Here is a 226562-nt window from a genome sequence, read left to right as displayed (position 1 = left end):
CCCATAATCTCAACTCATAACTCACAACTCACAACTTTTAACTCAACCAAATGCTAATCAAAACCCGCGGTATTGTTCTGAGCTACCTTAAATATCGTGAAAGTAGTATAATTGCCCGCGTTTACACCGAGCAGCGGGGGTGCAGAGCTACCTCGTAAACGGGGTGCGCCGGGCCAAGCCGCCGGGGCGCATTGCCCTGTTTCAGCCGCTCACGCTGCTCGAGCTGGTGGCCTACGTGCCCCGCCAGGGTGGCGGCCTCACGCGCCTGGCCGAGTTTCGGTGTGCCGAGCCGTTTCGGTCGCTGCCCTACGAGATGCGCAAAAGCAGCGTGGCGCTGTTTCTGTCGGAAGTGCTGAGCAAGTCGGTGCGGGAGGAAGAGGAAAACCCGGCGCTGTTCCGCTTTTTGCACGATTCTATTCTGACATTCGATGAGCAGGACGCGGGCGTCGAAAACTTTGCCCTGCTGTTTCTGCTGCACCTGGCCGGCTATCTGGGTTTTGGGGCCGAAACCGGGGCCGAAATAACCGACCAGGTAGCCATGGCCGGCGCGGCCCCGGCCGGTAGCGGCTTTAGCAGCGGCCCGGCTACGCTGCGCCTGCGCGAGTTTGAGCATTATTTTGATGAACTGCTCCGTACGCCGGCCGCCGCCTCCATTCCCAATGGCCAGGTCCGCCGCGAGCTGCTGGCCGTGCTCATCCGCTACTACCAGCTCCACGTCGAAAACCTGGGCGATATCAAGTCGCTCGAAATCCTGAGCGACGTGCTGGGCGGATAGAGTCAATGGTTAATGACTAATGGTTAATTAATAATATATTAACCATTAGTCATCAACCATTACTTCACCCCCACCAGCTCTACTTCGAAGCGCAAAACAGAGTTGGCAGGAATATCGCCGCCCGCGCCGCGCTCGCCGTAGCCGAGCGGGGAGGGAATAAGCAGCACGGCCTTGCTGCCCTTTGGCAGTACGGCAATGCCCTGGTCCCAGCCCTTGATTACCTGGCCCTGGCCCAGCACGAAGTCGAAGGGCGTATTGCCGTGCTTGGCAGTCGAGTCAAACTCTTTGCCGGTAGCCAGCAGCGTGCCCCGGTACTTTACGCTCACCGTTTGCCCGGTTTTGGGAAGTGCGCCCTTGCCGCGCAGCGTAATCACGTACCAGGTGCCGCCCAGGGTCTTTTTAGCTTTAGTAGTCAGCTTGTTCTTTTTGATATACGCCAGAATAAGCGCGTCGTCCTTCACCAGCTGCTTGGCCGCGCGGGCCTTGAGCTGGCGCTGCTGCTCGTCGAGCATAGCTTTTTGGCGAGCCTCCATCTGTGCGGGCGTGAGGAGCTGTTTGGCGGCCACCGTCAGGCGCAGGGCATTGCCCGAGCGCTTGATAAACGGCGGCACCGGCTGCCGCAACGACTTGGTAAACACCGTATCGGCATTGAAGCGAAACACGGCGCTGTCGCCGGGCAGCAGCAGGCTCATGGCTTCTTCAATGCTGCCGCGCGGCACCGTGGGGCCCAGCGGCACGGGCAGCGGCTCGGGCCGCATCTGCCGCGAGTCCATCAGCAGGGAATCGCGGTCGGTCCGGTACTGAATATAAATGAGCAGTATCTGGCCTACCCGGCTGGCATAGGGCGCATCGCCGGCCGGAGCCAGCGGCCGGGGGCGTAATGCCCGGCCGCATCGCGCCGAAACAGCTGATACTCGGTGCCGCTGGCCGTGCGCTCGAAGCCGGTGGTCGGGGTGGTTTGGGCAGAAGCCGGCCCCAGGGCCAGGCCGGTAGCCAGCAGCAATAAAAGCAGGAAGCGTTGCATTGACAAAGGATAAAATAAAACCGCCACGCCAGAACGGCGTGGCGGTATACAAACTAAAGCGAACAGTACTAAAGACTAGCGGCCGGCCGGCGGGGCCATTGCCGGGGCCTGGGCCTGCGCCGGAGCATCCTTTACGTCGGTGAGCTCGATATCAAAGCGCAGGGGCGAGTTGGCCGGAATGGCGGGCGGCGAGCCCTGCTTGCCATAAGCCAGCGACGACGGGATGAGGATAGTAGCCTTGCTGCCTTTGTTGAGCTGCGTCAGCGCAGCATCCCAGCCCGGGATAACCTGGCCCCGGCCCAGCGGGAAGGAGAACGGCTGCCCGCCGTGCTTGGCCGAGGCATCAAACTCCTTGCCGTCGAGCAGCAGCCCGCGGTACTGCACCGTCACAATCTGGCCGGCTTTGGCGTTGGGGCCAGTGCCGGGCTGCGTGGTGATAATATAAACGCCGCTGCCGCTGGGGTCTTTCTTGGCGTTGGTCAGGTTGTTTTTCTTGATGTAGTCCTGGAGCACGGCGTCATCGGCCTTGTCCTGGGTGGCGGCGTAGGCGCGCATCTGGCGCTGCTGCTCGGCCATCATCTTCTGCTGGTCGGCCATAGCTTCGGCCATTGCCGCGTCGCGGGTTTGTAGGGCTACGGCCTTCACCGTGAGGATAATAAAGTTGCCTTTCTTCTTCAGGTTAGCCGGGGCCAGCTGATGAGCATTGCGCTTGTACAGCGTATCGGCATTGAAGCGGAACACCCCGCTATCACCGGGCTGGAGCAGCGAGAAAGCCTCGGGCTCAGCACCCATTTGCTTGGCAGTCAGGGTTTCGAGCGGAATACGCACCGGAATACCGAACTGGCGCTCACGCGATTTCATCATGACCGAGTCGCCCGAAGTGAGGTACTCGATGTGGGCCGACATTACCTTGCCCACGCGGTCTTTGTAGCTGGCGTCTTCGCCACCCGCTACCTCGCGCGACTCATACTTGCCGCCGACATTTTTGAAAATCTTGTACTCGATGCCCGACTTCGTTTTGGCAAAGTCGCCTCCACCTTTAGTACACGAAGACAGGAAGGAAGCTACGCTGAGCACACCAGCCGCCAGGGCCAGTTGCCGGGCCACGCCGGGCCGGAGAGAAAACTGCATGAAAACAGAAAAATTGGAGTAGAGACGAATGCGCCCCAAAGTTAGTCTACGGGCGGCGCAACTGCTACCGGCGCGGCCGGGGTGCTCACCAGCTGCGCCTGATACTGCGGCAACAGCCCCAGAAAGCGCTCCACGGTAGCATCGAGCGAGTCGGTGCTCACGCCACCCGAGGCGTTGTGGTGCCCGCCACCCTCAAAATGATTGCGCGAAAAGTCGCTCACCGAGAAGTCGCCCACCGAGCGGAAGGAAATTTTTACCGCCGAGCCCCGGTCGATAAATACCGCCGCGAACACGATGCCCTCAATGCTGAGCGCATAGTTTACCAAGCCCTCGGTGTCGCCGGTTTTGCTGTCGTACTCGCGCAGCTCATCTTTGGTAACTGCTATATAAGCCGTATTGAATTCGCGGCGTACTACGAGCTTGTCTTTCAGGATGTAGCCCAGAAAGCGTAGGCGGATTTCGGAGTGCGAGTCGTAGATGCGGCGGTGTACCGAAGCCAGGTCAATGCCCGTGTTCAGCAGCTCGGCGATGATGAGGTGCACGTTGCGCGAGGTGCTGGGGTGCCGAAACGAGCCTGTATCGGTCATAATGCCCGCGTATAGCGCCTCACCCATGCCCTGGTCGATAAGGGCCTGGTCGCCCAGCGCCCGGATAATCTCAAACACCAGCTCGGCCGTAGCCGCGGCTGTGGCGTCCGAAAAGCTAAGGTCGGCAAAAGCCTCGGGGCGCTGGTGGTGGTCGATGAGCACTTTGGTGCCCGGCGCCCGGCGCACGTACTCGCCCAGCTCATTAATGCGGCCCAGACAGTTGAAGTCAAGGCAAAAAATAACTTCGGCGCGGTTTACCAGGTCGCGTACCTGGCGGTCGTTCTGGCGGGGCTCGTATATCACAACCTCGTCGTTGCCCTGCATCCAGTTGAGGAAGCCCGGGTAGTCGGAAGGCGTGACAACGGTCACCGAATGACCTTTTTTCTTTAAATAAGTGGCCCAGGCCAGCGACGAGCCCAGGGCGTCAGCGTCGGGCTTGTGGTGGGTAGTAATAAATATCTGCCGGGCTGGGCCAGCAGAGCTTGCAACTCGGATACGGAAGGAAACATCGACGACGTAAATAGCCTACGGATGCGAAAAAAGTAGCGGATAGCTCAGGCTGAGCAAACAGGCCGGCAAAGGTCGGCATGAATTGGGTTTCAACAACCAAACTGCTCCGGAAGGTTCGGGTGCTTGCCGATTGGTGGCCCTACCTTTACGGCACCAATCAACTCTTTTTTATTTCCCAAAGAATGGCAACCAACCGCACCTTCACGATGATAAAGCCCGACGCCGTGGCCGAAAACCACATTGGCGGCATCCTGAGCATGATAGAGCAGGGCGGCTTCCGCATCGTGGAGCTTCAGAAAGTAACCCTTACCGCCGAGCGCGCCGGCCAGTTCTACGCCGTGCATTCGGAGCGTCCTTTCTACAACGACCTCGTGAAATACATGTCGAGCGGCCCCATCGTAGCGGCTATCCTCGAAAAAGATAACGCCGTAGCCGACTTCCGCACCCTCATCGGGGCTACCAACCCGGCCCAGGCCGCCGAAGGCACCATCCGGAAGAAGTACGCCAAGAGCATCGAGGCCAACGCCGTGCACGGTTCCGACTCGGATGAGAATGCCCAAATTGAAGGCCAGTTCTTCTTCGGCAAATAAGCGGCCTGCTCCCAGCGCTGGTATAGCAGCTGAAAAAAAAGCCAAAAAAGCCGCTCTGCGTCATGCAGAGCGGCTTTTTATTTATACTCAGAGTGGACTTTTTTTGTGCCAATCTTATATCGACGAGCTTAGGCTGGCCGCCCAAAGCCGATGCGGCCCGGCCCTTTAGGCTCGCTCACGAAGGTAGTATCTTCCCGGTTGTAGAGGTCGGCCAGCGTCATTGCTTCCGTAACCGGCGCCGTTTGGCCGAGTGTCGTAGCTAAAGCTTGCGCCTTTGCCTGGGCCAAGGCCTCAAAGGCATAGGAGGCAATGAGCCGCCCCTTACGCAGCAGCGCTTTGTCGATGCGAGCCAGGTCGGCGTTGAAGGTACAAATAATCTGAATGTGAAAGCCGTCAGATAGCAGCCCGTCGCTGAGGTTGAGCAGGTTGCTGACGGCGTTGCTGCCGGTAGCGTCGCGCTTGGTGAGCAGCTCCTCGGCATCCTCGATTAGCAGGATGGAGTTGGTATGGTCGTGCAGCAGGTTGATAAATTCTGGGTCGGCGATGCGCAGCGCTAGGTTGGGCGGAATAAACAGCTTGGGCTTATCAGTAAGGCTGCACAGGTGGCGAATGTAGCTGGTTTTGCCGGTGCCGGGCGGGCCGTGCAGGATAACCAGGCCCTTGTCGTTGGGCTTTTGCAGGCGCTTCACGATGGCCTCGTGCACCGGCAGCAGGTCGTCGTTGTAGTTGGCGGCAAGGTCGAGCGCCGGTACATTAATATTCAAAGGTGAGAAATGCAGTTCGTTGCCACGCAGGCGCAAAGCCCAGATGCGCGTCTGCTCGGCCGTGCTGCTCTTGAGCCGCGCCGTCAGCAAAGCCCGCACCTGGCCCAGCAAGCCGGCCTCCGCGGCGGGTGAAAAATAAAGCTGCACCCCCTCTTCGTCAAACGGCCCATCATCCTCAAAGCACACTAGGATGTGGGAGCCGGGAACGAGCACTAGCAAGTCGAGTTCGGCGGGCCGGCCAACCTCGGCAAAGCGCTCGTGCCGCACCAGAGTGCTTTCAGCCAGCGGGCGCAGGGTAGCCAGCGCCTCCACTAATTCGGCGCGAGCTTGCGCATTCTCAAGCTGATACGCCTCGCGGTGCGCTAGTTCACCAAATTCTTCCAGGAACCAGCGCATTGGTACAAACTGCCCATACTCGGCCAGCCCCCGGCGCAGTGCAGTGGCCAGTATTTCTCTGCTTTCGCTCATGTTGAAAAACGCCTGAATCTGCCGCTACGCCGCCAGCGCCGGCTCCGAATACGTACTCTCCATCTGCTGCGGCTCGTGCTTGTGCTTGAAGATGAACACGAACAGCACGGCAATCACCAGGGCGTAGGCGGCAAACGTGAGCCAGATGCCGTGCCAGTCCTTGTTGCCGCCGGCATCGGTGAAGTAGTGCTGGATAACCAGGCCGCTCACCGAGCTGCCCAGCACCGCCCCGAAACCGTTGGTCATCATCATAAACAGGCCCTGGGCGCTGGCCCGGATGCTGGGCTGGGTCTGGGTTTCAACAAATAGAGAACCTGATATATTAAAAAAGTCAAATGCCATGCCGTAGACGATGCACGAGAGGATAATCATCCAGAGGCCGCCGCCGGGGTTGCCGAAGGCAAACAGCCCGAAGCGCAAGACCCAGGCCAGCATGCTAAACAGCATTACCTGCTTGATGCCGAAGCGCCGCAGAAAGAACGGAATGGCCAGGATAAACAGTGTTTCGGAAATCTGCGAAATCGACATGATGATGGCCGGGTAGCGCACCGTGAGCGTGCCCTGGTAGGCCGGGTTCTGGTCGAAATCGTGCAGGAAGGTATCGCCGTAGGCATTGGTAAGCTGGAGCGCGCCGCCGAGCAGCAGCGCAAACAGGAAGAAGGTGAGCATCTTGCGGTCGCGCAGAATGGCAAACGACTTCAGGCCCAGGATTTCCACCAGGCTTTGGCTGGAGGTGTTGGCCGACTGCGGCGGACACTTGGGCAGCGTGAAGGAGTATACGCCTAGCACGAAAGCCGCGCCGGCCGCTACGTAAAACTGGCTGGCCGACTTCTCGATGTGCAGCAGGCTCACCGTCCACATGGCTACGATGAAGCCGATGGTGCCCCACACCCGGATGGGTGGGTAGTCCTTCACCACATCCAGCCCCTGGCTTTTGAGGGCCGAATACGACACGGCAATCGAAAGTGCCAGGGTCGGCATGTAAAAAACCATATTCAGCAATATTACCCAGAAGAATACGCCGGGGTCCGTAACCAAAGGAATGGTGCAGAGCACCGCGCCGCCCAGCAGGTGCAGTACGCCGTAAAGCTTCTCGGCATTCACCCACTTATCGGCCACGATGCCCATGAGCGAGGGCATAAAAATGGAAGCGATGCCCATGGTGGAGAAAATGGCCCCAAACTGCGCCCCCGACCAGTGCTTGGTCTGAAACCAGTACGCACCAATCGTAATCAGCCACGCGCCCCAGATAAAGAACTGGAGGAAGCTCAGAATTGTAAGTCGCAGCTTGATGCTCATGCAGTCGCAGCTTTAAAGTTTGGGAAAAGGCTTTTGTGCCGAAAGTTACACTAATTTCTGTCTGTACCGTGAAATTGGCGTAGTGCCGGGGTAACACGGGCGGCCCGCCGTCCGGACGGAGCTAAAAATCAAAAAAGCTCTTCTGCACGAAGCAGAAGAGCTTTTTTGTAAGCCGGGCGACGGGCGCCCTACTTAGCTGCGGCGTAGCGCTTGTTTACTTCTTCCCAGTTGATGAGGTTGAAGAAGGCCGCGATGTAGTCGGGCCGGCGGTTCTGGTATTTCAGGTAGTAGGCGTGCTCCCACACGTCGAGGCCCAGGATGGGGAAGCCTTTGCAGCCGGCATCGGGCATCAGGGGGTTGTCCTGGTTGGGAGTTGAGCAGATTTGCAGCGAGCCATCGGCCTGCTTGCACAGCCAGGCCCAGCCCGAGCCAAAGCGCGTGGTGGCGGCCTTGGTAAATTCGGTCTTGAAGTTATCGTAGCTACCAAAAGCCTTCGTGATAGCGTCGGCTACCGCGCCGGTGGGCTGCCCGCCGCCGTTGGCCGACAGGATAGTCCACCACAGCGAGTGGTTCCAGTGGCCGCCGCCGTTGTTGCGCACGGCTGGTGCCGCGGTCGCAATGTTGTGCAGGATTTCCTCCAGGCTCTGGTTTTCCATTGCCGTGCCGGCAATAGCGGCATTGAGGTTGGTTACGTACGCCTGGTGGTGCTTGGTATGGTGAATTTCCATCGTTTGGGCGTCAAACGTAGGTTCGAGGGCGTCGTAGGAATACGGCAGCTTGGGCAGTTCAAAAGCCATGATGCGAATGTTTTAAAGTGAAAAGATGGGAAGCGTGACGGTATAACCCCCAAGGGGCCGCTGGGGTTGCGGCAACTGGCAGGCGAGCCCAAAAGTAAGCTAGCTGCGCTTGCCCCCGAAAAAAGCCTGCATGAGGGCCGTGCATTCGGCGGCGCACACGCCCGCCCGCACCTGAGTGCGCGGGTGCAGCAGGCCCAGCGTATGCCGACGGTAGCCGGTTTTGGGCTCCTCGGTCCCAAATACGACCGTGCCGAGCTGCGCCCAGGCGCTGGCCCCGGCGCACATCACGCAGGGCTCTACGGTAACGTAGAGTAGGCAGTTTGTCAGATACTTATTACCCAGGTAATTGGCGGCGGCCGTCAGGGCCAGCATTTCGGCGTGGGCCGTTACGTCGCGCAGGCGTTCGGTCTGGTTATGGCCCCGCCCGATTATCGTTTGGTTGAGCACGACCACTGCCCCAATCGGGATTTCACCCTCAGCCAGTGCCAGGTGCGCCTCGGCCAGCGCCTGGCGCATGAAATAGTCGTCGGTCAGCAGGGCCGGAGACATTACCTATTTCAGGCTGATATCACCCATCACGGCCTGGGCCACCGGGCGCCACTGGGCCTGCTCCTCGGCCGGGGCCGAGAAGGAGAAAATGTACAATTGCTGGCCCTGCACAGCGTATTCAATATATTCGTACTTTTTAATAGGAGCCAGCGCGGCGGCCGAGCGGCGGCTGTCGCTGAGCATGGACACAAACTCCAGCGCTACTACGTCGCGGCCATTTACTTTACGCACTTCCTGAGTTAGAAAATCGACCTTGGTATAGAGGCGCTGCACGCTGGCTTTGTACATGGCCAGCAATACGTTATAGTCGGGTCCAAACGTAGTGGGCCGCACCGACACGCTGTAGTCAACGCGCCCGCTGGGGTTGCTGTACACGGCCAGCGGCTTACGCGGCGACGGATACTTGAGGGCAATGCCCTGGTCGGGCAGGGGCGTAAAGCCTACCGGCACCGCCACCGACAAGCCAGGCGCCACCTTCACCGTCGTCAGCCTGGGTTTGGGGGCAAAGCTGGTGAGCGGCAGGAGCGCGACGAGCAGCGGAAGGATTTTCATAGGTAGGACAAAAGTAGGGGATACGCAGTTGGGGTTTTTGAAAAGCCAGAACGTCATGCGGAGCTGCTTCGGCAAGCGCTGCATGACGTTCTATAGTAAAAAATGCGGCCGCCTTAGCGTTGCACTACCGTCGGGTACTTGATGCGTACTTTTTTCCAATACACATAATTACCCGTTTTGGCCTCCACCAGGTAGGTTCCGGCCTGAATGTGACCCAGGTCGACCGGCGCACCGGTATTATGCTGCGGGTCCAGCTCCTGCTGATACACCACCTTGTTCTTATAGTCAGTCATCACCAGCGTGCCGGGCTTGGTAAACTGCTGCGTGAAGCTGAGCAGCACGCTGTTGGAGTTAGGCTTGGGAAAGATGTCAATGCCCGAGAGCGTTTCCACGCGCTTAATAGGGCCGTCGAGCGTCACGGGCGGCACTTCGTCTTTGGTTTTAATCTCAGTGCCGCCGGCGTACTTATCCTTGGTCTTAACTTTCGTTTGAGCCTGAGCCGTACCGGCCGCGAGCAAAGCGGCCGCCAGGGCCAGCGAGGGAAGAAGTTTCATGGTCAGAAGTAGAAGTGGGAAAGACGAAAAGCAGCCTCATTTCCTCTTAATACATACTCCGTACCAAACTGCACGGGTACTATTTTGGCCGCTTTCGCCGCCCCGCCCTTAAAAGGAGTTATTTTCGCCCCCGGAAACTACTTCATTTAACAGCTAGTAGGTATTGCTTAACAGCTCTGAATTAAACAAAAGGCAGCGTAGCGCCCTTGTTAAAATTTGAATGTTTTAATATAAACTGAAATACTGTTAAATGTTAACTGCTATTTGTTAAATGTTAAGAACGCACACCAACGGCGAGCTTCGCCAAGAACACGTCGGCCAAACCGTTACGCTCGTTGGCTGGGTACAGCGCACCCGCGACAAAGGCGGCATTCTCTGGATTGACCTGCGCGACCGCTACGGCATTACCCAGCTTGCCCTCGAAGAAGGCGTGGAAAGCGACAGCGTGCGCGAAACTGCCCGCACGCTGGGCCGCGAATTCGTGATTAGCGTCACCGGCAAGGTGGCCGAGCGCTACTCCAAAAACGCCCATATTGCCACCGGCGACGTTGAGATTCGGGTGGAGAAGCTGGAAGTGCTGAACCCGGCCAAGCTGCCGCCCTTCCTCATCGAAGACGACACCGATGGCGGCGACGAGCTGCGCATGAAGTACCGCTACCTCGACCTGCGCCGCTCGCCGGTGCGCAACAACCTGATGCTGCGCCACCGCATGGCCCAGGCCGTGCGCCGCTACCTCGATGGCCAGGATTTTATCGAAGTTGAAACCCCCGTGCTCATCAAAAGCACGCCCGAAGGCGCCCGCGACTTCGTGGTGCCCTCGCGTATGAACCCCGGCGAGTTTTACGCCCTGCCACAGTCGCCCCAGACCTTTAAGCAGCTGCTCATGGTGTCGGGGTTCGACCGATACTTCCAGATTGTGAAGTGCTTCCGCGACGAAGACCTGCGCGCCGACCGCCAGCCCGAGTTCACGCAGATTGACTGCGAAATGGCTTTCGTGGAGCAGGAGGACATTCTCAACACCTTCGAGGGCCTGGTGCGCTACCTGTTCAAGGAAATCAAAAGCCTCGATTTTCCCACCGTGCCCGCATGGAGTACGCCGACGCCATGCGCTGGTACGGCAACGACAAGCCCGATACGCGCTTCGAAATGAAATTCGTGGAGCTCAACGATGTGGTAAAAGGCCAGGGTTTCCCGGTTTTCGACAGTGCCGAGCTGGTGGTGGGCATCAACGCTGCCACCTGCGCCGCCTACACCCGCAAGCAGCTCGACGAGCTGACTGCCTTCGTGAAGCGTCCACAGCTCGGGGCCACCGGCTTGGTTTACGCCCGCGTGGAGGCCGGCGGCGTGGTAAAATCGTCGGTCGATAAATTCTACTCGCAGGAAGAGCTGCAGAAGTGGAAAACCGCTTTCAACGCCAACGAAGGCGACCTGCTGCTGCTGCTGGCCGGTCCCGCCGACAAAACCCGCAAGGCCCTGAGTGAGCTGCGTCTCGAAATGGGCCAGCGCCTCGGTCTGCGCGACAAAGACACGTTTGCCCCGCTCTGGGTCGTCAACTTCCCGCTGTTGGAATATATTGAGGAGGAAGGTCGGTACTTCGCTATGCACCACCCCTTCACCTCGCCCAAGCCTGACGACCTGCACCTACTTGATAACCCCGACACCATCGGCCAGGCCCGTGCGAATGCCTATGACCTGGTTATTAATGGGGTAGAAGTGGGCGGCGGCTCCATTCGCATCCACGACCGGGCGGTGCAGGCGCGCATGTTTGCGCTGCTCGGCTTCTCGCCTGAGGAGGCGCAGGCCCAGTTCGGCTTCCTGCTCGATGCCTTTGAGTATGGCGCGCCGCCCCACGGCGGCATCGCCTTCGGCTTCGACCGCTTGTGCTCACTCTTCGGCGGTGCCGACAGCATCCGCGACTTCATCGCCTTCCCCAAAAACAACTCGGGCCGCGACGTAATGATTGACTCGCCTTCGCCGATTTCGGATAAGCAGCTGACGGAGCTGAGCATCAAGACGGCTGTTGCGGGGAAATGAAACACATTGCCTGGATAATCTGCGTCATTAGTGTGGCCCTTTGGAGCAGTACGAGTGCGGCCACTCAGCCAAAACCACCTGCTGTGCTCGTGAAAATCACTAAGGGGGCTTTTGAGCAAGGTATCTTACCAGTTGAGTTTTACAAAAATCGGACTGTTAAAAAGCATAATGGTACGCTAGCTTTCGAGGGCGGCTGCCCCCAACTCCGGGACATTTTTGAACACGGAGACTATTCCGTGGAATACACCTACATTGGCGACCTGCCCGTTAACCGTAAAATTCAGGTTGTTGAAAAACAGCTTCTCAATGGTAGACAGTACGTGGTAGTAGACCGTAGATTAGGTTGCAAGACGTATCTGCTCAATGGCAGGCCTTATTTGCTGAAAACGTTGCTTATCAATTTTAATGAGTCACAAACAACGGATTTGCAGGGAACAATTGACTTCTGGCAAATAAAGGATAACGCCCTGATTCATGTTAAGAAAATAAAGCTGGTTGGTAACCAAAGCGCTGCGGCCGTAAGGTTTTCCCCAGGTGGCGCTAATCTTTTGTTCAAAGATTTTCAAGGTCAGTTCTGGTCGGTGGCACTTCCGCAATAAGTAAAGAGCGGCGACTAAAATTTTAGTCGCCGCTCTTGTTTTACAGCCACTCCACGTTCTCCTTGAACTCCACAGGGTACATGTTCAGGTACTGCACAATGCGCGGGTAGCTGCCGCGATTGGGGCTGCTGCCGTGGGGCAGGAAGTGGTGCCAGATAACCATATCGCCGGCCTTGGCGGCAATGGGCCGGGTTAGCGCCGAGAGGTCTACCTGGCGCGGGTCGGTACCAGCGGGCAGGCCGGCCAGCCAGCTTTCGAGTTGGCGGTGAAAACCGGGCACGCAGCGAAACGCGCCCTGCTCGGCCGGTGTGTCGCACAGATAAATCAGTCCCTGAGTGCCGAAGTGAAACGGTGGGGCCAGGCTCACGTCCCAGTGCAACGGCGTGCCCTGGTGGCAATAAGTGGCCGTTTCGGGCGGGTTGAGGCTGGTGCGGTCGGTGGTGGCCCACAGGTCGGGGTGCCCCAGAGTTGGGCAAATGCCTTGCGGATGCGCCGCGACTCGCGGTTGGCGCGTAGCGTTGGATGGTGGTAAAAATCCATCATAATGCCCTGGCCAATGGGTTTCTCATACCACGAGGCGGGGGTGTCGGGGCGCATGTCAAGGGCCTCCCACACGGCGTCTTCGGTGGCCTGGGCCTGCTCGCGTGAGATGGCTTCGCGCACTATGACGTACCCATTCTCCTCCCAAAATTGCAGGTCGTCGGCGCTTAGCACATCGTCGTATGCCTCCAGCTCACGTAGGTGAGCCAACACATTTTCTCCGTAAGGCTGATTGGCAAAAACGCTGTTGAGGCGCTCGATGCGCAGGGGCGCAAGGTCACCCCCGTTTTTTGCCAATACCCACTGCTCAAACTCCGTAAAAGTCGGCTGAATATGCATCAGATACCGCTTGGTTTCTTGCAGCGCCAGGTCCAGCCCATTCAGCAGCAGGTTGTCGAAGCGCCACTCCTGCTCGGTTAGCGCACTACCTATCCCCTCGCGCCTGGCCAGCGACTGTGCCCAAAAGCGCTTCAGATGCTGCACCCCGAGCTGCCCGGTTTCTGCGGAGCTGACGTGCATAAGTTCTGATTTCATAGGTAGCTGAATCCGGATTAGGGCTGGAGTGCTGGTGGCAAGTTACGGAGGCCCACAAAAAAGCGGCTACTGAACTCTCAGTAGCCGCCTTCATTTTTTGAAGAAAGAAATCCTTGGTTAAAAATTCCGCTCGCCCGTTTCGCGTTTGCCCAGCATCACCGAGCCCACCATCGCGGCCAGCAAAAGAATAGAAGCCAGCTCAAACGGCAGCGAATACTGCTTGAACAGGACCATGCCCAGCCGGTCGACCATACCAATCTGCGAGTCGAAGGTAGCCGGGTCGTAGCCAGCGGGATGCACGTTGCGCAGCGCAGCTACCATTATCAGCAGCAGTGAGCCGCCAGCGATAGTAGCCGCTATTTTGGCCAGCGCGGGCTTGTGCGGCTCGGTATCCTCATTCAGATTCAGGAACATAATCACGAACAGAAACAGCACCATTATGGCGCCGGCATACACGATGATGTTCACAACGGCCAGGAACTGCGCGTTCAGCAGCAGGTAGTGGGCCGACAGCGTGAAGAAGGTGAGAATGAGGAACAGCACGCTGTGAACCGGGTTTTTGGCCAGTACCACGCCCAGCGCACTCAGCAGGGCCACAAAAGACAGGAAGAGAAATAGGGACATGGAATCAATAGCAAAAAGAACGTCATGCTGAGCTTGCCGAAGCATCTCGCTCGCGTCGTTGAACGATTAGGTACTGCTGCACGCGAGATGCTTCGGCAAGCTCAGCATGACGGACGATTTTCGGTGATTACGCCGGCTGCGTTTGCCCGCGCAGCTTCTCCGCCTGCTCGGGGGTGAGCTGGATGCCGCGTTTCGAGCGATTGTCCGGCGATACGGGCTCTACCAAGCGGTCCTTGCCGTAGATGAACTCGTCGCGCTCGTAGCGCGGGGGCGCCATCTTATCGGCTTGCAGGTAAATAGCGGCCTTCGGGCAAGCCTCTTCGCAGAGGCCGCAGAAGATGCAGCGCAGCATGTTGATTTCGTAGCTGACGGCGTACTTTTCCTCGCGGTAGAGGTTTTGCTCGCCCTTCTTTCGCTCCCCGGCTACCATCGTAATGGCCTCAGCAGGGCAGGCCACGGCGCACAGCCCGCAGGCAGTGCAGCGCTCTCGACCCTGTTCATCGCGCTTGAGCACGTGCAGGCCCCGGAAAACGGGCGAGAACGGCCGCGTTTCCTCGGGGTAGCGAATGGTAATCTGCTTCTTGGCGAGCGCACGGTAGAAGTGTCGAAACGTAATGCCTAAGCCCTGAAAAATTGCCGGCAGATAGGCCCGCTCAGCGAGCGTCATCGGCTTCTTTTCCAGTTTCTTGGCGCGGTTACTTAGCGATTGCATAAGCTCAGTTGAATAGGACAGCAGACAGACGGAGTGAGCCGCCTACCACCACTGCTTGATTTCGGGGATAATGCCGGTAGTAATGAGGCCGCCCGTCAGCAGAATGTTGAAGATAGCCAGCGGGATGAGGATAGTCCAGCCCAGGCGCATCAGCTGGTCGTAGCGGAAGCGGGGCAGCGTCCAGCGCACCCACATGAAGAAGAAGATGAACAAGAAAATCTTTGCGAACACGCTTACTACGCCCAGGATAGCCACGATATTCTGCGCCGCATCGAGCGACAGGCCCCGCGACGAGTGCAGCCACTCGCGCAGCTCATACTGAAACGGGAAGTTGAAGCCTCCGAAGTATATAACGCTCATCACGGCTGAGGCTACGAACACGTTCACATACTCGGCGAAAAGGTAGAGGCCCATCTTCATGGAGCTATACTCGGTGTGGTAGCCGGCTACCAGCTCCGTTTCGCACTCGGGCAAGTCAAAGGGCGTGCGGTTGGTTTCGGCAAAGGCACAGACAATGAAGATGATGAAGCCCAGCGGCTGCTTCACGATATTCCAGAAGTGCCACTCGCCGGGTACCGACTGTTGTAGGGTAATGTCGCGTAGCGAGAGCGAGCCCGACATCATCAGCACCGCAATTAGGGCCAGGCCCATGGCCAACTCGTAGCTAATGTTTTGGGAAGCCGCGCGAATAGCGCCGAGCAGCGAGAACTTGTTGTTGGAAGCCCAGCCGCCAATCATGACGCCGTACACGCCCAGCGACACGATGCCGAACACGTAAAGCATGCCCACGTTGATTTCGATGCCCTGCAAGTGCACGATGGTCGTACCAAATTTCAGGAAGCTGCCAAACGGAATAACGGCCGACGACATCAGCGCCGTAACCATCGCCAGGCAAGGACCGAAAATAAACAGCGCCTTATTGGCTCCGCTGGGAAAAAACTCCTCCTTGGTAAACAACTTGACGGCGTCGGCTAGCGGCTGCGCCAGGCCAAAGGGACCAGCGCGGTCCGGGCCAACCCGGTCTTGCAGGAAAGCGGCAATAACCCGCTCAGCATAGGTACAGTACGTAGCAATTAGCAATGAAACGCCGAAAACTACCAGAATAACGAGGCTTTGCCAGCCTAAGGTTTCAAGAAGCATAGTATCAAAGGGTTATCATGCCGTAGCTGGCGGCTGCTTGTGAAGCATCTTGTCAGGTTTGCGGGACGCGTAGCGAATGGATTTCTGAGGAAAGCCGTCGTAATTAAGAGGCGTCGTTCAGGCCGCCGGCTAGATAGGGCGATTAAAAAGAATTGCCGCTGGGGCCGCCTAATTTCAGCGGCGGGTTGCGCTCCAGCTCGCGTACGGTGCTCTCAGGCAGGTCAGCGATAACCTGCGGATTGATAACCGGCAATTCATAGTGATTAGCCGATATGACCGAAGAGCGGTCGATGTGCGCCGGGCCTTCAATCGTCCAGTCCGACGTTTCCTTCTTCTCGAAGCGACACTCGTTGCAAATCCACTCTTTTACCTCGCCGTACTCGTCCTTGCGGGCGGTAACGCGTAGCACGTCTTTGCCTTTGTACCAAAGCGTTACGTGGCCGGTGCATTTCTCATGGCCGCAGTCGCGGTGTGCATTTACCGGCTTGGTAAACCACACGCGCTGCTTGAAGCGGAAGGTTTTGTCGGTAAGCGCGCCTACCGGGCACACATCGATAACGTTGCCGCTGAAGTCGTTTGATATAGTATTTTCTATATATGTACCGATTTCGGAAGCATCGCCCCGGCCCAGCACGCCGTGCACGCGGCCATCGGTGAGCTGGTCGGCGGTGTACACGCAGCGGTAGCACAGGATGCAGCGCGTCATGTGCAGCTGCACGTACGGGCCAATATCGATTTTTTCGAAGGTGCGGCGCTCCTCTTCGTAGCGGGTAGTGCTCACGCCGTGCTCGTAGGCAAAGTTTTGCAGGTCGCACTCGCCAGCCTGGTCGCACACCGGGCAATCGAGCGGGTGGTTGATGAGCAGCATTTCCACAATGCCCTTGCGCACGTCCATTACCTGCTGGCTGGTCGTGTTTTCCACCACCATGCCATCCTGCACGGTCGTGATGCACGAAGCCACCAGCTTGGGCATGGGGCGCGGGTCTTTGGCCGAGCCGGCCGCTACGCGCACCAGGCAGGCGCGGCACTTGCCGCCGCTGCCTTTGAGGGGCGTGTAGTAGCACATGGCGGGCGGCACCACGCTACCCCCGATTTTGCGGGCTGCGTTGAGAATAGTGGTGCCATCGGGCACTTCCACCTCAATTCCGTCGAAGGTTATTTTAGCCATTATATTTCTCGGGTACAGATACTGCCGTCAGACTGAGCACCGGGAAGCATCTCATTCGCCTCCTGGAACGAGACCCGAACGATGCGGGCAAGCTGCTTCACGTTGTTAGGCATGACAATTTATTTCGAATTCAAAATTACGCCATCACCAAGTTGCCCCGGTACACAGCACCGGGCTGAGTTGCCTCCTTCGGGTGCGTCACGTGCCACTCAAACTCGTCGCGGAAGTGCCGCACGGCGGCTGCCACCGGCCACGCGGCCGCCTCGCCCAGCGGGCAGATAGTGTTGCCCTCAATCTGCTTGGCTACGCTCACAACCAGGTCGATGTCGTGCATAGAGCCATGGCCGTGCTCCAAGCGGTGCAGTACTTTTTCGAGCCAGCCGGTGCCTTCGCGGCAGGGCGAGCACTGCCCGCAGCTTTCATGGTGATAGAAGCGCGAGAAATTCCAGGTGTTCTTCACGATGCACGTTGTTTCGTCCATAGCGATGAAGCCGCCCGAGCCGAGCATAGTGCCCGTCACGAAGCCGCCATCGCTGAGCGACTCATACGTCATGAGGCGGTTTTCACCGGCCGCCGTCTTGAGAATCAATTCTTTAGGCAGAATCGGTACCGAGGAGCCGCCGGCTACCACCGCTTTCAGCTCCCGGCCCTTCCAAATGCCACCGCAGTATTCATCCGAATAAATAAACTCCTCGACCGGCACACCCAGCTCCAATTCGTAGATACCCGGCTTGTTAAGGTGGCCGCAGGCCGAGAATAGCTTGGTGCCCGTGCTCTTGCCAACCCCGATTTTGGCGTACTCGTCGCCGCCCATGTTCAGAATAGGCACCACGGCCGCAATGCTCTCTACATTGTTGACCACGGTAGGGCGGGCATATAAGCCCTGCACGGCCGGGAATGGCGGCTTGTTGCGCGGGTTGCCGCGCTTGCCTTCCAATGATTCGAGCAAGGCCGTTTCCTCGCCGCAGATATACGCGCCGCCGCCCGGATGCACATGCAAGTCAAGCGAATAGCCCGAGCCCTGAATATTCTCGCCCAAAAAGCCGGCCGCGTACGCCTCGGCAATAGCTTTCTCCAGAATGCGCAGCACGTACAATAATTCGCCGCGGATGTAGATATAGCTAGTGCGCGCGCCCAGCGCGTAGCTGCCCGCAATCATGCCCTCGATGAGCAGGTGAGGCAGCTTCGACATCAGGTAACGGTCCTTGAACGTACCGGGCTCCGACTCGTCGGCGTTGCAAACCAGGTAGCGGGGCACGCCCTCGGGCTTGGCCAGGAAGCTCCACTTGAGGCCCGTGGGGAAGCCCGCGCCGCCGCGCCCGCGCAGGCCCGACTTCTTCACTTCTTCCACCACTTCTTCGGGCGTCATTTTCAGCGCCTTTTCCACGGCGCGGTAGCCGCCGTGCTTGCGGTACACGGCGAAGGTTTCGATGCCTTCAACGTTGACATGTTCGGTTAATAGCTTGCGTCCCATATTACTTGTTTTGCAGTGAAGTAGGTAAGCCGTTTTCTTCCCAGGGCAGAATAGGCCGGTGCACCAGGCTTTTCAGCTCGCTTAGCATAGCGTCCACGTTTTCTTCCGTGTCGAGCGACTCGTAGTATTTCTCGCGCACCTGCACCACGGGGGCAAAGCCACAGGCCGCCAGACACTCCACTTCCTTCAGGGTAAAATGGCCGTCGGGCGAGGTTTCGCCGACTTTAGCGCCGGTAATACGCTCCAACTGAGCCGTTAGCTCATCAGAGCCGCGCAGCATGCAGGGACCCGTGCGGCAGATTTCCAACACGTGCTTGCCAACCGGCTTAAGGTTGAACATGGTATAAAACGTGCTCACCTCGTACACCTCAATCGACCGCAAACCCAAAGTTTCGGCTACCAGGTCCTGCACTTCGGGGCTCACCCAGCCACCAAACTCGGCTTGCGCAATGTGCAGCACCGGCAGCAAGGTCGATTTCTTGCGGTCGTCAGGGTAATGCGTGAGCAAGCGCTTGATTTCCGCCTGCGCGGCGGGAGAAAACTGGGGTTTGGCAGCGGCGGTAGTCGGCTCCATATCAGGTATTGTCAACTTACTATATTAAGCGTCCAGCTCGCCGGCAATCACGTTCATCGACGATAAAATCACGATGGCATCGGAGAGGCTGGTGCCTACTACCATTTCGGAATAGGCCTGGTAGTAGATAAAGCACGGCCGGCGGAAGTGCAGGCGGTAGGGGGTGCGGCCGCCGTCCGAAATCAGGTAGAAGCCCAGCTCGCCGTTGCCGCCTTCCACGGAGTGATACACTTCACCCACCGGGGCATCAATTTCGCCCATGATGATTTTGAAGTGATAAATCAGGGCCTCCATGTTCTTGTACACCGCCTCCTTGGGGGCAGGTAGTAGTGCGGCGCATCGGCGTGGAACGGGCCATCGGGCAGCTTGTCAAGCGCCTGGTTGATAATGCGCAGGCTTTGCCAGATTTCCTCGTTGCGCACCAGAAAGCGGTCGTAGGTGTCGCCGTTGGTCCCGACCGGAATTTCAAACTCAAAGTCTTCGTACGAGGAGTAGGGGTTCATCACCCGCACGTCGTAATCGACGCCGGCAGCCCGCAGGTTGGGGCCGGTGAAGCCGTAGTTCAAGGCTTTCTCTGCCGTAATCGGCCCCACGTTCACCACGCGGTCCATGAAGATGCGGTTGCGATTAAACATCGCCTCAAACTCCTTCATCACGGCCGGAAACTCCTTCAGCCACTTACGCAGCTTGTCGAGGGCTACCGGCGAAAAGTCGCGCTCCATGCCGCCTACGCGGCCCATATTGGTCGTCAGGCGCGAGCCGCAGACTTCCTCGTAAATCTCGTAAATCTTCTCACGCTCCTGAAATACGTAGAGGAAGCCGGTGAAAGCCCCGTATCCACGCCCAGAATGGAGTTGCAGATGAGGTGGTCGGCAATGCGCGCCAGCTCCATCATAATCACGCGCATGTACTGTGCGCGCTTGGGCACCGTGATGCCGAGCAGCTTCTCTACCGTCATGTGCCAGCCCATGTTGTTGATGGGCGACGAGCAGTAGTTCATGCGGTCGGTGAGCGGCGTAATCTGGTAGAATGGCCGCCGCTCGGCGATTTTCTCAAATGCGCGGTGGATGTAGCCGATAGTCGGCACGCCCGAGATGATGCGCTCACCATCCATTTGCAGGATGTTCTGAAAAATCCCGTGCGTAGCCGGGTGCGTCGGCCCCAGGTTGAGGGTCGTCAGCTCCTGGGAAAAGTCGTTCAGGGTGGGCACGAGCTGGCCGCCCTGCTGCTCCTTCGCTTCCTCGATTATCTTGTGGGTGCCTGCCAGGGCGTCGTTTACTGCCATTTCGATTTTATGTCATCCTGAGCGCAGCGAAGGACCTTATCACGTCCACGCCGCTGGGGTTACTAACTCTGCCGAGGGAGAACGTGATAAGATGCTTCCTTCGTCAGCATGACAGGTAGAGGGGGTTAGCGACCAAAAAAGAGGTCCGTTTTATCTTCGCGGGTACCATCTTCGAGCGGATACTGCCGGCGCATGGGATGGTAGTCCATGTCCTCCACATTCAGGATGCGGCGCAGGTTGGGGTGGCCGGTGAAGATGATGCCGAAAAAGTCGTAGGCCTCGCGCTCCATCCAGTTGGCGGTGGCGTAGAGGTCGGTAAGCGTGGGTACCACGGGGTCGGCCAGCGGGAAGAAAATCTTGATGCGCAGCCGAATATTATGCACCAGGCTGTGCAGGTGGTAAATCATGCCGAGCTCCTGGTTCAGGTTTTCGGGATAATTGATGCCGCACATCGTGGTGAGAAAGTGAAACTTCAGCGTTTCATCCTGCTGCAAGCCCGCCACAATGTGGTGAATATGCTCGCGCTTGGTCGTCACCGTGAGCAGGCCGTAGGGCTCGTGCACATCGGTAAAGGTGGCTTCGCCAAACAGGCTGTGCAGCAGCGCCAGCACCTGCGCATTTTGCTTTGCGGCAGGGTCCTGGGCAACGGCGGTATCCTGCGCGGCAGTAGATTCTTCTTTGGTCGGGTCAGCCATTTCTGGACCTTATATAAGAACGCCATGCTGAGTTTGCCGAAGCAGCTCCACTATGCCGTTTGTGAATCGTTCAGCAAGCAGGGGAGCATGCTCCCCTGCTTTGAATTATTTAATATTATAAGAAGCGAGCAGGGCCTGGTATTCGGGCGAGTTGCGGCGGCGCAGGCTTTCGTTTTTAGCCAAGTCCTGCACGCGCATCAGGCCATCGAGCACCTGCTCGGGGCGGGGCGGGCAGCCCGGAATATATACATCGACCGGGATAATGCGGTCGATGCCCTGCAGCACCGAGTAGCTGTCAAAAATGCCGCCCGAGCAGGCGCAGGCGCCCATGGCCAGCACCCAGCGGGGCTCGGCCATTTGCTCGTACACCTGCTTGACAATGGGCGCCATCTTCTTGGCGATGGTGCCCATCACCATCAGCAGGTCGGCCTGCCGGGGCGAGAAGCTGGGGCGCTCGGAGCCGAAGCGCGAGATATCGTAGTGCGCGCCCATGGTAGCCATAAACTCGATGCCGCAGCATGAAGTGGCAAACGGCAGGGGCCAGAGGGAGTTAGCGCGGGCAATGCCCACTACTTTTTCGAGGGAGGTAGCAAAGAAACCAGCGCCTTCAATACCCTCGGGGGCCGGCACGGTTTTGATTTCAGGAACGCGGGTATCCATGATAGAAAGGTCGGGTTAGGCAGCCTGCGCAGCTTCGGCGGGCTGTTTTACCAACACCGGTTTTGCAACGAAAGTTTGGCTCGGAACGGCCTCGTTCCAGCGCAGAATGCCCTTTTTGATAACGTAGCCGAAGCCGGCCATGAGCAGCGTCATGAAGATAATCATCTCCACAAAGCCGGCCGTGCCGAGCTGACGGAAATTCACGGCCCAGGGGTACATGAAAATCACTTCGACGTCGAACAGGACGAACAATATAGCGGTAAGAAAATATTTGACCGAGATGGGCGTGCGGGCGTTGCCCACGCTCTCGATACCGCACTCAAAGGAAGCATCCTTCACGCGGCTGTGGCGATTGGGCCCCACGAGGTGCGACACAACCATGGCGAAGGTTACGAAAGCTACGGCCAGCCCAAACTGCACGAGTATGGGCAGGTAGTCGCTGGGCTGATAAGAAGAATTTATGGCAAGAAGCATACAGGTCAGCTAGTTAGGTAGCGGGCGCACTGGTGCGGACAAGCAAAGGTACACTTGCGCCGGGTTGGGCGAAAGCGAAAAGTGGCCCGCTACTACTTAGCGTGGGGTTTCGGTGGACTGAGGAGGGGCAGGGGCGGCCCCCGGCCCGTCGAATGGCTGGCCATTCATAGCCCCGTCGAGGTTGCCGCCGTTGAAGTAATTCTCAGTAAAAATGCGATACCGGTCGAAGATGGAGCGCACCGAGCGCACCAGCACGTATTCACCCCGCAGGCCTTCGGGCACGGTCACGCCCGAGGCGTAGCCATTCCAGATGGCGTTGTCCGTCTTGGTATCAATGAGGGTTACCATTAGCGTACCATCGAGCATGAGCAAACGGGTGCGCTGGTAGCCGTGGCGCTGCTCTTCGGGAGTTTGCTCGTCTTCCGCATCGTTGTTTTTTACCCAGCGCGTAATGTCTTCCTGCACAAAGCCGGGAAAGTGCATATCGCCCTCAAATAATTTGTAGCTCACCATCAAATCGGGGCTGCGCTTCGAAAAGCGGTAGCCCTGTAGACGCATGCGCTGCCGAATGGCATCGCGTAGCGACTCACTGAGGCGGGTGCTGTCGGCGGCGAGGCCATTGCCGCTCAAAAAGCCGTAGGTGCGGTAGTGCCGAAAGCGCCCCCGGTAGCTGTAGCTCGATTCAATGCGGGCATCGCGGGAGGTAAGGCAGCTGGAAAGCAAGCCTAGGCTTAACAGGCAGATAAGCTGAAGAGTAGCGGTAAATTTCATGGAAACAGGGTAGGGAATTCGTTGAATTCTCTAAGCTACGTAGGGAAATTTACTTTCTGGCTAGTGTTCAGCTTATTAAGCTGTCTAAAAGTTGCTTAGCAGGCGTCACTACCTGCTGGTATCGCAAACTACCCGACTGCAGGAGCAGTATCAGTTGACTGCGCATGGTGTCTGGGCTTACGCTGCGTTGGACGACGCTGAAGGTACACCTTAGTTATTGCGGAGCTGGGGTAATCCCCAAATTCGGGTACCGGGCGGGCTGCCGGCTGTGCGCTTATCAAAAGAACGAGCGGCGTGGACCAAGAGCGGACAGCCGGCGAAAAGCCGGCAGCCCGCCCCAGCCAAGCTGTACCCGGACTTGGAATCCTCTCTAGGGCTGAAGATGACGCTGGCCAAGATATACCAAGAGGCTGAAGTTGCGCCGATGAGGCTGAACAGCTTATAACTATCTGCCTGGCAACTGAAGCAAATAAGAAAGCTGATGATAAAATTAACAACTGAAGCTAAATAATATTCGGTCAAGCCCCATGCTAACTGATAGTAGTACAATTATCGATTGTTGTTCCATCCGCCAGTCTTGCAGCATACCTTTTATTAGTGGCAGGTTTCTTTCACGTCATCTCAAATAAAAGTCAAACCCTGTCAAGGGGTTGTTCTCAAAATACTTTTTTTCTTCGTGCAACTCAAAAGCAAAGCTAAAAATTTTCTTTGCTCTTTCAAATTCGTCTGCTTTTGGCTGTGTAAAAAGTCTTATAGCTTTTACTTTCCACATTTTCAAATAATTAAAACTTAAATTTCTAATATTTTCATCTTCGTCAATTGTTCCAATTATGATATCTGCAATTGTCGTCCAGCCTCCAATATTGTTAAACATTTTCAACATTGCTTTTTTAAGGTCAACATTCCCTTTTTTATAAATTTGTCTTGCCCTTTCTAATACTTCAGTATTCGGTCTTTTTTGCAAAAACCCAATAGTAATGTTTCTAATACCAATAATCTCACTGCTCAATTCTTTAATTGCAAAAGCGTAGGCTTTTTGCTCATTTAATTTTATCAAAGCTAAAAAAGCTACCTTTTTAATATTTATTTGTTTGTCTTCTAAAAAAGGTTCTATATTTTCTGAAAATAGTTTGCCGTTGGTTTCTGCAAGCCCACAAATAGAAGCAAATATATCTGTGTTTTCTTCAAGATTATTATTATAGATTGTTGCAAAATCTGTAATCTCATCTTGTAAAGAAAACCTTGCAAATTCTCTAATTGATGCGGACTTGTCTGTCAAAAAATAATGAATTAATTGAGTAAAATTATTTCGACTTTTAAGCTTGTAAAGTACTTGAATTCTAACTCTTGCAGATTTGTCTTTTAAAAGGTTATTGATTTGCTCTTGTGATAATTTTTCAAAATGTTGAAGAGCAAAATTGCGAATTAAAAACTGCTTGTCATTTAGCAGAAGGGTTATGTCACTTGCAGTCAAATTTGTGGAATTTGAAATGTATTTGGCTAAAAGTAAGCGAATTTTATCTGAAAACGAATAGAAATTTTTGAAAATATATTCTTTGTTTTCTGTCATAATGAAATTGATTATTTCATTATGAGTAGCGCTTAAATCTGTCCGCTCTATTTTTTGTAGCCACTCGAAAATTGAAAGATTGTCAATAAATGCATTAATAAACTGTGGCTTTTTAAAATTCTCAATACCTTGCAACGCAATCTGTCTAACACCTTGCACCCAATCAGCTAAACGATAGATGATAAATTGAATGGCTTTTTCGTTGTTAGAAACAGATAACTTTTTAACGGCTTTCTCTCTGACATAACCATTGCTGTTTAAAGATGCAATAGATAAAAGTTGTACTAACTGCTCTTGAGTAAACGTGTTTTCGTAAATATCAATATCAGACTTTGAAATTTCACAATGTTTAAGTGTGTCATAATATTCCCTTTTTGTCTCAATTTTGGTAAAAAGTCCGATAATTGTGTTGCAAGTTGCGTTTTGGATTTCTTGTTTTTTGTCCTTTAAATATGGGATTAAGCTATAAATTATTCTTGGGTATCCATTTTCTAAAATTTTAGTCAAGGCAATAAGTCTTTCTTCAAGGTTGTCTTTTGGAAAAAGACAACCTTGTTTTTTGTTACTTAAAATTTCTAAGTAATTCAAAATGTCCATTTTGTTAAGAGGAGGGTGCTCGATAAACTTGTGCTAATATTTATATTGCCGTTGCTACCTCGGCGTGCAGTAGCGACAATCATATCACCAGTGGTATGATTGTCGCAAGTTAACAGTCTTCTCTAATTTCGGCAATCCACCTTTACCGATATCCTGCCGCCTGCAACGCAAACAGCTCAGCATAGCGGCCGTTTTGGGCCAGCAGCTCGTCGTGTGAGCCGATTTCCTGGGCGCGGCCGTGCTCTACTACCAGAATGCGGTCGGCCATGCGCACGGTGCTGAAGCGGTGGGAGATAAGCACGGCAGTTTTGCCCTTAGTCAACTCAGCAAAGCGTAGAAATACCTCGTGCTCGGCGCGGGCGTCGAGGGCGGCGGTAGGCTCGTCGAGGATAAGCAGCTGAGCGTCGCGCATGTAGGCGCGGCCGAGGGCGATTTTTTGCCACTCGCCGCCGCTCAGGTCCACGCCGCCGTTGAAGCGACGGCCAATCATCTGGTCGTAGCCCTGCGGCAGCTTGGCAATAACCGTGTCGGCCAGGCTCTGCTGGGCCGCTTGCTCAATGCGCGGCTGGTTCTGGCGCTCGTCGATACGGCCCACGGCCAGGTTCTGGCCGGCGGGCAGCTGGAAGCGCACAAAATCCTGGAAAATGACGCCGATTTCCTGGCGCAGCTCGGCAGGGTCATACTCGCGCAGGTCGTGGCCATCGAGCAGGATGCGACCTTCGCTGGGGTCGTAGAGGCGGGCCAGCAACTTGACGAGCGTAGTTTTGCCGGCACCGTTTTCGCCCACGAGCGCCAGCTTTTCGCCGGCCCGCAACTCGAAGCTAAGATGGCGCAGGGCCCATTTCTCGGCGTTTTTATACGTAAAGCCGACATCCTCAAACGTGAAGCCCTGCCGGATGGGGCGCGGAAAGGCCCGCACCGCCTGCCCCAGCCGGGGCCGCACAATGCGCGGCTCGATTTGAAAGAAGTCGAAGAAGTCCTGTAAGTACAGGGCGCCGTCGGCCACCTGGCTAAAGCGGCTCAGAATGCCTTCGAGCAGGCTGCGCAGCCGGGCAAACGAGCCCGCCAGAAACGTAAGCTGGCCGATGGAAATCGCGCCGCTCACGGTTTGCTTAATAATGTAGAGGTAAGCGCCATAATAGCCGGCTGCCCCGATGGCCGCGAACACCGTACCCCAACCGGCGCGGCGCAGGGCCAGAAGTTTATTTTCGCGGTAAAACTGGTCAGACAGCGTTTCGAAGCGGGCAATCAGGAAATCAGACAAGCCGAATATCTTCACTTCCTTGGCCGTTTCGTCGCTGGCGCCGGTCTGGCGCAGGTAGTCGAGCTCGCGGCGCTCGGGCGTCCAGGAATGCGAGAGCGAGTAGCTGCGCTCGTTGAAGTGGCTTTCGCCCAAAAAGGCGGGCACCACGGCCAGCAGCAGCAGGCCCAGCAGCCAGGGCTGAAACGCCACGAGGCCGCCGGCCAGCAGCACCAGGGTCACAGCATCCTGGCCCTGGGCCAGCACCTGGCTCATGAGCACCGAGCGCGAGAGCGTCTGGCGACGGGCCCGCTCCAGTTTGTCGTAAAAATTGCTGTCTTCGAACTGGTCAAGGTCCAGCTCGGCGGCGTGGCGCATAAGGCGCACCGAGCTGGCATTGGCAAACAAGTCGCCGAGCAGCGAGTCGAGCAGCGCCACGGCGCGGCCCAGCGCATCGGTGAGTAGCACCAGGCCGAATTCCAGCGCTACCAGCCCAAACACGGGCGCTACCACGCGGCTGGCAGCCGGCAGCTTGGTCAACTGCACGATGTCGTCGAGAATGAGGCGGCCGATATACAGCATGGCCAGCGGCAAGGCAGCTCTACATAGCCTTAACGCTATGTTCCCCAGGGTCAGGCCCGCCGAGGTTTGCCAGATGAGCCGGAGAAAAGCCGGCAGGTGGCGCAGCGCCGATACCCGCTGGCGCACGCTCACCGTGGGCTTTTCGGGGCCGCGCCCGGAGCCGGGGTTTTTAGCAGAAATAGTCTTGAAAAAGGATGATAGCCAACTCATAGACTGGGGTACTGACACATTTGGGGCCGGGCCGTACGAGTGGCCGTTTTGGCAGAACAGGGGTAGTGGAGGGAATAATGAGCGGGGTAGGGAGTACTGTTTAATGCCAGCCGGTCGCTACCCATTACTCCATCGTTCCCGACCTTTGTCGCACTTATGCTTGGTTCGTATTCGCGGGGCTTCTGGCTGATGTGCCTGTCGTCGTTTCTGTTTTTTCTGTCTTTCAACCTGCTGTTGCCCGAGCTTCCCGAGCACCTCAGCCAGCTGGGCGGCGGCGAGTACAAAGGGTTTATTATCGCCCTGTTTACGCTTACGGCGGCCATCTCGCGCCCTTTTTCGGGCAAGCTGGCCGATACGGTGGGGCGCATTCCGGTGATGGTATTCGGCTCGCTGGTATGCTTTCTGTGCGGCTTTGCCTACCCGTGGGCGCTCATGGTGAGCAGCTTTCTGCTGCTGCGGCTGCTGCACGGCTTCAGCACCGGCTTCAAGCCTACGGGCACCGCCGCGTTCGTGGCCGACATTGTGCCTACCGAAAAGCGGGGCGAGGCCATGGGCCTGCTCGGCGTAACGGGCAGCCTGGGCATGGCTGCCGGGCCGGCCTTCGGCTCGTGGGTGGCCGAGACGTTCTCGCTCAATGCCATGTTTTACTGCTCCAGCGCGGCGGCCCTGCTTTCGGTGCTGGTGCAGGGCACCCTTACCGAGACGCTACCGAAGGGGCAGCGGCAAAAATTCAGCTTTTCCTTATTAAAGCTGAAGCTCGATGAAATCCTGGAGCCCCGCGTGCTGGCGCCGGCGCTCACTACGCTGCTGTGCTTGTTTCCGTACGGCGCGGTGCTCACCGTAATACCCGACCAAAGCCGGCTGCTGGGCTTGCAGGGGCCAACAAAGGGTTTGTTCTATATATGCTATACCATTGCTTCACTGGCCGTGCGCCTGGTGGCAGGCAAGGCCAGCGATACCCACGGGCGCGTGCCGGTACTGCGCTGGTCGGCTGCTATACTGGCGTTGGGGCTGGCGGTGTTGGTGTGGTCGCCGTCGGTGCCGATATTCCTTCTCGGAGCTGTCATATTTGGGGTGGGCACGGGCCTGAACTCGCCCACGCTCTACGCTTGGACGATAGACCTGAGCCACCCCGAGCGGCGCGGCCGGGGCGTGGCGACCATGTACATTGCCCTCGAAGTCGGCATTGGCCTCGGGGCCCTGGCCGCCGGCTGGATTTTCGACAATCAGCCCGCCCGCCTGCCCTGGGTGCATGGCCTGAGCCTGGCGTGCGTGCTCGCCGCCATTGCCTACCTGCTGTTGGGCATACGGGCTACACCGGCCGGCCCGGCCAGCCACCAGGCATTGGCCGATGAAGCCATGGCCGTAGCCGGCCCCGAAGAGGTAGTGTAATTTTCGTGAGGAAGAGTTGGTAAATAGGAGGTAGGCACCTATTTTTACCCAGTAGAGGCAATGTATATCCTATTCTTGCCAGCTAGCTGCATTACTTCCTTCTATGATAAAAAGACTACTTGCCTCATTTCCACTAGCAGTCAGCGCTTTGGCACTACTAACTGCTACCAGTGCGCAGGCACAAAAAGCGCCCATGAAGGTAGTGGAGATAAAATTCGGCAAACCCGAGCCGGCCGATTTCGATGCCAAAAGCTTTGTGGCCGATAGCGCCGCGCCGGCCGTGGTGCTCTACGACTACGGGGCTACCCGGTTCCGGCTTAATGGCAGCAGCTTTCAGCTGGAGTCGGACCGGGTTACCCGCATCAAGATTTTGAAGAAGTCGGGCTACAACGTAGCCACGGTAGAGGTGCCCTTGTACCACCGCGACCGCTCCGAAGAAAAATTAGTGGGCCTGCGCGGGTTTACTTACAACGAGGTCGGCGGCAAGGTGGAAAAGGTGAAGCTTGAAATAGCTAAAGCCTTTACCGAGGAGCGCACCAAAAACATTCGGGTACGCAAGTTTACGCTCCCCAATGTGCGCGAAGGGGCTATTATTGAATATGCTTATACTGTAACTTCAGATTTCTTGTTCAACTTTCAGGACTGGTCTTTTCAGCGCGAGATACCTACCCGCTGGAGCGAGTTTCAGGCCGTAATTCCGGAGTATTTCGACTATAAGATGCTTATGCAGGGCTACGAGCCCCTGGTGCTGCAAACGCGGGAAGATTCGCAGATGCAATACAACCTACACACCGAGGCGAGCCTTGACCCAAGTGCGGCGGGCGGGCGCGTTGCATCGGACAATGAGCTGATTGTTGCCAAAGGCACTTCGTACCATTGGGCCATGCAGAACGTGCCGGCCCTACGCGATGAGCCTTATATGACTACCATGCGCGATTACGTGGCCCGTATCAACTTCGAGCTGGCCGGCGAGCGCATGCCGGGCCAGGGGTATCATAACGTGGCCGGCAACTGGGAAAAAATCAATATGGACCTGCTCAACAGCGACGAGTTTGGCGGACAGCTCGGGCATGTGGGCTTCCTGGAAGCGGCGCTGAAACCCCTCGTGGCCCAGTACCCCGACCCGGCTGCCCGCGCCGCAGCCGTGCGTGAGCTGGTGCTCAAAAGCGTGAAGTATGATGGCACCAACGGCTACTCGGCCAGTGGCCCGCTCAAGCGCAGCTATGACCTGCACCGCGGAACCGCCGCCGATGTGAACCTGCTGCTGATTGCCGCGCTGCGGCAGGCGGGGCTGGCCGTCGAGCCTGTCATCCTAAGCACCCGCGGACATGGCCGGGTTAATCAGAACTTCCCCTTGCTCGAGCAATTCAACTACGTAGTGGGCCTGTTGCCGCTGGCTGATAATCAGGAGCTACTATTGGACGCTACAGAGCCGCTGCTGCCCTGCGGCGTGCTACCCACGCGCTGCCTCAACCAGACGGGCCGGCTGGTGACCAAAGACGTAGCTGGGCGCTGGGTAAACCTGGCTCCGGCGCAGCGCCACAGTCATTATCAGGATATTAAGCTTACGCTCGACGAGCAGGGCAACCTCACCGGCAAGGTGCACGAAGAGCACGGGGGCTACTCAGGAGCCGCCGCCCGCGAAAAGCTTCAGCAGCTGGGGAGAAAAAATACGTGAGCGAGCTGGCCAGCCAGCATCCCAGCTGGGAATTTCCAGCCTACACTTTCGGTGAGGTAGGAGAAGTAAACAAGCCGTTGGCACTCAATTACGAGCTGCGCCAGCCCGCCAGCACCACTGGCAAGACCAGCGAGCTTTACATCAGTCCGCTGGCTTCGTTTGGGGAAGGCCGCAACCCGTTCAGCCACGCCGAGCGCACCTACCCGGTTGATTTTGGGGCTTCCAGCCTTGATGTTATTACCCTGACCCTGACCCTGCCGCCAGGCTACACGGCCGAGCTGCCCAAGCCCGCTACTATTGCCCTGCCCGACCAGGGAGGCCGTTATGTGTACATGGCCAGCAGCCCCACGCCGGGCACAGTGCAGCTGACCAGCCGGCTCACGCTCGATAAGCCTATTTACGGGGCCGGGGAATACGCTTCGCTACGCGAGTTCTACCGGCTGGCGCTGGCCAAGCAGGCCGAAGCACTGGTTATTAAAAAAGGCAGCTAGGTTTTCGTCGGTTAGTAGCCCATACAAATGAGATTCCTGCTAGAATTGGCTGCGCCCGGGTGGGTCGTGGGTGTACTGTTGTTGGTGGCTCAGCCCCAGCACGCTACTGCCCAGACGGTGGCTGGTAAGAAGGCGGCTCCGCTACCCATGCAGTTTGGCCAGCCTGAAGCGGCCGATTTTGAAGCCAAAAGCTTCGTAGCCGATAGCGGTGCCGTAGCGGTAGTGCTGTGCGACTACGGAACGGCGCGCTTTGGCAGTGTTGCCGGCGAGCTAAGTATTATTCACGAGCGCACCACGCGGCTGAAGATTCTTAAAAAAGCCGGCTACGACTACGCGACCGTGGAAGTGCCGCTTTATCATAAAGATACCAATGCCGAAAAGCTGTCTGGCTTACGCGGATTTACCTACCTTCGTGGGGCCGAGGGACAAGTTATCAAGACCAAGCTTGACGTTAGTACGTGCTTCGAAGAGAAGCGTACCAACAATGTGAAGGTGCTTAAGTTTACGCTGCCCAACGTACAGGAAGGAGCCATAGTAGAGTACGCCTACACGGTCACATCGACCTTTTTCAATAATTTTCAGGACTGGACATTTCAGCACGAAATACCGACTCGCTGGAGCGAGTACCGGACCAGTATTCCGCTCATTTACAATTATAAAACCCTGTATCGGGGCTACGCGCCCCTGGCCATAAATGAGATGAATACGGGCTCGGCGCAGCTGCTGCTCAACGACCGGGTGGCTGAGGGTGCGGGGGTGGGAGCCGGCATGACCGTTGGCATGGTAGGCGTGGGGGTAAATACCGACCAGCACCGCTGGGTGATGCGCGACCTGCCGGCTTTCCGCGAGGAAGCCTATATGACGACGGCCAACGACTACCTGCCCCGCATGACGTTTGAGCTGGTGGGAATACAGATGCCCAACCAAGCCTATCGGGACCTGGCCGATAGCTGGGTTAAAAAGAACACGCTGCTTCTGAGCAGCGAAGACTTTGGCCAGGCGCTGGAGCACACCGGCTTCTTAAGCGCGGCCCTGAATCCTATAGTGCTGCAATACCCCGACCCGGCTGCCCGTGCGGCGGCCGTACGCGAGTGGGTGCTGAAAAGCGTGAAGTACGATGGTACCAACCGCTATTCGGCCAGTGGCCCGCTTAAGCACAGCTACGAGCTGCACCGGGGTACGTCGGCCGATGTAAACCTGCTGCTGATTGCCGCCCTGCGAGCAGCTGGCCTTACTACGCAGCCCTTGCTGCTGAGCACCCGCACGCATGGCCAGGTTAGTCAGGAATATCCACTGCTGGAGCAGTTTAACTATGTAATAGCCCTCGTGGAGCTGCCGGACCAGAAGGAGCTTTTGCTCGATGCTACCGAGCCGCTGCTGCCGGCCGGGATGCTGCCTACTCGCTGCCTCAGCATGCTGGGCCACACGGTGCCCGCCACGGGCGAAGGCCGGTGGGTGAACCTGGTGCCTGCCCAACTGCACAACCGCTACCAGGCCGTGCAGCTGACGCTCGACACGCAGGGCAATCTGAGCGGGCAGGTAAGCGAAGAGCAAGGCGGCTACGCGGGTTTCGCCGCCCGGGAGAAGCTCCTGGCGCAGGGCGAAAAAAAGTGCGTCAGCGAGCTGGCCGGCGCCCATCCCAGCTGGGAAGTAGCCAGCTACGCCTTTGGTGGGCAGCAAGCGCCGGCGCAGCCGTTGAGCCTGCGCTATGAGTTTAAGCAGCCAGCTGCTACTGCTGGTGAGGCACGCGAGCTGTATATCAGTCCGTTGCAGGAGTTTGGTGAACGCCAGAACCCGTTTCGTCACGCCGACCGCACGTTTCCTGTCGATATCGGCATGCGCCAGCAGGAAATCATAATCGTGACCCTGAAGCTGCCGGCGGGCTACACGGCCGAGTTGCCCAAGTCAGCCGTCTTGGCTCTGCCCGATAATGGCGGGCGCTACGTGTACGCTGCCAGTAGCCCTACCCCAAACACGGTAGAGCTGGTAAGCCGTCTTACCCTCGACAAGCCCGTTTACGGAGCCCGTGAGTATCAGGCCCTGCGCGAGCTGTATCGCCAGATGCTAGCCAAGCAGGCCGAAGCACTGATAATAAAAAAGACGCAGGGGTAGGCCTTCTTTAACAGAACCTTTAGTAATTTATAGAAATATTTATGCTTATACCTCTATTTGCCTCCTTGGTACTGCTCAGCAGCCCGATACCTAAGTACCCGGTAGCGGCTATTGCGCCGTCCCTGCGCGAGAATGCGCACGCCGTGGTCCGGTCCTACGATAAAGTAGTGGTTGTAAAGTCGGCTAGTCAGCTCGTAGAAACGGTGCATAAAGTGGTCACGGTACTAACCGAGGCCGGTAGCGACGATTACGGCCGGCTGGTGGTGAATTACGACGCCCTCAACCACATTGGGTATCTGCGCGGAGCAGTATATGATGCCCAGGGAGTATTACTGCATCAACTGCGTTCGTCCGAAGTACACGACCAGGGGGAGGGCAGTGCCGGTGGCAGCTTCATGACCGACTGGCGCGTGCGCTACGCCGACCTGCGCCAGCCGGTTACGCCCTATACGGTGGAGTTTGACTATGAGGTTGTTTCGGAAAATACACTGTTTTATCCCAACTGGCAGCCGCAGGACGGTGAAAACGTGGCCTTGGAAGGAGCCACCCTGCAAGTAACCACGCCTACCGCGCTACCGCTACGCTTTGAGGAGCAGCTACTGCCCGCCGGTGCCGCTACGGCCCCGTAGTGACGGGGGCCCAGACTACCTACCGCTGGCAGCTGCCTGCTGCCCCCGCAATGGAAGCCGAACCCCTTTCGCCGGCCCTTTCCGAGCAGCTACCGGCCGTACGCCTGGCCCCGGCTACCTTCGAGGTGCAGGGCCACGCCGGCTCGCTGGCCTCCTGGCAAAGCCTGGGCTTATGGACCTATCAGCTGGGCCAGGGCCGCGATGTGCTGCCGCCGGCCCTGGCCGCCAAGATGGCGCAGCTGCTGGTTACCCAGCCCGACCCGCGCGAGCGGGCCCGCAAGGTTTATGAGTTTTTGCAGGGTTCTACCCGCTATATCTCCGTGCAGCTGGGGCTGGGTGGCTGGCAAACTGCCCCGGCCAGCAGCGTAGCCTCGGGAGGCTATGGCGACTGCAAAGCGCTGAGCAACTATACCTGTGCCTTGCTCAAGGCGGCGGGCCTGCCTGCTTACGTAGCGCTGGTGGGGGCCGGCAGCAATCACGCCGATATGCGGGCCAGCTTCCCTAGTAGTCAGTTCAACCACATGATTTTATGTATGCCGCTGCCGGCCCGTGGCACTACGCCCGCCGATACGGTCTGGATGGAGTGCACTAGCCAGACTGAGGCGTTTGGGTACATGGGCTCTTTTACCGGCAACCGGCACGCACTCCTGCTTACACCCGAGGGTGGCCGGGTGGTGGCTACGCCGCGCTACGGTGCCCAGGCCAACCGCCAGCAGCGCCGTACCGACCTCTGGCTTGATGCCAACGGTGATGCTAAGGCAACTGTGCATACCCGCCGGGTTGGGCTGGCGCAGGATTTGTACGCTCAGCTGCTGCACGAGGCTGACCCCGATGAGCAAAAGAAATACGTGTCAGGTAGGTTGAATTTAAGCCATTTTACCATCACCAGTCTGCGGCTGGCAGCAGCCCCGCTGGCCACGCCCCAGGCATTACCCAGCGTGGTAGAAACACTTGGCCTCGACCTGCCTGGTGTGGGCACCGCCGCCGGCCGCCGCCTGCTGCTGGCGCCCAATCTGCTAGGCCGGCTGGCGGCGCTGCCCCCGCAGGTGGGGCCGCGGCAGTCGCCACTGGCCTTGCCGCTCGCCAGCCTTCACCAGGATACCGTGCGGCTACACCTGCCGACGGGTTTCCGGGCTGAGAATCTGCCCGTGCCTACGCAGCTATCTTCTGCCTACGGCACGTATTCAAGCTCGTGCACAGCTCTGCCCGATGGCACTCTGCAATACGTGCGGCAGTTTGAAACCCGTCGGCCCAGCGGTGCTACGCTGCCACCAGGCAAATATTCTGACTATCAGGATTTTCGCCGTAAAATCAGCCAAGCCGATAAGGCCCAGGTAGTCTTGGTCAAGACCGATGCCTGACAGCTAGCCTATAGCAAATTCGAAATGGGTCTTATGCCGAGCAGCTTCCACTTAAAAGCGGTAACGTAGCTGGCCCGTTACCTCCGAGCGAACGGTCCCCTTTATTTCTTCCAGCCCCGAGCCGATGGTAGCTTGGTGGCGGTAGCGGGTTTCGGCATACCGCAGCCATAAGCTAACATGCTTGTTGAAGGCAACCTGGCCGAGTAGATAGGCGCGCGTACCCTGCCCGTAGAGCGCCGGCACCGATACGGCGTACAGCACATCCTGCTCAAACGCGTACTGCCGCGTATCGTAGTCGTCGGTGTCAAACACGGCGTAGCGGGCGGCCAGCGATACCCGGCGCGCCAGTTGCAGCGAGGCATCCTGGCTTAGTACGTAGCCGCGCCGCCAGGGCAGGCCCGCATCGGCTTGCAGGTAGCTGGCTTGCAGGCGGGTGCGCAGGCCCAGTCGGGCCGTGGGCTGCACCTCGCAATACAGCAGCAGCGCGTGGCGCAGCTGCTCGCCGGGCAGTGGCACCGGCCGTCCCGTGAGGCTTGCCGGCAGGTCGAGCGGCTTTAGCCGGACGCGGTACTGGGCATAAAGCAGGCTGGTTTTGGAAGGGGTGAAGGCTACCTGCAGCAGCGCATCCTGGCCCTGGCTGGGTGCAGCTACCCGATAGCGCAGCCACGGAAACCGAAACTGGTCGAAATAAGCTGAGATTTCCCAACGCGCCCAGGGCCGCACCTTCAGCCCCACATATAGTCCGGTTTCGTTGCTGTTGCGGGTGTTTTCGCTCAGGGCGTTGCCATAAAAAGTGTGAAAATCGACCGTGTACTGCCGAATTAGCACCGCTGCATCCACGGCCGGACCAAGGCTGGCGAGCAAGCCGTTTACCGAGCCGAGCCCGCTCCCGGCGCTGCATCCGCTTTCGCCAAACAGTAGCAGGTTGCGCCAGCCGTAGCTGTAATGTAGCCCAAACACTATATTTTGCCGGCCGCTGAACTCGTAGCGGTTGTACGGCTGCGGGCGCTTTAACAGCGCTGTGCCGTAGTAGGTGCCAACGGCAGTAAAGCCCAGCGCCAGGTTACCATCGGTACTCAGGTAGCCGAGGTGCCCGCCGGCTATAGTTTCACGCTGCCGCTGGCGGTTGGCCAGCTCGGTAGCCGTGCGGTGCAGGCCCGTTAAGAGCAAACTACTGCTAAACTCATCGAATTGCGCCAGCGAATCGGTGCTCTGTCCGGCCGTAGCATCAATATTTTTGTGGGAGGCAAAAGCTGTCGCCTCCCAGCGTGGGGCCAGCTGGTAGGTAGCCGCGACTCCCCGGAAAAACGTGTTTTCGAGCAGCGCCGCGTAGGGCCGCACCCCTAGTGAGGGCCGGCGCAGCGACGTTATCGTTTCGGCTCCTTTGCCCGCCGCCAGCCCCGACGACAGCAGTAGTCCCTGCCCAAATTGGAGCTGATAATCGCCCAGCGCCAGCGTTTTGAGCCGGCCCTGGTCGTAGAGTACAAAGTGGGCCGATAGAAAATCGGGCCCGTACTGGCGTTGGGCTGGCTGCCAGGTCAGGCGCTCGCCCGCATCTTTCTTAGCGGCAAAGCCCAGGCTGAAATCATGCGCATGGCTCACGCGGTAGCGCAGCACCAGCGCATCGGGCGAGCCAAGGTAGCGCTGGGTCGGCCGCCCCTGAAAGCTGTCGGCCGGCGAGTAGCCTTTACGCTGCTGCAGCACGCGCTCGTAGCGCAGCAGCGCGGCATTATTCTCTTCATTTTTAATGCGTTGCCACAATGGCCCGCGGGCCATTGTGGCGCTGGCGCCCTGCACGGTCACGAAGGGCGCAACGCGCTCAATGCTAGCCAGGTCCCATTCCGGCACGGCCTGCAGCTCGTATACGCTTAGTAGCGGGCCGGTAAGCTGGCGGTGTTTTAAGAGTGCCGCCACCTGCTTTTCGCTCAGTAAGGGCAGTGCCCGCAGCTCTTCGGGGCTGGCGGTGTTGAGGTTGAGCGGCGACTGGTAGTAGAGCAGCAGCGTGCCGTACAGGTCTTCGTACGGAATCTGGTCCGATTGAATTTCCGCAAAAAGCTCCTGGGCAAGTCGGTCGAAGTCGGGGGCGCGGCGCGGAAAATCCTGCGCAGCAGCCCGTTCGGGCAGCAGCCCGGCAAAAAGCAAGCTTGAAAAAGCATAAATCAGAAATCGGGAAAACGACGCTTCGCTACGCATCATCGGCTTACGGTTTTTCATTTCCGGGCTCACCCGGCCCCAGGTGCCAGCTCAGGCTGAAGTAGTGGCTCAGGCCCAGGGCCGCCTGCCAGCCCGCCGCGTAATCAAACCGGAAGCTGCCGGCCCGGATGCCCACGCCGGCCGTGGTTTGCTGGCTGCCGCTGGCGTAGCCCAGGCGCACGGCTACGGCTTCAGCGGGCAGGTATTCGAGGCCGGCTTTCATGCCGGCCGGGCGTTCCACATCTTTTTCGGCCTCGGCCAGTAGCAGCACCTGCTTGCCGGGGAGGTAGGCCAAGCCAGCCCGCAGCACGGTCGGCACGCGCTCGTCCTGGTAGTCGGCCAGCCGGGCCTGCGTCAGATTATACAGATAAACGCCCAGCGTGAGGCGCCGGGGCAGTAGCTCGGCCTGCCCGCCCAGCGAGGCAGCCAGCGTGCGACGGCTGCCCAGGTCCTGAAAGCTCACTTGCAGCGCGTCGAGCCGCCCACCCACGCTCACCGCGCCCAGCCGGTAGCCATACGCTATGCCTACTTTGATTTCATTATATAGAATTCCACCAAAGCGTTGCGCCTCGAAGCCCAGTACGCCGTTTCCCGCGCGGGCGGGCAGTGCGGCGGTGGCAGGCTCAACTTCGCCCAGCGGCAGGGCCAGCGCCACGGCTGTGGCGTTAAGACTCGGCAGAAGGTAGAGGTTTTCCAGGTACACGCCCACTAAAGGCGTGGAAAGGCCAGCCAGGCCAGCCGCGTTGTTGGCCGCCGCCCATACCTCGCCGCTAAGCGCGGAGGACGCATTGCCCAGCCCCTGCGCACGGGCCCCGTGGCCAGCCGGGCCATTGCCCTGGCCGAATAGCACAGAAGGAAGCAAAAAAAAGCTCAGCAGCAGCGTAGATAAAGCGTGTTTCAAAGAATTAGCTGTAAAATATAAGCATATCAGTTATGGGGGAGTCAAATTTATGAAATATAAATGAATTTCCGTATGCGCCCCGGTGTTTTCGGGTCAGCTAACTGATAGCTGCCGAACTTTGCACGGCTATCTGGGCTTCTACTGACTATGCTTCGCCGTGTGTTGCTGCTGCTTGTGCGCTTTTACCAGCTGTTTATCTCGCCGCTTACGCCACCGAGCTGCCGCTACACGCCTACCTGCTCGGCCTATGCGGCGGAGGCCATTGGCCGGTACGGGGCCTGGCGGGGCGGGCGTTTGGCGCTGCGTCGCATTGGCCGCTGCCATCCGTGGGGCGGGGCGGGCTATGACCCGGTGCCCTAGTATGAAGAGGTAGTGAGGGCTCAGCCTTGCGGACAGGTTTTCCGTACAAGCGGGCCATATGCTGTATATCCCATTACTTATTCGCCCGCTGCTGGGGGTTGTCCTGCTGACCTCAGCCTGCTCGGGGGCTACGACCGACCAGCCAGCCAGCGGCCAGCCGCAGACCATTGCCCAGGCTACCCCGCAGGGTAAAAAAGGCAAAAAGGGCTCGCACAAAAAATATAAGGCCGACCAGCCGCTGCCAGCTGGCCTGCGCCACGTGGGCCGCCTCACCGACGGTATCCTGGAAAGCTCGGGCCTGTGCCCGGCACCGCAGGCCGGCACGTATTACACGTTCGGCGACGACGGGGAGCCGCCCGTTTTGTTTCGGGTCGATGCCCAGGGCCAGCAGCTGGATAAGCTCACGATTGCCGCCCCCAACAACGACTGGGAAAGCCTGACCCGTGACCCCAGCGGTAACTACTACATCGGCGACTGCGGCAATAATAATTCTGACCGGCAGAACCTGGTTATTCTGCGCTTTCGGCCCAATAGCCCCAGTCAGGTCGGTAAAATCAACTTCAGGTACCCCGACCAGACGGCTTTTCCCCCCAGCAAGCCGGAGCGCAACTTCGACTGCGAAGCCAGCCTCTGGCACGATGGCCAGGTGTATTTATTTACCAAAGACCGGGGCCAGCAAAGCACCTGCAAAGTGTATACCGTGCCCGAAACACCCGGTACCTATACCGCCAAGCTTATCACCAAGCTCGCCATTCCGGGCGAAGTTACCGACGCCACGCTCAGCCCCAACGGCCACCGGCTAGTGCTGCTGGCCCGCCAGGAGCTGTTTATCCTGGATGGCAATTCCTGGGACGAAATCCTGAAAGCTACTCCCCGGCACATCAGCCTGCAAGGGGCCGGCCAAACCGAAGGAGCTGCCTTTAAGGATGCGAGTACCCTGCTTATCACCACTGAGCAGGGCGACGTGTATGAGCTAGGCTTATAATATAGTAAATAATTAATATTTGATAAAGTAGGAAGCTTTTAAGTTTTCGGTTATTAGGCGAGTAAGCGGGCACAACCGCGTAAAAAGGGCGCTGCACAAGTGTGCAGCGCCCTTTTTACTGACTAAAAATACGGTTGCGCGCTTATAGCTTGGCGGCAGTAGCCTGGGCGGCAGCTTCTTCCGCGGCCAGGTCGCGGGGGCGTAGCCGTAGGGGTTTTTCGGGTCTTTGCCGGCCCGAAGCAGCACCCATAAGCCAATCAGGATAAACGGAATACTTAGCAGCTGCCCAATGTTGAGGTGGTAGTGCGCTATAATATCGCCTTCCTGTGCTACCTGGTTTTCCTTCAGGTATTCGACCAGCAGGCGGAACGTGAAGAGAAGCACCACAAACAGCCCAAAGAGCAAGCCACGCGGCGTGCGCTCTTTATACTTGTTCCACAGCCCATAAAGCAGCACCAGCAGCACGATGCAAAAAAGCGACTCGTATATCTGGGTAGGGTGGCGCGGCACGGCCATTTCCATCGTCGCGGTAGGGGTGGTGCCGGCCGGCAGCATCTCGGTGTGTTCCTCGCCATCGGGCTGTCGGCTGCGCTGTACCAGCACGGCTCCGGCGGGCAGCGGGGTCACGGGCGCCTGCAGGTGCTCGGTATCGCGTGGGAATACAAAGGCCCAGGGCGCATCAGTGGGCTTACCCACAATCTCCGAGTTCATGAGGTTGCCCAGGCGGATGCACGCCCCGCCGATTGCTACCACAATCACGATGCGGTCGAGCACCCAGAGGTAATCAAACTTATTGCGAATACTGAATATAAAGACGGCCAGCAGAATGCCAATGGTGGCGCCGTGCGAAGCCAGCCCGCCATGCCAGATTTTGAGAATCTCCCACGGATGCTCGCGGTAAGAAGGCCAGTCGTAGAAGAAAACGTGGCCCAGTCGCGCGCCTAACACGGTGCCCACCACCATGTAAAACGTGATGACATCGACCCAGTACGGCCGGACGCCCTCTTCTTTGTAGATGTGCGTAAGCACAAACGAGCCAATAATGAAGCCAGTGGCAAACAGCACCCCGTACCAGCGCAGCAGCAGCGGGCCTAAGTGGGCAATAATCGGGTCGGCGTTCCAGGTAATGTAGGCGAGCAAGCTAGTCATGGGCGCAAAGGTAGGGTGCGAAGTAGCGTGGACTCGGCGAGTCCGCGCGTGGTAGCATTAACCAACATGCTCACGCCCGGACACGCCGAGTCCAGGCTACAGCCCTGCCAGCTCTTCGCCAAAGCCGCCGCTGAGAATCGGGAAGCGCAGCCAGGAGCGCGGGTCTACGTTGTAGTCGTCGAGGTGAAAGCTGGGCGCGTAGCGCTCGCGCTTCCACTGGTTGCGACTCCAGAGCTGATAGAAGCGCTTCACATAGGTGCGCAATTGCTCGGGCTCGTAGCTGGGCTCTTCCGCCACAAGCTGGGCCAGTACGGCGGCCGGCGCCAGCCGGTCGTAGAAGGCCAGCCGCTCGATGCGGTTGAGCAGCACGTAGGGCATCAGGTCGCGCTCGTCGGTCTGCTTGTCGGCCAACGGGCGCAGCTCGGCGGTGGGTTGCAGGGCGTTGACGTGATGCAGCGCCTCGTAGCCGAGCGCGGTTTGGGCCCAGCGCAGCCATTTTTTTACAAAATCCTTATCGACGCCCGCAATGGGGGAGATGCTGCCGGCCGTGTCGCCGTCCATGGTGCAGTAGCCCACACTGGCCTCCGAGCGATTAGAAGTTGTGATAAGCAGACAGTTCTGCACATTAGCCAGCAGCCAGATGCCGGGAGCCCGCACCCGCGCCTGAATATTTTGCAGGGCCAGGTCGTCGGTTTGCCAGGTCAGCTCGCGGCCCAGCGCGTGCTCAATCTTGCCCACGTAGCCGGTCACCTCGTCGTCGATGGTCCAGTCAAAAAAGCGGGCCCCGATACTGTCAGCCAGCTCGCGGGCCGAGTTCAGGGTATCGTCCGAAGAATTAACCGTGCCCTGATACGCGCAGGTGAGCAGGTGGTTGACGAGCTGCTGATTAGTCGCGGCTGGTTTTTGGTTTTGCGCGGCGGCTTCGTTGTCCACGTCGACGGCCTGCTGCGTTGCCTTGCCGCCCGCGCCTGCCTGCTTCACCTCATTTTTGGCGGCATCGAAAGCGCCGCTGCGCCGCTTAAACTCTTCCACGCCCAGGTCCTCGACCCCTAGCCGCACCATCTCGGCCACGCCCACGGCGCAAAAGCACGAGTCGGCCCCACCGCTGAGGCTCAGCACAAACCCCTTGCTGCGGGCCTTGCGCAGGTAGTCGAACAGCGCCAGACTCATAGCCTGGTTGAGCTCGCGGTACTCGTCGGGCTCGGGCAGCGGCACAATGGTGTCGGCCACTGCGAGCGGCTCCGCGAAATCGACCTCCACCCACTCCAAATCCACTTCCTTAAAGCTCAGCAGCTGGTTGCGCTTGAGCAGGTGGCCGTTTTGGGCAATCAATATCTCGCCATCATAGATAGTTCTTCCAGCTTCGTTGCCCAGCAGGTTGGCATACAGATACGTGCACCGAAACTTGCGCGAGGCATTGAGCACCAGCTTGTAGCGGACATCGGTCTTACTCATGGCGAAGTGACTGGCCGAAGGATTGATAATCAACTCAACCTTACCCATGAGCCGGCAGGCGGGCCGCACGTCGTCGGGCCGCCAGGCGTCTTCGCATATCTCAAAGCCAAAGCGCACGCTCTGGTGCTCAAACGTAAGGTCGCCCAGCGGCCAGCTTTCGCCTTCATGCTCCACGGTCGTCGTTTCGCCAGCCAGCCACGGCACAAAAAAGCGCGTTTCGTAATGCACCCCGTCATTGGCCAGAAACTGCTTGGCCGCGAAGCCCAGAATATGGCCGTCGCGCAGCACGGCGGCCGTGTTGTAGGTGCGGTGGTGCAGCCGCACCGGCAAGCCCACCACCACGCAAATACCCTCCGTAAGCGGCCTGATTTTTTGCAGGTGCGCCAGCGCCGCCGCCGGCAGCCAATCGCTCAAAAACAGGTCTTCGCAGTTGTAGCCCGTCAGGCACAGCTCGGGCAGGCACAGTAGCTCTACGCCCTCAGCTTTGGCCTGGGCAATGGCGGTGCTGATATTCTGAATATTATGAGCCCAGTCGAAAGGAATCTGGTTGAGGGCGGCTCCGGCAATGCGCATGGGGCAAATAGTGTTATAATTGTTGTAACTAACAACTGGATTTTCTTATGCGAACCGTTATGCTTCTAGTTTTCAGCACTCTTGCTGTTTTTATATCCCTAGCTCAGTCGGCAAAGAGCCAATTGATTACCAAAACAGTTTATAATAACAATCTACTGGAATTTATGACTGGTGAGCTGACTGTGAAACACTTACAGCAGGTCTATGGTAAGGAGTTACATAAAGTAACCAAAGACAAGCTAGCTGTTAGTTCAGGAAGCGACAAGGTTGAGATTTATCAGAATAGCTACCATTCTTTTCTACTAACCGCTGACTTTACCTCTCATCGGTTAGCCTTTGGCCACGATATCCGGATAGGGGCAACCAAAATCGCTTTCTGCAAAGCATTCGGCTTAAGCACCAGTTATGACTTGTATAAAATAATAGAAAACCCAGAAGGTGGCTACGATATTACTTTTAGGTTCGAAAAAGGCGTACTGGTGGAAGTAAAGTACCGAGTTAATTATATAGATTAGTCCCTGCTTACACCCCCAGTGCCGCCAGCGCCCGCTCGGCGGCCAGCTGCTCGGCCTGCTTCTTATTGAGGCCCATGCCGGTGGCTATTACCTCGTCGCTGAGCAGCACGGTAGCTGTGAATTCCATTACGCCGCCCGGCCGGGGCTCGCCGCTCAGCTCGTAGCGCACGTCTTTGCCGTGGCGCTGGGCCCATTCGATGAGCTTGCTCTTATAGTTGGAAGTAGTGGTAGTCAGCTTGTTGACGTCGACAAACGGCTTTATTAAGCCTTTGAGCACAAACTTGCGGGCCGACTTGTAGCCCAAATCCAGGTACACCGCCCCGACCAGCGCTTCCAGGGCATTGCCGTTTACCGAGCGCGAGCGGGCGACCCGGCTCTGGGTCGAGTCGAGCTGCACCAGCTTGTCGAGGCCCATTTTGAGGGCGATAGCATTGAGGCTTTCGCGGTTGACGATGCGCGAGCGGGTTTCGGTCAGGAACCCTTCCTGCTCGTACGGAAACTTGCGAAACAGGTACTCGGCCACCACCGTGCCCAGCACCGCGTCGCCCAGAAACTCCAGTCGCTCGTTGCTCTGGTGGCGGCCCGCGCCGGGGTCCTGCTTCACCACCGACGAGTGCGTGAAGGCCAGCCGGTAGAGCTGCGCATTATCCGGGTCCTGGCCGATAACGGTGGCGACGGCCTGCCGAAACTGCTTATCGCTGCCCAGCAGCCGCCGAAACAGACCAAAGAGAGGGAGGGACATTTTGGTTGGCTGTTTGCTACTAGCTGGTAGCTTTTTGATACTAAAAAACAAAGTAGAACGTCATGCTGAGCTTGCCGAAGCATCTTGCTCGCGTCGTTGGAGTAGTACCCCTGGCGGCGCGAGCAAGATGCTTCGACAAGCTCAGCATGACGTTCTTTCTTAAGCGAAGTAAGTGTCGCCGGCTGGCTACTCGGCCAGCTTGCGGAAAACCACGCTGGTATTATGGCCGCCGAAGCCAAACGTATTGCTGAGGGCCACGTTTACCTCGCGCTTCTGCGCCACATTGGGCGTGAAGTTGAGCGCCTGGTTGATTTCCGGGTCGGGCGTATGCAGGTTGATGGTGGGCGGTATCATGCCGTGCTGAATAGCCAGGATGGAAGCCACTGCCTCAATGCCGCCTGCCCCGCCCAGCAGGTGGCCGGTCATGCTCTTGGTCGAAGAGATGTTGAGCTTGGCCGCGTGCTCGCCGAATACGGTTTCGATGGCCTTGATTTCCGCCCCGTCGCCGAGCGGCGTGCTCGTGCCGTGCGTGTTGATATAGTCAACCTCGCTGGCGTCGATGCCCGCATCGCGCAGGGCGTTGCGCATTACCAGCACCACGCCCGAGCCACTGGGGTCGGGAGCCGTAATGTGGTAGGCATCCGACGACATACCGCCGCCGATAATCTCGCAGTAGATTTTGGCCCCGCGCGCCCGGGCGTGCTCATACTCTTCGAGCACCAGCGCACCCGCGCCTTCGCCCAGTACAAAGCCGTCGCGGTCTTTATCATAGGGCCGCGAAGCCGAAGCCGGGTCGTCGTTGCGCTCGCTCATGGCCTTGAGCGCATTGAATCCTCCCACGCCCGACTCGGTAATGGCGGCTTCAGAGCCGCCGGTCACTACGGCATCGGCCAGGCCGAGGCGGATATTGTTGAAGGCTGCAATCAGCGCATCGTTCGACGAGGCGCAGGCCGAGGTCGTAACGAAGTTGGGGCCGCGAAAGCCATTCTTAATGGAAATATTGCCCGATGAGGAGTCCGCAATCATGCGCGGAATAAAGAACGGCGAATACCGGGGGGTGCCGTCGCCGCGCTCAAACTGAAAGCATTCCTCCTGCAGCGACTTGAGGCCGCCGATGCCCGAGCCCCAGATTACGCCCACGCGGTCCTTATCGACGCCACCCGTCAGCAGGCCCGCGTCGGCAATGGCTTCGTCGGAGGCGATAACGGCAAACTGCGTGAACAGGTCCATCTTACGGCCTTCCTTGCGGTCGAAGTAAGCATCAGGATTGTAGTCTTTTACCTCGCAGGCAAAGCGGGTTTTAAATTTAGAGGCATCGAAGCGGGTAATGGCAGCGGCCCCGCTCACCCCATTCTTGAGCCCCTCCCAGTAAGCGGGAGCAGTGCTGCCCAGGGGTGTGATGGCCCCGATACCGGTTACGACAACGCGGCGAATTGACGACATAGAGCGGACGCCGGTCAGGCGGCGTGATTTTTTAGATGTGCTAATATGCTGAGTGCGTAACGTACTCCTGAATCGATGGGGTAGCAGCCGGCAAGACTAGTAGCCCGGCATCAATTAAAAAGGCTCATTAGGTAGAAACAGCAAAACCGGCCGGCGGCGAGCCGGCCGGTATAGGCAATTTTTGATTGTTGGGCCAGCTGTGCAATTAAGCTAGCTGGCTCTTCAATAACTACTTGGCGTGCTCTTCGAGGTAGCTTACTGCCTGGCCCACGGTCTGGATGTTCTCAGCCTGGTCATCGGGAATGCTCACGTTGAATTCTTTCTCGAATTCCATAATCAGCTCCACGGTGTCGAGCGAGTCGGCACCCAGGTCGTTGGTGAAGCTGGCTTCCGGAGTTACTTCCGAGGCTTCAACGCCCAGCTTGTCGATAATGATGGCTTTTACTTTTTCGGCGATTTCAGACATTGCAGTCGTGGTTAAGGGGGAAACTTGTCTGCAAAGTAACGCTACTTTTCGCAACTACCCCGCGCTCCCCCCTGTAGAGTACGTACAATATTTTGGCTTACCCCCTAAAAAGGGCGTCCTATGGCCCCGCGAAAGCTGTAGCTTTGCACTTCGCCGCTGACTGATGAAAATGCTAACCCTGGAGGCTGAGTACGACTGTGACTTCGCGCTGTTTGGCCTGGTTTCCAGCACCCGTGACTACACGCTGGCCTGGAGCCTGAACCGGCAGCTGCGCCTGCGCCTAGTGCGGCAGCCCGATTTCATTCTTAATCTGGTACAGCAGGGCGCTTTGGCATTCAGCTACTATCTGTACGCTACGGAGGTGCTTACCTTGCGGCTGTTGCGCAACCGCGCCGCCCAGCCGTCAACGCTGCAAAAGCCCTTTCTGGCCCCGATATCCGGGAGTATGATTACCTGCTGCAGGTGCAGGGTGGGGTTGATGAGTGGGCCGGCAGTGAGCTGCTCGACCGGTTAACGGCCGTGCCCGCGGTACAGTATGCCAGCGAGTTTGCACCTGCTGAATTGAAGTACAAAGAAAATCTGATTTTTTAACTACTTGCCCACCTGTTCGGAACAAAGCTTCTTGCCAGGTAGGCATTCACTTACTCTCTACCTTTTTCTACCCGCTGTGGCGCGAACGTACGAATGCGCTTTGCCGACGCAGCACGACCCGCAAAAAATACATGGAACCTTCCACCGTTTCCTTTAATAAAACCAAGATTGTGGCCACCGTGGGCCCGGCATCCAATACCTACGAGCGCCTGGGTATGCTCATCCGCGAGGGCGTTGATGTATTTCGACTCAACTTCTCGCACGGTGCCCACGAAGAGCACCTGTCGGTTATCAATACCGTGCGGCGCCTCAACAAAGACCTGCGTACCAACGTGGGCCTGCTGCAAGACCTGCAGGGACCGAAAATCCGGCTGGGTGAGGTAGAAGGAGGGGGGTGGAAATCAAGCGCGGCGATAAGATAAAGCTGGTGTGCGGCGAAAAAGAAATCAGCACGGCCACGCGCCTGAGCACGATTTACCTGGGCCTGGCCCGCGACGTGAAGCCGGGCGATATGATTCTTATCGATGATGGCAAGATTGAGCTGAAGGTGCTCGCTACCGACCGCGACCACGAGGTAGACGTGGAAGTGGTGTACGGCGGCCTGGTAAAGCCCCGCAAGGGCATCAACCTGCCCGACTCGGAAGTTTCGGCCCCGAGCATGACGGAGAAAGATATTGAGGACCTGAAGTTCGGCCTCGATAACGATGTGGACTGGATTGCCCTGAGCTTCGCCCGTAAGGCCGATGATATTCGCTTTATTAAAAAGCTGATTGCCGAAGCCGGTAAAACAACCCGCGTAGTTGCCAAAATCGAAACGCCCGACGGCCTGCGCAACATCGATGAGATTATTGCCCTGACCGATGCCGTGATGGTAGCCCGCGGCGACCTTGGGTAGAGGTGAAGATGGAGGAGGTGCCGATGGCTCAGAAGATGATTATCGAGAAGTGTAACAGGGCCGGCAAGCCCGTTATCGTGGCCACCCAGATGATGGAGAGCATGATAACTGCCCCGCGCCCCACCCGCGCCGAAACCAGCGACGTCGCCAACGCGGTGATGGACGGCGCTGATGCCGTGATGCTCTCGGCCGAAACGGCCGTGGGAGCATACCCCGCCGAGGTTATCCGCTCAATGGTGGCTACTATTCTGAGCGTGGAAACGCGTAGCCCCAAGCTCTTCCATAAGTGGTGGCCCGTCGATTCGGCCGCTTCCACTTTCATGGTTGATAGTATTCTGTCGGCTTCCTGCCACCTGGCGAAGAATACCAGTGCTAAAGCCATTACTGGTATGACGCACCAGGGCTACACAGCCTTCCAGCTGGCCAAGTACCGCCCCAAGGCCGATATCTTCATCTTTACCGACAACCGGCCGCTGCTTACGGCCCTAAGCCTGGTATGGGGCGTGCGCTGCTTCTACTACGACCGCTTCAATAGCACCGACAGCACCATCGCCGATATCCGCTACGTGCTTACCACTACCGGCCACTTAAAGGCCGGCGACGTGTTCATCAATACTGGCACCATGCCTATTACCGAGCGGGGCCGCGCCAACATGGTGAAGGTGAGCGTCGCGTAGCGCGGTTCTCAAAAGCTGGACACCTATTGACTGGGGTGGGTTGCCGGCGTTGGGCCGGCAGCCCGCGTAACATGGCCTGGGAACCGCTCTACGTTGTGAGTTGAAGGGCCGCGAACCTGCACCCGTACTAATCCGCGGTCTTGACCAGCTTCCACGTCAGCGGCGGGCCACTGGGCAGCAGCAGCTGCACGAAGTAAAGGCCCGCCGGCTGGGTAGCCAGCGGAATGCTCCAGTCTGTTTGGCCGGTGGCTACCGGTGTGCTCCACACGCGGCGGCCCAGCGCATCGGTCAGGGCCAGCATAGTGCCAGCCTGGGCGGGCGCGGCCAGCAAGAGCGTAGTTGTTGTGGCAGCTGGGTTAGGTGCCAGCGTGGCGGCCGCAGCGGCCAGCGCGGCGCGGGTAGGTAGCAGGCCGGCGAAATTGGTGCGCAGGCCGCACGCCACGCCGTTGCGGCTGTAATAGGTGAGGGAGTAGGAATAGTTGGGCCCGCTTCCCAGCGTTATTGGACCCAGACCCAAGGTAGGCGAAAATTGATAGACATAGGCTGCGTCGTCGATGCCGACGGAATAATGACCGGGCTGATTTTGAATGGCGTATAAGGGAATGAATGTCAGCGTTTGGGTGCTGGCCAGGCAAGCACTACTCGCCGCCTGCATGGCTACTGCCCGGCCCATAAACAGTGAGCTGGTGTTAGGTTGAGGTAAGTATTCGTCCGCCAGCAAAGGCAGAAACGCAAATTGCGGCGACCGCCCGGTGCGGAGCGAAATAGCCCAACGGCCGGCCTGTACTGATGTCGTATATGTGCCGGGCGTGCCGCAACCCGGAAAAGCAGAGGTAGTCGTCTGGGTCTGCTCGCGGTAGGTTAGCACTAGGCTATCGGCGGTTAGCTGGCGGCCCACTATGTGGCGCAACTGGTAGCCTTGTGTACAAACGAACCCACTGCCAAACGAATACCTGGTTTGCTCATAGCCCAATTCATCGCCTGTGCCCAGCGCAAACAGGGTCCGGGGAGCGTAGTCGCCCAGGCCGGGGCGAGGAGGAGCCCATTGCTGCCAGGCGTTGCCACTGCCATCGAGCGTGAGCCACTGCGGCCCCCGCACAAGGCCTGACTGGCGGCCTAGTACGAACAGCTGCCCATTGCTGAGGCCGATGGTAACCAGCGAATCGGCTACCGTGCCGGCCACCACGCCGTAGGTGCGGCTTACCAGCGTAGCCGTGAGCGCGGGTTGACTGCTAGCTGCCCAGGTGCTGCCCACGGCCACGGTAGGGCGTAGCAGCAGGCTAACGGGCGTGGCCGGCCCGGCCCCACCCGGCTCGGCAGTGGCTTCGATATAGTAGCTGCGGGTGCCGGGGCCCAGCGCAGGCGCGCCCCAAAGAGGTTATTACGGCTTTTAGCGTACGTGTAACCGGCTGAGTTAAGTGGCCGCATCAACCGGTTGAAGGTGTACACTGAGTCGCCGCCTATGCTGTATGCCGAATCTACGCGCAGCGTATGCACCTGTTGGCCCGTGGTGCCTACGCTAGCTGTTTCCGTGTAGCTGTACACGAATCCCGGCCGAAACGGCCGCCATACCGGCGCTTGCGCTTGCGCCGACTGCCTGGCCAGCCCCCACAAAAGAAGGAATATAAGGTAGCTGTTGCGCATGGCCAGATGCTGCTAAGTGAGGAAGCAATGAATAAGTACTTACAAGTATAGCAGCTTTCTCATTAACAGCACAAAAAGCCCTGCCGGCAAAGGCAGGGCTTTTTGGTATGAAGCGCGGGACCGAACGGTGGGGCGGCAGAGTTCGGTCCCGCTAAACTCGTCTCGCGCTAAAGCGCGTTAACGAGCTTTGTCAGCTTGCTCTTGTTGTTAGCAGCTTTATTCTTGTGAATGATGTTCTTCTTGGCCAGGCGGTCCAGCATCGACGATACTTTCTTCAGCAGCTCCTGAGCGGCCGACTTATCGGTGAGGTCGCGCAGCTTCTTGATAGCCGTACGAGTAGACTTGTGCTGGTAGCGGTTTAGTACACGCTTCGCCTCGTTGCTGCGGATGCGCTTAATAGCCGACTTGTGGTTTGCCATGACAAAAAAGGAATTCTATAAAAAACAGCCGGGGCTGCGGTTTTCGCGTTTGGGAGGGCAAAGGTAGAAATTAAAACCGATAAATCCCAGCGCCAGCGTAAGAAAATTAGCGGGCAGCAAACCGCCAGCTGCTTGAGCTTCTGCTGCCATTTGTGCCCACATTTGCCCAAAAATACGCTGCCAACGGCCAAAAACCAGCAGATTGGCGTTGCTTTTGCTGCGAAAGCAGCTGTTTCGCCGGCTGCCGCCGGCTCGTTTTATGCCGTTGCTTACTACTTCCGACTATCGCCCGGCTATGTTTCTGGCCAATGGGCACCTGCAAACTATTGCGGCCAGCACCCTGCGCCGGGTGCCGGAGGTGCGCTATCAGCGCGAGCGGCTGGAACTGCCCGACGGCGATTTTGTGGACCTCGACTGGTCGCTGGCGGGCACCACGCCGGCCGGCCGGGTGGGTATCATCTCGCACGGGCTGGAAGGCGATAGCAACCGGCCCTACGTGCGCGGCATGGCCCGCGCCCTTAACCAGGCGGGCTTTGATGCGCTGGCCTGGAACTACCGCGGCTGCGGCGGCGAAACCAACCGTCTGCTGCGGGCCTACCACCTGGGCGATACCGACGACCTGGCCGAGGTTATCCGGCATGCAAGTGAACAAAAGCATTACGCTGAGATATTTCTGACCGGGTTTTCGGCTGGTGGCAACGTCACCCTTAAGTACCTGGGCGAGAACGCCGCGCGAGTGCCGGCTCAGGTGCGCCGGGCGGCCGTATTCTCAGTGCCTACCGACCTGAAGGCCAGCTCGGTGCATATCAGCCGCTGGCAAAACCAGGTGTACCTACGGCGATTTATGAACTCGCTGCGTGAGAAGATTCGGGTAAAGGATGCCCGGCTTCCGGGCCAGCTCGACCTGTCGGAACTAAATAAGCTGCGCGATTTTCCGCAGTTCGACGAGCGCTTTACAGCGCCGCTGCACGGCTTTGCCTCGGCCGATGACTACTACGAGCAAGCCGCTTCGGGGCGCTATTTGAGTGGCATTCGCGTGCCTACCCTTTTGGTTAATGCGCTGAATGACCCATTTTTACCCTCCAGCTGCTTTCCGCGGGAGGCGGCTGCCGCCAGCCAGTTTCTATACCTCGAAACGCCGACCGTGGGCGGACACGTGGGCTTCAACGAAGGCGGCCCGGCCGGCACTTATTATTCGGAGCGCCGGGCGGTAGATTTTTTTACCCGAGCTGAGCCCGGATAGTATAGCGTTTATTTAATGTTACTGAGCCTTAAGCCAGAAATAGGCAGAGGCCACGTCATCAAAAGCGGCCAGCACGGGCTGCTGAATACGGCTTAAAATAGCGTCGGTGGCCTCCCGGGAAGTAAAATTGCGCGGGTACACCCAGGCCAGATAGGCGAGGCCGGCGGCGCGCATCTCACTTAACCACCAGGCACCCCACTCGCTAAGCTCCACGCTAGTGCTCAGAATACGGGAGTTATCGTTGAGAATTTTGGTCGTCGGATGCTGGCGAAGCGCATCGAGCAGTACCAGGCAGGCGGCGCGGGAGGTTTCCTGGGTATGGTCACCGTGCCAATCGGCATAAAGCCAGTGGTTGGCGTGGTCATAAGCCACCAAAAGGCCGGTAGTTTCAGCAAGCGGCTCTAATTGCATAAGCAAACCAAAAGAAAGTGTAAAGGTAGCGGCTGGCCTGCCCCGCCCCTGGCACTCGCTGCTCGTTTGCCGCCAATCAGGCTCCGGGTGGGTACTACGCTCCACCCGGAGCCAGCCTGCTTACCTGGCTGGAGGCGAAGTAGCTTCCAGCGCCGAAAATGTTTCCAGAATTTTATAGGTGTGCGACACGCCCTGGGGCACGAGGTAGGAGGAGCCGGCTTCCAGAGCAGTTACCTGGCCTTCGAGGTGCAGCTCGGCGCGGCCTTTCAGCACGTACCCGACCGTTTCGTAGGGCTTGCTGCTGAGCGGTTTGGGCGCACCGGGCTCTTCGTTTTCCCACAGGCGCAGAGCTACGTGCTGACCGGCGGCCAGGTGCTGGGATCCGTCGGGAGCGGTTGTTGAGGAAGTCGGGTGGTTGGTAGTAGACATAAGGAAAAGCTGGAAAATGAGGAAGATGCCCGTTGGTAGCTGCTAACGGCCACTGCGGCCGGGTGGTTGTGCCGCGGCCAGCTTAAAACCTTCGGCGTGGGCGCCCGGTTAAGAAGCCCAGGCCCGGCCGATATTCAGGCTTGTCGGCTGTTTTTGGACTTTACCCATACTACTCCCGTGTCTGCCGCTGCCCTCGAAACGTTTGCTGAGCAATTGGCGCGGGCGCACGCGGCCGTGCCCACGGCCCTGCCAGGGCCGGCCTTTTGTGCACTAGCCGAGCAGGTGCTGGCAGTGCTTTTTCCGGAGCGCGCCGCCCGGCCCTGGCCGGCACCGATGCCGTTGCGGCTACGCTCTACCACTTGCAGGCCGAGCTGGCCGAGCTGCTGGCGCAGGTGCCCGGCCTGCCCGGCGCGCCCGGTACGCTTGCCAGTGCCTGCTTTGAGGGGTTGCCGGCCCTGCGGGAAGCCCTGCTGCGCGATGCCGAAGCCACGTTGGCCGCCGACCCTGCCGCCCAGAGTATTGCCGAGATTCTGACTACTTACCCTGGCTTTTATGCTACGGCGCTGCACCGGCTGGCGCATGCCCTGCACCAGCGCGGCGTGCCGCGCCTGCCACGCCTGCTGAGCGAGTATGCGCACCAGCGCACGGGCATCGACATCCACCCGGGGGCGCGCATTGGGGTGGCATTTTGCATCGACCACGGTACGGGCATCGTAATTGGTGAAACGGCCGAGATTGGCGCACACGTGCAGATTTATCAGGGCGTTACGCTGGGAGCACTCAGCGTAGCCAAGACCCTGCAGGGCCTCAAGCGGCACCCAACCATTGAAGACCACGTGGTGGTATATGCAAACGCCACGATATTAGGGGGCAATACCGTTATTGGTCCGCACAGTATTATTGGCGGCAACGTGTGGCTGACCGAGAGTGTGCCCTCGCACTCGCGGGTATACCACCGGGCGCAGCTCCACATGGCCCGGCAAGACGACCCGGCCGGCGAGCTGATATTTTCGATTTAAGCTTACTATCAGTTACTCGTTGCCAGTTGTCAGGCTGCTTACGAGTTGGTTTCATCCAAAACTGTTCGCAAGCTCTTTAAAAACCTGACAATTGTCAATAAACAACTGACAACCAAACCAATCAAAAATGAAAGCCACTTCCATCCTCGACGTCATCGGCAACACGCCGCTGGTCAAACTCAACAAGCTATTTGCCGCCGAGCGCCCCGATGTGGAGGTGTGGGTGAAACTGGAACGCCAGAACCCCGGCGGCTCCATCAAAGACCGCATCGCGCTGAGCATGATTGAGCAGGCCGAAAAAGACGGTATCCTCACCAAAGACAGCCTCATTGTGGAGCCCACCTCCGGCAATACGGGCGTGGGTCTGGCGATGGTAGCAGCCGTGAAAGGCTACAAGCTTACCCTGGTAATGCCCGAAAGCATGAGCATAGAGCGCCGCCGCCTGATGTCGGCCTACGGCGCACAGCTGGAGCTGACTCCGCGCGAAGGCGGCATGAAGGCCGCCATTGCCAAGGCCCAGGAAATAGTAGCCAGCACGCCCGGCGCCTGGATGCCGATGCAGTTCTCGAACCCGGCCAACATCCGGATTCATGCCGAAACCACGGCCCAGGAAATTTTGCGCGACATGCCCGGCGGCTTCGACTTCCACATTACCGGCGTGGGTACTGGCGGCCACATCACGGGCGTAACCGAGGTGCTCAAGCCGCTGTTTCCCCACATGAAAACATTTGCGGTTGAGCCCGAGCTGTCGGCCGTTATCAGTGGGGGCGCGCCGGGGCCGCACCCCATTCAGGGCCTGGCAGCGGGCTTTATTCCCGAAAACCTGCACACGGCCATTCTCGACGGTACCATTCAGATAAGCCGCGACGAAGCGTTTGAGATGACGCGCCGGGCCGCCAAGGAGGAAGGCATTCTGTGCGGCATCTCGTCGGGGGCGTCGCTGGCGGCAGTAGCCAAAAAGCTGAGCGAAGTGCCCCAGGGCGGCAAGGTGCTTACCTTCTGCTACGACACCGGCGAGCGGTACCTGTCGGTCGAAGGGCTGTTTGTGTAATAATCATAGTAAAAATACTATATTATAAAGAGCGTCGGGTCCGGTTTGCCGTGGCCCGGCGCTCTTGCTGTTTTTAGCGTATTTCACGGCATGAATAGCGATGTTCCGCAAGTCGGGGCCAGCCGCCTGTGGCGCTGGCTGTTGCCGGCTGCCGTAGTAGCTTGCCTCTACGTCAACTACTTATATAATGCCCACCCGCCGGCCGGGGCGCTCAGCAACGGCGCTATGTCAGCGCGGCATCCTACGCTGCTGACGCCGGCCGGCTATGCGTTTAGTATCTGGGGTATTATTTTCTCGGGCTGGTGGGGTATACGGTCTGGCAACTGCTGCCCCGGCAGCGAGAGGCGCTGCTGCCGCTGAGAATCAATGCGCTGCTGACGTGGGCGGTGCTGGCTACTACGGGCTGGACGCTGGTATTCAGCTATGAGCTTATCAGCGCCAGCCTTACCCTGATGCTGCTCATTCTGCTGCTGCTGGCGCAGGCGTATGGCCGCGCCAGGGCATTGGTGCTGGCCGGCCAGGCCCCGGCCTGGCCGGTGTGGTTCCTGAGCTTTTACCTGGGCTGGATACTACTGGCTACGGTGCTCAACGTCATCTTCGCCCTGCGCGACGGATTTGGGTGGCAGTGGTCGGCCGAGGCGAGCCGGGTGGGTTGCTACGTGCTGCTGGTGGTAGCGGCCGGCCTGGGAGTAGCGCTGGCCTGGCGCCACCGTGATGCGCTGCTGCCGCTGCCCGTTGCCTGGGGCCTGATAGGTACCTGGCAGGCACAGCACATCGCTGAAGCGGGCCTGGCTACGGCATCTTTGGCCGCGGCCGCAGTGCTGCTGGCAGGTGCTGCTGTGGTAGCCTGGCAATCGCGGCCGGCGTAGCGCTGGCCGGGCCGCCGCCACTCCGTTACTTTTGTGGCGGCCCAGCGTGGGCTGCTCCCTATCTATTTAGCATCTACTTAGCTTTCTTCTAATGCGCCAGAACTTCGTTGCCGGCAACTGGAAAATGAACCTCACCCTGCCCGAAGCGCAGGCCCTGACTTCCGAAATCGTACAAATGCTGCACGATGAGCCGACCAGCGTGCCAGCTCCGCAGGTGGTGCTCTGCCCGCCGTTTCCGCTGCTGCTGGCCGTGGGCCGCCTGTTGGGCGAAAGCGGCAACCCCGCGCTGGGTGCCCAGAACTTTCACGAGAAGGAAAGCGGCGCTTACACCGGAGAGGTGTCGGCGCGGCAGCTGCACTCGGTGGGCTGCCAGTACGTTATCCTGGGTCACTCAGAGCGTCGGCAGCACTTTCGCGAAGACGATGCTCTGCTGGCCCAGAAGCTGAAAACTGCCCTGGCGGCCGGCCTTAAGCCCATTTTTTGCGTGGGCGAAAGCCTCGAAACCCGTGAGGCCAACGAAACTTTCGACTTTATCGGCCAGCAGCTGGCGGCCGGCCTGTTTCATAGCAGCAAAGAGGAGCTGGGCCAGGTAGTAATTGCCTACGAGCCCATCTGGGCCATTGGCACGGGCCGCACGGCCAGCAGCCAGCAGGCCCAGGAGGTGCATGCTTTCATCCGGGGCAGGTGGCGGCCGCCTACGATGCTCAGGTGGCAGCTGATACCACTATTTTATATGGGGGCTCGTGCAACGCTCAGAACGCCCGCGAGCTCTTCAGTCAGCCCGACGTCGATGGTGGCCTCATCGGCGGTGCCTCGCTGAAGTCGCGCGACTTTGTGGAGATTATTAAATCATTCTAGCCTGCCACGGCGCGAAGAATGAATTGTATTTTAGGCCGAATCTTTGCCTGGTAGCCGGCCTTGGGCCGGGCCGGGCCGGCCGCCTCACTTTTCCCTAACTTCTTGCCGCTGTGTTGTCGCTGCTCCTTTCTTTTCTGCTGTGGGTACTGCCGGCCGGCCGGGTTGCGCCGCACCCGCTTGGCTCGGTTGACCCTGTAAAATCTACGGCTCGGTTTACCTCGAAACCGACCCGAACCGTGCCAACAACTGTTTTGCCGTGGTGTACATCGAGCCCGAGCAGGCTTTTGCCGACCTGCTGGTTTTCAACGAGACAAACAAGCTTTTTGCTGACAAAGCTGGCCTGTGGTGCCCATCCGAAAACCGCGAGTTTGCCGATTACACCTTGTTTGTGACGGCTGACCGCAGCCGCGCCGACTTTGCCATTCACTACACCAAAGTGCGCTCGTTTGCAGGTTGTAAAGAATAAGTATAGGGAATAATTAATATAAAAGCCGCCGGTAGCTGCCGGCGGCTTTCGCAGGTTGGGTCGGTAGCTCAAAAAGCTAGGTGAAGTCTAACCGCACATTTTCTGCGAACTTTGCAGCCGGTACTATTTATACCGATTGCTAAAAATGGATTTTATTGAACTGACCGTGCAGGCTCCCGCGAGCTGGCCGACATGCTGGTAGCCGAGCTGGGCGAAGTAGGTTTCGACACGTTTGAGGATAACGACGCCGGCTTTTGCGCCTACACTACCGAAGACGCATTTGACCGCGACGCCGTAGCCGAGATTATGAGCCGCTACGAAGGCATTGGCGAGCTGGCTTATGCTGACCGCGTGATTACCCGCCAGAACTGGAATGCCGAGTGGGAAAAGAACTTTCAGCCGCTCATCATTGCCGGGCGGGTGTCGGTGCGGGCGCCGTTTCACCCGCAGCCCGAGGGGCTGGCCTACGATATTGAGATAATGCCGCGCATGTCGTTTGGCACCGGCCACCACGAAACAACGGCGCTGATGATTGAGAATCAGCTCGATATAGACCACCAGGGCAAGCGCGTGCTGGATATGGGCTGCGGCACCGGCATTCTGGCCATAATGGCCGAGAAGCTGGGCGCGCGCCAGGTGCTGGCCGTAGATGTAGAGCCCTGGACCGTGGAAAACGCCCGCGACAACGCCGCCGAAAACCACTGCCACACCATTGAGTGCCGCCTGGGTGGCGTCGAAACCCTGGCCGAAGAAGCTCCCTTCGACCTCATTCTGGCCAATATCAACCGCAACGTATTGCTGGAAGATATGCACGAGTATGCCCGCTTACTGCCCGTTGGGAAACCAATTTTGTTCAGCGGGTTTTACGAGGAAGATTTACCTAAAATAACGGCCGAGGCTACCCGCCAGGGGCTGCGCTATGAGCGGCACCGTACGCTACGTAGCTGGGTATCGGCTATTTTCACGAAATTGTAAGCTGCTCCGGTACTTGCCGGGGACGACCTGCCGGCCGCCCGCGGCCTTTGCCTGACCTTATGAAGCGACTGCTCGCCGCCTTTTTCTGCCTCGCTTTTCCGCTGCTGCCCGCCCGGGCGCAGACTGCCAAGCCCGCCGCCCCGCCCGCCGCCCCGCCCGCGGCCAAGCCAGCCGCGCCGCCGGCTACGCCGCCCACCGATGGCCGCGTGGCCGGCGAAGTGCGCCCCGGCCAGGTGGCAGTGCAGCGCTACACGGGCCACCTCTCCGCCGACCCGGCCCAGTTTATCATCGATGTGCGCACGATGATGCTGGCTACCAACAATGCGGGAGCCCGGGCGCTGGGCGACCAGCTGCGCCAGCTTTGGGGCAGCAACACGCTTACGGCCAGCCAGCAGTCGGCCATCGCGGCCCTGTCGCAGAAGATACTCGATAAGAAGATGCGGCCTATTCCGCACCTGACGGCCTTTTACAGCGCTATTATCGGCGGCAAAACCAAAGCCGGCCTCAACGATACGCAGCTCGACCAATATATCGACGCGGTAAGCCAGTCGGTAGAAAAAGACCCGGTTCCCGAAGCGGAAAAATACCTGATGATGACGACCCGCGTGCTAAACGGCGGCTACCTCTACCGCTCGGGTTTTAACGCGCTGCGGGCCGTGGGCGGCCAGCTGTCGTTTGCCTACAAAGCGCCCGCTGCCGTTGACCCCAATGCCTCGTTTGGCAGCGCTCCGGCCCCGAAGCCTGCCGAGCTGCCCGCTGCCAAGCCGGCTGCCGTGGCCAAGCCTAAGGCGAAACCCAAGCCGGCAGTAAAGAAAAAGCGGGCCAGCGACGGCTGGGACACTGCCGATATGTGGAATACCTCCAGCAGCAAGGCCAGCAAAAATGACGGCTGGAGCAGCGCCAACGACGGCTGGGGGGCGCCCATTGTCAGTTCCAAAAAGAAAGCAGCCAACGATGGCTGGGGCGCACCTGCCGACGACGGCTGGGGCACGCCCAGGAAAAAAGCGCCCGTCAAGGCGACGGCCAAGACGGCTGCCAAACCGGCTGCCAAGCCCGTAGCCAAAACCAGCACGCCTGCCCCCAGCGCGGCCGACTTCGAGCAGGCCAGCCAGCCGTTTGTGCCATCGGCCAGCGCGGCCTACGATGCGTATTACCCGCCCGCCATTAGTGGGCCGGTACTGGAGCTGAAAGACGCTGACCTGGTAATGCGTACCGCCAGCGACTCTATCGTTATGCACAAGGTGAGCGGTACGGCGGCCACGCTGGGCAGCCACTTTGTAGGAACCGGCGGGCAGGTAGCCTGGACGATAAAAGGCAACCCCGTAACGGCCGACCTGACTGGCTTCGACTTCGACCTGAGCAAGCCCGAGTTTACGGCGCAGCCCGTTACGCTTACCTACGCCGCCCGGCTCGAAGCCCCTGTAAAAGGTGCCCTCAGCTACAAAAGCGTGCGCCGTAAGCCCGGCGCTACCGAGAGCAGCTACCCGCGCTTTATCTCGCTTACCAACGACGTTCGGGTGAAGGATATCGGGCCCGGCATTACCTACCAGGGCGGGCTGTCGCTGGCGGGCAGTAGTATGCTGTCGGCCTCGCTCGACGGCTCGGTTTCGCACCTGCTGGTGCGCCAGGACAACAAGCTGCGCTTCCGCTCCAACTCGCGCAACTTTGTGCTCGGCGACTCGGTCATCACGGCCGGCCAGGCCGCAGTGTCCCTTTACCAAAGCACCGGCGACTCCATCACCCATCCGGGAGTGGAGCTGAAATATTTGAAAAACAAGGAGCAGCTGAAGCTGCTCTACGGCCAGGGCCTTTACCGCAATGCGCCGTATTCCGACTCGTACCACCAGGTCGATATCCGGGCGCAGATGCTGACCTGGAACCTGCGCGAGCCGAAGATGGACTTCAGCATCGTGACTTCTCCCACCCAGGTTTCGGCCGATTTTGAGAGCAAGGATTTCTTTTCCAATACCCGCTACCAGCAGCTCAAGAGTATCAACCACCTGCACCCCCTGCAAATGCTGCTGGGCTACAGCATCACCCACGGCCACGGCGACGTGCTTAATGTGCACGATGTAGCGGTAGCCACCAATACCTCCGAAGCCAACCTGCGCTCAGCAATCGGCGGCCTCGCCCGCGATGGCTACGTAGATGTGCGGCCTCAGACCGGCGAGGTAGTGCTGCTGCGCAAAGCCCGGCACTACGTGGGGGCTGCCCGCGAAAAGAAAGATTATGACCATATTAATATAAAGTCATTGAGTGGCTCGGGGCGGAGTGCTACGCTCAACATGAACTCCAACCAGCTGGTGTTGCGGGGTGTAAAGCAGTTTAGCTTCTCCGACGACTCAGCGGCCGTGTTTGTGCAGCCCGATAGCGGCACGGTACGCATGGAGCGCAACCGCAACATGAAATTTGGCGGCCGGGTAAAAACCTCGGTTTATGGCTTTAAAGGGCGCGATTATCAATTCGATTACGACGGCTATTACATCGATATGCCCCGCATCGACTCGCTGACTATCCGCAACAAGCGCAAAAAGGCAACCGGCAAAAACACCGCGGCCGAAGAGGCGCCGCCCAGCGACTTTGTTCTCACCAACAAAGGCAACTACCAGAGTGGCCGGCTGTACCTCAACGACCCCAAAAACCGCTCGGGCGCAAGAAGATGCCCAAGTACCCGTCGTTTAGCTCAACTTCGGGAGCCTATGTCTACTTCAATAAGCCCGACGTGCTGGGTGGAGCCTACGATTCTACTACCTACTTCGACGTGCCTCCGTTTAGCTTCGACTCGATGGGCACCGGCAAATCGCGGGGCAACTTTGTGGGGGTATTTCACAGTAAGGCCCTACCCCCCATCAAAACGGCGCTTACTACCCAGGAAGATGGCTCGATGGGCTTCGTACACACCGTGCCGACCGGCGGCTATCCTATGTACGGCGGCAAGGGACGCCTGTCGGCCGGCGCGAAGGTGCGGCTAAATAAAGACGGTCTGCAATCAAACGGCACGGTGACGTACCAGGCCGCCACGTTGCAAAGCGACCGGTTTGTGATGTACGGCGACTCGCTCACTGGTGAAGGGAAGGCCGGCGGCATTGCCGCCAGTGCTACCACACCTAAAGTGACGCTGCCGCCTGGCTACCTTATCAACTGGGGGCTCGTAGCGACTCGCTGCACCTGCGTACCCCGCCGGGCGGTGCCTCGGCCAAGGTCTACGCCGACCACACATTTAAGGGCTCACTGTTGCTCACGCCCAAGGTGGTGGGCGGGGCGGGCCGCTTGGACGGTCCGCAGAGCTATGTGCGCTCAGAAAGCTTAGTCTTTACCAACGACTCCTACTCAGGTAAAAAGGCGTTGCTGAGCGTGAAATCGGCCCAAGCTGGCAAGCCTGCCTTGATGGCGAATGAGGTGGACATTTCCTATGACCTCAAGCGCGGCTTTGCTGAATTTAAGCGCGAAGAGGGAAGCAAATCGACCATTGACCTGCCTTATACCGATTTCCGCAGCTCGTTGAGCGAAGGGCGCTGGGATTTCAAAAAGAAGCAGGTAATACTGCGGGCCTCCCGTTCCGACTCGGTCAAATCATACTTTGCCTCCACGCTGCCCGAGCAGAAAGGACTCAAGTTCCGCGCCGGGTCAGCTATCTACGACCTGGCTAAGTATAAGCTGCAGGCCAACAACGTACATCACATTGCTATTGCCGACTCGTGGGTATTACCCGATTCGGGCCGGGTGGTGGTGCTGCCGGGCGGCAGGTTTCAACAGATGAAGAATGCGCGGGTGGTTATGGACTCGGTGACCAAGTTTCACAAGCTCTACCTCGGCGACCTGGTGCTCAAGTCGCGCTACGAGTTTGAGGGCCAGGCAAAATACACGTTCAAGTATGCCAATGGCGATTCGGTCGCGCTGACTTTTAGCGATTTCCGCCCCGACTCGGCCGGGGGCCGGCTCCTAGCCGACGCGGGCGGCAAAAAGAAAGGCGGTTTTCTTAAGAGTCGCAAAACCGGCGATGTGCCTACAAGCGGTAATATTTCCCTGACGGGTGCCGCCAAAGTGCAGGCTAATGATAATTTTAATTTGGCCCCGCGCATCGGCTACCAAGGTGAGGTAACGCTGAACTCGCAGCGGCGTGGGCTGGCCTTTCAGGGCGAGGTAAAGCTCAATTTCAACAAGAATAAGTCGGGAGCCGAATGGGTACCCATGCTCGACACGATAAACCCCAAGAGTATTGCTATTCAATTTGAAAACCCGAAGGGCGAAGATGGAGCCCCGCTCACGGCGGGCCTCCTGATGAGCGATGAGGCGCCGGGTGTTTATCCACTATATTTTGGCTCGCCGGTCAATACCACCGATTATCCCATCTTTAAGGTCGATGGCACCTTGCGCTACGATGCCAAGGCCGGACGCTACTCACTCTCGCGCGCCGACTTAGCCGACCCTAACCAGTACGAAGGTGCGGCACTGACTTTCGACGAAGCCAGCCGCCGGCTCGGCTGGCGCGGGCCATTCAACCCGATTTCGTCCGAAAAGAACTTTACAATAACCGGCGCAGCGGTGGGCACAGGCGCGCCCGACTCCGCAGCCTACCGTATGCAGGCTATGCTAGGCTTTGATATCGTAATGCCGCTAAAAGGTGTCGAAACGATGGCAGCCAATATCGTGAAGCTGACTAAGTCTGCGGGCGAAGCCATTGGTGGTAACCCTAACGACCTCTTCAATATTGGCCAGTTGGGCGGCAATCAGGCGGCCAAGAGCTTTGCCGACCACAAGATGGGAGCCGCCCCGGATGCCCTCCAGAAGCTCTCGCCCAAATTCTTGCGCACGTTGGTCATCAACCACGTAGACCTACGCTGGAACGCCCATGAGCGGGCCTGGTATTCGGTGGGACGCATTGGGCTCGGAGGGGTCGGGAAGCAGCCCTTTAATGCCCTGATGAATGGCATGCTGGAAATAAAGCGGGTGGAAGGCCAGGACTATGTAGAGCTCTACTTGGAGCCTTCGCCGGGTTATTTCTACTATTTTCGCTACGAGAAAGGCGTGTTCGTAACGCAGTCGCTCGATGAGCAATATAATTACGCCATTAGCTCGAAGGCTAAGTACGATTACAGCACAGCTCTAGAATACGGAGCTTTTCTGGGAGCGCTGGATGAGGTAGAAACCTTCCGGACCCGCTTCCGTCGCACGTATTTCAACGAGTCAGCATCCGAAACGATGGCCCGCCGCAAAGCCACGGCCGCTGCCGAGGAAAGGCTTGCCCAGGAAAAAGCCGCTCAGGAAGAGGCGGCAGCCGCTGCTGCCGAAGCCAAGAAAAACAAGAAGCGTAAGCCCGACGAGGCTGCTTCTGACGACACCAATGCCTTCGGCGAGCCCCCTATGGAGGCAGCCAGTAAAAAGAAGAAAAAGAAGGATAACGACCCCTATGGCGACGGCGTTATTACGCCAGCTGCGGCCGAGCCCGCCAAAAAGCCGAAGAAAAAGAAGGATAATGACCCCTTCGCTGAGAGCGACGTGCCGCCGGTGGCTCCAGCTCCTAAGAAGTCTGCCCCAGCACCAGTAGCCCCGGCCCCGGCAGTGGCAAAGCCAGCGCCGGCTGCCGGGGCAAAGCCTGCGGCCGACTCGCTAAAAGCAACTGCACCAGCTACCTCCGTAGAAGCGCCAGCCGCTGCTCCTGTAGAAGCCCCGGTGAAAAAGCAGAAGGCTGATATGCCTGACCCCACGGGCGAGCCTGGCATTGAGCCCGATAGGAAATCCAAGAAAAAGAAGAAGAAGGGTGAGGAAGACCCCTTCGGCGACTCATAAGTAAGCTGCCCCGGAGCCGAGCTCCGGGGCAGCTTACTTTTGCGGCATGCTCTACATTATTCCGGCGCTGCTGGCAGCCTATCTGCTTGGTTCCATCCCAACGGCTTTATGGGTAGGACGGGCATTCTTTAACCTCGCCGACATCCGCGAACACGGCTCCGGCAATGCCGGCGCCACCAATACCTTTCGGGTACTAGGTAAGAAAGCAGGCACGTTTGTGCTGCTCGTTGACGCGTTTAAGGGCTTTGCGGCCGCATACTTCCTGCCCAACTTTCTGCTGAGCCAAGGGCTTATTACGCCCGAAAACCTTTTTTATTATCGGCTGGCCTGCGGTGTGCTGGCGGTAGTAGGCCACATTTATCCGGTGCTGGCGGGCTTCCGGGGCGGCAAGGGCGTAGCCACTATCCTGGGGATGATGCTGGCTATTGCCCCGGCCACGGTGGGCGTGGCACTGCTCGTATTTCTGACCGTACTAAGTACTACGCGCTACGTGTCGCTGAGCAGCATGACGGCCGGCGTTGCCTTTGCCTTTTTGCAGTTTCTACACCTCGACGGCCCCATTCCCTCCCTGCAAATCTGGTTTGGCTTCCTGCTGGCCCTTATGCTTATCTACACCCACCGCGCCAACATCGGCCGCCTGCGCGCCGGCACTGAGAGCCGCGTGCCGCTGTGGGGGAAGCGGTAACACCCTATGGAATTCACCGTCCTCAAAACGCAGCAATTTGAAGATAAACTGCTGGTTATTTACGACTGGATGAAATTTCCCTTTGCCGGCCCTATTCGTAATCTCTACGCTTACAGTGCGGAAGGCGACCGACTTTGGATAGCCGAAGCCAGGCGGCTAGGCGATTTTTACACCGGCTTTGTCGGGGATGGCCGTCTAATAAAAGTTGCTACCTGGGACTGCTTTTGCTGCATCCTTGACCCTGAGACAGGTGAAATAATAAGTAGTGAATGGACTAAATAGCAGGACAGTAATGCCTTCTCCTCAGCTTGTCACCCCCCGCTTGCGGCTCCGCGCCTTCACACTGGCCGATGTGCCGCGCCTCGTAGTCCTGGCTGGTAATTACGAGGTAGCAAAAAATACCCTCAATATCCCGCATCCTTACCTGGAGGAAGATGGCCGCCGCTGGGTACAACTCACCGAGGAAAACTACGTGCAGCAAACCGGCTACGCCTTTGCCATCGAGCTACTGGCTACCGGCGAGCTCATTGGCGGCATCGGCCTCACCGTCGAGCGGCGCTTCGACCGCGCTGAGGTGGGCTACTGGCTGGGCCAGGCCTATTGGGGCCAGGGGCTGGCCAGCGAGGCGCTGGCGGCGCTACTAGGCTTTGGCTTCAAAGAGCTACAGCTGAATAAACTATATGCTACTCATATCGTCAGCAACCCCGCTTCGGGCCGGGTGATGCTGAAAAATGGTATGGTAAAGGAAGGCGAGCTGGTGCAGCATACCAGGCGCGACGGCCAGTACCATGACCTCTGGCAATACCGTATAACCAAGGATGAATACGCGCAGCAAACCCTGGGTATACCGCAGGCATGAAGGAGAGAAACTGCTGATGTTGAAAAAATGCCGCAGCTTTTTTGGAATTTAGCTAAAAAATGTCCGCATTTAGTTTGCATTTCCAAAAAAAACGGTAGCTTGCGCCCCCTAAACCTTCTGGTAATTCATGGAGACGCAAGCTTTGAAGTATCCTGCCATTCGCAACTACGTCGCGGGCCAGCCCATCGATACGCCGGCCGCCGCCCTGCTCGATGTATTCAGCCCGTTGAGCGGAGCCGTTATCTCGGCTATGCCACTGAGCACGGCCGCCGACCTTGATGCGGCAGTTAAAGCCGCGCAGGCTGCCTTCCCGGCCTGGTCGGCCACGCCAATAAAGGAGCGGGTGCAGATATTTTATCGCTACAAAACGCTGCTCGAGCGCGATATGCAGGCCCTGGCCGAGCTGGTGCGCGAGGAAAACGGCAAGACCTTCGACGAAGCCCGCGCCGAAGTCGAAAAGGCCGTGGAGCTGACCGAGTTTGCCTGCTCGCTGCCGCAGCTTGTGCAGGGCGAGTTTCTGGAAGTGAGCAAGGGCGTGGAAGCCCGCGCCGAGCGCAAGCCGCTGGGCGTGGTGGCCAGCATCGCCCCGTTCAACTTCCCCAACATGGTGCCGCACTGGACTATTCCCAACGCGCTGGTGCTCGGCAACTGCCTGATTCTGAAGCCATCCGAAAAAGTGCCGTTGAGCGCCGTCAAAATCGCCGAACTGCTGAAAGAAGCCGGCCTGCCCGACGGCGTGCTCAACGTGGTGAATGGTGATAAAACCATCGTGGAAGCAATATGCGACCACCCCGATATTAAGGCCGTATCGTTTGTCGGTTCTACTCCCATTGCCAAGGTCGTCTACATCCGCGCCACCTCCAACCTGAAGCGCTGCGTGGCGCTGGGCGGCGCCAAAAATCACCTGCTGGTATTGCCCGACGCCCATCCCGAAATGACCGCTTCCAACGTGGCTGCCAGTATGTCGGGCTGCGCGGGTCAGCGCTGCATGGCCGGCTCTACTATGGTGGGCGTGGGCAACGTAGACCACATTGTAAGTAAACTAGTAGAAGAAGCCCGCAAAATTATGCCCGGCAAAAACCTCGGCTCGGTTATCAGCCGCGAGGCCAAAGCGCGCATCGAGCGCTACATCACTGAGGCCGAAGCAGCCGGGGCCAAGGTGCTGCTTGATGGTCGTGGCGCCGTGGTGCCTGGCCACGAAGACGGCTATTACGTCGGCCCCACAGTAATTGATTACGTGACACCCGACATGGCCATTGCCCAGGAAGAAGTGTTCGGCCCGGTGCTGGCCATCCTGCGCACCAAAACGCTGGATGAGGCCCTGGCCATCGAAAATGCCAATCCCTACGGCAACGCTGCCGCCGTTTTCACCCAAAGCGGCAGCCACGCCCGCTACGTAATGGACCACGCCAGCGCCGGCATGATTGGCGTGAACATCGGTGTGCCCGTGCCCCGCGAACCCTTCTCCTTCGGTGGCTGGAACGAGTCGAAATTCGGCGCCTGCGACATCACCGGAAAAAGCTCGATTGAGTTCTGGACCCAATTGAAGAAAACGACTACCAAGTGGAACCCTGAGTCGCGGGTGAACTGGATGAGCTAGCGCAAACAACGCTGGCCGCCGTTTAGCGCAGCGCGTAATGGCAGGCCGCAAAGTGGGGCGAGTTGCTAAACTCGCTTTTGTATACCTGCCGCGAGTGCGGAGACTCGTCACACCCATCGGCCTACTGTTACGCGCTGCGCTAAACGTTGGCCAGCAGTATTTTGAACGATACGTACTGACAATTATGCACCCAACTCTCGACCTCGACCAGCAGCAAATCCTGCACGACAACCTCGACCACACACTGTTTTCGTGGTCGAAACAGGCGGGCCTGAACCCCATCAGTGCCGAGCGCGCGGCGGGCGTGTACCTCTACGACCGCGACGGCAAGCGCTACATCGACTTCTCGTCGCAGCTGATGAATGTGAACATCGGCCACGGCGACCAGCGCGTGACCGAGGCCGTGGCTGCCCAGATGCGCGAGCTGAGCTATGTGTACCCCGGCATGATAACCAAGGCGCGGGGCGACCTGGGCCGCAAGCTGGCCGAGATAACGCCAGCCAACCTCACCAAGGCGTTTTTCACGCTGGGCGGGGCCGAAGCTATTGAAAACGCGATTAAGCTGGCGCGCATCTACACCGGCCGGCACAAGATTGTGTCGCTCTACCAGTCGTTTCACGGCGCGAGCTACGGGGCCATGAGTGTGGGCGGCGACCCGCGCAAGTTTGCCGTCGATAGCCAGGCCATGCCGGGAACGGTGCACGTCGAAAACCCCTATTTCTACCGCTGCCCCTGGTACAGCACCACGCCCGAACAGTGCGCCGAGCGTGCCGCCGACGCTCTGGAGCGAATTATCGGCTACGAAAACCCCGGCAGCGTGGCCGCCATTTTCCTGGAAGGGGAATCGGGGACCTCGGGCTGCATCAAGTACCCGCCCGGCTACTGGAAGCGCGTGCGTGAAGTATGTGATAAATACGATATTCTGCTGGTGGCCGACGAGGTAATGTCGGGTTTTGGCCGCACCGGCAAGTGGTTCGGCTCCGACCACCACGGCGTGAAGGTTGACATTATGTGCATGGCTAAGGGCATCACCGCCGGCTACGTGCCGCTGGGGGCCGTGATGGTCGATGAAGCCATTGCTAAGTCATTTGATAACAAGCCGTTGCCGCTCGGCCTCACGTACTCGGCGCACCCCGTGAGCTGTGCCGCCGCCGTGGCCGTGCTCGACATTTATGAGGAAGACCACCTGCTCGAAAACACCGTCGAGATGGGCTACTACCTCGACGAGCGCGTGGCCGAGCTGATGCAGCAGCACCCCAGCATCGGCGACTGGCGCAACACTGGCCTCTTCGGCTGCCTGGAGCTGGTGAAAAACCGCCAGACCAAAGAGCCGATGGCCCCCTGGAACGCCTCGCCCGACCAGATGACCATCATGAACGAGGTGGCCGCCAAAATCAAGGAGCTGGGTATGTACACCTTCGTGCGCTGGAATTATATTTTCATTGCCCCGCCGCTGTGCATCAATAAGACGGAGCTGGACGAGGGCCTGGCAATTATCTCGGAGGCGCTTAAAATCACGGATGCTGCTTGCCACTAGTCAGTTAGTTAAACAGAATGTTATGCGGAGCTGGCCGAAGCATCTCGCTCGCATTGTTGAACGATTGAATTGCTACCGTGAGCGGGATGCTTCGGCCAGCTCCGCATAACGTTCCTGATTAAGTAAAATCCCCATGTCGATTCTGCTAAAAAACGGCCGTGTTGTCACGGCCGATTCGGACAGTATTTGCGATATTCTGGTCGAAGGCGAAGCCATTGCGGCTATCGGCCGGGGTCTGCCCGCGCCTGAGGGTGTGGCGGTTAACGACTGCACTGGCAAAATGGTGATGCCCGGCGGCATCGACCCGCACGTGCACCTGGAGATGCCGTTTATGGGCACGTTTAGCAGCGATACCTACGAGACCGGCACCCGAGCTGCGCTGCACGGCGGCACCACCACGGTTATCGACTTCATCCTGCAAAAGCAAGGCAGCTCGTTGCGGGCGGCGCTGGACGAATGGCAGGGTAGGGCTACTGGCAATGCCGTGGGCGACTACTCCTTCCACATGGCCGTGACGGATTTTAATCCGAACACGCAGCTGGAAATTGAGGAAATGATTGCCGAAGGCATTACGTCCTTCAAAACCTTCATGGCCTACAAGGGCGCGCTCATGATTGACGACGCGCAGATGGTGGGCCTGATGCAGGAAGTGAAAAAGCACGGCGGCCTCGTAACGGCCCACGCCACCAACGGCGACATGATTGATACCCTCATTGCCCAGCACCGGGCGGCGGGCAAGCTCTCGCCGCTCTACCACTACCTCTCGCAGCCCGAAGTGACGGAGGCCGAAGCCTCGGGCCGCTTCTCCGACATTGCCAACTACACGGGCGTGAACGCCTACATCGTGCACCTCACCTGCCAGGGCGCGCTCAACCAAGTGCGCCGTGCCACCGAGCGCAACCAGCGCGTGCTGGTCGAAACCTGCATTCAGTACCTGTTGCTCGATGCCTCGCTCTATGAGAATGAGGCCGAAGGCGCCAAGTGGGTGATGTCGCCGCCGCTGCGCCAGAAGAAGGACCAGGCTACACTGTGGGCCGGACTCAACCAAGGCCTGGTGCAGGTGGTGGGCACCGACCATTGCCCGTTTCTCTGGGAGCAGAAGCTGCTGGGCAAAGACGACTTTTCGAAGATTCCCAATGGCCATCCAGCCGTGGAGCACCGCTTGGAGCTGCTGTTTTCTGAGGGTGTAAGCAAGGGCCGCATCACCCCGCAGAAGTTTGTGGAAGTGACTTCGACCAATGCGGCCAAAATCTTCGGCATGTTTCCGCGCAAAGGCACCATCAGCATTGGGGCTGACGCCGATTTGGTGATTCTCGACCCGGAGAAAAAGCATACCATTTCGGCCGCCACGCACCACATGAACTGCGATTATTCGGCCTACGAAGGCTGGGAGCTGACTGGCAAAGTCGACACGGTTTTACTGCGCGGCAAAGTAGCCATCGACCGCGGCGAGGCCAAAGTAGGGCGCGGCTACGGGCAGTTTATCCGGCGCGGTAAAACGGCTTTTTAAGCGCAGAGTTTCGCGAAGTGAGCAGAGTCTCGCAGAGTTAATTTGACTTCGTGACTTCGCGAGACTCTGCTCACTTCGCGAAACTCTGCGCTCCCTATTAATTTCTCCAAACCTAATTCTCCTTACAATGCCCAGAATTATTAAATCCGGCCTCATCCAGATGAGCCTGCCGATGACGGAGGGTGAAGGCTCTATCGCAGAAATAAAAGAAGCGATGGTGCAGAAGCATATCCCGCTGATTGAAGAAGCCGGCCGCCAGGGCGTGCAGATTCTGTGCTTGCAGGAAATATTCAATACGCCCTACTTCTGCCCCGGCCAGGATAATAAGTGGTACGCCTCAGCTGAGGCAGTGCCCGGCCCCACCACCGAGCGCATGGCAGAATACGCCAGGAAATACAACATGGTGATGATTGTGCCCGTGTACGAGCGCGAGTCGGCCGGCTTTCTCTACAACACGGCCGCCGTTATTGATGCCGACGGCACGTACCTGGGTAAATATCGTAAAAATCATATACCTCACACGTCGGGCTTTTGGGAGAAATACTTCTTCAAGCCGGGCAACCTGGGCTATCCGGTGTTCCAGACCAAGTACGCCAAGGTGGGCGTGTACATCTGCTACGACCGGCACTTCCCCGACGGGGCGCGGGTGCTGGGCCTCAACGGCGCCGAAATCGTGTACAATCCTTCGGCCACGGTAGCGGGCCTTTCGCAGTACCTCTGGAAGCTGGAGCAGCCCGCCCACGCGGCCGCCAATGGCTACTTCATGGGCTGCATCAACCGGGTAGGGGAGGAGAAGCCCTGGAACCTGGGCCGCTTCTACGGCACCAGCTACTTCGTGGACCCGCGCGGCCAGATTATCGCTCAGGCCGACGAGTACAAAGACGAGCTGCTCATCGCCGAGTTCGACCTCGACATAATTGACGAGGTGCGCGCCACCTGGCAGTTTTTCCGCGACCGCCGGCCCGAGACGTACGAGAAGCTGGTGGAATTGTAGGCTGCTACTTGCAGATGAAACCGCTAGGTCCTGCTACGGCCAGCAGAGCCGAGATAGTAAACTATTATAAGAAGGCAACTTACTGCTACGCTGCCCCTTTTGGCTTATTAGTACTGAGTTTTCTAATACCGTTTGTGGGAGCAGTGGGACTATTTACCTTGCTGCCGCTTGGATTAGCAGGCTTATTCTTTACTAAACGTGGCTTAACGCTCGCTGCCAAAAATGGTGACCGGGAAAAAAAAGACGTGGGCTACGCTAATTTGGTGCTGGGCGTCATTGTCTTGCTTTTTGGGTTACTAGCACTGGCCTTCACCTATGTAAGACTAAGTTAAAAATAGTCTGTCGTTGCGAGTCTGCGAATCAAACGCACGAAGACAAACTAGCGCGGATTCTGGGTGAGTGTACGTTTTTTGCCAACCTGGCTCCCCTCTCCTTTTCGGAGAGGGGCTGGGGGTGAGGCGAACGCAAGAACAGAACCCGTACACTGACCCAGAATTCGCGCTAATAACCAGGCGAGTGAGTCGTTCTGGTGCGATTGCTTCGCCGACTCGTAATGACAAACGAGTTGATTTTCAATAAGGAAAAATCTAATGGCCGAATTTTCTACCCCGACTACCGCCCAGGAATTTGCCCAAAACTTCGCGCAGCTCAAGCCGAATATGAGCCGTACCGAGGCGCTGTATGAAAGCTCACGCTGTCTGTTTTGCTTCGATGCGCCGTGCATCACGGCCTGCCCGTCGGGCATCGACATTCCGCAGTTTATCCGGCAGATAAACTCGGGCAACGTGACCGGCTCGGCGCGCACCATCTACGAGGCCAACTACTTCGGCAACGCCTGCGGCAAGGTGTGCCCCACGGAGGTGCTGTGCGAAGGTTCCTGCGTGTACAACCTGCAGGACGTGAAGCCGATAGAGATAGGCCGCCTGCAAAGCTACGCCACTACCCAGGCCATAACGGAAAACAAAAAGCTCTTCACGCCCGGTCCGGCCAACGGCAAGCGCGTGGCCGTAATAGGGGCCGGCCCCGCGGGCATCTCGGCCGCCTGTGAGCTGCGGGCGCTGGGCTACGAAGTCACGGTTTTTGAAGCCAAAGCCCAGCCTTCGGGCCTCACGGTGTACGGCGTGGCGCCCTACAAAATCACCAACGAGGAGGCGCTGGCCGAAATGACCTACCTGCAAGGGCAGTTCGGCTACGAGGTGCGCTACCACGCGCCGATTACCGGCCGCGCCGACCTGGCCGCGCTCGAAGCCGAATACGACGCCATTTTCCTGGGTATCGGCCTGGGTAAAACTACCCAGCTGGGGCTGCCCGGCGAGGAAAAAATCAATTGCGTGGGCGCGGTCGAATTTATTGAAGAGCTGCGTCAGCGTCAGCAGCAGATGCAGGTGGGCCGCACGGTCATCGTGTTCGGCGGCGGCAACACCGCCATGGATGCCGCCTCCGAAGCCGCCCGGCTGGGGGCCGAGAGCGTGGTACTGGCCTACCGGCGCGGCAAGGAAGAGATGGGCGCCTATGACTTTGAATACGAACTTGCTAAAGCCGTGGGCATGAAGGGGTTGTTTAATGTAGCGCCGCTCGAAATAGTGGGCGATGACTATGTGGCAGGGGTGCGCTTCATTCGCACGGTAATCGAAGACGGTCGCGTGCGCGAAGTACCCGGCTCCGAGTTTGTGCAAGCCTGCGACATGGTGATTAAAGCCACTGGCCAGGCCAAGCAGACCCATTTTCTGCACCACATTCCGGGCCTGGAGCTGGACGGCCGGGGCCGCATCGTGGCCGATGCCGCGGGCCAGACCACCAACCCGCAGTATTTCACCTCCGGCGATGCCCGCAACGGCGGCGCCGAAGTAGTGAACGCCGCCGCCGAAGCCAAGGTGGCCGCGCGGGGCATCCACGCCTTTTTGAGTAAGTAGCGCTGTGGCGTGGACTCTGCGAGTCCGCGCGTAGGGAGCCAAGCGCCCGCTTGGCAAGTCACCAACACTTTACTTGCGGACTCACAGAGTCCGCGCTACATTATGCCCGACCTTTCCATAAACTTCGCCGGCATCACCTCGCCCAACCCGTTCTGGCTGGCCTCGGCGCCGCCCACCAACTCCGGCTACCAGGTGATGAAAGCCTTCGACGCGGGCTGGGGCGGCGCGGTGTGGAAAACGCTCGGCGTGCCCGTCATCAACGTGTCGAGCCGCTACGGCGGCGTCAGCTACCGCGACAAGCGGCTGGTGGGCTTCAACAACATCGAGCTGATATCGGACCGCCCGCTGACCGACAACCTGCGCGAGATTTCGGAAGTCAAAAAGCGCTTTCCCGACCACGCCGTCATTGCCTCGCTCATGGTGCAGAGCCGGCAGGAGTGGCACGACATCGTGCGCCAGAGCCAGGATGCCGGCGCCGACGGCTTCGAGCTGAACTTCGGCTGCCCGCACGGCATGTGCGAGCGTGGCATGGGCTCGGCGGTAGGGCAGGAGCCCAACGTGTTGCAAATGATAGTGGAATGGGTGATGGAAGTGGCCCAAAAGCCCGTTATCGTGAAGCTCACGCCCAATATCTCCGACATCACAGAGCCGGCCCAGGCGGCGCGGCGCGGCGGGGCCGATGCCATCTCCTTGATAAACACCATTCAAAGTATTGTGGGCGTGGACCTTGACCGCTTCGCGCCCTACCCGATTGTGGATGGCCAGGGCACCAACGGCGGCTACTGCGGCCCGGCCGTGAAACCCATTGCCCTGAACATGGTGAAGAACTGCGCCCAGCACCCCGACGTGCGCCTGCCTATCTCGGGCATCGGCGGCATCGAGAACTGGCGCGACGCCGTGGAGCATATCCTGCTGGGCGCCAGCTCGGTGCAGGTGTGCACGGCGGCTATGCACTTTGGCTTTGGCATCATTCGCGAGCTGGTGAGCGGGCTGGAGCAGTATATGGTAGAGAAAAATTTTAACACCATCTACGACTTCGTGGGCAAGGCCCTGCCCAACGTGCGGCACTGGGAGGACCTCAACATGAAGTACCAGGTGAAGGCCCACATTCACGAAGAGAAGTGCATTGGCTGCCAGCTCTGCTACACTGCCTGCGAGGACGGCGCGCATCAGGCTATCCGGCTGCAAGCCGGCACGCGCACGCCGGCTATTATCGAAGAAAACTGCGTGGGCTGTAATCTCTGCTCGCTCGTGTGCCCCGTCGACGACTGCATCACGATGGACCGCCACGACGACGGCACGCAGCACCTGACCTGGAAAGAGCGCACCACCGCCAATACCATTCCTACCGAATTCAACGATGAGAAAGCCGGCGGCCGTCACCATTGGGTGCCCGAGCCAGCCGCCGCGCTCGGCAAGGAGCGCCATAAAACACTGCCTGGTAAGGCACGGGCACTGGGCATACTATAAGGTTGCTATTAGCGACTGCCGCGAAAGCGAGCAGTAGCGGACCAGGCGGCACTTCTTTTCTTAGGTGTGTGCAACTGCTTATTGCCAGCGGCCTACTTTTGTGCTCCCCTTTATTCTTTCCCGCCTATGCCCGCCCCTGCTTACCTAACCCAGCATCAAAATCGCTTTCTCGAAGAGCTAATGGACTGGCTGCGCATCCCGTCCGTCTCGGCCGACCCCAAGTTTCACGGCGATGTACTTAAAGCCGCCGACTTCCTGAAAGCCAGGCTCGAAGAAGCCGGCGCGCAAAACGTCGAGCTGTGCCCCACGGCCGGCAATCCTATCGTATATGCCGAGTATTTTTCGGGCCCCGACAAGCCTACCGTGCTGGTATATGGCCACTACGATGTGCAGCCGGCCGACCCCTACGAGCTATGGACTTCGCCACCGTTTGAGCCGGTGATTAAGGACGAGAAAATTTACGCCCGTGGTGCCTGCGACGATAAAGGCCAGGTATACATGCACGTCAAGGCGCTGGAAATGATGCTGCGCGACGGCGGAGCGGGCGCGCCCTGCAACATCAAATTCATGTTTGAAGGCGAAGAGGAAGTTGGCTCCAACAACTTGGGCATCTTCGTGAAAGCTAATAAGGAGAAGCTGCAGGCCGACGTCATTCTCATCTCCGATACCGGCATCCTGGCCAACGACGTACCGAGCATCGAAGTGGGCCTGCGTGGCCTCAGCTACCACGAGGTGGAGGTAACCGGCCCCAACCGCGACCTGCACTCGGGCCTCTACGGCGGCGCCGTGATGAACCCCATCAACGCGCTCTGCGACATGATTAGCAGCCTGCACGATAAAAACCGCCACATCACTATCCCCGGCTTTTACGACAATGTGGATGAGCTGAGCGCCGCTGAGCGCGCCGAAATGGCCCAGGCGCCGTTTTCGGAAGAAGAATTTAAGCAGAGCATCGGGCTGCCCGCCGCCGTGGGTGAGGCTGGCTACAGCACGCCCGAGCGCACCAGCATCCGGCCCACGCTCGACGTAAACGGCATCTGGGGCGGCTACACGGGCGAGGGCGCCAAAACGGTAATCGCCAGTAAGGCCTACGCCAAAATCTCGATGCGCCTGGTGCCGCACCAAACCAGCGACGAGATTACCGCCCTGTTTCAGATGCACTTTACAAGCATTGCACCGGCCGGCATTACGGTGAAAGTAACGCCCCACCACGGCGGCGAGCCCGTGGTGACACCCACCGACTCGGCCGCTTACCGCGCCGCCGCCAAGGCGCTCGAAACTACGTTTGGTAAAAAGCCGGTGCCCACGCGCGGCGGCGGCTCCATCCCCATCGTGGCTATGTTCAAGAGCGAGCTTGGGCTCGACTCGGTACTACTGGGCTTTGGGCTGGACAGCGACGCCATCCACTCGCCCAACGAGCACTTCGGGGTCTTCAATTTCCTGAAAGGCATCGAAACCATTCCCGAGTTTTACCGCGAGTACGCGGCGCTGCTGAAATAGGCGGCTACCATTCCACGCCCACAAAAAAGGTGCGTCGCCCGGCTGGGCAACGCACCTTTTTTGTGGGCGCCAAGGGAGTTATTTCCCGAACGAATAAGCTAGGTTCACCCAGAACGTATTCGACTTCAGGCTGTTGGTGCCAAACGTTACGTTATTAACGGTATTGTTTTTAAAGACGTTGGTCGCTCCGCCGTCATAGCGGAGGCCAATGGAAAGACCGGTGCCCAACTGATAGCCCAGGCCCAGTATATAATCGAGCACTACGGGGTTAACGTCGCTTTTTACGTCATTGCCGGCTTCGTTTTTAGCGGTCAGTGCGAAATTTACTTCCGGTCCAGCCTCAAAAAACAGCCCTTTGGCGTGCACACGGGCCAGCAGCGGCACGTTGATGTAAGAGATGTCGCGGCTCAGGTCGGTATTATTGGAGTCGAAGTACTGCAGCGTGTATAGTGCTTCGGGGTGAAAAGAGAACGACTCGCTAAAATAAACATCGGCATTCAGGCCGGCCTGGTAAGCCGAGTGGTTTACCGAGGAGTAGGGACCGCTGTCCCGAAGATTGGTGCGGCCGTAGCCCAGGGTAATGCCTACCGTATTGGCGGGCGTTTGAGCATAGGCCGCACTAGCCGTAGCGACAAGCAGAGCCAGCGTGAAGAATGATTTTTTCATTATATAGTAAAAAATAGTTAATTTCCGGACAGCATCGTAACGTTTGGCCCGGCTGGCGTTATACTCTGTTCATTACCACGAGGTTTCTTCATTATAAATTCATTAATAATCACCAAAGGCCCGGCCTCCTGTCTGGGAAGCCGGGCCTTTATAAAGGAAGCGCCGGTTCAGGCGCTGTTAATTAAAGGAGTACGTTGCGTACAGTTGAAACGTGCTGTTGCGTGCCCGAGGCTGCACCGTAACGTTGCCAATGGTATTTGAAACCGGAAAGTTTGTGAAGGCACCATTGTAGCGCAGGCCGATGCCCAAGCCGTGCTTGAGCTGGTAGCCGAGGCCGGCCAGGTAGCCAAAATCAACCTGCTTATAAGCGTCTTTTACATCGACCGACGTACTGCCTGACTCATTCTTGGCAGCTAGCAGGAAGCCAACCTGGGGGCCTGCTTCGAAGAAGAAGCCATCGGTATTGACATGGAAGGCCAGCGGCACGTCAAGGTAATTCAAACGGGTACGCGTATCAACAACGTCGCGTACGCTCGCTCCCTTTTGTGAGTATAGCAGCTCGGGCTGAAAGGCAAACAGCTTGGAAAAGCCAATATTAGCGAATACACCTGCCTGAAAGCCAAGACGATAGTCATATCCACTGTTCCCACTAGGGGTTTGGGTGTCTTTGCCCACAAAGCTGGTGAGCGCTGCGCCGGCCTTGATACCCAGCGATACATTGCCGCCACGCCCGCGATACTGCGCCTGAGCAGCGGTGCTCAGGCCCAATACCAGCGCTAGCAGCATGATAATGGATTTTTTCATTCGATAAGTAAAGAGGAATGGTTCCGGGGCAAAGCTACGGCCGCTAAAAAGCCGGCTCTCCCAGGAGAGCCGGCTTTTTAGGTGGTGGTTGAAAGTATTATTTGCCACCAAATATATAGCCCATATAGAGCTGAAACGCGCTGTTTTTAAGGTTCGTCTGAATGGTCGTATTTGCAATAGTTATATCCTTAACTATATTGGTAAATCCACCATTATAGCGTAACCCTACCATTGGGCCGCTGGCAACCTGAAAGCCGACGCCGGCAGCATAGCCAAAATCCACCCCTTTAAATGAGTCTTTTACATCGGTTGAGCTGCTACTGGTCTTGTTGGTAGCGGAAGCCAGAAAGCCTACCTGGGGGCCAAGCTCAAAAAATAAGCCAGTTGCGCCAGTTGCCACCTTCGCTAATATCGGAATATCCACGTAATTTAGATTGACGCGGTTGTTACTGTTGGTATCGTCCTGGCCACCTTTCATGGAGTACAGCAGCTCCGGCTGAATAGAAATCATCTCATTCAACCCAAAGTTGGCGACTAGGCCAGCATGAAATCCCAGTTTGGTAGCTGTGGCACCGGCATCGCTGCCCGTCCAGCTGCTGAGCGAGGCACCGGCCTTTATACCAAATCTGGCAGTCTGCGCTTGAGCGGCAACTGAAATTCCGGCCAGTAGGCCAAGGGAGAGAAAAGCTTTTTTCATCAGGCGGGAGGTGAAGAGGAAATTAAGATAGGCTGCAAAGGTAGCCCCGGCTTTTAAAGCAGCACAAAAAAACCGACTCCCTTTAAGGAGCCGGTTTTTTGTGCTGTAAGCAGTGCTGTACTGGCTAAAGCCTAGCTTTTGCCACCAAACAGGTAGTGTACCTGGAACTGGAATACTGAATTACGGAAATTGTTGGTGGTGGTCACGCCCGGAAGCGGGTTGATACCATCCTTATAGACATTGGAGAAGTCACCGGTGTAGCGAATGCCAAGGCCAAGGCCGCTGGTAAGCTGGTAGCCGATACCGCCAACGTAGCCAATAGCCACTTTGTTGAGGTGGTTTGTATCCGTGTTGATTTCTACTTCCTGTGAGCTGCCTGCACCAGCATCTTTAGGGCGGGTAAAATCGCGGGTAGCTACTAGAAAGCTGGCTTGTGGGCCTACTTCAAAGAACAAGCCTTTGCCGTTTTCGCCCGTCGTGAATTTAGCCAGGACAGGTACGTCAATGTATTGAACAGTAGAGCGGAACTGGGTATTATTGGTTGTGGCTGCTGTACTATAGTTCTGTACCAGCGCACCCTTTTGAGAATAAAGGGCTTCCACCTGAAGTGATATCAGGTCCGAAAACCCGTAGTTAATGAGCGCACCAGCCGTAAATCCGGGCTTGAAGGTGACGTCACCTGCCTCGGAGCCAGAATAGGAGCTGAGGCTGAAGCCACCTTTAACACCATACTTGAGAACGCCGCTCTGCGCATTGGCCGTGCCGGCAAAGCCAGCTAGAAGTGCGAGGGAAAGAAGTACTTTTTTCATGTCTGAAAGATTGATTAATAGACCCTGGCCGGCTAAGAATAGAATAAATAGGAGTGAGGTGGCCGGGAATGCGCCTTATACTTAGCCTGGCGGGGCGAGGGTTACATGTTGAGGAAATTTTGATTTCTTTTTGTGGAGGTCGGAGGGCACCCTGGGCCGGCGTAGCTTTGGCGCTGATTAGCTTGCTTTCCTATGCGCTGGTTTCGTCGGGCTTTGCAGCTCGTTAAGTATTATGTAGTTAGTGGGGTATTGCTGTTCAGCAGCCTTACATCGGCCCTGCCTGGCCTGGCGCAGAAGCTTCCGGTAGCTGATTCGGTAAAGCAGGCTTTGCCCGAGAAATTTATTTTGGGGGCCTACGCGCAGGGGGCTATAATTATCAACCATACGCGGCCCGTTAGCCACCTGGTGGCCTCCCACCCAACCGGCTTTGAGCTGAACGTGCAGCGCCAGACTACCGGGGCCGCGCCCTGGCATAGCTGGTACAAGTACCCCAAAGTGGGGCTGGCGCTGGTGTACTACGACTACCATAACCCGATACTGGGGCAGAGTTACGCGGCCTCGGTTTACCTGAGCAAGGCTATCAGGCGCACGGCTCGCCACGACCTGAGCTTTCGGCTGGGTACCGGGCTGGCGTATTTTCCGCAGCACTACGACCTCTATACCAACCGCAAGAATACCTTCGTCAGCTCGGCCCTCAACGCCACGCTGCAAATGCGGCTGGAGTACGATGTAGCCCTAAGCCAGCACCTGGGGTTGCTTATGGGCCTGGGACTCAATCATTACTCCAATGGGGGCTCGGCCAAGCCCAACTTTGGCATCAACCTGCCCACGCTGCTGCTGGGCCTCAATTACTACCAGCAGCGCCCCGTGCCTACGCCCACCACCATGGCACCCGACCCCACCGATATCGGGCGCACTTTTTTTAATATCAGCGCCAGCCTGGGCTATAAGCAGCGCACGGGGGGCGACCCCAGGCACTACCCTGTAAGCTCGGTAACGCTGGCCGTGGGCCGGCGCGTAAACCGTAAAAGCAATTTGCTGCTAGGTATAGAAGGCTTCGACGACCGGTCGCTGGCGGCCGTGCTGCGCGATACTGCCCGCAGCCAGGACCACCTGCCCGACGTCAAAAAAGCCAGCGCTTTCGTGGGCCACGAATTGTTGTTCGGGCGGTTAGCAATGGTGACGCACCTGGGCTTTTACGTGTACAATCCCTACAAATCAAACCCCTTCTACTACGAGCGTATCGGGCTTAAGTATCAGCTAACTAATTTGTTGTTTGTTGATGTCGACCTTAAAGCGCACCGCGCTACGGCCGATGTCATTGAGCTGAAACTAGGCGTGAAGCTCTAAGCCGGGGCGCCCTGGGCACCGAAAATAGTGCTTAGTTTGGCCCCAGCTGCCCCTGAGCCTTGGCCTGGAATTTTCGCGGGCTCCCTCGTGTTGGTGCCGCCACTCTAATGGGTAAGCCGGCGTTACAAGCCCCGATTTTGTTCACGGCCAGCGCCCCGCCGAAGTAGTAGCGGGTCCGGATGGAGCCAGCACCGGCGGCAGCTGGCTCGGCCTGCGTAATACATTGATTTATAAACATATTATGCAGGCCGCGCCAGCTGTTGGTTGATACGGCTTACCAGGGCGGGGCCTTCGTAAATAAAGCCGGTATAGAGCTGCACCAGCGTGGCGCCGGCAGCCAGCTTTTCGAGCGCATCGGCAGCCGAGTGAATGCCGCCCGCGCCGATAATGGGCAATGCGCCTTGGCTGCGGCGGTGCAGGTAGGCAATAACTTCGGTAGCCCGTTGGCGCAGGGGCCGGCCGCTGAGGCCACCTGCCCCAAGAGTCTCCACCTGCGTGGCCGGGGTAGCCAGACCGGTGCGGGAAATGGTGGTATTCGTTGCTACCAGGCCACTCAGCATGGTTTCGCGCGCGATTTCCAGGATGTCGTCGAGCTGCGCATCGGTGAGGTCGGGTGCGATTTTGAGCAGCAGCGGGCGCGGTACGGCCCGGCGCATGTTTTGCTCCTGCACCTGCTGCAACAGGCGGATAAGCGGCTTTTTATCCTGCAGCTCGCGCAGGCCCGGCGTATTTGGCGAGCTCACGTTGACCACAAAGTAATCGACCACCTCAGCCAGCATCTCAAACGCGGCTGCGTAGTCGTCGCCCGCCCGCTCATTGGGTGTGTCTTTATTCTTGCCGATGTTGCCGCCGATGATAAGCTGAGGGTTGGTGCGCTGCCGCAAGCGCGCCGCCACGGCAGCGGCCCCATCGTTATTGAAGCCCATGCGGTTGATGAGTGCTTCGTCCTGGGGCAGCCGAAATAGGCGCGGGCGCGGGTTGCCGGGCTGGGGCCGGGGCGTCACGGTGCCAATCTCTACAAAGCCAAAGCCCAGCGTCGCCAGCTCATCGGTCAGCAGCGCATTCTTATCAAAGCCCGCCGCCAGGCCCACTGGGTTTGGAAATTTGAGGCCGAACACCTCGCGCTCCAGAGAAGGGTGGTGGTAGTGGTAGAGGCCCCGTAGCAAGGCGGCCGTGCCGGGCAGGCGGGCCACCCGCTTCAGGTTATCAAAAACCAGATGATGCGCCTGCTCGGCATCGAGCTTAAAAAGCAGCGGCTTAACAAGGGATTTATACACGGGCATCGGGGCCAAACTGCTGGTCGAGGTCGGCAGGCAGGTCAACTGGAAATAAAAATTGATTATTTGGTTATATGATTAGTTTATTTATATTAGGACTTACGCAGTTGCCTGCTGCAAAATGTAAACAGGGTTCGCCAAGTAGGTTCGGATAGCCTCGCGCAGGAGTTGCTTTTTGGCTTCGTACCAGCTTCGGCCGGTGCGCAAGCGCTGGGCTTCCAAACGCAAAAAGGCCCGCAGCGCGCACCCGATGTGATTGCGCTGGGCGCGGGCAGCACGCACCTGCGCTTTCTCTACGCCACAGCACTGCTTCAGGCCTCGGTGGTAGTGCTCAATGCCCCAAGCCAAGGCCGCCAGCGGCGCCCGTTGCTCCTCGGGCAGGTCCGGGTCGCTGCTGGCCCAGTACTCCGCGTCTTCCGTGCCGCCGTCTGGGGCCGCGAACCGGAAGACGCGCACAAAGCCGTAGCCCTGGAGCCAAACGCGCTGCCCGCCTGCGGCCAGGGCACAGTCGTGGAGCGGGCGCAAGCCTTGCCCGTCGGGATTGACGCGCCGGTTGCGCTTGAGGCGCGTCAGCCAAGACCAGCCCAGGGCCCGCACTTGCTTGAGGTTGGCCAGACTCGCGTACCAACTGTCAAAGAGTACGCAGCGTGGCGCAATGCCCCGCTGTCGGGCCGCGTGCAGCAGGAGCTGGAAATGGTCATTTTTGGTCAGCTCGTCCGTCGCTTTGTCGTAGAGGCGGTAGTCCACTGGCACCAACGCCTGCCCGTCGCTCCACAAGAGGGTGAGCAGGTTAATGCCCTGCACGACGGCGTGATGCTTGCCCGACCAGTGGCGCGTAACCAAGCCCATATGGTGGGCATAGGGCTTGTCGAGTGTCGTGTCGTCGAGCACCAACACGCCCGTGGCCGGGGTAACCAGGCCCTGTGCTTCCTGCCACAAGGCGGCCGCGTCGGGTTCGAGCCGGTGCAGCAGGCGCGTGTAGGCGTCATGGGCTACCAGCGGCCCGGCATGGACGCGGGCGGCTTCCGTACCGCTCACCGCTGCCGGGCTGGCAACCAAAAACTGAATGTATTCCTCGGCTGCAACCTTCGGCTTGTTCATGTCCAAATTTAATTCGCGCAACTAACTGCGTAACTCCTATATATAATAGATGCCTAATCAATCCGGGAATATTCGTCTGCAATCAGGGTGCAAAAGCTGAGCCATGCTACAAAGTACGCCGATAGCCATCATACCCGCTACCCGGCCCAGCCTTCCCGGTCCAGGCTCCGGTATTGAATAGCCTCGGCCAGGTGCTGAATCTGAATCTCCTCAGTGCCAGCCAAATCGGCGATAGTGCGGGCTACTTTCAGGATGCGGTCGTAGGCACGGGCACTTAGGCCGAGGCGCTCCATCGCCGTCTTGAGTAGGGTACGTCCGGCCTGGCTTATCTGGCAAATGTCCTTTACCATCTGCGAAGGCATCATGGCATTGGAATGAATATCAGCTTGTTCGGCGAAGCGCTTGGTTTGTACGGCCCGCGCCTGCTCTACGCGCTGCTGAATGTCGTGGCTGGTTTCGGCCTTGCGCGTCTCCGTCATCTGGTCAAACGTGACGGGCGTCACCTCCACGTGCAGGTCGATGCGGTCGAGCAGCGGGCCCGATACCTTGTTGAGGTATTTCTGTACCACGCCGGGCCCGCACACGCATTCTTTGTCGGGGTGGTTGTAATAGCCGCACGGGCACGGATTCATGCTGGCAATGAGCATAAAATTGGCCGGAAAGTCGATACTGACCTTGGCCCGCGAAATCGTGACGCGGCGCTCTTCCAGCGGCTGGCGCATCACCTCCAATACGGTGCGCTTAAACTCGGGCAGCTCATCAAGAAACAGCACGCCGTTATGCGAAAGGGAGATTTCGCCCGGCTGCGGGTTGCTGCCGCCGCCCACCAGCGCCACGTCCGAAATAGTGTGGTGCGGAGCCCGAAACGGCCGCTGATTCAGTAGGCCCTGACCCGTGCCCAGCTTGCCGGCCACCGAATGAATCTTGGTGGTTTCGAGTGCTTCCTGCATATTCAGCGGCGGTAATATAGTAGGTAAGCGCTTGGCCAGCATCGTTTTGCCCGCGCCGGGCGGGCCTATCATAATCACATTGTGGCCGCCGGCCGCCGCGATTTCCAGGGCCCGCTTGATGTTTTCCTGGCCCTGCACATCGGCAAAATCGGCGGCGTACTGGTTGGCGCTGTGCTGAAATATGTCGCGGGTATCAATCCGCACGGGCTCAATTACCTGGCGCCCTTCGAAGAAGTCGATAGCCTGCTGCATCGTCTCAACCGGAATCACATCGAGGTTATTGACGATGGCCGCCTCCTGCGCATTTTCTTTGGGCAGGATAATGCCTTTGAAGCCTTCCTTGCGGGCCTGAATGGCAATCGGCAGCACGCCCTTGATGGGACGTAGAGCGCCATCAAGCGACAACTCGCCCATAATGATATAGTGGCCCAGAGTTTCGGTATTCAGCTGCTGCGAGGCGTGCAGAATACCCAGCGCGATGGGCAGGTCGTAGGCTGCCCCTTCCTTGCGGATATCGGCCGGGGCCATATTCACCACTACTTTGGTGCGGGGCATGCGGTAGCCCCGCAGCTTTAGGGCCGACTCGATGCGCTGCTGACTCTCCTTAATGGCATTATCGGGCAGGCCCACTACGTAGAATAGCGTGCCGGCCGTGACAACTACCTCAATGGTAATGGTATAAGCATTGACACCCTGCACGGCCGAGCCGTAGGTTTTGGTTAGCATAGGTTGCAGTATAACAATTGTTGCCTGCAAAAGAACGTGATACCAGACAAAGTGAACACAAGATGAATTATAAGTTTCGGGCTATAGTCAGGCCACGAGCTTCTCAATCAGCATAATCATGATGTGGATTGCCTTGATATGCACTTCCTGAATACGGTCGGCGAAGCCAAAGTGCGGCACGCGTATCTCCACGTCGCTCAGGCCAGCGAGCTGCCCGCCGTCTTTGCCGGTGAGGCTTACTACGCTCATTCCAGCAGCGCGGGCAGCCTCGGCGGCGTTGAGAATATTGGGCGAGTTGCCGCTGGTGCTGATGGCCAGCAGCACGTCGCCGGGCCGGCCCAGCGCCTGCACAAAGCGGCTGAACACAAAATCGAACCCAAAATCGTTGGCCACGCAGCTCATGTGCGAGGCTTCGGTGAGAGCGATGGCGGCTAGGGCGGGGCGGTCCTGGCGGTAGCGGCCGGTCAGCTCTTCGGCAAAGTGCTGAGCATCGCAGAGGCTGCCGCCGTTGCCACAGGTGAGTACTTTACCGCCATTCCGGAGGCTGGTGGCAATTAGCTCGGCGGCCTCGGCGATGCGGGCCAGGTTGGCATCATCGGCCAGAAAGCGGTCGAGAACGCTGCGGGCTTCGGTTAGCTCGGCGCGGATGAGGTCGGGGAGGTGCAAGCGGGGAAACTAAGCTAGTAGGTGGTAGGTGGGATAGTGGGCGGTGCGTCGTAGGCCGTAGGGTAAGGGGCGGCCGGGCCGTTAGTCGGCGGCGCAAGCGGCTTCTTTACGTCGTAGAGCTGCGCTTTCAGCTCATTAATTTTATGGTCTTGCTGGGTCACGCTCCGGCGCAACAGGCTACTATCAATATTCTCAAAAATGAGCAGCAGCGTCACGACCACTACGCTAGCCCAGGCAAAGCCCAGCAGTAAGTTAATCTCCATCGTCTGGCTGTAGATGCTGAAGATATTGACCGTCGAGGTGCGCACGAAGGGAAAGAACAGAATCAGGAGTGCCAGCAGCAAATAAACCAGGGCCAGCACGGTGACAATGCGTTTGAGAAAAAGCATGGCGAAAGAGGGAAAGAAGGTGAGTGCCGAAAGATAGCGACCCAATCGGGTGCCGGGCGCGGGCCGTTATACGAGCGCCGCGTTGGTTTGCAGCTGACTGAGGCGCTGGTAAAGGCCGCCTTCGCGCAGCAGCAGGTCGTCGTGGGTGCCCCGCTCCACAATGCGGCCGTGCTGGAGCACGATAATCTCGTCGGCGTGGCGCACGGTGCTGAGGCGATGGGCAATCACGAGCGAGGTGCGCGAGGCCATGAGGCGCGTGAGGGCTTCCTGCACCAGCTTTTCGCTTTCGGTATCGAGGGCCGACGTGGCTTCATCGAGAATAAGAATGGGCGGGTTGCGCAGAATGGCCCGCGCAATGCTCAGGCGCTGCCGCTGCCCACCCGAAAGCCGCCCGCCCCGGTCCCCGATGGTAGTCTGGTAGCCATCGGGCGAAGCCATAATAAAGTCGTGGGCATTGGCCGTTTTGGCAGCTGCAATTATCTCCTCCTCAGAGGCTTCGGTGTTGAACTTGATGTTGTTATAAATGGTGTCGTTAAATAGAATGCTTTCCTGCGTCACAATGCCCATCTGGGCGCGCACCGAGTACAGCGTGCAGTCGCGCACGTCGTGGCCATCGATGAGCACCTGCCCGGCGCTGGGGTCGTAAAAGCGCGGCAGCAGGTCGGCCAGCGTGCTTTTGCCGCCGCCGCTGGGGCCAACGAGGGCAATGGTCTGGCCTTTTTTCACGGTCAGGTTGAGGTCGTAGAGCACCGGCACGTCGCCGTAGTGAAAGCTCACGTTGCGCAGCTCCACCTGCTCGTGAAAGGGCGGCAGTGCGATGGCATTGGGCCGGTCGCGGATGCTGGGCTCAGTATCAATAATGCTCAGCACCCGCCCGCCCGCCACCAGCCCCCGCTGAATGTTGCTGAATGCCCCGACAACGACTTGGCCGGCGTCAGAATCTGGGAAAATAATATAATATAGGTAATAAACGATGCTGCTGACAGCTCGGCCTGGCCGCTCAGCACCAGCGAGCCGCCGTAGTAAAGCAGGCCCGCCACCACCGTTACGCCCGCAAACTCGGAGAACGGCGAAGCCAGGTCGCGCGTGTTGTCGATGGCCTGCGTGGTGCGGGCATACAAGTCGTTCTGAAACTGAAACTTGCCGAATACATACGCCCGGGCATTGAAGGCTTTTACCACGCGCATGCCGCCCAGGGTTTCCTCAATCACCGAGAGCATGGCGCCCAGGGTGGTCTGGCTGATGGTGGCGTGGCGGCGCAGGCGCTTCGATACGCTGGCAATAATGCCCCCGAGACAGGCAGCAGCACCAGCGAAAACAAGGTGAGCCGGGCCGACATCGAAAACAGCAGCACAAAAATGCCCACGATGTTGAGCGGTTCCTTAAACACGGCCGTGAGTGTGTTTACCACCGATATTTCCACCTCCTGCACGTCATTGGTGAGGTGCGAGATGAGGTCACCCTTGCGCTCATTCGAGAAATAGCCCAGCTCCAGCTCCGTGATGCGCCCGAAGAGCGCGCCGCGCACGTTGCGCACCACCCGCGCCCGCACCCGCGCCAGCAGCCGCCCGCCGAGGTAGCGAAATACGTTGCTTAGGAATACCGATACGATAATCAGGCCGCATACAAATGCCAGCGTGCCCTGCTTGCCGTGCAGCAGCAGCATGCGGCTGAAAAAGAAATCGAATAGCTGCTTGATAAACGTAAGCGAGAGCGCAAAGGCCGGCATGGCCGCCGGGGCCCCGGCCACGTGCGCCGCCGTGGTGCCAAACAGCACATTGAGCAGCGGAATAACCAGGGTGAAGTTGGCAATGCCGAACACGATACCCAGCGTGGCATACAGCGCATACAGCGGCACGAAGTCGGCGTAGGGCCGCGAGAAGCTCAGCAGGCGGAGGTAGGTTTTCACAGAAAAATGGTAGGTAAAAGCTGCCTCGTTTAACTAGTAAATAATATATATTATTTACTAGTTAAAACTCATTCAGGCGCTGGGCGATGTTCCAGCGCAGTGCCACCGATGGATATACCTCGGTGCCATTGCCAATACCGCCGCCGCTGGGATAGCTAATGGGCTGAACTATAGATTGGTGCCGCACGATGAGCGTGGCATCAATAAACAGGTTGAGGCGCGGCTGGTAGGTAGCCGTGAGGTCGGTGTGCAGCAGGTGGCTGGTATTGCCGTCGCCCACCCGGTAGCCGTAGTCGATAAGCTTGCCGGCCGCATCTACCGGCCGGTTGTTGTAGGGCTGTAGAGGGTTGGAGCCGTAATCGCTGTGCGGCACGGGCTGGCCCACCGGGCTGTAGGTGAAGTCAAGGCCTTGCTTGGTATAGAAGGCCTTGGCCACCAGGTTGAGGCGGGGCAGGGGCTGATAGCTGAGCACGGCCAGTATTTCGGCCAGGTTGGCACCCATAGGGTGGGCCAGCGGCTGCTGGTATTGCTCGTAGGCCGTGTACACGCTCTCGTGCTGGTAGGTGTAGGGCCGGATATAGTTGAATTCGACCTGCAGGTCGAGGTTGCGGATGCCGCCCAGGTCGAGCAGCTTGCCGCCGAGCTGCACGGCCTGCTTATTGCTCCACCAGCCGTCGCCGGCGCGTATTTCGCTTAGCTTAAACTCGTCGAGCACCAGCTGGCCGTAGAGCTGGGCGCGGTGCTTGATATTCCACTTGAAGTCGAGGCCCAGCAGCGCATTGTCGGTCGAGCCGACCTGCTGCTCAATGGCGCGGTAAAATATGACCGGGTTCAGGTATTGCAGCTCCAGCCCGCGGCCCGCCCCGCCCGATACCTCCGACTCAAATACGCCGATGTTAAAGTTATTGGTCACATCGAGGCTGAGGTGGTGCAGCGCCAGGTATTTCTTCGGGTAGAGCGAGTCGGCCCCGCTGATGCTGCGGCGGGCCGTCAGCTCCGCAAAAATATTCTGGTAGTTGAATTTCCAGATGCGCGTATTGAGCTTCAGGAAAAAATAGGGCGAGCTGTAATCGCTCAGAATGAGTGAGCGGTAGCCATTACCGATAAAATTGCGGTCGTGGGCCAGCTGCACGCTGATGTGCGGGGTAGCCGCGTAGGTGATGCCGCCACGGGCCGTAAAGAAGTCGTAGGCACTGCCACCCGGCGTCTTATAATCCTTCCAGTAGCCTTCGTGGGGCACAATGTTGTCGCGCCGAATCTGGGCCTGCACCCAGCCCGGTACGGCCTCCTGGTTGTCGGTCAGAAAGCCGTAAAAGCCCAGCCGCTGGTCAATCAGGCCTTCAAAGGACGCGCCCCGCGTGTTCACGTAGCGCAGGCCACTGAGGCTGTTTTCGCCGCCATCTTTCCCAGCTTGCAGCAGCAGGACGGGATTGATGCGCAAGGCAAAGTCTTTGGTCTGAACGTGGTAGAGGTCAGTCTGGTCGCGGTAGAAATACGTCAGAAAAGGCCGCTGGCTATGGTTCAGGCTATCACCAGGGGCCGAAAACATCCAGTTGTCCTGGGTCAGGTACTGCGCATTGAACCGGTCGGCGGCCGAGAGGCCGGCCCCGTCGTTCAGCAGGCGCTCGCCGAGGTGCCCCGCCGCCGAGCGGGTGTAGGGCCGCACGCTGGTGTGCGGGTCTTGCAGCGAGTCGGGCCCGTACTTAATAGCGTAGCGGTCGAGCAGCCGGTAGGTATTTGGGTCGAGCGGCACGTAAAGCGGGCCTTGGTAAAGCTCGGGCGTAGTGGCTTCGCTGGCCCGGGCGGCACGGGGCGGCACCCGGCGGGCCGGCTCGTCCAGCACCAACGGTTGGGTTGGGCGCGCTTCGCGTACCGGCCGGTCGGCTTTCGGCTCTTTCGTAACCGGCTTGTCGCCCTTTGCATTTTCCGGGATGGGCTGATTGAAAATGTACCAGTTGGCCGAGCCTGGCTGGGGCGTGGCGGCCGGCTGAGTGGTCTGGGCCGCGAGCGGGCCAGCCAGAGCAAGTAAGAGCAGATACAGGTAGGATTTCATCAACCAGAAAACTACCCGAAAGGGGGCAGGCTGCACAAATTTACGTCGGCCGCGGCCGCCCCGGCTTTTGGCCCCGACCTTTGGCCGCGGCTTGTACCCGGCCGCCCCGCTACCGTGCTGCGTCTGCTCCAGTTTTCTGACCTCGACCTTGTGCGCTGGGATGCCTGCGTGGCGGCCAGCCCCGGCGCGCCGGCCTATGTTCAGGCGTGGTGGCTGCGTGCCACGGCCGGCCGCTGGGCCGCCGTAGTAGAGCTGGGGCCGGCCGGCGACTACCGCTCGCTGCTGCCGCTGCCCACCAAGTGGCGGCCGTGGGGCCGGGTGGGGTACCAGCCGCTGTTTACGCAGCAGCTGGGCCTGGTGCTGACGCCCGCCAGCCAGTACCGCGAGCTGGCCGATTACCTGCCTTTTATTCGGCAAACCTGCTTTTCCTTCTACCAGCAGCTGGCCCCTGCTACCAGGCTGCCGGCGCTGCCACCGGGCTTTACCGCCGCCGAGCGCCTCACGTATCACCTGAGCCTGGAGGCCAGCTACCCCGAGCTGCTGCAAGGCTACACGGCAGAGTATCGCCGCCGACTACGCAAAAATCAGCAGCTGCCCCAGCCACTGTACGTAACAGAAAGCTATAATATAGAAGAAATAATATATTTGTTCTTGTCGTATCGCGGTCCCGCCGACACGGGCCTGCACCCGCGGCACTACGTGCACCTGCGCCGCCTGGTGCAGGCGGCGCAGGCGCGCGGGGCAGCCGAAGTGCGGCAGGTTCGCGCCCCCGACACCAATGAGCTACTAGCCGGGGCGCTGTTTATTCGGCACGCGGCGGGCGTTATTTACCTGTTTGCGGCGGTATCGCCGGCCGGGCGGGCCGCCAAGGCGCCTATGCTGCTGCTCGACGATGCCCTGCGCCGGCACGCGGGCCGGGCCGGGCAGGTCTTCGATTTTGAAGGCGGTACTTTGCCGGGTGTCGCCCGTTTCTTTGCCAACTTCGGGGCACGGCCCGTATCATATCCTGCCCTGACTTTTACCCAAAAAACCTGGTTTCCAACATGGATGCGTCTCTAACCTCTTTCGATGCCTTGGTTCCGGCCGCTGCCACGGTCCCCGAACGCCTGCGGGTAGTATGCGCCGAGCCCAGCATTGCCAATCATTTTTTGGCCGAGCTGCGCGACGTGGATATTCAAAAAGACAGTTTGCGCTTTCGGCGTAACCTTCAGCGGCTGGGCGAAATTATTGCTACCCGCATCAGCGCCCAGCTCAGCTACACGCCGCAGGCCATAAAAACGCCGCTCGGCGAAGCTGCCAGTCAATTGCTGCGCGATTTTCCCGTGTTGGCGACTGTGCTGCGGGCCGGCCTGCCCTTTCACCAGGGCTTCCTGAATTACTTTGACCAGTCGCCAAGCGCGTTTGCGGCGGCCTACCGCATCGAGGGCACGGCCCAGGTGCAGGTGCAGCTCGACTACCTCACCGCCCCGCGCCTCGACGAGCGCGTGCTCATCCTGGCCGACCCCATGCTGGCCACCGGCAAAAGCCTGGTGCAAACCTACCGGGCCATGCTGCGCTTCGGCACGCCGCGTCAGGTGCACATCGCGGCCGTTATTGCCTCGCCCGAAGGCGTCGCCTACGTAATGCGCGAAATACCCGAGGCAACGCTCTGGGTAGCCGCCGTCGATGAGAAGCTCAATGAGCAGGCCTACATTGTTCCCGGCCTCGGCGATGCCGGCGACCTGGCCTTCGGCAGCAAGATTTAGCCCTGCTAAAAGCGGCCCGGAAGTTGCATTTTCATTAACAGTGGGTGGGTCGGCTTTTAACGACAAAGAAACCAGCTTGGACGAAACAAGGTATGTTTGCAAGTCTGCTCGCCGCATTTTTACTGTATTAGCCGTCGATTTTCATTATTCTGCGCCGGTGTTACACTTTGCTATGAAACTTGCCACCGTTTTCCTGCTTAGCACGATAAAGTTTCTGGGCGGCCCGCTGGCGGGCAGCAAGATGGGCCTGGGATTTTGGCCCACGCTGGGCCTCACGGTGGCGGGCATGATGACGAGCGTATTTATTATCTCGGGGGTGGGCCGCACCTGGGTGCTGCACCGGCAGCAGCAGCGCCGCCTGCGCCGGGTGCCGGTGTTTTCCAAGCGCTCGCGCAATATTATAAAAGTATTTAAGCGCTTCGGGATGGGCGGTATTGCTTTTCTCACGCCTGTTTTGCTTTCGCCCATCGGCGGCACCGTCATTGCCACGCTGCTGGGCGTACCGCGCCAGCGCATCCTGCTGCACATGCTCTGGAGCGCCGTGCTCTGGGGCGGCGTACTCACGCTGGCCAGCACCCGCATCGGGCACATGCTGCACCATTAGGGGGTAAGAGTTATAGCTTTTACCTCCATCAGCTGCTGCGCCGCCGGGGCCGGGCGTTGATAGCCTTCATAGCGGGTGCCGAAGCGCCCTTCTTGCCGGGGTTCTTCTTGTTGCCTTTCTGGCTTTTCTTGTGGTGCTTGCCTTCCTCAAAAGGCTTGCCGGTGCGCTTGTCGATGGTCACGCCGGGCTTTATCCACTCCTTCTTTTCGTGAAATGACCCTTTAAACTCGGGGTCCTGGCGGCGGCGCTGCTCGTCGAGCACGCGGGCGTGCTGCTGGCCTTCGACAAAAGGCGTATTCGTAATCTCCACTTCCTCCGGAATGGGCAGCAGCGGAATCTCCTGCCGAATCATCTCCTCAATGCGCTCGATGTGCTGGCGCTCGGCCGGGTTGGCGAAGGTGATGGCCGCGCCCGTGTGCCGCGCCCGCCCCGTGCGCCCAATGCGGTGCACGTAGTCGTCATAAATCAGCGGCACGTCGAAATTGATGACGTGGCTTACCTGCGGCACGTCGATGCCGCGCGCCGCCACATCGGTAGCCACCAGGTAGCGAATACTACCCTCCTTAAAAGCATCCATGCTGTTGAGGCGGGCGTTCTGGCCCTTGTTGCCGTGAATCACGCGCACCTCGCCCACGGGCGCTTTGCGCTGCAAAAAGCGGGCTACCTCGTCGGCGTTTTCCTTGGTGCGGGCAAACAGCATTACCCGCGTCATCTCGGCCGCGTCGCGGTGCAGCAGGTATTCGAGCAGATTTATCTTGGTGGCCAGGTTGGGCACTTCGTACAGGCTCTGGGTAATGGTCTGGGCTGTTTGGGCGGGCGGCGTTACTTCCACCCGCACCGGAAACTCCAGAAATTCCTCACTCAGCACCGTCACGCGCTCGGGCATAGTGGCCGAAAACAGCACATTCTGACGCTTGCGCGGAATAATCTCCAGGATGCGCCGAATCTGGGGCATAAAGCCCATGTCCATCATCTTATCGGCCTCATCGAGCACCAGCGTAGTCAGGTTCTTGAGCACGAGGTCGCCCTTCAGGTAAATCTCCATCAGGCGGCCGGGGGTGGCAATCAGGATGTCAAGGCCCGCCTTTATCGTCTCAATCTGCGTCTTGGGCCCCAGCCCGCCGTAGATAGCAAATATTCGCAAATCTGTATATGTTGCCAGCGCCTTCAGGTGCTTTTCCAGCTGAATGGCCAGCTCGCGGGTAGGGGCGAGTATCAGGGCGCGGGGGTGCTCGCCCTGCGCGTATTTTACTTTCATGAGCAGCGGCAAGCCAAAAGCGGCCGTTTTGCCAGTGCCGGTCTGGGCGATGCCCAGCACGTCGTGCCCGGCCAGCAGCAGCGGAATAGTCTGGAGCTGCACCGGCGTAGGCTCGGTAAAGCCAGCCTCGGCTACGGCATTGAGTAATTGCTTATTGAGCTTAAAATCGGCGAACGCGGCGGGGGTATCCATTTGGCAAAGGTCGGGCTATTTTGCTGCGCGGGAGGCTAAACAACATTTGGTAAGGTGAGCTGGCCCGGCTGTTGCTCCCGAACCCCGACCGAATGCCGGGCGCGGGTATTATTCGGGCGCGATTGCCTCATTCTGGGGCGCTACGCACGCCAAGGGTGATGTTTTTTGGTTGAAAACCTTGCAAAAAACATTCCCAGCCGTATCTTTGCCCCACAAACCACCACACGGTAGATATAGCTCAGCTGGTTAGAGCGTCGGATTGTGATTCCGAAGGTCGTGGGTTCGAGCCCCATTATTTACCCTCGCAAAAGTCCCTGGATGCGAATCCGGGGACTTTTTTTGTTATTTGCATAGTTGCTTAGCCAAGCATCCATTTTCTACTCCTCTAATTACTCGCAATGAGTCTGCTCGTTATCGGCTCCGTGGCCTTCGACGCCCTGGAAACTCCCTTTGGCAAAACCGACAAAATCATCGGTGGCGCAGCTACTTACATCAGCCTCTCGGCTTCGTACTCGACCAAGCCGGTAAACCTGGTAGCGGTAGTGGGCGGCGACTTCCCGCAGTCTGATATTCTGACGCTGGAAGAGCACGGGGTGAATACCGAGGGCCTGCAAATCAAGGCCGATGAGAAGTCGTTTTTCTGGTCGGGTAAGTATAACAAAGACCTCAACTCGCGCGAAACGATTACTACGGAGCTGAACGTGCTCGGCTCGTTTGACCCGATTATTCCCGACGCTTACCAGGATTGCAAATACCTGATGCTCGGCAACCTGGCCCCGCAGGTGCAACGCCTGGTGGTGCAGCGCCTCGTAAACCGCCCCAAGCTCATCGTGCTCGACACCATGAACTTCTGGATGGATGTGGCCCCTGATGAGCTGCTGGCTACCATCGAGATGGTCGACGTGCTCAGCATCAACGACGAGGAAGCACGGCAGCTCTCGGGCGAGTACTCGCTGGTGAAGGCGGCCCGTAAGATTCTGGCTTTTGGCCCTAAGTTTTTGATTATCAAGAAAGGCGAGCACGGCGCGCTGCTTTTCCACAAGAATAAGGTATTCTACGCGCCGGCCCTGCCGCTGGAAGAGGTATTTGACCCCACTGGCGCCGGCGACACCTTTGCGGGCGGCTTTATCGGCCACATCTCGGCCACCGACGACTGCTCGTTTGAGAACGTAAAGCGTGCCGTTATCCACGGCTCGGCCATGGCCTCGTTCTGCGTAGAGAAGTTTGGCACCGAGCGGCTGCTCAACCTTACGCAGGAGGAAATCGAAGCCCGCGAGGCGCAGTTCGAGGAGCTGGTGAAAGTGCAGCCCGCCAGCGTAGTAGCCTAACAACGGCATCAAGAAATTATCCGGAACGTCAGGCCGAGCTAATCGAAGCATCTTGCCCGCGCAGTTGGAGTAGTAGTCCACTGAAGCGACCAGAATGCTTCGACAAGCTCAGCCTGACGTTCTTTTTTATTCGGAAATAATTTAAATGGTTTTTAGCTTATGCCAACCTGGCTGCGCCAAAACAGAGGCGAAATCTTTTTCTTCGCAGCCTTTGCGGTGGTAATGACGACCGGCCTGCGTCAGCCCGTGTTGAGTACGCTTCAGCGTGGGCTGCTGGCTACGGGGCTGTGGCGGGCCACACCGCCCACGCGCCCGGCAGCAGTGCCGGTGCAGTTTGCCAGCGAGCGCCGCGACTACCCACACCCGCTGCCGCTCTACACGCTCGATGGCCGCCCCACCAACCTGCGCCGGTTTGCGGGCAAGGTCGTGCTCGTCAATCTATGGGCCAGCTGGTGCCCGCCCTGCCTGGCCGAAATGCCCGGTCTGCAAGGCCTCTACCAAAAAACGGATACCGCTAAAGTGGCCTTCGTGCTGATTTCGCTCGATGCCAACCCCAACAAGGCGCGGGCCTTGCTGAAGCGCAGAGGGTATACTATGCCGGTTTATTTTCCAGCTGCGCCGCTGCCTGCGCCCTTCGACTCGCCCTCGATTCCGTCTACTATCGTGCTCACGCCCAGCGGCCAGCTGGCCGACCGCCACGACGGCATGGCCGATTATGATACCCCGGAGTTTCGGACAGCGCTGGAGAAATTAGCTAACTGAGCCCACCGAAAATAGTGGGGTATTTAAACGAGAAGCGGGCAGAATAGCAACCCCAGCGCGGGCATCGCGGTACAAGGAGGCGAAGAGTAATCCCACCTTAATCGTGCCCTAGCCATGTCAAAGAAACAAGATAACCTCGCTGCTGATAAGCCTTCGGTAAACCCATTTGACAATGCCCACCATCACAAAGGCGACCACGCTGCCGGTGAGCACGTTGACAGCACTACCAATCAGAACCTCAACCAGAGTGAGCTAACGCAGCAGGGCAACCAGACCCGCGGCAACACGCCCGGCGGCAACGCTAACGAAACCCGCCACACGCAGGCCAACAAGCCCCGTAGCAACCCGCAGGGCAACAGCCCCATGTCGATAGATACCAATAGTCCCAAAAAGGGCCCTGGTAGCCACGCTGACTAGATTTCGAAGAATGAAGTATAAAGCCCCGCTGAGGATATCAGCGGGGCTTTATACTTCATTACTGCCAGACTACTGATAAGGAAGCTGTTTAGGAAGTAGGCTGGAAACAAAAAAGACTCCCACGGCGGAGAGAAATTTGGGGTGCGACCCAACCAAGTTTCTTACGCCTGCCCGTGGAAGTCCTCTCCAAAGATATCATCGTGACCTGGCTACTGCCCTATTTACCCTTTCCCAGCCAGGGCCGGCGGCGGCGCGTGGCTCCGGCCGAGGTGGTGGGCGCCATTCTCTACAAACTCAAAACCGGCTGTCAGTGGCGCTGGCTACCGGTGGCCGCCCTATTCAGCGGCGAGCCCCTGAGTTGGCAGGGGGTGTACTATCATTTCCACACCTGGAGCAAACAAGGGCCTGGAAAAAGCTGTGGCTGACGCTCTTGCGCCTACACCGCCGCTTGCTCGACCTCTCCAGCGTGCAACTCGACGGCAGCCACACACCGGCCAAGAACGGCGGGGTGGCCGTGGGCTACCAGGGCCGCAAAGCGGCGCGCACCACCAACGCCCTGTTCCTGGCCGACAACCAGGGCCAGCCGCTGGCCCTGGCCACGCCCCAGGCCGGGCAGCACCACGATACGTTTGAGCTGGAAGCCGTCTTTGGCGAGCTTTGCCAAACGTTGGAGCAGGCGGACCTGTGCCTGCAAGGCTTGTTTCTGAACGCCGACAAAGCCTTTGATGTCAACAGCTTACGCCAGGCCTGTGCCCACCGCGATATTGAGGTCAACATCCCGCGCAACCGGCGTTCGGCCGACTGGCAAATCGACGATGATACCCTGTTTGACCCCGAACTCTACCGCCGCCGACAGGTTATTGAGCAACTCAACGCCTGGCTCGACGGCTTCAAAACGCTACTCGTGCGCTTTGAAACCTGCCTGCATACCTGGCTGGCGTTTCACTGGCTGGCCTTTACCGTGCTACTGCTGCGCAGAATTGGTCGCTCGCCTACTTCCTAAACAGCTTCAAGAGCTGTTGTAGGAATAACAATTGAATTGGCAAAATCCGCGATTTAAAAATCCCACCCTAGCCAATTTCGAAAGCCGGCCTTCTGCGCCTCATCAGCTTCGGCTAGCTTTTCTACCGCGTAGCGGGGGCCGAACGAAATGCCCGGCTGCGCGGCCAGCTCCACCAGCAATAAGCGGTTCTGACGGAATACCGCGACTTCGTAGTGCGGTGCGTCGGTGCTGAGCAGGCTTTGTAAGTTTGACTCAACCCGGCGGCCGTTGATGGCTACCAGCTCATCATCAACAGTAAGGGCTGCGGCGGCCGGCGAGCCGGGCCAGATGTACGTCACTTCGGTACGCTCGTTTTTTACCACCGTGCGGAAGCCAAATTTTCCTTCGGCGGCCGAGGCGTTTTCGTAAGCCACCAGCTGGCAGCCTACGGTGTGCAGGGCCTTGTCGAGTGGCTCTTGCAGGGGCGCGGTGCCGTTGATAAACTTGTCGAAATACACCTGCATCTTGCGGCCGGCTACTTCGGTTACCACGCGCACGTAGTCCTCGTCAGTGTAGCCCTTGCCGGTTTTGCCGAATTCTTCATAGAGGCGGCGCATTACGTCGTCGAGGCTGCGGGCGTGGCCGTGCAGCTGCCGCAGGGTCAGGTCGAGCAGCAGCGCCGCCAGCGCGCCTTTGTGATACACGCTCACTTTGCGGTCGGGCACGCCGGGCTTGTAGCCGTCGAGCCAGAGGTCCATGCTGGCATCAGCCAGCGAAAGGTTATGGCCGCCGGCATCGGCGTAGTGCTTGTGCAGCACGGTGTTCAGCTCCTCAAAATACTGCGCCGGCGTACGCACGTGGCTGCGCGCCAGCAGGTATTCGCCATAGTAGGTAGTAATACCTTCGGCTATGTAGCAGGTGCGGAAATAATTCTCGCGGCTGTAATCGTAGGGCTGCATCTCGGCGGGCCGGATGGCTTTGATGTTCCAGGTATGAAACAGCTCGTGGCAGCTCACGCCCAGCAGCTCCTTATATAGGCTTTCCTGCATAAGCTGCTCGGCCGGCCCCAGCACAATCACGGTCGAGTTGTGGTGCTCCACGCCGTGGTAGTGCTTATAGGGCAAAAACTGGTTCAGGAAGTGGTATTCGGTCACCGGAAAGCCGCCGAAGAGCGTCAGCTGCTCTTCCGAAAAGGCCTTGAAGTCGGCCAGCAGCCGGGGCCAGTTGACTACCGCCTCGTCGCCCTGCGCCCACACGTGGAAGGGCAGGCCGCCCGCCTCGTACTGCTCGTGCTGAATGGTAGGGCTGGCAATGAGCGGCGCATCGGCCAGCTGGTCGAAGTTGGCGGCTTGCAGGGTATTGGGCAGCGTTTGGGGCAGCCCGCAAGCGAGGCGCCAGTCGGCCGGCAAATCCAGGGTAAGCTGGCAGGGTAGCTCCTGGTGGCCCTCGGCGTAAAGCAGCGCCTGCACCGGGTTGAGGTACAGCTGGGTAGCATCGAGCCACGAGCCGCCGGCGTCCATCTGGTGGGCATAAAAATTGTAGCGCGCCCGCACGCTGCGGCCAGCTGCGCCGCTCACTTCCCAGCGGTCTTTCGTGACTTTGCGGTAGGGCAGGAGCTCGTCGGTTTCGGCATCGCTAAACTCCATGTGCTGAATCTTCTGGCCGAAGTTCTGGATTTCGTAGCGGCCGGGCCGCCACGCCGGCAGCTGCAGGGCCAGCGGGCCGGTGGCCTCGGCCGGCACCTCTACCATGAGCTGAACCTGGAGGTAAAACGTGAGCGGATTCTCGAAAGAAACGTGGTAGTAGGTCATGGCCGGCGTTGAAACAGGAGGTAAAGCTAGAAGAGGGAAGGCGGAGTGATACGCCGTTTGGCGCCGGGCAAGTTGCCCGCCCCTACATGAAGGGCTACGCTGTTGGAGCCAGCCCTTGCTATTGTAAACCTAAATTCGTACCTTTGCCGGCCCAACTCGCAATTTGACTTGTCATGAAACGTACCTATCAGCCCTCGCAGCGCAAGCGCCGCAACAAGCACGGTTTCCGCAACCGTATGGAAACCGCTAACGGCCGCAATGTGCTGGCCCGCCGTCGTGCCAAAGGCCGCAAGCGCCTCACCGTATCCGACGAAGGCCGTCACAAGCGCTAGGCTGCTAAGCTATTAGCCCAAAGCTGATGGCTGTTGGCTACTCAGTTTATGGAACAATCTCAATCGCTCGGCTCCCCTTCTGCACCAGAGAGGGAGCCGGGGGCTGAGGCAAGCGCTACCGCGCCGAAAAGGGTTTACACCTTTCCGAAAGAGGAACACCTGTGCCGCAAAAAGCTCATCGAGCAGCTTTTTAGCAAGCAGGGTTCCTCTTTTGGCGTTTATCCGCTCCGCCTCACCTGGCTTCCGGCTCCCGCCCTCACCGCTGCTGCCCCGCAGGTGCTGGTGAGCGTGCCCAAGCGCACCTTTAAGCGCGCCGTCGACCGCAACCGCCTGAAGCGCCTGCTGCGGGAGGCGTATCGCCTTAATAAGCACCGCCTCACGGAAGCTGAAGGCGGCCACCCGGTGGCGCTGCTGGGTATTCTGTACACCGGCAAGGAAAAAAGTGAGCTGCCGCTGCTAGAAAAAAAATTAATTTCCGGGCTTAAACGTTTGCTGGCAGAATCTTCGGTGCAACCCGCGCCGTAGGTTCGCTATCTTCACGCTAGTAAAAGAAGAAAAAAGCGCCATCTTCTTGCCAAGGCGGTAGGATGGCACGGCCTTTCCGGCAGTTTAGCGCCGCGAGCCCTTGCGGCACGCTACTAGCAGCCAGGGCAGAGATTTATTCTTGATTAGCTATTCTTTAGCCCGATGACTACCCGCAAAAAAGTTCTCACAACGCTGGCGCTCAGTACGCTGGGTCTCGCAGGCTTTCGCGCTGCTTCCGATAACGAGCGGTACTTCGAGATAGCCAAAAATCTGGATATTTTCGCGACGCTTTTCAAGGAAGTCAATACGTATTACGTGGACGAGATTACGCCCGGCAAGCTCGTGAAAACGGGCATCGACGGGATGCTCAAGTCGCTCGACCCGTACACGAACTACATTCCGGAGGACGACATTGAGGATTTTCGCACCCTCACCACCGGCCAGTACGGCGGCATTGGGGCGGTAGTGGTGAAGCGTAACGGTAAAACCGTGGTCCAGAGCGCCTACGAAGGCTACCCGGCCCAGAAAGCTGGGCTGCTGCCCGGCGATGAGATTCTGACTATCAACAACATTAACGTTGATAAAAAAACCAACGCCGACATCAGCAAGCTGCTTAAAGGGCAGGCCAATTCGCTGGTAAAGCTCATTGTAACCCGCTATGGCCAGGACAAGCCGGTGACGGTTGATATTACCCGCGATAAGATTCAGGTTGATAACGTGCCCTACTACGGTATGCTGACCAACGATATCGGCTATTTTCAGCTGGCGGGCTTTACCGTGGATGCGGGCCGCGAGGTGCGCAATGCCGTGGTAAAGCTCAAGGAAAAGGGCGCGAAGAAGATTGTATTTGATATCCGGGATAACCCCGGCGGCCTGCTGAATGAGGCCGTAAATATCTCTAACCTATTCGTTGACAAAGGCCTGGATGTGGTAAGCACCAAGGGTAAGGTGACGGAGTGGAACAAGACGTATAAAGCGCTCGACGTGCCCCTCGATACACAGATTCCGATTGCCATTATCACGAGCAACCGCTCGGCGTCGGCCTCGGAGATTGTATCGGGGGTGTTGCAGGACTACGACCGCGCCGTGCTGGTAGGCGAGCGCACTTTCGGGAAAGGATTGGTGCAGGCCACCCGGCCGCTGAGTTACAACTCGCAGCTGAAGGTAACAACTGCAAAATACTATATACCAAGCGGGCGATGCATTCAGGAAATCGACTACTCGCACCGGGCCGATGATGGGGCGCTGAGCAAGTTTCCCGACTCGCTGCGCACCGCGTTTAAGACGGCGGCCGGCCGCACGGTTTACGACGGTGGCGGCGTAGCACCCGATATTGATATTCAGGACCGGCAGATTGCGGATATTACGCGGGTGCTCATCCAGAAAAGCTACCTTTTTGACTTTGCAACCCGCTACCACGCCGAGCACGCGACGATTCCGCCGGCCCGCGATTTCAAGCTTTCAGATACTGACTACCAGAAGTTTGTGGCGTATCTGCAAGGTAAGAATATGGCCTATAGCACCGATGCTGAGCGCTCGCTGACCGACCTTACCAAAAAGGTGAAGGAAGAAAAGCACTACGACGACGTGAAGCTGGAGCTGGACGCTATTAAGCGTAAAGTGGCCGCCAACAAAACCAACGACCTGCAACGCTTCAAGCCCGAAATCCGGGAGCTGCTGGAAGAGGAGATTGCCTCGCGCTACTACTACGAGAAAGGCCGTACCGAAGCCGGCTTCGATGATGACCCCAATATTCAGGCTGCCATTGCGGTACTCAACGACCCCAACCGCTATGCCGCGCTGCTGAAGCCGGGCGGGCGGGCGGCCAGTGCGACGAAGTCGGCGGGCATGAAGTAAAAAGGAAAAGGCAGACCAGTTGGTCTGCCTTTTTTATGCACAGGAAACTCTATTGGGGTCTAAGTAATAGAGTCCTTTGGCTTCGAATAGTTCCTCTAATGCATTCCAGCCTTGCTGCATTTTATAATCCCGCTCTTTTTCAGTGATGGGTAAGAGCCAAAGGTTGTGGAGATGATTCTCGCCAAAATCAAAAGTCTCAAGTTCGACTCCGTCTAGGTAGGGCAAGGAGAGAAATGCGTGGTCACATAAGGAATTATCCTGCCAGGGTCGGCCAATGAAAACGCTATGATGTAACCCAAGCGGGCTGTCATTGCGGTGGAATGATGCTGTAACTGTCAGTAATTCAACTAAGCTACTATCCTGCTTTTGAGAAAATACGTGTAGCTCTATAAAATGGGCGTCCATATCGATGGACATACCCAATGTAGAATAAATCCAGAAATTATGCCCGTCGCTTGGAGGAAATTCCAGTACCTGAAAAGATAGAGGTATCTTCTTATGCGGGTCCGGAATACGAAGCTGGTCAGTACATTTCCCCCAACGAGCCTCTAAATGAAGCTTGAGTAACTCCAAATCATACATGCTGCCAGCAGATACTCACGAGTATTAATAATAAGAGCCTGCTGCCAGATACCCCTGCACGTAGTCGCGGATGCCTTCCTCCAGCGATGCAAAAGGCCGGTCGTAGCCGATGCTGCGCAGCTTGCGCATATCGGCCTCGGTGAAGTACTGGTAGGTGTCGCGGATATCCTCGGGCGTATCGCGAAAGCGAATATCGGCGGGCAGCCCCATTGCCGAAAACGTGTTGAGGGCCAAGTCCATAAACGTGCGCGCCTGGCCGGTGCCGAGGTTGTAGAGGCCCGAGTGGGTGCGGTGGTGCAGCAGGAAGTAGCATACTTCCACCACGTCTTTCACGTACACAAAGTCGCGCATCTGGCCGCCGTCCACGTACGCGGGGTTGTGCGAGCGGAAAAGCTGCATGCTGCCGTTTTCCTTTATCTGGCGGAAGGCGTGTAGGATAACCGAGGCCATGCGGCCCTTGTGGTACTCATTGGGGCCGTACACGTTGAAGAACTTCAGCCCCGCCCAGAAGTAAGGCTTCTGCTCCTGGGCCAGGGCCCACTTATCGAAGTCGTTTTTGGAGTCGCCGTAGGGGTTGAGTGGGCGCAGCTGCTGGGGCAGGGCATCGTCCTGGTCGGAGTAGCCGAGGCGGCCGTCGCCGTAGGTGGCCCCGCTGCTGGCATACACCAGCGGCAGGTTGTAGCGCACGCAGGCCTCCCACATCTGCTTGCTGTAGTTGAGGTTGAGCAAATCGAAGATGGCGGGGTCCTGCTCGGTGGTATCGGTGCGGGCGCCAAGGTGAAAAACGAACTCCACCTGCTCGTGGTGGGCGTCGAGCCACGGAAAAAACTCTTCGCGGTCGACGTACTCGCGCAGCTTTTTGCCCCGGATATTGGGGAGCTTTTTTTCGACGGCGAAATTATCGACCACCACGATATCATTGAAATTGGCGGCGTTGAGGCGGGAGACAAGGCAGCTGGCGATGAAGCCGGCGGCTCCGGTTACGACTATCATAGGGGTTGTGGCTGATGGCTGACGGCGGTTGGCTATCAGCTGCAAGGCAAACGAAATCTGGCCTTAAAGGTAGGGCCTTGCAACCGCTGGCTACCTTTGCCGCCATGCGCGTTTCGCTTCTTCTAAGTGGACTACTGGCCGGGCTGCTAGCCTGCCAGCCCGAAAATAAGCCCCTGAGTGCGGCCGCTGGCACTGTAGCCGTGCATGATGACCTGGGCCGGCCCCTGACGCTGCCCGTGCGCCCGCGCCGCGTGCTGGCCCTGGTGCCCAGTCTCACCGAGATGCTGTACGCCGTGGCCGATACGGCCACTATCATCGCCCGCACGCAGGCCGATGACTACCCGGCCGCGGTGCGTCACAAGCCGCTGGTAAATTCTTATCCGCTCGACCTGGAGCGGCTGGTAGCCCTGCGCCCCGACGTAGTGTTTACGCTGGAAGGCATGACGCCTCCCGATGCCGCTGCTCGCCTACAGCAGCTGGGCATTCCGGTTTATTATCAGAAATACCGTACCGTAGCCGACGTGCTGCGCGGTATCAACGACCTGGGCCGGTTGCTGGGCCGCCCTGCCCAGGCCCGCCAGCTCACCGATTCGCTGCAAGCGCAGCTAAACCAGCTGGCCACGGCACCCGCGCCGGCCCACCGCCCTACGGTGCTGGCGCTGGTTTCGAGCGACCCGATTTACGTATATGGCCGGAATACGCTATTTACGGATATGGTGCGGCTGGCCGGCGGGCAAAATGCGGTGCGCGACACCTTTGCCCAGCCGTTTCCGGCCCTCACGCGGGAGTATATCCTGCGGCTAAACCCCGAGGTAATGCTGGGCGGCAGCCTGGGCAAAATGGACAGCACATTTTTCAAAAACTACCCCGAGCTGCGCCAAACCCGCGCCTGCCAGGCCCGGCGCGTGTATGCTACCACTCCCAACCTGTTGCAACGCCCCAGTCCCCGCATAGTAGAAGCCGTGCGCGAGCTACAAACCCTCCTAAGCCGCTAGCCATGCCGCGCACTCACCCTGGCCGCTGGCTGCTGGCGGGTAGCCTGCTTACGCTGCTGCTGCTGCTGCTGGGGCTGCGCGTAGGCTCCTATGCCACCAGCTACGCTTTTATCATCAAGGCGCTACGCCAATATGACCCCACCGACCCGGCCCAGCTGGTGCTGGTGCAGCTGCGGTTGCCGCGGCTGTTACTGGCCTGGCTGGCGGGGGCCAGCCTGGCGCTCAGTGGGTACCTGCTGCAAACCCTGGTCACCAACCCGCTGGCCGACCCCTACCTGCTGGGTACAGCCTCTGGGGCCTCGCTGGGGGCCATTGTGACCTACCTGTTTTTTCCAGCCCTCACCCTGGGCGGGCTGTATCTGCCGCCGCTGGCTGCGCTGGCGGGCGGCCTGCTGGCCACACTACTGGTAGTGGCCATTGGCTCGCGGCGCGGGCGGGTGCTGCCCGCGCCGCTGCTGCTGGGCGGCGTGGCCGTGGGCGCGCTGGCCGCTGCGGTGGGCTCGCTCATCACGTTTCTGAAAGCCGACCAGGGCAACCTGCAGGCCGTGGTTTTTTGGGCGTTTGGGTCTTTTGAGCGGGCAGGCTGGCCGGTGCTGGGCTACCCGGCGGCCGTGCTGGCGGGTAGCCTGGGCTTGCTGGTTTTTTTGCAGAAAGACCTCAACCTGCTCTTGCTGGGTGAGGAGCGCGCCCATGCGCTGGGCTTGCCGGTGGCGCGCCTGCGCTGGATAGTGCTAGCGCTCGTAGCGGCCCTCACGGGCGGCGTAGTGGCGCTGTGTGGCCCGGTGGGCTTCGTGGGGCTGGTGGTGCCACACCTCACGCGCGGCCTGCTGGGCACTACGGGGCGGCTCAATCTGGCATTTTGTGCGGTGCTGGGCGGGGGCTTCCTACTGGCCTGCGACCTGCTGGCTCGGCTGCTTTACCCGCCCGCCGGCTTGCCCGTGGGCTTGGTGACAGCCCTGCTAGGGGTGCCTTTTTTTGTATCTTTGCTAAGAAAAAAGAGTTTTTAGTTGTCAGTGAGTGGTTGTCAGTTGTCAGGCTGCGCAAAACGATACGGGCAACTAACAACTGCCCACTGACACCCAAGACCATGCTATACGTTAGCCGCCGCGAGCACTTTAATGCTGCCCACAAGCTCTACAACCCCACCTGGAGCCCGGAGCGCAATGCGGAGGTATTTGGCCCCTGCGCCAACGAAAACTGGCACGGCCACAACTACGAGATGATTGTGACCGTGAAAGGCCAGCCCGATCCCGACACCGGTTTTGTAGTAGACCTTAAGGCCCTCAGCGACCTTATCCGCCAGCATATTACCGAGCAGGTAGACCACAAAAACCTCAACCTCGACGTGCCTTTTCTGCACGGCCAGCTTGCCAGCACCGAAAACCTGGCCGTCGCCTTTTGGCAGATTCTGGCGCGCGAGCTGCCCGCTATTACGCCGGCGCAGCTGCACTGCATCAAAATCTACGAAACGCCCCGCAATTCGGTGGAATACTTCGGCTAATGCCGAAATGACGCGTAAGAGAAGCACGAATTGAGCCCACCAATGGCGCCGGAGCGTATGCAGCAGTTCGTGGTTCTCTCTTCTTAGCTCATAAATTACCTAATGAAATACTACCTCATTGCGGGCGAGCGCTCCGGCGATACCCATGCTGCCCACTTGCTGCACGAGCTAAAGGCCCAGGACCCGGCTGCCGATTTTCGGTACTGGGGCGGCGACCTCATGCAGGCCGAAGGCGGGCAGCTGGTGCGCCATTACCGCGACCTGGCCGTGATGGGCTTTGTGGAAGCGGCCACCAGCCTGCTCAAATTTAGGAGGTATCTCAAAGATTGCCAACGTGATATCCTGGCGTACCAGCCCGATGTACTCGTTTTGGTAGATTACGGCGGATTTAATCTGCGGATGGCGCAATTTGCCAAAGGGCAAGGAATAAATGTTTTTTACTATATATCGCCTAAGATATGGGCCTGGAATCAGAGCCGGGGCGAAAAGATAAAAGCCTACGTTGACCGCATGTTTGTCATCCTGCCTTTCGAGGAGGAGTTTTATCAGCGCTTCGAGTATAAGGTAGACTATATCGGCAACCCGACGGCCGACCAGGTAGCCGCCTTTCGGCCCGACCCCGGCTTTATAGCGCAGCATGGCCTCGACCCCAAGCGCAGGATTATTGCCGTGCTGCCCGGCTCGCGCAAGCAGGAAATAGAGGAGATGCTGCACGAGATGCTGGCCGTGCTGCCCGCCTTTCAGGAATATCAGTTTGTGGTTGCCGGCGTAAGCAACCTCGACCGGGTTTATTACCAACACTTTGAGCGCAATGGCATTAAGTTGGTATTCGACCAGGCCTTCGATTTGTTGAGTCGCGCCAGCGCCGCCCTTGTTACCAGCGGCACGGCCACCCTCGAAACGGCACTGTTTGGCGTGCCGCAGGTAGTGTGCTACCGCACCAGCGGCCTCACGTACCTGGTGAGTAAGGCACTTATCAAGGTCCCTTATATCTCACTGGTTAATCTTATTGTGGGCCGCGCAGTGGTGGCAGAGTTTATCCAAGGCAATTTTACCGCCCGCAACCTGCTCGATGAGCTTAAGCGCCTGCTAACGGATGAGGCGTACATTGCCCGGCAGAGAAGTGGCTATGCCGAGCTGCGCCAGAAGCTCGGTCAGCACAGCGCGGCCATGCAAGCCGCAGTGCTGATGGTAAAGTATTTGCAGGAAAAATAAACTGCTCGTCATAAGTTCGGCGCGGTATTTCGGGGCCGGCAGCCGAACAATAGAGCCGGTTGCATGGTCAAGCAGATGGTGTAGTTACTTGCACCGCTCTGCTCATGCTACGTATTCAGCCGCCATCAACCGCCAGTGCCGAGCGCACCACCGTACAGCGCGTGGTTGGTGCTGCCATTGCGGCTGCTACTGACCTGCTGGCTGTAGAGGCGCCGCTCGAAATAAGCTTGGGTTACGGCCCATTGGGGCAACGTCAGCAACATACGCTGGCCGTGACTATGCGCACTCCCGGCCACGATGCGGAGTTGGTGGCCGGCTTCCTGCTGAGCGAGGGGGTTGTGCAGCGGGCCGCCGACCTGACGGGCATTGAGCATCAGGCCGACCCGCGCCGCCCCAAAGAGCGCGGCAACGTTATACGGGCCGAGCTGGCACCCGGCGTGGTAGTGGAGCTCAACCGCCTGGAGCGACACTTTTATACTACTTCCAGCTGCGGCGTGTGCGGCAAAACAAGCATCGAAGCCGTGCGGGCCGAAAGCTGCCCGGTGCCGGCCCCCGCCGATAGCCCACGAGTTTCGGCCGCAATTATTCATGCGCTGCCCGAGCGGCAGCGGGCGGCCCAACGGGTATTTGAGCAAACCGGCGGCCTGCATGCCACGGCGCTTTTCGCGGCGGCGGGCGAGCTGCTGCTCGTACGCGAGGACGTAGGCCGCCACAATGCCTTTGATAAAGTGGTGGGCGCTGCTTTACTTGCTAATCAGGTGCCTTTACACCAGTGTATTATGCTGGTAAGTGGCCGGGCCAGCTTCGAGCTGGTGCAGAAAGCCGCGGTGGCGGGCGTGGCCATTCTGGCGGCGGTGGGAGCACCCAGCAGTCTGGCCGTGGAGGCGGCCGAAGAGTTTGGCCTGACGTTGCTGGGCTTTGTGCGCAACGAGCGGTTTAATATTTATACCCACGCCCAACGAATCGTGAGTTAACCAGGTGCTTAACCCATTTAGCTGCCCTTCGTTTAGCGTGAGTCGAGCGGCCTTATCAACAACGAAAACCGACTTTAATATAGTAAAAATCTGCTATTCGACGCGGAAGGCAGGTGCCGAACAGGCCATAGTATCCACTAAAATTCGCGTACCGGGTAATGAAGCTAAGACTTGAAGAAAATTCGTTGCGCCTGCGTCTGTCCGATGCCGAGGTGCAGGAGTTTGCCCAGGCCGGGCGCGTGGCCTACACCATCGTATTTGGGGCCGGCCCTGGCCAGGCGCTGGTATATGCCCTGGAAGCACTGCCTGCCTCGGCCGAGGCCAAAGCCGTGGGGGTGCGCTATGAGGCTGGAAACCTGGTGGTAGAAGTACCCGCCGCTGAAGCGCTGGCCTGGACAAGCACCGAAAAAAATGGTTTTTCGGCCCAGGTGAGGGTGGCTGAAAACCGTGAGCTACGTATCATGGTTGAAAAAGACCTTGATTGTCGCCACTAGCTTGTAAGTATGGGCTAAGATGTAGAAGTCAGGGGTGAGTATTGAGCGAAAACGCTGCTTGGCGGGCTTGCTGGTTAACTTGCCTTCTCGGAATGGCTTATACTGCATTAGTCCTGTTGCCTCATACCTTCTACCGTCTACTTCACACCTCCCAAATGGAAGATTCGCCCACTAACGACCCTGGCAAAGCCGGCAAAGCACATCAGCAGGGTGCTGAGGATAATGCCCCCAAAAGTGGGGAGCGCCCCGAACAGGGAGTGGCTCCTACCAACGACCATTACCGGCCCGACCCGCAGGGCGAGCGCGACCAGGAGCACATTCCGGCGCCGCCCACGGCCGAGGCCAAGTACCTGTTTCCGGTACTGGCCCAGCCGCCCGAGGCTCTTACCGGCCTCAAGCTGGAGCCCCGCATGAAAATTGCGGCCGGCCTGACGGCGGTTATCAAGTCGATGGAATTTAACTGGGGCGAAGCGGGACTGACGCGGGGCACCCACGGGCTGCTGAAAATGAACCAGAAGGACGGCTTCGACTGCTCGAGCTGCGCCTGGCCCGACCCTGATGACCATCGCTCCATTGCCGAGTTCTGCGAAAACGGCGCCAAAGCCACGGCTTCGGATGCCGACGACCGCGCTGCCGGCCCCGAAGTATTTGCCAAAAACAGCCTGGCCGACCTCTCGCGCCTGAGCGACCGTGACCTCAACAACCTGGGCCGCCTGACGCATCCGCTGGTGAAGCGGCCCGGCGACACGCATTACTCGCCCATTGAGTGGACCGACGCTTTTAAGCTGGTAGCCAAAGAGCTGAATGCGCTAGCTTCGCCCCACGAAGCAGTATTCTATACTTCGGGCAAGGTGCCCAATGAGCCGGCCTTCCTGTTTCAGCTCTTTGCCAAGCAGTTTGGGACCAATAACCTGCCCGATTGCTCGAATATGTGCCACGAGAGCAGCGGCGCCGCTCTGAGCCCAACGCTGGGCCTGGGCAAGGGCTCGGTGACGCTCAATGATATTCACGATGCGGAGGTAATTCTTATTATTGGCCAGAACCCGGGCACCAACCACCCGCGTATGCTTTCTGCCCTGCAAAAGGCCAAGCGCAATGGGGCAAAGATTATCAGCGTTAACCCGCTGATTGAGGCGGGCCTGAACCACTTCCGGAACCCGCAGGATTTTATGAACCCGCTGCGGGCGCTGGGAGCATTGCTCGGCGATGGCACACCCATTACCGACGTGTTTCTGCAAGTGCGGGTGGATGGCGACATGGCCCTGCTGCGCGGCATCATGAAGCACTTGTTTGAGGCCGAAGACCTGAACCCCGGGCAGGTGGTAGACCGGCCCTTTATTGCTGAGTACACCACGGGCTTCGAGTCGTTTGAGCAAAATATCCGCAACACGAGCTGGGAAGACATTGAGGAGCTGAGCGGTATCAGCCGGGCGCGCTTGCTCGAAGCTGCCAATCTTATTGCCCATAAGCAAAAAATAGTTACCTGCTGGGCAATGGGCGTAACGCAGCAGCGGCAGGGCGTGCAAACCATTCAGGAAATCGTGAACCTGCACCTGATGAAGGGCGCCATTGGCAAGCCCGGCGCGGGCACCTGCCCGGTGCGGGGCCACTCCAATGTGCAGGGCGACCGCACTATGGGCGTGTGGGAGCAGCCGACCAAGGAGTTTCAGGATGCGCTGGCGAAGGAATTTAACTTCACGCCGCCCTACGAACACGGCTTCGATACCGTGGAGAGTATCAAGAAGATGCACAAGGGCGAAACTAAAGTTTACTTTAGCCTGGGCGGTAACCTGCTGGCGGCCGGCCCCGATACTGAACTGATTGCCGACGGGATGCGCAAGCAGAAGCTAACCGTATTTGTAGGTACCAAGCTCAACCGCGGGCACCTCGTAACCGGCGAAACCAGCCTGCTGCTGCCCTGCTTCACGCATGCCGATATCGATATGCAGAAGTCGGGCCACCAGATGACGAGCTGCGAAAACTCGATGGGCGTAGTAAGCCAGAACAAGGGCGTGCTGGTGCCGCTGCCGGGCCAGATGATGAGCGAAGTAGCCATCCTGGCGGGCGTAGCCATTGCGACCCTAGGCCCCGACCGTACCAACGTAGCCGACTGGGTAGCCATGACGGAGAACTACGACGTTATCCGCGACCATATCTCCCGCGTTATTCCGGGCTTCGAGAAGTTCAACGAAAACCTGCGCAAGCCGGGGGCTTTTACCTGCCCAACGGCCCGCGTGAGCGCAAATTCACGACCAAGAATGGGATGGCTAATTTCACCACTACCCAGCTGGAGAAGTATAGCCTGGAGCCCGACCAGCTCATTCTGATGACGGTTCGGAGTCACGACCAGTTTAATACTACGATTTATGAATATAACGACCGCTACCGGGGTATCCACGGCGAGCGCCGCGTGCTGTTCATGAATGAAAGCGACATGGCGGCCCGGGGCATCAAAGCCAAAGACTTGCTTGACATCACCAGCCATTTTGAGGGCGAGCAGCGCACGGTCGAAAAATTTATTGCTGTGCCCTACGAAATCCCAAAGGGCAACGTAGCCGCCTATTTCCCGGAGGCCAACCCGCTGGTTCCCATTAGTAGTGTGGCCAAAGTCAGCAATACACCGACCTCCAAGTATGTGGTTGTAACGGTAGTCCCCGCTAAGGTAGGTCAGGCCCCGCAGGCCCAGAAGCAGCGCCAGCAGGCGGTGCCGGCCTAGCCGCCAGTAATTGTAAAAAGCCTCTGGAAATACCAGAGGCTTTTTCTTATTTTATTAGTGATAAGTGCTGCTGCAACGCCAAAGCAGGCTCCCTCGTCAGGTTTTTTGCGTCAGGCGAAAGAAATTCCCTACTTTGCAAAAGGCTAAGACGTTATACCTGTTTTTCTTCTCTTTTCTTTCACCCTTTACTTCCCACCATGGCTGATAGTTCCTCTGCTTCGCTGCTTGACCGTAGCCGTACCATTGCGCCGCCTGGCTATAATCGCTGGCTGGTGCCGCCCGCCGCGCTGGCTATTCACCTCGCTATCGGGCAGGCCTACGCATTTAGCGTGTTTAATAAGCCGCTGGGCTCGCTCATCAGCGGCGACCCTGCTAACCCGGCCCCGACCGACTGGACGCCTACCCAGATTGGCATCACCTTCTCCATTGCCATTGTGTTGCTGGGCTTGTCGGCCGCGCTGTTTGGCAAGTGGCTGGAGCGCGTAGGGCCGCGCAAAGCGATGCTGTCTGCCGCACTATGCTTCGGCGGCGGCTTTCTCATTGGCTCGCTCGGCATCAGCATGCACAATATCTGGCTGCTGTATTTCGGCTATGGGTTCGTGGGTGGCATTGGATTAGGTATTGGCTATATATCGCCGGTCAGCACGCTCATCAAGTGGTTTCCCGACCGTAAGGGCGTGGCCACTGGCATGGCCATCATGGGCTTTGGGGGCGGTGCTATGATTGCCTCGCCGCTGTCGGTAGCCCTGATGAACCACTTCAAAGGGTCGGCTCCGCAGGGCGTAGCCCCGACGTTTATCGTGCTGGGTATCATCTACTTCCTGTTTATGCAGTTTGGGGTATGGACCATCCGGGTGCCCGCCGACAACTGGGCTCCCGCCGGCTACGTGCCCAATGCAGAGCACAGTGCCCTGATTACGGCCGGCAACGTATCGGCCGACAATGCCATTAAAACGCCGCAGTTCTGGCTGCTGTGGGTGGTGTTGGTTACCAACGTAACGGCCGGCATCGGGGTGCTCGAAACGGCTTCGCCGCTTATTCAGGACACGTTCTCCGACAAGGCAATGGGGCGGGCAATGGCGTAACGGCTGCTGCCGCCGCCGGCTTCGTGGGCCTGCTCAGCTTGTTCAACCTGCTGGGGCGCTTCTTCTGGTCGTCGGCTTCGGATAAGCTGGGCCGCAAAACTACGTACGCTATTTACTTTGGCCTGGGCATTCTGCTTTACGCCAGTATCCCGACGCTGGGCCATAACTTGCAGCTAACTCTTTATGTAGTAGCTGCCTGCGTAATTGTGAGCATGTACGGCGGGGGCTTTGCCACTGCCCCGGCTTTTCTGTCTGACTTATTTGGCAAATACCAGGTAGGGGCCATTCACGGCCGCCTGCTCACTGCCTGGAGCACCGCCGGCGTGCTGGGGCCGCTGATTGTGCACCAGTTGCATGACCACGCCAAGGCAAAAGGCCTAACCGGGGCCGCCGCCTACCAAAATGTATTTTATACCATGGCTGGCTTGCTCGCAGTAGGCTTGCTGGCCGACCTGGCCGTGACGGCCGTAAACGAGAAATACCAGGAAAAAGGCCCGGTAACCATTGAAGCGGGCGGCCACTAGGTGCCCATTCCTCACCCTCTAACTTTCTAGTATATGAACCCGAAACCCAATGCTGCCCCCCGGTCGTAACTGAAGAGTCTGCGGGCGGCTCGGTCATCCTGGCCTGGCTCTTCGTTGGCGTGCCGCTGGTGTGGGGCATCTCACAAACGTTTATCAAAGCGCTGACCCTGTTTAAGTAAGGTAAGCTGTTTTACTGAAAAAGCCGCTCAATTCCCCGAGAGTTGAGCGGCTTTTAGCGTTTGCTAGCTTCGAAATCGCCACAGTGGCCAGGCGGTGCCCGCCGCAAAATGAGTTTGGTCGGTGGCGGCCAGTTCCAGCAGGCCATCGGTGGCCAGCAGGCCGGCTAGGTCGCCCGAGCCAGCGGTGGGAGCGGGGTGAGCCAGCAGACGGCCATCGGGCGCATTTTCGAGGCGCACGGCCAGGAAATACGTAAGAGCCGGCTTGAAATCGACCGGGCTGGTCAGTTCCGCAAAGGTCGGCTGCTCAACGGCCCGGCCCTGACACTGGTGTAGCCAGCCGCGCACGTAGCGATAGTAGCCCGCAAACGTAGCCACAGGGTTGCCGGGCAGCGCAAATACGGTGGCTGCGCCAGGCTGCTGCCCGAACCAGAGCGGCTGCCCCGGCCGTTGGGCCACCCGATGAAATACCTCCCGCACGCCCAGCTCGCGCAGCGCCTGGGGCAAAAAATCGGCCTTGCCCTTCGATACGCCACCACTCAGCAGCACGGCGTCGAACCCGGCCAGCAGCGGCGGCAGCCCGGCCTTGAGCGTTTCCAAATCGTCGTCAAAATGAAAAGCCTCGCTTATGCAGCCTTCGGCCCCAGCGCCGCTTGCAGCATAGGGGCATTGGAGCGCCGAATCTGGTGGGGGAGGGGCGTTTGGCCGAGGGCCACCAGCTCATCGCCGGTACTCACTACCGCCAGGCGGGGGCGGCGCGTTACGGTCAGCCTGCCTGCGCCCACGGTGGCCGCTACTGCCAGCTCGGCCGGGCTTAGTACTGTGCCGGGGGCCAGCAGAAGCGTGCCGGCTACCTGGTCGCTGCCCTGCCGGTGTACGTTGTGGCCCTGGCTGGGCAGTGCCGCCCGCAGCGTGGCCTGGCGGGTAGGCTCATCGCCAAAGTCCAGGTCTTCGTAGCGGATAACGGTATCGGTGCCGGGCGGCAGCGCGGCGCCGGTCATAATTTCTACGGCCGCCCGCGGGTTGAGAAGCGGCTCCGGCACTGCCCCGGCCAGCTGGGTGCGCTCGATGGGAAATACCCGCTGGCCCGCCGCCAGGGCCGCGTGGCGCACCGCAATACCATCCATTGTCACGCGGTCGTAGGGCGGAAAGTCACGGTCGGCCGTGATAGTCTGCCGTAGCACGCGGCCAACAGCCTCAGCTAGCGGCACAGTTTCGGTAGGCAGCAGGCTAGCGGTAGCCAGTACCTGGCAATAAGCGTTTTCGACGGAGAGCACGAAGCAGGGAAGGATAAAAAAGAAGAAGGTAAGATAATTTCAAGCTATTTTCCGGCTGAATTGTTGTGAAAGCTATGACTGAAAAACTTGTTCCCCGTACCAAGCACGCCGACCTGGTCCGTCCGGCCATCGGCGAATTTGCCCGCCACGAGCTGGCCTTGCTGGGGGCACCCTGTGGCGATATTCAGCGGCTGGCGGCTGGCATAACGGCCGCGCTGACCCCGGCGCACCGCATCGGCTACGTCGATGCCGACCACACCAGCGGCGACGCTGACCCTGCTCAAAGCCTGAGCCCGCTGCTGCAAGCCGGCGCTTATGTGGAGGTTACCGATAAGATTCATTTTCGCCGTGGCGATGAGCGGCGCGCACTCGACCGCTTCTCGCAGCCCGAGCTGCTGGCCGGGGCCGACCTGGTGCTGGTAAACGGCAATCATTTTACCGCCCGTCAGCAGCTTGTACTCATTGACCCCCGTAAGTCGCTGGCTCACAAGCTCGACAAGCTCACCGACGTGCAGGCGTTTGTACTGGCCGAAGGCGTAGCGGAAATTCCTGATTACCTGCGGGCGCACCTGCCGCACTATGCCCGGCTGTCGCGGTTTGCCTGGGCCGATACGGCGGGCCTGGCTGCCTGGGTAGCGCAGTGGCGGGCCGCTCGCCAGGCCCCGCTGCGCGGCCTGGTGCTGGCCGGTGGCCTCAGCCAGCGCATGCAAACCGATAAAGGCCGCCTGCGCTACGGCCCCACCGGCCTTGAGCAGCGCGAAGTAGCCGCGGGCTTATTGGCCCCAGTCTGCCACGACGTATTGGTGTCGTGCCGGGCCGAGCAGGTGGCCGAGCTGCCCCAGGGCTTACAGGCGCTGCCCGACCGGTTTCTGGGGCTGGGGCCCCTGGGCGGCATTCTGTCGGCCCTGCAATTTGACCCCAACGCGGCGTGGCTGGTGCTGGCCTGCGACCTGCCTTTCCTGACGGCCGACACCCTGCGCCAGCTAGTGGCTGGCCGCCAGCCCGGCCGCCTGGCCACGGCATTCCAAAGCCCCGGCAGCGAGTTTCCCGAGCCGCTCCTTACCATTTTTGAGCCGCGCGCTTATCCCGAGCTGCTACGGTTTTTGAGCATGGGCTATTCATGCCCGCGCAAAATGCTCATCAACAGCGATGTGGCAGTGTTGCCTACGCCTGGCGCCGAAGTATTGCAAAATGTGAATACGCCGGCCGAGCGCGAGGCGGCCCAGCGGGCCCTGGCTGGCTAAATCAATAGATATTCGGCTAAGTTAAAGCGCCGTGAGTGGCTAACTTGCGGCGCTTTATTTTGGCCGCTAATGGAGAAATTTACCAATAAAGAGCTGCTGCTGGCCATCGGGGGGTGATGACGCTGGTGTTCATTATGCGTCGGCTGCTGGATACGCCCCGCCGTCTGCCCCGCTGGCACAGACTGCTGGGCAAGCTCTGGGCGCCGGCTATGGCGGCCTTTGTGCTAAGCGCGGCGCTGCACTACCGCAACCAGTACCTGGGCGATATTTACCTGTTCTTCGCGGTAGGCGTGCTAGTGCTGCTGCTGGTGCAGCTGCGTAGCTACCGCCCGGCCCGCACGCTGCTGCTGGGCCTGGCACCCTCGGTGCTGCACCGCTTTATTGCCACCGGCCTGGCCATCGGCAGCTGGCAGCTGCTGTCGCCGTACAGCCTGGGTTTCAAGCTGTGGGGCGAGCTAGATGCGTTTTGGTTTTTTGCGATGGTTTTCCTGGCCAACAGCCAGAAGAAAGGGCTCCTGAAGCAGGAGCAGGAGCGGGCCGAAGAAGAAAAAGCGCGGCAGTTTATCGCTGCCAAAAACATGGAGCTGGAGCGGCTGGTGGCCGAGCGAACGGCCCTGCTCACCCGGCAGGCCGAGGAGCTGCAAACGGCGCTTACTGACCTGCGCGCTACGCAGGCGCAGCTAATCCAGCGCGAAAAGATGGCCAGCCTGGGAGAGCTCACGGCGGGCATAGCGCACGAGATTCAGAACCCGCTCAACTTCGTCAATAATTTCGCCGATGTATCGGCCGAGCTGGTAGTGGAGCTTGAAGAAGAGCAGGAGCGCCCCAGCCGCGACCCCGGCCTGGAGGCCGAGCTGCTCGAAGACCTGAAACAAAACCTGCTCCGAATTAATCAGCATGGCCAGCGGGCGGCGGGCATCGTGCGGGGATGCTGGAGCACAGCCGCGCCAGCAGCGGTGAGCGCCAGCCTACCGACCTCAATATGCTGGCCGATGAATATATGCGCCTGGCCTACCACGGCTTGCGGGCCAAAGACAAGTCTTTCAACGCCACCTTGCAGCCCGAGCTGGCGGCTATTCTGCCGCTGGTGCCGGCCGTGAGCGGCGATGTAGGTCGGGTACTGCTCAACCTGTTTACCAATGCGTTTTACGCGGTGCAGCAGCGCCAGCAGCTCGGCGAGCCGGGCTACAAGCCTACCGTGGGGGTGGCCACGCGCCGCGTAGGCAACAGCGTAGAAGTGTGCGTCCGCGACAACGGCATGGGCATTCCGGAAGGAGTGAAAGCCAGGATTTTCCAGCCCTTTTTCACCACCAAGCCCGCTGGCGAAGGCACTGGCCTGGGCTTGTCGCTAAGCCACGACATCATTGTGCAGGGCCACGGCGGTACCCTCACCGTGCAGAGCGAGGAAGGAAAATTTACGGAGTTTAGCGTGCGGCTGCCTTTTTAAGCTGCTACCTCTCAGCGGCTACGAAAGCCGGACAGGGAAGCTGGCAATTAAAAACAGATAACTCACCAACTGACAACAACCAGCCCGATGGCAGACTCAAATATGATACTGGAAGGGCCCATTGCCGTGGGCCTGGTGTGGCTGGGCCGCCGGTTTCTCGACACGCCCACGCGGCTGCCAGCCTGGGATAAGTGGCTGGTCCGGCTGTGGCAGCCCACGGCAGTACTATTTATTATCTGCGTTAGCTTCGGTAGCAAAGCCGACCTGCTGGCCGATGCTTTTATGTTGGGCATTATTGGCATCGGGCTGGCAGTAACCTGGCAGCTACGCACCTACCGGCCCGCCTGGCTGCTTTGCCTGGGGCTGGTGCCCTACGGGCTGCTGTCGGTGATAAACCTGCTTGTGGGCCTGCTGCTACCCCGGCTGCTCAAAACGTATGAAGACTGGTTTGACCTGGCGGGCCTGCTGACCTTCTGCTGGCAAGGTGTTTTCTGGTTTATGGCCCGCAGCCAGCAGAAAAGCCTGGTAGCTGAGCACCAGCTACGCCTGCAAGCCGAGCAGGAGCAGCTGCGCATCGAAACCAAAAACCAGGAGCTCGAACACCAGGTGCACCAGCGCACTGCTACGCTGGCCGAGCAAACAGCCGCGCTACGCACTACGCTCAACGAGCTAAAAGAAACCCAGGCGCAGCTAATCCAGCGCGAAAAGATGGCCAGCCTGGGAGAGCTCACGGCGGGCATAGCGCACGAGATTCAGAACCCGCTCAACTTCGTCAATAATTTCGCTGATGTATCGGCCGAGCTTATTACCGAGCTCGAAGAAGAGCGCAACCGGCCTACCCGCGACCCGGCCCTCGAAGCCGAGCTGCTGGCCGACCTGAAGCAGAATCTCCAGCGCATTACCCAGCACGGTGGCCGGGCGGCGGGCATCGTGCGGGGGATGCTGGAGCATAGCCGCGCCAGCAGCGGCGAGCGCCAGCCTACCGACCTCAACATGCTGGCCGATGAATATTTGCGCCTGGCCTACCACGGCCTGCGGGCCAAAGACAAGTCTTTCAACGCCACCTTGCAGCCCGAGCTGGCCGCCGGCCTCCCCCTGGTTGAAATGGTTGCCGGCGATGTAGGTCGGGTGCTGCTCAACCTGTTTACCAATGCGTTCTACGCGGTGCAGCAGCGCCAGCAGCTCGGCGAGCCGGGCTACAAACCTACCGTGGGGGTGCGCACCCGGCTCGTGGCCCACGAGGTTGAAGTGCAGGTGCATGACAACGGCATGGGCATTCCGGAAGGAGTGAAAGCCAGGATTTTCCAGCCCTTTTTCACCACCAAGCCCGCCGGCGAAGGCACTGGCCTGGGCTTGTCGCTGAGCCACGATATCATTGTGCAGGGCCACGGCGGCACCCTCACCGTGCAGAGCGAGGAAGGCCGGGGTACTACGTTTACGGTGCGTTTGCCTACGGCGTGAGGCCTGCCGCTGTTCCTATCTTTACAAAGCATGAAAATACTGGTAGTTGACGACGAAACCGACGTGCGGGTGCTGTTTGAGCAGCGCTTCCGACGCGAAATCCGCAGTGGCGAGTTTGCGTTCTCTTTTGCCTACTCGGGCGAGGAAGCGCTGGGCTTCCTGCGCGACCACCCGTCGGAGGTGGTGCTCATTCTCTCCGATATCAACATGCCCGGCATGAGCGGGCTGGAGCTGCTGCGCCACGTCAAGCAAGACCCGCTGCCGCCCCCGCCGCCCCTGGTGATGATGCTCACTGCCTACGGCGATACCGAAACGCACGACCAGGCCATGCGCCTCGGTGCCAATGATTTCCTGACCAAGCCCGTCGATTTCGCCGCGCTGAAGGGAAAGCTTCACGCTATCCAAAACATATGAAAACTAAGATATTGGTGGTTGATGACGAAGCGGATTTAGAGCTACTCATCAAGCAAAAGTTTCGGCGTAAAATCCGGGAAAACGCCTACGAGTTTCTCTTTGCCGGCAACGGGCAGGAGGCCCTCGACCGCCTGCACGACCACCCCGATACCGACATCGTACTGTCCGATATCAACATGCCCGTGATGGATGGCCTTACCCTGCTCGGCCGCCTGCCCGAAGCCAGCCCCATGACCAAAACCGTGATGGTGTCGGCCTACGGCGACATGGAAAATATCCGTGCCGCCATGAACCACGGGGCGTTCGATTTTGTCTGTAAGCCCGTGGATTTCAATGACCTGGAGCTAACAATCGAAAAAACTGCCGTCCATGTGCAGCAGCTGCGCGATACGCTCAAAGCCATTCAGGAAAATAATATCCTGCGGATGTACGTCGATGAAACGGTTATCAAGTTCATGGCCCGGCCCGGCTTCGAGAACAAGCTGCTGGCCAGCGAAGTAGTAGAGGCCACCGTTATGTTCGTAGATATCTGCGGCTTCACTTCGCTCTCCGAAACCCAGCCGGCCGCCACGGTCGTGTCGCTACTCAACACCTACTTCGACCAGATTGTGAAGGAGGTAATCGCGCACGGAGGCTACATCGATAAATTTATGGGCGATGCCGTAATGGCCGTTTTTCGGGGTGAGTATCACCTCGACCGCGCCATCGACGCGGCCCTGCTGGTGCGTACCCAGCTGCAGGCCACCCATAACCCGCTGCCCGACGGTACCGACTACCATCCTGCCGTAAGCATAGGTATCAATACCGGCGAGATGGTGTCGGGTAATATTGGCTCGGCTTCGCTCAAGCGCCTGGACTACACCGTAATAGGCGATACCGTAAACGTAAGCCAACGCCTGCAGTCCGCTGGCCATCCCAACCAGATTGTTATTACGGAGGCCATCTACGAGCGCATCAGGGAAAGCTTTCAGTGCCAGCCCATCGGCGAGCTGAAACTGAAAAACAAGGCCCAGCCAATCATGACCTACGAAGTAGTGGCTTAAGTTATCTGCTGGCTCCGCTCACCATAATACAGCGTTTTTTAGCCTGATATACTGGAAGCGTATGGGGCGGGCTGCCGGCTTTTGGCCGGCTGGCCGCTCGTCGTATGCGCCAGTCGCTCTTACAAAAAGCCCGCTCCGTTCAGCGACTCCGAAACCGCGCTAAGTGAAGGATTAACGGGCCTGCGCCACCTCATTCTGCCGGCGCAGGCGCTGACATAGCACTTTCATGATATTGCGCAGTACCTCGGGGCGCTCTTCCATTACATCATAAAAATCTTCCTGGTCGAGCCGGAAGGCCGTAACCGCGCCTTCTGCCACGGCCGCTGCCGAGCGGGGCTCCGCATCGAGCAGGGCCAGCTCGCCAAAAAAGTCGCCCTTACCGAAGGTTACCAGTAGCTGCGGGCCGTTGAAAATGCCTACCTGGCCTTCGTAAATAATGAAGAGAGAGGCTCCCAGGTCGCCCTTGGCAAAAATCTGCTGGCCATCGGCGAAGCTTACTTCTTTCATGATGGGCACGATGCTGCTGAGCACGTTTTCGGGCGTTTCGGCAAACAGGGCGGTTTGCTGAAGCACCTGCACCCGCTCGGCAGCGGCAATGTGCGAGGTCGTGGCGGCATGGCTCATAAGCAGGCTGTTGAGGGTTTGGTGGGCAGCGTTTACCAGCTGATAAAGGGTAGGGTGGGCCACTGCCAGCTGCGCCAGCAGGCGGAACGCGCTTTCGCGCACCAGCGGACTGCTGCTGCGCAGATGCGGCCCAATGGCTTGTACGGTGGCTGCCGTGGGCTTCCACTGGTCGAGCGCCGCCCGCACCGTCCAGTCAGTGAAGGCCGTTTCGCCCCGCGCTACAATGGTTTCGACGATGGGCTCGGGTGCCAGCAGCGGCCCCAGCAGGCGGTCAAACGTACGCTCCTTCTCGGCGGGCGGCGCAATGGCCAGCAGCGCCTGCAGGCCCTGGTAGGTAGGCCGGGCAATACTATTGTCCAGTATTTCGAGGGCGTTGGCCTGGCGCTCACGGGTAGCGTGGGCCACGCCGCGCTGGGCATCGGCAATGAGCTGGGGAGCATAAATATGACCCAGCAGGGCAAAAACGCGTTGTTGGGTGCGTAGCAGCTCGTAGTCGAGGCAGCTTGCCAGCTCGGGGCTGGCCGTGGCCTGGCCGTGTACTAGGTGTTGGGCCAGCTGCAGCTCGTCGTGCACCAGCGCCTGAAACAGGGGTACCTCGGATGGCACTACGCCAAAATGGCGCAACCCCCGCAGCGCAGCCTCACGCCGAAACAGGTTAGGCTGCCGGGCCAGCCCCACCAGCAGCTGCCGGCTGGCAGCCGTGCGCAGGCGGGCACACACCTGGGCCACGCGCCGCACCAGGGTCTGGTCAAGGTCGGTACTGAGTACTTCGGCCAGGGCAGGCAGCACGGCTTCGCCCAGGCGCAGCAGGTGCTGCGTGGCAGCGGCCCGGCCGGCTTTGGTCCCCAGGGAGCGGATAAGGCGGCGGATTTCGGCTGGGTCGGTCGGGGTGGGCGAGGAGACCCCGGCGGGCAGGTTAGCCACAGGCGCTGCTTCGCCTTCCTCCTCGGTAAAGCGGCGACTGAGCGCGTGCTGTAGCTCGGCCACGTATTGGTGGTAAGTACGGGCCAGCAGCAGCAAAACGGCCAGCATCAGCAGGCCCATCCACACAAACGGACCCCAGGTTTGGCCACCTGGCAGCGCGTGCAGCGCAAACAGCAGCCCGCCACCCAGCGCCATGCCCAGCGGCTCATACATTCCTTTCGCCAGCGTGTGGGCCTGCAGCCGCTCGGGCGGCGACAGCGGCTGAAACAGCAGCAGAAATACGGGGTCAAATACTGCCCGCCTCAATACTTCCAGCCCCAGATACAACCCGCAGAAATAAAGCAGCGACTCGCCCACGTCGCCCCGGTTTACGCCGGTATAGGCCAGCAGGCCCGCCAGCAGCAGCACCGGCAGCGCCAGCAGCACTCGCCGCACACCCAGCCGGTCTACGGTATGCTGCGAAAGCAGCAGCTTAAACAGCATCGCCACCAGGTAGGTGCTCACCAGCACCGTGCCCACGTAGCGCATGATGGCTGCCTCATCGTGAAAGCGGTGCTTGACATTTACAAAAAACAGGTATTCGATGCCCGTCGTCACGGCGGCCAGGCCCAGCAGACTCAGGCACATGGTGAGCACCAGGCGGCTATCGCCAAACCAGCGGCGCAGCCCCGGCGCTACGGCTTGCCCGCGCGCCCGGCGCGGGGCCGGCGCGGCCTCTACCACGTGCGAGCGCAACGTAGCCCGCAAAGCCAGCAGGGCCAGCAAATAGGCCCCGAAAGCAGTACCCAGTAGCCACGGCAACTCGGCGTTGGTATGAATAAAAATGGCCAGCACGGCCCCCAGGGCCTTGGCCGGCATATCGCCGGCGCTGATAATGCCAAACAGACGCTTGCTCTGCCGCACATCAAATACCACGGCCGAGACGCCCCAGAATTCCAGATTGGTCAACAGGTAGATAACCCGGTAGCCCGCCATAATAGCCACGGCGGCTGCCACCGAATGGCCGGTAACTACCAGCACTCCCAGCAGACCCGTGAGGACTACTGCGGCCAGCAGCACCCGCACCGCCAGCTTTTGCAGCAGCCAGTGGTGCTCAAAATGCCCGTACACTTTGCCGGCTGCCAGCATTGCCAGTGCGGCTATGCCGTAGGCAAGCGGCAGGTTGCGTTCGGGGTTGTTTTCGAGCAGCAGCACGTTGGCCGCCACATACACCAGGATGGTGCCGATACCCAGCAGGAAATTATGCAGGAAAAATAGCCGTACCGTGGGCCCTTCCTCGGGGCGCACGCCCAGCAGCTGCCGCCCACGTTCGATTACCGTCATGGAGCGCAAGTTAGCCCGCCCGCGGCTTTTTGAAGAAGCCCTACTAAAAACGTCATGCCGGGCAGCGCCCGGCATGACGTTCTCTCTCAAGCTATTGCCGGCGCTTAGGCTGCGCGCATCAGCTGCAGCGGCGACTTCTCAAACTTGCTGCGGGCGTAGCTCTCGGTAATGGTAAACTCGCCTACTTCCGTCTGCGAAGGCATCTCAAACATGGCGTCCGTCATGATGCTCTCGCAGATGGAGCGCAAACCGCGCGCGCCCAGGCGGTACTCATCGGCCTTCTCCACAATGTATTCGAGGGCCTCCTCGGTAAAGTCGAGCTGAATATTCTCCATGTTGAATAAGCGCTTGTACTGGCGCACGAGCGAGTTCTTGGGCTCGGTCAGAATCAGGCGTAGCGTAGCCTTGTCCAGCGGGTTGAGGTGCGTGAGCACCGGCAGGCGACCAATCAATTCTGGAATGAGACCAAAGCTCTTGATATCCTGGGCCGACACGTAGCGCAGAAAGTTCTGGGTATCCACTTTCTCGTCGAGGTTGGTCTTCGAGAAGCCCATCGGCTTGGTATTCAGGCGGCTCTTAATAATGCGGTCGATGCCCGAGAACGCGCCGCCGCACATAAACAGAATATTTTCGGTATTCACCGAAATCATCTTCTGGTCGGGATGCTTGCGCCCGCCCTGCGGCGGCACGTTGATGTGCGTGCCTTCGAGCAGCTTGAGCAGGGCTTGCTGTACGCCCTCGCCGCTCACGTCGCGCGTGATGCTGGGGTTGTCGCTCTTGCGGGCAATCTTGTCAATCTCGTCGATGTACACGATGCCGCGCTCAGCGGCTTCGAGGTTGTAGTCGGCCGCTTGCAGCAGGCGCGTCAGGATGCTTTCCACATCTTCGCCCACGTAGCCGGCCTCGGTCAGCACCGTGGCATCGGCAATGCAGAAGGGTACTTGCAGAATCTTGGCCAGCATGCGGGCCAGAAAAGTTTTGCCCGTGCCGGTTTCGCCCACCATAATAATATTCGATTTCTCGATTACTACTTCGTCGTGCTGCGGCTTCTGCATCAGGCGCTTGTAGTGGTTGTACACTGCCACGCTCATCACGCGCTTGGCCTCGTCCTGGCCCACCACGTACTGGTCGAGGTGGGTTTTAATCTCACGGGGCTTAATGAGATTAAACTTCGGCTGGCGTGCTTCGGCCTGCAGCTTGGTTTCTTCGCTCAGAATGTGCTGGGCCTGCGCCACGCACTTCTCGCAGATGTGGGCATTAATACCCGAAATCATCACCGCGACATCGCGCTTGGGCTTGTTACAAAAGGAGCAGGCTATTTCCGGCATCGGGAGCGTTCAAATAAAAAAAGTTTTCAGCAGAAAACGGCTACAAAGATAAGTTGGCCGCTCAGCATTGCGCCCGGCCGACCCAAGGAAACCAGCCGGGCGTAGCAGTTGCAAAGCGCGAAGGCCAGGCGAAAGTTTCGCCCCAGTATCAGCGCTTTGCCCAGTCTCTATAAAATCAAAAAGCCCCGGCTAGCCAGCCGGAGCTTTTTGTTAAGACCTGAATGTCATCCACAAAATCCGCGAAATCCGTTAAAATTCGCGCTAATCAGTGGTCTAGGCGGGCTTTTTTTCCAGCACCTCGTCAATCAGGCCGTATTCCTTTGCCTCGTCGGCGCGCATCCAGTAGTCACGGTCCGAGTTGTCGTGAATCTCCTGATAGGTCTTGCCGGTGTGTTTTGCCAGAATGTCATACAGCTCCTTCTTGAGCTTCAGAATCTCGCGGGCCGTAATCTCAATGTCCGACGACTGGCCTTGCGCGCCGCCGCTGGGCTGGTGAATCATCACCCGCGAGTGCGGCAGGGCCGAGCGCTTATCCTTGGCGCCACCGGCCAGAAGCACCGCGCCCATCGAAGCCGCGAGGCCCGTGCAAATAGTAGCCACGTCGGGGTTTACGTACTGCATGGTATCATATATGCCCAAACCTGCATATACCGAGCCGCCGGGCGAGTTGATATACAGCAGGATGTCTTTCTTCGAGTCGGCCGACTCCAGAAACAGCATCTGCGCGGTCAGAATATTGGCGATATAATCATCTACGGCCGTGCCCAAAAACACGATACGGTCCATGATAAGGCGCGAAAACACGTCGATTTCCCGGAAGTTCTGGGGGCGCTCTTCAATCACCGAGCGGGTCATGTTGCTGGGCAGTACCAGCCCGCCGCGCACCTGGCCTTCTACGTTGTTGATATACTGGTCTACGGTCAGGCCGTTGAGCCCCTGGCCCTTCACGGCAAATTTGCGAAACTCTTGTTTATTCAGCATGAGTGGTTAAGTAGGGGGTAAGCTACCGCTTGCCCATATGCAAAATCAAAAGACGGGCAGGGACTCCAAATGTTGTAAACGTACACGATACACAACAAAAAAGCCCTTACGCGGGGCGTAAAGGCTTTTTTATTTGCAAGCAGTCCGAAGGGCTAGCCCTCGTTCTGGTTGCGGAATTCTTCGGCCGTTACGGGCTCATCCGTAACAACAACTTTGCCACGCAGGGCTTCTACTACTTTCTCTGCCAGAATGGCCTCGTACTCCTGCACGTAGTTTTTGCCGTTCTCCTGCTTGAGGTAGTTATCAGCAAAGCCTACCATGCCCTGACGCATCTCGTCGGTCAGCGGCATGCCGCCGCCAAACTGCCCCAGAATCTTGTCGAGCACGCGGTTACGAATTTCATCGGTGCCTACTTTCAGGCCCATATCCTCCACTACTTTATTGCGGATGAGGCTCCACTTCAGCTCCCGCTCGTAGTCGCTGAAGTGCTGCTCCACGGTAGCCGCGTCGAGCTTGCCTTCGTTGGCCCGCACCAGCCATTTCTTAAAGAACTCGGTAGGAATCTGAATGGTAGTATTGTCAATCATCGCGTCGATAAGCCGGCGATTCACCAGGTTGTCCGACTCGCGGTTGTAGTTCTCTTGGATGGTTTCGCGGATTTTCGCCTCGTACTCTTCTTGCGAGGAAACGGCCTCCGGGCCAAATACTTTGTCAAACAGCTCCTGATTTACCTCGGGCGTTGCCGTGCGGTTGATTTTCTCCACGGCCAGCTCGTAGTCGCCTGTTGCGCCGGCCGCTTCCTCGCGGCTCAGGCCCGAGAAGCTGCGGATAGCCCCGCGTCGCCACCAAAGGCGTCGCTCAGGTCAAAGGTGAGTGTATCCCCAGCCTTGACGCCTATAAAGCGCTCCTGGCCATTTTTTACCTTGTTGATAGGCAATAGCACCGACTGGCCTTCGCCCTCCGCGCCGGCTTTTTTCAGCTTGCCAAACAGGTAGTCATCTGCCTCCGACGTCTCGGGATTGGTGGTTTCGCCAAACTGGCGGCTAATCTGCTCGTGGGTCTCGGCCAGCGTCGCGTCGTCGAGGCTGATAGCTGGGCGCTTCAGCTCTACCTTGTTTTCGGCGGGCAGCTCGAAGTCGGGCAGCAGGCCCAGCTCAAACTGGAAGTCGAACGAGGTAGCCGTGTCAAAATCAACATCGGTGGGCAGCGGCAGCGGCTCGCCCAGAATTTTTACGTTGTTCTCTTTGAGGTAATTATCAACGCTACGGCCCAGCAAGCGGTTGATTTCATCGGCCAGAATGCCTTTGCCGTACATCTTACGAACCAGGCCGGCGGGCACCTTGCCGGGGCGGAAGCCCTTGAACTGTGCCTTCTTAGTGGTCTCCTTAATCTGCTTTTCGACGGCGTCGCTGTAGTCAGCCTCGTCGAGATGAACGTTCAGCAGCCCGGTTAGCTGCTCCTCATTGCGGTCAAGCGTAATATTCAAAACAGTAGGAGCAAGCTGGTGCTTGCCAGTCGGAAAGGTTAAAAAATAAATGTGATAAACATGATGAATGGGCTGAATGTGAAAATGTTAACAATTCATTTTCGCATTTTCCACTTTCAGCATATCTACCACATTTTCGTCGTGCGGATGGAGGGACTCGAACCCACACACCTTACGGAACCAGAGCCTAAATCTGGCGCGTCTACCAATTTCGCCACATCCGCAGTTGGGCTTCCCGCTGCCGTTCGTAGCGGGGCCGCAAAGGTACTACTTATTCGGTAGCTTCGCAAAAGTCCGGCTAGAATAAGTACGCAGCTGTCACCTTTCCCTTCCTACGCTTGTTATTTGTGGTACCATGCCACCCGTAATTGACCTCGAAGCCGAACGCCAGGAAATCCTGCGCCATTATCGCCGCCTGCTGCGCACGGCCAAGCCGTATCTGCACGATGGTGATACTAAGCTGATTAAGAAGGCGTTCAACCAAAGCCTGGAGGCGCATAAGGATATGCGCCGTAAATCGGGCGAGCCCTATATTCTGCACCCGCTGGCCGTGGCCCAAATTGCCGTGGAAGAAATCGGCCTCGGTACTACCAGCATCGTGGCGGCGCTGCTGCACGATGTGGTAGAGGATACGCCTACCGAAATTTCGGATATCGAGCGCGACTTCGGCCACAAAACGGCGCGTATTATCGATGGCCTGACCAAAATTTCGGGTGTCTTTGAGTACGGCACCAGCGAGCAGGCCGAAAATTTTCGCAAGATGCTGCTCACGCTCAGCGAAGATGTGCGCGTGATTCTCATTAAGCTCGCCGACCGCCTGCACAACATGCGCACGCTCGACTCGATGCCGCGCCACAAGCAGCTCAAAATAGCCAGCGAAACCATCTACCTCTACGCGCCGCTGGCGCACCGGCTGGGCCTCTATGCCATTAAAACGGAGCTGGAAGACCTGCACCTCAAATACACCGATACGGAGGTGTATAACGAGCTGAAGGGCAAGGTAAAGCAAAGCCAAAGCGCTCGTAATCGCTTTATCAAGGAGTTTGTGCAGCCCATTGATGAAGAGCTTAAGGCGCAGGGCTTTCACTACGAGATAAAGGGCCGCCCCAAGAGTATCTACTCCATTCTTAAGAAGATGCGCAAGCAAAACGTCACCTTTGAGGAGGTGTACGACCTGTTTGCCATTCGCGTCATTCTCGATGTGCCGCCCGAGCAGGAAAAGGCCGCCTGCTGGCAGGTTTACTCTATCGTAACAGATTTCTATCAGCCCAACCCCGACCGCCTCCGCGACTGGGTGAGCACGCCCAAGGCCAACGGCTACGAGAGCCTGCACACCACCGTCATGTCGCACCCCGGCCAGTGGGTAGAGGTACAGATACGCTCGCGGCGCATGGACGACATCGCCGAAAAAGGCTACGCCGCCCACTGGAAATACAAGGACACCGGCAGCCTGCAACCCGAATCGACGCTCGAAGCGTGGGTAAACCGCGTGCGCGAAATGCTGGAAACCAATAACTCCAGCGCCCTGGAGTTCATGGACGAGTTTCGCCAGAATCTGTTCGTGAAGGAAGTCTATACCTTCACGCCCAAAGGCAAGCTGGTTATTTTACCCGATAAGGCTACGGCCCTCGACTTTGCGTTCGATATTCATACGCATATCGGGCTGCATTGCCTCGGGGCTAAAGTCAACCAGAAGCTGGAGCCTTTCAGCTACCAGCTGCGCAACGGCGACCAGGTCGAAATCCTGACCTCGCACAAGCAGCGCCCCACGCCCGAATGGCTCAACTACGTTATTACCAGTAAGGCAAAGTCGAAGATAAAGGAGTTCCTGCGCGACGATAAGCGCGCCAAAGCCGACGATGGGAAGTTTATTCTGGAAAAGCGGCTGGAGCTCATTGGCGTTGAAAACACCCCCGAAAACTTTCAGCGCCTACTGGTTTATTTCAACGTCGCCAATGCGCAGGACTTTTATTATCGCCTGGCCGTAGGGCAGCTCGATGGCCGCGAAATCCGCGACTCTTTATTCAAGACCACTACTGCCGCCCGGGTCGGGTCGGTGCTGGAGCGCAAGACCTTTGACCACGAGGTGCAGAAAATAAGGGGCGTGCGCGCCGATATGCTGGTAGTGGGCGAGCGTACCGATAAGTTTAACCACAGCCTGGCGCGCTGCTGCAATCCTATCCCCGGCGATGATGTATTTGGCTTCGAAACCGAAACCGGCCTTATCATCCATCGCACTACCTGCCCCCGTGCCGTCGATTTGATGTCGAACTACGGCAACCGTATCGTGCGCGCCAAGTGGACCGACCAGCTGGAACTGGCGTTTCTGGCCGGTATCCGCATCAAGGGTTCCGACCGGGTGGGCCTCGTCAACGATGTCACGCGTATCATTTCTACCAGCCTCAAGGTGAATATGCGCTCAATTACTGTCGATTCTGACGATGGCTTCTTTGAAGGCCAGATTATGGTATTCGTCAACGATACCGACCATCTCAACAAGCTCATTCACCGGCTTTCCAAAGTAAATGGCGTGTTGCAGGTCGAACGATTCGAGTCGTGATGAAACATAGTAAAAATAATATATTATACCTGGGCGTGGGGGTCAATGAGCGCACCCAATGCGCCCACTATCACTCGGAGCGCGATATCATCGCCATAAAGCATAAGTGCTGCGATACCTTCTACGCCTGCATCAGCTGCCACAATGAGCTGGCTGGCCACGCGCCGGCGGTGTGGGGCAAAGATGAGCGCCAGACTCCCGCTGTTTTATGCGGCAACTGCGGCATTACGCTGTCCATCGCCGATTATCTGGCCTGCAACAACACCTGTCCAGCCTGCCAGGCGGCCTTCAACCCAGGCTGCGCCAATCATTACCCGCTTTATTTTGAAGTCTGAAAACCAGACGCTACCCTATTTAGCTTATCAACTTACCATTCAGCTGTTCTTATCCCGTGAATTCTTCTAAAGGTTCTTCTTTTGCCAGCCACTCTCCGGCCAGTGCCGCACTGGAGCAGGAGGTTGGCGGCTCGTCCGATGCGGGATATGCGGCCCGCCACACGCCCAGCGCCGCCAGCGAGGCAGTCCTCAATACCAGCCGCCTGGAGGAAGTTAAAAAAATATTTACCGCGCACCTCGAAAATAAAGGCCTGCGTAAAACGGCGGAACGCTATGCTATATTAGAAGAAATATATGTACGCTCAGGGCACTTCGATGTCGAAGAGCTTTATGCCGGTATGAAGGAGCGCAACCTGCAAGTAAGCCGCGCTACGGTGTATAATACCCTCGATTTGCTCGTAGAGCAGGGCCTGGTGAGCAAGCACCAGTTTGGCCGCAACCTGGCGCAATACGAAAAAAGCTATGGCTACCGGCAGCACGACCACGTTATTTGCACCGAGTGCCACAAGGTGGTAGAGTTCTGCGACCCGCGTATTCACGGCATTCAAACGATGGTTGGCGACCTGCTCAACTTTCATATTCTGCATCACTCCCTAAATTTGTACGGCATCTGCGGCGATTGCCGCGCCAAAGCCGCCGCCACACAACCCAGTTAAGCTTCTTACCTGCCTTCACCAGCTGTTTTGCCTGTCTGAAGTAGGAGAGAAGCCGACGCAGCGCTAACCGAATGACCACCACCAGCACCCTAACCGACGGTATTCTGTATATCACGCTTACCGGCGACCTCATTGGCAGCCCCGATACCCAGCAACTCCTGCACAGTGTCAATGAGCACCTCGGCGACGCTGTAACCAATTGCGCGGTCGATTTATCGGCAATTCGCTATATTAACAGTACGGGCATCGGAGTCCTTGTTTCACTGCTTACCAAGTTCCGGAGTCGCGGCGGCGAACTGGTCCTTATCAATCCGGCCGACCATCCTAAGAAGATGCTGGCGCTTACCAAGCTCAACAACATCTTCACCGTGACTGCCGACCAGGCCGCTGCCCGCCAGCAACTAGCCCCAGCCGCCTCTTAGGCGGCTGTTTTTTTGCCATAAATTTCAAAATGCTATACCATGCGCTGCAAATAGCCCGGCTCTTCCCTCACTTGTAAGGTACGGAGCTGGAGTAGAGCTGTATTAGGAGCGCGATAAACCAAAATCAAGATGCCAGTAGACGTGTTAGTAGGCCTCCAGTGGGGCGACGAAGGAAAAGGAAAAATAGTGGACGTGCTAGCGCCCACTTACGACGCCGTAGCCCGTTTCCAGGGCGGCCCCAATGCCGGCCATACCCTCACCTTCGACGGTATCAAGCACGTCCTGCACCAGGTGCCGAGCGGAATCTTTCACCCCCACATTCTCAATATCGTCGGCAATGGCGTCGTGCTCGACCCCGTCGTATTTCGGGCCGAACTGCAAAAGCTGACGGATAGGGGAGTAGACTATAGCCAAAACCTCTACATCTCCAAAAAAGCGCAGCTCATTTTGCCCTCGCACCGCGCCCTCGACCGCATCAGCGAAGAAGCCCGCGGCAACACCAAAATCGGCAGCACCCTTAAAGGCATCGGCCCCACCTACTCCGACAAAATCGGCCGCGTGGGCCTGCGCGTCAGCCACATTCTGCTCCCCGATTTTCAGGAGCGCTACCACGAAGCCGTGGCCCACCACGCCAGCATTGCTGCGCACTATAACAAGGAGTTGGAAATCGGTGAGTTCGAAGCCGAGTTCTTCTCTGCAGTCGAGTTCCTGCGCAAGCTCCAGCTCATCGACACCGAGTTTCTTCTAAACGACCTGCTCAACCAAGGCAAGCGCATCCTGGCCGAAGGTGCCCAGGGCTCCTTGCTGGATATCGACTTCGGCACCTATCCTTATGTCACCAGCAGCAGCACCATCGCCGCTGGGGCCTGTACCGGCCTCGGCATTGCCCCGCGCCACATAGATAAGGTATATGGCATCACCAAAGCCTACTGCACCCGCGTCGGGAGCGGTCCCTTCCCCACCGAGCTAACTGATGAAGTCGGCGAGCAAATCCGCCAGGCCGGCCGCGAGTTCGGCTCCACCACCGGCCGCCCCCGCCGCACCGGCTGGATAGACCTGCCCGCCCTCCGCTACGCCATCATGCTCAACGGCGTCACCGAGCTGCACCTCATGAAAGCCGACGTCCTCGACGGCTTCGCCGAAATCCAGGCCTGCACCCACTACCGCACCCCCACCGGGGAGAGCACGCCTAACCTCCCGGACCCCGGCCAGCTCGAAACCATAACCCCCGAGTACATCACCATCCCCGGCTGGCACACCGACCTCACCCAGGTTACCGACGCTGCCCAGTTCCCCCAGCCCCTCCAGGATTACTTGGCCTTCCTCGAAAAGGAGTTGCAAGTGCCCATCCGCATCGTCAGCGTGGGGCCGGATAGAGTGAGCACGCTATTTCGGTAGCGCTGCCTGAGCTTCTGCCACCTGTAGCGTCACCATATTTTTCTTCTCGATAGGAGTGAGTACCAAGTCAAGAGAAACCTTCTCTACTTGGTACCACTCCTGTTTCTTGAAATACAGTCGCAGTTTTTCATTCTTTGAAAATGCGTACCCATATCGGGCAAACACCTCATTCCGCATAAGCGCAAGCTCCTCCTTGCTATACTGACTAAGCTCCGTCGGCTTTAACACCTGATAAGAAGTCTGCGGGTATTTGCCAGAATAATAATCAGTAATCTGTCCGTAACGCTCACCTAATTCTGCTTGTCGTTTAACCGCCGAACCACTCCACGACTTCTTAACCCTAAGGCCGTAAGCCTTTTTCCCTTCGTCTAGGAAGGTTACAAACTCCCCCTCTGTTTCTTTTGAGTAAAACGTGTTCCCGACGATTTTAACGTAAGTAAGTATTCGATAAGACTTTTCCCATCTTTCTGGATTCTTTGCCCATCCTCCCGAACGAATTTGTGCAGTCACCATCCCATTATTAACTACCAGCGCAAAGTCCGATTCCCATTCGGATTCCCCAAAATGGTAAACACCTTCATAAGCTTTGGGCGTCGAAGTAATCCATTTTGTGAAAGCTGACGCTGGCATAGCATCCATGCCAAATATTGTTTGCGCATAAGAGCCTAAGGTAAAGAAGCATAAGCTTAAGCAGAGCAACGGGAGGCGCATAGAATACTGCTGAGTAGTAAAACTGAGTAAAAATATGACACCAAATAACAAGTGAATTTTTCTCCCCCAAACCCAGCCACTTACAACCCTCGCTCACCTTATTTCGTAAACCACCGCTTGCCCACCCAAAAAGTCCTCCTACCTTTGCAGTCCCAAACGGCAAAAGGCCCACTGGAAAATCTGGAAAAACGCAAGTCCCCAGAAAAGGCAAAGCCAAAAAGGCAAAGCCCACGGAACTCCCCGGCTGGCTGGCGTGTCTTACTCGCCGTGCCCCACCACAAGATTTGGAAAAAGAAATTTTTCAAACCTCTTGCAAAGCCGGAAAAGCTCACCGTACCTTTGCACCCCGCTTCAACCGGAAGCAATTTAGACGAAAAAAGAAGAAAAGAAAAACTTAAAAATTTTTCGCTCCGAATTTGGAAAGTCGAAAAATTTAGCTACCTTTGCACTCCCAATCACAAACAGGGCGCTGCAAACAGCCAAAACGGGCTAGTAAATAGCCCACCATGTTGCCTCAAATGGAAGCAACAATCGTTCTTTGAATGTTGGAAATAGACAAAACGTGAGGAGTCACGCTAGTAAGCTCTAAGCCTACTAACATGACGAAACCAAACGACACGAATTAAAAACGTCAAACAAAAAGAGCGAGGCAAGCATCTCGACATCGTTCCTACTACGGTAGTGAATTTGGAATATTTTACAATGGAGAGTTTGATCCTGGCTCAGGATGAACGCTAGCGGCAGGCCTAATACATGCAAGTCGAACGGGGTGTAGCAATACATCTAGTGGCGCACGGGTGCGTAACACGTAACTAACCTACCCAGCACTGGGGGATAGCCCGCCGAAAGGCGGATTAATACCGCATAAGATAATAGTCCGGCATCGGGCAGTTATTAAAGATTTATTGGTGTTGGATGGGGTTGCGGGTCATTAGCTAGTTGGTTGGGTAACGGCTGACCAAGGCGACGATGACTAGGGGAGCTGAGAGGCTGGTCCCCCACACGGGCACTGAGATACGGGCCCGACTCCTACGGGAGGCAGCAGTAGGGAATATTGGGCAATGGGCGAGAGCCTGACCCAGCCATGCCGCGTGCAGGACGAAGGCTTTCTGAGTCGTAAACTGCTTTTGACAGGGAAGAATAAGCACTACGTGTAGTGTGATGACGGTACCTGCAGAATAAGCACCGGCTAACTCCGTGCCAGCAGCCGCGGTAATACGGAGGGTGCGAGCGTTGTCCGGATTTATTGGGTTTAAAGGGTGCGTAGGCGGCTCTTTAAGTCCGGGGTGAAAGCCCGTTGCTTAACAACGGAACTGCCCTGGATACTGGAGAGCTTGAGTACAGACGAGGTTGGCGGAATGGACCGAGTAGCGGTGAAATGCATAGATACGGTCCAGAACCCCGATTGCGAAGGCAGCTGACTAGGCTGTTACTGACGCTGAGGCACGACAGCGTGGGGAGCGAACAGGATTAGATACCCTGGTAGTCCACGCCGTAAACGATGGATACTCGCTGCGGGCTAAAGATTGTCCGTGGCTTAGGGAAACCGATAAGTATCCCACCTGGGGAGTACGCCGGCAACGGTGAAACTCAAAGGAATTGACGGGGGCCCGCACAAGTGGTGGAGCATGTGGTTTAATTCGATGATACGCGAGGAACCTTACCTAGGCTAGAATGCGCGTGACCGGCTCAGAGATGAGCCTTTCCTTCGGGACACAAAGCAAGGTGCTGCATGGCCGTCGTCAGCTCGTGCCGTGAGGTGTTGGGTTAAGTCCCGCAACGAGCGCAACCCCTATGGTTAGTTGCCAGCACGTAATGGTGGGGACTCTAGCCAGACTGCCTGCGCAAGCAGTGAGGAAGGCGGGGACGACGTCAGGTCATCATGGCCCTTACGCCTAGGGCGACACACGTGCTACAATGGACGGTACAGCGGGTAGCTACTGGGCGACCAGATGCCAATCTCGAAAAGCCGTTCTCAGTTCGGATCGGAGTCTGCAACTCGACTCCGTGAAGCTGGAATCACTAGTAATCGCGCATCAGCCATGGCGCGGTGAATACGTTCCCGGGCCTTGTACACACCGCCCGTCAAGCCATGAAAGTCTGGTAGACCTGAAGCTGGTGCTCCGCAACGAAGCCAGTTAGGGTAGAACAGGTAATTAGGGCTAAGTCGTAACAAGGTAGCCGTACCGGAAGGTGCGGCTGGATCACCTCCTTTCTGGAGCTGCCTTGCTCTTTGGCTTAATATACTTCGGGTCAATTGGCCCCACATTTTGTCTATTTCTTTCATTCAACGATTTTATCGGATTCTGCATTGACCTCGTAAGAGGACAGGGCGAACCCGGGCTTGTAGCTCAGGTGGTTAGAGCGCTACACTGATAATGTAGAGGTCCCTGGTTCGAGTCCAGGCAGGCCCACTGGCAGCAGCGGGATTCTGCTTGCAGGCCAACTTCTGGGGATTAGCTCAGCTGGCTAGAGCACCTGCCTTGCACGCAGGGGGTCAACGGTTCGACTCCGTTATCCTCCACTAACTACACTTTTTAATTGAGAAAGTGCATTAAGATTCAGGTTTAGCATGAAGTAATTCAGCTATTCCATCTTTATCATCAAGTGGATGATAAACGTTCTTTGACGTAAGGGAAAACAAGAGAGAGAAGTAAAAAGCGGGGGTAGGTATTTTAGGATACCTACTCAACTTGGCTCAAGCGATTGAGCAAGTCGCAAGCGAGAAGTAAGCAAGAGCACACGGGGGATGCCTAGGGTCTCAGAGGCGAAGAAGGACGCGATAAGCTGCGATAAGCCGGGGGAGGGGCACATACCCGTTATATCCCCGGATGTCCGAATGGGGCAACCCCACTGGTTGAAGACCAGTGACTCTTCTTTTAGGAGAAGAGGGCAAACGTTGGGAACTGAAACATCTCAGTACCGACAGGAACAGAAAATAACAATGATTCCCCAAGTAGTGGCGAGCGAACGGGGAGGAGCCCAAACTAGGGCGGTTACGGCCGCTCTGGGGTTGTAGGACTGCAAGATCTGATTGAATCGAGTTAGCTGAAGTGTGTGGGAAAACACGCCAGAGACGGTGAGAGCCCGGTAAGCGACAATTCTGATTCACGGTAGCAGGATCCTGAGTAGGGCGGGGCCGGAGAAACCCCGTCTGAATCCAGCGGCACCATCCGCTAAGGCTACATACTCCTGAGACACCGATAGTGAACCAGTACCGTGAGGGAAAGGTGAAAAGAACCGCGGATAGCGGAGTGAAAAGAACCTGAAACCGTGTGCTTACAAGCAGTTAGAGGACTTTTGTAGTCTGATAGCGTGCCTTTTGCATAATGAGCCTACGAGTTACTCCTCCCTGGCAAGGTTAAGCGCTTAAAGGCGCGCAGCCGCAGCGAAAGCGAGTCTGAATAGGGCGCGTAGTCAGGGGGGTAGACGCGAAACCTAGTGAGCTACCCTTGAGCAGGATGAAGGAGCGGTAACACGCTGTGGAGGTCCGAACCAGTTTCCGTTGAAAAGGATTTGGATGACTTGAGGGTAGGGGTGAAAGGCCAATCAAACTAGGAAATAGCTCGTACTCCCCGAAATGTATTGAGGTACAGCGTCGTGGTTAGGTTACAGGCAGGTAGAGCTACCAATAGGACTAGGGGGTGTCAGAGCCTACCGAATCCTGATGAACTCCGAATGGCCTGTAATTCATACACGGCAGTGAGGCCTGGGGTGCTAAGGTCCCCGGCCGAGAGGGAAAGAACCCAGACCCGCCGCTAAGGTCCCTAAGTTCTAGCTAAGTTGAACAAAGGAGGTCCAGTTGCTTTGACAGCCAGGAGGTTGGCTTGGAAGCAGCCATTCCTTTAAAGAGTGCGTAACAGCTCACTGGTCGAGCGACCGGGCATCGATAATACGCGGGCATCAAGCTAGGCACCGAAGCGCGGGATTTGACATGTATGTGTCAAGTGGTAGGGGAGCATTCTGGTTGCGGAGAAGCCGTCCTGTCAGGGCATGGTGGAGCGTCCAGAAAAGCACATGTAGGCATGAGTAACGATAAAATAGGTGCGAAACCTATTCGCCGATAGACTAAGGTTTCCAATTCAACGCTAATCGGAATTGGGTTAGGCGGGACCTAAGGGAGAGCCGAGAGGTGTACCCGATGGCAAGCCAGTTGATATTCTGGCCCCGGAACAGAAAGTGATGCAGGGACGCAGGAATGAACGTACCGCGAGCGGACGGAAGTGCTCGTTAAAGCCCGTACCTAGTAGGATGGTAGTTAAGTACGCCAACCTAGGGGAAAGGTGATAGTACCACACGGCCTTCGGGCCACGTGGATAGTGTACCTAAGGACTGCCAAGAAAAGCTGCTAAACGTTGTATTCTGTTTCGGCCCGTACCGCAAACCGACACAGGTAGTCAAGGAGAGTATCCTGAGGCGCTCGAGTGAATCACGGCCAAGGAACTCGGCAAAATGGTCCTGTAACTTCGGGAGAAGGGACGCTTCCTCTAGTGATAGAGAAGCCGCAGTGAAAAGACCCAAGCGACTGTTTAACAAAAACACATGGCTTTGCTAACGCGTAAGCGGACGTATAAGGCCTGACACCTGCCCGGTGCTGGAAGGTTAAGAGGGGAGCTTAGTCGCAAGGCGAAGGCTTGAATCGAAGCCCCAGTAAACGGCGGCCGTAACTATAACGGTCCTAAGGTAGCGAAATTCCTTGTCGGGTAAGTTCCGACCTGCACGAATGGTGTAACGATTTGGGTGCTGTCTCAGCCGTGAGCTCGGTGAAATTGTAGTCTCGGTGAAGATGCCGAGTACCCGCCACGGGACGGAAAGACCCCGTGCACCTTTACTATAGGTTGCCATTGGTGATGGGTTCAGTATGTGTAGCATAGGCGGGAGGCGTCGAAGCAGGGCCGCTAGGTCTTGTGGAGCCAACGTTGAAATACCGCCCTTACTGTGCCTGTTGCCTAACTCTGAGTCTTCAGAGAACAGTGGCTGCTGGGTAGTTTGACTGGGGTGGTCGCCTCCAAAAGAGTATCGGAGGCTTTCAAAGGTCCGCTCAGTACGCTTGGTAACCGTACGTAGAGCGCAATAGTAGAAGCGGGCTTGACTGTGAGACTGACTAGTCGAGCAGGGTCGAAAGACGGATATAGTGATCCGGTGGTTCCGCATGGAAGGGCCATCGCTCAAAGGATAAAAGGTACGCCGGGGATAACAGGCTGATCTCCCCAAGAGCTCATATCGACGGGGAGGTTTGGCACCTCGATGTCGGCTCGTCACGTCCTGGGGCTGGAGAAGGTCCCAAGGGTTCGGCTGTTCGCCGATTAAAGTGGCACGCGAGCTGGGTTCAGAACGTCGTGAGACAGTTCGGTCCCTATCTGTGGTGGGCGTTGGATGATTGAGAGGACCTGACTTTAGTACGAGAGGACCGAGTTGGACCAGCCGCTGGTGCGCCGGTTGTCCCGCCAGGGGCAGCGCCGGGTAGCTACGCTGGGAGCAGATAAGCGCTGAAAGCATCTAAGTGCGAAACTCACCTCCAGATGAGTCATCCCAAAGAAAGGTTCGTGGTAGACGACCACGTAAATAGGCCGCAGGTGTAAAGTCAGAAATGACACAGCTGAGCGGTACTAAGGAACCGAGGACTTACGCTTGTCCCACACAGTCTTTCTACTTCTTTCTCTTTTCCCTTATGTCAACGGTTTTGTAGCTGTCCTGAACACGACAGCCACGCCAGCAATGGTGGCTTTAGCCCGGGTGTTCACCTCTTCCCATTCCGAACAGAGTCGTTAAGCCCCGGTGCGCCTATGGTACTGCCTTCACCGGTGGGAGAGTCGGTCGCCGCCAACTTTACAACAAAAGCCCTGCTCCTTGCGCTTTCATCAGCGACCGGAGCAGGGCTTTTGTGCGTCCCGGCCTGCTGTGATACCTGTTATCGGCCCTAATTTCCGTGCCCAAAGTCTGTATGTTGCGGCAGGTTCGTTGGTTTGCAAGGTTATAGAGCCAGCTCAGTATCGAGCGGAGGAAACCGCTATTGCTTTTAAATAGGTTAGGCAGGGTCTGGTGATGACTGAATATTGCGTTTAAGGCAACAGTAGTACTGCTTGTATTAAAACCGCCTATTAATCAATTATAAACGCATACTCCAACGGTTTATTAAACAAAACACCTTAAAAAGGCCTTCCAAAACATCTTAAAAAGGCCTTCCTGATTCAGCCGTAAGCCTCCTACCTATTTTCTCATTGGCTAACAACTGCTTGCCCGCTGCTGAATTGTGCAGTGGCGTATTAACGAAAGGCTATGCTCCCGTGGGAATAGCTGTCTGCAACTCCAAGCAGCTGACTGCTGCTGAGTAGGTTTTTGAAAATGTCTGTTTATTATTATTTAAATAAATAGTTTTCTCAACGACCACAAGCTCCACAAAATAACCATAAGACCTACCCCAATAAACATGAAGCGGGTCGGAACACGGCCGGCCAGGCGGGCGGCGATGGGCGCGGCTGCTACGCCTCCTACGATGAGCCCCAGGATAATCTGCCAGTGCGAGAGTCCCATTAGCGAAAAGAAAGTAAGCGCGCTGGCAAGCGTGACGAAAAACTCGACCAGGCTCACGGTGCCGATGACGTACTGCGGGGTGCGGCCGTTGGCGATAAGTGTGCTGGTGACGAGCGGCCCCCAGCCGCCGCCGCCGAAAGAGTCGAGGAAGCCGCCGGCTCCGGCTAGCCAACCGGCATTTTTGACCTTGCGACGGCCCTGCTGCGGGCGCCGCACGGCCTTGCTGATGATGCGCACGCCGAGCAGCAGCAGGTAAAAGGCGAGTGCAGGCTTAATCCAGGTGCCGTAGCGCTCGCCAAAATGCGTGAGCAGCAGCGCGCCACTGATGGAGCCGGCTACGCCGGGCAGGAGCAATACCCGAAACAGGCGCTTATTAACGTTGCCGAAGCGGTAGTGATGGTAGCCGGATGCTCCGCTGGCAAACATCTCGGCGGTATGAATGCTGGCGCTGACGGCGGCCGGGTGCAGCCCCATACTCATCAGGCTAATGGCTGATACTACGCCGTAGCCCATCCCGAGCAGGCCATCGATAAGCTGTGCCCCGAACCCGACCGCTACGAACGTATAAAAGGTGGTGGAAGACCGCGCCAACGTCAATAGCTGCGGCCAGGTAACATAATAGGAGAGAATATTAAGTAAGATAAATAGGGCGAAAGTCATGAGGGCGCCCGTGGCTACCCGCCGCCAGTAGATGGTAGCGGGCGTTTCATAGGCCGGACCATGGGCCAGCTCGGCCGTGACGGCATGTAAGGATTTAACCTTCTGCGTGAAATCGCCTTGCAGACGACTGCGGATGAGGTTCATCTGCTGGAGCACAGCGGCCAGCTCGCCGGGCAGGGCTTCTTCAAGCACTTCCCGCAAGCGCTTGCCGACGGTAGGCGATTGGCCGTTAGTGGAAATAGCAATTTTGAGGTCGCCCTTTCGGACGACCGATGCCAGGAAGAAATCAGTACCTTCAACAGCGCCGGCTACGTTGGTAAGCAGCCGGAACCGAGCAGATTCAGCCTGTATTTGCTGATTGAGGGAATCTCATCTGTAGCGATGAAGAGCACCTCGTGCTGGGCAAAATCGGTAGCATCCCACGGGCGCTCACAGAGCTGTACCTGGGGATAAGGCCCGGCCAACTCATGCAACGCCGGCGTTAGGACTGGGCCGATTACCGTTACGCAGGTGGCAGGGCTATTGCGCAAAATGGCATTCAGGCGCTCCGTAGCTAAGCGGCCCCCGCCGATAACCAACACCCGAAACTGCGCCAGCTGAAGAAAGACCGGAAACAAGTTGTTACCGGTAGCAGGCGGCGGGCCGGGGGAAACTACGGTATCGGCTGGCGGGGCAGCGGAAGGTCAGCCATGGCGGAAGGCAGCATAACTTGCTGGGTAGGCGGTAAGTTACTCGTGAAAATTCAGGCCGTGCGTGGTCGCCTTTACGTAGCCCTGGCGCACTACAAAGTCACCAAAGCCTTCCTGGGGCTGACGCTGCGCGGCGTAGGCAGCGAAAAGGGGAGTTAGCTCCCGAATAATGCCTTCCTCGTCCAGCATTTCGCGGTAAAGCTTGTTGAGGCGCTCGCCGGCGTGGTCGGCCCCAAGGTAGAGGTTGTAGCGGCCGGGGGCGCGGCCTACCAGGCCAATCTCGCCGAGGTAGGGGCGGGCGCAGCCATTAGGGCAGCCAGTCATGCGGATGAGAATACCCGCGTCGGCCAGGTTGTGCGTGCGAATAACAGCGTCGAGCTTATCGAGCAGCTGGGGCAGGTAGCGCTCGGCCTCGGCGAAGGCCTGCGAGCAGGTATTGAGCGCCACGCAGGCCAGGGCATCGCGGCGCAGCCGGGTAAGCTGCTCGGCTTTGGGCGCGGCCCCGTTTTCTTCCAGAATAGCCTGAATACGGGCGCGGTGCCGGGCTTCGATATTACCCAAAATGAGATTCTGGTTGCCGGTGAGGCGGAAATCGCCGGTGTGGAAGCTGCTTATTTCGCGCAGGGCTGACTTGATGCGATAGCCGGGCCGGTCGAGCACACGGCCTCCTTCCACAAACAGTACGAGCTGCGAGAGGCCGGTAGGGTCGCCCGTCCAGCCAAAGGCGTCGCTGGAACTGTGAAACTGGTAGGGGCGAGCTGCTGCCAGCTCGTAGCCCAGGCGCTGGTGCAACTCGGCCACGAAAGCCGGCAGGCCGGCGCGGTCAATAGTGTATTTGAGGCGCGAGAGCTTGCGGTTTTCGCGGTTGCCCCAGTCACGCTGAATGGTCACGATCTTCTCGCAGACTTCCACCACTTGGGCGGTAGGCACGAAGCCAATAACATCGGCCAGGCGCGGGTAGGTTTCGGGCAGGCCGAAGGTCATGCCCAGGCCGCCGCCCACGGCCACGTTGAAGCCCAGCAGCTGGCCATTTTCCTCAATGGCAATGAGGCCAATATCGTTGGAGAAAATGTCCGAGTCGTTGTAGGGCGGCAGAGCCAGCGCAATTTTAAACTTGCGCGGCAGGTAGGTATGGCCATAAATAGGCTCATCATCCACGGCTTCGGTGGATTCCTGTAGGCTGCCGTCGAGCCATATCTCGCGGTAGGCGGTAGTGCGCGGCGTGAGGTGGGCGCTGATGGTTTTGGCCAGCTCGTATACTTCGTGATGCACCGCCGACTCGTGCGGGTTGGTGTTGCACATTACGTTGCGGTTGACATCGCCGCAGCCGGCGATACTGTCCATCTGGACTGCGTTAAAGCCCTGGATGGCCGCCGGCAGGTTGCGCTTGAGCACGCCGTGGAGCTGGAAGGTCTGGCGGGTGGTGAGCTTAAGGGTACCGTTGCCGTAGGCATCGGCCAGCGCATCCATGCGCTGCCACTGGCTGGCCGAGGCCACGCCACCGGGCACGCGCACCCGAATCATAAAGGAAAACAGTGGCTCAAGCTTTTGCTGCTTGCGCTCGCTGTCGAGGTCGCGGTCGGTTTGCTGGTACGAGCCGTGAAACTTGATAAGGTGGGTATCGTCGGGGTTGAGGGCGCCGGTGAGGCGGTTGGCGAGGCTATCGACCAGGGTACCACGCAGGTAGCGGCTGGCAATCTTGACGTGCTCGACTTCGGAAAGCTTGGGGGCGATGGTAGCGGACATGGAGTTGCTTAGTTAAAAGTTAAAAGGGAAGAGTTAAAAAGAGATAGAAATGTGGTATTGGCTCTTCTCTTTTAACTTCAGAAATGCTAGTGCAGCACAGTGGCATCGAAGGTGACGCTCACGTAGTACAGGGCGCCGATGGTAGGGCCGGCGGCGTATTGAAAATAGCGGTGGTCCAATATATTGGTGCCGCCAAGCTTAATGGTCGATTTCAGCGTAGGCACGCGCAGGTTTGCCTGGGCGTCGAGGTTGGCATAGGCGGGCACGGTGCCGTTGGCGAGCGGGCTTTCCCAGTAAAAAGACGTTTGCCAGTGATAAACAACGTTGAAGCCGAGGTTGCGCACGATTTCGCGGTTGCCGAAGGAGGCGCTGCCGGCCCATCTGGGCGTATTAAAACCGGTGACGAACACATCGGGTTCGGTATTGGCCGATAAGGCGTTGTAGTTAATATTGCCGCCGGCGGTGTATTTCTGGAAGAAATTGTACGTCAGGCCCAGCGTAGAGCCATAGCTATGGTAGTTCTGGCGCGAGTTGGTATACACACGGTACCGGTCCTGGCGGGCGTCGCGGTTTTCGCGCAGGGCTGCCAGGGCCGCGTCGTCGGTGCCGACTGCTACCTGAGCATTGGCGGCATTTTTGGGCACGCTCACTTCTACCTGCCCCAGAAAGCCAGCGTAAACGTTGTAATACGCATCGGCGTCGATAGATAGTCTGTTGTCGAACAGCACACTACGGTAGCCTACTTCGAAGGCGTTGATTTGCTCGGGCTGCTCAACGCGCAGATTGGCTACTTGCAGCAGACTGCGCAGCTCGGGCCGCAGGGCGGCCTGGCTGGTGGCGGCACCCTGGTTGGCCGCCACGTAGGCATTTACGGCCGCGTTGAACTGGTCGATGGACGCCTTGGTATAAGAGTTTTGCAGGTAGTTGAGGCCCTCATTAACGCGGGCCAGGCCACCCACGCGGCGCACATTGCCGTTATTGACGAAGGAAAGCGCCTCAAACAGGGACGGGAAGCGCCAGCCGTTCTGGTACGAGGCGCGGAAGTTGTGGTTCTTGGCCAGCGTATACACGGCCGCCAAGCGCGGATTAGCTTTAGCCGTAAACTCGGGGTTATAATCGACGCGCAGCGAGGCGGTCAGCTTGAGCTTATCATCCAGCAACAGCTTGCTGGCCTGGGCAAAAGCGCCGTATTTCTGGTAATACACGTAGCTGCCGCCGGGCTGGGTGCGGTCGCTCAGCGGCCGGTTGAAATCCACGAAGTTGTTGCCATCGGGAATAATCTGGTACACGCGGGCATCGGCCCCAAGCAGCACATCGGCAAACCTGATGCGTGGGCCCAAGTTCCAGAGCCCTTCCGTGTGATACGTGCGGCTGTGCTGGCTGAGCGCCGCCCCGCCCGGAATAGGCGCCCCCTTCACATTGACGCCGCTATCCCAGTTGTTGATATGAATAATCTGGTTTTTGAGGTCGTTAAACGCCTGGGTGCCGGGCTCGGCGCGGCCAGCGTCGGCGGCAGTGCGGGCGGCCACCATTGCCGGAGCCAGGCCCACGCCCGAGGCCAGCTGGCTTTTCAGCGCATCGGTAAAGCGGGCGCCCCATACGGCATTGGAGCCGTTCTGCAGGTCGAGATTGAGCGATAATGGGTTAAGATTGTAAGAGTTACCGGTATTTTCCAGCAACGTGTAGGCGCGTACCGTAAAGTCGCTGCCTTGCAGCTCCAGCTTGTGGTTTTGCACCGTCACGCCATCGAGCTGAATCTTGTTGCCGCGTTGAAACACCCCGTCCATCAGGCCGAAGCGATAGCCGTAGCTCAGCTCCAGCTTGTCGGTGAGCTTGTAGTGGAGGCTGGCATCGGCCTTGATGTTGCGCACGATGGGGTTCACCAAGTCCTTCTCGTAGTAGCCCGTACGGGTTACGACAAACTTCTGATTTTTACCATTATACGGCACGGTGATAGTTAGCGAGGAGTTGCTGTCGTCGCCGTAGCGGTTCCAGAGGTCGGCGGCCGGGTTAAAGGCGCCCGACAGCTCGGGGAAGGCGGGGTTGGCGGTAGCGAGCGGCTGCGGGTTCTGGTCGGTCTGGTTGTTGGCAAGCCAGTCGGTACCGCGCAAAAAGTCGAGGTTTACCTTGTAAGCCCAGCGGCTGCCGGGGCCGAGAGCCTGCGCCCAGCGCACGGCCGTTTCGGTGAGCACGCTTGGGTTGCGGTCGATGCCATCGACGTGGTTGACGCCTATTTTCTGGTACACGCTCAGGCCCTGGTACGTGTAAGGGCTTTTGGTAGTGAGGTTGGCCAGGCCGTTGATGGCATTCATGCCGTAGAGGGCCGAGGCGGCACCGGGCGTTATCTCGACGGTGGCAATGTCGAGCTCGGTAGGCCCGATGGCGTTGCCCAGCGGCACGCCCAGGGTAGCGGCCTGCATATCAACACCATCGACGAGCTGCATAAAGCGGAAGTTGTTCGGAACGTTGAAGCCCCTGGTATTCGGCACCTTAAAGGTGAGGCTGCTGGTGAGCATCTGCACGCCCTTCACGTTTTCGAGCGCGTCGTAGAAGCTTGGGGCGGGTGTTTCCTTGATGGCGCGGATATCCAGCTTCTCAATGGCGACCGGCGACTTGAGCCGGCTCTCCTCGACCCGTGAGGCCGATACAACCACCTCGCTGGTCAGAATGTCCTTGGATTCGAGGGCTACGCTGAGCGGCTGGCGGCTGCTGACGATAGCCAGCTCGATGGGTTCGTGCCCGATAGCGTTGAAAACGAGCACAAAGGGATAGTTAAGCTTGGCTTTGAGGGCAAACCGGCCGGTGGCATCGCTCTGGGTGCCAGCACTGGTGCCTTTGATACTGACACTCACGCCGGGAAGCAATTCGCCGCTGCCTTTTTCCTGCACCACACCGCTGATGGCAATAACTTCAGTTTGGGCAAATACAGCGCTGATACTAGCCAGTAGCAGTAGGAAAAACAGGAAAATTGTGGGGTAGTAAGCTTTCATGTAATATGCAACTTCTTGAATGTAAGCAGTCCGGAGGCGGGTGGGCGGCGTACAAGCCGTCATTATGCCGACATCGGGCCCGCATACTGGAATCAGCCAGCTGCATAGTGGTGAAAATGGAAAGGTGACGCATGGAGAAAGGCGACAGGAGGTGGTGATGAGTAAGAAAAAGGTTGTCAGGCCGAGTGCAGTCCGGCCCGACGCTCTTTGCGAGCAGGGCAGCTGCTAATACACATCTTCGAGATAGCGGCGCTGCTTGCGGAGGTTGCGAACATAGGCAATGGCTTCATCCTGAGGTAGGTCAGCCTCGCGGCGTACTACTTCGGTGAGGGCATCCTGCACGGCACTGCCCAGGCGCACCTTGTCGCCACAGACATAGAGCTTGGCCCCGCCTTCGAGCCAGCTAAAAACTTCGCGGCTATTTTCGAGCAGGCGGTCCTGCACGTACACTTTAGCCGCCTGGTCGCGCGAGAAGGCTACATCGAGCCGGGCCAGCCCGCCCCGCTTGAGGTGTTGCAGCCACTCGGTCTGGTAGAGGAAGTCGGTGGTAAAGTGCGGGTTACCGAATAGCAGCCAGTTGCGGCCGGTAGCACCCAGCTCCACCCGTTCTTCCACAAAGCCCCGGAAAGGCGCAATGCCGGTGCCGGCCCCCAGCATGATAATATCGGTAGCCGGGTCGGCGGGCAGCTTGAAGTACTCGTTGTGCTCCACAAATACCCTGGCGGTTTCGCCCACGGCAATACGGTCGGCCAGATACGATGAGCAAACGCCGTGCTTGCGGCGGCCGTGGGCCTCGTAGCGCACGGCTCCCACGGTCAGATGCACCTCGTCGGGATGGGCGAGCAGGCTGCTGGCGATGGAGTAGGCCCGGCTGGGCAGCGGGCGCAGGGTTTCAATCAGTACCTGCGCGGTAAGGTTATCAACCGGGAACTCACTCAGCAGGTCGGCCACATCGCGGCCGTAGAGGTAAGGCTGGAGCCGTTGGGCATCGGTAGCCAGCTCGCGCAGGGCGGCGTGCTGCGGGGCGAGTAGCGCATAGCGCTCAATCACGTCGCGGGTGAGTACGCTCAGCTCGCGGCGGCTGGCCAGCGCGGCGGCCAGCGGCAGCTCTTCGCCGCTGAGAGCCACCAGCTCGGTATCGCTGAGGCGGGCCGCGCGGAGCACTTCCTCTACCAGCGGGTCTTCGTTGGTAGCCAGCACGGCCAGGGCATCGCCGGGCTCGTAGGTCAGGCCCGAGCTGGCCAGGTCGAGCTCCATATGGTAGGTTTCCTTGGTCGAGCCGCGGCCATTAAGCTGAATGCTGGCCAGCACCGGCGCCGACCACGGGTGCTCGCGGGTGTAGGCCAGATTTTCAGGCGCATGGATAACGGCGGCCGGGCTGGCAGTAGTCGGGCTGGCCACCGGGGTTAATTCCGTCGAAATTTTATCCAGCGCATCGGCAATCCAGGTGGCAGCGCGGGCCTGATAATCCACATCGCACTCCACGCGGTCGAGCAGGCGCCGGGCACCCAGCGTGGCCAGGCGCTCGTCAAAATCACGGCCGGTCTGGCAAAAGTGCAGGTAGCTGCTGTCGCCCAGCGCCAGCACGGCGTAGCGCAGGTCGGGCAGCTTGGGCGCGCGCGGGCTACCCAGAAACTGGTGCAGCTCTTCGGCGGCTACGGGCGGGTCGCCCTCGCCGTGGGTACTCACAATGAGCAGCAGCACCTGCTCGCGGGCCAGGTTGCGGGGCGCGTACTCGTTCATGTCCTGCACCGTGGCCGGGAGGCCGCGCTTACTGGCGGCTTCGGCGGCCTGGCGGGCCACCTTGGCGCCATTGCCGGTGTGCGAGCCGTAGAGAATGGTGAGCGTGGGGCCACAGCGGCCGGAGCCGGAGGGGCGGCGGTAGCTGCCGTAGTACCAGCTCCGGCCGGGGTGCCGGTAGCCCGGCCGTAGAAATAGCCGCTAAGCCACAGCAGCTGCGAGCCATTCAGGCCATCGGCCAGCTGCGCCAGGGTAGAATCATCAAAGCCGGGGGGGAGCGGCGTAGGAAGCGAAGACATGGATACTTTATTACGTTTTTTATATAATCATTTTATGCAACTTCGGCATAGGCCAGCAGCGGATGCAGGGCGGCCGAGGCCGCGGGCGCGGCCTGGCCGTGGGCAAGACCGGCCACCGCGCCAATCACGATAACCGCGGGCGAGCCCAGGCCGGCCTCCGCCACGCGGGCTGCCAGCGTGGCCACGGTGCCCGTAATTACCTGCGCGGTAGGTAGTGTGCCGTTTTGCACCACGGCCGCCGGCGTATCGGCCTGGCCATGCTGGCTGTAGAGGGCCATGATATCGGCCAGGCGGTGCAGGCCCATCAGGATGATGGTAGTGAGGCGGCCCCGCGCTGCTTCGACCAGGGCCGGGGCCAGGCTACCGGTAGCCGTAGTGGCAGTAATTACCTGAAATCCTTCGCTTAAGCCACGGTGCGTAACCGGAATACCCGCGTGGCCGGCGGCGGCCACGGCGCTGCTGATGCCGGGCACGTAGGCCGTAGCCAGGCCGTGGGCGGCGGCATACAGCATCTCCTCGCGGCCCCGGCCGAATACAAACGGGTCGCCACCCTTGAGCCGTACTACGTGGCCGTAGCGGCGGGCCTCGCTCACAATGAGGGCGTTAATCTCCTCCTGCTCCAGGGCTTTGAAGCCCCGGCGCTTACCCACGAAGATGCGCCGGGCGGTGGGCCGGGCGTGGGTTAGCAGTTCGGCGTTGGCCAGGGCATCGTAGAGCACTACGTCGGCTTCCGCCAGCACCCGCGCGCCCTTGAGGGTAAGCAGCTCAGGGTCGCCGGGGCCGGCACCAACTACGGTAAGGCGCGGGATAAAGGACGAGTAATCAGCCATAAGAAAAGGCGAGATAAAATCGATTAAATACTGAACGCCAGCGCATTTTCGGCGGGCGCCGCGAAAGCTTCGGGGTCGGTAGCCGTAATGAGGCCAGCGGCCAGCGTCGCGCCGGTTTGCTCCTCAACCAGGATAAAAGCGCCGGTGGCCCGGTTGTCGCGGTAGGTGTCGGCCACCAGCGGGCGGGCTGTTTTGAGGCGCACCCGCACGATGTCGTTGAGTTGGGCCTCATCGGCGGCTACGCGCTCGAAAGTGGCCACGTTGGTGCGGTCAACAAGGGTGGTTACGGCCGCTTTTACCACGGCGGCGTGGTGCTGAATCAGCAGCTTGCGGCCGGCTTTGAGCGGGCGCTCATCCATCCAGCACAGCGTAGCTTCCAGCTCGCGGGTGAGCGCGGGCGGCGCACTAAGCGGCACAATGGAATCGCCCCGGCTTACATCCACGTCATCGCGCAGGCGTAGCACCACCGATTGCGGGGCTTCGGCCGTGGCCACTTCCTGCTGGTTAACCTCAATGGCTTCGAGCACCGTTTCGAGGCCCGACGGCAAAATGCGCACGCGCTCACCGGCCCGGTAGCGGCCGCTCTGAATGCGGCCGGCGTACGCGCGGTAGTCGGGCAGTTCCTCGGTCTGGGGCCGAATGACGTACTGCACCTGAAAGCGCGGCTCATGGGGGTTGGCATCGGCTTCGGCCGGCACGCGCTCCAGGTGGTCGAGCAGGCTCGGGCCGGTGTACCAGGGCAGGTGTCGGGATGGCCGCACTACATTGTCGCCCTGTAAGGCGCTGAGCGGAATGGCCACCACTTCGGGCAAATGCAGGCGCCCAGCAATGAGCTGGTAGTCAGCCACAATCTGCCGGAAAATACTTTCCTCGTAGCCGACCAGGTCCATCTTGTTCACGGCCAGTACAAAGTGCCGGATGCCTACCAGCGAAGCCAGCAGTGTGTGGCGGCGCGTTTGCTCAATAATGCCCTGGCGGGCATCTACCAGCACAATGGCCAGGTCGGCGTTGCTGGCCCCGGTCACCATGTTGCGGGTGTACTGCACGTGGCCCGGCGCGTCGGTGATGATAAACTTGCGGCGCGGCGTGGTGAAGTACTTGTGCGCCACGTCAATCGTGATGCCTTGCTCGCGCTCGGCCTTGAGGCCGTCGGTGAGCAGGGCCAGGTCAACGTCGCCGCCGGCGCGGCGCTTTTCGAGCATCGCCAGCACGTCGAGCGATACCGAGTCGCTGTCGTAGAGCAGGCGCCCGATGAGCGTGCTCTTGCCATCATCGACGCTGCCGCAGGTGATAAACCGCAATAAATCCATATTGATAATGCGCTGAATGTGAAAGATGTGGAAGTGTGAAAATGGGTATTTGAGAAAGTTGAAAAACGAAGCTGGTGCCGGGGAGAGGCCCATGTCTTACTTGGTCATATCTTTCACATTCCTTACATTTAATTTTAAAAATATCCGTTGCGCTTGCGGTCTTCCATGCCCGTTTCCGAGAAGTTGTCATCGAGGCGCGTGGCGCCGCGCTCACTCACTTTGGCCAGCAGCAGGTCCTGGATAATGTCGTCGATGGTGGCCGCGTCGCTTTCCACGGCGGCGGTGCAGGTCGAGTCGCCAACGGTGCGGAAGCGCACGCGGCGGCTCACTATCTCGTCCGTATCGTCGAGGTTGAGGTGCTCGCTCAGGCCGAGCAGCTGGCCGCTGGGCAGCACTACGCACTCGCGCTCGTGCGAGAAGTAAATGGCTGGCAGACTGATATTTTCGCGCTGGATGTAGTTCCACACGTCCAGCTCGGTCCAGTTGGAAATAGGGAATACGCGCACATTTTCGCCCTTCTGGATGCGCCCGTTGTAGATGTTCCACAGCTCGGGGCGCTGGCGGCGCGGGTCCCACTGCCCAAACTCGTCGCGCACCGAGAAAATCCGCTCCTTGGCGCGGGCCTTTTCCTCGTCGCGCCGGGCCCCGCCGATGCAGGCATCAAACCCGAACTCTTCGATAACATCTAATAAAGTATATGTTTGCAAGGGATTGCGGCTGGGGTATTTGCCACCCGGCTCCCGCAAGCCACGCTCCCGAATGGTATCTTCTACCTTGCGCACCAGCAGCTTTTCGCCGAGTTCGGCGGCCAGCTCATCCCGAAAATCGAGGATTTCCTGAAAGTTGTGGCCCGTATCGATGTGCACCAGCGGAAAGGGGAACTTGCCGGGGCGAAAAGCCTTCTCGGCCAGCCGCGTGAGGGCAATCGAGTCTTTACCCCCCGAAAAAAGCAGTGCGGGCCGCTCAAACTGGCCGGCTACCTCGCGCAGAATATGAATAGCTTCGGCTTCGAGCCTGTCTAGGTAATCCATTGATAAATAATATTTTATTTGCCGTTTGACTTTGCCGTTATGGCAAGCGTAGGGCTGTAATGACAGCTGGTTGGCGTGCTAAAGAGGCGCTAGCCCGGTAGGCGCTCCACTACCGGGTCGAGGCCCTGGTGCCCGAGCGTATGGTGCAGGCCGCACTCCTTGGCGTCGGCGTTTTCCCACCACCAGCGGCCGGCCCGGAAGTCCTCGCCCGGCGCAATGGCGCGGGTGCAGGGCGCGCAGCCAATGCTCACAAAGCCCTGCTGGTGCAGCGGATTAACCGGAATGCCGTGGGCTTGCGCAAAGGCCCAGGCCTGCTCCCAGGTCCAGTCGAACAGCGGGTGTACTTTCAGGAGCTGGTGGCCGGCGTCCCACTCGGCGCGGTGCATATGCTGGCGGTTGGCCGACTGCTCGGCGCGGATACCCGTTACCCACACCTGCTGGCCAGCCAGGGCGCGGGCCAGCGGCTCCACCTTGCGGATGTGGCAGCATTCCTGACGGTTTGCGATGCTTTCGTAGAAGCTGTTAGGCCCTTTTCGGGTCAGCATCTTTTCGAGGCTAGCGGCCTGTGGCGCAACTACTTCAATGGGCTGGCCGTAGCGCTGCAGGGTCTTGTTCCAGGTAGAGTAGGTTTCCTGAAAGTTGCGGCCGGTATCGAGGGTAAATACCCGAATGGGTAATTCGTGCTCGAAAATAAAATGACTGATTAGCTGGTCTTCCAGGCCAAAAGACGTTGAAAACGACACCCGGCCGGGAAAATGGTCGGCCAGCAGGGCCAGCGTTTCAGGTACCGAGTGCTCGGGCAGGTACCGGCGCAGGTCATCGACCCGGGCCTGAATAATAGCATCCATAAAGTAGAAGGGGAGGGGATTTCGCGATGGAAATCGCAGAAAAAACGATGCCGGCACAACGGGGCGCTCCGGCCGGGCATAGCAAGGCCCGGCGGCGTTTTACTAACCCGAATGATGGGGCAGCCGGCCGGTGGGGGCCGTGCTAAGTGGCGTTAACAGCTCCGCATAACCCGCATCGGCATTCCGGCGGGGCGGCACATACAACAACACCCATGCTGTAAGGAAGCAAGCGAGGTGGTCGTAGAGCGGAAGTTGTTAGAGCAGCACACGGCAACTTGTTTTTATATCGTCAGCGCTTAGCTGCGCTGACCTTCGGTTGGCACCGTTTGGGAATGCCCAATGGTTGCCGGCGGTTCGTCGAGCCTATCTCTCCACGCCTCTGTATAAAAACAATCCTTCTGGCAAGAGGAATTGATGGCGCAAAGGTATAATAGGAATTTTGAAAATTCCAAACGAACAAAAATAAATAGCTAAGCGCTTGACAATCAGCGGGCGGCCCCTCATGAGAGAAGCCGCCCGTTGAGTATCAAGCGCTATAAGTAGGAAGCTGGCCGATTGGTTTAGCGACAGTAGCGCGTGCTACCAGGTTCGCGCTGCTAAAACCCGCCCTTGTCGAGGTTCAGGTCTTCTTTGGGCGCGGCCCCCATAAACGGATAAGGATATTCCGTGGGCGGGTTGAATGTTTCTTTGATAGCCCGCGGCGACACCCAGCGCTGCAGGTTGAGCAGCGAGCCGGCTTTGTCGTTGGTACCCGAGGCGCGGGCCCCGCCGAATGGCTGCTGACCTACCACGGCGCCGGTCGGCTTGTCGTTGATGTAGAAGTTGCCGGCTGCGTTCACCAGCTTTTTGGTAGCCAGGTCAATAGCATAGCGGTCTTGCGAGAAGACGGCCCCGGTAAGCGCGTAGGGCGAGGTGCTGTCTACTACGTCGAGGGTTTGCTCAAACTGCTCCGCGTCGTACACGTGCACCGTCACAACGGGGCCAAACAGCTCGTCGCACATCGTCACGTACTTGGGGTCTTTGGCCAGGATAACGGTCGGCTCCACGAAGTAGCCTTTCGACTTGTCGTAGCCGCCGCCGGCAATTATCTCAGCCTCGGTGCTGGCTTTCGCGCGGTCGATATACTTAGCCAGCTTGTCGAAGCTGGCTTCGGTGATAACGGCGTTGATGAAGTTGGTAAAGTCCTCGACATCACCCATTTTCACCGAAGCCAAATCCTGCTTCACGTAGCCCAGAATCTCGTCGGCGAGGTTGGAGGGCAGGTATACCCGCGATGCGGCCGAGCACTTCTGGCCCTGGTACTCAAACGCGCCGCGCGTGATGGCCGTGGCCACGGCCTTGGCATGGGCCGAGGGGTGGGCCAGGATAAAGTCCTTGCCGCCGGTTTCCCCCACGATGCGGGGATAAGATTTATACAGGTGAATATTCTGCCCGATTTCCTGCCAGATAGTCTGGAATACCTTGGTCGAGCCCGTGAAGTGAATGCCGGCAAAGTCGCGGTGCTTGAAAATAACGTCGCCGGCCACCGGGCCATCCACGTAAATCAGGTTGATGACGCCCGCCGGCACGCCGGCTTCCTGAAACAACTCCATCAGCACCTGGGCCGAGTAGATTTGTGGGTAAGCGGGCTTCCACACCACCACGTTGCCCATCAGGGCCGCCGAGGCGGGCAGGTTGGCGGCAATGGAGGTGAAGTTGAACGGGGTGAGGGCAAACACGAAGCCTTCGAGTGGGCGGTGCTCGAGGCGGTTCCACATGCCAGGCGACGACTCGGGCTGCTGGCGGTATATTTCCTGGGCAAAATAAACGTTAAAGCGCAGGAAGTCAATCAGCTCGCAGGCCGCGTCGATTTCAGCCTGGAAGGCGTTTTTACTCTGGCCCAGCATAGTAGCCGCGTTGATACGGGCCCGGTAGGGGCCGGCCAGCAGCTCGGCGGCCTTCAAGAAAACGGCGGCGCGCTCTTCCCAGGGCAGGCTGGCCCAGGCAGGGCGGGCGGCCAGGGCCGCGTCGATAGCCTGGGTTACGTGGCTGGCATCGCCTTCATGAAAGTGGGCCAGCACGTGCTGGTGGTCGTGGGGCGGCGCCAGCGGCAGGGTACGACCCGTGCGCACTTCCTGGCCGCCGATGTGCATCGGAATATCGCGCTCGACCTGCTTGATGCGCTTTAGCTCTTTGACCAGCTCGATGCGCTCGGGCGAGCCAGGGGCGTAGCCTTTAACAGGCTCGTTGATGGGGGTGGGAACTCGGAAAAAGGCGTTGGACATAAGCAGTAGGGGCGGGGGTGAGGCTGGTGAGAAGCAGGCCGCAAAGGTAAGAGCTACTGCCGGAGCCATGCGGCAGGCCACCTGGGCCGCACTATAAAAGCCACCCAACTGCTTTGACAGCAGCCGAATGGCTTTTATATTAAAAAAATACTATGTAATAGATGCCGGCCTGCTTTAGCGGGCGCGGCGGCTGCGCAGGCGCTTGAGGCCATAGGCCACGCCCGATGCCAGTAGCAGCGAAGCGCCACCATCGAGGGCACGGCGGTGGGGTCCTGAGGGGCCGGGCCACCCGAGCCGGGGGCCTGGGCCTTAGCGAGAAGCGTGACCAGAATAAAGGCTGAAGCCAGGTAGTAGCGCATAAGGAGAAAGTGAAAAGCTGAATGCATTAAACCAAAGAACCTTGGCGGGCGGCCGACGCTTGCCGGCCGCCCGCCAAGCCGTGGAGTTATTCTACCACGAGTTTCTTCACCACTACGCCGGCACTGGTGCTAAGGCGCAGCATATAGATGCCGGTAGGCAGCTCCGTCAGGTCGAGCTGATGGGGAGCAGCACCTTGGGCCGGAAGCACTACCGTGCGCGCCTCACGGCCTACCGCATCGAGCAGCGTAGCCGTTACGGCCTGGCGGCCGAGGCTGACGGGCAGCTCCACGAACGCCTGCTTTGTGGCGGGGTTCGGGTAGAGGGCAACTTGCTGGGCCAGGGCGGCCGATACGGTCGCCAGTGCCTGTTGCGGGGAGAACACCAGCTCGAAGCGGCCGGTAATCAGGGTAGTGGCGTTGGTGACCGTAAACTGGTAAGTAGACTGCTGGGCGAGGTCGATAACGGCCCCGCTTTGCAGGTCGCGCAGGTACACCGGCACGTTGGTCAGGTTCAGCAGCTGGGCGGCCGTGAACGTGTAGGTGCCTGAGGCGGGCACGCCCACGGCCAGGGGTACTACGCGCTGGCTGGTACCCAGCTCGGCGCGGCCATCAATAGCCAGCTGCTGGCCAGTGATGCTGGTCGAGAGGTTCAGCCCGGAGGTATTGGGCAGCTTCACGGCATCATACTGGGCGTCGAAGCCATCGGTAGCCCCATTCTGGAAGTACACGTAGGCATCGTCGGTGGCAGTACCGCTGGTGCCTTTCAGCGTGAGCTTTACCAGGGGCCGGGTTTCGGTAGTGCGCTGGAACGTAGTGCCATTGGGCGAAGTCAGCCGCTGACTGTTACGGAAAGTGAGCGAGCCGCTGGCCTGGCCACTGCTTACCCGCGTAAAGAAGCCCTGCCCCGAGGGCAGCACAGGGTTGCCGCCGATGCCATTAACGTAGCTGCGGTACTGACCCTGGTACTGGGCAGTACTGCCAAATACGTAGATAGCGGCATCGAGGCCCTGGCGGTCAGTAGTAGCTACCAGGCTGTAGTCGAGCGGCGAGGGGTAGGGGTTACCCAGCAGCTGCCAACCGCCATCGTTGTTGTAGGTGCTGCGGTTGCTGGCCAGGTTCAGCGTCAGACTGCCGTTGTTGAGCGTACCCATAAAATCTACCAGCTCCGAGGCGCCAATATTGACGGTGTAGCCCTGCCCCACCACGAGCGGGTCGCTCAGGGCATTGGGCGAGAAGAAGCCCTTGTCGAAGAGCGCCGAGCTGTTGGTGAGCGAGAGTCGGCTCTGGTCGTAGCCATATACGGTGGGGAAAGGCCGTTCCAGCGTAGGCGTAGGCGACGTGTTGTAGGTCGGGTTTACGACGGGCGTGAAGCCGCTGGTCGTCAGGTCAGCCACCGTGGTATTGCTTACCGGCGCTGAATAGTGACGGTAGCCCAGGCCTGGGTTCAGGCTGGGGTCGATGTAGCGCTGCACGGTAGCCGCGCCCGTTACCACGCCCCCGTTGTTGTAGACCAGCGCATCGCCGCTAGCCGAGGAAAGCAGCGTGAGCGGGTTGCCATTGGTAGCGAGGTTGCCATTGAGCGTGAGCAGGCGCTGCACCGAGGTGCTGGCCGAGGTGCTCGATTGTGCCCCGCTAACACCGATGGTCAGGTTGTAGAAGCGGGTGTTGCTGCTGCCCAGGATGTTAGCCAGGGCAGTTGAGCCCAGCGCTACCGTGCCGCCCGTGGCGGTGAAGGTGCTGTTGTTGGTCAGGTCGCCGCGAAGGTCAAGCGTGCCGCCGGTCTGGGTGAGGCTGGTCCCGCTATTAATGGTCAGGTTTTTAGCCGAAGCCGTGCCCGCTGCAATCAGTGGATACCGGGGGGCTCCGGTCGGGATGATGGCATCGAGCGTAGACGTTGGTACGCCCGCCGTCCAGTTGCCCGCCGTAAACCAGTCGGAACTAACGTTACCCGTCCAGGTAGTGAACGTAATGGGTGCATACGTAATGCTGAACTGGGAAGCGGCGGTGTTGCCGTTGCCGGCCTGGTCCTGGGCCACGTTGGCGGGCACGTTCACCGTTACCAGGCCGGCCGCGGTGGGCGTCACGTTAAAGGTATAGGTGGTGCCCGAGCCGCTAACGGTGCCAACCGAGCCGTTGCTCACCGTCACGCCCGCGGCCGAGAAGCCGGTTACGTTCTCCGAAAAGGTGACGGTGAAGGGAATGGGCGAAGTCGTGGTGCTGCCGCCGCTGGCGCCGGCCGAGGAGCTGATGGCCACGGTCGGGGCACCGAGTCAACGGTGAAGGTGTTGGTGTTGGAGTTGGCACTCACGGCCGAGCCGCTGGACTGAGCCGTGGCCCGCACCGTGTGCCCGCCCTGAGCCAGGGCCGAGGGCTGGGTGAGGCTGAAGTTGCCGCCGGCCGAGGCCGTTGTGGTGCCGATGCTGGTACCATCCACGTACACCGTTACCGTCGAGTTAGCTACGGCCGTGCCGCCATAGGTGGGGGTAGTAGTGGTGGCGTAGCTGCCATTAGCCGGGCTGCTCACCACCGGCGCTGCCGTTACGGGCTGCGTGTACGTAATGCTGAACTGCGAAGCCGCCGTGTTAGGGGTATTGTTGGCATCGGTGGCTGCTCCGGCCGGCACGTTCACCGTTACCAGGCCGTTGGCCGAAGGTGTTACGTTAAACGTGTAGGTGGTGCCCGAGCCCGCAAAGCCTGAAACCGAGCCGTTGCTCACCGTCACGCCCGCGGCCGAGAAGCCGGTTACGCTCTGCGAGAAGGTGACGGTGAAGGGAATGGGCGAAGTACCCGTGGTGCTGCCACTGGCGCCGGCCGTGCTGCTGATGCTGGCTGTCAGGGCCGGGGCCGTTACGGAGAAGGTAGCCGAGGTGAAGGTAGAATAGCCGTTGCTGCTCGGCTGAATGGTACCGATGAACACGCCGTTCAGGAATACGTTCAGTGCCTGGTCGAGCGTGGTGCAGCACACGCGCTGGGCAGTCTGAAAGCTCACCTGGTAGCTGCTGCCCGTGGGTAGGGCCAGGTTTTGCTGGAGCTGGCCGTTGCTGCCGCCGTTGCTTTGCACAAAAGCCACGGCAATGCCATTCGGTATGGGAGTAGTCGGAGTAAAGGCGCTGCCCGCATTAGCAATACCCGACTGCGCATTAAACGTCCAGCTGGCGCCGGTCGGGTTGTAGCCGAAGTCGCCATTGGCTAGTGGGGCATGGGTTTCGAAGCTGGTGTTTTGCAGGGCATTGGCAAACGGCGAGCCGCTGCTGAGTACCTGCACCACGTCCACGAAGGCCGTTACGTCGGACCCTGTGCCGCCTGTGCCCTGAATGGTCAGCTGAGGAGCAGCCGCGAAGCTCTTGGTAATCGTGTATACATCGCCCGCCGTGTACGGCACGTTCGTTACCGTGGGCGAGAGGCCAACGCTGTTAGCTACATTCAGGCGTAAGGTGCCGTCGCCGCTACCTGTATTTACCGCCACTGTGTAAGTAGTGCCCGAGCCGATTACGCTGCTTACCGAAGCCCCGCTAACTGCGCCGGTCGTTGTTAGCGAAAAATTACTGGTCGTCACGCCCGTCACGCTGGCCGAAAAAACAACCCGGTAGTTCACCGTCGTTGTGGCAGTAGGTGAGGGCGTCAGGCGCGTCACCGATACCACAGTGGCCGTTGGCACAACGTAGGTGATGGAGTAGGTGGAGGGAGCGGCGGTGTTGCCGTTGCCGGCCGCGTCCTGTGCTACGTTGGCGGGCACGTTCACCGTTACCAGGCCGGCCGTGGTGGGCGTCACGTTAAAGGTGTACGTAGTGCCCGAGCCGCTAACGGTGCCAACCGAGCCGTTGCTCACCGTCACGTCGCCGGCCACGAAGCCGGTTACGTTCTCGGAGAAGGTGACGGTGAAGGGAATGGGCGAAGTCGTGGTGCTGCTGCCGCTAGCGCCGGCCGAGGAGCTGATGGCCACGGTCGGGGGCACCGAGTCGACGGTGAAGGTGTTGGTGTTGGAGTTGACACTCGTCGAGCCGTTTACTGTGGCGGTAGCCCGCACCGTGTGCCCGCCTTGGGCCAGGGCCGTGGGCTGGGTGAGGCTGAAGTTGCCGCCGGCCGAGGCCGTGGTGGTGCCGATGCTGGAGCCGTCCACATACACCGTTACCGTCGAGTTAACTTGTGAAGTGCCCGAGTATGTGGGCGTAGTGGTAGTGGAGAAGCCGCCGTTGGCTGGCGCGGTAACTACCGGGGCGTTAGGCGTAGTCGTGAAGCTGCTTGTGGTGCCGTAGCTCGTGCCTACTGTGTTGATGGCGTAGGCCCGTACGTAGTAAGTGGTGCCCGGCGTCAGGCCCGAGATGGTGGCCGAGAACGTACCCGTACCCGAGCCATTGGCCACTTTCGTGTCGCTCGTGGTAGGCGTAGTGTTGGTGGTGCTGTACACCACGCCCCGGTCGGTCACGGCTGCGCCGCCGTCGGAAGTCACGTTGCCGCCGAGCACGGCGCTGGTGGTGGTGATGCTGGTGGCTGCGGCCGTCGTCACGGTAGCCGGGGTATTCACGGTGAAGGTGACGCCGTTGCTGGTGCCCCCGCCCGTCGTGATGGTGACGTTGCCGGTGGTAGCGCCCGCAGGCACCGTAGCCGTGGCCGTCGTCACGTTCGTCACGCTGAAGGTCGTGGCCGCCGTGCCGTTAAAGCTTACGCCGGTAGCCCCGGTAAAATTGGTACCGGTCAAAGTCACCGACGTGCCAATCGGCCCGGAGGTAGGGTTGAGGCTGGTGAGAGTCGGAGGAAGTACGCTCACCTGGCCGATAAACCCGACTCCGTTGCTCAGCGTTGTGCTGCCAAAGGTGGCCGGTGCAACCATCACGCCCCCTACCATAGCCTGGCCGCCGCTAATGGCAATGCCAAAGCCGCTATCGAGGTCACTGCCACCGCCACTCACTGCCCCGCTATTCGCCAGCCCCGAACCGCTATCGGTATACTTGGCCACAAACACGTCATTGTTACCCGAACCCGAGCCCGACAGCGTGGTACCACTGATAACAGCCGAGGTGCCGGCAACGAAACTGCCCGTTGCTACTACAGTCCCGTTGTTCACGGCAATACCTCCCTGACCATCAAAGTCGTCGCCGCTGCCGCCACCACTCAGTGCGCCACCATTAGTTAGTCCCGAACCATTATCGATATATTTAGCCACAAACATATCTACGCCACCCGCTCCTGCCAGCGACGTACCGCTGATGCTGGCCGAAGAGCCGGAAGCAAAAACACCCGTCACATACACGTTAGTGCCGTTTACGGCAATACCGTAGGCATTGTCCGACATTGTACTGCCGCCGCGCACGGCCCACCGCCCGTAAAGCCCGAGCCGTTGTCAGTATACTTAGCTACGAAGAAATCCTGGCCATTGGTGCCGGAGCCGGATGGAAGCGTGGTGCCAGCGATGACGACCGGAGTTGTGCTGTTAGAATTATACTTGCCTGCTACGTACACTTTCGTGCCGTTTACCGCAATGGCGTTGCCCGCGTCGGCAATCGAGCCGCCGCCGCTCACGGCCCCGCCGTTGGTGAAGCCATTTGTCGTTGAGCCGGGGTCGGTGTAGCGGGCTAGAAAGAAATCCGCGATGCCATTATCTGTGAGTGTCGTTCCACTAATGCTAACGGTGCCGCCAGCGGCGGCATACATCTGGCCGGTCACGTATACTGTACTGCCGCTCACGGCAATGGCAATACCTTTGTCAATGCCGGCATTACCACCCTCGCTGATAGCCCCGCGGGCGGTGAAGGTAGTGCCACTATCCACGTACTTGGCCACAAATATGTCTAAGTTGCCCGCCCCCGCCAGCGACGTGCCGCTGATGTTGGCCGAGGCGCCGGAGGTAAACTGGCCCGTTACGTAGACTGTACTACCGCTCACGGCAATGCCGTTGCCCTGGTCGTCGCCGGTGCCGCCGCCGCTCGTGGCCCAGGCAAAGGAGTTGGTGCTGGCGCTGTACTTAGCCACGAATATATCGGTGCCGCCCGCGCTGGTAAGCGTGGTGCCCCGAAGGTGGCCGAACCCGAGTAGGAGCCGGTGATGAAGGTGTCGCCGGCGGCATTTACGGCCACCGCATTCACGGCAGCCCCCGAGGTACTGACGGCGCTTTGCCAGGCGGGTGCCTGGGCGCGGCCAGCCAGCGGCCGCAGCAGCGCCAGTAGCAGCAGCACGGGCAGAAGTAGCTTTTGTTTCATGTTAAGTAAGGAAGAGAAGTGATAAACTAAAAGAGAAATCGGCGTAGCGCAGGTAAGGCTTGCCCGGCTTAGGCTGGTGCCGGCTGAAGCAGGGTGCCCAGTACCTCGCCCACCTGCACGCCCATGCCGGCCAGCTGCCCGCCCGTGAAGTAGCCTTCGTCGAGGGCCACGATGTCGAGCTGCAGTACCTGGCCCGCGCCGCAGGCCACCAGCAGCGCCTGGCCGGGGGCGGCCAGCACTACGGTACCGGGCGCGGCCGCTACGGTTTCGGGCCGCACAGTTGCGCTCAGCACCCGCAGCGGCTGCCCGCGCAGGTCGGCCAGAGCGCCGCGGTTCCAGGGGTTGGCGGCCCGCACCAGGCGGCCCACACTTTCGGCCGGCTCCTGCCAGTCGAGGCAGAGGTCGGGCAGGCCGGGGCGGGGCCAGTAGCGGGCGGCGCTTTCGTCCTGCGGCTGGCCGGGCTCGCCGGCGTGCAGGGCGGCCAGCAGCTGGCGGCCGGTGCCCACGGCCGCCAGCGCCAGGTGGGCGCGGTGTAGGCCGTGGGTGTCATGGGGGCCAATGGGTACGGGTGTCGCTACCAGTACCGGGCCGGTGTCGAAGTCGGCAGCCATGCGGTGGGCCGTAACGGCTCCGGCCGGCTCGCCGTTGCGCAGCTGCCAGAACGTCGGCTCAGGCCCCCGGTAGCTGGGCAGCGCCGCAAAGTGTACATTAATAAACCCCTGTGGCGGCAGCGTCAGCACGGCCGCCGGAATACGCCACGGAAACGTGAGCACCAGCACGGCCGTGGGCTGCACCTCTGCCACCCACCCGGCCAGCGCCGGGCCCAGGCCCCGCCGCGCCAGCTGGCGCGGCGGAGTGCCGGCCTGCGTCAGCAGCTCGCTCAGCCGGGTGGCCTCTTCACGGCCGCTGGCGGGCACGGCCACGCCGGCTACCACGCCCTGGCTCAGCAGGTCTTGCAGCAGGGGCCAGCCCAGGAGGCTGCTGATGATAACGGCCAGGCGCATAAGGTGGTAGGGGAAAGGAGAAATCAGACTGGTTGCCCGCCGCGCGTTGCGTGCTTCCGGGTAGCTGCGGCTAGGCAGTGTTGGTTAGCTGCGCGAAGGATAAACGCCATTCAGCGCGATGACGTAGTTCAGGCCCAGCGCCGGGGAGCGGTTTTCGTGAGGCTGGTTGCTGCCGGTGTTGGCGGTAGTACCCGTTACGGGGGCCATTGCGACGGTAGCCGGGCCGGCGCTGTACTGCCGGGCATCCCCAACGGAAAGAAAGTTGCCCGTGGGCTCTTGGTCTTCCTGGTCGGACGAGGCTTGCAGGGTACCCGTGATGGAGTGCTGGTGGGCCGGTAGCTGGGTAGTGAGCAGCGTTACCGTCTCGGTCCCGCCTGCTTGGCCCTGGAGGTAGTTTTGTAGCCCTGGCCCCTGGCCCGCGCCCACCGGCACCCGGCTGCGCAGGTCGGGCAGGCCGAAGGTGGTGGTGCCATTACCGCCAAACGTGGTGCCCAGCAGCGAAAACAGGGCCTGGTTCTGGTTGATGGATAGCAGCTGGCCGTTGCAGAAAGCCCAGTTTTTGGGAGCAAAGTTGATGCCGACGGGGCGAATCTCGCCGATGTATGGTTCGTCCATAAGAAAAGCAAGGATAGAAAAACAAGTGAAAAAATGAGCGGCGCAACGCCTACGATTGGGATGGATAAGTCCCTTCCGTGCAGATGATGTAATTCAGCGCCAGCACGGGCTGCAGGTTGGTGTGCGGTTGGCTGCCACCGGCCGCCTGCGCGGTGGCTACCAGTGCCGCAGTATTCAGCGTCTTGCCGGTAGTAGCCGAGCTGGCATAGGGATTGGTCGTGCTGTTGCCCGGAAAATTCAGCTTAGGGTCGGCCGCCGTGCCGGTAGCTGTGCCCCAGGCGCCGCCGCAAACGGGTGCTGGTGAGCGGGCAGCTGGTTGGTAGTCAGCGTCACGTTTTCGACCCCCACTTGCTGGCCCAGCTGGTAGGGCGAGAGGCCGGGGCCGGCTGCCCCCCTTGGGCACCTAATCCTAGCCGGCTGCGCATATCGGGCACGTTAAAGGTGGTCTGCCCGTCGCCCCGTAGGTGGTGCCGAGCAGGGTATAAAGGGCATCATATTGGGAGATGGGCAGCGTCTGCCCATTGCAGGCCACCCAGCCCACCGGGGCAAACGTGAAGCCGACGGCGCGAATCTCGCCGAGGTACGGAGTTGACATAGTAAACTAGCTTAATAAGGAGAGATGAGAGGAAACCGGTACTTTATTGCCGCTGCGGGAAAACTCCCTGCCACGCGATGCAGTAGTTGAGCGGTAGGTAAGGCATCAGGTTGCCGTGGGGCTGGTTGCCTCCCACCATGCTGGCGGTGCCGGTCACCACGCCGGCGGCCATGCTGCCGTTGTCGGCCGTCGAGCCATATTCCTCCGACGCCGTCTTGGCGAAGTAGCCGTTCAGTGGCGAAGCGGCGGTGCCCCGGCCGGTATTTACCGGCACCGGGGCGCTCACGCTATGGGTGTGCACTGGCATCTCAGCAGCTAGCAGCGTTACGGTTTCGGTGCCTGTCATGGTGCCTTGGGGGTAGCTTTGTAGCCCTGGGCCCTGGCCCGCGCCTATACCGGCCCGCCCGCGCAGGTCGGGCAGGCCAAACGTAGTGGTGCCATTGCCACCATACTGAGTGCCGAGCAGCGAAAACAGCGCGGTGTACTGCTGAATGGCCAGCAGCTGGCCGCTGCACGAGAACCAGCCCTGCGGCGCGAAGGTGTAGGGCATCAGGCGGATTTCTCCCACAAAAGGGTCCATACTAAAAAAAGTAAAGGGTGAAAGGAAATAAGGTAACAGGACAGAAGGTAAAATTTAGGGGAAGCCCCGGCAGCCCGCCCAGGGCACGGGCTAGGCTACCCTGGCCGGAGTCTGGCGCTGGTGCAGCAGCCGCAGCTCAGTCAGGGCCGTGGTAGTAGCCGGGCCGTTGGCCGTTTTAATGGCGCAGAACGTGCCTGCCGGCGTGACCCCGCCCAGCCTGGGCAAGGCGAAAGTGGTGCGGCCGTCGCCGCCGTAGGTATATCTCAGCAGCGCAAACAAGGCAGGGTGCTCGGCCACCGGCAGCAGCCGGCCATCGCAGGGCGTCCAGCCCGCTGGCACGGCCGCGCCTGCCAACAGCTTCACCATGCCAATGTATTCATCGCCCCCGGCGAGCGCTGCCGCCGGAAGCAGCAGGGTGCCGGCGGCGGCCGGGCTGGCCAGCAAGGCCGCAGGCGCGGCCAGCAAGCCCGTGCCAAGCAAGGCGCTCAGGCCTTTCAGCCAGTTTCGCCTCGAAGCCGAGCTGGGTAGGGCTGGGGTGTCAACTCCATACCCATTGACTTGAGTAGTAAGTTTTTTCATGCGTTGAAGAGGGGTAGAAGGAAGGATAGAAGAAGCGTAGGATACTGAGCACCCAGGCCGGTAGCACCGGGCACTTTAGAAACAGGCGAAGCAGCCCTGGCAGAGGGCCAGTTGCGGATATAAGAACCTGACGGAGGCAGAGTCACCGATTCTCGATGATTCTGCCAGGGGCTTGCCGGGCAGCAGAGGTGCGCTAAAGCAGCATAAAGGCTGGGCAAGCAGGAAAAAGGAAAGCCGTGGTACCTAAGCAGGTAGCTGCCAGCAAAGCTAAAGAAAAACCGTTGTGATTAGCACACTAGCAGACAGGTATTTTAGCGTGCTAAGTGTTATTTTTAATACCACAAAGTAATAGCCTGCCAGGAGCGCTTTTTAGCGTAGAAATACTTGGTCTTTGGGTACCGTATTTCTACGCTAAAAAGCGCTCCTGGCAGGCTGGCGTCTTTTTGCAATGTGGGCGTTGCGGCTACAGAAAAGCGCGCAGCTCATCGAGGCTGCTGATTTCGTAGGTTGTCTGGGCAAAGTGCCGTCGCTTCTCCGGGTTGAAGTACACCTGGTCGATGCCCGCGTTGTAGGCGCCCAGCACGTCGCACTCCAGGTTGTCGCCTATCATCAGGCTTTCGGCCGCCGTGGCCCCGGTGCGCTCCAGCGCATGGGCAAACATGCGCGGGTCGGGCTTGAGGTGGCCGCTGGCCTCGGAGGTGATAATCTCGTCGAAATAAGGCGTGAGGCTCGACGAGGCCAGCTTGATGTGCTGCACGTCCTCGAAGCCATTGGTGATAAGATGCAGAATATAGCCTTTTTGCTTTAGATAGCCCAGCACTTCGTGGGTGTGCGGAAATACGGCCGCCTTAAGCGGCAAAATGCTGGTAAACCGCTGCGAGATATCGGCCGGAATGTCGGCTTCGGCCACGCCGAGCCGGGTAAGCGTGCGGGTAAAGCGCACTTCGCGCAGCTGCTTCTGCGTCACTTTATTGCTTTGGTAAAGCCGCCACAGGGCATGGTTTACTTCGCTGTAGCGCTGGCTAAACTGCTCAAACGACAAGCCGTGGCGGGCCAGTTCGTAGTCGGCAAACAGCTGCCGGAGCGTTTCGTTGGCATTGGTTTCGAAGTCCCAGAGCGTGTGGTCGAGGTCGAAAAAGAGGTGTCGGTAGGCTTTCATACGGAAGAAAAGAGCTTATTTTTTGGCGCTGGCCGCCAGCGACGCTACGACGCAAGCGGCATCTTTAGGCTGCACGTCGTTGTAGTAAATTTCATCGGGATATACCACCAATGCCGCCCCAGGGCCTTTTTTGCAGTGCTCGCAGCGGTCGAGGCAACTGCAGGTCTGGATGCGGGTGTGCAGCTTTCGCCCGTCGGCAAGCATCGTTTTCACTCCCTGGGCTTTCAGCTCCTTTTTCAGTGCTTTGGCAACTGCTTCGCCAATCCCCGATTTCTGATTAGTGCAAACAAACAGGCGGCGCTCAGGCATGAAGTCGGGGTTTAATATAGGTAATTTTATATGTTTTCTATTGCGCCGGCGGCAGCCAGCGGCGATTCTGGATTTTGTAAGCGGCCAGCTCACGGTTATTCCAGAGCGTTTGGTACACCTGCTGGTCGCGCATCAGCTGGGGGTCGCGCTCCATCAGCCCTAGCAATTGCTGGAGCAGCTCAAGGGTTTCATCGCGCAGAAAATAAAACATCCAGTTATCGAGCCGCCGCACGCCCACCAGGCCCGCGTTCTTCAGATAAGCCAGCTGCCGCGACGTTTTGGTTTGGGTAAAGTCCAGCACCTGCTCCAGGTCACCGACCACCAGTTCCTGATTGCGCCACAGCAAATGCAGGATGCGCACGCGGCTTTCGTCGCCGAGTGCTTTAAAAAGCTGCTGCCCGAATGCAACCGGGAAATGTTTTACGCGCATCTATGGTTAAGAATGGCTGAGCCGGCCAGGCCGGGCCCTTCAAAAGTACGACCGGCGGGTAGGTTCGTATATTTGTTACAGCACAACCCCGATAACCTGTCCCGCCGTGAATAGTCGCCGTTTCCTTTTGATGCTTAGCCTGGTACTCCTCACTGGGCTGCTGGCCGCTCCTCACGCCTGGGCACAGGGCAAGCGCCGGATAGTGCAGTTCACGGGTATTGTGGCGAGCGGCGACAGCTTATTGGGCGTGCCCGGCGCCTCGGTGTACGTGCCCAAGGCCGGCCGCGGCACCACCACCAACGCCTACGGCTACTTCTCAATGGCTGTGCTGGCCGGCGATAGCGTAGTCATTCGCTCGCTGGGCTACCGCAACCAAACTATCATCATTCCGGCTGACTATCAGCGCCAAAGCTTCTCGGTTATTATCTCCCTGAAGGAAGATGCTACCGTGCTGCCCGAAGTGCGCATCTTCCCGTATGCCACCGAGCAGGCCTTTAAGCGGGCCTTCCTGGCGCTACGCATGCCCACCGAAAAAGGCTCGGCAGCCGCCGACAACCTCAACGAAGAGCTGATGCGCAAGATATTTAACTCGCAGCCTATGGGGGCCACCGCCAACTACCGGCAAACCATGTCGCAGCAGCAGTATAACTACGACCGCCGCATGGGCACGGCCCCCAACCCGCACAGCAACAATCCGTTGCTGAACCCCTTTAGCTGGCTGCAATTGGTGAAGCAGGTGAAGGATGGCGAGTTTAAGAAGAAAGAAGGGACTGACTATTAGCTCGACCAGACGCTAAAATTTTAGAACCCCAGGGCGATTTTGCAGGTAAAGCGAAGGTGGCAGTCGATTGCCACCTTTTGCTTTTTCTATGGATACAAATCTTCCGGTTTCGACGCAGCCGCGCGTGGTAATAGTGGGCGGCGGCTTTGGGGGCCTTCGGCTGGCGCAGTCGCTGGCCGATGCGCCCGTGCAGGTGGTGATAGTAGACCGTAACAACTACCACAATTTCCAGCCGCTGCTCTACCAGGTGGCCACCGGCGCCCTGGAGGCCGATAGCATCGCCTATCCGCTGCGTAAGATTTTTGCGGGCCAGCAAAACTTCTTCTATCGCATGGCCGACGTGAAGGGGGTGGTGCCGGCTGCCAAGACTCTGCAAACGAGCGTGGGCGATATTCGCTACGACTACCTGGTGCTGGCCACGGGCTCGCTCACCAATTTTTTTGGGATAGAAAGCATCGAAAAAAACGCGATGCAGATAAAAAGTATCCCGAACGCGCTGAACCTGCGCAGCTTCATCTTCCAGAACTTTGAGCAGGCACTGCTCGAAACCGACCCCGAGAAGCGGCAGGCGCTGCTCAATATCGTGGTAGTGGGCGGCGGCCCCACGGGCGTCGAAATCAGCGGCTCGCTGGCCGAGATGCGCCGGCACGTATTGCCCAAAGACTACCCCGAACTGGACCTGCGCCAGATGCAGATTTTCCTGGTCGAGGCTGGTCCGGCGCTGCTAGGGCCCATGTCGAAGGCCTCGCAGGAAGATGCCAAGCGCTACATGGACGAGCTGGGCGTGCTGGTGCACCTCAACACAGCTATCAAGCGCTTTGAGGATGGCCGGGCGTATTATTCCGATACGGAGTATATCCTGACTGAAAATATGGTGTGGGCGGCCGGCGTTAACGGGGCTGTCATTCCGGGGCTGCCCGACGAGGTTGTAACCCGCAACAAGCGCCTCACCGTGAACCTGTGGAACCAGGTGCAGGGCGTGCCCCATGTGTTTGCCATCGGCGACGTGGCCGATATGGTAACCCCGGAGATGCCCAAGGGCCTGCCCATGCTGGCCCCCGTAGCCCAGCAACAGGCCGAGCTGCTGGCCGATAACCTGCAGCGCCTCATTCGGGCGAAGTGCCCAAGGATTTCAAGTACACCAATAAAGGGGTGATGGCCATTGTGAGCCGCAACAAGGCCGTGGTAGACCTGCCCAAAAACGTCCACTTCCGGGGCTTCCTGGGCTGGCTCACCTGGCTGTTTGTCCACCTGATGACGCTGGTGGGCTTCCGCAACAAGGTGGTGGCTTTTGTAGACTGGGCCTTCAGCTATTTCAGCTCCGACCAGGCGCTGCGCCTGATTATCCGGCCTTTTTCGCGCCGCGATATGAAAGACGACAAGGGCAAGCGGGCCGCCGAGCTCGCCACGGCTACCGCGCAGTACAACCCCACGCCGCCCGCCATTCAGGAGGAAGTAGCGCAGCCAGCGCCGCTACCGGCCTCGTAAAAGTAATGGTCACGCGGTCGGGCTGCCGGCTTTTGGCCGGCTGTCCGCTCTGGGTAAGAACGGCTGGCACGCCCGACGAGCGGCCGGCCAAGAGCTGGCAGCCCGCCTCGTGCCTTAGTTTCGAAACAGCACAAAAAACCCTCGGCAATGATGCCGAGGGTTTTTATCGTTGAGATGATATAGTATTTATACTATATTTAAAACAGCCCGGTCAGGAAGCCGGGCAGGATGCCCAGCACCAGCGTCAGAATTGCCAGCAGCACCAACGTGGCCGACTGGAAGCCGTCAACCACAATCGGGGCGTCGGCACCCGGCTCGGCGGGGCGCATGTACATGGCAATAGCAGGCTTGAGGTAGTAGTAAATACCCACCATGCTCATGAGCACCGCGAATACAACCAGCCAGATGTAGCCCTGCGAAGCCACGGCCGTGAAGATGAAAAATTTGCCGAAGAAGCCTCCCGTGAGCGGTATGCCACCCAGCGACAGCATGGCCACTGTCATCACGAAAGCCAGCAGGGGGTTGGTCCGTGCCAGGCCCGCCAGGCCGGCGTAGTCTTCGCGTCCGCGCTGGTCGGCCACCAGCTTGAGCACGCCAAAGGCCGCTACCGTAGCGATGGAATACGCCAGGCTATAAAAGAAAATGCTTTGTGCCGCCGGGCCGCTCAGCTGGCCGCGGCCGGCCACGAGGCCCAGCAGCAGGTAGCCGGCGTGGCTCACGCTCGAATAAGCCAGCATGCGCTTGGCGCTGGTTTGCACGGCGGCGCCCACGTTGCCGAGCAGCAGCGTAAGCACGCACATGGCCGTGATGGTGGGCAGCCACACGGCGCTGGTGCCGGGCAGCGCTACTACCAGCAGCTTGAGGAAAGCGGCGAAGCCAACCGTTTTCACCACCGTGCTCATGAAGGCGGTGAAGAACGTCGGGGTACCTTCGTACACGTCGGGCGTCCAGAAGTGGAAGGGTGCGGCCGATATTTTAAAGCCGATACCGATAACCATTAGCAGCACACCCACATACAGCATGGGCTGCAGGCTGGCATTGGCCGGCGCCGCGATATTGGTAGCCAGCTCGTTAAGCTGGAAAGTGCCGGTAGCGCCATACACCAGCGCAATGCCAAAAAGCAGAATGCCCGTAGCGAAGGAACCTTGCAGGAAATATTTGAGCGCCGCTTCGTTGGAGCGCACGTTGCGCTTGTCGGAGCCGGCCAGCACGTACATGCTGATGCTCAGAATCTCAATGCCCACAAACAGCATGATGAGGTGATTATAGCTCACCATCATAATGGCCCCGACCAGCGAAAACAGCAGCAGCGAGTAGTATTCGGCCAGGTTGGGCTCGTGGGCGGCTACGTAGGAGCGCGAAAAGGGCAGCAGCACCAGCGCCGTAAACAACACGATGCCAGAGAAGGCCACCGAGTAGTTGTTTACGCTGAGCATCTGGGTCACGTAGGGCGAGTCGAACAGGCCCGTCATGCTGCCGGCGTGGTTCCAGTCGAGCAGGTTGACGCCAAAAATGAGAGCCAGCACCACCAGCGCAAACGGCAGCAGCGCCCGGTTGGAGCGCAGAAAGCCTAAGAACAGGTTGGCAATGCCGAAGACGGAGAGGAGAACGATGGGGAGCATAGAAGTACGCCTGTCATGCTGAGCTTGCGAAGCATCTTATCACGTCCGCGCAAGCTGAAAATATGAATTCTGACAAAAGCAGCCGTGATAAGATGCTTCCTTCGTCAGCATGACAATAAGATGTTTACCGGCCGACTAAGGTCAGGATTCCGCTGATGGTCGGCTCAGACAAATGCAGGAAAGTGCCGGGGAACAAGCCCAGCCAGAACACCAGCACGATGAGCGGCGCAAACATGGCCAGCTCGGCGCCGCTGAGGTCGGTGATGGTTTCGGAGTAAGCTGAATCGGGCCCGAGCATGGCGCGCTGGTACATGCGCAGCAGGTACACGGCCGAGAAGATGATGGTGAGGCCCGCTACCGCGCCGGCCCACATATTGAACTCGTACACGCCCGCCAGCAGCAGAAACTCGCCCACAAAACCGCCCGTGAGGGGCAGGGCCACCGTGCTGAGCAGCATTACCAGAAAGCAGACCGAGAGCAGCGGCGTGCGGCGGGTGAGGCCGCCGAGGTCGGGCAGGTAGCGGGTGCCGGTGCGGCGCTCAATGGCGTCGGCCACCAGAAACATACCCACCACGTTCACGCCGTGAGCCAGCATCTGCACCACTGCGCCCTGCAGGCCGATGGCCTTGAGCGAGAATACGCCGGCAATCATCAGGCCCACGTGCGAGAGCGACGAATAGGCGATAAGGCGCTTCATATCGCGCTGACGGATAGCGATAATAGCCCCGTAGACGATGCCGATAATAGCCAGTACTATCACCAGGTGCTGCCACTGGCTCACGCCCAGCGGTACTACCGGCAGCAGCCAGCGCAGGCAGCCGTAGATGCCCATTTTCAGCATGATGCCCGAAAGCAGCATCGTGGCCGGGGCCGGCGACTCGGTGTACGTATCGGGCTGCCAGGTGTGAAATGGGAAAATGGGCATCTTCACGGCGAAGGCCGCGAAGATGAGCCAGAACAGCCAACCCTGCTGCGAAGCGGCCAGCTGCTTACCCGCGGCGTAGAACGCCTGAATATCGGAGGAGTGCGCGGCCAGCGAGCCGGCAGCCGGGCCGGTTTGCAGGTACAGGTACACGAAGCCGGCCAGCATAAACAGCGAGCCGATAATAGTGTACAGGAAGAACTTAAATGTAATCTGGATGCGGCGGTCGGAGCGGCTCCAGGCGCCGGCCAGGAAATAAATCGGAATCAGCGCCACTTCCCAGAAGAAATAAAACACGAACGCATCGAGGGCCGTGAACACGCCCAGCAGGCCGGTTTGCATAAACAGCACCAGGGCGTAGAACGCGCCGGGGTTGTCATATTCCTCGTGCCGGAAAGCGGTGAGCAGGATAATCGGCACCAGCACCGTAGTCAGCAGCACCAGGCACAGGCTCAGCCCGTCAATGCCAAGGTGAAAGCTGATGCCGGCCGACGGTATCCAGCTGAGGTTGAGGTCGAAGCCGGCGGGCCCGTTGTGAACGTAGGAGAAGGCCGCGAACACGGCAACGGCAAACTCCAGTAAAGAGGCTCCCAAGGCCAGGGCCCGGGCCGCGCCGCCTTTGGCAAAGTGAAGGAGCAGGGCGGCGGCAAGCGGGAAGAAGACGAGAAAAGCTGTCAGCATTAGCGAAAGCGCACGGTAAGCCGGCCGGAAGCCCGGCGGGATTAACGCGAATTAGCTGCAAACTTACGGCAAGGCGCGCAAGCCTGCGATACCCGGCCGCCCGAAGTTGGGCCGAATGACGAACTTTCGGAGGCACAGCCGGTACTTTCGTGTCCCCAACTGCCCATCATGCCCCGCTACCCCATCACCGATTTTCTGACTACTGCCGCCGGCCCCATTCTCGATGTGCGGGCTCCGGCCGAGTATGCGCAGGGGCATATTCCGGGGGCGCTTAGCCTGCCGCTTTTCACCGATGAGGAGCGCGCCCGCATCGGCACCACCTATAAGCAGGTGAGCCCCGAAAAGGCCGTGCTGGAGGGCCTCGACTTCTTCGGTCCCAAAATGCGGGCGCTGGTGGAGCAGGCCAAAAAACTGGCCCCCGGCCAGGAAGTGCGCCTGCACTGCTGGCGCGGCGGCATGCGCAGCGGGGCCGTGCTGTGGCTGCTGGAGCTGGCCGGCTTTCAGGTCAATCTATTAGATAAAGGCTATAAAGACTTCCGGCACTGGGCGCTGGCCGAGTTTGCCCGCCCGCGCCAATTGCGGGTACTGGGCGGCTACACCGGCAGCGGTAAAACCGCCGTGCTGCACGCGCTGGCCGCCCAGGGCGAGCCGGTACTGGATTTAGAAAAGCTGGCCAACCACCTGGGCTCCTCGTTTGGGGCGCTGGGCCAGCCACCGCAGCCCACCCAGGAGCAGTTTGAGAACGACCTGGCCGCCGCGCTAGCCAAGTTGCCCGACGACCGGCCCATCTGGGTCGAGGATGAAAGCCGCAGCATCGGCGGGCTGGGTATTCCGGCCCCATTTTTTGAGCAGATGCGCGCCGCGCCGCTCGTGGTGCTCGACGTGCCCCAGGCCGCCCGCGTGCAGTACCTCGCCGCCGACTACGGCCGCCACGATGCCGGCGAGCTGGCCTCGGCCGTGCTGCGCCTGCGTAAGCGCCTGGGCGGCCTCGTAACCAAGGAGGCCCTCGGCGCCATTGCCGATGGCGATATGCCCCGCATGGTGGAGCTGGTGCTGGCGTATTATGATAAAACTTACGGCTACGGGCTGACCGACCGGCCAGCTACGACTGTGCCCGCAGATAGTGCCGATGTGGCGGTTAATGCGGCGCTGGTGCGGGCGGCCGCTAACCCCCGCACCGTATGATTCCCAAGCTCCGGGTAGCGCGGCCCACCAACAACTTAGCGGCGTTGCGTCGCTTTTATGTGGATGGATTAGGTCTGATGGAACTGTATAGCTTCCGAGACCACGAAGGTTTTGACGGCCTGATGGTCGGGCAGCCACTGGCTCCCTATCACCTGGAGTTTACCCGGCAGAATGGCCACTTCGTTCCGCCAGCTCCCACACCCGAGAACCTGCTGGTTTTTTACTTCCCTGAACACGCAGCCTGGGCTGCCGCAGTTGCCCGCATGCAGGCACAAGGTTACCAGCCAATGCCTGCCTACAATGCGTATTGGGACCGCCAGGGCCTGACTTTTGAAGACCCTGATGGTTACCGAGTAGTATTTCAGCAAGCAGACTGGAATCTTTGAATAAACCATCAGGCCAAAGCTTTTCAATTAAGATACCGCCAGTTTAGCTAGTGAATATGACCCCCGACCTCGACCAAATTCGCCTGACCCAGTACAGCCACGGCGCGGGCTGCGGCTGCAAAATAGCGCCCAGCGTGCTCGATAAAATCCTGCACAGCAGCCTGCCGCAGCCCAACTACGACAACCTGTTGGTGGGCAATGGCAGCCGCGACGATGCGGCCGTGTACCGCCTGCCGGGCCAGGCGGGGCAGTGCGTCATCAGCACCACCGATTTTTTTATGCCCATCGTCGATGACGCCTTCGACTTTGGGCGCATCGCCTCGGCCAACGCCATCTCCGATGTGTATGCCATGGGCGGGCGGCCGCTGCTGGCCATCGCGGTGCTGGGCTGGCCCATCGATAAGCTGCCGCCCGAAGTGGCGGCCCGCGTAACGGAAGGTGCCCGTGCCATCTGTGCCGAGGCGGGCATTCCGCTGGCCGGCGGCCACAGCATCGACTCGCCGGAGCCGATTTTCGGGTTGGCGGTGACCGGCCTGGTCGAGGAAAAGAACCTCAAGCGCAACGACACGGCCACCGTGGGCTGCCGCCTCTACCTAACCAAGCCGCTGGGCGTGGGCATTCTTACCACAGCCCAGAAGCGCGGTATTCTCAGCCTCGAAGATGCCGACGTGGCCCCAGCCCAGATGCGGCAGCTCAATAAAATCGGGGCCGAGCTGGGTGAGCTTGCCGGCGTGCGGGCCATGACGGATATCACCGGCTTTGGCCTGCTGGGCCACCTGGTCGAGGTGTGCGAAGGCAGCGGCGTGCAGGCTGCCATCAACTACTTCCATGTGCCGCGCCTGGCCCAGGCCGAGCGCTACCTGCTGCAGGGCGCGGTGCCGGGCGGCACCATTCGCAACTTTGAGAGCTACGGCCACAAAGTGGCGCACAATGGTGGCGCGCTCACCGATGAGCAAAAATTCTACCTCTGCGACCCCCAGACGTCGGGCGGCCTGCTGGTGTGCGTAGAGCCCGGCGCAGCCGAAGATGCAGCTAAAGCTATATTTGCCCGGCACGGGCTGGCGCTCGAAAGCTTCGGCGAGCTACGCCCACACGCCGCGGGTGCGCCGTGGATTGTGGTAGCGTAGCGCGTTTGGCGCCGCTTATTTTTCGTAGGCAGTTTTTCTTGCCTGACCATGTTTGAACAAGCGAAGAACGAACAGCAACCAACGAAAAGCGCGGTAGTGGGCCGGCTGGCGCCTACGCCCAGCGGCTACCTGCACCTGGGCAACGCGGTGAACTTCGTGCTTACCTGGCTGCTGGTGCGCCGGGCCGGCGGCACGCTGCACCTGCGCATCGATGACCTGGACCGGGCCCGGCTGCGGCGGGCTTATCTGGATAATATATTCAAAACAATAGAGTGGCTGGGGCTCGATTACGACCACGGCCCCAGTGGCCCGACGATTTTTTGCGGCACCACTCGCAGCTGCTGCAGTTGCCCGCCTACAACCAGGTGTTGCGGCGGCTGGCCCTGCGGCCCGGTCTTGTTTATGGCAGCTCGCGCTCGCGCACCAGCGGCGCGGCAGCTGAGGTAGTGCCGCTGGCCACGCCTGGCGCGGCCTGGCGGGCCAGGGTGCCCGCGGGCACTACCATCTGCTTTGCCGATGGCAGCCGCGGGGCGGTGCAGGTGCCGCTGTGGGCCGAGATGCCCGATTTTATCATCCGGAAAAAAGATGGCGTGGCGGCCTACCAGCTGGCCTCGGTGGTCGATGACTTACGACTCGGAACCACGGTTATCGTGCGCGGACTCGACCTGCTGCCCAGCACGGCGGCGCAGCTCTGGCTGGCCGCGCAGCTCCCCGAAACCAGGGCTTTCAGCGCGCCGCGCCTGCGTTTTTGCCACCATGCACTGCTCACCGACCCAATAGGCCAGAAGCTCAGCAAATCGACCCAGGCCGCGCCCGATGCGGCCTGGCTGAGCAGTGCGGCCGGTCCGGCCGTGGTATACCGGGCCGTGGCGCGGCTGTTGGGTTTGCCCCCCGCCGCCAGCGAGTCGCTGACTACCTTGAAGCAAGCCTGGGGGTGATGAGCTGAAAAGAAAAGCTGGCTGCTTATTCCCGCTCCACATTCAGGCGGACTTGCTGACCGGCCTGGCGCACTACCAGGATATACTTGCCGGGGCGCAGCGAGCCCGAGCCGGGCAGATTTACGATGCTCGTGCCAACCTCAACCGTGGCCACGTCGTGCGAATAGATAACGCGGCCCAGCACGTCGTAGAGCTGCACGGCCAGCGGGCCGGCCGTGGGCGTGGTCACCTGAAACGATAGCCCATCGGCCGAAAATGGTACTGGAAAGGCGTTGATGGCGTAGGCAGTGGCGGCTGGCGAAGCGTCGGGGCCGGCCGCCAGCGTCCAGCGGCCGTTCAGGTCGGCCACGTAGCGGCGGCTTACAGCCCGGGCCGTGGCGTCGCGTTGGGTGGCGCCCTCGCTGCTCCAGGTACTGCCCGCATCCGGTGACTTAACCAATACCAGCTGACTTTCAGCCAGATTATTCAGCTCGTGGGGCAGGTAGTAGTGCGTGAGGGTGGCTCCTTGCAGGCCGCGGCTTACGGCGGCCGCCACGTCGTAGTAGCGGCTGATGCTTTGGCCACGGCCAACGCTCAGCGGCTGGCCGGTAGTGCGCCGCAGGGTGGTGCTGCCGGGGGCCACGGCCGCCGTCAGGGTCAGGCCCAGATTACCAAAGCTATCGGGCGTGGTACCTACCACGTGCGTGGTTTGCACCTGGCCCAGCACGTAGCTGGCATCGGTTTCGCTGAGAATGGCGGTCGGGGCCATAGTCAGCACCGCCGTTCCGGTGTTCAGGAGCGCCCCGCTCATGGCCAGGGCCTGGGTAATTGTTGCCGCGCCGATAGTTTTAGTGCCGGTACCGCCGATGGCCAGGGTTTGATAGGTGAGGCTGCGCAGGCTTTGCGGGCCGTCGCCGCGCGTGGCCACAGTGCCGCCGGTCTGGCTTAGCGGACCGGTGCCGGTGTAATCTCCATATAAATCCAGCTCGCCGCCAGTTAGCGTAAGAGGCCCCTGCTGGGTGAGCGTCCGCACCTCGGCCGTGCCGCCGCTAATGGTCGGGTAGGGCGTGCTGAGGCCGGCCGGAATAAGGGCATCGGTGCTGCGGCTGGGCACGCAGCCCGTCCAGTTGGCGGCGTCGAACCAGCTGCCGGTACCGGCCGCGCCGCTCCAGATGGGCGTCAGCACCTGAACACTTACCGTGGCCGAGGCCGCGCAGCCCGAGCCGGGCAAGGCCACCGTAAGCAGGTAAGTGGAAGATTGAGTAGGAGTTACCCCGATTGAGGGCGTGGTGGCGCCGGCGGGCAGGCCGTCGCCGCTAACTACGCTCCAGCTATACTCGCCGCCCGGCAACGGGTTGGTAACGCTGAGCGTAACACTAGCGCTGGCGCTGGGGCAAAAAGCAGTGGTAGAAGTCGCTAGCAGCGGGGTGGGTGGGCTCGGGTTGACTACGAGCGTGGTGCTGGCGGTGGTGGGACAAGCCCCGGTCGTTACGGCTACGTGCACGGTATAAATGCCCGCCTGCGCGGCCGTTACGGCCGGCAGCACCGGGTTTTGCAGGGTGCTGCTGAAGCCATTGGGGCCCGTCCAGTCGTAGCTGGCCCCCGCCGGGCCGGTAGCAGTAAGCTGGGCGCTGCTACCCGCGCATACCGGGCCGCTGCTGGCAGTAGCAGCCACGGGGGTGCCGGTGCAAAGGGCGGGCGAGGTCAGCAGCACGGCCCGGCGCGGGGTGCTCGCAGCCATCACAGCCTGCATCCGGCTTTTCTGGTCGGCCGAAAAAAGCTCCATGCAGGCATCGGGCGAATAGTCCAGAAAGTTCATGAACATGTCGCCCGAAGGCCCGTTCGGGCAGTTTACGCTCAGGTGCGGAAAGGCGGGGCATCCCAGGTTAGGCCCATCCTGCGGGGGCGTATCGGCGCAGTAGTCGTCGCCGCAAACGGCATCGCCCCAGATGTGGCGCAAACCCAGCCAGTGGCCCAGCTCGTGGGTGAGCGTGCGGCCCTGGTCGTAGTTAGTAAGCAAGGTGCCCACCCGCCCGAAAGCCGAGTACAGAATAACTACCCCGTCGGTCGCCGGTGCCCCGCCCAGCGGGCTCAGGCCGCCCAGGCCGGCCGTGTTGTCCGGGTATTGGGCATAGCCCAGCACATTGCCACCCAGCTGCAACACCCAGATATTCACGTACTGGTCGGGGTTCCAGTCGGTGCCCGGCTTTATTATGCTGTCGATGTAGCCCTGCTCGTAGGGCGGCGCGTCGAAGCCCCAGGCCGAGCGGTCGATGCGGTCGATACCCGGCTCGGGCAGCGGGTTGCCGTTGGGGTCGCGCGGGGCCAGCACAAACTGAAACTGCGCATCGGCGCGCAGCGGCTGAAAGGGGGCCGGCACCAGGGCCCGTTGGCATTGCGGTTGCGGTAGTCCTCGTTCAGCACATCGAGCTGCGACTGCACCTGCGCCTGGCTGATGTTGCTGCCCGTGCCTACCGCCTCACCATTATGAATGATGTGCACTACCACGGGCAGCGTATAAGTGATAGCGGTGGTGCGCTGGGGTAGCCGGGCCGGGGTCGCCAGCTTGGCCGTGCGGTAGCCCGGCAAGTGCCGCTGCAGCTGAGCCTGCTGCCAGTCGTCGGCCGGCTGAGTAGCACAGGTGCGCGGTCCAGGGTAGGGGATGGTTTGCCCGGCCGCCGGCTCCGCGCCGAGCACCAGCAGCCACAGGCTGAGTGCCAGGGCAAGCGCACTGCGGTTAAACATATGGTAAGTACTATATTTTGCACCGTTGCGCCAACTGCCCCGGCTTATAGTAAAGCTACGGGCTGATTGGTTTTCGCCACCCCTGGCCGGGGCCGGGCTCGGGCACTCAGCGTACTTCCCGCTTAAACTCCTCGGCCCAGTGGTCGGCCAGGCGGGTGGGTTCGGGCAGCTTGTAGCCGCGCAGGCAGGCCAGCGTGAGGCGCGTGGCGGTGGCCTGGTCGCAGCGGTGGCCGGGGCTCACAAACAGTGGCAGAATCTTGTCTTTGCTGCGAATAACCTGGCCAATCAGCTCCCCCGTTTTGGCATCGGTAAGGGGTGTGATGCTGCCTTTCTCCGGGCCGGGCTCCTGGAAAGTGCCCGTAAGCTTCTGCTTGGCTACGCCAAAGGTGGGCATATCGAGTAGCACGCCGAGGTGCGCGGCAATGCCTACCCGGCGCGGGTGGGCAATCCCGTGGCCATCGACCATGATAACGTCGGGCTTGTGCGTAAGCTTGGCAAAGGCCTGGATAACGTTGGGCGCTTCGCGGAACGACAGAAAGCCCGGCACGTAGGGCATATCTACCGGGCCATAGCTGTACACTTTCTCCACCAGCTCCAGCGACGGAAATCGCAGCACCACAAATACCGACAAAATGGTATCGGGCGTGGGAAACGACGAGTCGCAGCCGGCAATCAGGCTTGGCTCGTGGGCCAGCGGCTCGGCGCGTACGCGCTGGCGCAGCGCGTGCTGCTGCTCGGTGAGGGTGCGCACCAGGGCGGGGTCTGGCGGGGGGCCGGGGCGGCGAAAATAGGCCACTTCTTAAGTAAGGTTAGGCGTTACGACCGGGAAGCAGGCCCGCCTGCTTGCGCCTGCGAACACTGCGCGGTGCCTTGCGTAACACGGCGAGTAAACCTAGTTAAACGAAATTCTGCCCAGTATGGCCAATCAGCCTTCTTCCGAACAGCCTGCCGCCCAGGGCTCCGGCCCCAGCTGGAGCGCCGCTACTACGTCGATGTGGTGCGGCCGCACCTCACGCCCGTGCAGCTCATGGCCGAGGTGCAGACCCATTTGCCCCGGTTTTCGCCCGGCCTGCTGGCCGATTTCAAGCGCACGCGCGGCACCGAAGGCTCACTCAGCGTGGGCGATGAGTTTCATATCAAAATTCTGGGCCCCTGGAATGGCAGCGTCCGCGTAACCGCTACCGGGCCTACTTTCTTCGAGTTTATTACCCTCGAAGGCCACCCCGAGGCCGGTCGTATCCGGTTTGAGGTGCACCAGCTGGACGGGCGGGCCGACGCGCTGCGCTTCGAGATTCATTCGCTGGCCCGCTCGCGCGATGGGCTGGTCGCCTTTGCCTACGATACGATTGGGGGCGGCAAACTGGTGCAGGAGGCTACCTGGGTTGAGTTTTGCGAGCGGGTAGCCGCCGCCAGCGGCGGCCAGGCACTCGGCCCGGTAGTAGTCGAAACTACCCGCCACGCGAAAGATGGCACGACGGAGCAACAAGCCGCCTCGTAGTCCGGCGCACGCCTTTATAGACTGGCCTAACCCTACCGGTCAAAGCCCATTTGCTGTACTGTAAAAACTTATTCAAGCCTTGAATTCTGTCAATCCGCCCGCCTGGGAGCAGTACCGCGCCCAACTCGAAGCCTACGCCAAAGCGCGGGTCAACTACGACTACGAAAGCCAGTACGAGTACACCTCGGCCACCGGCTGGCGGCTCGACGACTACGTGACCGACCTGCCGGCCGAGCCGCCGGGGCCGCCCCTGGCCGCGGGCTCGTTTGCCGCGGCCCAGGAGGTGCTGCGGCGCTACACCTTCCCGCCGCCCAACCTCATCACCGGCTATTTCGACCCCAGTCAGCCGCTCGAAAAGCGTATTATGGTGCTGCGCGCGCACTTTCTGGTTTTTAACTTTTACTTCGGGGTGCGCATTGTCGATGTGCTCGACCAGCCCGCGCAGCCTAGTCCCGATGGCCCGGAGCGGGTGTGGGGCTACGGCTACCGCACCCTCGAAGGGCACTTTGAGAAAGGTCAGATTAACTTTTCCATTCACAAAAACCTGGCATCCGGCGCAGTAAAATTTCGCATACATGCCATGTCGCAGCCGGGTCAGATTCGGAACCCCTTTTACTGGCTGGGCTTCAAGCTGTTTGGCCGGATGCTACAGCGCCGCTTTGCCCACGAGTCGCTGCTGCGCATGCGCCGCCTCGTGACCGAAGCCCTGGCCCGGCCGCAAACAAAGGCTGCCGCTGGTAGTTGAGCCGAACAAGCTGCCCATGGCAGCTGTCTATTCAGTATTTATTCTTTGCTACCATGTCTGCTACCAAAGCCTACGCGGCTCCCGCCGCTAACATTCCGCTCGAACCCTTTACCCTGGAGCGCCGCGCGCCGGGTGCGCACGATGTGCAGATTGACATTCTGTTCTGCGGCGTGTGCCACTCCGACCTGCACCAGATTCGCGACGAATGGGGCGGCTCAATCTTCCCCATGGTACCCGGCCACGAAATCGTGGGCCGCGTATCGGCCGTGGGCAGCCACGTTAAAGGCTTCAAAGTAGGCGACCTGGCCGGGGTAGGCTGCATGGTCGATTCGTGCCGCGAGTGCTCGTCGTGCAAAGAGGGTCTGGAGCAGTACTGCGAAACCACCGGGATGGTAGGCACCTACAACAGCCGCGAAATCGGCACCGGCCAGCCCACCTACGGCGGCTACTCGCAGCAGATTGTGGTGGATGAGAAATACACGCTCAAGGTGAGCGAGAAGCTCGACCTGGCTCGCGTGGCCCCGCTGCTGTGCGCTGGCATCACCACCTACTCGCCCTGCGCCAGTGGAAAGTAGGCCCCGGCCACCGCGTAGCCGTAATGGGCCTCGGCGGCCTGGGCCACATGGCCGTGAAGTTTGCCGTGGCCCTGGGAGCCGAAGTAACCGTGCTCAGCACCTCGGCCGGCAAAGAAGCCGATGCTAAGGCTCTGGGCGCCCACAAGTTTGTGGTGACCAGCGACAAGGCCCAGTTCAAGTCGGTGGGCAACTACTTCGACTTCATCATCAACACCATCTCGGCTCAGATTGACCTTGGCAGCTACGTCAACCTGCTGCGCCTCGACGGCACCATGATTCTGCTGGGTGTGCCCTCCGAGGCTCCGCACCTGCACGCCTTCAACCTCATTGCCAAGCGCCGCCGCGTGGCGGGCTCGCTCATCGGCGGCATCGCCGAAACGCAGGAGATGCTCGACTTCTGCGCCGAGCACAACATCATGTCGGATATCGAGCTCATTGATATTCAGCACATCAACGAGGCTTACGAGCGCATGCTGAAAGGCGACGTAAAGTATCGCTTTGTGATTGACGTGGCTTCGCTGAACTAGACAAGCCACCTGCGCTGGCATTCGCCAGCATAGTAAAACGCTAAAAAGGCCGCAGCTAATCAGCTGCGGCCTTTTTAGCGTTTTGGAGCAAGCTACTTGCCTACGACGTAGCCCCGGCGGGCATCTACGCGCTGGCCATTCACCAGCGCATCGAGCCGGTCGATACTGCGCGTGCAAGCGGTGGTGCCCCCATACTGCAAAACAACAGCCTGAATATCGTAGCGGCTTTTGGTGGCGGGTACTTCCAGCCGGTAGCTATGCGGGTCGGCGGCCCCGGCGCTGGCCGGAAAATTGCAAAAAAGCGTTCGGTCAACATAGAAAAAATTGCCGGGCTTCTGGCTGGTGCGCACGGTATCGAGCGGCTGGCTCAGCTCAGTATCTGCATAGCGCACCAGGTAGGCCGACAAGGCCTCCGCTTTGTGGAAGCCCCGCCCCGTGCTGAGCGTGTCGGTGCTGAACGCAATACTAAAAGGCTGCGGCGCGGTTATAGCCGGCGCACAGTCTTTGTGGCAGCTGCTGAAGGCAAGCAGGCAGCTGGCCAGCGTTGGTGCCCAGATACGGGTAGGTAGCGGCATAGTATATAGCGCAGTATATTATTCCTTGCTGAAAAGATACGGGTCCTGCTCTATGCCCTCGCTCACGCGCACTTCCAGAGTTTTTACCTGGCCCTTCTCCACAGTGAAAGGCGCGGCAAAAATGCCGTACGCCGCATTGGAGTACGTGAGTCGGAACGTGTCGCCGTCGAGGTAGTCGAGCGTAGCCGTTAGGTTGGGATGGTGGCCGAAGTGCACTAGCAGCTGCCGGCCCTGCGGTGCCACTGTAATGGTGCCATACACTGGGTTTTGGTAGGTGCCGGCGTAGGCCGTGAGGGGCCGGGCGGGCTTGGCTTTGCGGGCGGCGCGGGCCGCCAGCGCGGCCAGGCGCCGGCGTTCGTCAGCGCGGCCGGCCTGGGCGCTCAGCCACAGCTGGCGGCTGCGGTCCACATACGGCACGCCGAGGTAAGCGTCGAGAATCTGGTAGCGCAGGGCTTCGAAAAAGCTCTGGTTATCTTGGTTGGTGAGTACGGTAAGGCCCAGGTTTTCTTCGGGCACAAAGCACACGTTGGTAACGAAGCCATCGGCCCCGCCAGTGTGCCAATATACCTGCCGGCCATTATAGTCGGCGCTGAATATGCCCAGGCCATAGGTGCGGAAGTGTATGGGGAAGAGCGGGCTTTTATCGGCCGAAATCAGCGTATTGGCCTCGCGGGTGCGATGCAGGGTAGCCCAGGGTAATATTCTATTTTTGTTATACTTGCCGCTGTCGAGCTGAAACTGAAGCCAGTGCGTCAGGTCGTTGGTGCACGACACGAGGCCGGCGGCCGGCCCCATGTTGTGCAGCTCATCGAAAGGCAGCCGGCTCAGCGGGCCGAAGGCATCGGAGTAGGGCAGGGCCACGTTGGGGCGCTGGGCAATGCCATCGGGGAGCGGGAAGGTATTGGTCATGCCCAGCGGCGTGAGCAGGCGGGCCTGCACCCAGCTTTCCCAGGGCTGGCCGCCGCTCACGGCCGCAATAATCTGCCCGGCCGTCACGAAGCCCGAGTTGCAGTAGCCATAGTCCTGTCGAAAAGGGTAGGCCGGCTTCAGCAGGCGCATCTTCTCCACTATCTCGGCGCGGCTCAGGGTCGAGTTCCAGAACGTAAAATCACCCTGAAAGGTCTTCAGGCCCAGCTTGTGGCCCAGCACATCGCGGATGCTCACCAGCTGGCTGCTGGCCGAGTCGTAGAGCCGGTAGCCCGGCAGGTACTTGCGCACCCGGTCGTCGAGCTTGAGCTTGCCTTCCTGCTCCAGCTGGGCCAGCGCCGTGCCGGTAAATAGCTTGGAGTTGGAAGCCATCATAAACAGCGTATTGCCATCGACCGGCCCGCCCTGCCCGTCAGCGGCACGGGTGCCAAAGCCCTGGCTGACTACCACCTGGCCATCTTTGACTACTGCCACGGCGAGGCCGGGAATGTTCCAGAGCCGCCGGCCCCGCTCCACGTAAGCCCGCAGGCTATCCTGGATAAAGCGTCGGCCGGCGGAAGGGTTGCCTGGCTGGGCCTTTATATCGTGAAAGGTGAATGTTTCGGCCAGCAGTATCAGCGCGCCGGCCAGGCTCTTGAATGGGAAAGACATTTGTATAAGCTGCTAAATACTGTCGCGAAGCTACGGGCATCTGCTTGGTTGGGCGGATGCGCCGCGCACCAACCGGCCCGGCAGCTTTGCGTAAGCCTTTGCTATGCACTGCCTTTTTGCTACCCTAGCCCTACTGGGCGCGCTAAGCGCCGCCCAGACCTCAACCCCAGGTAACGGCTCTCAGGCTGCCCGGCCGCTGGGCCAACCCCTGCCATGGACTCGGCCACCGGGAAAATATCATTTAAGGCAGTGGTGCCGGCACCGGGGGCCACCCAGGCCGCCCTGTATGCGCGAGAATGGTTTGCCACGGTTCCGGGGGCCGTAAAGCCCGTGCTGGAGCAGGCCGATGCCGCCAGCGCGTAAGCGGCAAAGCGGCCGATGATAACTGGTAAAGGCAAGCGCCGCTGGCACCAGTATTCTCCTCAGAGCTGATAGAGCTGGCGTACCTGGGTCGTAAAGCTATTGTAGCCAGGCGCCGGCACGAGCGTGGAGGGAAGCGGCGGCAGGTCGGGCACGGGCGGCAGGCCCAGGCTGCGCGTTGTAATAGCCAGCTGCAGCGGCTCCGGCCCGGTTAGCTCCAGCTCCAGCTGCTCGCCTTCGGGGTGCGGGGCCAAAAAAGTAAGCTCGGTTGCCTGCTCAGCCGATGACAGCTCGGTGGCAGGTACCGCTTGCCCCGCCACCCGCATAGCGCGCAGCCGCGAGCCCTTCTCGATATGTAAAAGCAAGCTACTGATAGCCGGCCGGCCGGGCTTTAGCAGGAAGCGCACTACCCGTCCGCCAGTCAGCTGGCTATCGGCCAGGAGGGTAAGTCCGGCCGGGGCCAGTGCCAGCGGCGGGGCAGCCTGTTGCAGCACCGGCCGCTGCTGGGGAAATAATGCCGGCAGCGGCCCGTATTGCGGGTGCGTTAGTACGTGGCGGGTCCAGGCATCGGGCTGCCTGGCTGCCGAAAGCCAGTAGGCCTGGCCTTTGGCGGCATCGAGGGCATAAAAGAGGTGCGTTTGCTGAGGCTGGTCGGCAGTAGGCTGGCGGGTAGCGTGGCCCAATGCGAGGGCTACCAGCACTTCGGCCAGGGCCAGCCCTGGCAGCAGCCAGCTGGTAGCCGGCCGCCGGCCGGGCATGGCGGGCGAGCTGAGCACGGGCAGCAAAACGGGCAGCAGCAGCGCCAGCAAAATAGCCAGCAAAAGCACCGCAATCAGTAAGAGCATGCCAAGCCCGAAAATTATCAGGAGCAAGTAGATAACCTGGCTCAAGAGCAATATGGCCGGTAGCGCCAATAGCCAGTCTACCACGCCAATAGCCGGCTGCCGGGTGGGGCTGGTAGCCTGCAGCACCCGCAGGCCCCAGGCCAGGATAGCCGCCAGCAGCGGCCAGGAAAGTAGAAATGCCGATGAAGGGGCCCGCCATTGCAGTAGGCCCAGGAGCACGGCCAGCCCCAGCAGCGCGCCGCCTACCAATGAGCCCGGCCGCAGGTAGCGACTCAGCCAGCCGTAGTAGCCGGTAAACAGGCTGAGCGCTAGCGCCAGCACGGCTAGCTGGTAAGCCAGGCTGTTGTAGGAGGCACTGTCGTAAAAAACGCCGTACTGCGGGTAGAGCGCGGCTACGAGCGCCAGTAGCCCCCAGCCCGCCGCCAGCATCAGGGCCACCCCCCTACCCAGGCCAGCAACCCGCCCAGCAGGCTGCCCCAGCTCAGGCGCCCACGCTGATGAGCCAGCGCCAGGGCCAGCACCAGCAGGCTGATAGTGAGCTGGGTGAGGGGCATATTCCAGCCAGCCGGGTAATGTATCAGCCAGCTGCCCAAGGGGTTAAAGAAGGTTTCGTCGGGTCCCTTCGTATGAGCCAGAGATATATTGCCGAAGTGTCGGACCAGGCTTAGCAGGTAGGAGCCGTGGTGTTGCAGCGAGCCTAGGTCGAGGTGCGCAGGTGTATCGGCCGGACTATGGTAATAAGGGTAGCCGTTGACGAAAGCAAAGTTCAGGCCCGTGATACCGGCCTGGCGCAGGGGCGTAAAGTCCGTGTTATTAGGCAAATGCCGGTAAGCTTCGTAAAACAGCGATGAGGCCATCGGGTAAGGCACCGCCCTAGCATACTCACCGATTACCCAGCCATTTTGGGGGCTTACTTCGAAGGTGAGGCTGGGGCCGGCGTTGCCGCGCCCTTCAAAATTGAGGGCCACGCCCACCTCCCGGCGCAGGCGGGCGGTGTCGGCGGCATAGGCGCGGGCCCCAAGCAGGCCTGCTTCTTCTCCATCCGTAAAGAGCCAGATGACGTCGTTGGTCAAAGGCGGCCCGGCGCGGAGCGCGCGGATAGCTTCGAGCATAGCAGCCACGCCGGCACCGTCGTCGCCCGCGCCCGGCGTGTGGGGCTGCGAGTCGTAGTGGGCCAGTACCAGTACCGCTTTGCCGCCCGGCTGCCGGCCCGGTAAGCGTGTAATTACGTTTTGCACGTGCGCCGCCGTAGCCTGGCCTTTTTCGGCAAATAATACGCTTATATCCTGAATGCTGGCCGACAGACCCAGCTCGCGGCAGCGGCTCAGCAGGTAGTCGCGCACCTCAGCGTTGGCCGGCGAGCCCAGGGAGTGGGGCCGGCCGGCCAGCACTGCCACATCGCGCTGGGCGCGGTACGCCGAAAACTCATTGGCGGGCGCGCTGGCCGGTACCGGGCGTGGCGGCCGAACAAGAAATACCGCCAGTGCGGCCACCAGTAGCAGTCCAAGTAGCGGTAGCCAGCGAAAAAGAGGAGTTTTCATGCAGCCACCAACCTGTAAATGGGCGATACAGCGACAAAGCAACTACACTACTGCTTATAATCCAAGTTATTCAGGGCTAGGCTATCAGCTGAGCTAACCAGCCGGGCTTGCCGGCTTGCCGATTGACTACCCGGACAGCTTGAAAAAAACAGGCCTTTTGGCCCCGCTGGCCCAGAAAAGCTAGGCCGTAACGGCTGGGGCGGGCCAGGGCATTTGCGTTAGCTGCACTTCGGGCCACAAATCTTTTTTACCCGTGTAGTGCAAAAAAATGCGAGCCGTGGTAATGATATCCTTTTCGCAATAGGTAACGATACGGCCCAGGTCTTTCTCTACCCAATACGTGTGGCCTACCTGCGAGCCATCGATATCATCTTTGGGCGACGGGATGCCGAACAAGCCCGCCAGCAGGGGCAGCGAGATATGGCCCTTGTTGTCGCCAAATTTCCACAGCTCCATGGTATCGAGCAGGTGCGGCAGGTCCCAGGGCCGGTGGCCGGCCACGTCGAGCATGGGCGGGATATCCTGCCCGCAAATCAGCATGCGCCGGCCCAGATAGCCATAGTCGAACTCGCGGCCGTTGTGGGCGCAGAGAAAATGGCCTTCGGGGCCGGCAGTGTCGAGCTTGGGGTAGCGGCCGCCGTAAGGCGCGTAGCGCTGTAAAAACTGGCCGAAGCCACGTAGTACCTCGCACTCATCGTCATCGGCAAACGACTTGGTGCGAAACTCCAGCGTTTCGTCTTTTAAGGGCCGGAAGTAGCCCACCGAGATGCACACGACCTTCCCGAATTCGGCGTAGAGGCCCCCGTTGCTGAACAGCTCGGCGGGCGTCTGGCCGGCGGCCAGCTCTTTGGCGTGGCGCTTCTCGCAAAACTTCGCCCACAGCGGCTGGTGGGTTGCGGGCAGCTCGGCGTGGGTGGCGTGGCCGGGAACAGTTTCGATATCGACGAAAAAAACGCGGGTCAGCTCCACGTGGCGCAGAATATTCATAAGTAGCTAAGAAAGCCGGGCGGATTTCCCAAAGCTAAGTGAAATCCAGATAATGCCTTGGTTGCCCCGCCGTAATTTCGCACCCATGTTGTTTGCCTTCAGCCCGCGCAGCTCGTTGCTATTGCCTTTTGTGGTGCCGGGCCTGGTGGCGGCGGGCTGGCTGCTGCTGCGGGCCGGGCGGCGGGGCACGCCGCCCGATGGGTTGCTGGCGTTGCTCATTGGCTTGCCCACGCTCACCATTATGCAATGGATGCTGGGCTTTGCGGGCTGGTACGACAGCCACGATGGCTACTCCACGGCTATGTTTTACGTGCCCTGGCAGCTCAACCTGCTGCTCGGGCCGGCCTACTACCTGTATTTTCGCAGCCTCACCAATCAGGATTTCCGGCTTCGGCCCCGTGCCTGGTGGCATTTTTTGCCGGGACTGGTAAAAATAAGCTTGTTTGCTGCGGCCGCGGCCTACGACCTGCTCTGGCTGCATGGGGTGCGCGGGCAGGCGTTGCCCTATCATTTCGGCACCAAGGGGCCGGCAGCTGCGCTGCTCGATGGGTTGGCCCAACCCGTGGCTTACGTAGTTTACGTGATGCTGCCGGCCTATGGCTGGCTGGTACTGGCCGACTACCGCCGCTACTGCCGCTACCTCAACGACAACTTCTCGGATGCCGAGCGCCTGCGCTTCGCCGGCTTGCGCCAGCTGCTGCTGCTGCAAGCGCTAAGCCTGGGGCTAAGCCTGCTGTTTGAAGTGCTGGATGTAGCATTCAGCTTTGGCTATACAGAGGCCTGGAATTATTTTGCGCTGCGCGGAGTGCTCATCTACGCGCTTATCGCGGTGGGCGTGCAGGCCAACTACGCCGCCGCTACCAGTCCGCTCCGCTTTGAGCCCGGCGCTGCTCCTGCCGAAGCGCTGGCGGCCGAAGAAGGGCCGGCCGAAATTACTGTAGCCCAGCCGCAAGCCGGCGCCGCCGCGCCCGACCCGGCCGCCCTGCCGCCCGAGCTGCTGCCCTGGCGCGACAAGCTGCTGGCTCTCATGGCCGATGAGCAGCCCTGGCTGGAGCCTGAGCTGACCCTGACAGAGCTGGCCCAGCGCCTGCGCACTACTCCCAATGTACTTTCCAAAGTTATCAACGCGGGTTGCGGGCAGAATTTCAATGACTTCGTCAACACCTACCGCGTGCAGGAAGCGAGTCGTAAGCTGGCCGACCCACGCTTTGCGCACTACTCGCTGGTAGGCGTGGCGCTGGAAAGCGGCTTTAACTCAAAATCAACCTTTAACCGGGTGTTTAAGAAACTGCTGGGCCAGGCGCCCAGCGAGGTTGTGCGGCCCAAATCATAAGTTGGGACGGGCCATACTATGACCTGGAGCGCCGGCGCCGGGGCAGGAGGGGACCTTTGTCGCCTACTCAACTACTACGCCACCATGGATAATACATTGGTAATGCCCCGCGCCGAAGCGCGATGTAACGTTAGGCTGCGCAAGCTGGTAGCCAAGCCAACGATTGATACTACTGCTGGCCGGGCAAGCAACCTATTTCACCAGACAGGCATCAATAGGGTCAAGCCAGTATTTATGTCGGCTTTATATATGAAAAAAAATGCTTACCTGCTGTTATTTATACTAGCCGCATTGTTAGCCGCTGGCCGGGCGGCTGCGCAGGCCCCGGCTTCAACCAGCCCTGGTACCGGCTCGCTCACCGGCACGGTGCTCGACTCGCTGGGCCGCCAGCCGGTGGCTTACGCTACGGTGGTGCTGCTGCCGCCTGCCCCCAACGATAAGCCCCTGACCGGCGTAGCGGCCGACGACCAGGGCCATTTTGTGCTGACCAGACTAGCGGCCGGCACCTTTCGGTTGCGGGCCAGCTACGTGGGCTACGGCACCCGCACCCGTACCATAGCGGTGGGGCCGGGCGCTACTGCTGTCGGCAATCTCCTGCTGCCGACCGCGGCGCAGTCGGTAGGCGAGGTAGTAGTGACCGGCCAGAAGCCCGTAGTAGAAGTGCGGCCCGACCGCCTGGTGTACAACGCCGACCAGGACGTAGGCAACGCCGGCGGCACTGCCCAGGACGTGTTGCGCAAGGCCCGCTGCTGGCCGTAGACGGCGATGGCAACGTGAAAATGCGCGGCTCCGGCAACTTCAAAGTATTGGTCAACGGCAAGCCTTCGCCCACGCTGGCCAGCAACTTGGCCGAAGCGCTGAAAAGCATTCCGGCCGACCAGATTAAGAGTGTGGAGGTGATAACTACGCCGCCGGCCAAGTACGACGGCGAGGGCACGGCTGGCATCATCAATATTATCATGAAAAAAGGTGTGGACCAGGGCGTAAACGGCCGCGTGGGTGCCAGCAGCGGCAACCGCAACTCCAACTTCAACTCGGCCCTGAACTTTAAGAAAGGTAAAATCGGCTTCACGTCGTCGGCCAATGCCGGGCTGTGGTACAACCCCGGCCAGACCAGCCGCGACCGGGTGGGCAACCTGGCGGCAGGCACCGATACGCTGCACCAGCTGGGCCAGGTGCAAAACAATGGCCACTGGTACTACGGCACCGTAGGACTAGACTTCGACCCTGCCGAGCATCACAGCTTTTCACTGGCCAGCTCGGTAAATGGCTACGGCGGCAATACGAGCCAGGATTTATTTAACCGCTACGTGTCGCCGGTGGCTGCCGACAACCAGCTTTTTACTCGTAGCACCACTAATATATTCAGCGGACTGAATGTAGAAACCACGGGTACGTACACCCGCACCTTCGCCCAGGCCCGCAAAGAATGGAGCGTGCTGGGCCAGTACGCGCTCAACAATGGCACATTTGGCTACGACTTCGACCAGTATGCCAATTCGTCCATCCCGCTCGAAAGCAGCCAGGCTACCCAGCGCGAGCACAGCCGGGGCCGTACGCCCGGCCACGAGTTCACGGCCCAAACCGACTTTACCCAGCCCTTCGGGGATAAGAGAACCCTCGAGGTGGGCCTGAAAGCCATCTTCCGGCGCACCGGCTCGGTGGCTACCGTCGATACCCTGCGCACGCTCTATGGCACTGCGCTGGCGCCTAATCTTAGCCGTGCTACCGACTTCAGCTACGCCCAGGATGTGCAGGCGGCCTATGCTACCTATTCATTTGGCGTGGGCAAAAAGCTGACCAGCAGCCTCGGCGGCCGCGTGGAGCGCACCGCTTTATCGGCTGATTTTCGGGCCAGTAATGCGTCTTCCTTCAGCCGCAGCTACGTTACGGCGCTGCCCAACGGCAGCGCCCGCTACGCTTTCAGCGACGCTACCAGTCTGCGCTTTGCCTACAGCCGCCGCATCACCCGGCCGTTTATCGACTACCTCAACCCGTTTGTGGACCGCTCCGACCCCAAGAATATCTCCTATGGCAATCCGGCCCTCGACCCCGAGCTAACCGATTCCTACGAGCTGGCTTACAGCACTACCCTGAAAACGACCACTCTCAACGCGTCGCTCTCGGCCCGGCACACCGGCAATGCCATCGAGCAGATTCGCTTTATCACTACCAATCCTTTGGTGCCGCTGCCCGAAGGAGTGCTCATCGACCCCAGCATTACGGCTCAGACCTTCGCCAACGCGGCCACCAATACGTTTTATCAGTTCAATGTGTACCTGGCGGCCAAGCCACTGCCCAAATGGGACCTTAGTGCCGGCCCCGATGTGCAGTACATCACGCGCCGCAGCTCGGTGCTGGGCATTAGTCGCAGCGGTTTCACCGCAGGCATAAATGTGAATACTTCCTACAAATTCGACAACGGCCTTACTGTACAAGGTTTTGTGTATGCCAATACGCATACGCCCGAAATTCAGGGCACCGGCCCGGCCAATCTCTACTATCAGATGGGCGTGAAGAAAAGTCTACTCAAAGACAAAGCCGACCTGACCCTGAACGTCGGCAGCCCGTTTAATAGCTACTGGCCCTACCGTAGCACCACTACCACCACCACGTTTAGCGAGCTCAGCGAGTACCGCGCCTACCAGCGCTCATTTCGGCTGAACTTCAGCTACCGCTTCGGGCAGGCCAATGGCCAAACCAAGCAGCGCAAGAGCATCAACAACGACGATACCAAGAGTGGCGCCAGCAAGCAGGGCGGCTAGCGGCTGGAAGCGGGTGCCAACAAGCCCGGCCGACTGTTCTGGCTGCTTCTATGGATGAGCGCTGTGAGGGGGAGTGCCAATGCAAAAACCACTACTAGCCGCGTCTGCCGTTGCTTACTGCTGCTCCAAAAAAGGCTTTGCCCATCGTGGACCTGAGGGAGAAAGGTGAATACCGCGAACCCGAGAGCCGGATACCAGACGATATTCCAGAGCCATATCCGGTCTACAAAATGGTCGGGCACGCCACTAGCTCCATAATGCATGGGCACGAAAGCCAGCACAGTAGGCCAGATAAAATATAAGTAGACCACCGGCAAAAGCGCTAGCAAAGCCGTAAGCAACGCAGCTACTACAACCCGACCATTCATACTATCTATAGAAGTGTAGTCAATGGTAAAAGTAAGGTATTCCAGAACGATTACTGGATTAGCGTATGAGGTTGTATGGGTGCGGTGGCAGTACGTATAATCTTTGCTGCTCTGCTTAGTCTGTACCCGCTGAGATAATAGCGCCTGTCTTCCGGTCTATTTCGGCGTGACCATGTGAGCCTACAGAAACAAAAACCACAGTTGAACAAAAAATGAGCTGCGTTACGATAGCTCTGGGCAGTATTTGCTGAAATGTTTGCCCAATAGCAACTTGCCAAAGCTGTTTCCCTTGCTGGTAGGCGGTTAATTGCTGGCTGTTAGCACTTACCCAATACACAGTATCATCGGCGCCACGCACCCCTCGTAGCTGCGGCGAAATCTTATGAATTCCCACAAATTGATAAGTGAAGTCATCCAATTCCTGGTCGGGCTCAGTGAGGGTAAGGTCGAAAGGCAGCTGCTGCGCAAGCATTGCGTCAGGCAGCCCTAAAAGGATAGTGAGTATAAGCAGCTTGTTCATATGTCAAAAGCAGATATTAAGAAAAAATACTAAATACTTAGCTGCCTCGCAGCGAGAGGGCAGCGTTTAGGAGCAGATGCCAATTAGCAGCTTTTTACCCACGAGAATCCCTCAAAAAGTAAAAAGGCCGGTTCCGCACTGCGGAACCGGCCTTTTCATAACCTGATAACTCTACTTCGACTCGCCCGCTTCGGGCTCCGAGGGCGCTTCCGCCGGCCGCTCGTCGCTGGCCAGGTTGGGCGCTTCGTCGCTTTTGGCGATGCTGAAGGTTAGCTCCTCCTTGCCTTCTTCGAAGTCGGCGGTAATAATATCGCCGTGAAGCAGCTGAGCCTTCAGGATTTCCTCAGCAATCGGGTCTTCGATGTACTTCTGGATGGCTCGGTTGAGCGGACGGGCGCCATACTTGGGGTCATAGCCTTTGTCGGCCACAAAGTCCTTGGCTTTCTCCGTCAGCTCCACCTTATAGCCGAGCGCCAGCACGCGGCTCAGCAGCTTGGCCAGGCTGATATCGATAATCTTATGGATATCTTTCTTCTCCAGCGAGTTGAAGACAATCACATCGTCCAGGCGGTTGAGAAACTCGGGCGAGAAGGTCTTCTTAAGGGCATTGGTAATGGTGCCCTTGGTCAGCTCGTCCATGTTCTCGTTGCGCGCCTTCGTGCCGAAGCCGATGCCCGCGCCGAAGTCGGCTAAGTCACGCGCCCCGATGTTCGAGGTCATGATAATGATGGTGTTGCGGAAGTCCACCTTGCGGCCCAGGCCGTCGGTCAGAATACCATCGTCCAGCACTTGCAGCAGCAGGTTGTACACATCGGGATGCGCCTTCTCAATCTCGTCGAGCAGGATAACCGAGTACGGCTTGCGGCGGATTTTCTCCGTCAGCTGGCCGCCCTCTTCGTAGCCCACGTAGCCGGGAGGCGCGCCCACCAGGCGTGATACGCTGAATTTCTCCATATACTCCGACATATCCACCCGCACCAGGGCGTCTTCCTTGTCGAAGAGGTAGGTAGCCAGTACTTTAGCCAGCTCCGTTTTACCCACGCCGGTCGGGCCGAGGAATACGAATGAGCCAATCGGTTTCTTCGGGTCTTTCAAGCCCACGCGGGTGCGCTGAATAGCCTTTACCAACTGCTTGATAGCCTTATCCTGGCCAATTACTTTGCCTTGCAGCTCCTCACCCATGTTGAGCAGCTTCTGGCTTTCGTTCTGGGCCACGCGGTTCACCGGAATGCCGGTCATCATGGCGATTACCTCGGCTACGTTTTCCTCTTTTACCGTGTAGCGCTTCTTCTTGGTTTCGTCTTCCCAGTTCTTTTTGGCCGATTCGAGCTGCTCCAGGAGTTTCTTTTCGGTGTCGCGCAGCTTGGCAGCTTCCTCGTACTTCTGAGACTTAACGACGCGGTTTTTCTCCGTCTTGATGTTCTCAATCTGCTCTTCGAGCTTGAGAATATCTTCAGGAACCACTATATTGTTAATGTGCACCCGAGCACCCGCCTCGTCGAGAATGTCGATGGCTTTGTCGGGCAGAAAACGGTCGCTCATGTAGCGGTCGCTCAGCTTCACGCACTGCTCAATGGCCTTATCGGTGTACACCACATGGTGGTGGTCCTGATACTTGTCCTTGATATTGTGCAGAATCTCAATGGTTTCCTCGGGCGTAGTAGGGTCTACCATTACCATCTGGAAGCGACGAGCCAGCGCGCCATCCTTCTCGATGTACTGGCGATACTCATCAAGCGTAGTAGCGCCGATGCACTGAATCTCCCCACGGGCCAGCGCCGGCTTGAACATGTTCGACGCATCGAGCGAGCCCGAAGCGCCGCCGGCACCCACAATCGTGTGCAGCTCATCGATAAAAAGAATCACGTCGGGCGACTTCTCCAGCTCGTTCATCACGGCTTTCATGCGCTCCTCAAACTGGCCCCGGTACTTGGTGCCGGCCACCAGCGAAGCCAGGTCCAGGGTTACCACGCGCTTATTGAACAGCACGCGGCTTACTTTTTTCTGGATGATGCGTAGGGCCAGGCCCTCGGCGATGGCCGTTTTGCCCACGCCCGGCTCACCGATGAGAATCGGGTTGTTCTTTTTGCGGCGGCTCAATACCTGAGCCACGCGCTCAATCTCTTTTTCACGGCCCACGATGGGGTCGAGCTTGTCTTCCTCGGCCAGCTTGGTAAGGTCGCGGCCGAAGTTATCGAGCACGGGAGTGCGCGATTTTTCCCCGGCCCGCTTAGCCCCGGCACCAGCGGCACCGCCCTGGGCCCCCTGGCCGCGGCCGGCTCCTCCCTGGCCCTGGCCAAAGAGGCGGTCATCATCGTCGTCAGCCTCCGGGCCGGCTTTGGGGCCAGTCGGGTTCGGAGCTGCGCCGTGGTAGTCGAGCGAGTCGCGCACGGTTTCGTAATTCACGTTGAACTTGGAAAGGATTTGAGAAGAAATATTGTCCTCATCGCGTAAAATCGAGAGGAGCAGGTGCTCGGTACCAATGATTTCCGACTTGAAAATCTTGGCTTCGAGGTAGGTGATTTTCAGCACCTTCTCGGTTTGCTTCGTGAGCGGAATCGAGCCCGTGATGCTGGTGCCCTGGGTGGAGGCCGTGTTGCGCGTGGCTTGCTCGAGGGCAAACTTCAGCTCGTCGGTGGCCACGCCCAGCTTTTTGAGCAAGCCGAGGGCAGTGCCTTCGCCCTCGCGAATCATGCCCAGCAGCAGGTGCTCGGTGCCGATATAGTCGTGGCCGAGCCGGATGGCCTCCTCCCGGCTCAAGGAAATAACCTCCTTGACGCGGTTTGAAAATTTAGCTTCCATGCAAGCAAGATAGAAATAAGACGCAGATAGTAGCTGTACCGAAACCGGCCTGAATAGTTGCGCTACACCGATACGTAAAGGAAAGCGGAATATGTGAAAAACAAGCGCCTGCGGACGAAGGTTCGGCCAGATTAAAATTCGCTAACCGCCTGTTCTATAAAAACTGTCCGGCGGCTGGCCCTTGCATAAACAATAAATCCAACACGCTAAGGCCTGGTACAAATGCGGTACCAAATACCTGCGGATACGGCCGGTGCGACGGACTGTCAGGTGCCGGCCCGGCCGGGGTATTTTTAGGTGTCAGGAAGTCGCGTCGGTCGAGCAGAGTAGGCGTGGTGCCCGGCGCCCGGTATTCAGTGGTAAGCTCGATAGGCAGCGGCCAGCGCAGGCAGCGCAGTAATAGGTGCAAAAAAGCCAGGTTCAGGTCCCAGAGCCGGCCGGGCTTCCGGGTATAAATATCCTGCAAGTAATCGGCGTAGTACCCAAAATACGGCGAAGCGCCGTAAGCGGTTTGCAGCGTCCGAAAGTGCCGGTGCATCCAGTTCTGGCGGTAGTCGATTTCAATTTCGCTGGTGCGGATTTTCTCCGAGCGGGCACCGTCCAGTACCGGCACCGTAAGGGCCTGCGGGCCCTGCGCCGTAAGGATAAGGGTGCGGTTACGATAGGTCTGCTTGTGGTAGTGCTCATGGGCATCGAGCAGCAGCGTTTCGGCGCTTAGCAATTGCTGGAAATAGGTAATGGACGGCAGGTAGTGCAGCTCGGTGAGGACAACGGACATGGCCGCAAGGTAGCCGACCGGCGCGGTAATGGCCCTGACGTGAGCTTGTGCCTTATTTTTGCTTTTATGCGCGTTCTCTCCCTTTCTCTGTCGATAGCGTTGGCCGCTGTTAGCAACGTCCAAGCTGGGCCCCCGCAGCTTATCCTGCAGGTAGCCAGGTTCCGTAACCTCGACCAGGTGCAGAGGGGTGGCGAAGTGGAGATTTCCGTGACGGTGCCCACCCAGCCGCTCACCTACCGGCAGCGGGCGCCCAAATCGTTTCAGTCATCGGCCGTGGTCGAGCTGACTATTCTCAAAGCCGATGGCACCGCCGCCTGGCAGGAAAGCGTGACGCTGAAGCCGCCCGTGCTCAGCGACACCACGATTGCCATTAAAAATCCGCTCAGCTTTTTGAAGCGCGTAACCCTGCCCGACGGTACCTACACGCTGCGCGGGCGCATCCGCGACCAGTACCGCAGCGCCAACGGCGAAACTACCGTGGAGCTGCCGCTGGTGGTGGCCGAGTCGAAAACGCCGGCGTTCAGCGACTTGGTTTTCCTGGCGCGGCCCGCCGCCAAAGCCAGCGCCGAGAGTGTCTTCAACCGCGGCGGCTACCTGCTGACGCGGGCCGCCGGCGGCTACTACGGCCGGGGCGCCGACAATGTCTTCTTTTACACTGAGCTGAACCAGGTGCCGGCCGGCCGCTCAGTGCGCCTGCACTACCACCTGGCCGCACCCGACGGCACTGCCGCCGATGCCGACGCGCCGCTCGTTACGGCCCAGGCGGGCCGGTCCACGGCCGTAGTGGGGCAGCTGCCGCTGGGTCCTATTCCGGCCGGGCCTTTTACGCTGACCATTGAAGCCCGCGACGCCGCCACCAAAAAAGTACTGGCTACCCAAAGCCAAAGCGGCCAGCGCAGCCTCACCGACTACGCGCCGGCCGGCGCGGCCGTGCCCCGATGAGTGCGCGCCCGGCTGTGCCGTGGTATTACCGCCCGCTTAGCTGGCCGCTGCTGGCCCTGGCTTACCTGCCGCTGTTTGTGCTTTACGGAATAGCTGGCTTTATCTATTTGCTGCTCAGCTATGTGGTGCGCTACCGCTGGGGCGTGATGCTGGCAAATCTGCGCAATTCTTTCCCCGAGAAGAATGAAGCCGAGGTTCGCCGTATCGGCCGGCAGTTTTACTGGCATTTTGCCCAGGTTATCGTCGAGATTCTAAAGCTCGGCGCCATATCCCCAGCCGAGCTGCGGCGGCGGATGCGCTTCGTCAACCCCGAATTAATGACTAGGCACTTTGCCGAAAGCCGCACGGTGCTTTCGCTGGGCTCGCACCGTGGCAACTGGGAGTGGATACTCTCGGGCGCCGCCCTCGAATTTCCGGGCCGGGCAGCGGGCGTTTATAAGCCGCTGAAAAACGAGTTTTTTGAATATTTCATACGCCGCCTGCGCACCCGCCTGGGAGCCGACGCCGTGCCCATGCTGGCTACGCTGCGGTATCTGGTGCAGCACCGCGGCGAGGGCCGCACCCTGAGCCTGCTCAGCGACCAGGCCGCCGGCAAAGACGACCGCCCGTACTGGACTACCTTTCTGCACCAGGACGCGGGCTTTTATACCAGCGCCGACCGACTGGCTCAGCAGCTCGACTGCGCAGTGCTGTACGTGGGTATCCGGCGTGTGCGGCGCGGCTACTACGAAGTGAGATTCACGGAGTTACCCGACGGGCGGGCTGTGGCCGCCGGAGCCGGCTCACCAGATGAAGCCCGGCGCTATCCGGTTACCGAAGCCTTTATCCGGCAGCTGGAGGCCGATATCCGGGCCACGCCCGAGCAATACCTCTGGACGCACCGCCGCTGGAAGCACAGGCGGCCGGCCAGCCAGTAAAGTCATAGGCATAAGAAAAGGGAACGCCATGCTGAGCTTGTCTAAGCATGGCGTTCCCTTTTCTTCTTGCGCTAGCCTTACAAAAACTGCTCGATATCGCCCAGGCCCTGGCGCACCAGCTCGAAGTCGTCGTTGGTACAGTCGACGATGGTGCTGGGCTCGTTGCCGCCAAAGCCGCCGTCGATGACGAGGTCCACGAGTGAGCGGTACTTTTCAAAAATCAGGTCGGGGTCGGTCACGTACTCCTCCAGCGTCTCCTCGCTCTCACGCACCGAGGTGCTCACGATGGGCGTGCCGAACTCCTTCACAATCTGGCGCACAATCTGGTTGTCGGGCACCCGAATGCCAACCGTGCTGCGCTTCACGCCGCCGTAGCGCGGAGCGTTGGGGCTGGCTTCGAAGATAAAGGTAAACGGCCCGGGCAGCGCCTTCTTAATTACCTTGAACACCGGCGTAGTAATGCCGTGCGCATAATCGCTGATGTGCGACAAATCGTGGCAGATAAAGCTCAGGTTGGCCTTCTCCGGCTTCAAGCCTTTGATACGGCAGAGCTTTTCAACGGCTTTTGCGTTATTGATATCGCAGCCAATGCCATAAACCGTATCGGTAGGGTAAATAATAAGCCCACCTTTACGCAGCACGTCAACTACTTGCAGAATACGGTTCTGGGCGGGTTATCGGGGTGGATGCGGAGCAGGGTAGCGGCCATAGGGCAGAAAAAAGGATAATAATTACAAAGTAAGCCAGCAGTAGTGGCCCGTTGGGGCGCGAAAGGTACTACGGCGAGCGGTTTTGCAGGTCAACTGACCATAAAAGGACTGGGTATAAGTGAAAGCACCCCTGGTTGTTTGTGTTGCCCGCGCCGACAGCGCTGGCTGGGGTTATTTTTGGGCGATTATTCTCTGTTCTATGACCGAACCTGTCAAAAAGTCCGCTATTCAGTACCGGGCCGACTCCATCAAGCGCCGCAACCGCTTTGCCACCGTAAGCGTGATTCTGAGCCTGATACTGGTGTGCTTCTCCTATTACTTTTTTCAAATATTCTATACAACGAATATTGATACTAAAGATTTGCCGGCCTTCGTCTATATTCACCGGGGCGATAACTGGCAAAAGGCCCTGGTAGCGGCCGAGAATACCGGCGCGGTTATCGACAAGCTCTCCCTGCACTTTGTGGGCAAATTGATGGGCTACAACAAGCCCGGCGCCGTAAAGCCCGGCCGCTACGAGCTGAAAACCGGCATGACCAACCGCCAGGTAATCAACCTGCTGAAGTCGGGCCGCCAGACGCCGCTCAAGCTCACCTTCACCAACGTGCGCCTGCGCCGCGAGCTGGCCAGCAAGCTCAGCAAGCAGATTGACGCCAAGCCCAAGCAGATTGACTCACTGCTGAGCAGCCCCAGCTACACCCGCAGCCTGGGTTTCGACACCACTACGGTGCTCTCCATGTTTATTCCGAATACCTACGAGCTGTACTGGAATACTTCGGCCCAGAACCTCATGCAGCGCATGAAAAGCGAGTACGAGAAGTTCTGGACGCCCGAGCGCGACGAAGCCCGCCATAAGCTGGGCCTCACCCGCGTGCAGGTGAGCACCCTGGCCAGCATCGTGGAAGCCGAGCAGCAGCAGCACGCCGACGAGCGCCCCCGCATCGCCGGGGTGTATCTCAACCGCCTCAAGCGTGGCATGAAGCTCCAGGCCGACCCCACTGTGGTATACGCCAACGGCGATTTCGGCATCAAGCGCGTGCTCAATGTGCACCTGCAAAAAGACTCGCCCTACAACACCTATAAGTATGCCGGCCTGCCGCCCGGTCCCATCGACCTGCCCAGCATCGCCAGCCTCAACGCCGTGCTGCACCCCGAGCAGAACGACTACCTCTACTTCTGCGCCAAGGACGACTTCAGCGGCTACCACGCCTTCGCTACCACCCAGGCCCAGCACCTCGTGAACGCCCGCCGCTACCAGGCCGCGCTGACGCGGGTGGGCATTCGGTAGCTCTAGCCAGCATTTTCCCTCACACCTGTCATGCTGACGAAGGAAGCATCTTATCAGGACAGAACAGCCATAATGCAAACCTGACAATATGCTTCGCAAGCTCAGCATGACAGCCGTTTTATAAGTAATTTTCAGGTTGCTATGTACCAGTCCGACATCCAAATCCGCGTGCGCTACGCCGAAACCGACCAGATGGGCTACGTCTATCACGGCAACTACGCGGCATACTTTGAGGTGGCCCGTACCGAGTCGTTCCGGCAGCTGGGCATTCGCTACAAGGATTTGGAAGGGCAGGGGGTAGGCATGCCGGTGGGCGAGCTGCACACCCGCTTTCGCCGCCCCGCCCGCTACGACGACCTGCTGACTATCCGGGTGCTGCTGCGCGAGCTGGCCGAAGGCTCACGGGTGAAATTCGAGTATGAGATTCGCAACGAAACCGGCGAGTTGCTTACCGAAGGCTATACCCTGATGGTTTTCGTGAGCACGGCTACCGGCCGGCCGGTGGCTATCCCGACCAGCGTGCGCGAAAAGCTGGCGCCGTACTTTGCCAACGACGAGCCCGACAGCCCCGTCGGCCCGGTGCGCGCCACGCCGGCCGACGCGCCGGCCCCGGCAGCGTTTGGTAAGTAAGTTTTTTTAACGTGAAAATGCGTTGGATATGGAAATGTGAAAATGAGCAAACCTGCTCGGATTTCTCGTCTATCTTTCATATTTCCACATTCAACACATTCTCACATCACCAACATGCACGCTCCACCCGCCCGCCGTCGCGATATGCTGCCCGATGTGCGCCGTCACCGCGCCTACCGCACGGTGATGGCCTGGGGCAAGCGTCAACGGATGCGTGGGGCCGCGTCTCGCTCTACGACGTGGGCGACCGCGTGCTGCACGAGCTGCGCCTCGACTCGCTTGAAAAGCGCGCGGCCTATATGGCCTTCAACCTAACGCTGGCGCTGTTTCCGACCATTATTTTTCTGTTTACGCTCATCCCCTACATCCCGGTGCCCAACCTGGATGTGGATATTCTGCAGTTTCTGGCCGACATCATGCCCCACGAGTTGTACGCGGCCACGGCGGGCACCATCGAGGACATTGTGCGCATCCCGCACGGCGGCCTGCTCTCGTTCGGGTTCGTGTCGGCGCTGGTGCTGTCGAGCAACGGCATTATGGCCCTGCTCGACGCTTTCGAGAAGAAGTACCCGTGGTTTAAGCACCGGGGGTATTTTCATAAGCGCGCCATTGCTACCGTGCTGACTTTTGCGTTGGCTTTGATTCTGGTAATCGCCATCGCGGGTATCTTTTTTGGCACTTTCATCATCGACGCGCTGGTCTTTTATGAAATTGTGCCCGAAAGCTCTACCGAGTTTATGATTATGGTGCTGCGCTACGGCTCACTTATCGGGCTGTTTCTCACCACTACCTGCGTTATCTATTACTTCGTGCCGCCGGTGCACGATAAATGGCCTTTTATCTCGACGGGCGCGGTGGTGGCTACGCTGCTCATCTTTCTTGTCTCGTTTCTATTCACGCTCTACGTGCGCATCTTCAACTCCTACAACCACTTTTACGGCTCTATTGGCGCGCTGGTGGGCTTTATGGTCTGGCTGGAGTTTGTGTGTATGACGCTCATCATTGGCTTTGAGGTGAACGTAAGCATCGACGCCGTAACGGGCCGGCTGAATTTGATAGCCAATGACAAGTGATTAGAGACTAATTAGTTAAAATAAAGTAGAAAAAAATTAGTCGCTAGTCATTGGTCATTAGTCATTAGCTACCTACTTTTGCAGCCCCAACCACTCAATTGGGACCTTTAGAGAGGTGGCAGAGTGGTCGAATGCGACGGATTCGAAATCCGTTATACCGGCAACGGTATCGGGGGTTCGAATCCCCCCCTCTCTGCGAAATGGTGAAATAGTGCCTTGGCAAAGTAGCTTCCACGCTTTGCCAGGTTGCCGTTTTACCATTTTATTTACTAGAGAAGTGGCAGAGTGGTCGATTGCGGCGGTCTTGAAAACCGCTGACTGTAACAGGTCCGGGGGTTCGAATCCCTCCTTCTCTGCAAAAAGCCCCGTTTCCGACCTGGAAACGGGGCTTTTGCTTTTTTAAATTCTTGCTGCCCTTAGCGCAGTGCCGAAATTACTTGCCGGCCAGTGGCTTAAAGCTTACTGCCGCGCCGCCGCTGGGGGCCAGCTTCAGCGTCAGAGCCGACTTGCTGGTTACGACCTGCCGGGTAATCTGGTAAGCCGTCGGGTTCTGCTGCCAATCGGCTCCTTTGCCGTCGGCATAGATTGTGGCCTCGTAGCGCTGCCCGGGCGTGAGAAAGTCCAGCTTCACGGGTTGCGTACGGGCCTGCTCATCCGTGATGCTGCCCAGGTACCACTCATCTTTCCCCTTGGCTTTGCGGGCCGTGGTAATGTAGTCGCCGGGCTCGGCGGCCAGCACGCGGGTATCATCCCAGTCTACGGGCACATCCTGAATAAACTGGAAAGCATCGAGGTGCTGCTCGTAGTTCTCGGGAAGGTCGGCCGCCATTTGTAAAGGGCTATATAGTACTACGTATAATGCCAGCTGTTTGGCCAGCGTAGTATGCACCTGGCGCTTGCCGGTCGGTTCGAAGTTTTTGAGTTTGAAAATGCCCGGCGTATAGTCCATTGGGCCACCCATAAAGCGGGTGAAGGGCATAATCGTCTCGTGTTCGGGCGGGCTGCCCGTGCTGAAGGCATTGTATTCGTTGCCGCGCCCGGCCTCGCTGGCCATCCAGTTGGGGTAGGTGCGGCTCAGGCCAGTCGGGCGCACCGACTCGTGCATGTCGACCATTACGTGGTGCCGGGCTGCCATCTCGGCCACCCGCACAAAATGATTGCTCATCCACTGCCCGTCGTGGTGCTCGCCGCGCGGGATAATGCGGCCTACGTAGCCGGTTTTCACGGCTGGGTAGCCATACTTGTTCATAAACTGGTAAGCCGTGTCGAGGTGCTGCTCATAGTTAGTAGCTGCGCCCGAGGTTTCGTTGTGCATTATCATTTTTACGCCCTTGCTGACGGCATACCGATGGATTTCCGACACGTTAAAATCCGGGTAGGGTGTCACGAAATCAAACACGTTTTCCTTCCAGTTGCCAAACCAGTCTTCCCATCCCACGTTCCAGCCCTCCACCAGCACGCCCGCCATGCCATGCTGCGCGGCAAAGTCGATGTAGCGCTTCACGTTGGCAGTATTGGCACCGTGGCGGCCGGTCGGAATGAGCCGGCCCTGCGGGTCGAGCGTGTCGGCGCTGGCGGCGTATTTCCAATCAGAGCGGCCGGTCTGCATCTCCCACCACACGCCCACAAACTTCATAGGTTTTATCCAGTCGGTAGTGGGTAGCTTGTTCGGTTCGTTCAGGTTGAGTATCAGCTTCGAGGCCAGAATGTCGGGCGCTTTGTCGCTGACGATAAGCGTGCGCCACGGCGTGCAGCTGGGCGCGTGCAAAAAGGCTTTGCCTCCCACGGCGCTGGGCACGAGGCGAGCCGTGAGCACGTGGCTGGCGCGGTCGACGTGCAGCTGCATGGCCGGGTAATTTACCTGCGCGGCCTCATGAATGTTGAGGTATAAGCCATTGTCGGCCTTGAGCATGAGCGGCGTAGCCACGGCCTGCGGGTCGGGAGCCACGCGCACGGCAATCTCGCCCGATGACCGCACCTGCGCCGAGTTGTCGACGGCACTCAGCCGCGAGTGCGTGTAGAGGTACTCGTTGGTATCGTAGTCGCCGGGTATCCAGAAAGCCTGGTGGTCGGCGGGCAGGGCAAACTCCGTCAGCTCGTCGCTGACCACGAAATTGCCCAGGGCCAGCTGGCGCGGAAACTCATACCGGAACCCCACGCCGTCGGCAAATACCCGGAATACTACGTCGAGCCGCCGGCCCGGCGCGGCGGGCTGGCGCAGGTGCACTGTGAGCTGCTGATAATGATTTCGAATGCTCTTGACCTCGCCCCACACCGGCTGCCAGGTTTCGTCCACGTCTTTCAGCTCGCTGCCCGTCAGCACCAGCGGCCCGGCAAATCCCTGGCCGTCTTCCAGGGCAATACCCAGCCGCGAGGTCGTTACTACTGGCTTCTGGTCATATGTTACAGCGTAGCCCGGCCGGCCGGCCGTGAGCGAAAACGTCAGCTTTACGCCGCCCAGGCTGGCCGTTAGGGGCGGGGCGGCGGGAGAAGACTGGGCCGCCGCCTGAAAAGCTGGCAGCAGCCACAGCAACAAATATTTTTTCATAGTATAATCGTCGATATACGCAGCGGAAGCCGGTCGGACCGGCCGGTGAGCAGGAGGCGGTACCGCAGCAAAGCGGCCTCGCAGCCATCCGCTGCTGCAAACGTACTGCCTGCCCAGAAACATCTGCGGCGCCGCCGCAGATGTTTCTGAAAGGGGAGGCGGGGCCGTGCTCAAACCCCGCTCGCAAGGAATCCTGATTTTTAGTACTTTCGGCCAGTGGTCTGCGCCGGTAGCTGTATGTGACGCGCAGGCTGGCAGCAGGCGACTCTTAAGTTGCTTGCAGCCAGGGAGCCGGCCCGACCATGGGACTGGCTGGTTGGCGCGCTTAGCAAAGAGCTTGCAAGGGCAGATTGCCTACCTGCGCTACTCATGAGTAGCTTTGGTAGCTAAAGCCTGCGTAAGCTTATGCGGGCCGGCAGGGAAGGTGCTGAAGGTCGGCCCGGCCGCAGGAAGTGGAAACGGCTCTTGGGGCACCGGCTAGCAGGCTGCCAGCTTTGGAGCCGGGTGTGCCAGCGTAGGCCTTTTTTCTCTTTGCGCCACTTTGCGCTCTCTTTGCTGCTACGTTACTTATTATACGGCTAAGCTTTCAGCAACTATGTCTTTCCCTACCGCTTTTATTACCAGCTTCCTGCAGCAGTCGCCGCAGGTTTTTTTTGTTTATGAGGTGCAGCCGCAGCGCGTTAGCTATGTGAGTGCTGCCTATGAGGAACTGCTGCAGGGCCACTGCGAGCGGGTAAACGAGGAGCTGCCGGGGCTATTGGCGCGTATCCATCCCGATGACTACGAGCATGCGCTGGATTGCTGGCACCGCTGGCGCGGGGGCCAGCTCCGGGAGCCGTTTGAGCTGCGGCTGCGCACCCCCGAAGGAGTGGTGCAGTATCTGAGTATCACGCCGCATTGGCTTGCCGGCCCCGATGGCGACCAGGTGGGCGGCTTGCTGGAAGATGTTTCGGCCACCAAGACTGCGCTTTGGCATGCCGATAAGTACAACACGAAAAAAAATACGACGCTGGAGATTCTGTCGCACGAGCTGGCTGGTCCGTTCAGCGTGCTTCAGCAAATGAGCGACTACTTTCACGAAGCAGTGGCGCCGCTGCAAGATGTAGCGCTGACAACCATGATTGACCACATGCGCGACTTATGCCGCGACAGCATAGGGTTGATTCGTGATTTCGTTGACCATGAGTTTCTCGATTCTGTGAACGTGGTGCTGCGGCGCGAGCGGATAGAGCTGGTCGAAAAGCTGCGCCTGCTCATTACGCAGTACCAAACTGGCAGCCGCTACACAGATAAGCATTTCGGGTTTGAGGCGGAAGGAGTGCCGATTTTTGTGGAGATGGACCAGAACAAGTTTATGCAGGCCATTAACAACCTGATGTCCAACGCTATTAAGTTTACGCCCGATGGCGGCACCATTACGCTGCGGGTGGTAGCAACTGCCAGCCACGCGCTGATAACCGTGGCCGATACCGGTATTGGTATTCCGGTAGCGTTGCAGGCGGGCTTGTTTGAAAAATTTACCAGAGCCCGCCGGCCGGGCCTGCGCGGCGAGCGCAGCACCGGGCTGGGTATGTCCATCATCAAGACCATTATTGAGCTGCACGAGGGAAGTATTACGTTTCAAAGTGCTGAGGGCAAGGGTACTACTTTCCTTATTGAGCTGCCACTGGCCGGTTAGTCCGTCGGGCGGCCGTTGCCTCGCGGGCTGCTGCTTAGCGTAGGCGCAAAAAGCCCCACCTCCGCATCGGAGGTGGGGCTTTTTAGTTAAGTGTCGGTTGAAACGGTCGTTACCGGCCACCGGGCGGGCAGTTTTCCTTTAAAAACTTAGTGTAGGTGCTGGCCAGGTGGCGGCTGGTGCCTTCGCCTTCCGAAATGCTGTGCGTGCGGTTGGGATAGCTCATCAGCTGGAAGGTTTTATTATTCTTCACCAGCTCATTAATCATCTGCTCGGCGTTGTTGTAGTGCACATTGTCGTCGCCGGTACCGTGCACGAGCAGCAGATTGCCGCGCAGGCCTTTGACGTGCGCCAGGGGCGAGTTATCCACGAAAAAGTGCCGGTCTTCCGGCAGTAGGCCCATGTAGCGCTCCTGGTATATATTGTCGTAGTTGAGCTGGTTGTCCACGGCCGCGATGGAAATACCCGTTTTATAAATATTCGGGTACTGGTACAGCAGGTTGAGCGTACTGGAGCCGCCGCCGCTCCAACCCCACACAGCTACGCGGCTGGTATCAATATAGCTGTTTTTTAATACTTCCTGCGCACCCATTGCCTGGTCGCGGATGTTCAGATTACCGATGTTGTGGTAAATAGCCTTGCGAAACTCGCGGCCGCGCGGGCGGGGGCTCCCCGGTTTTCGAGCGAGGCATAGATGTACCCATCATCAGCCATATTGCCCTGGTAGAGCCGGTTGAGGCCCGTCCCGAAGTGGTCGGTTACGGTCTGGCTGGCTGGCTCGCCATACACGTAGAACACGATAGGATATTTCTTGCTGGAGTCGAAGTTGGTAGGCTTCACCATCCAGCCGTCGAGGGTCACGCCATCCACGGTTTTTACCTGGAAAAACTCGGTTTTGGGCAGCTTCATATTCCTGGCCTGCTCGGGCACTTCGCCGCCGCTCAGCCGCGCGTGAGAGGGCAGACTCACCACGTCGGCCACCGGGAAGGTACCGGTGTTGGAGAAGGTATGCAGCGCAATTTTGCCGTTGGGCGACACGTCGTAGCTGTTCGAGCCGATGAGGGCGGCGGGGGTTACGCGCTCGGCCTTGCCGCCCTTCAGCGGCACTTTGTAAAGGTAGGTCTGGGTGGCATTGGAGGGCGAGGCCATGAAGTAAATGGTGCCCGCCGGCTCGCTGATGGTTGCTAAGCTGATAACGTCGTAGTTGCCGGGCGTGAGCAACTGCTCCTTGCCGGTGCGGTCCACGGCGTAGAGGTGGCGCCAACCGTCCTTTTCGCTGCTCCACACAAAGCGCTTGCCGCCCTCAATCCAGTTCCAGCCAATAGCTTCGTCCTTGGCATCAACCCAGGCCTTGTCGGTTTCGCTGAAAATCGACTTAGCCGTGCCGGTGGTCGTGTTGCAGAGAATAATACTACTCTCGTTCTGGCGGCGGTTGAGCTGCTGTACTATCAGCTCGTTTTTGCCCGACCACTCCATGCGCGGCAGGTAATGCTGCACGGCATCGCCGGGAATATCCATCCACCGGGTAGCCCCGCCGCCCACCGGCACCACGCCAATGCGGGCGCGGCTGGGGTCCTGGCCTACTACGGGGTATTCCACCGGCACCGTGTAGGGGTAAAGGGCGTCGGTAGTGTTCAGCATCAGGTAGTTGCGCGTTTTGGTAGCGTCTAGCTGCCAGTAGGCGAGGCTCTGGCCATCGGGGGCCCAGCGGAAGCCATCGCGGCAGTCCAGCTCCTCCTCATACACCCAGTCGAAGGTGCCGTTGATAAGTCGGTCGGTGCCATCGGTGGTAAGCTGGGTGATGCGGTGGTCAGCCAGGTTCTCTACGTACAGATTGTGCTCGCTCACGTAAGCCACTTTTTTGCCATCGGGCGAAAACTTGGCAAACATCAGCGACGACTCTGGCCGGCCCTTGCCAAGCTGCGTTAATTGCTTGGTGGCCAGGTCATACACCCAGTAGTCGCCACGGGTATCGTAGCGCCATACTTTCTTGGTATTGGTGTTGAGCAGCACCTGCTTGCCGTCATCGGAGAGCGAAAAGCGGCGCACTTTCAGCGGTGCCGTGGCGCCCTGCGGTGTAAGTTGCTGCTTGCTGAGGATAGTGAGCGCCTGACCGGTTTTGCGGGCATCGAGCTGCACCAGCTCGTCTTGCTGCACTTTCAGGTAGCCGTAGCCATCTTTGGTCCACTGGGTGCCGGGGCCTACTTGCGCCTGGGTGGCGGCGGTGCCGGCCAGGAGCAGGGCTACTGTCACGCCCGCCTGGCGGACTGTGTGCTGTATCATGCGTAAAGGGTAAAGGTTGAAGCGTTGAAATTACAGCAGCTGTGGCATAGCCTTTGGCTGCCGGGCTTCAAAGACGCACAAAGTTGCCCGAGGGCGGCCTGGCCAGCGGCTACTTCTTCCGGAGCCGGCTTTCCTGGTTGTTGCCGGAGCGTCGGGGCGGTGTTTTCACAACCACTGCCCGGTCTCTTTGCGTACCTATGCGGTGCGGCTCCTTTTTATCTTCTGCCGCCACTTACCCGGTTTATATGGCTAAATCTGCTGCTGCCACCGCAACTCCCGCCCTTGTCAGTCTGCCCCCTGCCCCCAAAAAAGCTCCCCGGCCTTCTAAAAAGACCGTTGCCCCGGCGAAGGTAGCCGAAGTTGCCCCTGCCTTACCCCCCGACCGCCTCAACCTCATTGCCGAGGGCCTGCGCGAAAAGTCGAGTGCCAAGCAGGCTATTTTTCGGGCCACGCAGGCGGCGTTTATCTTGCTGCGCCAGGTGTCGCAGCAGCTCTGCCTGGAGCTGACGCAGAAAGTGACCACCGATGCCGACGCCAGCGTGCGCATCGAGTGCCTGCCCGTCAATGAGATGGAGTTTCACATCCGCTTCTCGGGCGATTTGCTGGTGTTCGTGATGCACTCCAACATTGTCACCTTCCCCGACGATTTCGCGCTACTCAACACGCCCTACGTGGAGGCCGACTTCCGGCGGCGCTTCTTCGGCCACATTATGGCCTACAACTTCATGGCCGACAGCATTCGCTACCAGCGCCTCAATGACCCCGGCTACCTGCTCGGCCGCCTGCTCATCAATATCGACAGTCACTATTTCCTGGAGGGCGTGCAGCAGCTCGAGCTACCCGACCACGACATGAGCGGCAGTGTTATTACACCCGAAGCCATGCGCTTGTTTGTGGAAAGCGCTATGATTGCGGCCGTCAATAACGACCTCATTGCACCGCCGCTGCCCGAGATTCAGCGTATCAGCGTCAAGCAAAAGCTCGAAAACCAGCAGGTTAGCCGGGGTAGCAAGGTAGGCTTCAGCTTTTCGCACCAGCAGATTGTCTGAACCGCGGATGTATCGGAGTCGTCGGATTTTGAAGACGTTAAAAAAGGCCGCCTGGTAGGCGGCCTGTCTGAATAAAATTGCCTGTGACAAGAATAATCGGCCTCAAAATCAGATTAATCCGACGAATCCGATACATCCGCGGTTCAGGCACCATATCCCACCTTTTGTCGCACCTTAGCCAGTACGCTTGCTCCGTATTCCTGCGCCCGCCGGGCCCCGATGGCCAGCTGTGCATCAATCTCGGGCAGGTTGCTCATGTAGAAGTTGAACTGCTCGCGCTCGGTGGCGAAGCGCCGCAGAATCAGCTCGTACAGCGCCTGTTTGGCGTGGCCGTAGCCGTAGCCACCCGCCTCGTAGCGCTGGCGCAGTTCGGCCGTTTCAGACGGCGTGGCCAGCAGCGAGTAGAGCTTAAAAGTAGTATCGGAGTCGGGGTTTTTGGGCGCTTCGAGCGGCGTGCTGTCCGAGATGATGCTGCGCACGGTTTTAAGCAGCTCCTTCTCCGGGGCAAAAATGTCGATGATATTGCCGTAGCTCTTGCTCATCTTCTGCCCGTCGATGCCCGGAATGGTCATTAGCTCGGCATCGACGCGGGCCTGGGGCGGCACCAGGGTTTCACCATAACGATTATTGAATGTTTGGGCGATGTCGCGGGCTATTTCCAGGTGCTGAATCTGGTCTTTGCCCACGGGTACTATCTCCGCATCGTAGAGCAGAATATCAGCCGCCATCAAGACCGGGTAAGTAAAAAGACCGGCATTTACATCCGATAACTTATCACTCTTATCCTTGAAGCTGTGCGCATTAGCCAGCATCGGATAAGGTGTAAAGCACGACAGGTACCACGTCAGCTCCGTTACTTGCGGCACGTCGGACTGCCGGTAAAACAGGTTTTTTTCGGTATCGAAGCCGCAGGCCAGCCAGGCCGCCGCCACGGCGTAGGTATTGGCGCGCAGCAGCGCCGGGTCGCGCACGGTGGTGAGCGAGTGCAAATCGGCAATGAAATACAGCGAGTCGTTGGCCGGGTTTTTCGACAGCTCGATGGCCGGAAGGATGGCGCCGAGCAGGTTGCCCAGGTGTGGGCGGCCGGTGCTCTGGATGCCGGTAAGGATACGGGACATTAGAAGGAATTAATAGCCGCCAACTGGAAGAAAGGATTTTGTGTACGCCTGATTTGTATTAATAGCGCGGACGATATCTGGCAAGTCTTGTATATTGAATTTTTTATCTGATAATAAAGTAAGTAGGTCGGGTCTGTTTGCTAAGTAAGGCTGCAAGGCAGCTCGAAAGCGTGGGCCATTTCCGAGCAGTCCATCGGATGGCACAACGGTTACCTGTTGTGGCGACGCAGCTAATCGTAATAAGTAGAGCGAAGCCATGCCAGGACCTACGCCAGGCAGTAACATACCTGAACCGCCGATTACCATAAATTTCGCTTTGCTATAGTCGTAGCGGAGAAGCGTAACTTGCCCGCTGTCCACCAGTTCTGCGAAGCCATATCGTACGCGACTATCTGCGTTGCCCGGTTTCACCTCAAAATTATTGAGGGTGTAATAACGATGCCCTTTGCTCTGAAACCACGCAATGCTGCCCGCATGCAGGAAATGTTTCTTACCTGACAGTTCTTTAATAGCTATCTTATCACTTTCTACTAAATTAATTATGGCTGGATGCCGCGTAATGCTGTCAGCTAGCACGTAGCAATCTGATTTATGTTTAATGGGCTGTGCTACAGTCGTGTGTGCTAATGTCCAGCAAACGATAAACAAATAAAAAAAACGCATAAAAGAGAGATTTGGACAAAATAATCAGACACCCTTATCCGCCAGCGCCTCTTCCTGCAGCTCCACCGTTTCCTCCGGCCCCAGGTAGCGGTCGATAAGGTAGTGCGCCAGATACAGCAGCGGCGTGAGCAAAACAGCGGCGGCAAATTTATACCAGTAATTAAACCAACCCACGCTTTGCACCTGGGCCAGCGTCCAGTTACCAAATATATAAAAAGCCACATATAATACCACGAAGCTGTCCACGAGCTGCGAGATGAGCGTGGAGCCAGTGGCCCGCAGCCAGATAAAGCGGCTGCCCGTGATGCGCCGAAACAGCTGAAACACGCTGGCATCGAGGGCCTGGCCAATCAAAAAAGCCACCAGCGAGCCAATGATAATGCCCAGGCCTTGCCGGAAGATACTCTGGTAGGCAAATTCGATGTTGAAGGGTCGGCCGAGGGTGTCCGTCTTGTTCAGGTCCAGCCAGAAATCGGCCGGTACCAGGTGCGTGGTGCCCAGAATCACCAGGAAGGAATACAGGATAAGGCCGGCCGTTAAAAAGCTCACCCGCAGTACGCCCTTGTGGCCGAAGTACTCGTTGATAATATCGGTGGTGAGGAATACCACCGGCCACACCAGCACGCCGGCCGTCAGGTTGCCGGTGAGGCCGAAGGTTTTCTCGACCGAAAAAATCTTCACGCCGATAATCTCGGCCAGAAGGGCATTCACCAGGAATATGCCGCTGAGTACGAGGTAAAGCTGCTGTTTTTTGTGGGCGTAGGTGGCAGGCATAGAGTTGGGTGGTCAGAGCAAGCGTAGCGCGGAACGCGGCAAGGGTGCCGGCCCAGCTGCGGATAATTCGCGTGAGGGCAGCCACCTGGCTGCGGTTGCCATGACAGCGTAAGCCAGGAAAATGTTTACACGCTTACTACCAGGCCTTCGGTGGCCAGCGCCGTCCAGGCAAACACCGCCTGAGCTTCCTGTAAATGGCCTTCGAGCTGCTTATAGCGCGAAGAAAAGTGCCCGATGAGCAGGCGCTGGGCATCTGCCGCCTGCGCCAGCTCGGCGGCCTGCCGCGCGGTGCTGTGGAACGTCACGGCCGCCCGTTCGCGCAGGTCGTTGAGAAATGTGGCCTCATGGTACAGCAGGTCAACCCCGCGTACCAGCTCAGCCAGGCTGGGTGTGTACACCGTATCGGAGCAGAAAGCGTAGCGGCGCGGCGCGGGGGCAGGCACCGATACGTCGGCGTGGCGCAGGGCCGGGCGACCGGTGGCCGGGTCGGCGGGCAGGTCGTGGCCCTGCGCCAACTGGCTCAGCTCGGTGGGAGAGAGGCTGGCGGGCAGGCGCTCCTTCACCAGCTTGTTGCGCCGGGGCTGCTCCTCAAACAAATAGCCGCAGCACGGAATGCGGTGGCGCATCGGCAGCGACGATACCCGCACCAGCGCATCTTCATACACCACGGCGTGCGCTTCCGTATCGACGGGCACGAAGGTGATGGGGTAGCCCGGCTGCATCTGCGAGTGCAGCGCCTGGGTGGTGAGTACCAGCTCCAGGCCGGGCGGACCAACTACCGTGAGCGGTTCCTGGCGACCTTGCAGGCTCAGGGTACTCAATAGTCCAAACAGCCCGAAGTAGTGGTCGCCGTGCAGGTGCGAGATAAAAATAACCCGAAGCGAGCTTAAGCGGCGGCGCTGTTCAAGCAGCCGTAGCTGGGTGCCCTCGCCGCAGTCGAGCAGGTAGCGGCCCTCGCCCACGGCCAGCAGCTGCGCCGTAGGGTGGCGGCCTACCATCGGCGTTGCCGAGCCACTGCCCAATATCTGAAGCTCAAAAGTCACTGGAGTGATTGTCAGGTGCTGGTCGTTCGGGCCAGGTAATTGTTAGTCCGAACAAGTGCAGCGGATAAGCCTAAAAAATAGAGGTTGCCAGCTATCAATTAAAAAACTGACAACTGACAACCAAAAACTGACATCCAGGCTATTCTTTATCCGTCAGGTCGCGCTCGATGGCGTGCAAAAAGATGCGGTCGATGCCTTCCTCTACCGTGGGCAGGATGTGCAGCACCGACTCGAGCTTGCTGATGGTAATGAGTTTCAGTACGTGGTCTTGCAGGCCGGTGAGCACCAGCAGGCCGCCCGTCGAGTTGCACAGGCGGTTGGCGATAAGGATGCTGCTCAGGCCGGAGGAGTCGGTGTATTTTACGTTTTGAAGGTCGAGTATCAGGTTGTTACTGCCTTCAGCGTTGAGCTTAACAAACTCCGATTTCAGGTCTGGCGCAACGGTGGTATCGAGCTTTTTTTCATCGATGGTGATGACGGTATAGCTCTCTTTTTTATCGATTGAGTACTTCATAAAACCGTGGCGGGAGATGGAGATTTTGGTGCTGGGTGGCGAAGGTAGCGATAAAAAGGAAAATGCGAAACGGAGCAAGGCCGAAGGTGAGGCGCTAACTAATTGGCAGGTTGGGAGTAGACGGTTTTACCCGCCGTTTCGGGCCCGCCGAAGGTGAGGGAGGCCCAGGTGCTAAGCCAATCGGCCTGCCCGGCCAGCGCCGGCGGGGCGGCTTCCATGCGCACGGTAGCCAGCAGGTAGGGCCCCGGGCCGGGCAGCCGCAGCAGCGCCCGCCCCTGAGCATTGGTATACGTGGTGAAGTGACGTATAGCCGGTGCAGCGGCTGGCCCCGGCGCTATACCAGCCTGCCACACCTGCACTGGTGCGCCCGGCACGGGCTGGCCCTGCCGCAATACCCGAACCGTGAGGGCCGCGCCGGGCCGCAGGCGGTAAGGGTTTTGCTCGGGCACCAGCTCCAGCGGCAGGCCCAGCACCCGCCGGTATGCCGTGTCGGCACTGGCCGGCAGCCTGCGCCCCGTGGCACCCGCAGTAGCAAAAACCAGCGCCTTGGCACAGCGCTGGTATGCCTCGCGGCCTGGCTTAGAAGTAGTCTGGCCGGCTTCCTCGCGCTGGCGCAGGGCGTAGCCCAGGGCTTCGGCGCGCAGGTAGGCCGTGAACTCGCTGGCAGGTAGTTCTAGGAAAGCTGGCTGACTCGTAAGGGCCAGCAGGTGCGTACCGGGCGCAGAGCAGCCTATGGCCGGGGCCAGCGAATCGGCCAGCAGCGCCGGGCGCAGGTCGGTAGAGTCGGTAGAGCCGCCGGGCCAAAGCGCAGGAAGCGCCGCACGCGGCGCGTGGGCCGGGGCCAGGGAGTGCCCACGAAGCCATCGCCCACCAGCAGGCGCAGCGGCAGAGTGGCCCCGGCCGCTACCCGAAAACTGGCCGGCTGAAGCCAAAACTCGTGGGCAAGGGTAGTAGTGGCTATAAAAAGCAGGAGCGGAAGGCACCTCTGTGCGAACATAACCTACTGCCGCTCCAGCGCCAGCGCATAAGCCCGGTCGTAGTACACGCGCAGGTTTTTCCAGTCAAAAATATCGGCCGAGCTCTCCACCCGGTTGCGCTGGCTGATGCGCTCGCGGCGGCTCAGCAGCACAAAATTCCAGAGCATGTCGGTAAGCTCCTCGGCGGCCTGGTCGAAGCTGCGCTCCTGGCGGCGCACCACAAATATACCCTTTTCCTCATGTTCGGATACGTTCTTCTCTACGTAGTCGCCAAAGCCGGAGAGGTCGCTCGTGATGGCCGGCACGCCGCGCGCCACGCACTCAAGCGGGGTGTAGCCCCAGGGCTCGTAGTAGCTCGGAAACACGCCCAGGTGGCAGCCGCGCACAAACTGCCCGTAGTCCATGCCAAACAGGGGCGAGGTAGTGCTCACAAAATCAGGGTGATAGACTATCTTTACCCGGTCGTGCTTGTTATTCACCAGATTGGCCCGGCGCACGAAGTTCAGGATGTCGTCGTCCTGGTCGTTCACCAGGTTGTGGGTGATAACCGAGGGCAGGGCCGCGGTTTTCCAACTTTGCAGGCCGCGGCGGTAGCGCAGCTTCCAGTAGTCGTCCACCATGCTGTCGAGGTCGGGCAGGCGGTGGTCCTGGCTGGCGGCGGCGGCGTAAAACAGCCGCTCACCCACCTGCTCCTCAATGGCGCGGCAGGTCTGGCGCACTTCTTCCAGCTGGGCGCGGCTTTGCAGCACCAGTGGGTTGATGCTGGTGTAGGGACGCTTGGTAATAAAAAACATCACTACCTGCCCTTCAAGGCCACTGGCTTGCAGGCGGTGGTTGAGACGGGCCAGGGCTTCGAGCGTTAGGTCAAAGCCCTTATTATGATATTCATATCTTCCAGAAGTAAAAAGGTACAGCGTCTGGTCGAGGTCAAAGGAGTAGCTCTGGAAGAAGTGCGCCATCACAAACTCATGGATTTTATCCTTATAAAGCTTGTGCAGATTCTGAAACTCGTGCAGGGCCACAAAGCGCTCGATGTTGAGGCCGTTGGGCAATACGGCATCGGGTATCCGGTCGAGCAGATAGATGCATTCCCGCACGGTCAGCTCGCTCACCGTGGTAAACACGTGGCTGCCATGAGCGGCGGCCCGCTCCATGCTCACGGCCGGCTCGATGTTGAAGTGGCGGGCCTGGCTGCGCCAGTCTACCAGCATGAGGTGGTCGTAAAAGTCGGGGTCGTTCATGGCCAGGTAGCGGCCCAGCAGGGTAGCGTGCGTAGTAAACACGAGGTGCACGGGCACCTGGCGGCGGCGTAGCTCCGGAATGGCTACGCCCGTCATCCACTCGTGAAAGTGGCCGATAACCTTCCACTGGCCGACTGTCTGCCTGGCTACGGCTTCGATAAACTGCGTGGCCAGATTCCCAAAGGCAATGACCTGATGCAGCAAATCGTCGTTGTCCGGGGCCGTAATCTTATGGTCGCGCCAGAGGTCGCTTTTCAGCTCGGCCAGCCGGCTGTACTGCTGAAACGGGTTGATGAGCACTACCCGCGGCCGGCCCGTTACGAGCCACACGCCTAGGCAGATATCCATACCCTGGGCGCGCAGCGTGCGCACGGCAGCCGCGTAGGGGTCGGTCATGCCTGCCAGCTGGTCGTCGTCATAGGCCTCAAACTCACCCTGGGCCTGCTGCGGGAAGTAAGGCCCCAGCAAGCAGTAGCGCCCGCCCCAGGCCGGCATGGTAGCTGGTACCTTCGAGCGAATAACAGTATATATGCCGCCCACCTGGTTACATACTTCCCAGGCCACTTCAATCAGTAAGGAATCGGGAAACAGGGCTTCGGGCGCGAGGGGCTGCGGCTGCATAGCGAGGTGAACAATGGGCAGGAATAGGAGCGAAAGGTAAGCCGGGGCACCAGTACTTCCTACGCGAAAAAGGAACGAACCGCGGTAGGGTTGCCAAAACATAAAGCCCGTGCAGCGGCTTTATACCCCCGAATTTTACACCACTTCTCATGTCTGATTTAACAAACGTGCTCACGTCGGAGCATCCTATTCTGCCCCAGCTGGCCCAGCGTCGCAGTCCGCGCGCCTATACGAGCCAGCCCGTCGCGGCCGAGGCCCTGCAGCAGCTCTTTACGGCGGCCGGCTCGGCGGCCTCCTGCTTTGGCGAGCAGCCCTGGCGCTTTATCGTAGGCAGCAAAGCCACGAGCCCCGAGGCGTTCGGGAAAATCCTGGCCACCTTGGGTGAATTCAACCAGGTGTGGGTGAAAGACGCCCCGGTGCTGGCCATCAGCATTGCCAAAGCAACCTTTTCGCACGACAATAACCCCAATGCCTGGGCCAGGCACGACGTAGGCCAGGCGGTAGCTACCCTGGCTATCCAGGCCGTGGAGCTGGGCTTGCAGATTCACCAGATGGCCGGCTTCTCGCCCGAGGCCGCCCGCACGGCGTTCAGCATTCCGGCCGGCTACGACGCGGTGGCGGTATTTACCATCGGCTACCCCAGCGCCGCTGCTACGGTGCCCGAATCCCTGCGCGAGCGCGAGCTGGCCCCCCGCAGCCGCAAGCCGCTGGCCGAATTTATGTTTGAAGGCGGCTGGCCTCAGGTGCAGGACGAGCGCTACGACCAGGCACCAGTATAAGGCAGTGAGTGATGAGCGTAATGGGCGTAATTTGACTAACCTCGTTTAACGTATCTAAAACGATAGTGCTCAGATTACGCCCACTACGCTCATTCCTTAATTATACCCGCGACAGCACCAGTACGGCGTAAGGGCCCAGGTCGAAGCGGCCGTGCTGGGGGAAACCGTCGTAGTCGCCAGCCTCAGCCTCGGTGCCAAAGCTGGGGAAGTCCTGAAAGTCGCTGTCGTAGCCCTGCCAGTCGGAGTTGAAGCGTACCGTCCAGCTACCGGGGCCGGCAGGCCGATGGCGTACCCCTGGTGAGCCTGGTTGGCAAAGTTGGCGATGATAATGGTTGCGTTTTCCAGCGCATCTTCCCAACGGGCAAAAGCCAGCACTTTGTCCGTGTTGTTGACGTGAAATACCTGGCAGCCCTGGCCATGCAGGCCGGGCGTGGTGCCGTGCAGGTTGCGCCGCAGAGCAATAAGGTCGCGGTAGAGCTGCGTGAGGCCGCTGTGGGCTTCGGCCCAGTCCCATTGCAGGGGCTCGGTGTCGTTAAAGGAGCCGGGGGCCAGAAACTCCTGCCCCTGAAACAGCATCGGAATACCCGGCGCGGTAAATACCAGGCTGGCCCCGAGCACCATGCGCTTCTTGGCAAAATAGTTTTCAACATCACCGGGCACAATTTCCTCGGGCAGGCGGCTCTTGCCATTGGCTACCTCATCGTGGCTTTCGGTGTAGATAACCCGCTGGAATACATCATTATTATAAGAGGTGTTGATGGCTCCGGCCAACGCTTCGATATTGCGGTCGGCATCTTCGGCGGCCGTGAGAACGTCGTGGACGGGGTAGATAAAGGAAGCATCCCACTGGGCCGAAAAGCCCTGTCCGCCGGCCTCCACGCTGCCCGTAATCCCCGGATTGGAGCGCAGGTCTTCGGCAATTGTGATTTTCCAGGGCTGGCGCTGGCGTATTTCCTCGTTTACCCAGCGCATGAGGGTCCAGCCGTCGGGCAGGTCGGCACCGGGGTCTTCCTCCCCGTTCACGTTGCGAATGAAGGCAATAGCATCCATGCGCAGGCCGTCGCAGTGGTAGTCTTCGAGCCACATCAGGGCATTATCGCGGATGTAGCGGCGCACTTCGGGGCGGCCGTAGTCGGGGCGGTTTTCGCCCCAGGGCGTTTTGGCGCGCCAGTCGTTATAAAAATAAATGCCACCCCCCTCGTTCTCGCTCCAGCCGTCGAACTGCCACAAATCGAGGTCGCCGGGCCGAAGTGGTTATAAACCACGTCTAACAGTACCGCAATGCCATGCTGATGCGCCGCCTTCACCAGCTGGCGAAAGGCTTCGGCCCCACCGTAATCGCTTTCCAGCGCAAATGGGTTTGAAGGGTTGTAGCCCCACGAGTAAGCCCCCGGAAACTCGGTGGCCGGCATAATCTCGATGCAGTTGATGCCGAGGCCCTGCAAATAATCGAGCCGCTCTATCACATCCAGAAAGGTGCCGGGCTTGCCGGGCTCTTTTACATTAAAAGTGCCAATGTGCAGCTCGTAGATGATAAGGTCGTTCCAGGCCGGCATCTGAAAATTGTCGCCTTCCCAATCAAAGTCCAGCGGGTCAAATACCAGCGAGTGGCCGCTGGAGTTCGTAACGGCCCGGGCGTAGGGGTCATTGCGGGTCAGCTCGCCCTTCGCTGTTTGAAGCACATACTTGTAGCCGTCGCCAGGCTTAGCCAGGGGCAGGTCGGCTGCCCAGTTGCCATCGGGCTCGGCCTGTAAGGGATTGGCGTTCTTATCCCAGTTGTTGAAAGTGCCGACAACCGACACGGCTGTGGCCGCCGGGGCCCACACCCGAAAAGTGACTCCCTTGGCATGGGGCAGCGCGCCAAAGCCAGCGCGCACGGGTGAGTTGGCAGCGGCTTTAGAAGAAGGACTGGTAGCGGATGCTGGCTTGGCGGAAGACGCCTTTGGGAGCTTGGGTAAGGTAGAAGAGGGCATAAATAAATGGCTGGCGCGCGGGCTCTACTATACGGAGCCGTCCGGCGCGACCAACAGTTCAGGTTTCCCTTACGCGCCTAAGCCGATTAGGATATGGGCCGGGCCTTTGCGGCTGGCAGAAAGCAGAAAGCTATTCGCCCTGTTTAGCGGTTTAGCGCAGCTTGGGAGGCGCTGTACAGTTGTACGCACCTTCAAAGCTGCGCCAGGGTCTGTGCCTGACTGTCGCATTAATGATATATTTAGTATATATAAAAAATTATATTATAGCTAAAAAACTGCTATTCTTTGACGAACCGGCGTATGACCAGGCCGGCATCGGTATGAGCCTCTACAAAATATAACCCCGCCGGTAGTCCGGCCACGGTAATGCTGGTGTGCCCAGCTTCGGCTAACCCTTGCAATAAGGCCTGGCCCAGCGCCGAGCGCACGACGTAAGCTGCCGGCTGGCTGGTAAACATGGTCAGGGTGGCAAGCGCAGGGTTGGGGCTGAGGTGCAGCTCCAAGCTGCTGCCGGGGTGAGCCGCTACGGTGACAACCGGCGAAAAATGGGCCGTGCCGTCGTGGTCGAGCTGCCGCAGCCGATAGTAAAGAGTAGCCACCGGAGCCATTGCATCAAGCACCGTATAGGTATGCGCGTGGGGGTAGTGCCGGCAGCTGCTGCCCTGCTCACCGGCTCAAACTGCTGCCCGGCGAGGCTGCGCTCGACTATAAAGTGCGTACTATTGGTTTCCGAAGCCGTAGCCCAGCGAAGGTGCACGTCGGCAGCGGTGCGGGCCGCCGTAAAGCTCGTTAGCATTACCGGCAAGGGGTTTACCTGGGTGGCAGTGAGGTTATTGGTATTGGTCGCGCCCAGGGTAAAATCGGAAAAGCTGGTAAACGAAGCCGAGGTAATGGTGCCGCTAACAGGCGGGCCACCGGGGCCGGTACCGCTGCTGCCCGTTTCGGCGCTGTGCCCAAGATTCGCCCAGGCGGCGGCTGGGGAGGCGCGTTTAGCGATGACTAGGCCGGCATCGTTGGGCACATTTACGTAGTCGTCGGGCCCAAAGCTCAGGGTAATAGTGCCATTGAAACCCGTAGGCTGCACAGTGGGCGTAACCGTGAAGTAGCGCCGAAATGATACCCGCCGTAAGTCGGCCCCGCGCGGGTCGTTTACGGTCAGGCTTTGGGTAGGCGGCGATTCCTTTTGCTCGGCCATATAGGTAGTGGTGCTGGTTTGGGTGGTGGCAGTAAGGGTAACAGGGCGATAGGCCGTGCCGCTACCCACCGGAAAAATCGTGGTACGGGCTCCTGGGGCGGTTACGCGGGCCAAAGGGCCGCTCACGAAGCCATTGCCGGGGGTGAGCGTAGCCGTGCTGCTCATGGTCAGTAAGTTGGTGCTCGTGGTAGTTACGGTGCCCTCGCTCATCGTGAGTACTCCGCCTACCTGAACAGGGGAGCCGAGGAGTACCGAGCCGCTGGCCCGCCCTATGCTAAGGTTACGTAGCTGCTGAGTGCCGGCTGCCAGGCGAAGCGTGCCCAATGCGCCGCTTCCCCCGATTACCAGGTCGCTGGTAGCAGAGCCCTGCAAGCTGCCGGTGCCGGTAAGCGTACCAGTAAGAGTCAGCGTCTGGTTAGGGCCAATGTCCAGCCGGCCGGTGCCGTCGAGGGTCAGCGCCCCGGCTATCGTCAGCGATGAGCTAACGTCGAGGTAGTCGTTCGAGGCATTAGCCAGGCGTAGATTATTGAGCGTGTTGGCACCGGGCGTCAGGTAAAGGGAGCCGATAGAAGTATTCAGCGATTCCAGGTTGAGCGACGAGGCCGGCGATAGGGTAATGGTGCCCGTGCCACCTGAGTTGACAAGCGAGGCCCGGCCGCCCGGCGTGAAGGAAAGCGTGTTAGCGTTGAGAGTCAGCGTGCTGCCGGCCAGAAGGCCCAGGCCACCACCCCGAGTGGTGCCAACTTCGAGGGGCGTGCCGCCGTTGGCATCGGCCAATACCGCGCCTGCGCCGCTCACGTAGGTTCTCAGCAGGTGCAGGCGCAGGGTATTGCCATTGCCGCTTAGCACTTGCGGGGTGTTGCCATACAGCCCCAGGGTAATCCGGCCGCTGGAAGCCGGGTCGAAGGTGGTAGCGCCCAGCAGGTTCAGGTTGCCATTCAGGGCAATATCCGAGAAAGTAGTGGTGTTGGAGCCTCCGAAACTACTCACGTTCTCCAGCGTCAGGTTACCATATATGTTCGTGCTGCCCGGAGCCAGCTGCTTGGTAGCATTGGTTAGCTTCAGGTGGCCATAGCCGGGGCTGGGGCTTGGCACGACGTAGTTGGCTGCCTGCGCAAACTCAACGGTGCTGCCCGGCGCAAGGTCGCCGAGGTTTAGCGCAGGCGATGGAGATAGTACGGTGAGATATGCGCCATCCTGCATGTCTACCCGGCCCCCATAGCTGAAGGCGGCTGGTATGGTAAAAGCCGACCCCGCCGCCAGCACCACCTTCGAGCTGGTTCCTGATACTACCAGGTTGCCCGATAGGGAGTGTATGCCATTGACGATGTACGTGCGGTTCGCCGTCGTAAAATTGCCGGGAGCAGTACCGGTACCATCGGTGGCCGTGCCAAAAGTGGCCAGATTGTTCAGGTCGCCGGTAGGCTTCGAGTAGTAAAAAGCAGTGCCAGCCGTTGTGCTGAAGGTAGCAGTGCCGGGCGAAGCAGTCAGGTAGCTTTCCTGGCCGGCTACCCCGTCATCATTATAAGCATAAACTGCCAGGGTATAGCTCACCGAGGCGCTTAGGCCGGTGAGGGTCGCCGCCACCGTCGTGCCATCGGCGACCATGACGAAGTTGCCGGGGCCGGGCTGGCCACCCGCTCCCAGCGTAAGGCTGGCCGGGTAGGTAACATTATCGGCCGGCACGGCGGCCGTGGCCGAGGTTGCTCGCAGCACCACGAGTCGCTTTTGACCATTGCCGCCCGTCAGGGTAATATCAACCGTATTGGCCGTGCTGTTGGCCGCCGTAATGGTAGGCTGCGTTGTCGGCTTGGCCGCTTTGGGTGCCGATACTGTGCCTGAGGCACTTACCGTAGCCGCAGTGCCGGTAGCGCTGGCTGTTTTATCAAACACCGTAGTGGTAATACTAACCCCACTGTACGGGCCCGCGGCGGCAGTAGCGGCCAGGCGCACGTACACCAGCGGAGCGGCCGCATCGGCCGGCAGGCTGGTGCCGGCGTAAGCCAGTGTCAGGCTTTGGCCAAAGCTGGTGTTATCGCCCGAAACCTCGAAGCCCGAGTTGACGGGCAGCGATACGCGCAGGCTGCCATCGGGAGGTAAGTTATTGCCCGCCAGCTTGTACGCCTGCGCTGCCGAAGCAGTACCCAGAGGGGCGCTGAATCCTGTAAGGGTGGTAGGAGTAGCCGTAAGCACCGCGGCCGAGGTTGCGGCTACCGAGCCATTTACCACCAGGTCGCCGAGCAGGCCACCCGTCCCCGTGCTGGCGGTAGCCCCGTATCCATACAACCGAAATGAGATGGTACTGGTAAGGTTGCCGAAGCTGGCGGCCGGCAGCGTGAGCGTGGTATTGGCCGGGGCAGCCGTTGAGGCCACGGTAGCCAGGGGCGTCGTAAAGTTATCGAGGCTGGAATACCATTGGTAGGTGGCCGGCCCCGAGCCACTGCTGACAAGCCCGTAGCTTAAGCTGCTAAGAGTAAGCGCGTAGCCGGTATTTGGAGTTACAGAAAACCCGATGTACTTACCGGCGTCCGGGCTCGTGGCCTGCGACCAGCTGCTGCCCTTAAATGTGCCGGCACCCGTGCTGCTGGAAAGACCATTTTTAGTGAGCGCGACTGTCGTCACATTTGCATTGCTGCTACTGGCCGCCAGGCTCGTCGCGCCACTAGCCGCGCTGCTTAAACCTGCGATTGGATAGGTTGCAACCTGCCCCCAGCTCAGCAGCGGCAACAGCCACGCGCCAAGCAGCCATCGTGTTCGTCGGGGAAAGCTTGAGTAAATAAGCGTCATATTTTAAAATATTTTAACTAAATAAAAAAATAGATATTTCAGTCTACTTTGCTGATGCGGCGCGTCAGGCTGCCGTCAACTGTAAGCAGGTAGGTGCCCGCCGCCAGGCCATCCAGGCTTAGCTGCCCCGAGGCGGGGAGCGTGGCCGTGCGGAGCAGGCGGCCGCGCAGGTCGCGCACTTCGGCAGTGTGCCCGCCCGCCCGGCCATCGGCCAGCCGAATAGTCACTACCTGCTGCGCCGGGCTGGGATACAGCGCCAGCTGGGTTAAAGTAGCTTCTGGCCGGGCCGTCAGCGCCGTAGCCAGCGGGGCTGGTGCCACGCCCCGAAATGCCATACTGGTGCCCGCAGTAGCAATGGCAGCGGGCAAGACCGACGTACTCGGCGGCGCGTTATAGCCCGCCTGGTCGGTTACGGCATAAAGGCTGCCCGAGCTGCTGGCTATCAGGGTGATAGCTGTGCCATTAGTGGTGCCCGCCAGTCCCCGCACGCCTGGATTGGTCGCCCCGGTAATCAGGCCGTTCAGTACCCAGCTGTTGTTGACGAGGCTCCACTTCTGGATACCGCCATTCGCTCCGTTCGAGCCGGAGGCGCTGCCATCGTCGGCCACGTAGAGTACGTCGGGGCCGGGTACGGCCGGGCTTTGGTCGGTAAAGAAAAAGCTGGCCGAACTCAGCAATGCCTGCGTAGTACCCGCCGGATTGGCGAAGCCAGAAAGTAAGGTAACTGCTTGTGGGCTAGCAGTAGGCAAGCCTTTGCCAACCTGGCTGATGCCAGTAGCGGCGGCCGAGCCGGAGCTAACGTACAGGTTGTCGGCCGCGATGGCTACGGCTCGTAGATTGGTAGGCGCGCCAGCGGTCAGCGACGTCGAATTTCCGCTGTTACCCAGCGGCACATATACGACGCCGTTGCTGCTGCCTACTGCGTAAAAAGCTGAGCCAGTAGCTGAAGCAATACTGCGAATATTGCCCGCCGTGCTGGCACTGCCGCTAAAGGCATCCTTGATGCGGGTGGTTGTATGAAGCGTCCCATCGGCAGCAATGCGGCAAATGAGCCGGTTGGTGACAGCTGCCGCAGTATTGGCTACCGTGGGGTACCCATGGGGCATTATAGCCGGGCAGCAGCAGGTAATGCCCGTCGGCCGAGCGTGTCAGATTAGCGTCGGACGTGGCGGTACCGGTTTCGGTGAAAGCCAGATTAGGGCTGGCATCGGCCGTAGGCAGCGCAATAGTTTGTACCAGGGTGCCGGTAGGGGAGTACTCCAGCAAAAAGGCCGCGGTTGCGGCGCTGGTGAGCGCCGCTTTGCCATCGCCCACGCGCACAATTACAAAGTTGCCGGGGGTGAAAGGCCTGGCAGCCTGGGCAGCTGCTGCAGAAGCGCTCAGCAAGCCAATAAGTGAGGCAAGCAGGCTTCGATAAATGGTAAGAGAGGAAAAGTTTAGCATGAAAAGCTTAAAAATTTATGTATAAAATTTATTGTCCATTTTATGTATTAAAAAGCAAATGTAAGAGTTATTATTTATGAACAAAAGATGAACGTTAAATATTTTATAAAAACTCAGTGCCCTAAGGCCTCATTAGTATCGGCCGTAGCAACTTGCAGGGGCGTTTTGGGTTAGCTAGGGTAGTTTCCAAATTCGTGTACAGAGCCGGCAGCCCGTCCCAGCCATTCTGTGCTCGGACCGGAAGTTTGCGCTACCTCCAAGCTGTTCTGTTGCTATGCCCCGTCCTCGTCCCGTTGTTTTTGGCTTATATGCCTGGTCGCCCGACTATGGCTACAGCTACCTGCACCCCGCCAATCGGCGCTCCTTTGAGCTATTGGAGCCAGTGGGTAAAGTATTTGAGAAAGTGAGCGACCTCGACGCCGACAGCGACTGGATAACCCTGCGCTATGATGAGCAGCAGTTTCTGGTGCGCGGCGAGCTGTTTAAGGAGCTCTACAATAAGCCACCTTTCGGCTTTGGCGACCTGGTAGAGGAAGTGCAGCCGAAGGGCGGCCTGCCTCCGCACCAAGGCTTGATTTCGGATATCTTCTGGAGCGAAAGCCAGGACCGCGCCTCTTTTCAGCTGGTAGAGCGCAAGCGCAAGCTGGCCCGCATCTTTGAGCCCGAAGAGCTGCGCAAAGTGCACCGGTAGCTGCGCCACGAAAAAACTGCGGGCTCCGCGGCTATCTTGCCGACCTCAATTTCCCGGCAATGCCCGACGACCACCTGTGGAGCGAGCTGACGGTGGCCCAGGTGCGGCAGCAGTCGCGGCTGGTGGCCAGCCGCAGCATCCAGCCGCTCAAAATTATCAACCCCCACGCTCCCGGCGGCAGCTGCCAAGTGGTGCTGGCCAGCTACGGCGGCGGCCTGGTGGCCGGCGATAATATTCGGCTGCGGGTGCGCTGCGAAGAAAATGCCCGGCTGCTGCTTAACACCCAAGCCAACACGCGCCTGTTCAAGTCGATAGATGGAGCCCAGGCCGAGCAGCATACCGAAGGCTACCTGGCCGAACATGCGTTGGCCGTGGTGCTGCCCGACCCACTGGTGCCCCAGGCCGCCAGCCGCTACCACCAAACCCAGCACTGGCACCTTACTGCTGATGCTACATTGCTCCTGGCCGACTGGTGGCACGCCGGCCGCACCGATGCCGGCGAAAAATTCGCCTTTACCTCCTTTGCTACCGAGCTGCGCGTGAGTGTGGCCGGCCGCCTGGCACTGCTCGACCGCTTCGCCCTGCGCCCCACTGAGCATCTGGCTACTTCGCAGGCTACGTTTGGGGAGTATAATAGTGTATTCTCTATCTATTTGGTGGGGCCGCCGGGCGGCGTGCGTTTTCAGCGGCTGGCCGCCCGGCTGCACCAGCTGCCACCGGCCGGCCAAACGGCCCTGCACGCCCAACTGGCCGGCCGGCCTTATGTAGTGGCCGTAACTCAGGCGCGCGAAAATGTGGTATTGGTGCGTGCGCTGGGCCTTTCGCGCCCCGACCTGGAGCCGGTGTGCCAGGCAGTAGCGGCGGCATTGGCCGACGAAAGGCTGCTGGGGTTCAACTGGCTGGACCGTAAATACTGAGTGGCCCAACCTTGATAAATACTTGCGCGTTTAGTACTCTTTTTTAAGCGCCAACAGATGAAGCAGCACGCTACTTTTCTTTTTGTAGGGATGTTGAGCCTGACCGCCGGTACGCCGGCTACTGCGCAGGAAACGCCCTCGCCCTACCATACCCGCTTTGCCGTCGATGGCTCCATTATTTTGGGCGAAGCGGCCGTGAGCGCCTTTGGCCTGTACCGGTCGCAGCAGCGCAGTGGCCTCACCAACACGCAGATAGCTGCGCTCAATAAAAACGATATTCCAAGATTCGACCGCTTTTCGGCTGGCTATTACAGCCAAAGTGCCCAGACTACCAGCGATTTAATCTGCTATCCTACGCTGGCTATCGCCCCCGGCCTGCTGGCCCTGAATCCGGCTGTTCGTAGTCACTACGGCCAGGTGCTGGCCTTATACGTGCAAACGGTGCTAGCCACGGATGCCATCTTTGCCACGGCTATCGGTAATGTCACGCGCTACCGCCCTTACCTCTACGGCCCGGAGGGCGGCGACCTGCGCAACGGCCACATTGCCACCAATTCGTTTTTTTCGGGCCATGCGGGGCATACAGCCACGGCTACCTTCTTCGTGGCCAAGGTTTTTCATGATTTTAACCCCGACTCGCCGGCCCAACCCTACGTGTGGGGCGCGGCGGCTGTGGTGCCCGCCGCCGTGGCGTATTTCCGCATCGAGGCGGGCAAGCATTTCCTCTCCGATAACATTGTGGGCTACGCCGTGGGCGCCACGATGGGCGTGGTAGTGCCGCAGCTGCATAAGGTAGCTGGCCGCCAGGGCCTCTCGCTGGCGCCCCTGCAAGGCGTGAACGTGAATGGGTATTCTTACAGTGGCGTGCTGCTGAGCAAGCAGTTATAACCTCCTAGCCACGCAATTAATATGGCAAGGGCCTAGCCCAGCCTTACCCGCATCGGCTACTTCAAAACACTGTCATTGCCCACTACGAGCAGTACATGTGTCAGCGTGCCGCCGCCGTAGCGCAGGATACGATGGAGAAAACAGCGGCTGTGCACGCGCCGGATGGGCTAGCGCATTTGGTGGGGTTGTTTGAGGTGGTCGGGTGCAATAGGAGAGAATTGGGTGCTAAATTCCCAACCTCATGGAAAAAGCTCCTCCTACGAAACGGCCGCGGTATGATGCGACCTTCCGCGCCGAAGCCCTGCGCTTAGCCAGCGAAAGCCGCTCCACGCTGGCCGCCGCGCGTGCCTTGAACATTGACCCCAAGCGCCTCTATGCGTGGCAGAAGTCGGCCCAACAACCCTTACCAGCTGACCCGGCCGAGGCCGCCGAGGTGCGCGCCCTGCGTCAGGCCAACAAACGCCTGGCGCAGGAGCTGGAAATTTTAAAAAAAGCCATCGCTATCTTCTCGACCACCCCGACGCTGTGAGTCACTTACAATTTATGGACCAGCAGCACGTTCACTATCCGGTGCAGCTGCTTTGCCAAGCCCTCGGGGTGGTGCCCAGCCGCTACTACGCGTGGCGAAAAGGGGTGGTGGCGGGCGTAAGAGCCCCGCGGAACCGGCCTGGGAAACGGCCCTGGTCGACGTGTTTGACGACCACCAGCGCCGCTACGGCACCCGCCGCCTACGCGTTGAGCTGCGCGAGTTGGGGTACCAAGTGGGGCGGCAGGCCATTCGCACGGCGCTGCGCCGCCAGGCGCGCAAGGCCTTGCAGCCCAAAGCGTTTGTCCCGCGCACCACCGATTCGACCCATGGCAAACGCTGCGCGCCGAACTTGCTGCTCGACCAGCCAAAGCCTACCCAGGCCAATCGGGTGTGGGTCAGCGACATTACCTACCTGCCCCTGGCCAACGGCAATTGGGTTTATTGCTGTGCTTTTCAGGACGTATGCACCAAGCAGGTGGTGGGCACGGTGCCGCCACGGCGGCACTTCGCAAGTGCGGGCTGATATGCCGGAGGCGCTGGTTACCACCGCTTTGCAACGGGCCCTGCTCGCCCAGCGGCCCGCTCCTGGCCTGATTGTGCACTCCGACCGGGGCGGCCAGTATGTGGGCAACGTCTACAAGGCGCTGCTGCGCGACGCCAAAGCCCACCTTTCGCACAGCCGAGCCGGCGACTGCTACGACAACGCCCAGGCTGAAAACCGTCAAAAGGTTTTGGGCGCCTATGGTCGCGCCTCAAAACGGAAGTGCTTGAACTCCGGGACTGGCCCGTCTTTACCGATTTGGCCGACGCGCAGACCAGCGTGGCCGATTATTTTGACTACTACAATCATAAACGCCGGCATTCCAGTATCGGCTATTCAAAGCCTTATCACTTTCACCAGCAGCTACTTGCTAACATCACCCAATTCTCTCCTGCCTAACTAGACCACCTCAGTTTAGTGGAGATGTGATGGGGGAGTAGTTAATTGACATGCGCTACTTTAGCAACACCAACAACCCTAGCGATACAGCCGCAAAATGAAGAAGCTAGAGAAAAAGATTGTAAAACTTATAAAGGCTATTGACGGAACCAGCTGGGAAGATATTGCATCCCTACTTAATAGAACATGTGCGTCATTAAGAAAAGCAAGGAACACGCTGTATCAAGAAGGGTATATTTGTAATCGTTATGGAGGTGGCGTTCAATTATTTTCCAGGTCAATAGACGTTTACGAAAAAGGATATGACAAAATATCAAGTGCAAAGTACCATGTTAATGGAATCATGACAACTCGTGCGGAGGCTTTGGTAGAAGAAATATCACTTCCAACCCAGATAACAATTAGCCAGCTTAAGAAAGTCATCAACTATGTAGAGGATGACTATTATTATCATTGGAACTACGGAATTGATGAGAGTAGTGCGGCTCTTTTCGAGAGAACAAACAAGGTAAAGTTTGACTTCGAGAAATTCGATTACATTCTTGGCTAGTATAAGAGGCATGGAATGTAGATAACAGGCATAAGAGAGAAGCCCTGGAAGCAATTGCTTCCAGGGCTTCTCTCTTATGCTAATTCTTGAAATTCTACCCAAACATCCCCACCGCGTTCTTGCTCGGCAAGCTGGTCTTGCCCATCAAGTATATATCAACCTGCCGTGCCGCTTCGCGGCCTTCCGAGATGGCCCAGACGACGAGCGACTGGCCGCGGCGCATGTCGCCGGCCACGAATACGCCGGGCCGGTTGGTGTGGTAGGTGGTTTCGGGGCGTGCACGTTGCCGCGCTCATCGAGTGTCACCCCGAGCTGGTTGAGTAGGCTGGCGTTGGCCGGGCCGGTAAAACCCA

At 59.1% G+C, this 226562-nt stretch carries 209 protein-coding genes, 6 tRNA genes, 3 rRNA genes, 9 pseudogenes and 1 riboswitch (1 of these 228 only partly in view); of the genes and pseudogenes, 107 read left to right on the top strand and 120 right to left on the bottom strand.

The features are described from left to right. Window positions 1-50: 50 nt before the first annotated feature. Together GKZ67_RS23590 and recO are read left to right on the top strand one after the other, a co-directional pair. On the top strand, window positions 51-158 hold the full coding sequence (locus GKZ67_RS23590; RefSeq protein WP_254244799.1) for a recombination protein O N-terminal domain-containing protein: 108 nt from the start codon (window positions 51-53) through the stop codon (window positions 156-158). Then, window positions 140-775, top strand: a complete 636-nt coding sequence (gene recO, locus GKZ67_RS12690) for a DNA repair protein RecO (protein WP_254244798.1) — start codon at window positions 140-142, stop codon at window positions 773-775. Before GKZ67_RS23590 ends, recO begins: the two co-directional genes overlap by 19 nt. 59 nt (window positions 776-834) lie before the next feature. Here recO and GKZ67_RS12685 read toward each other — a convergent pair whose 3' ends face one another. The 4 genes from GKZ67_RS12685 to GKZ67_RS12670 form a co-directional block, all read right to left on the bottom strand. Beyond that, a complete protein-coding gene (locus GKZ67_RS12685; protein WP_173242783.1) occupies window positions 835-1548 on the bottom strand; it encodes an FKBP-type peptidyl-prolyl cis-trans isomerase in 714 nt (237 codons plus the stop codon). Window positions 1549-1601: 53 nt separating this feature from the next. Further along, window positions 1602-1799 (bottom strand): hypothetical protein, encoded by a 198-nt coding sequence (locus GKZ67_RS12680; protein WP_151089338.1) that lies wholly within the window; start codon window positions 1797-1799, stop codon window positions 1602-1604. Window positions 1800-1874: 75 nt separating this feature from the next. Then, entirely contained in the window at window positions 1875-2930 is a 1056-nt protein-coding gene (locus tag GKZ67_RS12675; RefSeq protein ID WP_254244797.1) for an FKBP-type peptidyl-prolyl cis-trans isomerase, read from the bottom strand. Window positions 2931-2971: 41 nt separating this feature from the next. Continuing rightward, window positions 2972-3970, bottom strand: a complete 999-nt coding sequence (locus tag GKZ67_RS12670; protein WP_317172304.1) for a DHH family phosphoesterase — start codon at window positions 3968-3970, stop codon at window positions 2972-2974. A gap of 239 nt (window positions 3971-4209) precedes the next feature. On the opposite strand from GKZ67_RS12670, the gene GKZ67_RS12665 reads away from it, so the two are divergent. Beyond that, window positions 4210-4617, top strand: coding sequence for a nucleoside-diphosphate kinase (locus tag GKZ67_RS12665; RefSeq protein ID WP_173242781.1), 408 nt, complete (start codon window positions 4210-4212; stop codon window positions 4615-4617). Window positions 4618-4745: 128 nt separating this feature from the next. Here the strand turns inward: GKZ67_RS12665 and GKZ67_RS12660 are convergent, their stop codons facing one another. From GKZ67_RS12660 to GKZ67_RS12635, 6 genes are all read right to left on the bottom strand, one after another. Then, on the bottom strand, window positions 4746-5849 hold the full coding sequence (locus tag GKZ67_RS12660; protein WP_173242779.1) for an AAA family ATPase: 1104 nt from the start codon (window positions 5847-5849) through the stop codon (window positions 4746-4748). A 24-nt stretch (window positions 5850-5873) separates the two neighbouring features. Next, window positions 5874-7148, bottom strand: coding sequence for a nucleoside permease (locus tag GKZ67_RS12655; RefSeq protein WP_173242778.1), 1275 nt, complete (start codon window positions 7146-7148; stop codon window positions 5874-5876). A 188-nt stretch (window positions 7149-7336) separates the two neighbouring features. Further along, a complete protein-coding gene (locus GKZ67_RS12650) occupies window positions 7337-7945 on the bottom strand; it encodes a superoxide dismutase (protein ID WP_217278593.1) in 609 nt (202 codons plus the stop codon). 99 nt (window positions 7946-8044) lie between these two features. Then, the gene (locus tag GKZ67_RS12645) at window positions 8045-8494 is read right to left on the bottom strand and encodes a nucleoside deaminase (protein WP_217278592.1); all 450 of its coding nucleotides are present in this window, start codon (window positions 8492-8494) and stop codon (window positions 8045-8047) included. Window positions 8495-8497: 3 nt separating this feature from the next. Continuing rightward, entirely contained in the window at window positions 8498-9046 is a 549-nt protein-coding gene (locus tag GKZ67_RS12640; protein ID WP_173242776.1) for a hypothetical protein, read from the bottom strand. A gap of 113 nt (window positions 9047-9159) precedes the next feature. After that, on the bottom strand, window positions 9160-9600 hold the full coding sequence (locus GKZ67_RS12635; RefSeq protein WP_173242774.1) for a T9SS type A sorting domain-containing protein: 441 nt from the start codon (window positions 9598-9600) through the stop codon (window positions 9160-9162). A 271-nt stretch (window positions 9601-9871) separates the two neighbouring features. On the opposite strand from GKZ67_RS12635, the pseudogene aspS reads away from it, so the two are divergent. After that, window positions 9872-11634: pseudogene (gene aspS, locus GKZ67_RS12630) on the top strand (aspartate--tRNA ligase). Next, window positions 11631-12233 (top strand): hypothetical protein, encoded by a 603-nt coding sequence (locus GKZ67_RS12625; RefSeq protein WP_173242772.1) that lies wholly within the window; start codon window positions 11631-11633, stop codon window positions 12231-12233. Before aspS ends, GKZ67_RS12625 begins: the two are co-directional and overlap by 4 nt. 40 nt (window positions 12234-12273) lie before the next feature. Here GKZ67_RS12625 and GKZ67_RS12620 read toward each other — a convergent pair whose 3' ends face one another. The 16 genes and pseudogenes from GKZ67_RS12620 to GKZ67_RS12550 form a co-directional block, all read right to left on the bottom strand. Further along, window positions 12274-12600, bottom strand: coding sequence for a phytanoyl-CoA dioxygenase family protein (locus GKZ67_RS12620; protein WP_173242770.1), 327 nt, complete (start codon window positions 12598-12600; stop codon window positions 12274-12276). Continuing rightward, entirely contained in the window at window positions 12597-13307 is a 711-nt protein-coding gene (locus GKZ67_RS12615; protein WP_173242768.1) for a hypothetical protein, read from the bottom strand. Before GKZ67_RS12615 ends, GKZ67_RS12620 begins: the two co-directional genes overlap by 4 nt. A 117-nt stretch (window positions 13308-13424) precedes the next feature. Then, complete coding sequence (locus GKZ67_RS12610) at window positions 13425-13931, bottom strand: NADH-quinone oxidoreductase subunit J (RefSeq protein ID WP_173242766.1); 507 nt, start codon at window positions 13929-13931, stop codon at window positions 13425-13427. A 127-nt stretch (window positions 13932-14058) separates the two neighbouring features. Then, window positions 14059-14643 carry a NuoI/complex I 23 kDa subunit family protein gene (locus GKZ67_RS12605; RefSeq protein WP_173242764.1) on the bottom strand — a complete coding sequence of 195 codons (585 nt, stop codon included), beginning with the start codon at window positions 14641-14643 and terminating at the stop codon, window positions 14059-14061. Between the two features lie 42 nt (window positions 14644-14685). Beyond that, a complete protein-coding gene (gene nuoH, locus GKZ67_RS12600) occupies window positions 14686-15783 on the bottom strand; it encodes an NADH-quinone oxidoreductase subunit NuoH (RefSeq protein WP_173242762.1) in 1098 nt (365 codons plus the stop codon). A gap of 142 nt (window positions 15784-15925) precedes the next feature. Next, window positions 15926-16951, bottom strand: a complete 1026-nt coding sequence (locus tag GKZ67_RS12595; RefSeq protein WP_173242760.1) for a 2Fe-2S iron-sulfur cluster-binding protein — start codon at window positions 16949-16951, stop codon at window positions 15926-15928. A gap of 136 nt (window positions 16952-17087) precedes the next feature. After that, window positions 17088-18425 (bottom strand): NADH-quinone oxidoreductase subunit NuoF, encoded by a 1338-nt coding sequence (gene nuoF, locus GKZ67_RS12590; protein WP_173242758.1) that lies wholly within the window; start codon window positions 18423-18425, stop codon window positions 17088-17090. Between the two features lies 1 nt (window position 18426). After that, the gene (gene nuoE / locus GKZ67_RS12585; RefSeq protein ID WP_173242756.1) at window positions 18427-18999 is read right to left on the bottom strand and encodes a complex I 24 kDa subunit family protein; all 573 of its coding nucleotides are present in this window, start codon (window positions 18997-18999) and stop codon (window positions 18427-18429) included. Window positions 19000-19023: 24 nt separating this feature from the next. Further along, a pseudogene (locus tag GKZ67_RS25195) lies at window positions 19024-19778 on the bottom strand (hypothetical protein). After that, window positions 19748-20284 carry a hypothetical protein gene (locus GKZ67_RS25190; RefSeq protein ID WP_410505019.1) on the bottom strand — a complete coding sequence of 179 codons (537 nt, stop codon included), beginning with the start codon at window positions 20282-20284 and terminating at the stop codon, window positions 19748-19750. Before GKZ67_RS25190 ends, GKZ67_RS25195 begins: the two are co-directional and overlap by 31 nt. 125 nt (window positions 20285-20409) lie before the next feature. Continuing rightward, on the bottom strand, window positions 20410-20979 hold the full coding sequence (locus tag GKZ67_RS12575; RefSeq protein ID WP_151089316.1) for an NADH-quinone oxidoreductase subunit C: 570 nt from the start codon (window positions 20977-20979) through the stop codon (window positions 20410-20412). 105 nt (window positions 20980-21084) lie between these two features. Beyond that, a complete protein-coding gene (locus tag GKZ67_RS12570) occupies window positions 21085-21639 on the bottom strand; it encodes an NADH-quinone oxidoreductase subunit B (protein WP_151089315.1) in 555 nt (184 codons plus the stop codon). 96 nt (window positions 21640-21735) lie between these two features. Next, window positions 21736-22113 (bottom strand): annotated as a pseudogene (locus tag GKZ67_RS12565) (NADH-quinone oxidoreductase subunit A); the annotation flags it as partial. Between the two features lie 96 nt (window positions 22114-22209). Continuing rightward, window positions 22210-22884: a DUF4136 domain-containing protein gene (locus GKZ67_RS12560; protein WP_173242754.1), complete on the bottom strand. Its 675-nt coding sequence runs from the start codon at window positions 22882-22884 to the stop codon at window positions 22210-22212. A gap of 616 nt (window positions 22885-23500) precedes the next feature. Then, entirely contained in the window at window positions 23501-25051 is a 1551-nt protein-coding gene (locus GKZ67_RS12555; protein ID WP_173242753.1) for a hypothetical protein, read from the bottom strand. A gap of 142 nt (window positions 25052-25193) precedes the next feature. Then, window positions 25194-27083 (bottom strand): ABC transporter ATP-binding protein, encoded by a 1890-nt coding sequence (locus GKZ67_RS12550; RefSeq protein WP_173242751.1) that lies wholly within the window; start codon window positions 27081-27083, stop codon window positions 25194-25196. A 156-nt stretch (window positions 27084-27239) separates the two neighbouring features. Between GKZ67_RS12550 and GKZ67_RS12545 the strand changes: the two genes are divergently transcribed. From GKZ67_RS12545 to GKZ67_RS12520, 6 genes are all read left to right on the top strand, one after another. Then, on the top strand, window positions 27240-28475 hold the full coding sequence (locus tag GKZ67_RS12545) for an MFS transporter (protein ID WP_173242749.1): 1236 nt from the start codon (window positions 27240-27242) through the stop codon (window positions 28473-28475). Window positions 28476-28623: 148 nt separating this feature from the next. Next, a complete protein-coding gene (locus GKZ67_RS12540) occupies window positions 28624-30153 on the top strand; it encodes a DUF3857 domain-containing protein (protein WP_173242747.1) in 1530 nt (509 codons plus the stop codon). Continuing rightward, the gene (locus GKZ67_RS12535) at window positions 30150-30644 is read left to right on the top strand and encodes a hypothetical protein (protein ID WP_173242745.1); all 495 of its coding nucleotides are present in this window, start codon (window positions 30150-30152) and stop codon (window positions 30642-30644) included. Before GKZ67_RS12540 ends, GKZ67_RS12535 begins: the two co-directional genes overlap by 4 nt. A gap of 27 nt (window positions 30645-30671) precedes the next feature. Beyond that, complete coding sequence (locus tag GKZ67_RS12530) at window positions 30672-32756, top strand: transglutaminase domain-containing protein (protein WP_173242744.1); 2085 nt, start codon at window positions 30672-30674, stop codon at window positions 32754-32756. A 41-nt stretch (window positions 32757-32797) separates the two neighbouring features. Continuing rightward, complete coding sequence (locus GKZ67_RS12525) at window positions 32798-33385, top strand: DUF3857 domain-containing protein (protein WP_173242742.1); 588 nt, start codon at window positions 32798-32800, stop codon at window positions 33383-33385. Then, the gene (locus tag GKZ67_RS12520; protein WP_173242740.1) at window positions 33385-34746 is read left to right on the top strand and encodes a transglutaminase-like domain-containing protein; all 1362 of its coding nucleotides are present in this window, start codon (window positions 33385-33387) and stop codon (window positions 34744-34746) included. Before GKZ67_RS12525 ends, GKZ67_RS12520 begins: the two co-directional genes overlap by 1 nt. Window positions 34747-34797: 51 nt before the next feature. Here GKZ67_RS12520 and GKZ67_RS12515 read toward each other — a convergent pair whose 3' ends face one another. Both GKZ67_RS12515 and GKZ67_RS12510 read right to left on the bottom strand, forming a co-directional pair. Beyond that, window positions 34798-36960: a ComEA family DNA-binding protein gene (locus tag GKZ67_RS12515; RefSeq protein ID WP_254244796.1), complete on the bottom strand. Its 2163-nt coding sequence runs from the start codon at window positions 36958-36960 to the stop codon at window positions 34798-34800. Beyond that, window positions 36947-37840, bottom strand: coding sequence for a hypothetical protein (locus GKZ67_RS12510; RefSeq protein ID WP_173242738.1), 894 nt, complete (start codon window positions 37838-37840; stop codon window positions 36947-36949). Before GKZ67_RS12510 ends, GKZ67_RS12515 begins: the two co-directional genes overlap by 14 nt. A 147-nt stretch (window positions 37841-37987) precedes the next feature. On the opposite strand from GKZ67_RS12510, the gene yidD reads away from it, so the two are divergent. Together yidD and GKZ67_RS12500 are read left to right on the top strand one after the other, a co-directional pair. Beyond that, complete coding sequence (gene yidD, locus GKZ67_RS12505) at window positions 37988-38200, top strand: membrane protein insertion efficiency factor YidD (RefSeq protein ID WP_173242736.1); 213 nt, start codon at window positions 37988-37990, stop codon at window positions 38198-38200. Window positions 38201-38258: 58 nt separating this feature from the next. Beyond that, window positions 38259-39185, top strand: coding sequence for a hypothetical protein (locus GKZ67_RS12500; protein WP_173242734.1), 927 nt, complete (start codon window positions 38259-38261; stop codon window positions 39183-39185). A gap of 12 nt (window positions 39186-39197) precedes the next feature. On the opposite strand, the gene lgt is transcribed toward GKZ67_RS12500, so the two are convergent. Continuing rightward, window positions 39198-40334 (bottom strand): prolipoprotein diacylglyceryl transferase, encoded by a 1137-nt coding sequence (gene lgt / locus GKZ67_RS12495; RefSeq protein ID WP_254244795.1) that lies wholly within the window; start codon window positions 40332-40334, stop codon window positions 39198-39200. A gap of 96 nt (window positions 40335-40430) precedes the next feature. Continuing rightward, window positions 40431-42362 (bottom strand): NAD(+) synthase, encoded by a 1932-nt coding sequence (nadE, locus tag GKZ67_RS12490; protein ID WP_173242732.1) that lies wholly within the window; start codon window positions 42360-42362, stop codon window positions 40431-40433. A gap of 59 nt (window positions 42363-42421) precedes the next feature. Here nadE and GKZ67_RS12485 point away from each other — a divergent pair, with 59 nt between their 5' ends. Continuing rightward, window positions 42422-42877 carry a hypothetical protein gene (locus GKZ67_RS12485; protein WP_173242730.1) on the top strand — a complete coding sequence of 152 codons (456 nt, stop codon included), beginning with the start codon at window positions 42422-42424 and terminating at the stop codon, window positions 42875-42877. A 7-nt stretch (window positions 42878-42884) separates the two neighbouring features. Here GKZ67_RS12485 and rnc read toward each other — a convergent pair whose 3' ends face one another. The 3 genes from rnc to GKZ67_RS12470 form a co-directional block, all read right to left on the bottom strand. After that, on the bottom strand, window positions 42885-43619 hold the full coding sequence (rnc, locus tag GKZ67_RS12480; protein WP_173242728.1) for a ribonuclease III: 735 nt from the start codon (window positions 43617-43619) through the stop codon (window positions 42885-42887). Window positions 43620-43805: 186 nt separating this feature from the next. Beyond that, a complete protein-coding gene (fabF, locus tag GKZ67_RS12475; RefSeq protein WP_173242726.1) occupies window positions 43806-45062 on the bottom strand; it encodes a beta-ketoacyl-ACP synthase II in 1257 nt (418 codons plus the stop codon). Window positions 45063-45291: 229 nt separating this feature from the next. Next, the gene (locus tag GKZ67_RS12470) at window positions 45292-45528 is read right to left on the bottom strand and encodes an acyl carrier protein (RefSeq protein ID WP_068229068.1); all 237 of its coding nucleotides are present in this window, start codon (window positions 45526-45528) and stop codon (window positions 45292-45294) included. A 163-nt stretch (window positions 45529-45691) separates the two neighbouring features. Between GKZ67_RS12470 and GKZ67_RS12465 the strand changes: the two genes are divergently transcribed. Then, window positions 45692-46042, top strand: coding sequence for an IPExxxVDY family protein (locus GKZ67_RS12465; RefSeq protein WP_173242724.1), 351 nt, complete (start codon window positions 45692-45694; stop codon window positions 46040-46042). A 208-nt stretch (window positions 46043-46250) separates the two neighbouring features. Further along, window positions 46251-47691 (top strand): annotated as a pseudogene (gene pyk, locus GKZ67_RS12460) (pyruvate kinase). Between the two features lie 127 nt (window positions 47692-47818). On the opposite strand, the gene GKZ67_RS12455 reads toward pyk, so the two are convergent. The 3 genes from GKZ67_RS12455 to GKZ67_RS12445 all read right to left on the bottom strand — a co-directional run bounded on the left by GKZ67_RS12455 (window position 47819) and on the right by GKZ67_RS12445 (window position 49916). Beyond that, entirely contained in the window at window positions 47819-48952 is a 1134-nt protein-coding gene (locus GKZ67_RS12455) for a T9SS type A sorting domain-containing protein (protein ID WP_173242722.1), read from the bottom strand. Between the two features lie 550 nt (window positions 48953-49502). After that, entirely contained in the window at window positions 49503-49754 is a 252-nt protein-coding gene (gene rpsT / locus GKZ67_RS12450; protein WP_173242720.1) for a 30S ribosomal protein S20, read from the bottom strand. Window positions 49755-49769: 15 nt separating this feature from the next. Continuing rightward, window positions 49770-49916 (bottom strand): hypothetical protein, encoded by a 147-nt coding sequence (locus GKZ67_RS12445; RefSeq protein WP_173242718.1) that lies wholly within the window; start codon window positions 49914-49916, stop codon window positions 49770-49772. Window positions 49917-49968: 52 nt separating this feature from the next. Between GKZ67_RS12445 and GKZ67_RS12440 the strand changes: the two genes are divergently transcribed. After that, window positions 49969-50997 carry a YheT family hydrolase gene (locus tag GKZ67_RS12440; RefSeq protein WP_317172141.1) on the top strand — a complete coding sequence of 343 codons (1029 nt, stop codon included), beginning with the start codon at window positions 49969-49971 and terminating at the stop codon, window positions 50995-50997. An 18-nt stretch (window positions 50998-51015) separates the two neighbouring features. On the opposite strand, the gene GKZ67_RS12435 is transcribed toward GKZ67_RS12440, so the two are convergent. Together GKZ67_RS12435 and GKZ67_RS12430 are read right to left on the bottom strand one after the other, a co-directional pair. Beyond that, on the bottom strand, window positions 51016-51408 hold the full coding sequence (locus GKZ67_RS12435) for a hypothetical protein (protein WP_173242716.1): 393 nt from the start codon (window positions 51406-51408) through the stop codon (window positions 51016-51018). A 120-nt stretch (window positions 51409-51528) separates the two neighbouring features. After that, window positions 51529-51837: a cupin domain-containing protein gene (locus GKZ67_RS12430; protein WP_173242714.1), complete on the bottom strand. Its 309-nt coding sequence runs from the start codon at window positions 51835-51837 to the stop codon at window positions 51529-51531. A 263-nt stretch (window positions 51838-52100) separates the two neighbouring features. Here GKZ67_RS12430 and GKZ67_RS12425 point away from each other — a divergent pair, with 263 nt between their 5' ends. The 20 genes and pseudogenes from GKZ67_RS12425 to GKZ67_RS12330 all read left to right on the top strand — a co-directional run bounded on the left by GKZ67_RS12425 (window position 52101) and on the right by GKZ67_RS12330 (window position 74933). After that, window positions 52101-52856 (top strand): serine O-acetyltransferase, encoded by a 756-nt coding sequence (locus GKZ67_RS12425; protein WP_254244794.1) that lies wholly within the window; start codon window positions 52101-52103, stop codon window positions 52854-52856. Between the two features lie 127 nt (window positions 52857-52983). After that, window positions 52984-53907 carry a cysteine synthase A gene (gene cysK / locus GKZ67_RS12420; RefSeq protein WP_173242712.1) on the top strand — a complete coding sequence of 308 codons (924 nt, stop codon included), beginning with the start codon at window positions 52984-52986 and terminating at the stop codon, window positions 53905-53907. A 90-nt stretch (window positions 53908-53997) separates the two neighbouring features. After that, window positions 53998-54267 carry a hypothetical protein gene (locus GKZ67_RS12415; protein WP_173242711.1) on the top strand — a complete coding sequence of 90 codons (270 nt, stop codon included), beginning with the start codon at window positions 53998-54000 and terminating at the stop codon, window positions 54265-54267. Further along, complete coding sequence (locus GKZ67_RS12410) at window positions 54210-54776, top strand: hypothetical protein (RefSeq protein WP_173242709.1); 567 nt, start codon at window positions 54210-54212, stop codon at window positions 54774-54776. Before GKZ67_RS12415 ends, GKZ67_RS12410 begins: the two co-directional genes overlap by 58 nt. Window positions 54777-54867: 91 nt before the next feature. Then, window positions 54868-55634 (top strand): annotated as a pseudogene (gene tpiA, locus GKZ67_RS12405) (triose-phosphate isomerase). 256 nt (window positions 55635-55890) lie between these two features. After that, window positions 55891-56100, top strand: a complete 210-nt coding sequence (locus GKZ67_RS12400; RefSeq protein WP_217278590.1) for a DUF6150 family protein — start codon at window positions 55891-55893, stop codon at window positions 56098-56100. A 192-nt stretch (window positions 56101-56292) separates the two neighbouring features. Further along, window positions 56293-57075 carry a 50S ribosomal protein L11 methyltransferase gene (gene prmA / locus GKZ67_RS12395; protein WP_254244793.1) on the top strand — a complete coding sequence of 261 codons (783 nt, stop codon included), beginning with the start codon at window positions 56293-56295 and terminating at the stop codon, window positions 57073-57075. A 59-nt stretch (window positions 57076-57134) separates the two neighbouring features. Continuing rightward, window positions 57135-60047, top strand: coding sequence for a hypothetical protein (locus GKZ67_RS12390; RefSeq protein WP_173240516.1), 2913 nt, complete (start codon window positions 57135-57137; stop codon window positions 60045-60047). 262 nt (window positions 60048-60309) lie between these two features. After that, a complete protein-coding gene (locus GKZ67_RS12385; RefSeq protein ID WP_173242707.1) occupies window positions 60310-62865 on the top strand; it encodes a hypothetical protein in 2556 nt (851 codons plus the stop codon). A gap of 46 nt (window positions 62866-62911) precedes the next feature. Then, window positions 62912-63550, top strand: a complete 639-nt coding sequence (gene plsY, locus GKZ67_RS12380) for a glycerol-3-phosphate 1-O-acyltransferase PlsY (protein ID WP_173242705.1) — start codon at window positions 62912-62914, stop codon at window positions 63548-63550. Window positions 63551-63556: 6 nt separating this feature from the next. Beyond that, the gene (locus tag GKZ67_RS12375; RefSeq protein WP_173242703.1) at window positions 63557-63832 is read left to right on the top strand and encodes a hypothetical protein; all 276 of its coding nucleotides are present in this window, start codon (window positions 63557-63559) and stop codon (window positions 63830-63832) included. Between the two features lie 10 nt (window positions 63833-63842). Then, window positions 63843-64409, top strand: coding sequence for a GNAT family N-acetyltransferase (locus GKZ67_RS12370; RefSeq protein WP_173242701.1), 567 nt, complete (start codon window positions 63843-63845; stop codon window positions 64407-64409). A 127-nt stretch (window positions 64410-64536) separates the two neighbouring features. Next, window positions 64537-66009: a CoA-acylating methylmalonate-semialdehyde dehydrogenase gene (locus tag GKZ67_RS12365; protein WP_254244792.1), complete on the top strand. Its 1473-nt coding sequence runs from the start codon at window positions 64537-64539 to the stop codon at window positions 66007-66009. A 184-nt stretch (window positions 66010-66193) separates the two neighbouring features. Continuing rightward, complete coding sequence (locus tag GKZ67_RS12360) at window positions 66194-67546, top strand: aminotransferase class III-fold pyridoxal phosphate-dependent enzyme (RefSeq protein ID WP_173242699.1); 1353 nt, start codon at window positions 66194-66196, stop codon at window positions 67544-67546. 133 nt (window positions 67547-67679) lie between these two features. After that, the gene (hydA, locus tag GKZ67_RS12355) at window positions 67680-69056 is read left to right on the top strand and encodes a dihydropyrimidinase (RefSeq protein ID WP_173242697.1); all 1377 of its coding nucleotides are present in this window, start codon (window positions 67680-67682) and stop codon (window positions 69054-69056) included. A 127-nt stretch (window positions 69057-69183) separates the two neighbouring features. Next, window positions 69184-70050: a nitrilase-related carbon-nitrogen hydrolase gene (locus GKZ67_RS12350; protein WP_173242695.1), complete on the top strand. Its 867-nt coding sequence runs from the start codon at window positions 69184-69186 to the stop codon at window positions 70048-70050. Between the two features lie 14 nt (window positions 70051-70064). Next, window positions 70065-70382 carry a hypothetical protein gene (locus tag GKZ67_RS12345; protein WP_173242693.1) on the top strand — a complete coding sequence of 106 codons (318 nt, stop codon included), beginning with the start codon at window positions 70065-70067 and terminating at the stop codon, window positions 70380-70382. 258 nt (window positions 70383-70640) lie between these two features. Next, a complete protein-coding gene (locus GKZ67_RS12340; RefSeq protein WP_173242691.1) occupies window positions 70641-71963 on the top strand; it encodes an FAD-dependent oxidoreductase in 1323 nt (440 codons plus the stop codon). Window positions 71964-72065: 102 nt separating this feature from the next. Continuing rightward, a complete protein-coding gene (preA, locus tag GKZ67_RS12335) occupies window positions 72066-73433 on the top strand; it encodes an NAD-dependent dihydropyrimidine dehydrogenase subunit PreA (RefSeq protein ID WP_173242689.1) in 1368 nt (455 codons plus the stop codon). A gap of 126 nt (window positions 73434-73559) precedes the next feature. Next, window positions 73560-74933 carry a dipeptidase gene (locus tag GKZ67_RS12330; RefSeq protein WP_173242687.1) on the top strand — a complete coding sequence of 458 codons (1374 nt, stop codon included), beginning with the start codon at window positions 73560-73562 and terminating at the stop codon, window positions 74931-74933. A 78-nt stretch (window positions 74934-75011) separates the two neighbouring features. Here GKZ67_RS12330 and GKZ67_RS12325 read toward each other — a convergent pair whose 3' ends face one another. The 4 genes from GKZ67_RS12325 to GKZ67_RS12310 all read right to left on the bottom strand — a co-directional run bounded on the left by GKZ67_RS12325 (window position 75012) and on the right by GKZ67_RS12310 (window position 77909). Next, entirely contained in the window at window positions 75012-75599 is a 588-nt protein-coding gene (locus tag GKZ67_RS12325; RefSeq protein WP_173242685.1) for a porin family protein, read from the bottom strand. 177 nt (window positions 75600-75776) lie between these two features. Beyond that, a complete protein-coding gene (locus GKZ67_RS12320) occupies window positions 75777-76403 on the bottom strand; it encodes a porin family protein (protein ID WP_173242683.1) in 627 nt (208 codons plus the stop codon). A gap of 97 nt (window positions 76404-76500) precedes the next feature. Continuing rightward, entirely contained in the window at window positions 76501-77100 is a 600-nt protein-coding gene (locus GKZ67_RS12315; RefSeq protein WP_173242681.1) for a porin family protein, read from the bottom strand. Window positions 77101-77231: 131 nt separating this feature from the next. Next, window positions 77232-77909 carry a porin family protein gene (locus GKZ67_RS12310; protein ID WP_173242679.1) on the bottom strand — a complete coding sequence of 226 codons (678 nt, stop codon included), beginning with the start codon at window positions 77907-77909 and terminating at the stop codon, window positions 77232-77234. Window positions 77910-78101: 192 nt separating this feature from the next. Between GKZ67_RS12310 and GKZ67_RS12305 the strand changes: the two genes are divergently transcribed. Further along, the gene (locus GKZ67_RS12305) at window positions 78102-79259 is read left to right on the top strand and encodes an acyloxyacyl hydrolase (RefSeq protein WP_173242677.1); all 1158 of its coding nucleotides are present in this window, start codon (window positions 78102-78104) and stop codon (window positions 79257-79259) included. Between the two features lie 239 nt (window positions 79260-79498). On the opposite strand, the gene GKZ67_RS12300 is transcribed toward GKZ67_RS12305, so the two are convergent. From GKZ67_RS12300 to GKZ67_RS12270, 9 genes and pseudogenes are all read right to left on the bottom strand, one after another. Next, on the bottom strand, window positions 79499-80536 hold the full coding sequence (locus tag GKZ67_RS12300; protein ID WP_173242675.1) for a quinone-dependent dihydroorotate dehydrogenase: 1038 nt from the start codon (window positions 80534-80536) through the stop codon (window positions 79499-79501). Window positions 80537-80635: 99 nt separating this feature from the next. Then, on the bottom strand, window positions 80636-81637 hold the full coding sequence (locus GKZ67_RS12295) for a transposase (protein ID WP_173242673.1): 1002 nt from the start codon (window positions 81635-81637) through the stop codon (window positions 80636-80638). Window positions 81638-81774: 137 nt separating this feature from the next. Next, a complete protein-coding gene (locus GKZ67_RS12290) occupies window positions 81775-83313 on the bottom strand; it encodes a YifB family Mg chelatase-like AAA ATPase (protein WP_173242671.1) in 1539 nt (512 codons plus the stop codon). An 87-nt stretch (window positions 83314-83400) separates the two neighbouring features. Continuing rightward, complete coding sequence (lpcA, locus tag GKZ67_RS12285; RefSeq protein WP_173242669.1) at window positions 83401-83979, bottom strand: D-sedoheptulose 7-phosphate isomerase; 579 nt, start codon at window positions 83977-83979, stop codon at window positions 83401-83403. 14 nt (window positions 83980-83993) lie between these two features. After that, window positions 83994-84368, bottom strand: a complete 375-nt coding sequence (locus GKZ67_RS12280) for a hypothetical protein (protein ID WP_173242667.1) — start codon at window positions 84366-84368, stop codon at window positions 83994-83996. Window positions 84369-84434: 66 nt separating this feature from the next. Beyond that, on the bottom strand, window positions 84435-85253 hold the full coding sequence (locus GKZ67_RS25185; protein WP_410505018.1) for an ABC transporter ATP-binding protein: 819 nt from the start codon (window positions 85251-85253) through the stop codon (window positions 84435-84437). Further along, a pseudogene (locus GKZ67_RS25180) lies at window positions 85232-85663 on the bottom strand (ABC transporter transmembrane domain-containing protein); the annotation flags it as partial. The pseudogene GKZ67_RS25180 and the gene GKZ67_RS25185, both read right to left, overlap by 22 nt. After that, entirely contained in the window at window positions 85576-86034 is a 459-nt protein-coding gene (locus GKZ67_RS25175) for an ABC transporter transmembrane domain-containing protein (RefSeq protein ID WP_410505073.1), read from the bottom strand. The gene GKZ67_RS25175 and the pseudogene GKZ67_RS25180, both read right to left, overlap by 88 nt. 304 nt (window positions 86035-86338) lie before the next feature. After that, on the bottom strand, window positions 86339-88330 hold the full coding sequence (locus GKZ67_RS12270) for a capsule assembly Wzi family protein (protein ID WP_173242665.1): 1992 nt from the start codon (window positions 88328-88330) through the stop codon (window positions 86339-86341). A 114-nt stretch (window positions 88331-88444) separates the two neighbouring features. On the opposite strand from GKZ67_RS12270, the gene GKZ67_RS12265 reads away from it, so the two are divergent. The 3 genes from GKZ67_RS12265 (at window position 88445) to GKZ67_RS12255 (ending at window position 90679) form a co-directional block, all read left to right on the top strand. After that, window positions 88445-89389 carry a GNAT family N-acetyltransferase gene (locus GKZ67_RS12265; RefSeq protein ID WP_173242663.1) on the top strand — a complete coding sequence of 315 codons (945 nt, stop codon included), beginning with the start codon at window positions 88445-88447 and terminating at the stop codon, window positions 89387-89389. Beyond that, entirely contained in the window at window positions 89374-90075 is a 702-nt protein-coding gene (upp, locus tag GKZ67_RS12260) for a uracil phosphoribosyltransferase (protein ID WP_173242661.1), read from the top strand. Before GKZ67_RS12265 ends, upp begins: the two co-directional genes overlap by 16 nt. Before the next feature lie 172 nt (window positions 90076-90247). Next, on the top strand, window positions 90248-90679 hold the full coding sequence (locus GKZ67_RS12255) for a hypothetical protein (protein ID WP_173242659.1): 432 nt from the start codon (window positions 90248-90250) through the stop codon (window positions 90677-90679). Window positions 90680-90707: 28 nt separating this feature from the next. On the opposite strand, the gene GKZ67_RS12250 is transcribed toward GKZ67_RS12255, so the two are convergent. Beyond that, window positions 90708-92129, bottom strand: a complete 1422-nt coding sequence (locus GKZ67_RS12250; RefSeq protein WP_173242656.1) for a DEAD/DEAH box helicase — start codon at window positions 92127-92129, stop codon at window positions 90708-90710. Between the two features lie 227 nt (window positions 92130-92356). On the opposite strand from GKZ67_RS12250, the gene GKZ67_RS12245 reads away from it, so the two are divergent. The 5 genes and pseudogenes from GKZ67_RS12245 (at window position 92357) to GKZ67_RS12225 (ending at window position 95639) form a co-directional block, all read left to right on the top strand. After that, window positions 92357-92430 (top strand) — tRNA-His (locus GKZ67_RS12245). Window positions 92431-92527: 97 nt separating this feature from the next. Beyond that, complete coding sequence (locus tag GKZ67_RS12240; protein ID WP_173242654.1) at window positions 92528-93457, top strand: PfkB family carbohydrate kinase; 930 nt, start codon at window positions 92528-92530, stop codon at window positions 93455-93457. A gap of 159 nt (window positions 93458-93616) precedes the next feature. Then, entirely contained in the window at window positions 93617-94219 is a 603-nt protein-coding gene (locus tag GKZ67_RS12235; RefSeq protein ID WP_254244791.1) for a TlpA family protein disulfide reductase, read from the top strand. Window positions 94220-94333: 114 nt separating this feature from the next. Continuing rightward, the gene (locus tag GKZ67_RS12230; RefSeq protein ID WP_173242652.1) at window positions 94334-94636 is read left to right on the top strand and encodes a hypothetical protein; all 303 of its coding nucleotides are present in this window, start codon (window positions 94334-94336) and stop codon (window positions 94634-94636) included. A 167-nt stretch (window positions 94637-94803) separates the two neighbouring features. Continuing rightward, window positions 94804-95639 (top strand): annotated as a pseudogene (locus GKZ67_RS12225) (IS5 family transposase). A 53-nt stretch (window positions 95640-95692) separates the two neighbouring features. On the opposite strand, the gene GKZ67_RS12220 reads toward GKZ67_RS12225, so the two are convergent. After that, on the bottom strand, window positions 95693-97429 hold the full coding sequence (locus tag GKZ67_RS12220) for a M61 family metallopeptidase (RefSeq protein ID WP_173242650.1): 1737 nt from the start codon (window positions 97427-97429) through the stop codon (window positions 95693-95695). A gap of 173 nt (window positions 97430-97602) precedes the next feature. On the opposite strand from GKZ67_RS12220, the gene rpmH reads away from it, so the two are divergent. From rpmH to GKZ67_RS12205, 3 genes are all read left to right on the top strand, one after another. After that, entirely contained in the window at window positions 97603-97761 is a 159-nt protein-coding gene (gene rpmH, locus GKZ67_RS12215) for a 50S ribosomal protein L34 (RefSeq protein ID WP_068337113.1), read from the top strand. A 48-nt stretch (window positions 97762-97809) separates the two neighbouring features. After that, window positions 97810-98286, top strand: coding sequence for a ribonuclease P protein component (locus tag GKZ67_RS12210; protein WP_173242648.1), 477 nt, complete (start codon window positions 97810-97812; stop codon window positions 98284-98286). 162 nt (window positions 98287-98448) lie between these two features. Continuing rightward, on the top strand, window positions 98449-100143 hold the full coding sequence (locus tag GKZ67_RS12205; protein WP_173242646.1) for a S41 family peptidase: 1695 nt from the start codon (window positions 98449-98451) through the stop codon (window positions 100141-100143). 33 nt (window positions 100144-100176) lie between these two features. Here GKZ67_RS12205 and GKZ67_RS12200 read toward each other — a convergent pair whose 3' ends face one another. Then, the gene (locus GKZ67_RS12200) at window positions 100177-100716 is read right to left on the bottom strand and encodes a suppressor of fused domain protein (RefSeq protein ID WP_173242644.1); all 540 of its coding nucleotides are present in this window, start codon (window positions 100714-100716) and stop codon (window positions 100177-100179) included. A 33-nt stretch (window positions 100717-100749) separates the two neighbouring features. Continuing rightward, entirely contained in the window at window positions 100750-101718 is a 969-nt protein-coding gene (gene rfaD, locus GKZ67_RS12195) for an ADP-glyceromanno-heptose 6-epimerase (RefSeq protein ID WP_173242642.1), read from the bottom strand. A gap of 104 nt (window positions 101719-101822) precedes the next feature. Between rfaD and GKZ67_RS12190 the strand changes: the two genes are divergently transcribed. The 9 genes and pseudogenes from GKZ67_RS12190 (at window position 101823) to GKZ67_RS23580 (ending at window position 111222) form a co-directional block, all read left to right on the top strand. Then, window positions 101823-102713 (top strand): ABC transporter substrate-binding protein, encoded by an 891-nt coding sequence (locus GKZ67_RS12190; RefSeq protein WP_173242640.1) that lies wholly within the window; start codon window positions 101823-101825, stop codon window positions 102711-102713. 2 nt (window positions 102714-102715) lie between these two features. Next, window positions 102716-103720, top strand: a complete 1005-nt coding sequence (locus GKZ67_RS12185; protein WP_173242638.1) for a FecCD family ABC transporter permease — start codon at window positions 102716-102718, stop codon at window positions 103718-103720. A gap of 80 nt (window positions 103721-103800) precedes the next feature. Continuing rightward, window positions 103801-104214 (top strand): 6-pyruvoyl trahydropterin synthase family protein, encoded by a 414-nt coding sequence (locus tag GKZ67_RS12180; protein ID WP_173242636.1) that lies wholly within the window; start codon window positions 103801-103803, stop codon window positions 104212-104214. Between the two features lie 102 nt (window positions 104215-104316). Further along, on the top strand, window positions 104317-105429 hold the full coding sequence (lpxB, locus tag GKZ67_RS12175) for a lipid-A-disaccharide synthase (RefSeq protein WP_173242634.1): 1113 nt from the start codon (window positions 104317-104319) through the stop codon (window positions 105427-105429). 104 nt (window positions 105430-105533) lie between these two features. Continuing rightward, entirely contained in the window at window positions 105534-106403 is an 870-nt protein-coding gene (fdhD, locus tag GKZ67_RS12170) for a formate dehydrogenase accessory sulfurtransferase FdhD (RefSeq protein WP_173242632.1), read from the top strand. 158 nt (window positions 106404-106561) lie between these two features. Then, window positions 106562-106897: a DUF7009 family protein gene (locus GKZ67_RS12165; RefSeq protein ID WP_173242630.1), complete on the top strand. Its 336-nt coding sequence runs from the start codon at window positions 106562-106564 to the stop codon at window positions 106895-106897. 155 nt (window positions 106898-107052) lie between these two features. Beyond that, window positions 107053-109613, top strand: a pseudogene (locus GKZ67_RS12160) (FdhF/YdeP family oxidoreductase). Window positions 109614-109810: 197 nt separating this feature from the next. After that, window positions 109811-110698, top strand: coding sequence for an MFS transporter (locus GKZ67_RS23585; protein ID WP_254244790.1), 888 nt, complete (start codon window positions 109811-109813; stop codon window positions 110696-110698). Between the two features lie 23 nt (window positions 110699-110721). Further along, window positions 110722-111222, top strand: a complete 501-nt coding sequence (locus GKZ67_RS23580) for an MFS transporter (protein ID WP_254244789.1) — start codon at window positions 110722-110724, stop codon at window positions 111220-111222. A gap of 242 nt (window positions 111223-111464) precedes the next feature. Here GKZ67_RS23580 and GKZ67_RS23575 read toward each other — a convergent pair whose 3' ends face one another. Both GKZ67_RS23575 and GKZ67_RS23570 read right to left on the bottom strand, forming a co-directional pair. Then, entirely contained in the window at window positions 111465-111998 is a 534-nt protein-coding gene (locus tag GKZ67_RS23575) for a molybdopterin-binding protein (RefSeq protein ID WP_254244788.1), read from the bottom strand. Window positions 111999-112024: 26 nt separating this feature from the next. After that, window positions 112025-112675, bottom strand: coding sequence for a molybdopterin molybdotransferase MoeA (locus tag GKZ67_RS23570; protein ID WP_254244787.1), 651 nt, complete (start codon window positions 112673-112675; stop codon window positions 112025-112027). Window positions 112676-112749: 74 nt separating this feature from the next. Here GKZ67_RS23570 and GKZ67_RS12145 point away from each other — a divergent pair, with 74 nt between their 5' ends. The 6 genes from GKZ67_RS12145 (at window position 112750) to GKZ67_RS12125 (ending at window position 118284) form a co-directional block, all read left to right on the top strand. Next, window positions 112750-113919, top strand: a complete 1170-nt coding sequence (locus GKZ67_RS12145) for an NTP transferase domain-containing protein (protein WP_173242629.1) — start codon at window positions 112750-112752, stop codon at window positions 113917-113919. Between the two features lie 116 nt (window positions 113920-114035). Beyond that, window positions 114036-115019, top strand: coding sequence for a histidine kinase dimerization/phospho-acceptor domain-containing protein (locus tag GKZ67_RS12140; RefSeq protein WP_254244786.1), 984 nt, complete (start codon window positions 114036-114038; stop codon window positions 115017-115019). Beyond that, window positions 114920-115366 (top strand): sensor histidine kinase, encoded by a 447-nt coding sequence (locus GKZ67_RS23565; protein ID WP_254244785.1) that lies wholly within the window; start codon window positions 114920-114922, stop codon window positions 115364-115366. Before GKZ67_RS12140 ends, GKZ67_RS23565 begins: the two co-directional genes overlap by 100 nt. 87 nt (window positions 115367-115453) lie before the next feature. After that, a complete protein-coding gene (locus GKZ67_RS12135; protein WP_173242628.1) occupies window positions 115454-116827 on the top strand; it encodes a sensor histidine kinase in 1374 nt (457 codons plus the stop codon). A 30-nt stretch (window positions 116828-116857) separates the two neighbouring features. Further along, on the top strand, window positions 116858-117241 hold the full coding sequence (locus GKZ67_RS12130; protein WP_173242626.1) for a response regulator: 384 nt from the start codon (window positions 116858-116860) through the stop codon (window positions 117239-117241). Next, the gene (locus GKZ67_RS12125) at window positions 117238-118284 is read left to right on the top strand and encodes an adenylate/guanylate cyclase domain-containing protein (protein WP_173242624.1); all 1047 of its coding nucleotides are present in this window, start codon (window positions 117238-117240) and stop codon (window positions 118282-118284) included. Before GKZ67_RS12130 ends, GKZ67_RS12125 begins: the two co-directional genes overlap by 4 nt. Window positions 118285-118455: 171 nt before the next feature. On the opposite strand, the gene GKZ67_RS12120 is transcribed toward GKZ67_RS12125, so the two are convergent. From GKZ67_RS12120 to GKZ67_RS12100, 6 genes are all read right to left on the bottom strand, one after another. Continuing rightward, on the bottom strand, window positions 118456-121155 hold the full coding sequence (locus GKZ67_RS12120; protein ID WP_173242622.1) for a cyclic nucleotide-binding domain-containing protein: 2700 nt from the start codon (window positions 121153-121155) through the stop codon (window positions 118456-118458). Between the two features lie 104 nt (window positions 121156-121259). Further along, window positions 121260-122483, bottom strand: a complete 1224-nt coding sequence (clpX, locus tag GKZ67_RS12115; RefSeq protein ID WP_173242620.1) for an ATP-dependent Clp protease ATP-binding subunit ClpX — start codon at window positions 122481-122483, stop codon at window positions 121260-121262. 273 nt (window positions 122484-122756) lie between these two features. Then, window positions 122757-123464 carry a ClpP family protease gene (locus GKZ67_RS12110; protein ID WP_151089247.1) on the bottom strand — a complete coding sequence of 236 codons (708 nt, stop codon included), beginning with the start codon at window positions 123462-123464 and terminating at the stop codon, window positions 122757-122759. Window positions 123465-123616: 152 nt separating this feature from the next. Further along, complete coding sequence (locus tag GKZ67_RS23560) at window positions 123617-124228, bottom strand: hypothetical protein (protein WP_254244784.1); 612 nt, start codon at window positions 124226-124228, stop codon at window positions 123617-123619. A gap of 44 nt (window positions 124229-124272) precedes the next feature. Next, window positions 124273-124950 carry a trigger factor family protein gene (locus tag GKZ67_RS23555; protein WP_254244783.1) on the bottom strand — a complete coding sequence of 226 codons (678 nt, stop codon included), beginning with the start codon at window positions 124948-124950 and terminating at the stop codon, window positions 124273-124275. Window positions 124951-125092: 142 nt separating this feature from the next. Further along, window positions 125093-125174, bottom strand: a tRNA-Leu gene (locus GKZ67_RS12100). A gap of 131 nt (window positions 125175-125305) precedes the next feature. Here GKZ67_RS12100 and GKZ67_RS12095 point away from each other — a divergent pair. From GKZ67_RS12095 to GKZ67_RS12075, 5 genes are all read left to right on the top strand, one after another. Next, window positions 125306-127510, top strand: a complete 2205-nt coding sequence (locus tag GKZ67_RS12095) for a RelA/SpoT family protein (protein WP_173242617.1) — start codon at window positions 125306-125308, stop codon at window positions 127508-127510. Continuing rightward, window positions 127510-127845 (top strand): CHY zinc finger protein, encoded by a 336-nt coding sequence (locus tag GKZ67_RS12090; protein WP_173242615.1) that lies wholly within the window; start codon window positions 127510-127512, stop codon window positions 127843-127845. The genes GKZ67_RS12095 and GKZ67_RS12090 overlap by 1 nt, the downstream gene beginning before the upstream one ends. A 203-nt stretch (window positions 127846-128048) precedes the next feature. Then, on the top strand, window positions 128049-128501 hold the full coding sequence (locus GKZ67_RS12085; protein WP_173246745.1) for a Fur family transcriptional regulator: 453 nt from the start codon (window positions 128049-128051) through the stop codon (window positions 128499-128501). Between the two features lie 71 nt (window positions 128502-128572). Next, entirely contained in the window at window positions 128573-128923 is a 351-nt protein-coding gene (locus GKZ67_RS12080; RefSeq protein ID WP_173242613.1) for an STAS domain-containing protein, read from the top strand. Window positions 128924-129052: 129 nt separating this feature from the next. Beyond that, entirely contained in the window at window positions 129053-130321 is a 1269-nt protein-coding gene (locus GKZ67_RS12075) for an adenylosuccinate synthase (protein WP_173242611.1), read from the top strand. Here GKZ67_RS12075 and GKZ67_RS12070 read toward each other — a convergent pair. After that, complete coding sequence (locus GKZ67_RS12070) at window positions 130310-131032, bottom strand: YARHG domain-containing protein (protein WP_173242609.1); 723 nt, start codon at window positions 131030-131032, stop codon at window positions 130310-130312. The genes GKZ67_RS12075 and GKZ67_RS12070 overlap by 12 nt on opposite strands. Before the next feature lie 144 nt (window positions 131033-131176). Here GKZ67_RS12070 and GKZ67_RS12065 point away from each other — a divergent pair, with 144 nt between their 5' ends. From GKZ67_RS12065 to rrf, 6 genes are all read left to right on the top strand, one after another. Continuing rightward, entirely contained in the window at window positions 131177-131587 is a 411-nt protein-coding gene (locus GKZ67_RS12065; RefSeq protein WP_173242607.1) for a hypothetical protein, read from the top strand. 144 nt (window positions 131588-131731) lie between these two features. After that, window positions 131732-133247, top strand: a 16S ribosomal RNA gene (locus tag GKZ67_RS12060). A gap of 125 nt (window positions 133248-133372) precedes the next feature. Next, window positions 133373-133446: transfer RNA gene (locus tag GKZ67_RS12055), tRNA-Ile, on the top strand. A 37-nt stretch (window positions 133447-133483) separates the two neighbouring features. After that, window positions 133484-133556, top strand: a tRNA-Ala gene (locus tag GKZ67_RS12050). A 197-nt stretch (window positions 133557-133753) separates the two neighbouring features. Further along, window positions 133754-136665 (top strand): 23S ribosomal RNA (locus GKZ67_RS12045). 84 nt (window positions 136666-136749) lie between these two features. Continuing rightward, window positions 136750-136861, top strand: a 5S ribosomal RNA gene (gene rrf, locus GKZ67_RS12040). Together the 16S, 23S and 5S rRNA genes with 2 tRNA genes alongside form the textbook arrangement of a ribosomal RNA operon. A gap of 534 nt (window positions 136862-137395) precedes the next feature. On the opposite strand, the gene GKZ67_RS12035 is transcribed toward rrf, so the two are convergent. The 25 genes from GKZ67_RS12035 to GKZ67_RS11910 form a co-directional block, all read right to left on the bottom strand. Next, window positions 137396-138418, bottom strand: a complete 1023-nt coding sequence (locus GKZ67_RS12035; RefSeq protein WP_254245250.1) for a sulfite exporter TauE/SafE family protein — start codon at window positions 138416-138418, stop codon at window positions 137396-137398. A gap of 116 nt (window positions 138419-138534) precedes the next feature. Beyond that, window positions 138535-138843 (bottom strand): bifunctional precorrin-2 dehydrogenase/sirohydrochlorin ferrochelatase, encoded by a 309-nt coding sequence (locus tag GKZ67_RS12025; RefSeq protein ID WP_173242605.1) that lies wholly within the window; start codon window positions 138841-138843, stop codon window positions 138535-138537. A gap of 111 nt (window positions 138844-138954) precedes the next feature. Then, window positions 138955-140661: an NADPH-dependent assimilatory sulfite reductase hemoprotein subunit gene (locus GKZ67_RS12020; RefSeq protein WP_173242603.1), complete on the bottom strand. Its 1707-nt coding sequence runs from the start codon at window positions 140659-140661 to the stop codon at window positions 138955-138957. Window positions 140662-140747: 86 nt separating this feature from the next. Then, window positions 140748-143651, bottom strand: a complete 2904-nt coding sequence (locus tag GKZ67_RS12015) for a TonB-dependent receptor domain-containing protein (RefSeq protein WP_173242601.1) — start codon at window positions 143649-143651, stop codon at window positions 140748-140750. 225 nt (window positions 143652-143876) lie between these two features. Continuing rightward, complete coding sequence (locus GKZ67_RS12010) at window positions 143877-145454, bottom strand: sulfite reductase flavoprotein subunit alpha (protein WP_254244782.1); 1578 nt, start codon at window positions 145452-145454, stop codon at window positions 143877-143879. Continuing rightward, window positions 145391-145690, bottom strand: a complete 300-nt coding sequence (locus GKZ67_RS12005) for a hypothetical protein (protein WP_173242599.1) — start codon at window positions 145688-145690, stop codon at window positions 145391-145393. Before GKZ67_RS12005 ends, GKZ67_RS12010 begins: the two co-directional genes overlap by 64 nt. A 32-nt stretch (window positions 145691-145722) precedes the next feature. Next, the gene (cobA, locus tag GKZ67_RS12000) at window positions 145723-146520 is read right to left on the bottom strand and encodes a uroporphyrinogen-III C-methyltransferase (RefSeq protein WP_173242598.1); all 798 of its coding nucleotides are present in this window, start codon (window positions 146518-146520) and stop codon (window positions 145723-145725) included. Window positions 146521-146543: 23 nt separating this feature from the next. Beyond that, the gene (locus GKZ67_RS11995; protein WP_317172140.1) at window positions 146544-147923 is read right to left on the bottom strand and encodes a sulfate adenylyltransferase subunit 1; all 1380 of its coding nucleotides are present in this window, start codon (window positions 147921-147923) and stop codon (window positions 146544-146546) included. Window positions 147924-147964: 41 nt separating this feature from the next. Continuing rightward, window positions 147965-148861, bottom strand: a complete 897-nt coding sequence (cysD, locus tag GKZ67_RS11990) for a sulfate adenylyltransferase subunit CysD (protein WP_173242596.1) — start codon at window positions 148859-148861, stop codon at window positions 147965-147967. Between the two features lie 89 nt (window positions 148862-148950). Beyond that, window positions 148951-149709 (bottom strand): phosphoadenylyl-sulfate reductase, encoded by a 759-nt coding sequence (locus GKZ67_RS11985; RefSeq protein ID WP_173242594.1) that lies wholly within the window; start codon window positions 149707-149709, stop codon window positions 148951-148953. Window positions 149710-149987: 278 nt separating this feature from the next. After that, window positions 149988-150099, bottom strand: a riboswitch (SAM riboswitch). 206 nt (window positions 150100-150305) lie between these two features. Then, the gene (gene pruA, locus GKZ67_RS11980; RefSeq protein ID WP_173242592.1) at window positions 150306-151973 is read right to left on the bottom strand and encodes an L-glutamate gamma-semialdehyde dehydrogenase; all 1668 of its coding nucleotides are present in this window, start codon (window positions 151971-151973) and stop codon (window positions 150306-150308) included. A gap of 174 nt (window positions 151974-152147) precedes the next feature. Further along, entirely contained in the window at window positions 152148-152204 is a 57-nt protein-coding gene (locus tag GKZ67_RS25170; RefSeq protein WP_410505072.1) for a hypothetical protein, read from the bottom strand. A gap of 214 nt (window positions 152205-152418) precedes the next feature. Then, window positions 152419-154587: an Ig-like domain-containing protein gene (locus tag GKZ67_RS11970; RefSeq protein ID WP_173242590.1), complete on the bottom strand. Its 2169-nt coding sequence runs from the start codon at window positions 154585-154587 to the stop codon at window positions 152419-152421. Beyond that, window positions 154500-157625, bottom strand: coding sequence for a beta strand repeat-containing protein (locus GKZ67_RS11965; RefSeq protein WP_173242588.1), 3126 nt, complete (start codon window positions 157623-157625; stop codon window positions 154500-154502). The genes GKZ67_RS11970 and GKZ67_RS11965 overlap by 88 nt, the downstream gene beginning before the upstream one ends. Beyond that, window positions 157595-158302, bottom strand: a complete 708-nt coding sequence (locus GKZ67_RS11960) for a hypothetical protein (RefSeq protein ID WP_173242586.1) — start codon at window positions 158300-158302, stop codon at window positions 157595-157597. Before GKZ67_RS11960 ends, GKZ67_RS11965 begins: the two co-directional genes overlap by 31 nt. Continuing rightward, window positions 158212-158529 (bottom strand): hypothetical protein, encoded by a 318-nt coding sequence (locus GKZ67_RS11955; RefSeq protein ID WP_173242584.1) that lies wholly within the window; start codon window positions 158527-158529, stop codon window positions 158212-158214. Before GKZ67_RS11955 ends, GKZ67_RS11960 begins: the two co-directional genes overlap by 91 nt. 68 nt (window positions 158530-158597) lie before the next feature. Then, window positions 158598-159533, bottom strand: coding sequence for a methionyl-tRNA formyltransferase (locus GKZ67_RS11950; protein WP_173242582.1), 936 nt, complete (start codon window positions 159531-159533; stop codon window positions 158598-158600). A gap of 84 nt (window positions 159534-159617) precedes the next feature. After that, entirely contained in the window at window positions 159618-160148 is a 531-nt protein-coding gene (locus GKZ67_RS11945) for a phage tail protein (RefSeq protein ID WP_173242581.1), read from the bottom strand. 49 nt (window positions 160149-160197) lie between these two features. After that, the gene (locus tag GKZ67_RS11940) at window positions 160198-160551 is read right to left on the bottom strand and encodes a hypothetical protein (protein WP_173242579.1); all 354 of its coding nucleotides are present in this window, start codon (window positions 160549-160551) and stop codon (window positions 160198-160200) included. Between the two features lie 6 nt (window positions 160552-160557). Beyond that, a complete protein-coding gene (locus tag GKZ67_RS11935) occupies window positions 160558-160743 on the bottom strand; it encodes a phage tail protein (protein WP_217278588.1) in 186 nt (61 codons plus the stop codon). 43 nt (window positions 160744-160786) lie between these two features. Continuing rightward, window positions 160787-161323: a phage tail protein gene (locus GKZ67_RS11930; RefSeq protein WP_173242577.1), complete on the bottom strand. Its 537-nt coding sequence runs from the start codon at window positions 161321-161323 to the stop codon at window positions 160787-160789. A 90-nt stretch (window positions 161324-161413) separates the two neighbouring features. Continuing rightward, window positions 161414-161902 carry a phage tail protein gene (locus tag GKZ67_RS23550; protein WP_254244780.1) on the bottom strand — a complete coding sequence of 163 codons (489 nt, stop codon included), beginning with the start codon at window positions 161900-161902 and terminating at the stop codon, window positions 161414-161416. Window positions 161903-162365: 463 nt separating this feature from the next. Next, window positions 162366-163061 (bottom strand): YjjG family noncanonical pyrimidine nucleotidase, encoded by a 696-nt coding sequence (locus tag GKZ67_RS11920; RefSeq protein ID WP_173242575.1) that lies wholly within the window; start codon window positions 163059-163061, stop codon window positions 162366-162368. A 15-nt stretch (window positions 163062-163076) separates the two neighbouring features. Next, window positions 163077-163370 carry a (2Fe-2S) ferredoxin domain-containing protein gene (locus GKZ67_RS11915; protein WP_173242573.1) on the bottom strand — a complete coding sequence of 98 codons (294 nt, stop codon included), beginning with the start codon at window positions 163368-163370 and terminating at the stop codon, window positions 163077-163079. Between the two features lie 37 nt (window positions 163371-163407). Further along, window positions 163408-163800 carry an ArsR/SmtB family transcription factor gene (locus tag GKZ67_RS11910; RefSeq protein WP_173242571.1) on the bottom strand — a complete coding sequence of 131 codons (393 nt, stop codon included), beginning with the start codon at window positions 163798-163800 and terminating at the stop codon, window positions 163408-163410. 130 nt (window positions 163801-163930) lie between these two features. On the opposite strand from GKZ67_RS11910, the gene GKZ67_RS11905 reads away from it, so the two are divergent. From GKZ67_RS11905 to GKZ67_RS24665, 3 genes are all read left to right on the top strand, one after another. After that, the gene (locus GKZ67_RS11905) at window positions 163931-164581 is read left to right on the top strand and encodes a carboxypeptidase-like regulatory domain-containing protein (protein ID WP_254245249.1); all 651 of its coding nucleotides are present in this window, start codon (window positions 163931-163933) and stop codon (window positions 164579-164581) included. Window positions 164582-164669: 88 nt separating this feature from the next. Further along, window positions 164670-165737 (top strand): NAD(P)/FAD-dependent oxidoreductase, encoded by a 1068-nt coding sequence (locus tag GKZ67_RS11900; RefSeq protein WP_317172139.1) that lies wholly within the window; start codon window positions 164670-164672, stop codon window positions 165735-165737. Continuing rightward, window positions 165701-166069, top strand: a complete 369-nt coding sequence (locus tag GKZ67_RS24665) for a hypothetical protein (protein ID WP_317172138.1) — start codon at window positions 165701-165703, stop codon at window positions 166067-166069. The genes GKZ67_RS11900 and GKZ67_RS24665 overlap by 37 nt, the downstream gene beginning before the upstream one ends. A gap of 197 nt (window positions 166070-166266) precedes the next feature. Here the strand turns inward: GKZ67_RS24665 and GKZ67_RS11895 are convergent, their stop codons facing one another. Together GKZ67_RS11895 and GKZ67_RS11890 are read right to left on the bottom strand one after the other, a co-directional pair. Then, window positions 166267-167691 carry an NADH-quinone oxidoreductase subunit N gene (locus tag GKZ67_RS11895; RefSeq protein WP_173242567.1) on the bottom strand — a complete coding sequence of 475 codons (1425 nt, stop codon included), beginning with the start codon at window positions 167689-167691 and terminating at the stop codon, window positions 166267-166269. A 124-nt stretch (window positions 167692-167815) separates the two neighbouring features. Further along, complete coding sequence (locus GKZ67_RS11890; RefSeq protein ID WP_173242565.1) at window positions 167816-169294, bottom strand: NuoM family protein; 1479 nt, start codon at window positions 169292-169294, stop codon at window positions 167816-167818. 168 nt (window positions 169295-169462) lie between these two features. On the opposite strand from GKZ67_RS11890, the gene mnmH reads away from it, so the two are divergent. From mnmH to GKZ67_RS11865, 5 genes are read left to right on the top strand one after another with little or no spacing between them, the layout of a single operon-like run. Next, entirely contained in the window at window positions 169463-170479 is a 1017-nt protein-coding gene (gene mnmH / locus GKZ67_RS11885) for a tRNA 2-selenouridine(34) synthase MnmH (RefSeq protein ID WP_173242563.1), read from the top strand. Then, window positions 170476-170865, top strand: a complete 390-nt coding sequence (locus GKZ67_RS11880; protein WP_173242562.1) for a VOC family protein — start codon at window positions 170476-170478, stop codon at window positions 170863-170865. Before mnmH ends, GKZ67_RS11880 begins: the two co-directional genes overlap by 4 nt. Window positions 170866-170921: 56 nt before the next feature. Next, a complete protein-coding gene (gene selD / locus GKZ67_RS11875; protein ID WP_173242560.1) occupies window positions 170922-171992 on the top strand; it encodes a selenide, water dikinase SelD in 1071 nt (356 codons plus the stop codon). A gap of 48 nt (window positions 171993-172040) precedes the next feature. After that, on the top strand, window positions 172041-172439 hold the full coding sequence (locus GKZ67_RS23545) for a glutamate--tRNA ligase family protein (protein ID WP_173242558.1): 399 nt from the start codon (window positions 172041-172043) through the stop codon (window positions 172437-172439). Beyond that, window positions 172340-172930: a glutamate--tRNA ligase family protein gene (locus tag GKZ67_RS11865; RefSeq protein WP_173242556.1), complete on the top strand. Its 591-nt coding sequence runs from the start codon at window positions 172340-172342 to the stop codon at window positions 172928-172930. The genes GKZ67_RS23545 and GKZ67_RS11865 overlap by 100 nt, the downstream gene beginning before the upstream one ends. 25 nt (window positions 172931-172955) lie before the next feature. Here GKZ67_RS11865 and GKZ67_RS11860 read toward each other — a convergent pair whose 3' ends face one another. The 3 genes from GKZ67_RS11860 to nfi all read right to left on the bottom strand — a co-directional run bounded on the left by GKZ67_RS11860 (window position 172956) and on the right by nfi (window position 176450). After that, entirely contained in the window at window positions 172956-175052 is a 2097-nt protein-coding gene (locus tag GKZ67_RS11860; protein ID WP_254245248.1) for a M43 family zinc metalloprotease, read from the bottom strand. Window positions 175053-175120: 68 nt separating this feature from the next. Continuing rightward, window positions 175121-175654, bottom strand: coding sequence for a hypothetical protein (locus GKZ67_RS23540; RefSeq protein ID WP_254244779.1), 534 nt, complete (start codon window positions 175652-175654; stop codon window positions 175121-175123). A gap of 106 nt (window positions 175655-175760) precedes the next feature. Continuing rightward, window positions 175761-176450: a deoxyribonuclease V gene (gene nfi, locus GKZ67_RS11855; RefSeq protein WP_173242553.1), complete on the bottom strand. Its 690-nt coding sequence runs from the start codon at window positions 176448-176450 to the stop codon at window positions 175761-175763. Between the two features lie 198 nt (window positions 176451-176648). Here nfi and GKZ67_RS11850 point away from each other — a divergent pair, with 198 nt between their 5' ends. The 3 genes and pseudogenes from GKZ67_RS11850 (at window position 176649) to GKZ67_RS11840 (ending at window position 178999) form a co-directional block, all read left to right on the top strand. Then, window positions 176649-177152 carry a DUF1990 family protein gene (locus GKZ67_RS11850; RefSeq protein ID WP_217278587.1) on the top strand — a complete coding sequence of 168 codons (504 nt, stop codon included), beginning with the start codon at window positions 176649-176651 and terminating at the stop codon, window positions 177150-177152. Window positions 177153-177231: 79 nt separating this feature from the next. Beyond that, a complete protein-coding gene (locus tag GKZ67_RS11845) occupies window positions 177232-177897 on the top strand; it encodes a DUF1990 domain-containing protein (RefSeq protein WP_173242551.1) in 666 nt (221 codons plus the stop codon). A gap of 53 nt (window positions 177898-177950) precedes the next feature. Then, window positions 177951-178999 (top strand): annotated as a pseudogene (locus GKZ67_RS11840) (NAD(P)-dependent alcohol dehydrogenase). A 92-nt stretch (window positions 179000-179091) separates the two neighbouring features. On the opposite strand, the gene GKZ67_RS11835 reads toward GKZ67_RS11840, so the two are convergent. Continuing rightward, window positions 179092-179574 carry a hypothetical protein gene (locus GKZ67_RS11835; protein WP_173242549.1) on the bottom strand — a complete coding sequence of 161 codons (483 nt, stop codon included), beginning with the start codon at window positions 179572-179574 and terminating at the stop codon, window positions 179092-179094. A gap of 18 nt (window positions 179575-179592) precedes the next feature. Then, window positions 179593-181152 carry a serine hydrolase gene (locus tag GKZ67_RS11830; protein WP_173242547.1) on the bottom strand — a complete coding sequence of 520 codons (1560 nt, stop codon included), beginning with the start codon at window positions 181150-181152 and terminating at the stop codon, window positions 179593-179595. A gap of 213 nt (window positions 181153-181365) precedes the next feature. Here GKZ67_RS11830 and GKZ67_RS11825 point away from each other — a divergent pair, with 213 nt between their 5' ends. Continuing rightward, on the top strand, window positions 181366-181515 hold the full coding sequence (locus GKZ67_RS11825; RefSeq protein WP_173242545.1) for a hypothetical protein: 150 nt from the start codon (window positions 181366-181368) through the stop codon (window positions 181513-181515). A 59-nt stretch (window positions 181516-181574) separates the two neighbouring features. Here the strand turns inward: GKZ67_RS11825 and GKZ67_RS11820 are convergent, their stop codons facing one another. The 3 genes from GKZ67_RS11820 to GKZ67_RS11810 all read right to left on the bottom strand — a co-directional run bounded on the left by GKZ67_RS11820 (window position 181575) and on the right by GKZ67_RS11810 (window position 184885). Next, window positions 181575-182795 carry a hypothetical protein gene (locus GKZ67_RS11820; RefSeq protein WP_173242543.1) on the bottom strand — a complete coding sequence of 407 codons (1221 nt, stop codon included), beginning with the start codon at window positions 182793-182795 and terminating at the stop codon, window positions 181575-181577. Further along, entirely contained in the window at window positions 182786-183898 is a 1113-nt protein-coding gene (locus tag GKZ67_RS11815) for a M20/M25/M40 family metallo-hydrolase (RefSeq protein WP_173242541.1), read from the bottom strand. Before GKZ67_RS11815 ends, GKZ67_RS11820 begins: the two co-directional genes overlap by 10 nt. Window positions 183899-184078: 180 nt before the next feature. Continuing rightward, entirely contained in the window at window positions 184079-184885 is an 807-nt protein-coding gene (locus tag GKZ67_RS11810) for a ribonuclease H-like domain-containing protein (RefSeq protein WP_217278586.1), read from the bottom strand. Window positions 184886-184970: 85 nt separating this feature from the next. Here GKZ67_RS11810 and GKZ67_RS11805 point away from each other — a divergent pair, with 85 nt between their 5' ends. From GKZ67_RS11805 to GKZ67_RS11795, 3 genes are all read left to right on the top strand, one after another. Continuing rightward, the gene (locus GKZ67_RS11805; RefSeq protein ID WP_173242539.1) at window positions 184971-186218 is read left to right on the top strand and encodes a helix-turn-helix domain-containing protein; all 1248 of its coding nucleotides are present in this window, start codon (window positions 184971-184973) and stop codon (window positions 186216-186218) included. A gap of 249 nt (window positions 186219-186467) precedes the next feature. Next, window positions 186468-186977 carry a carboxypeptidase-like regulatory domain-containing protein gene (locus GKZ67_RS11800; protein ID WP_173242538.1) on the top strand — a complete coding sequence of 170 codons (510 nt, stop codon included), beginning with the start codon at window positions 186468-186470 and terminating at the stop codon, window positions 186975-186977. A gap of 20 nt (window positions 186978-186997) precedes the next feature. Next, window positions 186998-188983 carry a TonB-dependent receptor domain-containing protein gene (locus GKZ67_RS11795; protein WP_173242536.1) on the top strand — a complete coding sequence of 662 codons (1986 nt, stop codon included), beginning with the start codon at window positions 186998-187000 and terminating at the stop codon, window positions 188981-188983. 483 nt (window positions 188984-189466) lie between these two features. Here the strand turns inward: GKZ67_RS11795 and GKZ67_RS11790 are convergent, their stop codons facing one another. The 3 genes from GKZ67_RS11790 to GKZ67_RS11780 all read right to left on the bottom strand — a co-directional run bounded on the left by GKZ67_RS11790 (window position 189467) and on the right by GKZ67_RS11780 (window position 193451). Continuing rightward, window positions 189467-189871 carry a hypothetical protein gene (locus GKZ67_RS11790; protein ID WP_173242534.1) on the bottom strand — a complete coding sequence of 135 codons (405 nt, stop codon included), beginning with the start codon at window positions 189869-189871 and terminating at the stop codon, window positions 189467-189469. A gap of 171 nt (window positions 189872-190042) precedes the next feature. Continuing rightward, window positions 190043-192673 (bottom strand): ATP-dependent Clp protease ATP-binding subunit, encoded by a 2631-nt coding sequence (locus tag GKZ67_RS11785; protein ID WP_151089205.1) that lies wholly within the window; start codon window positions 192671-192673, stop codon window positions 190043-190045. 154 nt (window positions 192674-192827) lie between these two features. Further along, complete coding sequence (locus tag GKZ67_RS11780; RefSeq protein WP_173246727.1) at window positions 192828-193451, bottom strand: WbqC family protein; 624 nt, start codon at window positions 193449-193451, stop codon at window positions 192828-192830. Window positions 193452-193517: 66 nt separating this feature from the next. Between GKZ67_RS11780 and GKZ67_RS11775 the strand changes: the two genes are divergently transcribed. Then, window positions 193518-194393, top strand: coding sequence for a hypothetical protein (locus GKZ67_RS11775; RefSeq protein WP_173242532.1), 876 nt, complete (start codon window positions 193518-193520; stop codon window positions 194391-194393). After that, on the top strand, window positions 194390-195310 hold the full coding sequence (locus tag GKZ67_RS11770) for a lysophospholipid acyltransferase family protein (RefSeq protein ID WP_254244778.1): 921 nt from the start codon (window positions 194390-194392) through the stop codon (window positions 195308-195310). Before GKZ67_RS11775 ends, GKZ67_RS11770 begins: the two co-directional genes overlap by 4 nt. A gap of 77 nt (window positions 195311-195387) precedes the next feature. Here GKZ67_RS11770 and GKZ67_RS11765 read toward each other — a convergent pair whose 3' ends face one another. Continuing rightward, window positions 195388-195951, bottom strand: coding sequence for an L-threonylcarbamoyladenylate synthase (locus tag GKZ67_RS11765; protein ID WP_317172137.1), 564 nt, complete (start codon window positions 195949-195951; stop codon window positions 195388-195390). Window positions 195952-196219: 268 nt separating this feature from the next. Here GKZ67_RS11765 and mltG point away from each other — a divergent pair, with 268 nt between their 5' ends. The 5 genes from mltG (at window position 196220) to GKZ67_RS11740 (ending at window position 199367) form a co-directional block, all read left to right on the top strand. Further along, complete coding sequence (gene mltG, locus GKZ67_RS11760) at window positions 196220-197308, top strand: endolytic transglycosylase MltG (protein ID WP_173242530.1); 1089 nt, start codon at window positions 196220-196222, stop codon at window positions 197306-197308. Between the two features lie 141 nt (window positions 197309-197449). Next, window positions 197450-197938 (top strand): acyl-CoA thioesterase, encoded by a 489-nt coding sequence (locus GKZ67_RS11755; RefSeq protein WP_173242528.1) that lies wholly within the window; start codon window positions 197450-197452, stop codon window positions 197936-197938. Window positions 197939-198177: 239 nt separating this feature from the next. Continuing rightward, entirely contained in the window at window positions 198178-199011 is an 834-nt protein-coding gene (locus GKZ67_RS11750) for a YihY/virulence factor BrkB family protein (RefSeq protein WP_254244777.1), read from the top strand. Between the two features lie 109 nt (window positions 199012-199120). Then, a tRNA-Ser gene (locus GKZ67_RS11745) sits at window positions 199121-199207 on the top strand. A gap of 75 nt (window positions 199208-199282) precedes the next feature. Further along, window positions 199283-199367 (top strand) — tRNA-Ser (locus GKZ67_RS11740). Window positions 199368-199444: 77 nt separating this feature from the next. Here GKZ67_RS11740 and GKZ67_RS11735 read toward each other — a convergent pair. Then, window positions 199445-201559, bottom strand: coding sequence for a glycoside hydrolase family 97 protein (locus GKZ67_RS11735; protein WP_173242526.1), 2115 nt, complete (start codon window positions 201557-201559; stop codon window positions 199445-199447). 595 nt (window positions 201560-202154) lie between these two features. On the opposite strand from GKZ67_RS11735, the gene GKZ67_RS11730 reads away from it, so the two are divergent. Continuing rightward, window positions 202155-203237: an ATP-binding protein gene (locus tag GKZ67_RS11730; protein WP_173242524.1), complete on the top strand. Its 1083-nt coding sequence runs from the start codon at window positions 202155-202157 to the stop codon at window positions 203235-203237. A gap of 109 nt (window positions 203238-203346) precedes the next feature. On the opposite strand, the gene GKZ67_RS24660 is transcribed toward GKZ67_RS11730, so the two are convergent. Both GKZ67_RS24660 and GKZ67_RS11725 read right to left on the bottom strand, forming a co-directional pair. Further along, window positions 203347-203841 (bottom strand): alpha/beta hydrolase family protein, encoded by a 495-nt coding sequence (locus tag GKZ67_RS24660; protein WP_317172303.1) that lies wholly within the window; start codon window positions 203839-203841, stop codon window positions 203347-203349. Between the two features lie 2 nt (window positions 203842-203843). Continuing rightward, window positions 203844-205517, bottom strand: a complete 1674-nt coding sequence (locus GKZ67_RS11725) for a DPP IV N-terminal domain-containing protein (RefSeq protein WP_317172136.1) — start codon at window positions 205515-205517, stop codon at window positions 203844-203846. Window positions 205518-205762: 245 nt separating this feature from the next. Here GKZ67_RS11725 and GKZ67_RS11720 point away from each other — a divergent pair, with 245 nt between their 5' ends. Beyond that, a complete protein-coding gene (locus GKZ67_RS11720) occupies window positions 205763-206566 on the top strand; it encodes a hypothetical protein (protein ID WP_254244776.1) in 804 nt (267 codons plus the stop codon). A 143-nt stretch (window positions 206567-206709) separates the two neighbouring features. Here GKZ67_RS11720 and trpS read toward each other — a convergent pair whose 3' ends face one another. The 7 genes from trpS to GKZ67_RS11685 form a co-directional block, all read right to left on the bottom strand. Continuing rightward, entirely contained in the window at window positions 206710-207684 is a 975-nt protein-coding gene (trpS, locus tag GKZ67_RS11715; RefSeq protein ID WP_173242522.1) for a tryptophan--tRNA ligase, read from the bottom strand. Window positions 207685-207693: 9 nt separating this feature from the next. Next, window positions 207694-208347 (bottom strand): hypothetical protein, encoded by a 654-nt coding sequence (locus tag GKZ67_RS11710; protein ID WP_173242520.1) that lies wholly within the window; start codon window positions 208345-208347, stop codon window positions 207694-207696. Between the two features lie 24 nt (window positions 208348-208371). Continuing rightward, window positions 208372-209121: a queuosine precursor transporter gene (locus GKZ67_RS11705; RefSeq protein ID WP_173242518.1), complete on the bottom strand. Its 750-nt coding sequence runs from the start codon at window positions 209119-209121 to the stop codon at window positions 208372-208374. 125 nt (window positions 209122-209246) lie between these two features. Beyond that, window positions 209247-210164 carry a ribonuclease Z gene (locus GKZ67_RS11700; protein ID WP_173242516.1) on the bottom strand — a complete coding sequence of 306 codons (918 nt, stop codon included), beginning with the start codon at window positions 210162-210164 and terminating at the stop codon, window positions 209247-209249. 139 nt (window positions 210165-210303) lie between these two features. Continuing rightward, the gene (locus GKZ67_RS11695; protein ID WP_151089188.1) at window positions 210304-210678 is read right to left on the bottom strand and encodes an STAS domain-containing protein; all 375 of its coding nucleotides are present in this window, start codon (window positions 210676-210678) and stop codon (window positions 210304-210306) included. A 98-nt stretch (window positions 210679-210776) separates the two neighbouring features. Continuing rightward, a complete protein-coding gene (locus GKZ67_RS11690; RefSeq protein ID WP_173242514.1) occupies window positions 210777-211610 on the bottom strand; it encodes a DUF4198 domain-containing protein in 834 nt (277 codons plus the stop codon). A 68-nt stretch (window positions 211611-211678) separates the two neighbouring features. Continuing rightward, window positions 211679-213517, bottom strand: coding sequence for a glycosyltransferase (locus GKZ67_RS11685; protein ID WP_173242512.1), 1839 nt, complete (start codon window positions 213515-213517; stop codon window positions 211679-211681). Between the two features lie 149 nt (window positions 213518-213666). On the opposite strand from GKZ67_RS11685, the gene GKZ67_RS11680 reads away from it, so the two are divergent. Then, on the top strand, window positions 213667-214296 hold the full coding sequence (locus GKZ67_RS11680; protein WP_173242510.1) for a nitroreductase family protein: 630 nt from the start codon (window positions 213667-213669) through the stop codon (window positions 214294-214296). Between the two features lie 96 nt (window positions 214297-214392). On the opposite strand, the gene GKZ67_RS22650 is transcribed toward GKZ67_RS11680, so the two are convergent. From GKZ67_RS22650 to GKZ67_RS11655, 6 genes are all read right to left on the bottom strand, one after another. Next, window positions 214393-215382, bottom strand: a complete 990-nt coding sequence (locus tag GKZ67_RS22650; protein WP_254245247.1) for an alpha amylase C-terminal domain-containing protein — start codon at window positions 215380-215382, stop codon at window positions 214393-214395. Next, window positions 215382-216269, bottom strand: coding sequence for an alpha-amylase family glycosyl hydrolase (locus GKZ67_RS23535; RefSeq protein ID WP_254244775.1), 888 nt, complete (start codon window positions 216267-216269; stop codon window positions 215382-215384). Before GKZ67_RS23535 ends, GKZ67_RS22650 begins: the two co-directional genes overlap by 1 nt. A gap of 278 nt (window positions 216270-216547) precedes the next feature. Beyond that, window positions 216548-216868: a T9SS type A sorting domain-containing protein gene (locus GKZ67_RS11670; RefSeq protein ID WP_173242508.1), complete on the bottom strand. Its 321-nt coding sequence runs from the start codon at window positions 216866-216868 to the stop codon at window positions 216548-216550. Beyond that, on the bottom strand, window positions 216793-220086 hold the full coding sequence (locus GKZ67_RS11665) for a beta strand repeat-containing protein (RefSeq protein ID WP_173242506.1): 3294 nt from the start codon (window positions 220084-220086) through the stop codon (window positions 216793-216795). Before GKZ67_RS11665 ends, GKZ67_RS11670 begins: the two co-directional genes overlap by 76 nt. A gap of 203 nt (window positions 220087-220289) precedes the next feature. Further along, on the bottom strand, window positions 220290-221357 hold the full coding sequence (locus GKZ67_RS11660; protein WP_173242504.1) for a T9SS type A sorting domain-containing protein: 1068 nt from the start codon (window positions 221355-221357) through the stop codon (window positions 220290-220292). Further along, a complete protein-coding gene (locus tag GKZ67_RS11655; RefSeq protein WP_173242502.1) occupies window positions 221239-221637 on the bottom strand; it encodes a hypothetical protein in 399 nt (132 codons plus the stop codon). The genes GKZ67_RS11660 and GKZ67_RS11655 overlap by 119 nt, the downstream gene beginning before the upstream one ends. Before the next feature lie 331 nt (window positions 221638-221968). Here GKZ67_RS11655 and GKZ67_RS11650 point away from each other — a divergent pair, with 331 nt between their 5' ends. The 7 genes from GKZ67_RS11650 (at window position 221969) to GKZ67_RS11620 (ending at window position 226209) form a co-directional block, all read left to right on the top strand. Then, on the top strand, window positions 221969-222385 hold the full coding sequence (locus GKZ67_RS11650; RefSeq protein ID WP_173242500.1) for a DUF6960 family protein: 417 nt from the start codon (window positions 221969-221971) through the stop codon (window positions 222383-222385). Between the two features lie 59 nt (window positions 222386-222444). Then, a complete protein-coding gene (locus tag GKZ67_RS11645; RefSeq protein ID WP_173242498.1) occupies window positions 222445-223302 on the top strand; it encodes an urease accessory protein UreD in 858 nt (285 codons plus the stop codon). A gap of 90 nt (window positions 223303-223392) precedes the next feature. Continuing rightward, the gene (locus tag GKZ67_RS11640; RefSeq protein ID WP_173242496.1) at window positions 223393-224190 is read left to right on the top strand and encodes a phosphatase PAP2 family protein; all 798 of its coding nucleotides are present in this window, start codon (window positions 223393-223395) and stop codon (window positions 224188-224190) included. Window positions 224191-224431: 241 nt separating this feature from the next. Further along, window positions 224432-224719 (top strand): transposase, encoded by a 288-nt coding sequence (locus GKZ67_RS11635; protein WP_173240939.1) that lies wholly within the window; start codon window positions 224432-224434, stop codon window positions 224717-224719. Between the two features lie 91 nt (window positions 224720-224810). Next, window positions 224811-225242, top strand: a complete 432-nt coding sequence (locus tag GKZ67_RS11630) for an IS3 family transposase (RefSeq protein ID WP_173242494.1) — start codon at window positions 224811-224813, stop codon at window positions 225240-225242. Between the two features lie 240 nt (window positions 225243-225482). Continuing rightward, entirely contained in the window at window positions 225483-225659 is a 177-nt protein-coding gene (locus GKZ67_RS25165) for an integrase core domain-containing protein (protein WP_410505017.1), read from the top strand. Between the two features lie 97 nt (window positions 225660-225756). After that, window positions 225757-226209, top strand: coding sequence for a hypothetical protein (locus GKZ67_RS11620; RefSeq protein ID WP_173242493.1), 453 nt, complete (start codon window positions 225757-225759; stop codon window positions 226207-226209). A gap of 144 nt (window positions 226210-226353) precedes the next feature. Here GKZ67_RS11620 and GKZ67_RS11615 read toward each other — a convergent pair whose 3' ends face one another. Continuing rightward, window positions 226354-226562: the final stretch of a glutamate synthase subunit beta gene (locus tag GKZ67_RS11615; protein ID WP_410505016.1), read on the bottom strand. Its footprint extends 1210 nt past the window's final position; 209 of the gene's 1419 nt are visible here — the last part of the coding sequence; its start codon lies off the right edge, out of view — the gene reads right to left on this strand; its stop codon occupies window positions 226354-226356.

The organism is Hymenobacter sp. BRD67 (genome assembly GCF_013256425.1).
In the GTDB taxonomy this organism is placed as follows: Bacteria; Bacteroidota; Bacteroidia; order Cytophagales; family Hymenobacteraceae; genus Hymenobacter.
Note: the sequence above shows the minus strand (reverse complement) of the source record. Positions and strands in the feature narration are given on the sequence as shown.

Bases quoted from the DNA above. Each gene is read 5' to 3' on its own strand.
- rpsT (WP_173242720.1), bottom strand. From the start codon at position 49,754: ATGGCAAACCACAAGTCGGCTATTAAGCGCATCCGCAGCAACGAGGCG.
- mnmH (WP_173242563.1), top strand. From the start codon at position 169,463: ATGCCCCGCTACCCCATCACCGATTTTCTGACTACTGCCGCCGGCCCC.
- GKZ67_RS12090 (WP_173242615.1), top strand. From the start codon at position 127,510: ATGAAACATAGTAAAAATAATATATTATACCTGGGCGTGGGGGTCAAT.
- GKZ67_RS11790 (WP_173242534.1), bottom strand. From the start codon at position 189,871: ATGAACAAGCTGCTTATACTCACTATCCTTTTAGGGCTGCCTGACGCA.
- GKZ67_RS12120 (WP_173242622.1), bottom strand. From the start codon at position 121,155: ATGACGGTAATCGAACGTGGGCGGCAGCTGCTGGGCGTGCGCCCCGAG.
- GKZ67_RS11620 (WP_173242493.1), top strand. From the start codon at position 225,757: ATGAAGAAGCTAGAGAAAAAGATTGTAAAACTTATAAAGGCTATTGAC.
- GKZ67_RS11985 (WP_173242594.1), bottom strand. From the start codon at position 149,709: ATGGATGCTATTATTCAGGCCCGGGTCGATGACCTGCGCCGGTACCTG.
- pruA (WP_173242592.1), bottom strand. From the start codon at position 151,973: ATGTCCAACGCCTTTTTCCGAGTTCCCACCCCCATCAACGAGCCTGTT.
- rnc (WP_173242728.1), bottom strand. From the start codon at position 43,619: ATGTCCCTCCCTCTCTTTGGTCTGTTTCGGCGGCTGCTGGGCAGCGAT.
- GKZ67_RS12145 (WP_173242629.1), top strand. From the start codon at position 112,750: ATGACTGAAAAACTTGTTCCCCGTACCAAGCACGCCGACCTGGTCCGT.
- GKZ67_RS11935 (WP_217278588.1), bottom strand. From the start codon at position 160,743: ATGTCAACTCCGTACCTCGGCGAGATTCGCGCCGTCGGCTTCACGTTT.
- GKZ67_RS12570 (WP_151089315.1), bottom strand. From the start codon at position 21,639: ATGGATACCCGCGTTCCTGAAATCAAAACCGTGCCGGCCCCCGAGGGT.
- GKZ67_RS12320 (WP_173242683.1), bottom strand. From the start codon at position 76,403: ATGAAAAAATCCATTATCATGCTGCTAGCGCTGGTATTGGGCCTGAGC.
- fabF (WP_173242726.1), bottom strand. From the start codon at position 45,062: ATGTCGTCAATTCGCCGCGTTGTCGTAACCGGTATCGGGGCCATCACA.
- clpX (WP_173242620.1), bottom strand. From the start codon at position 122,483: ATGCCGGAAATAGCCTGCTCCTTTTGTAACAAGCCCAAGCGCGATGTC.
- GKZ67_RS12500 (WP_173242734.1), top strand. From the start codon at position 38,259: ATGCTGTATATCCCATTACTTATTCGCCCGCTGCTGGGGGTTGTCCTG.
- GKZ67_RS11905 (WP_254245249.1), top strand. From the start codon at position 163,931: ATGCTTAGCCTGGTACTCCTCACTGGGCTGCTGGCCGCTCCTCACGCC.
- GKZ67_RS11930 (WP_173242577.1), bottom strand. From the start codon at position 161,323: ATGGACCCTTTTGTGGGAGAAATCCGCCTGATGCCCTACACCTTCGCG.
- GKZ67_RS11835 (WP_173242549.1), bottom strand. From the start codon at position 179,574: ATGCCGCTACCTACCCGTATCTGGGCACCAACGCTGGCCAGCTGCCTG.
- lgt (WP_254244795.1), bottom strand. From the start codon at position 40,334: ATGACTAGCTTGCTCGCCTACATTACCTGGAACGCCGACCCGATTATT.
- GKZ67_RS12235 (WP_254244791.1), top strand. From the start codon at position 93,617: ATGCCAACCTGGCTGCGCCAAAACAGAGGCGAAATCTTTTTCTTCGCA.
- GKZ67_RS12375 (WP_173242703.1), top strand. From the start codon at position 63,557: ATGGAATTCACCGTCCTCAAAACGCAGCAATTTGAAGATAAACTGCTG.
- GKZ67_RS12645 (WP_217278592.1), bottom strand. From the start codon at position 8,494: ATGTCTCCGGCCCTGCTGACCGACGACTATTTCATGCGCCAGGCGCTG.
- GKZ67_RS12305 (WP_173242677.1), top strand. From the start codon at position 78,102: ATGCGCTGGTTTCGTCGGGCTTTGCAGCTCGTTAAGTATTATGTAGTT.
- GKZ67_RS11995 (WP_317172140.1), bottom strand. From the start codon at position 147,923: ATGGGCCTCTCCCCGGCACCAGCTTCGTTTTTCAACTTTCTCAAATAC.
- GKZ67_RS12190 (WP_173242640.1), top strand. From the start codon at position 101,823: ATGCGCGTTTCGCTTCTTCTAAGTGGACTACTGGCCGGGCTGCTAGCC.
- GKZ67_RS11965 (WP_173242588.1), bottom strand. From the start codon at position 157,625: ATGTCGGACAATGCCTACGGTATTGCCGTAAACGGCACTAACGTGTAT.
- GKZ67_RS11880 (WP_173242562.1), top strand. From the start codon at position 170,476: ATGATTCCCAAGCTCCGGGTAGCGCGGCCCACCAACAACTTAGCGGCG.
- GKZ67_RS12485 (WP_173242730.1), top strand. From the start codon at position 42,422: ATGCTTCTAGTTTTCAGCACTCTTGCTGTTTTTATATCCCTAGCTCAG.
- nuoE (WP_173242756.1), bottom strand. From the start codon at position 18,999: ATGGAGCCGACTACCGCCGCTGCCAAACCCCAGTTTTCTCCCGCCGCG.
- GKZ67_RS22650 (WP_254245247.1), bottom strand. From the start codon at position 215,382: ATGTGGCTCGAAGACTACCACTGCGACGGCCTGCGCATGGATGCTATT.
- cysD (WP_173242596.1), bottom strand. From the start codon at position 148,861: ATGGATTACCTAGACAGGCTCGAAGCCGAAGCTATTCATATTCTGCGC.
- GKZ67_RS25190 (WP_410505019.1), bottom strand. From the start codon at position 20,284: ATGGCAGTAAACGACGCCCTGGCAGGCACCCACAAGATAATCGAGGAA.
- yidD (WP_173242736.1), top strand. From the start codon at position 37,988: ATGCTTCGCCGTGTGTTGCTGCTGCTTGTGCGCTTTTACCAGCTGTTT.
- GKZ67_RS12365 (WP_254244792.1), top strand. From the start codon at position 64,537: ATGGAGACGCAAGCTTTGAAGTATCCTGCCATTCGCAACTACGTCGCG.
- GKZ67_RS23590 (WP_254244799.1), top strand. From the start codon at position 51: ATGCTAATCAAAACCCGCGGTATTGTTCTGAGCTACCTTAAATATCGT.
- GKZ67_RS12435 (WP_173242716.1), bottom strand. From the start codon at position 51,408: ATGCAATTAGAGCCGCTTGCTGAAACTACCGGCCTTTTGGTGGCTTAT.
- GKZ67_RS11950 (WP_173242582.1), bottom strand. From the start codon at position 159,533: ATGCGCCTGGCCGTTATCATCAGCAGCCTCCTGGGCTGGCCCCTGCTG.
- GKZ67_RS12340 (WP_173242691.1), top strand. From the start codon at position 70,641: ATGGCCGAATTTTCTACCCCGACTACCGCCCAGGAATTTGCCCAAAAC.
- GKZ67_RS11810 (WP_217278586.1), bottom strand. From the start codon at position 184,885: ATGAATATTCTGCGCCACGTGGAGCTGACCCGCGTTTTTTTCGTCGAT.
- GKZ67_RS11805 (WP_173242539.1), top strand. From the start codon at position 184,971: ATGTTGTTTGCCTTCAGCCCGCGCAGCTCGTTGCTATTGCCTTTTGTG.
- GKZ67_RS12015 (WP_173242601.1), bottom strand. From the start codon at position 143,651: ATGAAAGCTTACTACCCCACAATTTTCCTGTTTTTCCTACTGCTACTG.
- GKZ67_RS12255 (WP_173242659.1), top strand. From the start codon at position 90,248: ATGAAACTTGCCACCGTTTTCCTGCTTAGCACGATAAAGTTTCTGGGC.
- GKZ67_RS11900 (WP_317172139.1), top strand. From the start codon at position 164,670: ATGGATACAAATCTTCCGGTTTCGACGCAGCCGCGCGTGGTAATAGTG.
- GKZ67_RS11735 (WP_173242526.1), bottom strand. From the start codon at position 201,559: ATGAAAAAATATTTGTTGCTGTGGCTGCTGCCAGCTTTTCAGGCGGCG.
- GKZ67_RS12605 (WP_173242764.1), bottom strand. From the start codon at position 14,643: ATGCAATCGCTAAGTAACCGCGCCAAGAAACTGGAAAAGAAGCCGATG.
- GKZ67_RS12635 (WP_173242774.1), bottom strand. From the start codon at position 9,600: ATGAAACTTCTTCCCTCGCTGGCCCTGGCGGCCGCTTTGCTCGCGGCC.
- GKZ67_RS23585 (WP_254244790.1), top strand. From the start codon at position 109,811: ATGGCTGATAGTTCCTCTGCTTCGCTGCTTGACCGTAGCCGTACCATT.
- GKZ67_RS11920 (WP_173242575.1), bottom strand. From the start codon at position 163,061: ATGAAAGCCTACCGACACCTCTTTTTCGACCTCGACCACACGCTCTGG.
- GKZ67_RS12250 (WP_173242656.1), bottom strand. From the start codon at position 92,129: ATGGATACCCCCGCCGCGTTCGCCGATTTTAAGCTCAATAAGCAATTA.
- GKZ67_RS12325 (WP_173242685.1), bottom strand. From the start codon at position 75,599: ATGAAAAAATCATTCTTCACGCTGGCTCTGCTTGTCGCTACGGCTAGT.
- GKZ67_RS12550 (WP_173242751.1), bottom strand. From the start codon at position 27,083: ATGAGTTGGCTATCATCCTTTTTCAAGACTATTTCTGCTAAAAACCCC.
- GKZ67_RS12075 (WP_173242611.1), top strand. From the start codon at position 129,053: ATGCCAGTAGACGTGTTAGTAGGCCTCCAGTGGGGCGACGAAGGAAAA.
- GKZ67_RS11785 (WP_151089205.1), bottom strand. From the start codon at position 192,673: ATGGAAGCTAAATTTTCAAACCGCGTCAAGGAGGTTATTTCCTTGAGC.
- lpxB (WP_173242634.1), top strand. From the start codon at position 104,317: ATGAAATACTACCTCATTGCGGGCGAGCGCTCCGGCGATACCCATGCT.
- upp (WP_173242661.1), top strand. From the start codon at position 89,374: ATGGATGCGTCTCTAACCTCTTTCGATGCCTTGGTTCCGGCCGCTGCC.
- GKZ67_RS12135 (WP_173242628.1), top strand. From the start codon at position 115,454: ATGGCAGACTCAAATATGATACTGGAAGGGCCCATTGCCGTGGGCCTG.
- GKZ67_RS12390 (WP_173240516.1), top strand. From the start codon at position 57,135: ATGAAGCGACTGCTCGCCGCCTTTTTCTGCCTCGCTTTTCCGCTGCTG.
- GKZ67_RS12430 (WP_173242714.1), bottom strand. From the start codon at position 51,837: ATGTCTACTACCAACCACCCGACTTCCTCAACAACCGCTCCCGACGGA.
- GKZ67_RS11640 (WP_173242496.1), top strand. From the start codon at position 223,393: ATGTTGAGCCTGACCGCCGGTACGCCGGCTACTGCGCAGGAAACGCCC.
- GKZ67_RS12330 (WP_173242687.1), top strand. From the start codon at position 73,560: ATGCCCGCCCCTGCTTACCTAACCCAGCATCAAAATCGCTTTCTCGAA.
- GKZ67_RS12280 (WP_173242667.1), bottom strand. From the start codon at position 84,368: ATGCTTTTTCTCAAACGCATTGTCACCGTGCTGGCCCTGGTTTATTTG.
- GKZ67_RS12295 (WP_173242673.1), bottom strand. From the start codon at position 81,637: ATGAACAAGCCGAAGGTTGCAGCCGAGGAATACATTCAGTTTTTGGTT.
- nuoF (WP_173242758.1), bottom strand. From the start codon at position 18,425: ATGGGACGCAAGCTATTAACCGAACATGTCAACGTTGAAGGCATCGAA.
- prmA (WP_254244793.1), top strand. From the start codon at position 56,293: ATGCTGGTAGCCGAGCTGGGCGAAGTAGGTTTCGACACGTTTGAGGAT.
- GKZ67_RS11720 (WP_254244776.1), top strand. From the start codon at position 205,763: ATGGCTAAATCTGCTGCTGCCACCGCAACTCCCGCCCTTGTCAGTCTG.
- GKZ67_RS11685 (WP_173242512.1), bottom strand. From the start codon at position 213,517: ATGCAGCCGCAGCCCCTCGCGCCCGAAGCCCTGTTTCCCGATTCCTTA.
- GKZ67_RS11775 (WP_173242532.1), top strand. From the start codon at position 193,518: ATGCGCGTTCTCTCCCTTTCTCTGTCGATAGCGTTGGCCGCTGTTAGC.
- GKZ67_RS12290 (WP_173242671.1), bottom strand. From the start codon at position 83,313: ATGCTAACCAAAACCTACGGCTCGGCCGTGCAGGGTGTCAATGCTTAT.
- GKZ67_RS23550 (WP_254244780.1), bottom strand. From the start codon at position 161,902: ATGAAAAAACTTACTACTCAAGTCAATGGGTATGGAGTTGACACCCCA.
- GKZ67_RS12650 (WP_217278593.1), bottom strand. From the start codon at position 7,945: ATGGCTTTTGAACTGCCCAAGCTGCCGTATTCCTACGACGCCCTCGAA.
- GKZ67_RS12240 (WP_173242654.1), top strand. From the start codon at position 92,528: ATGAGTCTGCTCGTTATCGGCTCCGTGGCCTTCGACGCCCTGGAAACT.
- GKZ67_RS11780 (WP_173246727.1), bottom strand. From the start codon at position 193,451: ATGTCCGTTGTCCTCACCGAGCTGCACTACCTGCCGTCCATTACCTAT.
- nadE (WP_173242732.1), bottom strand. From the start codon at position 42,362: ATGCGCATTGCCGGAGCCGCCCTCAACCAGATTCCTTTCGACTGGGCT.
- GKZ67_RS11830 (WP_173242547.1), bottom strand. From the start codon at position 181,152: ATGTCTTTCCCATTCAAGAGCCTGGCCGGCGCGCTGATACTGCTGGCC.
- GKZ67_RS12470 (WP_068229068.1), bottom strand. From the start codon at position 45,528: ATGTCTGAAATCGCCGAAAAAGTAAAAGCCATCATTATCGACAAGCTG.
- preA (WP_173242689.1), top strand. From the start codon at position 72,066: ATGCCCGACCTTTCCATAAACTTCGCCGGCATCACCTCGCCCAACCCG.
- GKZ67_RS11770 (WP_254244778.1), top strand. From the start codon at position 194,390: ATGAGTGCGCGCCCGGCTGTGCCGTGGTATTACCGCCCGCTTAGCTGG.
- GKZ67_RS12530 (WP_173242744.1), top strand. From the start codon at position 30,672: ATGAGATTCCTGCTAGAATTGGCTGCGCCCGGGTGGGTCGTGGGTGTA.
- GKZ67_RS12020 (WP_173242603.1), bottom strand. From the start codon at position 140,661: ATGTCCGCTACCATCGCCCCCAAGCTTTCCGAAGTCGAGCACGTCAAG.
- GKZ67_RS11705 (WP_173242518.1), bottom strand. From the start codon at position 209,121: ATGCCTGCCACCTACGCCCACAAAAAACAGCAGCTTTACCTCGTACTC.
- GKZ67_RS12575 (WP_151089316.1), bottom strand. From the start codon at position 20,979: ATGGCTGACCCGACCAAAGAAGAATCTACTGCCGCGCAGGATACCGCC.
- GKZ67_RS11650 (WP_173242500.1), top strand. From the start codon at position 221,969: ATGCCCCGTCCTCGTCCCGTTGTTTTTGGCTTATATGCCTGGTCGCCC.
- GKZ67_RS11695 (WP_151089188.1), bottom strand. From the start codon at position 210,678: ATGAAGTACTCAATCGATAAAAAAGAGAGCTATACCGTCATCACCATC.
- GKZ67_RS12230 (WP_173242652.1), top strand. From the start codon at position 94,334: ATGTCAAAGAAACAAGATAACCTCGCTGCTGATAAGCCTTCGGTAAAC.
- GKZ67_RS12070 (WP_173242609.1), bottom strand. From the start codon at position 131,032: ATGCGCCTCCCGTTGCTCTGCTTAAGCTTATGCTTCTTTACCTTAGGC.
- GKZ67_RS12310 (WP_173242679.1), bottom strand. From the start codon at position 77,909: ATGAAAAAAGTACTTCTTTCCCTCGCACTTCTAGCTGGCTTTGCCGGC.
- GKZ67_RS12560 (WP_173242754.1), bottom strand. From the start codon at position 22,884: ATGAAATTTACCGCTACTCTTCAGCTTATCTGCCTGTTAAGCCTAGGC.
- mltG (WP_173242530.1), top strand. From the start codon at position 196,220: ATGACCGAACCTGTCAAAAAGTCCGCTATTCAGTACCGGGCCGACTCC.
- GKZ67_RS12610 (WP_173242766.1), bottom strand. From the start codon at position 13,931: ATGTCCCTATTTCTCTTCCTGTCTTTTGTGGCCCTGCTGAGTGCGCTG.
- GKZ67_RS11755 (WP_173242528.1), top strand. From the start codon at position 197,450: ATGTACCAGTCCGACATCCAAATCCGCGTGCGCTACGCCGAAACCGAC.
- GKZ67_RS12110 (WP_151089247.1), bottom strand. From the start codon at position 123,464: ATGCTGAATAAACAAGAGTTTCGCAAATTTGCCGTGAAGGGCCAGGGG.
- GKZ67_RS12465 (WP_173242724.1), top strand. From the start codon at position 45,692: ATGAAAATGCTAACCCTGGAGGCTGAGTACGACTGTGACTTCGCGCTG.
- GKZ67_RS12515 (WP_254244796.1), bottom strand. From the start codon at position 36,960: ATGAAAAACCGTAAGCCGATGATGCGTAGCGAAGCGTCGTTTTCCCGA.
- GKZ67_RS12370 (WP_173242701.1), top strand. From the start codon at position 63,843: ATGCCTTCTCCTCAGCTTGTCACCCCCCGCTTGCGGCTCCGCGCCTTC.
- GKZ67_RS12125 (WP_173242624.1), top strand. From the start codon at position 117,238: ATGAAAACTAAGATATTGGTGGTTGATGACGAAGCGGATTTAGAGCTA.
- GKZ67_RS12080 (WP_173242613.1), top strand. From the start codon at position 128,573: ATGACCACCACCAGCACCCTAACCGACGGTATTCTGTATATCACGCTT.
- GKZ67_RS12555 (WP_173242753.1), bottom strand. From the start codon at position 25,051: ATGGACATTTTGAATTACTTAGAAATTTTAAGTAACAAAAAACAAGGT.
- GKZ67_RS11895 (WP_173242567.1), bottom strand. From the start codon at position 167,691: ATGCTCCCCATCGTTCTCCTCTCCGTCTTCGGCATTGCCAACCTGTTC.
- GKZ67_RS12625 (WP_173242772.1), top strand. From the start codon at position 11,631: ATGAAACACATTGCCTGGATAATCTGCGTCATTAGTGTGGCCCTTTGG.
- GKZ67_RS12270 (WP_173242665.1), bottom strand. From the start codon at position 88,330: ATGAAATCCTACCTGTATCTGCTCTTACTTGCTCTGGCTGGCCCGCTC.
- GKZ67_RS12660 (WP_173242779.1), bottom strand. From the start codon at position 5,849: ATGAGCGAAAGCAGAGAAATACTGGCCACTGCACTGCGCCGGGGGCTG.
- GKZ67_RS12360 (WP_173242699.1), top strand. From the start codon at position 66,194: ATGCACCCAACTCTCGACCTCGACCAGCAGCAAATCCTGCACGACAAC.
- GKZ67_RS12345 (WP_173242693.1), top strand. From the start codon at position 70,065: ATGAAACCGCTAGGTCCTGCTACGGCCAGCAGAGCCGAGATAGTAAAC.
- GKZ67_RS11725 (WP_317172136.1), bottom strand. From the start codon at position 205,517: ATGATACAGCACACAGTCCGCCAGGCGGGCGTGACAGTAGCCCTGCTC.
- GKZ67_RS11955 (WP_173242584.1), bottom strand. From the start codon at position 158,529: ATGAAACAAAAGCTACTTCTGCCCGTGCTGCTGCTACTGGCGCTGCTG.
- GKZ67_RS12595 (WP_173242760.1), bottom strand. From the start codon at position 16,951: ATGGCTAAAATAACCTTCGACGGAATTGAGGTGGAAGTGCCCGATGGC.
- GKZ67_RS12350 (WP_173242695.1), top strand. From the start codon at position 69,184: ATGCCCAGAATTATTAAATCCGGCCTCATCCAGATGAGCCTGCCGATG.
- cysK (WP_173242712.1), top strand. From the start codon at position 52,984: ATGAAAGCCACTTCCATCCTCGACGTCATCGGCAACACGCCGCTGGTC.
- trpS (WP_173242522.1), bottom strand. From the start codon at position 207,684: ATGTCCCGTATCCTTACCGGCATCCAGAGCACCGGCCGCCCACACCTG.
- GKZ67_RS11645 (WP_173242498.1), top strand. From the start codon at position 222,445: ATGCCCGACGACCACCTGTGGAGCGAGCTGACGGTGGCCCAGGTGCGG.
- GKZ67_RS12185 (WP_173242638.1), top strand. From the start codon at position 102,716: ATGCCGCGCACTCACCCTGGCCGCTGGCTGCTGGCGGGTAGCCTGCTT.
- rfaD (WP_173242642.1), bottom strand. From the start codon at position 101,718: ATGATAGTCGTAACCGGAGCCGCCGGCTTCATCGCCAGCTGCCTTGTC.
- GKZ67_RS12415 (WP_173242711.1), top strand. From the start codon at position 53,998: ATGAATAGCGATGTTCCGCAAGTCGGGGCCAGCCGCCTGTGGCGCTGG.
- GKZ67_RS12675 (WP_254244797.1), bottom strand. From the start codon at position 2,930: ATGCAGTTTTCTCTCCGGCCCGGCGTGGCCCGGCAACTGGCCCTGGCG.
- rpmH (WP_068337113.1), top strand. From the start codon at position 97,603: ATGAAACGTACCTATCAGCCCTCGCAGCGCAAGCGCCGCAACAAGCAC.
- fdhD (WP_173242632.1), top strand. From the start codon at position 105,534: ATGCTACGTATTCAGCCGCCATCAACCGCCAGTGCCGAGCGCACCACC.
- GKZ67_RS11910 (WP_173242571.1), bottom strand. From the start codon at position 163,800: ATGCGCGTAAAACATTTCCCGGTTGCATTCGGGCAGCAGCTTTTTAAA.
- GKZ67_RS12005 (WP_173242599.1), bottom strand. From the start codon at position 145,690: ATGTCTTCGCTTCCTACGCCGCTCCCCCCCGGCTTTGATGATTCTACC.
- GKZ67_RS25175 (WP_410505073.1), bottom strand. From the start codon at position 86,034: ATGCTGCTGCTGCACGGCAAGCAGGGCACGCTGGCATTTGTATGCGGC.
- GKZ67_RS12680 (WP_151089338.1), bottom strand. From the start codon at position 1,799: ATGCAACGCTTCCTGCTTTTATTGCTGCTGGCTACCGGCCTGGCCCTG.
- GKZ67_RS12130 (WP_173242626.1), top strand. From the start codon at position 116,858: ATGAAAATACTGGTAGTTGACGACGAAACCGACGTGCGGGTGCTGTTT.
- GKZ67_RS23540 (WP_254244779.1), bottom strand. From the start codon at position 175,654: ATGTTTAACCGCAGTGCGCTTGCCCTGGCACTCAGCCTGTGGCTGCTG.
- GKZ67_RS11795 (WP_173242536.1), top strand. From the start codon at position 186,998: ATGCGCGGCTCCGGCAACTTCAAAGTATTGGTCAACGGCAAGCCTTCG.
- GKZ67_RS12180 (WP_173242636.1), top strand. From the start codon at position 103,801: ATGCTATACGTTAGCCGCCGCGAGCACTTTAATGCTGCCCACAAGCTC.
- GKZ67_RS12165 (WP_173242630.1), top strand. From the start codon at position 106,562: ATGAAGCTAAGACTTGAAGAAAATTCGTTGCGCCTGCGTCTGTCCGAT.
- GKZ67_RS23535 (WP_254244775.1), bottom strand. From the start codon at position 216,269: ATGCCCTCTTCTACCTTACCCAAGCTCCCAAAGGCGTCTTCCGCCAAG.
- GKZ67_RS12525 (WP_173242742.1), top strand. From the start codon at position 32,798: ATGCTTATACCTCTATTTGCCTCCTTGGTACTGCTCAGCAGCCCGATA.
- GKZ67_RS12205 (WP_173242646.1), top strand. From the start codon at position 98,449: ATGACTACCCGCAAAAAAGTTCTCACAACGCTGGCGCTCAGTACGCTG.
- GKZ67_RS11800 (WP_173242538.1), top strand. From the start codon at position 186,468: ATGAAAAAAAATGCTTACCTGCTGTTATTTATACTAGCCGCATTGTTA.
- GKZ67_RS12220 (WP_173242650.1), bottom strand. From the start codon at position 97,429: ATGACCTACTACCACGTTTCTTTCGAGAATCCGCTCACGTTTTACCTC.
- GKZ67_RS11660 (WP_173242504.1), bottom strand. From the start codon at position 221,357: ATGCCCCATGGGTACCCCACGGTAGCCAATACTGCGGCAGCTGTCACC.
- GKZ67_RS11945 (WP_173242581.1), bottom strand. From the start codon at position 160,148: ATGGACGAACCATACATCGGCGAGATTCGCCCCGTCGGCATCAACTTT.
- plsY (WP_173242705.1), top strand. From the start codon at position 62,912: ATGCTCTACATTATTCCGGCGCTGCTGGCAGCCTATCTGCTTGGTTCC.
- GKZ67_RS12140 (WP_254244786.1), top strand. From the start codon at position 114,036: ATGACGCTGGTGTTCATTATGCGTCGGCTGCTGGATACGCCCCGCCGT.
- GKZ67_RS11890 (WP_173242565.1), bottom strand. From the start codon at position 169,294: ATGCTGACAGCTTTTCTCGTCTTCTTCCCGCTTGCCGCCGCCCTGCTC.
- GKZ67_RS12210 (WP_173242648.1), top strand. From the start codon at position 97,810: ATGGAACAATCTCAATCGCTCGGCTCCCCTTCTGCACCAGAGAGGGAG.
- GKZ67_RS11915 (WP_173242573.1), bottom strand. From the start codon at position 163,370: ATGCCTGAGCGCCGCCTGTTTGTTTGCACTAATCAGAAATCGGGGATT.
- GKZ67_RS12095 (WP_173242617.1), top strand. From the start codon at position 125,306: ATGCCACCCGTAATTGACCTCGAAGCCGAACGCCAGGAAATCCTGCGC.
- GKZ67_RS23565 (WP_254244785.1), top strand. From the start codon at position 114,920: ATGCGCCTGGCCTACCACGGCTTGCGGGCCAAAGACAAGTCTTTCAAC.
- GKZ67_RS11635 (WP_173240939.1), top strand. From the start codon at position 224,432: ATGGAAAAAGCTCCTCCTACGAAACGGCCGCGGTATGATGCGACCTTC.
- GKZ67_RS12655 (WP_173242778.1), bottom strand. From the start codon at position 7,148: ATGAGCATCAAGCTGCGACTTACAATTCTGAGCTTCCTCCAGTTCTTT.
- GKZ67_RS12545 (WP_173242749.1), top strand. From the start codon at position 27,240: ATGCTTGGTTCGTATTCGCGGGGCTTCTGGCTGATGTGCCTGTCGTCG.
- GKZ67_RS11730 (WP_173242524.1), top strand. From the start codon at position 202,155: ATGTCTTTCCCTACCGCTTTTATTACCAGCTTCCTGCAGCAGTCGCCG.
- GKZ67_RS12685 (WP_173242783.1), bottom strand. From the start codon at position 1,548: ATGGACTCGCGGCAGATGCGGCCCGAGCCGCTGCCCGTGCCGCTGGGC.
- cobA (WP_173242598.1), bottom strand. From the start codon at position 146,520: ATGGCTGATTACTCGTCCTTTATCCCGCGCCTTACCGTAGTTGGTGCC.
- GKZ67_RS12640 (WP_173242776.1), bottom strand. From the start codon at position 9,046: ATGAAAATCCTTCCGCTGCTCGTCGCGCTCCTGCCGCTCACCAGCTTT.
- GKZ67_RS12315 (WP_173242681.1), bottom strand. From the start codon at position 77,100: ATGAAAAAAGCTTTTCTCTCCCTTGGCCTACTGGCCGGAATTTCAGTT.
- GKZ67_RS23545 (WP_173242558.1), top strand. From the start codon at position 172,041: ATGTTTGAACAAGCGAAGAACGAACAGCAACCAACGAAAAGCGCGGTA.
- GKZ67_RS11825 (WP_173242545.1), top strand. From the start codon at position 181,366: ATGGACTCGGCCACCGGGAAAATATCATTTAAGGCAGTGGTGCCGGCA.
- GKZ67_RS11680 (WP_173242510.1), top strand. From the start codon at position 213,667: ATGTCTGATTTAACAAACGTGCTCACGTCGGAGCATCCTATTCTGCCC.
- GKZ67_RS11710 (WP_173242520.1), bottom strand. From the start codon at position 208,347: ATGCGTTTTTTTTATTTGTTTATCGTTTGCTGGACATTAGCACACACG.
- GKZ67_RS12615 (WP_173242768.1), bottom strand. From the start codon at position 13,307: ATGAAATCAGAACTTATGCACGTCAGCTCCGCAGAAACCGGGCAGCTC.
- GKZ67_RS11815 (WP_173242541.1), bottom strand. From the start codon at position 183,898: ATGAAAACTCCTCTTTTTCGCTGGCTACCGCTACTTGGACTGCTACTG.
- nuoH (WP_173242762.1), bottom strand. From the start codon at position 15,783: ATGCTTCTTGAAACCTTAGGCTGGCAAAGCCTCGTTATTCTGGTAGTT.
- GKZ67_RS12445 (WP_173242718.1), bottom strand. From the start codon at position 49,916: ATGTGGGCACAAATGGCAGCAGAAGCTCAAGCAGCTGGCGGTTTGCTG.
- selD (WP_173242560.1), top strand. From the start codon at position 170,922: ATGACCCCCGACCTCGACCAAATTCGCCTGACCCAGTACAGCCACGGC.
- GKZ67_RS12665 (WP_173242781.1), top strand. From the start codon at position 4,210: ATGGCAACCAACCGCACCTTCACGATGATAAAGCCCGACGCCGTGGCC.
- hydA (WP_173242697.1), top strand. From the start codon at position 67,680: ATGTCGATTCTGCTAAAAAACGGCCGTGTTGTCACGGCCGATTCGGAC.